The sequence below is a fragment of the Algoriphagus confluentis genome (assembly GCF_036245625.1).
GTDB lineage: Bacteria > Bacteroidota > Bacteroidia > Cytophagales > Cyclobacteriaceae > Algoriphagus > Algoriphagus confluentis.
The window spans coordinates 230,687-461,372 of the sequence record NZ_BTPD01000002.1 but is presented as its reverse complement, the minus strand read 5'-3'; the positions used below and the strand labels follow the sequence as shown (position 1 = coordinate 461,372).

Below are 230,686 nucleotides of genomic sequence, written 5' to 3'. Positions count from 1 at the left end.
CATGTGGTACGAGTTGGGAGTAATCGAACTAAGATATAAAAATAAATTTATTCTGAAATTCCAAAATTCTTCTTTTTGTGAGGTCCACATTAGAATGTTTAAGCATTTTAAGATTTCTTCTAGCTGCAAGGCATTAACTAGAAATCCTTTTTAAAGCTTTATCTCAATAAAATAGTCAATCCCTTCCTTCCAATACCAAAAAACATTCCCCCTTTGATCAAACGAAAGAAAGATGAATTGTCCAGAATTGACAGTTACCTGACCGGAGGCAATATCAATTTGAACCAACTCAGACCTGGAAACTACCCTATCCTGATTTAATGATAATCTGACTATAAAATCTTTTTATTCTATTTCTACCCAGTGGAACCTAAAAAAATCCTCATTCCCCTGGTTCAAAACTCCAAATACTATCTTACCCTTAAACGGAAAATAGAAACTTCCCAAATTGGATTCAATAGCTCTCAAATCATATTCTGCAATCTTTTTTAAGTTCTCAGAAAACAACTCCAAAGAGATGGTTTTAGAATCCTCACCTTCAACGATTCTAAACCAATACGTCTTATTTAATCTTAAAATAGGCCCGAATCTTACATCTGAATTCCAATCATATGTAACCTCAAGATATTCCTTAAGATCTTTAAGTACCGTTGATTTTAAGGGAATTTTCTTCCTATTTTTAAACAGATTTGATTTAAAATCAAAATCATTTTGAATTTGACTTTCTAAAGTAATTGTGCTAATTCGATTAAAAAAAGGATAAGAAATGATGAGAAGAGAATCATTTAAACTTAAATATGGAAAATATAAATTCTCTACTCTATTCGGACCATTTTCAAAAACCAGACGATGTGAATCCATCTCACTATTCGCAAAATCAAATGGTATTTTAGTCAAAGTGGATGAGATAAAATCATATTCAACCAATAAAAATTCATTGGAAACAAAATCTTGGATTATCAGATAAATCCTGCACTTCTGAAAGGAAGAAAACTGAAACATTTTATTTTTAACTTCTCCACCTCGAATTGAAAAATATGCATTCATATTTCCCAAATGGCTTGATAAATCTAATTTCAGAACCTCTTCACCACGCTCATGAAATAATTTATTACCTGCGAGATAGACCTTACCGCATCCTCCAGAGGAAAAAAAAGTAAAATCAGGAATACTCTTTGGGCCTTCAAATGGCAATTGGGATCCAGCTTTTAATACCAATCCATTTTCTTCAAAATCTAAAGTATCTAAGCTCCTAATAAAAGGATTAAATAGAAGGTATTGTGAATAATTAGCATCTATAGGAGCCATTTGATAATTCAATTCAGCAGATAACCCTGTTTCCACAAAACTCAAACTATCTTCCTCGCTTACAGTCAATTTTGGAATATGTACCAAGGAGTTTTCCCTGGTACATGAAACGAATATCAAAATTAAAATTAATGTTAAGGAGATTCTCATTAATTAATACAACTACTATTTGGGCCATCCTGAGGAACAGTAACCGTAAGAACCTGATTATTATTACAAAGGTCAACAATATAAAAATCTCCTGCGCAACAATTTGCAAAAGCATCAATAATCATATCATTAGTCGAATCAGGACCACATGAATTCCAATAAGACTGTTGGCATGGATATCCTGATAAACAAATCAGTGCAAAAGCTAATAGCAAACTAAATTTTTTCATTCTTTTTTTAAATTTTGACGTTAAATCCAATCCAGAACCAACCCTTGGCTCTGCAAAAAATCCAGACTCCGGCGCCGACCTTGATCTTTCGTTGGTAAGTTTACATTTGAAAAAAAAATAAGTGTAGTTTTTAAATATTTTTCCATTTTTATGTAAGCAGTTGATTTTCAATGATAAAATTTTTAGTTGGTAATGCTAACAGACTGGATAAAAGCTAATTAGGTTATTTCTGAAAAGGAAACTAAACCCTCTGCGAACCTCCTTGGCTTAATAAAAATTATTCTCCAATCGGAATCAAAAGGCATATAAGGAATAAAGACCTTCACAACCCTCTTATTTCAATTCTTTCAATGGGAAAATATTTATCCAATACGAATCCGATTCCTTTCTATATTGAAACACATTCCCCCTTTGATCAAATGAGAGGAAGATAAATTGTCCTGAATGGACTGAAGCCTGACCTGAGGAAAGGTCTACATGAACCAACTCGGACTTTGAAACTACCCTATCTTGGCTTAAGGATAATCTTCGAAGCAATAAGTATAATTTTCCTTGGGTATAATAAAAGTCATATACCTGATCAGATCTGCTCGCCAATTGTTCCTCCGGACTTAATCTGAAATAGTCATCAGGTGTTGAAAATGGATAAGGCTGCTTGTATTCCAAAGAAAACTGGGCAGGGTGCAACTTGACATTTTCTCTCAGCTTCCCTTGTCTATCGAGAATAATAAACTCTTGATCGTAAGGACTTAAAATAAATATGGCGGAAGAATTTGTTCGGATTAAATGGGTGTTCGCCGGATAAAGTGACTCTTTCTCATATAGAATAGAAGCTGTGTTGGATTTTAGGTCATAGGCCAAAAGCTCCAATTGATTGGGTTTTTCTAAGCTTGGATAAGAAACTAACCCTAGCTTATCTTCAGACAACAAAAATCCATCGAATACCTCCACTGTATTCTTCAATCGAATAGGCAATTTGGAGCTTTTGTTTCCTTGAAAATCAAGTTTAGTCAGCTGGTGTGGGGAAGATTGAATGACCATCAGCCCATCTGCATAAGAAAACATCCTCTTAGAGTTGGCCCCATTTCCCATCATCGACCTACCATTGTAAATGATTTTGGTATTAAATTCTTCAAACAATAAGGAGTCTTTTTTATAGCCTTGGATCAAAGCCTTTAAGTCTTTGTTTAAGAAGAAAATGCTATCATGGTAAACTACATCCACTTCCCAAGGATCAGTAATTTGCTCAACTTTTGTTTGGTCAAAAATTTCGTCTTCTGAATTTAATTTTGGCTGACAACTGAAAAGCACAAAAAAAAATATAAAGAACTTCAACCTATTTTTTTTCATAGATAAATGTCATTTTATCTTTCAGGTAGGGTTCTCCAATCCTCAAACTATCCCAGATATATTTCTGGTCGGAAAACTTCATGAAAATCTCAGCTTTTTTCCTGCTTCGAGATAGAATTAAGAGCGTGGCCTCTTTTCCTATCCCCTGACTTTTTATAAACCATTCATTTTCACTACTGCAAGTATTGCAGCGGTCAATATCCACTATCAAAATAATCCCTTCATGGTTGATTCTATACTTTTCATAAACTAATTCCTTGAGATCTTTATTGTAAGCGTTAGTGCAAGAACCAAAAAAAAATATCCAGAAAATCAAATTAATCAACCAGCGTAAAGAGATCATATTCAACATAATTTTCATTCAATTCTCGATATTGGGGATTAATTTTGGGAAGAAATATTCCTTTAGCTGTTGAAAAAGCAACTCTAGGATCATGAATACCTCCCTTGAAGCCAGTAGAGCCTAAATATTTGCGAGATCGAAGATCATATGACAAAATCTCAAAATCTTTGACCAAATAGGGGTTAGAGTTTCCATACAAGATATCCTCGGGATTGGCCATAGGAAGGAATCTGATTCGATGGAGAATTGAGTCCTGAACCATCATATTGCCATAAACATAGCTCTTTGCATTTAAAATAAGCTGCTCTTCCTCCGTCAATCCACTTACTTCTAGTATTTCTATCGGCTTTTCTTTTCCTAAATAAATTTTATCAACCTCTACTTTTCCTAACTTTTCCGAATATAGATATACGGTATCAGACATATTCCAGGAGTATAGCCAATCACTCGGCCCAGTTTTTTTTCTATTTAGGGTTTGACTTAAAAACATCTTATTCCCCTGATATATCCCAGGTTTTTGAATAAAATCGATTGGCTTGAAAGTACCATTAATCAAATCAAGTTCATACTCCACAGTATATCCGTCCGGAAAATAGTCCGTGGACAAAGGATTGACAGTGAAATAAAGCTTATTCCCGAAAATGTAGCTAGGGCTTTGTCCGGAACTGTTATGGTTTACAAAAGTGCCTAAATCCAAACTGATCTCCCCCACATTTAGCCTGTCTACAAATTCTCCCTTTTGATTAATGATCATACCACCCCTTAAACTAAATTGCGGCAAAACATATATACTGTCAGTATTATGGTAGATAAACGAATACAATCTCGGCATTCCTTCTGGGCCTGAATTCTTAATTATAATCCGATCGATCAATTTCCCTTTTTGGAAATCATAAAAATCAAGGGAATAATTCACTGAATTCAAAACAGCCAACGTGTCCTCACCAATTGGCCTGACATTAAAAAACTCGTAACTGGATAACTCATCCAATTCCAGTTTGTAAGTATTAACTAATTTTAGATGACCGGATATATCAGACTGAATAGACTCAAATTTTGATTCCCTGCATCCAAAGACACTTCCAAAAAGAAAACAAAGGAATAAGTAGTAGGATATCTTCATGCTGATTTTTGATAAGTAGATACCCTGGCTCAAAAATGGGCCAGGGTAAAAGATAAACAGATTTAAGGATTCCAATCGTCTGTACAAATTGTCAAAGGACAATCAGTGCCAGGGCCCTGACAAGGGGTAGGATCTTCAGACAATCGTCTAAAGGTGAATGTATAACATTCATCTTCACCCGGAAGAGATGCTTGGGCTATTGCAGGATGGATAGAATACCCAAAGAGCCCCAAAATGAGAAGCCCAAAAACAAGTTTTTTCATTTTTTAAGAATTAATTGGTTAAAATCTCCCCAGAACCAACCCTTGGCTCTGCAAAAAATCCAGACCTGCGCGACGACCTTGATCTTTCGTTGGTAAGTTTACATTTGAAAAAAAAAAAAAAACAAGTGTAGTTTTTAAATATTTTACCATTTTTATGCAAGTAGTTGATTTCCAAGGATAAAATTTTTAGTTAGTATTGCTAACAGGCAGTAAATCAAGGACTAGCCTAGGATCTAAAGAAATCAATTCACCTGCGGTCGCTTCCTTTTCAGAAATGCATCAGCTTGGGGAGTTCAAAGACTTCGGGAAAAGACAAACGCTAGCTTGGAATCGTAGTTGGTCATTTCCTAGGATCAGAAGAAAAGAGTTCCGATTCAGGCTCCACTTTTTTTAAACTGAAATCAACCTCTCTTTTGGGACTTGGAACTCCTCGATAGAAAGGCCTAATTCTCAAGCCAGGGTGCTCCTTATCCGCATAGTACTCCACCAAGCGATCCAGTTGGTCCAAGTCCACCGTCTCGATGCGCACTTTGGCCAGTCCGTCCTGAATCATTTCCAATCGAGTCGCCGCAGCCCGAGACAGATCAATTTGACGTTTAGAATAGAGGGGAAGGCGATCATTGATGCGGACTACAACCGATAAGCCATTCTTTTGGTTGATCACGCGCACCCAAGTTCCCAAAGGCAAACGCTTATGAGCTGCGGTCATGCTATCCAAGGAAAAAACCTCCCCACTGGCGGTCTTTCTGCCATGAAACCTCCGACCATAAAAGCTAGCTGTCCCTTCTTGAATCAACAAAGAATCCACTTGAGCATAGGCTTCCATCCCGATTAGGGTGAGCAGAAATAAAAAGACAAGTCGGGTGAGCACAGACTAAGCTAGCATTTAATGTGTTTATTTTTTGTTTTTTATTTGCCACATTGAATCTCGCATGTCTTATCATCATGTCAATTTGTAACATGGTCATCATGCTCGATTTACGACCCATTTTTCAATAAAAGTGCCAATTCTTGTCTGAGCTTTACTTTGGGTTGGAGAACCTAGCCTCTTAACCTATCTTAGTACCTATACTTTAGTCAATTGTCCTAGTTGCAATTTTTGAGTCTATCTTCTTTTCCCTTGCCTCAAATTGATTGCCTTACCTGTGGACCGTTGACAATGGGCCGTTGACTAAGAAAACCAATGAAAATCCTCCACACCGCCGACTGGCACTTGGGCAAGCGCCTGCAGGAATACTCCCGACTCGAGGAGCAGAAGCTCGTCCTGGACGAAATCTGCCAAATCGCCGATCAAGAGCAAGTCGATTTGGTATTGCTTGCAGGAGATATTTTTGACAGCTTCAACCCCGCCCACGAAGCGGTGGAGCTACTCTACAAAACCCTACGCCGACTCTCTAAAAACGGGACCCGACCCATCCTCGCCATCTCTGGCAATCACGACAGCACCCAGTTTGTCGAGGCACCCGATCCATTGGCCAGAGAATTGGGGATATTCTTCTACAGCCGATACGATAGCGTGATTCCCTGCGGAAAGCTGGACTCAGGCGTGGAAATCCGGAAATCCGAGAGTGGATTTGTGGAGATCCAACTGCCTCAGGTGGACTTCCCAGTTCGGGTGATCTTGGCCCCCTACGCCAATGAGGTCAGCCTGCGCACTTACCTCGGAGAGGAAGATCGGGAAGCCGAATTCCGGAAAATCCTTTCTGCCAAATGGCAGGAATTAGCTGATCGACATTGCGATGAAAAGGGACTGAATCTCTTTGCGGGCCATTACTTTTTTATGAAGGAAGGAGAAAAACCGGAATCCGAACCCGATTCAGAGCGTCCCATCCTGCACGTGGGAGGAACGCAAGCCCTTTTCACCCAAAACATCCCCTCCCAAATCCAATATGCCGCATTAGGGCACCTCCACCGCTACCATTCCGTGGGACATGACTCCATTCCGGTCGTGTATTCGAGTTCTCCCTTGGCCTATTCTTTTTCGGAAGCCGATCAGGAGAAAAAAGTAGTCCTGATCGAGGCCCAGGCTGGAAAGCCGGTCAGCTATCGCCCCATCGGACTCAAGCAAGGCCGACCGCTGTATCGGGTGAAGTTTGATAACTTGGCCGATACCCTTATCTGGCTGGAAGCCAATCCCTACTGCTTTGTGGAAATCACCTTTGTGGCCGACGAATCCATCGATGCCACTACCCGAAAAGCCATCCTAAAAGCCCACGACGGCATCGTCAGTCTAATCCCGCAACTCAAAAATGGAGGCGTTCAGGAATCTTTTGCACTCCATGTGGATGACTTGGGCAAGGACATGGAGACACTTTTCCGCCTTTTCTACCAAAGTGAAAAAGGGCAGGAGCCCAATGCCCAACTGCTCGGACTTTTGAGAGAAATAATCAGCCAAACCGACCCCGCATGATCCCCGTACGACTGGAAATCGAAGGCCTTTACTCCTACCGTGAGAAGCAAACCGTAGAATTTGAAACGCTGACTGCTGCTGGACTTTTTGGGATTTTCGGGGCAGTGGGCAGTGGCAAATCATCCATTTTGGAAGGGATTCTACTCGCACTCTATGGCAGCACCGAGCGCTTGGCCGCTACCGGAGAGCGCTCCTCCATGCTCAATCTGCAGAGCGATCACCTACTGATCAACTTTACTTTCCGTGCCGGAAAAAACAATGCCCAAACCTATCTCGCCCGCTATTCAGCGAAGCGGAACAAGAAAGACCAAGAAAAAATCGATACCGGAGAGCATGTATTTTACTGGTTCAAGGAAGGCCAATGGGAAGCAATAGCCGAAAAGGCTGAAACGGTCCTTGGCATGAGCAAGGAGCACTTCAAGCAGACCATCATCATCCCACAGGGCAAATTCCGGGAGTTTATTGATCAGTCTCCCAAAGAGCGGGCGGACATGATGCAACAGCTGTTTGGCTTGGAGCGATTTGATCTTTCCGCCAAAGCAGGAGAACTGAGAAAAGCTGCCGAACTGGAAAAAACCCGCCTGAAAGCCTTGTTGGACAATCTGGAAGGCATTTCCTCAGAAAGCCTCAGCGAAAAGAGGCAGGAAACTGCCGACTTGGAAACTGAGAATCAAAAGGCCATCCAAGCTTTGAAAGAAGCAGAAGAAGAATACCGCAAACTGGAGCTCACCCGTAAGTCATTCCTTCAGCTGGAGGAAATCAAAACCCAATTAGTCCATTTGGAGCAAAAAAGCTCTGAAATAGAGGAAAAACGCCAGCTCCACAAAGAGTTCATCACTGCCAAAACCTACCTACGTCCGGTTTGGGATCAATTGCAGGACAGGAAAAAAGACCTGGAAAAGTACGAGGTCAGTCTGACGGATTGCGAGCGGTTCAAGGAGGGGTTTGTAAAGGAAATCGCCCAATTGGAAGCCGAAGAACTCGAGCTTCGCAAAAAAAACGAGGAGCGCCCTGCCCGGGAAGCTAAAATCCGGGATCTGCGGAAAGTCATCGAAATTCAGGAACTAAGCCAAAAACAGGAAGCTGCCCAAAAGCAGATGGAAACGCTTCAACCCGAATTGGAAGCAAAAAAAGCCGAACTGCTGCAAGTTGAGTTGGCTATTCAACAGCTCGAAAATCAATCTGAAACCCTGCCCTCAGCCGATCCGGAGCTATTGTCGGAGCTGAAAAGCATACAGAATCAATTGAAAACCAACGAGGAGCGGATGAAAGATTTGCTCCGGATCAAGGGGAATTTTGAACAGGAAGAGAAGAAAATCAGAACGCTCCTGACGGAAATCAATCAGCAAATTCCGGCAGGTGAAAAAAGTCTGGAATCCTGGACTCAGACCCAAAAGTCCGTCATTTTCACTATCGAAACCGAGCGGGAAAAGCTCCTGAGAAAACAAGGCTTGAATACCCATGCCCACCTGCTCACCGACGGAGAACCTTGTCCACTTTGTGGATCTCTGGAGCATCCTTTACCTCTCGAAGGTCAGTCCGATGAAAAAGAGATCAAAGCCAAAGAGTTGGAGATCAGCAAGGAGAAAGACAACCTGGAAAAGATCCTGGCCTTGATCCAAAGAGAAAAAGTGGAGCAAAACAACTTGGAAAACCTAGGGAGAAATCTCCAAGACAAGCTGAAAGAAATCAAGATTATCGAAGGTCAACAAGCTGATTTTTGGAAAAAACTCAAGCAGAAAACCATTCCAACGGAAGTGGAGTTGGCCGAACACATCTCCCTACTGGCTCAGGCTCACAGCCAAAAAGAAAGCCTAACCCGGCAAATCCAAACTCAACGAAAAGCTTGGAATTTGGGACGTGAAATCGCAGAGAATGCTGAAAAACAACTCCAATCAGCCCAAATAGCGGCTCAGGATGTCTCCTCCCGAATCCAATCCAAGCAGGAGGAAATCAAAGACCCGACCTTTTGCAAGCCTTTTTTTCAAAAAGAGCCCCTTTTCATTCAAACCGCCATTGCCAAAGTCGAACGGGATATCGAAGAGGCTGCCGAACTCCTTGAGGGGAAAAGAAAACATCTGCAGGAGCGAAAAACTGCCCAAACCAGAAACCTGTCCGACATTGAAAATTACAGAAAGCTGATCGAGGAAAACAGGGAAAAGATCTCTTTGCTGAGTACAGAATTCGAGCGATTGAAAAGCGAGTATGGATTCTTGGATGAGCCCGGACTGATTCGACTTTTCCATCATTCCTTGGATGCTGAAAAAACGGCGCTGGAAATCCAGCAATTCGACCAAAAACTGGCAATCACCCGCTCCAAGATGTCCGACCTACAAGCGGAAGCCGGAGTCCTTTCCTTTTCTGAAGAGGTCTTCCAGTCCAAAAAAGAAAAGCTTGAACATCTTCGAGAGCAATCAAAAACCCTTCAAAACCAACTGCTTCTCCTTCAGGAATCCATCAAAGAAATGAAGCAGAAATTGGAAGAAAAGGAGAAACTGAGTCAAAGCTTTTTGGAAATCGAAAGCCGGGAAACTGGTCTGAGAGAGCTGGAGAGGCTCTTTTTTGGAAAAGGCTTTGTCAAATATGTCAGCTCGATCTACCTCCGTGAGCTCTGCAACACGGCCAATCTGCGCTTCATGAAGCTGACCAAAAACAGCCTCAGCCTCGAAATCGATGACAACAATACCTTTTGGGTGGTGGACTATCTGAACGGAGGCAAGAAACGATTGCTCAAAACCCTCTCCGGAGGGCAGACTTTTCAGGCTTCACTTTGTTTGGCTTTGGCCTTGGCCGAAAAAGTCAAAGCACTCAATCAAGCCGATCAGAGCTTTTTCTTCCTGGATGAAGGGTTTGGAGCCTTGGATCGGAATTCACTTCGGGTGGTGTTTGAGACACTCAAAGCCCTGCGCCATGAAAATCGGGTGGTGGGCATCATCAGCCACGTCGAGGAATTGCAGCAGGAGATTGGAGTCTTTGCCCAGATCGAGCTGGATGCGGAGCGCGGGTCACAAATCCGGTATTCCTATTAGTTTTTGTCACAAAGTATACTGTAGGAAAATGGAGGGCTCGAACTTTTTTAACCGCGAAGTTCCAAAGGAAAAAAAAGGTCTCAAAGGGGCTTTTACTTGTTAGTATTTGAACCACATAGTGTCAACATAGCCACATAGAAATATGCCTCCAAGGCTAAAAAGCTATGTTTTTCTATGTGACTAATGGGGTTAAGAAAAATAGTTGTACTGACTCTCTGGAACCTGAATCATTAAGGATATCTGCCACAAAGTCTCCAAGGTGGAGAATTTTAACAGCCCAGATTTTAAAATTAGATGGAGACCAAAAAGGGTATCTAGCAATAGTAGGTCTATTTGGATACCAAATCCGTGAGAATCTGTGTCTTTTTCTGTGTAAATCTGTGGGAAACTTTTTCCTAAAAACCATAGAATCTCTTTTCGTGCCTTCCAGCTTTTGTAGCTAACTCAATCTATTGAGTAATTTTACTCATCATATTGAGTAAATTTCAAAAAATGATTTCAATAAATTGAATATCAATTACTTGTGAAGTAATTTTTAAGCAAAAAGACAGCCAAAGGACTGTCTTTTAAGCATATAAATCCAATATATCCAGCTGAAGGAAGTCTTCCCAGGGAATCCCGTCGGTGCCGATCACTAGGGATTTTTCAGGCCGGAAAGCCTTGGCAAATGCATTCAAGCCAGCCAACCCTCCTACTTTGGAAGTTTTTACTTCAAGAGCTATGATTCGCTTTTGGTATTCGACGATGAAATCTACCTCGTCATTCCCTTCACGCCAATAGTAGATATTCAGCTTTTTGATCTTGAAGGATTGATTAATGAGATGTACTCCCACGGCAGACTCAACCCAGCGTCCCCAAGCCTTATGATCGGCTCTCAGCGTCTCGAAGGTTTCATTGGAAATCCCCGACATGATGGCTGTATTGTGCACTTGGAATTTGGGACTGGAGGAGCGCTTTCGCACCAGATTGGGACTATACTTTTCCAATCCTCCCAATAAACCTGCCTCATTGAGCAAAACAAGGTAATTGGCCAAAGTGGTGGTATTGCCGGCATCAGCCAGCTGTCCCATGACTTTGGTGTAGCTGAGCACCTGCCCGGAATAGGATGATCCAATCTCAAACAGACGCTTCATCAGCGCGGGCTTATCCACACGAGTCAGCATGAGAATATCACGGGAAATGCTGGTCTCCAAAAGGGAATCCCGCACATAAGCCTTCCAGCGATCTTCGTCCTCCTTCAGCGTGATGGCACCGGGATAGCCTCCGTACCAGATATATTCATCCGGAGACAAGCCGAAAGCAGCTTTCATCTCCCGATACGACCAATGTCCCAGGTACATGGACTCAAATCTGCCTGCCAGAGACTCGGTCAATCCTTGCTGCAGCATCAGTCGGGAAGAACCCAACAGAATCACCCGAATGTCCCGCTCTTCCAGAGTGTCTCGATCCCATTCGGCTTTGACCTGTTCGCTCCAGTTGTCGATTTTTTGTACTACATCGATGACCAATAGATAGGGAGAATTTGGGGAAATCAATTGTTTGGCGCGTGCATTTTCCCATTGCTGAGAGATCCAGACCTGATCGGTGGCAGCTACGGCATCTGCTGCTACCAAAGCATGAGGATAATTCAGATCACGAAGGATTTGCCGCACCAAGGTAGTCTTACCTACCTGCCTTGGGCCATAGATCACTTGGATAAACCTTCGGGGTTCATCCTGTAGTCTTTTCTGTATGATCTCTTTTTCAGCTCGTTGGTAGCTCATCTCTATATTTACTCATTTCACTGAGTAAATTTACTCAATATATTAAGTAAATTCCAATTAATTACTTCATTTAATTGAATACCAATTACTTACAAAGTAATTTTTAGCCTTAATTATAGACGAAAAGGCAAAAAAATACCCCGACAACCTGCCGGGGACTTTTTAAACTAAATAGACCTTACAAGAAAATCTACACATCCGCGAAAGGGCTGATTTTACTTTTCCCCTCAGATGAAAATATGATTATTGACCCAGTCGATCTCTTCCGCTCTTATCGTATGATCCGGATCATCGAATAACTTTACAGTCACTTCTGCTCCCATTTGCCTGAGCAATGCCGCAGAATCTTGGATTCTAGAAGCAGGAACGTGAAAATCTCTGTTACTGCTACCGATAAAAACCGGAGTTTGCTGAAAGTCTCCAGAATAATTATCCGCCCTAAGCTTTTCTCCAATTAACCCTCCGGTGAATGCAACCACTCCTCCCAATTTTTGGGCATTTCGGGCTGCAAATTCCAAACTCAGGCAAGCTCCTTGGGAGAATCCTGCCAAAACGATTTTCGAAGCAGGAATACCGGAATCCAAAATCTCAGCAAACACCTGATGCAACATTTCAAGCGCTATTGTTAACGCAACTTTGTTGCCTTCATCTGAAGCCATAAAACCAAACGGATACCAAGAATTTCCGTTGGCCTGAGGAGCCAATATTGCATAATCGGTCAAATTCAGGTGTGAACTTAGGCTTAGGATACTATCAGCGGTTGCTCCACGGCCGTGGACAAGTATGATCGCTTGCTTTGCTTCTTGAAGTGAAAGCCCTTTTTTGATCACATTATTCATATTTTCCGGGATTTAAGGTGACTGGTACTAGGCCTGCTTCAATACGCTTTCTACTGGGTTCGGCCCATTCCGGAAGCTTGAGCAATTCTCCCAAATGCGCTTCCTCTTCGTCAATTGCAAATCCGGGTTCGTCGGTAGCAATTTCAAATAAAACTCCCCCCGGTTCGCGGAAGTAGATTGACTTGAAATAGTTTCGGTCTTTTACTTCTGTGACCTGATATCCATTTTGCATCAGGATTTCCTGAATTGCCAATTGACTTTGGGTATTGGCAGTCCGAAAGGCAATGTGATGTACCGTACCGGCACTTTGCATGCCCCGATTTCCGCTTTTGTCGATCAGGATGTCTACGATGTCCCCAGGCATGCCTTCTGTACCAAAGCGATAGCGGTCGCCTTCCTGACCAATAAACTTATAGTCCATATGACGGGTAAGAAGCTGCTCGGTGAGCTCTTTAGCTCTAAGGTTTAAGGTAGCTCCATAAAAGCCTTTGATAGCGTGTTGAGCCGGTATTTGACCATAAGTCCAACCCGGTCGATCGTCCTGATTATTGGAGACCAGTTCGATTCCCATGCCGTCGTGGTCTTCAAATCGGATGAGCTTTTCTCCAAATCGAGTCAAGATGTCAGATACCGCCACAGCGTGGCGCTTCAATCTCCCAATCCAGAATTCTAAAGAATCCTTGCCAATGGAGAAGGAGGTATAAGTCAACTCCCCCGTCCCCTTGGTCCCTCTTCTTGCTCCTTGAAATGGAAAAGTGGTAAACACGGTGCCGGGCCTGCCCAATTCATCTCCAAAGTAGAAGTGGTACACATCAGGCGCATCGAAATTGATGGTCTTTTTGACCAATCGAAGGCCCAAGACGCCGGTGTAGAAATCAATGTTTTTCTGTGCATCACCCGCAATTGCGGTAATGTGATGTATTCCTGTGATGTAGGGTTTCATGGTATTGTGGTTAAAATAGACTAGGCAATTAATGGGTAAACAAAACCCCGAGGGTTTAAGCAACCTTCGGGGTATGAATCATAAACCTCAAAGGTTTGTTATGCTTGCTTCACCAACTGTACGCTGAGGATCAATCGAACCTGGTCGCTGACTACTACGCTTCCTGCTTCGGTAATAGCTGACCAAGAAAGACCAAAATCTTTTCTGTTCAGCTTGCCTTCAATTTCAAATCCTGCCTTAGTTTGTCCATAGGGATCTCCCACTACTCCTCCGAAGTCAACCGAGAGTTCAATAGCTTTAGTGGTGCCTCTCATGGTCAAATCACCCTTCAGCGTGTAGTCACCGCCATCATTGGCAAGAGTGCCTTCAAAGCTCAATTTAGGATGATTGGCTGAATCGAAGAAATCTGCTGACTTTAGGTGATTATCCCTATCGGTCTGATTGGTGTCGATGCTGTCGATATCAGCAGTGAAGGCCACTTTGGCTCCGTCAAAATCCTCAGAACCTACCTCGGCACTTCCTTCAAATTTTTTGAAATAGCCGGTCACGGTAGAAATCACCAGGTGTTTTACTTTGAAAGATACCTCTGAGTGGGTAGGGTCAATAATCCATTTTGTTGTGCTCATTGTTTTGATTGGTTTAAATTGATTGAATAAATTGTTTTAACATTATTTGTATATACACTTATAAGGACAAATTTTTTACCCTCTTAGTTTATCCAGCAGAAAGTTGAGTTGGTTTACTTCATCTTTATCCAGATTGATAAATTCTCGATTGGCAATTTCTACCTGCCTTTCCAAGGATTGAAGCAGCTGTATTCCCTTTTCAGTGATTACTACGTCCACTTGTCTGCGGTCGGTAGGACACTCTTCCCTTCTGACCATCCCTTTGGTCTTCAACTTTTCAACCAATCGTGAAGCATTGGACATTTTGTTCAACATTCGGTCTTGGATGGAGGACACGGTCGTTGGTTGCCCATTTTGACCTCTGAGAATCCGAAGCACATTGTACTGCTCGGGAGAAATATCACAGGGTTTGAACAGGGCACTTTGGGCAGTGACCAGATAGCTATGCGTATATAGGAGGTTCACCACCGCCTTGTTGTAGGGATCTTTGAATTCCCTCTGCTGGATCGCATCTTCTATCTTTCCCATTTTTGATACATTTGAATTTAATGTATATACATTTAATTTAAGGAAAAGGTTTACTTATTTTGAATAACTTTCGAAAAAGTGCCATAACCTAAAAAAAAGCCCTATTTTTCTTATTGACTGCATCCAATCCATCTCTAAGATGTATCATTCTTCATTGCCCACAGCATCAGTTTCATCGCTAGTCACCTTTTTCTATCAAATGAGGCAAAATGCAATGCCTCAAGATCAGCATGGAGAATTACTAATGCCCTCAGGAACTGGAATCCTGGGCATCCATCTGCAAGGCAGATATGAAGTCAGTGCTTGGCCTTTTTTTCAAGGGAGGCTGCCCCGAATTTACCTGATTGGGCAGCAGACTACGAGCTACAGGCTAAAGGTATTTCAGGAAGATGCCGACATTTTCGGAGTGGCACTGCGGCCAATGGCCATTTGGAGACTCACCCGCAAACCCGCCCACCTTTTCTCCAATAAGCCCACCCCCATACCTCAGGTCTTCGATCAAAACCTAATCGAAAAATTGGAAACGATCCCCGGAGTCCAGAGCTTCGAGGAAAGAATCCGATTGGCAACTGAATTAATTGAAGAACTCCAAGCCCAAATGGATTTGACCAAGACTTTGGTAGACCATGCCTTGGATTTGATTTTCGAAGAAAAGGGATGCATCAGTACCAGGGAATTATGTAAGCAGCTTCACGTCAGTGAGCGGCATCTCCAGCATTTATTTAGGCAGCAGGTGGGAGTTTCCCCACTGCAATATGCCCGAATAACCCGGTTCAATTCAATTTTTGTAGAATTTACCCGAGCCGAGGAACCCAGAGATCTTCCCTTTCTCACCTCATTTTTCAATTATTACGATGCTTCCCACTTTTTCAAAGACTTCAGGGTCTACAGCGGGGAGTCTCCCAGTCAATTTCACTTGGAAAAGTTTGCACTTTTAAAAGAGCTAGTCGAAAATCAACCTTACCTCACTCAGGTCCAAGCCTCCGCCAAAAACCCGAAATAGCATTTAGCGGGTTTTTACATTTCATTCTCCCTTCTCAGGGGTAATATGGAGTTTGAATTGACTAACCCAATGCATCTAATGAGAACCTCAAACTCCATTAAAAAACTTCTTTTTTTTAGCTGTATTTGCCTTTTTTCCTGGCAGGCTACCGCTCAATCCAAGTTCATCAAGGACTTAAAAAAAACTGCAGAAGAATCCGCGAAAAGGACGGTAGAGCGAAAGGTGGACGAAAAAACCACTCAAATGACTGATGAAGCTTTTGAAACCGTGATGGAAGCACCCAATATTTTCAAATCCAAAAAAGGCCAAAAAAAGCAAGCTGAAGACATGCAGGAGGACAGGCAAAACAGTGGCTCCTCCAAAAAACAAAATCAATCGAGCCAAGGCCCGGAGGCTTCCGCCACAGGGAACCCCGACCCTTCCGCTTCCATTGCAGGGCAGTTTATTCCCAATGGACAAGTCATGTATACCGATTATTTCGAAAGAGATGCTCTCGGGGATTTTCCCGCCAAGTGGGAAACGAATTCGGGAGGCGAAATCATCACGGTAGATGACTTCAAGGCCTTGCGGACCTCAGGTACAGGATATTTTGTCCCGATGCTTCCAAAGGAATTGCCTGAAAACTATGCGGTAGAGTTTGATCTTTTCACCTTCAATTTGGAGTATAAAGGCACCACTGCGCTAAGATTTGGGATTCATCTAGTCGAGGAACCGCTTATTTCGAAGGCTAAAAAAGGAGCGGAAATCGAAATGCCACTTTGGTACAAAGGTGCCTCTGACTACTTTCTGGTAGAGACTTATGGCATGCCTTCCAAAATAAGCAATAAAATTCCATACGACTACACCGAGAAGCTGAATGACATCATCCATTTCACTCTCGTGAAAAACGGAAAGCGAGTTCGGCTGTTCCTCGACGAAACCAAAGTCGTAGACATTCCCTCTCTGGCAGGGGATCAGCTCGGCAAATACATCCAGTTCTATGTTCGTGAAGTGGATTTGCAAAAGAATCTGGTTGTAGCCATCGCCAATCTCAAGATTACAGAGGAAGGAGAAGATCTTCGATCTAAGCTTTTGAGAGCTGAAGGTTTCAGCACCACTGCCATTCTATTTCAGACTGCCTCTGACCAACTCCAACCCTCTTCTTTTGAATTTCTGGATCAATTGGGAAATGTACTCAAAGAGGATGAATTCCTTCGAATCCAAATCATTGGCCATACAGACAGCGATGGGGATGAAAACAACAATCAAATCCTTTCTGAAAAGAGGGCGGTTTCAGTCGCAAATTACCTTCAGGAGAAATTCGGAATTACGCCAAGCAGGCTACAAACCCTTGGCAAAGGAGAGTCTGAACCTCTGAATTCTAATTCCACATCAGCGGAGAAAGCAGCCAATCGAAGAGTGGAATTCAAGAAATTTTAACCTAAAACCCTTTAAAAATGAAACTGATTTCTAAAATTATCGCCTTTGCATTGATTTTATCTCCGATATGCTCCATAGCTCAGTTTACGACTAAAGTCCCCAGCAATTCCGCGATCAAAAGTGGAGTGAATTTATCCAATGCTCCAAAGCAGGCGCTAAGCAAAACTACCCTTCAACAAATCCAATCGATCAAACTGGACAATTCCCTTAGCTCCATTCCAAAGATTCAATTGAACCCCGAAGATATCGAACGAAACCGCACCAAATCATGGGAAATTACTCCATTAAAACCAATTACACCGGGCATGGACCTTAGCTTCTCGGGGAATTATACAAAAAACGCATTTTTCGTCACCCCAATTTTAACAAGCGAACTCAACAACCGGAGGATTTTTCAGGCACTCAATATGTTTATTATCACTTCTATGGTCGTAGAAAAAGATTTTCGATTTACCATAGAATTAGAAAACCCTTCCCAATTTCCAAGAGATGGGGAGATCCTTGTATCCCTAGGTGGTACAAACTATTTTTTGAAACCTGAACCAGGAAAAAAAGAAGTTTATTTCCTGTTCACAAACAAAATCCCTTCCCCACAAATCATTAGTATTGGACCCGCTGTGGTCAATAGTGATTGGCAAAACCCCAAAAGCTATGGTATTGTAAGGGTGAAACTGGAAGAATTAGCTCCAGCTCAATAGCTAAATATTTGAAAATTATTTAGTGAAAATCTGGAATAAAGACTGTCTCAAAAGTAGAGTTTGTCATATTGAGCACTTGAGAGACGAGAGTCTCGAAGTTGAAATAGGTTCCAGATAACTGGAAATGGCCTTCGACTCCAGTCACCCTCGGTCTTCAATGTTCTTCAACCATACAAAATGAACGTGACTGCTCATTCGCCTTTGGGTAAAATCATTGTCACCTTGAGCACTTGAAAGACGGGAGTCTATCAGTCCAAAAGTCCTCGGACTTCCCTACTCTCATCGGAAAGGTGCTTGGACTGACTCAATTCTCGACCTTTAAAATCTAGGCTTCATTGGTGGCACAGTGGATGGGTCAGGCTGACAACGATACAATTTATTGGACCGTCTCTTTTTTGTTTTGTCTCTCGATTTGCCCAAGTTTTCCCTTCTTATCCTGAACAAGCGAAAAGCCCTGACAGCAAGATACCCCCGGCAGGCCGACCACTTGCTTCATTCTATTTACACGAAAACGGACTTGATACCCATATAGCAACCCTAAAACCAATACAAGTAGGCACCTAAATAAAACCTCTCTAGAACTGCTCTAACCTTATTTTTTTTAAAGGTGATGAGTTTTTGATGTAGTCGATTTTTAGGATTGATGAAATGAAGATGCAGTCTGATCTTTGGCTGTCCCTATATCTGTTGGGAAATTAGAAGAAAAAATTCTGATTTATGAGAACCCAATTTACCAAATTATTTCTGCTCGTGGCACTGGTATCCGGAATCTGGAGCTGTGACAATTACGAATTCCCGCCTGTGGTGGACACGCCACCTACCCTTACGCTGAGGCCGATCACCAGCGGCTTGATAGAAGGACAGGACTTCCGAATGGAAGTAGTCTTATCTGACGGCGTAGAAGGATCCACCATAAGCACCTTGGAGTCGCTCAATTATGATTTCATTCGAGGCGGAGCGGTTATTTTTTCCGGTTCTGAAGTGTTGACCGGTGACAATGCTACAGTGACAATTGTAGTCCCCGGGGGGTTTGAGCCGGGAAATTACACCCTAGACCTGACGGTAAGGGATACCAATGGGAACGCAAGCTCTACAGTGAGAAGTTTTACAGTAGCACCTTTACGGCCTGCATTTGACATCACAGGAACCTGGTTGGTCGAGCCTGTCGCAGGATCGCTTGCTGTAGGTCCAGGACCAGGCAACGGAGAGTGGTTTTCCATTTCCCAAGCTGATGTGGCTACCCGTGCCTGCTTTTATGATGACACCTATACATTCGGTGCTGACGGCTCATTTACCATAGATATGGGAGAGCAGACGTGGCTGGAAACATGGCAAGGAGTAGCAGCAGACCAATGTGGCACCCCTGTAGCTCCCTTTGATGGCTCGGGTACCTACCAATACTCCTACACTGGCAATACGCTTACTGTCAGTGGTGAAGGTGCATTTATTGGTCTAGCCAAGGTTCACAATGCAGGCGAAATCTCCAATGGCGTGCCAGCTCAGGATGAAATCACCTACACCATAATCGATCCGGTGCAAGAAGGCAACACCCGAAGAATGACCTTAAGGATTGAGGCTGGTTCTGGTGTTTGGTGGGATTTCAAGATGATCTCAGGGGAAATAGCCGGTGGAGACGAGGTATCGCTGGTCGGAGATTGGAAAATGGAACCCATTGCTGGTTCATTCGGAGTAGGCCCAACCGAAGGAAGCACGGAGTGGTTTGCCAATTCCGCTACTGACGTGACTACCAGAGCCTGCTTCTTTGATGATGTATACACCTTTGGTGCAGACGGGAGCTTCTCCTATGAAATGGGAGATCAAACATGGCTTGAAGCTTGGCAGGGAGTTGCGGCTGATGCCTGCGGCGCCCCCGTAGCCCCTCATGATGGCAGTGGAACCTACAGCTACACCTTTGACGGAAGTTCTCTTACCCTGATCGGTGCAGGGGCACATGTGGCTTTGCCAAAAGCAGTTAATGCAGGAGAGCTACCCAATGTGGAAGTCCCGGACAATGTTACATACAAGGTGGTCAGTCTCACAGAATCCGGAGGGGTGAAAAAGATGACCCTTTACATTGAAACTGGCACTGGAGTTTGGTGGACTTTCAAACTCATTTCCGAATAAAAAGTTACTTCACCTACCTAGACGGGGCTTCCTATTGAGCAGACCTTCTTGGTAGTATATAAATCCAAAATCCATGAAAAAATTCGTTCTTTATTTTCTGCCAGTTTTGCTTTTTGGCTTTGTCGGGTGCTCTTCAGAAGATGATTCTCCCGGTACCGGTACTCCAGATTCCTCGGAGGTATTTATTCCCACTACGGGATTTACATCCCCAGCCTCCTATCCAGGAATGACCTTGGTATGGGAGGATGAATTTAATGGAAATAGCTTGGACCTCTCCTCCTGGACCCATGAGACCGGAAGAGGACAAAATGGATGGGGAAATAACGAACTCCAGCATTATCGGTCTCAAAATACCTCTGTTGAAAGAGGGCATTTGATCATCACTGCCAAGAAAGAATCTTTTTCCGGAAGTGAGTACACTTCCTCTCGGATCATTACAGAAAACAAAAAACAGTTTAGATACGGGAGAATTGATATCCGTGCGGTAATGCCCAAAGGGCAAGGCCTTTGGCCGGCTCTTTGGATGCTGGGGGCAAACTTCAGAACGGTAGGATGGCCTGCCTGTGGAGAAATCGACATCATGGAAATGATCGGAGGCCAGGGAAGGGAAAAAACAGTCCATGGTACGGTACACTGGCAACATGATGGAAATCGGGCTCAATTTGGCGGGGAATACTCCCTTACCTCGGGCACTTTAGCAGATCAATTCCATGTGTACTCTATCGAGTGGGATGCCACATCCATCCGCTGGTTGATTGACAACAAGCAATACCACGAGATCGACACGACTCCCGAGCAGTTGGATGAATTTCGGAGAAGCTTCTTTTTCATCTTCAATGTCGCGGTAGGGGGAGACTGGCCCGGTTCGCCGGATAGCTCCACTACATTTCCTCAGCATATGATCGTAGACTACGTAAGAGTGTTCCAGAAAAACTAAAGAAGCCCTTCGGGGCTTTTTTTATGGATTTGCTTTCAACCAATCAGCCAGTAATTGATTGACTACTTCAGGTTTTTCGATACAGCTGCTGTGGCCTGCTCCGGGAATCCGATGAAGTGTGGCATTGCCTATCCCCATCTGAATAAATTTTGCTTTTTCAGGCTTAGTGGCTACATCCTCATCGCCTACCATAATTAAGGTAGGACAGGTAATTTTGCTCAATTCGTCCTCCACTCCTTTCCTGTAGATTACACCCTCTACCGGTCCGGTAATTGACTTTTTATTGGCCATAAGTTCCTTTTTCCAATGCTTGATCTCAGCGGTGTTGGATGGGTTGGTCAGCCAGGATTCAGCAAACATAATAGGCATGACTTTACTCGCTACCGGGGGAATGACACCCAGCCATTTTACTATCCCGTTTAGCGTCTTGTATTTGGGAAGATTCTCCACAGGTTCGGCATTGGCACTCGTCTCCATTAAAATCAAACTCTTGATCAAGTCAGGCCTTCTTGCGGCCAGTCGCATCCCCACAAATCCCCCCATGGACAGTCCGGCAAAATGGACTTTCCCCAACCCGAGATTTTCAATGAGCGCTGCAGCATCCGAGGCGATAGTGTCCATATCATAAGGCCCCTTGGATTCACTTTGGCCTTGTCCACGATGGTCATAGGCGATCACTCGATAAGATTTGGAAAACTGCTCTATTTGGGAGGAAAACATTTTATGGCTCCACAATAGACCATGCGAAAACACCAAGGTATCCGGTGATTTTCCCCGTTCTTCATAAAAAAGCTTTACTCCATTGGCTTCGATAAAAGGCATTTCTCTAGATTTTGGGTTGTATGGATAAGTTAAAAAGAAAATGGAAAGGACTGCAGACCTCCCCATTCTCATTTCAATAATTTTTTCAAAACTTTTACTCCCAATCCAGACCGGGTTGCTTCAGCCGGGCATTTTCCCGTGCTTTATGCTCGTCCACAAGTTGCTTTACATCTTCCAAAAGTTGCTTGGCATCATAAACTATCCCATCTTTTACCGTGTATTTCACTCCTCCTACCCGCACGGGCTGATTGTTATCATCAATCCGAATTGAACCGGTTCCGTAAAGGACTTTAAGGTTTTGGAGGGGGTTTTCTTCCAAAATCACAAAATCTGCCAACTTCCCCACTTCCACAGAACCGATTTCCTTTTCCATTCCCAAGGCCTGAGCCCCGTACAAGGTGGCGCTTCGGATCACTTCCAAGGGATGAAAACCTGCCTCTCGAAGCAATTCCAGCTCTCGGATATAAGCAAAGCCATACAACTGGTAGATAAACCCAGAATCCGAACCGGCAGTCACCCGTCCGCCTCGGTTTTTGTATTCATTGACAAACGTCATCCAAAGTCTGTAATTTTCCTTCCATTGTACCTCTTCTTCCGTGGTCCAGTCAAACCAATAAGATCCATGGGACTGCCGGCTTGGTGCATAAAATCTCCACAAAGAGGGCAAAGTGTACACTTCATGCCATTCCTGAGTCCTTGCCCGCATCAAGTCACGGTTGGCTTCATAGATATTGAATGTCGGGTCGAGGGTAAAATCCAACTCCAAGAGCTCATTCATCACCTTATTCCAATGCTCAGAATAGGGAGGAGCTGCCTGCTTCCAAAGCTTACCAGCCTCTCCAAATCGATGCTGCTCGTTTTGGTAATTGTAATCCAGCCTGAAATCCTGAACAGTACGATCCTGAAACAAGGCCTCTGGTAAGCCATACCAATGCTCCATGGAGGTTAGCCCTGCCCTGGCCGAATTCAGCACATTCCAACGAGCCACATCCATCTGTTGATGGTGCATAGCAGAACGCAGACCGATACGCTTGTTTTCCGAAATAGCAGCCTGCATCACTTCCGGATTCGCACCGAAAAATTTGATTCCATCCGCGCCTTTGGCTTTATTTTCGTTTACCCATGCTTTGGCCTGTTCCGCTGTGGTGATCGCTTTTTCTGCTCCCTGTCCAAAAGAAGTATAAGCCAAAATTCTAGGTGCCGTGATCTGATTTGCAGTCGATTTTTTCTTTTGGTCCAATACCCAAGCCAATCCATTGCCAGCGGATGGGTCCCGGATAGTGGTGATCCCATGGGCCATCCAAAGCTTGAATACATATTCAGCGGGAGTTCCTTGTCCGCTTCCTCCGATATGCCCATGCATATCCACCAGCCCCGGAAGAAGATAATGGCCCTCCATTTCCAAAACTTGGGTATTTTGGTCCGCTTTGGGTCGTCGATTATCATTGATCGGCAAACCCGGGTAGCCTACTACTTGAATCTGGGTGATCCGGTTTTTTTCCACTACAATATCTACCGGACCGATGGGAGGTGCCCCGGTTCCGTCAATCATCGTCACTCCACGGATAATCAGTCTGTCATAGGGCCCCTCTCCTTCTGCGCGCTCAGGCGCAGGCATAATCTGGGCAATCACCGAGACGGCAATTCCTACCCCTGCAATCAGTGTTAAAGTAAATTTCTTGAGCATAGTCAGGTGGTTTCTTTGGGAGGATAAGATACTCCAAAATGGGAAATCAAAAAATCGGTTTGGGACAAGGGCAAAGGAAAAAGCCCCGCCGGATACAGAATCCAACGGGGCCTTGGTAAGATTAAACCAGGATTACATATCCTTGAACTTGTCCATAATTTCTTCTGAAATCCCGGTGAAAGAATATCCTCCGTCATGGAATAGATTCTGCATGGTCACCATTCTTGTCAAATCGGAAAATAGGGTGACAATGTAGTCGGCACATGCATCTGCAGAGGCATTTCCCAGTGGAGAAAGTGCTTCCGCAAAATTGAAAAAGGAGTCGAAGCCTCCAATGCCTGTCCCGGCGGTCGTTTTGGTAGGTGATTGGGAAATGGTATTCACTCTCACCTTTTTCAGCTTGCCAAACCGATACCCATAGCCTCTTGCGATACTTTCTAGCAAGGCTTTGGCATCTGCCATATCCGTATAAAAAGGATAGACCCGTTGCGCCGCGATGTAGGATAGACCAATAATTGACCCCCACTCTTTCATCAAATCCATTTTCTCTGCGATATGCATCATCTTGTGAAAGGAAATCGCAGACACATCGTAGGATTTCATTGCCCAGTCGTAATTGAGATCTCCGTAAGACCTTCCTTTCCGGATATTTGGTGACATACCGATGGAGTGAAGCAGAAAGTCAAAATCACTCCCCAAAAATTCCTTAGCCTCGGTGTAGAGCTTCTCAAGGTCTTCTACCAAAGTCGCATCTGCAGGAATTACAATGGTATTGCATTCTTCGGCCAATTCTTTGATGGCTCCCATTCTCATGGCTATTGGAGCATTGGTGAGGACAAACTTCCCTCCCTGTTCTTTGACTTTGAGGGCGGTTTTCCAAGCAATGGAATTTTCATCCAGTGCACCTGTGATGATCCCTACTTTCCCTTTGAGCAAGTTTTCTGGCATATTTCTTTATTGGGTTGGTTCAAAAATTCAGACAAAAATAGCTAAAATTTGCCATTTGTGCCGCTACCCAGCCAATAGCTCTTTGGCGCTCTCCACAGCAGCTTGGGAAGGACTCGATCCGGCGATCATCTTAGCTAGCTCCTGAACTCGCTCTTCTTGACTCAAAAGTTTGATTTTGGACAGGGTTTTGTCCGAGGAATTGTCTTTGAAAACAAAATAATGCAATTCTCCTTTAGCTGCCACTTGGGGTAGGTGGGTGATGCAAATGACTTGGTGTTTTTGGGCAATCTCCTTCATCATTTTTACCATCTGTAAAGCCACTTCTCCTGAAATTCCGGTATCGATCTCATCAAAAATCAAAGTAGGCAACGACATCTTGTCCGCCATGAGGTATTTGATGGCAAAAAGCAAACGGGAAAACTCTCCTCCTGAGGCGACTTTCCTCATCGCTTGAGGTTGACTTCCTTTGTTCGCCGAAAACAAAATCTCTACCTCATCCATTCCGGTTGGACCTGGGTTAATCTCCTTGGACTCGATACGGATTTGGGCATTTTCCATCCCCAAGCCGGAAAGCAGACTTTCAAGGGAGGCTTGAAAATCCTCAAAACAAGACCTTCGCGTGGTGCTGAGCTTTCTTCCCGATTCCAAAAGAGTTTTCTCTGCCGCGGCAAATATCTTTTCTGCCTGAGCTAGACTTTCATCCAGATTTTGAAACTGGAACACTTGATCCGCAAGCTGAGCTTCGATCGCCATCAACTCCTCCACAGTACCTACTCCATGTTTTTTTTGAAGTTGGTAGATTTTACTCAAACGATCCCGGATTTCATCCAATTTTTCAAAATCCACCTCCACTTGATTTTCCTCCTCTCCCAAGCTTTCTACCAAGTCTTTCAACTCGATAAGTACGGATTGAAACCGTTCCTTCAATGAGCCAAACTTGTGGGCCAAGCGCTCTAAAGCTTGCATCCCCTGCTGGATTTGAGCCATCCCCTGAAGAACCCCAAACTGCTCATCCTGAAAAAGGACCAACATTTCATTGATTCTAAGCTTGATTTCTTCTGCATTTTCCAATAGCTCCTGGGCAGACTCCAGTTCGCTCTGTTCTCCTGACTTCAGACTTAGTACACTCAGCTCATCCAACTGAAACTGATTGAAATCGGCTTCTTTCTGAAGATCAAACGCTTTTTTCTTCAACTCTTCAAAACTCTTCCTTGCCATTCTATAGCCTCTGTAGGCCTGCTGATAGACCTTGAAATCTTCAGCAGCCGCCGAATAGGCATCTACTAGGCCCAATTGGTAAGTACCCTCTGCCAAAAGCAAGGTGTCATGCTGAGAATGCACATCCATCAGCTTGGAACCCAGCTCTCTCAGCACTTCCAGAAGTACGGGAGTATCATTGACAAAAGATCGGGATTTGCCACTTGGGCTGATTTCCCTTCGGATGATGCAGAAATCCTGGTAGTCCAGCTGTTGCTCTTCGAAAAAATCCCGAAGGCCATATTCCCGAAGGTCAAACACCCCTTCGACCACGCATTTTTTATCCTCGAAAAGCAAAACCTTGGTATCCGCCCGATTACCCAGCAGCAATCCCACAGCGCCCAGCATAATGGATTTGCCTGCCCCAGTCTCTCCGGTAATCATATTGAGGCCAGGGCTGGGCTGCATTATCAGCTCATCGATAAGGGCATAATTGGATATCTGAAGGGATTGTAGCATGATTGGATTACTCAGGGCAAAGCTAAAAAATCAGGGCTAGCTTCTCAGCAGTTCGTTGTACTTTTTGGCATTGTTCGGATCCACTTCCAGCAAAAGTTTTACGGCCTCGTCCCGGATTTCGAAAGGGGCATTTTTCAGGACTTGGGAAATTTCATCGCCTTTGGCATCCATGAAGCTGATCGTAAAAATCCCATTGGGCTGAAGTTTATTAGCCTGAGCTACCAGACGTATCGCCTCCAGAATATTGGAATAGGCTTTTTCTTCATCGATCTGGATCAAATCCATCCCTTGACGATGATAGAGGTAATAGGCGTCCCGAATCGGAGAGTACACCGGCGAAACAAAAATATCGTTGATCAGCCAGTATCTGCTTCTGCGGTCGTTGGGATTTTGTACCCAGCCCGGTCTACCGGATTGTTGGGCATTGTTGACAATTTCGTTGGCGATCTCAAAATAAGGATTGCCTCCCCGATTGGAAAAGGAATCATAGTCTATCCCCAGAGAGATGTAGGCATAAAAGGCGAGGAGTGAACTGATGTTGTTTAAAAAGGAAAAACGGTTGAATTCCAGAGGTTGGGATTCGATATATTCAAAATTCCAGCTCCTATCTGCAAAATTAAAAAGCAAGGATTCATAATTGGTCCCGTAAACGGGCCGGACCACCTGCACTTGTACCGTGGCACTATAAATTCCGACTTGAGGTACATCATTGATGGTAATCAGCAAGTTTCCTTTGATGCGCTCCTCAGGTCTAAACTCGTCATCTGTCCAGGACCTCCCATTCAAAAACTGTTCAAAATTAGTCTTCATCTGGGAAAAGATGTCCGTGTTTTGAAACCGGGAACGATCGCTGTTGATGAGTACTGTAAAATTTAACTCTTGGGCGGAGAGCCGAAAAGCAGCAAGCCAAAAGAGAAATAAAAGGGTGGTTCGCTTCATGGATTTAAACTTAGCAAAATTCCATTGCTCAAACCCAAACCGGAATCGTTTTGATTTGATCCAGAATCAGTTCGGCAATCTGTGATTTAGGAAGAAGACCTGATTTGAACTCTTTCCCATCCTTGTGAAAAATCCGGACTTTGTTGGTATCATGCCGAAAACCGGCACCTTCTTCCCTGGCAGAATTGAGAACGATCAGATCGAAATTTTTCTTGTCCAATTTGGCCCTGGCGTTTTCCTCTTCGTTTTCGGTCTCCAAGGCAAAACCAACATGAAGCTGACCGGAACGTTTTGTTTTCCCCAATTCTTTGGCGATATCTACATTCTTCACCAAATCCAAGGTAATCGCCAAATCCTTCTTCTTGATCTTTTCTTCAGCCACTTGGGCTGGAGCATAATCTGCCACAGCAGCAGTGAAAACACAGATATCCATCTGAGGATGCAAGGCTTGACTTGCCTCATGCATATCTCTGGCCGAATGTACCCGGGTGACAGAAAATTGATCCTGCGAGAGGTCCAATGCCACAGGACCAGAGACCACATGAACCTCAGCCCCTCTTTCGGCAAAAGCCCTGGCGAGAGCAAGGCCCATTTTTCCGCTGGAATGGTTGCTGATAAACCTTACCGGATCAAGGGCCTCCTGAGTAGGTCCCATGGTAACGAGGATTTTTTTGCCGGAAAAATCCTTTTTGCGTTGAAAAAATAAAACTACTTGCTCCAGAATATGCTCAGGCTCCATCATTCTTCCCTGCCCGGATAGCCCGCTGGCCAGTTCTCCCGACTCAGCTTCCAGCACCTGATTCCCAAAAGACTGCAGGCTCCTTAGATTCGACTGTACAGCTGGATGCTGGTACATATCCAAGTCCATGGCTGGAGCCACCATCACCGGACAGCGTGCCGAAAGGTAGGTGGCACTCAACAGATTGTCACAAATCCCATGAGCAAACTTGGCCAGAGTATTGGCACTTAGCGGGGCTACGATAAAAAGATCTGCCCAAAGTCCCAATTCCACGTGATTATTCCATTCTCCTGACTTTTTATCCGAAAACTCACTCAGAACAGGCTTTTTGGAAAGGGTGGCCAAAGTCAAGGGGGTAATAAAATCAAGGGCAGAAGCGCTCGTAATGATTTGCACTTCTGCCCCTGATTTGATCAGAAGGCGGGTCAATAGGGCAGACTTGTAAGCAGCTATGCTGCCTGTCACGCCCAAAAGAATCCGCTTTCCTTTTAAGCTCATAATACCTACTCCTGTCCTTGATCCGGAAATCTGTGATAGACCTTTCCTTCGGCGAATTCTTCCATCGCCAAGGTGGAAGGCTTAGGCATACGCTCGTAGAATTTGGAGATTTCGATTTGTTCTTTGTTTTCGAAAACCTCCTCAAGGTTATCGACTGTAGACGCAAACTCAGAAAGCTTATTGTTCAGCTCTTCCTTGAGGTTGCTGGAAATCTGCTTGGCTCGCTGCCCAATGATATGAATGGATTCGTAGATGTTACCGGTTGGTTCTGCTACTTTATCCAAGTCTCGGGTAATGATGGATGGATTGATTGCCATATCTATAAATTTAAATTTTCAGTAATTAATTTTCTTTGGAAGTCACTTGAGCAGAGTTTTGAAGTGCCTGTCTTTCGTTGTATTCTGCTTTTAGCTTCATGTGCGCTTCGTATTCCTTTCTGGCTTCGGATTCAAATTTCTTTACCTCGGTAGTAAACCCGCTGTTGGGATATCTCCGGTAGAAATTGCCTGCGAATCTAATCGCATCATTCAATCTTTCTTCTTTCTTATCGAAAGCGCTGTTTTCAGCATAGCCATAGGCTACTTCTACCAGTTTGACAGCGAGCTCTTCGTTGTGCTGACTTTCAGGATAGTCTTTGATGAAGTTTTGGAAATTGATGATGCAGGCGCGATAGAAATCACCCGGAAAAAGCCCGTCCTTCAGGCGGTAATACATCATGGCCTCGCTATAGGATTTCTTTTCGAATCTTTTTTCCAGATCATTGAGCATTTCCATTGCTCTCTCGTAGCTCGCAGAGCCTGGAAATCGGGTCACAAACTGCTGGATTGCAGCCACTGCTTCCCTGCTGCTTTGCTGGTCAAGGTTGTAGTCAGGAGCATCTAGATAGAGCGAATAGGCATGCATAAACAAGGCCTCTTCAGCCAATGGGCTTCTGTTGTAGGTCCTGAAGAAGTTATTGAAATACCCGGCTGATTCGATGTACCTTTTGGTTTTAAAATGACAGTTGGCATAGTTGTATTCCGCCATTTCGGCTTTTTCCGAGCCTTTGATTACCGGGAGTACTTTTTCGTAAAGGATAATTGCTTTGTTGTACTCGCCTTCTTGGTAGTAGCGGTTGGCACCATTGTATAATTCTTCCCAATTGGTACTTTTCTCCAGTTTGTTGAATGGACCACAAGAGGCAAGTAGGACTAGGAAAAACAGGAAAAGGATGGATTTGTACTGCATGCTGATTTACAAGACCGCAAATATACGGGATAATTATTGAGATTCAAGGGGATATTCCAAGCTAGAACGCCTTACTTCTTCACTTGCAACTTTTTGGTGACCACGTTTTTGTTGTCCACAAAAAGGGTGTAGAAGTAAACTCCGGGTTGAAAATCGGCAACATTGATCACCAAAGAACTCCGGGTAGGATCCAATTCGTATTCGGCAATGGGATTACCGATGAAACTGTTGATGGATATTTTAGCCTTGGATTTGGGATTGATGATTTCATAGTCCAATTGAGCAACCCGATTGCTGGGGTTGGGGTAAATTTCACTGATTTGGATGTCTTTGTGAAAGAAGTCATTGGCTACTTCGGCCTCCACTTCATACTTGGCTTCAACGATAAAATTGTCTCTTAAATTTTCTATGTTGACAAATAAAAGATCAAAACTCCCTCTAGTCTCCACGATACCCGTTTCAAATTCCAGATAAAGGTCCGTGAGAATCTCTCCGGGCTGAAGTTTTAAATTGATTTTTGCCAGATCTCTTCTTGGGTCAAAGCATTGTTCTCCGATACAAACTCTTACCTTTTGAGAGGACCCTACGCTTCCGCGGAGGCTCTTTAGAATGTAAGTTTTTGCTTGGTTGGAGGTGTTTTGAAGGAGGACCGTCTTTCTTTGACTACTCCCAATCGCCCCTCTAAAATCCAAACCCTCACTCAGGACCTGCACATCTTGCCCCAAAGACACCATAGGCAGTGCCAAAAAAATGGACAGAAAAAATTTAAGCAGGAGTTTCATGTAAAGTTCTAATCAATAAGTCTGCACTTAGGTTAATTGAGTCTATTAATATACGTACAAAAATAACTTTTAGGTTGCCAATACAATAAAATTCACGGTTAATTGTTGTTAACCTTTTTTACTTATGCAGGAAAAAAAATCTTCACTTGCTCATAGCACTGCAGTCATAAAAACAAACTACAATTTTGAAGGTTCCAAGCCCGATTTTTTGAGTTGATTTTGTATTTCTTCTTCAGTAGGCATGAGCAGTCTCACATCCGGCTCATTGAAAAGATTTTTTTGCTGAGGATCGATCTCTTCGACTTTTCTCCAGGCATCGATGGTTTCCTTGGTTGGTTTTTCCTCGATCCGCCATTGAAACCCATCCAAGCGGGAATTTTCTTCTGTGATCAACTGCACAGGCGTGAATTTCCCATCGGGCCTTACCGAGAAATTTGCCCTCCGTACCGCCCCGTCTTCAAAGTCCATTTTGATAGAAGCACTTAGAATCTTGTTGATTCCCTGGTTTACCGTGTCTGCTTCCAAGGCGAAGTATAATGATTCAGCGTTGCCATAGACTTCCAAGGTTTGAATCTGACCTTCCAAAAATTTGCCATCCATCTCACGTCCTTTCATCTGATTGAAATTAAAAAGGGTATCGGTCATGATGGCAAATGCCTTGTCTTTCATTTTTACCCGGTCCAGGTTTTCATTGGCGATGTAAAAAACCATGCTGTCTGCAGAAATCTGACTTTTTTGATTCCATAAAACCGGATTTTGAAACAGCTGTATAGAGGAATCCGAATAATTGTACAGCAGGGAATCGGCGAGCCCTGAGAGGTCTGTTTTGTAAAGTTTGATCGATTTGAAAGCCAGGAGGTACTTGGCAGTATCTGCCTCACTGTCTTGGGAAATCAAAGTATCCGCAGTCATGAAAAGGGTGTCTTTCTCAAAATACCTTCTGACCAGACTTTTTCCATAAACCAGGCTGTATTTTCTGTCTTCCCAGTATTTCCCCTCATCCCCAAAGACCTCAGTCTGTTGCTCTTTGTTTAATACACGAACATCCTCTTTTCCTTCGTAATAAGCCAGATTTTCATCATAGAACAATTCCATGGCCTTGACTCTGCTGTCTTCTGTCTCCACGATCCCGTCAAAAAACCGAAATTGCTTATTTTGTGTATCGTAGAAGCTTCCTTTTTGGGCATCGAGGGTATTTCCTTCTTTGGAAATCAGATTGGTAAGGCCAAGGGTCTCTGCTGTCTTTGGGATGGTCAGGTACACCAAGTTTCCGGTTTTCATTGTGTAGTCTGGGTTTACCAATACTACATCTTCGAGGAAGGTGATTCTCTCATAGTTGATCTCATAGATTCCCCTTTTGCTGGTCAGGACATTGACTGAATCCACCACTTTCCCGTCGTTGAAGTACGTGGCCACATTGGTCTCCCGATTGTAATCCAAAAACTCCGTAGTCAAAGTGGTCTCTTGATTTGTGAAAACAACCTTATTCCTCAACTTGGCTATTTTGGTGTTTCCATCGTACTCCGCATATCGGCTATTGGTGACGATAGGATCTTCCACATCTTTGATTTGCACATTTCCAAAGAGCCTGGCCATATTTTCTGAGCGGAAAAAATGGGCGGAATCACAGGAAATCAGCGAGTTTTGATGCTTCATTTTCACATTTCCGACCAGGCGTTCAAAACCGCTGGCCCCGATCAGCACATCTGCCTGATTGATCTCCAGGGTGGACCCTTGCTGAGCGAGGAGTTTTTGTCCGGAAAAACCTACAAGCGACAAGAGGATAAACAAAAAGGAGATTCGGATCATATCGTCAATGGTGCGGGACAAAATTAGTACAAACCGGCAGACCGATCGCTTTGAGGCTCATAAATCAGGTTAAAAACCAAACAAATTACCAAGTGCCCTACCTTCTCCCAATCCAAATAAAACCCTATTTTTGATCGATGTTGGACCAATTTACCTCCGAAATTCTCCCCAGGCTTGACTTGAAAAAGGATGAGCACTACCTGCTTGGCTTTAGCGGAGGGGTGGACAGTGTCTGTCTTGCCCACCTGCTCTGGAAATCGGGAATCCACTTTGAACTTGCCCATGTGAATTTTGGACTAAGGGGAGAAGAAAGCGATCAAGATGCAACCTTTGCAGCTGCACTTGCTAACGCATGGGGAGTCCCATTTCACCTTCACCATGGAGCCACTCACCAACTGGCAAAGCAAAAAGGCATTTCCATACAAATGGCCGCGAGGGAAATACGCTATGATTTTTTTGAAAAAATCAGGTCTCAAAACCACCTTCATGGGATCTTTTTGGCCCATCATGAGGATGATCAGCTGGAGACCGTAGTTCTGAACCTGCTCCGGGGTACCGGGATCGAGGGAATTTATGGGATGGCTGAAAAAAAAGGCTGGCTCATCCGCCCCCTGCTCACTTTTTCGAAAAATGAGCTGCTCCTATATGCCAAGCTCAACCAACTTGAATGGAGAGAGGACAGCTCCAATACCAAAGCGGACTACAAAAGAAACAAGCTAAGACTGGAAGTACTTCCGGCACTGTATGCGGTAGCCGATGATGCGAGAAAAAACCTGCTGACGAGTTTTTCCCGGGTTAAGGATACGGGAAAAGCCTTTTCCGGGCTTTTTGAAGACTGGAAATCCGCTCATGTGCAGGTTGCCGAAGATTGGTCCTTTCTCCCCTACTCCTCCCTACAGTATCAGGCGGGAGGTGGGAGTCTTCTTTACTTCTGGCTGAGGCCCTATGGGTTTCAGCCCGATCAGGTCTATCAGATTTTTTCTTCCCTACAAGAGCCCCATTCGGGCAAAGGCTTTTACAGCCCCAGCCATTGGGTCAATCTGGACAGAGACGGAATCTACCTGGCCTCAAAGCCGAAAGAGTTTTTCGTAAAATCTATTGAGAGGGGTATATCCGAAATCCAACTTCCTGAAGGCCACTACCTGATTTCGGAGACATTATCCACAATCCCTATGGATTTTTCTTCCGAAAACGCTCAGTTGGACGCGGATTTGCTGGAATTCCCCTTGGTAATCAGACCCTGGCAGGAGGGAGATCGGTTTATGCCTTTGGGAATGAATTCAGAAAAGAAAATCTCGGATTTCCTGATTGATTCCAAAGTACCTTTGATAAAAAAACAACACGTGAAAGTGATGGTTTCGGGTGGAAAAATAGCCTGGGTTTTGGGTTTTCGAATCGCCGAATGGGCCAAACGAGGACCTTCTACACGAAAAGTGATCTACTTCAAAAAAAACTGAATTATGCGCAATCCTTTTTCCAAAACCTATGAACCCGAGGAAATTCAAATGTTTGAGTTTCTTCAGGGAATCAAATTTTTTGAACGGCTGAGGCAAAAGGAATTGGCAAGATTTCTTCCCACCCTCCACCACCGAAAATATGTGAAAGACGAGGTAGTCTTTTTCAGCAAAGACCCCAGCCAAGCCATGTATTTGATCAAAAAAGGTTCTATCGTGCTGACGATCGATATCAAGGACAATTTTGAGACGATAATGGAACTGGGCAAAGGGGAGGCGTTTGGAGAGAACTCACTGATCCAAAATGCCAAAAGGACCTATACTGCAATAATTGCCTCCGATGAAGCTCAACTGATCGTCATCCCTCATTTTGCGATCCAGGAGATTTTTGACAGCAATCCAAAAATCAAAGCCAAAATGATGACTTCTCTGGCTGAATATTACAATGCCAATAATCAGCGGTTGTTTCGTTCTTATCGGGAATCATTTGGGTTTTTCAGCCTCAGACAGATGTTCGAATAAGCGGTTTATCCGGCCCTGTTTTCATTCATCAAAATTCCTCGCCTTCCGCCAAAGTATTCTGAAACAGGCTTCAATTCCTTGCCGTTGTTTAATATCTTAGCGCCGCTTTTCAAGGCATTCATTCAAAAAAAAACAGATAAAATCATGAGCAAAGTAACTGTAGTAGGTGCAGGTAACGTAGGTGCCACCTGTGCCGATGTTTTAGCCTATCGGGAAATAGCCGAGGAGATTGTTTTGGTAGATATCAAAGAGGGAGTGGCTGAAGGAAAAGCACTCGACATTTGGCAAAAGGCTCCGATCAATCAATACGACAGCAAAACAGTCGGCAGCACCGCAGATTACAGCAAAACAGCCAATTCGGATGTGGTCGTAATCACTTCCGGACTTCCTAGAAAACCCGGAATGACTCGCGATGACCTGATCGAAACCAATGCAGGAATTGTGAAATCCGTAACCGAAAATGTGATCAAATATTCCCCTGATGCCATCATCATTGTGGTTTCCAACCCACTCGATGTGATGACCTATCAGGCTCACCTGACTTCTGGCCTTCCACGCACCAAGGTAATGGGTATGGCTGGTATTCTTGACACAGCACGGTACAGAGCATTTCTAGCGGACGAACTCAACGTATCAGGAAAAGAGATTCAGGCGATCCTTATGGGAGGCCATGGAGATACCATGGTGCCACTTCCCAGATATACGACCGTAGCAGGTATTCCTGTCACCGAATTGGTCGCCAAAGACAAGCTGGATGCAATCATTGAAAGAACCAAGTTTGGTGGAGGGGAACTCGTAAAACTGATGGGGACTTCTGCTTGGTATGCTCCGGGTTCGGCAGCGGCACAAATGGTAGAAGCCATCCTGAAGAATCAAAGAAGGGTATTCCCGGTTTGTATCAAGTTGGATGGAGAATACGGAATCGACGATTGCTACTTGGGCGTACCGGTAATCCTTGGCAAAAACGGAATCGAAAAAGTCATAGAGCTGGACTTGAACGAGGAGGAAAAGGCACTTTTGGAAACTTCAAGAGGCCACGTGAAAGAAGTGATGAATGTCCTGGACAAGCTGGCTAAGTAATCCCATTTCTGAATAAAATCAGACCCAAGAATATGCTCCATTATGGGGAATTCTTGGGTCTTTTTTGTAAACTCGAAATTCATTCACCCATCATTCATCAGTGAAAATCTGGAAAAGTCTTCTGGTCCTGATTGCCCTACTTGCTTTAGGATGGGGTGGATATACACTATATCAAACTTACTTTAGTTCCCGCTCCATCAATAATCTGGAGCTGATCTCCAGTGAAGCGGCATTTACCTTCGAGACCAACTCGGCCGATCAAGCTTGGAATGAACTGGTCACCCACCCTGTGTGGGACTTACTTTCTCAGCTACCGGCCATGGAAGCACTTGCCCAACAGCTGGTAGCTCTGGATAGCCTCACTGGCCATGCAGGAATGGTCACCAAAGCCCTTCGAAACAAACAAATCACGGTCAGCTACCACGCTACAGGTATTGACAGTTTTGACCTACTCTATGCGCTGAATTTTGGGAATCAATCTGCTCCTGATTTTTTGGAAAATTTCCGTTCCGAATTGGCAGAAAAAGGACAATTCAAATCCAGAAAATACAGCGATCAGGGTATTTTGGAGTATATCGACGCCTCCAACAATCCCAAATGGACCCTGACTACATTGGGAAATGTACTCCTGATCTCTTCCACCTCCTTCCTGATTGAAGAAGCTATTCGCCTTTATCTTGACCCTACTCAACCCAACCTTTCCTCCACGCTTGACCCCAATTCAGCATCTCCCTCGAGCCTTGGTCGATTGATTTTGACTTCAAAAGGCACTTCCCGGCTATTGGCAGGAATCAGCTCGGATCGGGAAAACGGATTTATCCGTGAACTGGCCAGCCAAGACTATTCGGTAGCTCTAAACTTGATGTTGGAAGAAAACCAAATCCAACTGAAAGGACCCGTATCCTTTTTGGATGAAGTCCGGTTTCTCCCGTCTGTCAAAGCCAATTTTCCTGATTTTGAAAAACTCATTTCCAACAATACCCTTGCCTTGACCCAAATCAACTTACCGGATATTTTTCAGGCACAACAACTCCAAAACAGATCCTTTGTCCCTAAATCCACCCTGAGTGGAGAGTTTCAGGCCAAACTTTTGGACCGGGGGTTTCTGGACAATTTTACCGCAGAGCAATACCTGCTCAAGCTGGAAAATAGGGGCAATCAGCAAAACAACCTGATCCTTTTGTTGAAATCGAACAATCCAGAGCAAACTTGGGCCTATCTGAATGAGTTTAGAAATGAAAGCGATGATCTTTCCCGCGATTTCTACCGGGACAACGAAATCCTGTTTTTCCCTGAGGAGGAGCTCCCTGCCCACTTATTCAGTGGCAAATTTTGGGGATTTCCCCAATCTCACCTGACCCTGCTGGGCGAAATTCTGGTCGTAGCCAACTCGGCCTCGGGAATGAAGATGTTTTTGGATGATTACTACACTGGCAATACCTGGATCAAGGCTAAGGCCAACGACCCAAGCCCCAAATCCATTTCTCCGGCTGCTGGCTACAGCAAGACCTTTTTTCTACCCAAAATATGGAACCAATGGACACGGGAGGCCAACCCCTCCTGGAGTACCTTCCTTCAAAAGTATGCCTCCGTTTTCCGGTCTTTTTCTTACTTGACATTCCGGATCAATGAGTTTTCAGACAGATCTGAAGCCACTATTCTCTTGCCCTTCCAAGGCGAAGAGGCAAAAGAAAAAAGTACCACTCCCACTATGGTGCTTGCCCCAAATCAGGAAATCAAATTTGACCACCCTTTGACATTTGGTCCCCGGTCTGTGCTTAACTTCAATGACAAAACCCAAGATTTGGTCCTTCAGGATGAGCAAAACACCTTTTTCCTGGTGAGTTCTGCCGGACAAACGGTATTTACCAAAGAGCTTTCAGGACCTATCGTTTCAGAAGTTTTCCAGATCGACTACTACAAAAACGGGAAGCTTCAATTGCTTTTTGCCACAGCTGACCAAGTTCATGGAATTGACCGACTCGGAAACTCTCTTCCCGGATTCCCCTTTTCACTCGGCAATGAGAAAATCACTCACCTCAATCTGGTGGATTACGACAACTCCAAGGATTACCGGTATTTCCTCGCCACAGGCAGCGGAAACCTTTGGTTAACAGACCGATCGGGAGAAAAACTGGAGGGCTGGAATCCTCTTGCCTTGAAGGAAACCTTACTCAAGGCTCCAGAACACATCAGAGTTCCTGGAATGGGGGATTATATGGTGGCTCAGGGCAAATCGGGAAAGCTTCACCTGCTCAATCGACGTGGGGAAAGGCAAGAAGGAGGGCCAATTGATTTCGGGGCAGAGATCACCACCTCATTAGCCATCACCAAGGACAAGACTCCCTTCCAAATCCAGGGGATTTCCCAATCCGGAGAACTTATCCGTTCGGGTTTTTCGGGAGAAATCAATTACCGAAATCAGCTGATTAAAGACAACCGGGACGACCGATTTGAATTGCTCTCTGACCAGTCCGAGCTTACCTACCTGATATTGGTGCGGCAGTTCAACAAAACCCTGATTTTGGATAATCAGGAAAAGCAACTTTTTAGTCTGCCTCAGTCAGGAGCTCAGTTGATTTTTCGGTATTTCGACTTTGGCGCTAATCGCCGACTTCTTGCAGTCACCGATCCTGAGCAGGGTTTTGGCTACCTCTATGATCTTCAAGGGACACTACTGACCCAACCCCCACTGGAAAGCGAAGGCCCTATGCAAATTCTGCATCGGGTCTCAGAAGGTCAATATGCCATTTATACCCGTTCGGGCAATAGCACCTTTCAGTACCTGATGCCGGATTGATCCTGGGGGATTTTGGGCAGACTAATGGGATTGCGTAACTTGCAGCCTCATTCAAATGACTGAAATGACGCGTATTCGATATTTCTTATTCTTTTCCCTTTTCTTTTTTTCCCTGACTTCCGCATTCCCACAACTCATCATCGATGAGCAACAAGTGGAGGACCTCTCCGAAGAAGTCAATCTGACTACTCCCTATCACACTACCCTGACTTTCTTTTTCAATCTGGAAAAGGACCATTTCAAACCCGGGATAGCAGCCAAAACGCTGGACATACGTGGTGTAGAAGGAGACCCGGAGGACTTGGCCATTAAGTTGAAGCAAGTTTTGGAAGGAAAAGGGGTCATCATCCGCACGAGTGAAATCCCCAACGATCCCGTCTATGTAGATTCTACCGCAGGAGGTGAGCCAAGATTCTACTTTGATGCAGCCAAAGTCCCAAGTATCTATCTGGAAAAAAAAGGGAAACAGTGGAAATTCTCCGCTTTCTCGGTCTCCCGGGTCGAGCGCCTCCATGACGAGACCTACCCTTTCGGGACGGATAAGTTACTCAACATTCTTCCCAAGATCGGAACAGATGAATACCTTGGACTGCAAACCTGGCAGTTGGCCGGTCTGTTCCTTCTTATCTTATTGACCTTTCTAGCTCATTTGGTATTTACCTTTTTGGTGGACAGGGGACTCATTTATCTCTTAAAAAGACTGGGCTATGGCTACATCGGTGAAAATTACCTACTCCCTATTGCCAAAATCACCAGTTTTTATCTAATCGTAGTTTTACTTTCTCTCTTTATCCGGGTCCTTCAGTTGCCGGCAGAGATTTGGAGTTGGGTGATTATTGTCTTCAATACCCTGAAACCCTTCCTGATTACCGTGATTTTTTACAAAATCGTGGATGTGGTCGCAGCGTATTTCCAGCATTTGGCCACCAAAACTGAATCCACTTTGGATGATCAGCTCGTCCCCTTGATCCGGAAAACGCTAAAAGCACTCGTCATTCTAGTAGGTACGCTTTTCATCCTCAAAGACGGATTAAATTTTGACATCATCCCCTTCCTTACCGGCTTGTCTATCGGTGGGGTGGCCATTGCCTTGGCGGCTCAAGACACCATCAAAAACTTCTTCGGGTCTGTCATGATTTTCATTGACAAGCCCTTCCAAGTAGGCGATTGGGTGACTTCTGGGGACATTGACGGTACGGTGGAAGAAGTGGGTTTCCGCTCTACGCGAATTCGAACCTTCCGAAATTCGGTCATGTATGTCCCCAATGGAAAGATTGCCGACTCTGTGGTGGATAATCACGGGCTGAGAAAATACAGACGCTTTTTCACTACGCTGACCATTACCTATGACACCCCGCCTGAGCTGATCGAAAAGTTTGTGGAAGGTCTAAGGGAGATTGTGATTTCCCATCCGGACACGAGAAAGGATCTTTATCACGTCTATTTCAATAACCTTTCTTCCTACAGCCAAGACATCATGTTTTACATATTTTTCGAGCTTCCTACTTGGGGTGAAGAATTGAGAGCAAGGCATGAAATCCTCGTTCAGACTGTCAAACTGGCCAATTCCCTGGGAGTTCGTTTTGCCTTCCCTACTCAGACCTTGCATATGGAAACCTTCCCGGAAAAGAAAGGGCTGATTCCAGAATATCCTGAAGCCAAAGCCTATGAGGCCAAGTTGAATAAGTTTCTGAAGGAAGAATTGGGCAGAAAAGCGGACTGAGCTATCAATCTACCCTGAAATAGGTTCGCTCCACTTGCTGTTTGCCATCCGCTGTGGGGATCCTTTTCCAAATCAAAAACACTCCTTCCCAGTCCGGTGCAGTGATGGGAGTCGGTTTGGGAGACATAGTGGTCCAATATAGGACCGTCCTCCAGTCCGGATAGCGCCGGTTTTCGGAAGGTTTTGAAAATTGCCCCTTATCCAAAACAGCCAAAGGCTGCAGTCCGAAATAATCAAAAAACCGGGCATTATTGGCCAAAGGGAAAAGGCCGAAGTCATTTTGGAAACTGCTGAAGCTCAACACCCCGTCATAGGTTCGTTCGTTAAGAAAAAACTCCCTGTTCAGCACTTCCAGCTTGGAAAAATACTTGGGATTAAACTGAGCCAGAAGATCCGAATCAAATACAGGCATGGCATCAACCAAGATCAGCGGATTGGAATCAAAGACCTTGTTTCCCGGATTATCCACGAGACGGAATACTTTTTTCCTTTGTTCTGAGCGGACAAAAACCGAAGGAACATATTCCCTCAATACCGTCTCTACCTCCTCAAATCGGGTATAATCATCCAAGAAGTAGGTGAAATCCGCCACAAAACCCGTCACGACTTTCAAAGAATCGTCGATAAATTGGGTTTGATAGTTAGCCTCCACGATGGATGCCTTGAGCAGCTTTTCCAAATAGGGCAAATCCCCCTCTTCAAGCACCAAAGGAGGAATGGAAAATCCGGGCTTAAATCTGGTTTTGACCAAGGGAGGAACCACTTCAATCCCGGGCATTTCGGCTCCGTCTTCCAGCTGAATGATCATCCGATCCCAATGCTTGAGTCCGCCTATATCAAAAAGCAATTTCCCCTCCCCGTCAGGAATATCGGTAAACAGGGCACTTTGACTTCCATGCACGGAAAGAAAGTAGGTGGATTCGGGAATAAATTCCGGCACCCTAACTTGCACTATATGACCAAACAACTCCGGTAAGAGGGTTTGACTTTCGATGGGTTGGTAGATTTCGCCGGAAAGTAGTTGTTTTTGCTCTTCAGGCAGAAATGGATTGGCTATGGAAATCCCAAAAGAGTTAGCGGAAAAGTCCCAGTTGATCGCAGATTCGGGAAGTTGACTGGATTTTTTTGCCTGAAAGGCCTCTTGGGGAGGGCTTGACCGCTGTGCCGAAGGTTCAGCCGGGGAAGACGGAGGAAGAGTGGGATTGATGATCGTGATCAGCTGCTGAGCCATCCCTGACTCCGGATTGAGGTAGGGGCTGATCCGGGTGTATACTCTCAGGAGGTAGTTTCCTGAGGGGATTTTTTGGTTGATGGAAAAATAATTCAATGCCTTTCCTTGCTGCAGAGGGATTTTGACGTAATCCATGGAGTTGGAGTTGGCATCCACCAATTCCGCATAAAGTACCTGAGAAGGGCTGATTCGGTCCTTCATGTTCACTTGGGCTTCCAGCCAGATTTTCTCTCCTGTGAAAAATAGGGTTTTGGGAATCGAAAAAGACACCTCCTCAATCAGGTTGGCTTCCTGTCTTGCAAAGCTATACTTCACCGAAACAAGAATGAATAAAGCAATCCAACTGGTTCTGGAAGTGAAAAAGGAGATTAATATGTTCATTTTGTTCTTATTCATCTTCCCAAAAATCAGGCCTTACAGGGGATGCGTACAAGGTACAGTCGGCGCATCTCCGATCAGTAGGATAATAGCCCACAATGGTGGTACCCTCCATCAATTCCCGGGCAGGAAGGACAAAACCACTTCCAAAAAAAGAAGAATAAAAAGGCGATCTAATTAATTCCAAACCGATAGCACAATCATTAAACTGTGGATCGATGTAAGGCCAGGGTAAGACATCGACAAAATCAATATAAAGCCGGACCTCCTGCACTACCCCCATGCTGACTTGCCCTACCACAGGTCGGCTTTCCTCATCCAGACTCCGGATATTCCCGGTTATTTGAGAAGGAAGGGGGCTGAAAATGGACCCAATGTCTTCCGTGTTTTTCTTCAGGATGTCCCAAAATAGAACCGCATCTTCGGCTATTGCCTTTTGGGCGATCAAAATACTGTACCTCTCCATGATCCGCTCATTACCTTCGGGAATCTGCGTTATGGTCTTTTGAAAGACTACTTGATCCTGAAATCTCGAGCTGGTTTCCAATAAAATATCCGGGCTTGATGCTGTTTTGAAGCAAAGGGAAATTTGCTCCGCCTCAGTACGGAATCGTACATCTTCCAGCTCAGCGTCGTAGATGTAGGTAGTCCTAATCCGTGGTCGATAAATCCAAGCCTCCTCAAAGGTCCAAAGAAAGTCATTGGCGTTTTCATTGCCTTGGGTCGATACGAAGACCTCCACTCCTTCCTCATTTCGATTAAAGCCCACATCGATGATCTCAGGGGTCAAAATAGGGCGGATGGGCTGGGATTGATACCGATCTCCATTGGCCAGCTGAATCTCCAAAGTATAGGTCCCCTCCTCTGGCACATCTGCCTGAAAAAGGTAAATCCCCGGTTCTGTTTCGGTCAAAGGATAAGATTCTCCTGAGAAGGCTGTCAAAAAAACCTGGGCATTGGTTTCAGGAAGGGAAGAAGTATCCGCACTCAAAGGAACCGTCTTGCTAAGTCGTAATTCACTGGGTTTCCCTTCCGAATCCAAATATCCCTCCACGATCAGCACATTGGTAAACGTATCCGGAACCTCCGGATCAAAAGGAATTCTACAGGAGCTCATTCCCAATGCAATCACCATAAAAAGTCGAAAGAATATCTTCATCAGAATCGGAAATTATAGGTAATGAATGGAATCGGCTCCGCAAAAATGGCCAACTGATAGCCCTGAAGAGAGCCTCCTTCCGGAACGAAGTACACGGAGTAGGCATTGTCCCGCCCGAGAATATTGTACACCCCAAAGGACCAAGAACCGTGAGCCACTTTGTTTACTTTGTGATTCCCTTCCAAATTGACCGAAAGGTCCAGCCTGAAGTAATCCGGTACCCGGAAGGAGTTTCTATCCCCAAAGTACACCCGCTCGGAGCCTCCGTATTCAAATTTGGAAATAGGCAAAGTCACCGGCCGGCCCGTACTGTATTTCCCTGCCAAAGTGGTATTGATCCTTTTGCTCAGCTCATAGTTCAAGACCAAATTGGCATTGTGAGGCTGGTCAAAATTGCTGGGGTACCACTCCCCACGATTGATTTGTTCCTTTTTCTCACCGGGGTCAGATCTCAACAAAGACCGGCTATAGGTATAGGCCAAAGAACCGTTCAGCTTTCCGGTGCTTTTCTTCAGAAAAAGCTCCAAACCATAGGCCTGCCCCTGTGTCACCAATACATCCTGCTCGATCCGCTCATTGAGGACGATGGTCGCTCCGGAACGGTAATCCAGCAAATTCTGCATGGAACGGTAGTAGACTTCTGCCGAAAACTCCAGCGAGTTGTTATTCATATTCCGGAAATACCCCAAAGCATATTGAATCCCCCGCTGAGGTGCAAGGAAAGCGTCGCTGAGCTTCCAAGTATCCGTAGGAGTGATCACGGAAGAATTGCTGAGCAAATGGATGTTTTGCCTCATGGAATTGACTCCAGCCTTGATCGATGACCAATTATTCAGCGCATATCGGGCAGAAATGCGGAATTCCGGACCAAAATAACTTTTGATCAGCTCCCCGGAGGAATAGTTTTCTTCTCCTATGATGTTTTCCGGCAAGTAAGGAGCTCCTTCCGCGTAGGCAGGCAAAACCTGTGGTCCCATAAACCCAAACCAGTTCAACCGCACCCCCCCGCTTACTGTCCACTGTTCGTTGATCTCAAATTCATCTCCCAGAAATGCGGATATCTCCATGCCTTGCTCTTGGGGAAGCTCATCAGGAATCACGATGCTTTCTACGCCAAGTGGATTTAGGGTCCCGGGATTGAGTCGATAGTGAATCCCATGAAGGCCGTAGGTGAGAATGTGCCGATCTCCTTTTTCCTGTCGAAACTGAGCCTTGAAAAAGCGTTGCAAAATATCAAATCGGTACAAGTACGCATTGGGAGGATTGTCCTGACCTTCCACTTCAAAAGAATATCCATCCTGCCCAACAGAAAAGTCTGCCTCCAGTTCATCATTGAAATAATGAGTCCAAGTCAGGGAAAAATTCTGATTGGAATACCGATAGACTGTATCCGGGTCAAACTGAAACTCATCTCTACTTAGATAGCCAGAAAGGGTAAGCCGGTCTTTCTCTCCTATCTCATGCTGGATGGATCCATTCAGATCTCCAAAAAACGCCCGACTAGCTCCCAAATCCGCCCTTTCTTCCAAATAGTCCAAAAGCCAATCCGAATAGGTGAGCCGGGTACCTAGAGTAAAGGTGGTCTTTTGACCGATGGGTCCTTCGAGAGACAGACGACTGGTCAGAGGCCCTATACCTCCCGAGCCACCAATTCGGTCTTTCCTCCCCACTTTGGGAGTCACCTGAAGGACTGAAGACAAGCGGCCTCCATAGCTGACAGGAATTCCTGCTTTGTAGAGTTCTACGCCCTCCACCATATCCGAATTCACTGCTGAGAAAAACCCGAAAAGATGGGATGGGTTGAACAGGGTATTTTGTCCCAAAAGAATCAGGTTTTGATCGGCGGCACCTCCACGGACATTGAACCCCACACTCGCTTCTCCGGCAGTATTGACTCCGGGAAGGGTCAAAATGCCACGGATAATATCTACCTCCCCGAGTACGGCAGGGAGCTTTTTCATCTGCTGTACACTCAGGGCCTGTACTCCCATCTCCGGACGACTCACCTGAGTCAAAGCCCCGGAGCGAACAGTCACTTCTGCCAAAGAAAATATCCCCTCTCCGATCTGAATATCCAGCTGATCACTTCCCTGCAGGGTAATCAGACGCTGCTCGGTGTAGCCACCAATATTTTGAATCATCAGGGTCAAATCCCCTTTGGGAAGTAGCAATTCATATCTTCCTTCCTGATCGGTAATGGTCTGCCGGAGTGAGGTTTTGTCATAGACAATTGCCCCCTCTATCGGTTTCTGATTTTCCAAACTGATGATTTGCCCTTTGATTCTGGCTTCATCACCCGGTCCCGGTACCCCCAAAACATAGCGCCGATTACGCACAAATTCATCCATAGGGCGGGAAGAGGAAGTGCCTTCACTGCCTCTGCTTAGGTAGTCTGCCGGGAATTCCACCGGCGACTTTTCTCCAGAAAAAAGAAAAACCTCCTTACTTGAAGAAATGGAAAAGGTCAGTGGGGTCTTTTCGAAAATCACCCGAAGCACATCCTCCAGCTTGTCCTGATTGGCCGAAAGATTCACGGTAAGCTCCTTGACCATCTTTGGATCGAAGTAAAACCGATAGGCAGTCTCCTTCTCCACCAAATCCACAAACCGCTCAAAGGAAATACCGGGATAAAACCCGGAAATTCGGTCAGTGGTCTGGGCCTGAATAGAAAGGGCTGACAAAAGAAAAATCAGAACTATCGCACTCTTTCTCATGGCTGGGAAGGAGTTAGGTTGACCAAAAGCTGGAGATAGCCTTCAGGGTTTTGTTTAAAATTGAGCTGCTCTGCACGAAGCTTTCGCTTGGCTTCTGCTTTGTTTAGACCAAGAAGAGCTATGGCCTGTTTGCCTTTGGATAGGGGAAAAAAAGCCCCGCCTTTCCAGAGAAAAAAGGCCTCTTTTTCTACATATACTTCATCATAGCGGGACATTTCCCGGAGAGATTTGGAAGTTTTGTAAGGCTTGGAAATAGCCCAAAAATCCCCCTCAGCGATGACTTTGTAAAATCCACTCCCGGCTTTACCGAAGCTGTCATTGCCCTCCAGTCTGGCAAAAGCCGACCCATCCCCCATCACAAAGCGATCTACCTTCTCGGGTTTGATCAGGATCTTTTGGTTGAAGAGAGGATGAAATGTCAAAATCTGATCCCGGAAAATATCATACAGAAGAGGTACTCCCGGATAAGTGATTTCATTAATGGTCAGGCTCCCGGATTCAAATTGTCGGGTATGGTAGTAAGGATCTCCCTGAATGAGTGAGGAAGGTTCCTCATACTTACCCCCGGTAATCAGCTCCTGAAAAAAAGGAAGCTGCTCTTGGTATTCGGGCAAAAACGCCAAATTACGACCGACAGTCTGAGCCAATAGCCCGCTGGAAAGAAAATAAAAAACCAAAAGCGGTAAAAATTGTATTTTCAGCATTGCATAAAAATGACAATAGAAAATTGCCTTTCTACCTATTTCTTCAAAATATCTTTAAGCGGTAGATTTAATTTACTGAACGGACAAAAATTCCTGAATTCATGACCTTTTCCCGACGAAACCTACTCAAAACCCTCGCTTTAGCCCCTCTTGCCACCGCCCCTTCTTTAGCCCAAGCCTCCTCAGCTCCAAAGGAAAATACGCAATTCAAGTTTTCCCTGAACACCTCCACCATCCGTGGGCAAAAGCTCAGTCTCCCACAAATCATCGAGCTTGCAGCACGGGCCGGATACGATGGCTTCGAACCCTGGATGATGGAAATCGAGGCCTATCTCGGCGAAGGAAAATCAGTAGCTTCTCTGAAAAAGCTGGCTTCTGATGCCGGATTGGAATTTTTTGACTGCATCGGCTTTCCCACTTGGATGGCTCAGGATGCGGAGAAAAGCAAAGCAGGATTTGCGCAGATGGAAAAGGAAATGGGGATTTTGGCAGAATTGGGCTGTCCTCGGGTGGCTGCACCGGCTATTGGCTCGGAGGCTCCTCTGGACCTGATGCAGGCTGGAGAAAAGTATAAGCGATTGCTTGATTTGGGAAGGAAGACGGGGGTCATGCCTCAGCTGGAATTTTGGGGTGCTTTTCCCTCCTTCCATCATTTGGGCCAAGCTCTTATGGTCGCGGCTGTGGCAGACGACAAGGATGCCAAGATTCTTGCGGATGTCTATCACCTCTTTCGGGGAGGTTCAGGCTTTGAGGGGATGAAACTATTGGACGGACAGGCCATCGATATTTTCCACATGAACGATGTACCTGCCGATATTCCCCGATTGGAGCAGCAGGACAAAGACCGGGTAATGCCCGGAGATGGTGCCGCCCCCATGCAGGAACTCGCCCATACGCTAAAATCCAAAGGAGGAGAGATTATCCTTTCTCTGGAACTCTTCAACCCCACCTACTATGCCATGGATGCCAGAGTAGTAGTGAAGGAAGGATTGGAGAAGATGAAGCGGTTTTTCTAAGGATTCAACTCTTGAGGTTTCAAAAAACCTCAAGGGTTTTTATTTTTCCCCTTTTTTCATCTGACACTTTCTGCCAACTCACCGAAAAAGACTTCCAATTTTCAATTCATCCCATATCTTTAGGGAGAAGTTTTTGATTTTCTTTTTTCAATGGCGCTATTCCAAAGTTCTGTTCTCAAAAAATACCTCGCCGCTCAGGCCAATCAACCCATTCAGGAGGCCCTAGCCGCCTATTTGACCTATTTTCACAATCCCCGAATCCGGGAAAATATCCGTGCTGCCAAAGAGGAGCAGTTTCAGGAGGGTTTCCTTCGGGAATTGTTTGTCAAAATCCTAGGCTATACCATCAATCCCGAGCCGGACTTCAACCTGACCACCGAGCTTAAGAATATCAAGGATTCCAAAAAGACCGACGGAGCCATTCTCAAAGACGGCAATGCCCTTGCCGTGATCGAACTCAAAGGCACTGATACCAAGGACCTGGACAAAATCCGTGATCAGGCCTTCAATTACAAAAACAACCAACCCGACTGCGTCTATGTGATCACGAGCAACTTTGAAAAGCTGCGCTTCTACATCGACAATGCCGTGGACTATGTGGAGTTCAATATCCTTGGGATGGATAATGAGCAGTTTAAGCTGCTTTGGCTGCTGCTTCAAAAAGACAATCTCCTGCAGGGATTCCCCAAAAAGATCAAGGAGGAATCCCTGCTTGCCGAGGAGCAGATCACCAAGCAACTCTACAAGGATTACTCCTCCTTCAAGCAGGAACTCTGGCAGGACTTGGTGACCCAGAATCCCGAGCAAGACGAGCTACTTCTCTACAAGAAAAGCCAAAAGCTCCTCGACCGTTTTCTCTTTATCTTCTTTGCTGAGGACAAAGGGCTGCTACCACCCAACTCCATCATGGAGATCGTCAATCAATGGAAAAAGCTTGCGGAACTGGACGAGTACCGACCCATCTACGAGCGATTCAAAAAATACTTCGGCTACCTGAATACCGGAAGAGTCCAACCCGGCAAGGCCGAAATCCACGCTTACAATGGGGGACTTTTCGCCATCGATCCGGTGCTGGAGGAGCTGAAGATCTCGGATAGTGTCCTGGAAAAGCATGTCCGCAAGCTTACCGAGTACGACTTCGACACGGAAGTGGATACCAATATCCTCGGGCATATCTTCGAGCATTCCCTGAATGATATCGAAAATGTCCGTGCCCAACTCGCCGGGGAGACGGTGGACAAGTCCAAAACCAAGCGGAAGCGGGACGGAGTCTTCTACACCCCCAAGTACATCACCAAGTACATCGTGGACAATACCCTAGGCCGGCTTTGTACCGAGAAAAAAGCCGAACTCGAACTGGTGGACGAGGAATTCTCCAAATACCTCAGCTATAAAACCAAGGAAGCCGAGCGAAAGCGCAAGACCGAACTCAAGCAAAAGCTCGATACCTATCGCAACTGGCTCCTGCAACTCACCATCTGTGATCCGGCTTGCGGTTCCGGTGCATTTCTAAACCAAGTGCTGGAATTCCTCATCGCCGAGCATCGCTACGTGGACGAACTCGAAGCCCAACTCTTCGACTCTCCGCTGATCCTTCCCAACGTGGAAAACCATATCCTCGAAAACAACATCTTCGGAGTCGATATCAACGAGGAATCCGTCGAGATCGCCCGCCTCTCCCTATGGCTGCGCACGGCCAAGAAAGGCCGCAAACTCAGCAGTCTGAACTCCAATATCAAAGTAGGCAACTCCCTGATCGATGATCCTGAAGTAGCCGGAGACTTGGCCTTTAATTGGGAACAGGAATTCCCACAAGTCTTTGCCAAAGGAGGATTTGATGTGGTGGTGGGTAATCCGCCTTATGTGGTTTATTTGAAATCTACTGTAGGTGATAAAGTTCTTGATTTTTTGTTCAATAAATATAAGTATGCAGAATATAACCCTAATACATACGCATTATTCACTGACTTGGGAAAGAATTGTTTATTAAAGAAAAGTGGTGAATTAGGGTTTATTATTCCAAATAGTTGGTTAGAGGGACAGTATTTCTCTAAAATGAGAAATGATGTGTATGGGAATGGTGTTAAAGAAATAGCTTATTTGAAAAACTCTGTTTTTGCCGAGGTTGTCGAAACCGTTATTTTGTTTGTTAAAAATATCGATGAATCACCTGAATTTATTTTATTGACGACCGATGTAATAGATGAGAAAAAGCAATTAGTGAATTTTGAAAAATCAAAGTTCAAAAACGGTTATAATCCATTTGTTTCAAGAGAAGATCCTTTAACAGAGAAAATATATAAGAGTAATTTAAAATTCAAAGACGTTGCTATAGTTTATAGAGGATTAGAAACTAGAGATAATAAAATCTGGCTTTCTGAAAAAAGAGAATCCGATCTATATAAACCAATTTTATTGGGCAGAGACGTTAATCGCTATTTTTCTGAATTTAGTGGCACTTTTGTAAAGTTTATTAAAAGTGAAATGAAAAGTAATGCAAATGAGGATTTTTTTCAAAGACCAAAAATATTAATGAGAAGAACAGGGTCAAATATTATTGCAACGCTTGATCTTTCAAATTCATTTGCTCTAAAAAATTTATATTTAATTTTCCCAAAAAGTGAGGCATCGATTTATTCAATTTTGGCTCAATTAAATTCAAAATTATTTTCATTTCTTCATGAATCTAAAACGGGAGCAGAAAATAAAGCCTTCGCACAATTTCAAGGGGTTTATATTTTAGATTTTCCATATAAGGAATTTAGTTTTGATTTAAAGCCTTTTATAGATCAAATAATTTTAGCAACAGTTGAAAAAAGGAAAATCATTCAATCGTTTATTTCTCATTTAATTAGTAAAGATTTTTTCAAGGAACCATCCACCAAACTCCAAAACTGGCCTGACTTAGATTTCAAAGGATTTTTGGGAGAGTTAAAAAAGGCCAAGGTGCATTTGAGTTTGTCTGAAGAAGCCGAGTGGATGGCCTATTTTACGGAACAAAAAGCCAAGGCCCTCGCCCTCCAAGCCGACATTGACCGCATCGACCGAGAGATCGATGCCTTGGTCTATGAGTTGTATGGATTGACGGAGGAGGAGATTAGGATTGTGGAAGGGAATTAAAATTTTATGATATATAAAACTTATTTTGAAGATAGATCAAAGCTTGATAGCCTTAAGGAAACAGGAATGGGATATCAAATTGTCTCAGCCAAAGAGAGATATTCAGCAGAAAGGCGATTTTACATCATCTACAACAGCGAACTGATCATTAGTCTGGATTCAGACTTTGATATTTTCAAGTACCGAGCCTTCAAAATAAAGGGGTTGCAAATCACTTTGAATCAAGCTGAGCCATTTCGCATTGACACCAGTTCCATCAGTGTTTTCAGTAAGAAAGAGTCTCAGGATCTCCTGAATCTATATTCCAGAGAAAGTAGATCTACGTATCTCAGCAAGTCCATCAATAAAGGAAGGCAAACGGGAGGCCGCGGGGCTATTGACTCGCCTATGGAAGAGGCCTCAGGAAATGAGTTATTTACAAGATTATCAGCATTCGAAAACGATCGAAGAATTGACTTTGAAAATAGATGTCTCAAAAATGGGAGTTTTACGACGACCTATTCAGATTATAAAGTTTGTGTAAACTTCAATGATGACCCCGTGGACCGATATGCCTTGCCAAATGAGGAAGAAATCAAGCATGCCTTTATGATCCTACCCAAAAAAAGCGATAAATTACAGAGAGGGATAGTTCAACCCGCATTTGGGAAAAATGGAGGTGGAATTGAAGCCTATTTTGACCAAGGCACTTCTCAAAACACCTATCTAGCCAGAAAAGAGTATGGTTACTTATATTAGTCTTCCTGAAAAATTTGTAGCTGCCCTTGAAAAGCTTCCTGAAACAGGAATGGGGTATCAAGTCGTAAAAATAAAATTCAAAGATGGAAAAATCTTGGAAAAGGTCATGGTAATTAATTCTGACAGGATTAAACTCGATAAAAATATTGCTATTGATTTTAGCCAAATTTCAAAAATCGAATTAGATCATTGATTCCCCTTCTGAGTGTAGAATGTTCGTTTGACTAGCCGGAGTTTTCAACCCCTTCTGGGAGTAGAGCCTTTGTCTAAGCGTAGATTGCATCTACGCTTTTCTATCTTTAAGGAATTTGCAATTCCTCCAGTTTTCTTTCTTAGAAGCCACAAGTTCAAACCATCCCGTAGAGATGTCCTATGGGTAGAAAAAATTTGACACCCGGATTTATTCGACTCCGCTGCGGCGGGTCGGATTGATCTATAGACCTTTCTTTTCTACCGATATCAGACCCGTACCGGGTCAGTTCCTCTCTGTTTAAAATGATTGGGCTAAAGCCCGGAAACTAGGGTGCTTGATCCTTTGCCTCCGTCCCGAAAAAATCGGGACAGGAGGCAATTCAATTTTTCCCCATTTGAAGCAGGAGGCAATTCAATATTCCCCAGCAGAAGCATGAGGCAATTCAATTTTTCCCCATCTGAAGCAGGAGGCAATTCAATTTTTCCCCATCTGAAGCAGGAGGCAATTAAAAGCTATGGTACCTGTTTTTGAATTGGAATGTGGCTTTAGCCCATTCAAACCAGAGGATTTTTGTTTCATGGGGCTTTAGCCCAATTCTATCTTTGGATATTGATTCGTAGTCTTTCCCCTGCTGCAGACAGGTCAGGAGACCTGTCCGTCCTCCAGGCGGGCTTGAACCAGCTGAAGCAGGAGGCAATTCAATTTTTCCCCATCTGAAGCAGGAGGCAATTAAAAGCTATGGTACCTGTTTTTGAATTGGAATGTGGCTTTAGCCCATTCAAACCAGAGGATTTTTGTTTCATGGGGCTTTAGCCCAATTCTTTCTTTAGATATTGCTTCGTAGTCGTTTCCCCTTCTGGGAGTAGAATGTTAGTCTTGGACTAGGCGGAGTCCCGACTGCTGTACGGGAGCATCTACGCTTTTATATTTTTCTGGAATTTGCAATTCCATTTTCCTAAAGCTTACTGAATGATTGGGCTAAAGCCCGGAAACTAGGGTGCTTGATCCTTTGCCTCCGTCCCGAAAAAATCGGGACAGGAGGCAATTCAATTTTTCCCCAGCTGAAGCATGAGGCAATTCAATTTTTCCCCATCTGAAGCAGGAGGCAATTCAAATGTAGGGTGCCTCTATTTTGAATTGGAATGTGGCTTTAGCCCATTCAAACCAGAGGATTTTTGTGTTATGGGGCTTTAGCCCAATTCTATCTTTGGATATTGATTCGTAGTCTTTCCCCTGCTGCAGACAGGTCAGGAGACCTGTCCGTCCTCCAGGCGGGCTTGAACCAGCTGAAGTTTCATGGGGCTTTAGCCCAATTCTATCTTTGGATATTGATTCGTAGTCTTTCCCCTGCTGCAGACAGGTCAGGAGACCTGTCCGTCCTCCAGGCGGGCTTGAACCAGTTGGAGCATGAGGCAATTCAATTTTTCCCCATCTGAAGCAGGAGGCAATTAAAAGCTATGGTACCTGTTTTTGAATTGGAATGTGGCTTTAGCCCATTCAAACCAGAGGATTTTTGTTTCATGGGGCTTTAGCCCAATTCTATCTTTGGATATTGATTCGTAGTCTTTCCCCTTCTGGGAGTAGAATGTTAGTCTTGGACTAAGCGGAGTCCCGACTGCTGTACGGGAGCATCTACGCTTTTATATTTTTCTGGAATTTGCAATTCCATTTTCCTAAAGCTTACTGAATGATTGGGCTAAAGCCCGGAAACTAGGGTGCTTGATCCTTTGCCTCCGTCCCGAAAAAATCGGGACAGGAGGCAATTCAATTTTCCCCATCTGAAGCAGGAGGCAATTCAAATGTAGGGTGCCTCTATTTTGAATTGGAATGTGGCTTTAGCCCATTCAAACCAGAGGATTTTTGTTTCATGGGGCTTTAGCCCAATTCTATCTTTGGATATTGCTTCGTAGTCGTTTCTCCTTTCTGCCTCGTTGGCAGACAGGCTCGCAATGAGGGGAGGGGGTACTTCACAAGTACCCTTACCCACTTCCGAAGTACCCCTGTTTGCCTTTTTTCTCAACTAGTTCGCCTCGGAGAGAAACCTTTTCGGCAAGTCGGCGAACCGGTTCGCCTATTCGGTGAAAAAGTTCGGCAGTTCGGGAAACCGGTTTACCGTTTTGCTCGCTCTTTTCGAAGAATTGCTAAACTCTTTCGGCATTTGGGTGAGAAATTTCAGCAAATCGGGCAGCGTGTTCGTCTTTTAGATGAAAAGTTTGGATTCGGAGGCGAAGCGGTTTTCTTTTTTTCCAAGAAAAGGGAGTAAACTTCCCGGGGAGTTTGCTTGTGTAGGGAGGTATCTTGTCTTGTGGGGCACTTGTGCCACAAAAAAGCCGGACGCTTTCGCATCCGGCCCATGTGTTAAGTGTAATCTGGCAATTTTTCTTTTACTCAGGGAGTTGGAGGAGTTCTTCTTCCCTGTCCCTCAAATCGTTTTCGCAGGTCCTCGTAGATGGCTTTGGCATCCGGGACATTCATCTTGGCGGCCTGCTTCACCGAATTGTAATAGCTCAGAGCGCTGATATAGGCCTCCGAACCGGCAAGCATGGTCGTATCGCTGAGGGTATCCTCAATCTGCGTACAGAGTCTCAGCAGGGGCAGCAGGCCACTGACGGCCTCCCAATCCTTCTCAAATTCCTCCCTCGGGACAAACGGGGGCATAAATTGGGGATTGCTGACTGCATACTCCGATACTTTCCCCACGAAGGGTTCCGTGCCATCACTCATCTTCGGAATGGTCTTCCGCTGCTCAGGAGTGAGGGCGACTACATAGGGTGCCAAAATACTTTGCACCTGTTCCAGCGCTGCTTTTGCAGCTGCCAAATCGGCCGCTGGGATTTGGATTGAGATTTTGTTCTCCATAAAAATTGAGGTTTTTGTGAAAGAATAGAACGATACAGTAATAAACTGTAGTAAAATTTAGGTAGTGGGAATTAATAAAACAAGAGTTTAGTAGTAAATTTTTAGGGAAGGAAAATTGAGCGTAAAACGTTGAGCGTGTGGGGATAACCTTGTACGGCTTGGTGGGTGTAACATGGAGGTCCAAGCCCGCCTGCATCGGGCAGGCCCGCCTGCTGTAGACAGGTCAGGAGACCTGTCCGTCCTCCAGGCGGGCTTGAACCAATTGGGCTAAAGCCCATAAAATTGTTTTCTCATTATTTCAGCCTCCAGCTGAAGCAGGAGGCAATACAAGTCAAATAAAATTGGCATTTGAATAGGAATGCGGCTTTAGCCCATTCCCTTCTTAGGTTTTGATTCCAATGGGGCTTTAGCCAAAAAAACTCGTTTTTGTTGGGTCCAGGCGGGCCTGCCCGACGCAGGCGGGCTTGAACCAAGGCCTTTCTAAAACGAACTTTACAACTTTTCAACCTTCCCACTTTCCAACTTCACTAATCTTCAAATTTTTAATTCCCCTTCACCCAAACAAATCCGAGCTCAGGTAGCGATCTCCCCGGTCACAGGTGATGCAGACGATCAGGCCTTCTTCAAGCTCTTTGGACAACTCCATGGCCGCATGTAGGGCCCCCCCACTGCTCATGCCGGCAAGAATACCCTCTTCCTTGGCCATGCGTCGGGTCATTTGGGTAGCCTGTTCTTGGGACACATCGATCACCCGATCTACCCGTTCTTTTTCAAAAATGGCAGGCAAAAATTCCGGTGACCAGCGTCGGATGCCCGGGATACTTGATCCATCGGTGGGTTGAGTCCCTACGATTTGAATAGCCGGATTCATTTCTTTCAGGTAGCGGGACACACCCATGATGGTTCCCGTAGTCCCCATGGCAGATACAAAATGAGTGACTTTTCCCTGAGTATCTCTCCAGATTTCAGGTCCGGTGGTCTTGTAGTGGGCTAGGTAATTATCCGGATTGCCAAACTGATTGAGCATAAAATAGCCCTCCTCATCCCGCATTTGCTCGGCAAGCGTCCGCGAATACTCGATGGTCTTTGCAGCCGGAGTCAAGATGACTTTCGCACCATAGGCTTCCATGGACAGGACTCGCTCCCGGGTGGAATTATCCGGCATAATCAGAGTCATATCCAGTCCCAAAACTTTGGCGACCATGGCAAGGGCTATCCCTGTATTTCCGCTGGTAGCCTCGACGAGTTTATCTCCTGTTTTAATTTCCCCTCGATCCAAAGCCGACTGCAGCATATTGTAGGCTGCCCGGTCTTTCACACTTCCTCCGGGATTTTGTCCTTCCATCTTGCAGAGGATTTTCACCTTGGAATGGGTAGGAACATGCTCCAATTGGATGAGAGGGGTATTTCCGATTAGTTCAAAGAGTCGCATCGATGTCATTTTTGAATACGTACCGGTCAGTCACCAAGCCATCTTCATGATGGATTTGAGTTTGGTAATAGACTTTGGAATGAGCAGGGACAGATTTGGTCAGCCATACATTGCCACCAATCACCGAGTTTTTGCCGATGACCGTGTTTCCACCCAAAATGGTAGCCCCAGCATAAATAACCACTCCATCCTCGATAGTAGGGTGTCTTTTGGTATCTGCATCGGCCTTGTCCACACTCAAGGCTCCTAGGGTAACTCCTTGATAGATTTTTACGTGATTTCCAATTTGTGTCGTCTCTCCAATCACCACTCCTGTACCGTGGTCGATACAGAAATACTGACCGATCGTAGCCCCAGGATGGATATCAATCCCCGTCCGGCTATGGGCAATCTCAGTGATCATTCGTGGAATCAACTTGATTCCCAGTTCATGCAAAAGATGCGCAATCCGATAAGCCGCTATGGCATAAAACCCGGGATAGCTGCGCAAAATTTCTGTTTTGGATTTAGCCGCGGGGTCTCCTTCAAACATCGCATCCACATCCTGATGGACCCAATCGAATACTTGCTCCAACTGGTTGAAAAAATCCTTCGCCAAAACAGATCCAATTCCTGAGTGAAGATGCTGATTTCTCGAAAGAATTGCCCCTAATTGCTCTCTGAGCAAAATCAAGCGAGCGGAAACCTCTTCCTCAGATTTGACTTTTTGCAGGGCGTATTCAGGAAAAAGCAAACCCAATAATTCCTCAAAAAAGGACTGGATCACCTGAGGAGATGGACAATCCGAACAGGATTGGTGGGTTTTAAAGATTTTGGAAACGAGAGAGTTCATCGGTTTGAGGTGCAGTAGCTATAGCACAAAACCCACTCGAATCACATAAGGTTCGGCATAGTAGGAATTTTGGTTGTCATGGAGGACATTGTACAAAAAGGTAAAATTAGCTCCTCCCCTTCTCCCAAACGGCGCAAAGTACCCTCCTCCAATAAACAACGCATCTGTCCATACTCTTCGAAAAGCCTGTTCGGCTATGCTATAAGTCTCCCAGTTGATACTTTCATATTCGACGTGGGTAAAAATATTCGGAAGTACGTTGTATCGTCCGAAAACCCGCCCTCCATAAGAGGACCCATTGGCTCCCTGAAAGCGATTGTCATCATAATACTGGTAGGTAATCCCCGCACCTGCAGAGAGTCTCGGAGTTATCATCACCCCAGCCAAAGGAGAAACGTCGATAAAGGTTACCGTCCCGAATTGAAGGCCAAGATTCCCTCCAAAAAACAGCCTATCCTTCAGGCGGGTGGAATCCCCATAAATCTCCCGCTGGGCAAAAGCATCCAGTTGAATAAAGGCAAAGCCTAGAAGAAAAATTGCAAAAACTTTAATTTTCCACGATGACATAGATATCCTCCGTTTGTTTTTTCATGAAGTACTTTTCCCTTGCAAACTTCTCCAGAAGCTCCGGATTGCTCATCAATTCTTCCCGTTCTGCTTTGACTTGGGCTTTTTTCTCCAGATAAAACTCCTTTTGATCTTCCAAGTCCCATAACTTTTTGCTCAGTCGAAATTGATTGATCAGATTATTGGAGTCGATAAAAATCATCCAAAAGAGGAAAAAAGAAGTCGCCAGGACATAAAAATTGCTGCTGTATTTGAGGATCTTCTTCATGGGATCAATTTGCTAGGTCAAGGTACAAAAATGATGCAAAAAAAGAGGCAATCCGATTGGACTGCCTCTTAAGTGTTTTATTGATGATGGAATTTTACTTCAATCGTCCTTTAAAAACTGCAGAATCACCCAATTGCTCCTCGATTCTCAACAATTGGTTGTATTTGGCCATACGGTCAGAACGGGAAGCAGAACCAGTCTTGATCTGTCCACAATTGGTCGCTACCGCCAAGTCAGCGATAGTAGAATCTTCAGTTTCACCCGAACGGTGAGACATCACTGCAGTGAAACCAGCCTTATGAGCCAAGTTCACAGCATTCAAAGTCTCAGTCAAGGTTCCGATTTGGTTTACCTTGACTAGGATGGAGTTGGCAGACTTCTCTTCGATACCTCTTTTCAAAAACTTCACATTAGTCACGAAAAGATCATCACCTACCAGCTGCACACGATCACCGATTTTGGCAGTCAGCATGGCCCAACCAGCCCAATCTTCTTCAGCGCAACCATCTTCGATAGAATCGATAGGATACTTTTCGGTCAACTCAGCTAAGTAAGCCACTTGCTCTTCTCTGGAGCGAACTTTTCCATTGGGACCTTCAAACTTGGAGTAATCGTATTTCCCGTCTTTGTAGAATTCGGAAGAAGCACAGTCCAAGGCAATAGTCACATCGTCGCCGGGCTTATATCCAGCCTTAGAAATCGCATCCAAGATACAGGCCAAAGCCTCTTCAGTACCTCCGGAGAAGTTGGGAGCAAATCCTCCCTCATCCCCTACCGCAGTGCTGAGGTTTTTGTCATGAAGGATTTTTTTCAAATTGTGGAAAATCTCAGCGCCCATACGGATGGCTTCAGAGAAGCTTGGTGCACCTACCGGACGAACCATGAATTCCTGAAAAGCAATCGGAGCATCCGAGTGAGAACCTCCATTGATAATGTTCAACATGGGAACAGGAAGGGTATTGGCATTGACACCACCAATGTACCGGTAAAGCGGCTGTCCCGCTTCCATTGCAGCTGCTTTGGCCACAGCGAGAGAAACGCCTAGGATGGCATTTGCTCCTAGTTTGCTTTTGGTAGGAGTTCCATCCAAATCAATCATGATTTGGTCGATAAGATTTTGCTCAAATACATCCATCCCCACCAATTCCGGAGCGATGATATCGTTGACATTGGAAACGGCCTTGAGAACTCCCTTTCCAAGGTATTTGCTTTTGTCTCCGTCTCGAAGCTCTACTGCTTCATTGACGCCTGTAGAAGCCCCACTAGGGACTGCTGCGCGCCCAAAAGCACCATTTTCGGTAAATACATCTACTTCTACAGTTGGATTACCTCTGGAATCGAGGATTTGTCTTGCATGAATTGATTGAATCAACGTCATAGTTTTAAAAGGTTTATGAAAATTAGTTTTGGTTGATGAGGGCTATAAAATCATCGAATAAGTATCGGGAATCATGAGGTCCCGGGGAGGATTCTGGGTGGTATTGCACCGAGAAAGCCGGTTTATTTTTCAGACGGATTCCTGCTACGGTTTGGTCATTCAGATGCACATGGGTGATTTCCACTTCCGGATTTTGCTCAGCATCCTCTCTTACGATATTAAAGCCATGGTTTTGGGAGGTGATTTCACTTTTCCCGGTCATGAGGTTTTTGATCGGATGATTGAGTCCACGGTGGCCATGGTGCATTTTGTAAGTTTTGATACCTACTGCCTCTGCGAGAAGCTGATGACCCAAGCAAATCCCAAAAACGGGTTTGCCTGTACCCAAAATTTCTTTTACTGTATCTACTGCATATTCCATTACAGCGGGATCCCCCGGTCCGTTGGATAAGAAGTACGCATCTGGATTCCATTTTTGGATTTCTTCCAGTTTTTCTTTGGCAGGGAAAACCTTACAATAGACTCCTCTTGAGGCAAGGTTTCGTAGGATGTTCTTTTTGATCCCAAAATCCAAACAAGCTACTTTGATGGGAGCATTTTCATCCCCATAGAAGTAGGGCTCCTGAGTACAGACAGTGGAGGAGAGTTCCAGACCATTCATGTCAGGCACTTTTTCCAGCTCTATCTTCAGACCTTCCAAATTGCCCTCGTACTCCGAACTGATGATCGCATTCATGGCGCCTTTTGAGCGGAGGTGACGGACAAGCTTTCGAGTATCGATATCAGCTATTCCCGTGATGCCATAGCGGACCAAATAATCCTGAAGTGATCCGGATGCATCTAACCTTGAATAGACTTCAGAAAAACTATTGACTACAATTCCTGCTACGCAGGGATGATCTGACTCGATCTCTTCGGCATGCACTCCATAGTTTCCAATATGAGAGGTGGTAGTGACCACGATCTGACCGGTGTAAGAGGGATCCGTGTAGATTTCCTGATAGCCGGTCATTCCGGTATTGAAGCAAATTTCACCGCCATTTGTGCCGGGGTTACCGATGAGAGTACCATGAAAGGCCGTGCCATCGGCCAGAAGAAGTGTAGCTTTTTGTTTGTTCATTTTGCTTGAGATTGCCCAAAGTTAACCATTTCTTGGGAAGGAGGGTATGGGATTAGGGTATAAAAAAAGGATTGAACGAGAGTCCAATCCTTTGTTATGTGAAAGTAAACTTTCAATTTATTTTTCTTCAGTTTCGCCTTCAACAGGAGCTTCAGGAGCACTAGGCTCTTCAGTTTTTGCTTCTGCAACAGGAGCGGCTGGAGCTGCATCTGTAGCTTTGCTTCCGCTGCTTCTTCTGGATCGACGGGTAGTCTTCTTAGCTGGCTTGGCATCCTTGAGCATCAATTCGTTGAAATCAACTAGCTCGATGATACACATTTCAGCATTGTCACCCAATCTGAAACCAGTTTTGATAATGCGGGTATATCCGCCTGGACGAGTACCTACTTTTTCGATTACTTCTCCAAAGAGCGCTTTGATCGCTTCTTTGCTTTTCAGATAAGAGAAAGCAATACGTCTGTTGTGGGTAGTATCTTCTTTAGCTCTGGTCACCAGAGGCTCAACATACTTCTTCAATTCTTTAGCCTTGGCAAGCGTGGTGGAGATACGCTTGTGAAGAATGAGGGAAGTTGCCATGTTGGAAAGCATTGCCTTCCTGTGAGCGGACGTCCTACCAAGGTGGTTAATTTTCTTTCCGTGTCTCATTTTATTTATTCTTCATCAAGTTTGTACTTAGAAATATCCATCCCGAAGGTGAGTCCTTTCTCTTGGATCAATTGCTCCAATTCAGCAAGGGATTTTTTACCGAAGTTTCTGAATTTCATCATGTCTGAAATCTCCAACTTGGCAAGGTCTCCCAAAGTCTTCACATCAGCAGCTTTGAGGCAGTTGAATGCTCTGACAGAAAGGTCAAGGTCGCTGAGAGAGGTCTTCAACAGCTTACGCATGTGAAGGAACTCTTCATCGATTGGCTCTGGCTCGGCGATACCGGTAGAATCCAAGACCATAGTTTGGTCTGAGAATAGCATGAAGTGCTGAATCAAAATCTTAGCTGATTCCTGAAGTGCTTTTTCTGGATGGATAGATCCATCGGTAGTCACTTCCAAGATCAGTTTTTCGAAGTCAGTCTTTTGTTCTACTCGGGTATTTTCTACGCTGTACTTTACATTTTTGATAGGAGTAAAGATGGCGTCGATTGCAATTTGACCGAAAACCTGCTCCTTGGGTTTGGATTCTTCAGCTGGCAGATACCCTCTTCCTTTTTCAACAGTAAGTTCAATTTCGAATACTTTGGACTCGTCGATGTGACAGATGACCAGTTCGGGATTGAGTACTTCGAAAGAAGAAGTGAATTTAGCAATGTCCCCTGCGGTGAAAACAGACTGATTCTTGATCTCCACAGTGATTTTGCCGTCAAAAGCCTCATGGACTTTCTTGAATCTCACCTGCTTGAGGTTCAAAATGATATCAGTAACGTCTTCTACTACACCCTCGATAGTGGAAAATTCGTGAACCACACCCGGGATTTTTACGGTAGTGATCGCGTATCCTTCCAAAGAAGAAAGTAAGATTCTTCTTAGGGCGTTACCGATGGTAACTCCATAGCCTTTTTCAAGTGGTTTGAAGGTGAAAAGACCGTGAAAGTCATCTGCTTTCTCCATCACCACTTTTTCAGGCATTTGAAATGCTAGTATGGACATATATTTAGTTCTGTTTTTAGCTGAAAATAGTAAATTATTACTTAGAGTAAAGTTCGACAATGAGCTGCTCCTTGATATTCTCAGGAATATCATCACGGCCAGGCACACTTACAAACTTACCTGAAAGGGAAGCATTGTCCCACTCCAGCCAAGGATATCTGTTGGCGCCTTTTCCTGCCAAACTGCTGGTAATTGCCTCCAAAGACTTGGAACGCTCCCTTACAGAAACAACGTCACCAGGCTTTAGGGTATAAGAAGGGATGTTTACCACTTCTCCATTTACAAGGATGTGCTTGTGACCTACCAATTGTCTTGCTCCTCTTCTAGTTGGGGAAATACCCAATCTGTACACGGTGTTATCCAAACGAGCCTCCAATAGTTGAAGCAAGTTTTCACCGGTGATACCTGATTTTCTGGAAGCGATATCAAACATTTTGGCGAATTGTCTTTCCAATACTCCGTAGATGTATTTTGCTTTTTGCTTTTCGGCAAGCTGGATTGCATATTCAGACTGCTTCTTTCTTCTTCCTCTTCCGTGCTGACCGGGAGGGTAGTTTTTCTTCTGAAGCGCTTTGCTATGCCCTTCAATAGGCTCTCCAAATTTTCTGGAGATTTTTGCTTTAGGACCTGTATATCTAGCCATTCTGTTACCTTTTTAAAATTAAACTCTTCTACGCTTTGGTGGACGACAACCGTTGTGCGGAAGTGGAGTAACGTCTACGATGGTAGTCACATCCAATCCTACGTTTTGCAAGGTTCTGATCGCGGATTCACGACCTGCGCCTGGACCTTTCACGAATACTTCGATCTTTCTCAAACCTAGATCGTAAGCAACCTGACCGCAGTTTTGAGCGGCCATCTGTGCAGCATAAGGAGTATTTTTCTTAGAACCTCTGAAACCCATTTTACCGGCAGAAGCCCATGAGATCACTTGACCTGCATTGTTGGTAATAGAGATAATGATATTGTTGAAGGAAGCCTTGATGTGAGCCTGTCCTACAGCTTCTACCTTTACTACTCTCTTTTTACCTTTTGATTTATCGTTTCTTTTCTGAGCCATAATCTAAATCAGGTTTTATTTGGTTGCCTTCTTCTTGTTAGCAACAGTCTTTCTTTTACCCTTCCTTGTTCTGGCGTTGTTTTTGGTACCCTGACCACGCACTGGAAGTCCTTTTCTGTGTCTCAAACCTCTGTAGCAACCGATATCCATCAATCGCTTGATGTTCAATTGAACCTCTGACTTCAGAGCACCTTCAGTTCTGTATTCCTCGGCGATGATATTTCGGATCGCAGTAGACTCATCGTCGTTCCACTCACCTGCTTTTTTGTCAAAAGAAATACCGGCCTTGCTTAAGATCGCACGGGCAGAGCTTCTGCCGATTCCGAAGATATAGGTAAGCCCAATCTCGCCGCGCTTATTGTCTGGTATGTCTACACCTGCAATTCTAGCCATGATTAACCTTGTCTTTGTTTATACTTAGGATTTTTTTTGTTGATGACGTAAAGCTTTCCTTTTCTGCGGATCACCTTGCAGTCAGCACTTCTCTTTTTAATAGATGCCTTTACTTTCATAGGATTGTTATTTTACATTTTTGCCGCTACTGTTCGGAAAACCTTAACCTGAATTGGATTTGGTCTGATTTTCCCGATTTTGCTCAGGCTATTTGTATCGATATACTATTCTGCCTTTTGTCAAATCATAGGGAGAAAGCTCCAACTTGACCTTATCTCCGGGAAGAATTTTGATGTAATTCATCCGCATTTTGCCGGAAATATGGGCGATCAGTTGGTGTCCATTCTCCAGTTCCACTTTAAACATCGCGTTGGACAACGCTTCCGTAATGGTACCGTCTTGCTCTATTGATGTCTGTTTGGCCATATTAGAATTTAAAGATCTCCTCTATGTATTTGTGGGTTGTTAAAACCTCTGTTTTATCTTCAACTATTGCGACAGTGTGTTCGTAATGTGCAGAAGGCTTCCTGTCTGCCGTACGAATCGTCCATCCATCTCGCTCTTGCACAATATATCGTGTACCGAGGTTGATCATGGGCTCAATCGCAATCACCATTCCCTGTTTCAATAAGGGACCGCTACCTTTTTTGCCGTAGTTGGGTACTTCCGGAGCTTCATGGAGCTTTTTGCCTAAACCGTGTCCGACCAATTCCCGAACAACAGTGTAACCTTTGGCTTCCACAAACTTTTGAATCGCAAAACCGATGTCACCTATTCGATTACCGGCTTTGGCTGCTTCAATACCCTGATACAAAGAATCTCGGGTGGCTTTTAATAAATCCAGAACAGCAGGGGAAACTTCACCGATAGGGTATGTATAAGCGGAATCGCTATGAAAACCTTGGTGAAAGACTCCACAATCTACTGAGATTATATCGCCATCTTTCAATTCATAATCACTAGGAAATCCATGGACAACTACTTCGTTCACGGAAATGCAAAGTGAAGACGGAAACCCGTTGTAGCCCTTAAAAGAAGGAACTCCTCCGTGATCCCTGATAAACTCTTCGGCAATTTGGTCAAGAAAAGAGGTCTTTACCCCTTCTTTGATATACTTGGCGACCTCTCCGTGAGCTCTTCCAAGAATATCTGCACTTTGTTTTATTCTAGCAACCTCTTCTGAGGTTTTGTAATGAATCATTTTATGCTACTTGGTAATTTGAAGCACTGTTCTTCATATTACCGCTTTTCATCATCCCTTCGTAATGTCTCATCAGAAGGTAACTCTCAATCTGACGGAGCGTATCCATAATCACACCCACCATGATCAACAGAGAAGTCCCACCATAAAACTGAGCGAATTCACCACCAACACCCGCAACAATTGCCAAAGCAGGAAGGATAGCTACTACTGATAATAGGATAGACCCAGGAAGTGTAATCTTGGAAATGATCCCGTCAATAAACTCAGCAGTTGGCGCACCTGGCTTAATTCCTGGTACAAAACCTCCATTTCTCTTCATATCTTCAGCAATCTGCTCAGGATTTACAGTAATAGCGGTATAGAAGAAAGTGAAGATGATAATCAATGCAGCAAACAACAAATTGTATTGCCAGGAAGTGATGTCACTGAAAGTAGTCCCAATGTAGTTGGCAATATCACTTTCCCCAGCCCAAATCTGTGCTACCAAGGCAGGCACAAACATCAAAGACTGAGCAAAGATGATAGGCATAACTCCGGAGGCATTCACTTTGATCGGAATATACTGACGCTGACCACCGTATACTTTTCCTCCTACAACTTGCTTGGCGTATTGAACTGGAATTCTTCTCGTAGCTTCTGTCAAGGCAACTACCGCCAGCACTACAAAGAACAATACTCCTGCCTCAATCAAAAGAAGTAATAAACCTCCTGACCCTTTCTCCACAACTTCCGCGATGATTGCTCCAGGAAAACGTGAAATAATCCCGATCATGATTAACATGGAAATACCGTTGCCGATTCCCTTTTCGGTAATCTTTTCACCCAGCCACATACAGAACATGGTTCCAGCTGAAAGCAAAACCAAAGAACTGAACATGAAAAGAGACGTACTGACCATCACTGCGCCAGTAGGAAGAATTGTAGCAGTAACGTAACCAATCCCCTGGGCCACTGTGATGGCTATAGTCAGAACTCGGGTAATCTGATTGATTCGCTTTCTACCAGATTCCCCTTCCTTCTGCATCTTTTGGAAATAGGGTACTCCGACAGTCAACAGCTGCAGCACAATGGAAGCAGAGATATATGGCATAATTCCCAAACCGAAGATGGAGGCATTACTGAAGGCCCCTCCAAGGAAAGTGTCTATCAAACCGAAAATCCCTTCAGGAGCACCACCTAATTTACTTGGGTCCACTCCGGGAAGAACGATGAAAGACCCCAATCGGAAAATGATGAGAAATCCAATCGTGTTTAGGATACGAACTCTCAAATCCTCGATCGAGAAAATGTTTTTAACCGTCGAAATAAACTTTTTCATTTACTTAAATCTTGTTTACAGTACCACCTAGCTTCTCAATAGCTTCAACGGCTGAAGCAGAGAATTGGTGTGCAGTCACGTCTAATTTGGCTTTCAATTCTCCACCTCCCAATACTTTGATTTTATCATTTTTGGAAGCGATCCCATGGGCGACCAAAGCTTCCATATCGATACCAGTCAGGTTGTATTGTTCGGCAAGGATTTGCAAGGTATCCAAATTCACGGGCTTGTACTCAACCCTATTAAAAGATTTAAAGCCAAATTTTGGCACCCGTCTTTGAAGAGGCATCTGACCACCTTCAAAACCGATTTTTTTCTTGTATCCAGATCTTGACTTCGCGCCTTTATGACCTCTTGTAGAAGTACCACCTCGACCAGAACCGGTACCACGACCAATTCTTTTTCTGTTTTTGGTAGATCCTTCAGCCGGAGTTAATGTATTCAGTTTCATAATTAAGCTTCCTCCACTTTTACCAGGTGATTCACTTTATTTACCATTCCTGCAATCTGGGGTGTATTTTCCACGATTACAGATTTGCTGATACGACCCAGACCCAAAGCTAGAACAGTTGCCTTTTGATCTTTTGGTCTTTTGATCGTACTCTTGACCTGTGTGATTTTAATCTTTGCCATGATGATTATCCGTTAAAGACTTTAGCCATTTTGATCCCTCTTTGTTGAGATACTGCAATCGCATCTCTTAGCTGGACTAAAGCATCAATGGTTGCTTTTACCACGTTATGAGGATTAGATGATCCTTTGGATTTAGCCAAAACGTCAGTCACGCCGGCTGATTCCAATACTGCACGCATCGCACCACCGGCGATTACACCAGTACCGGCTGCTGCAGGTTTGATCAACACAAAACCTCCACCGAATTTTCCGATTTGCTCATGAGGGATAGTGCCCTTCAACACGGGTACTTTGACCAGGTTTTTCTTAGCATCCTCAATACCTTTGGTAATAGCATCAGTTACTTCATTGGCTTTACCCAATCCGTAACCTACTACTCCCTGGCCATCACCTACCACCACAATCGCTGAGAAGGAGAATCTTCTACCCCCTTTTACCACTTTGGCTACTCGGTTGATAGCTACTACTTTCTCTTTTAATTCTGTATCTGTAGCCCTAATGGGTTTTCTTCTTACTTGGGACATAACGATTAAAATTTAAGGCCTCCTTCTCTGGCACCTTCCGCCAAAGCTTTTACATTACCATGATACAGGTAGCCGTTTCTGTCAAAAACAACGGTAGAAATTCCGTTGGCAACAGCTCTTTCGGCCAGCTTTTTACCCACTTCTTTGGATACTTCCAGCTTGGTATTTGCTTTTGCACCTAACTCCTTTGAAGAAGCCTGGGCCAAAGTACGACCCTGAAGGTCATCCACCAGCTGAGCATAAATGCCTGTATTGCTTTTGAATACGGACAAACGAGGTCTGGAATCAGTACCGGAGATTTTTCTACGGATACCCTGCTTGATTCTAAGTCTTCTGGAATTCTTATTAAATGCCATAACCTATTATTTTTTACCGGCAGTTTTACCAGCCTTACGTCTAACATTTTCACCAACGAAGCGCACACCTTTGCCCTTGTAAGGCTCTACCTTTCTCAAGGATTTGATTTTGGCTGCTACCTGACCAATCAATTCTTTGTCAATTCCTTCCAGTGAAATAACTGGGTTTTTACCTTTAGGGGTCTCGGTCTTAAGCGATATCTCCTGAGGCAAAGCCATGAAAATACTGTGAGAATAACCCAAGCTAAGCTCAAGAACTTGACCTTGATTGGATGCCTTGTAACCTACACCGACAAGTTCCAAATCTTTTTTGTACCCTTCAGATACACCGATCACCATATTGTTGAGCAGTGCGCGATAGAGTCCATGCATAGATTTGTGTCTTTTGGAGTCAGTAGGTCTGGTCAGGACAATTTCTCGTCCCTCCACTTTCACCTGAATATCAGGATTTACATCCTGAGTCAGTGTACCCTTTGGACCTTTAACAGTGACAGTTCCATGAGCTGACACGTCTACAGTAACACCGCTGGGTAGATTTATTGGTTTTTTACCTATTCTAGACATGATAGTTAATTAATATACGTAGCAAAGTACTTCGCCACCGATTCCTTCGGTACGGGCTTCTTTGTCTGTCATTACCCCTTTGGAGGTAGAAATGATCGCGATGCCCAAGCCGTTGATTACCCTTGGCAATTCATCGTGCTTGGCATATTTTCTAAGGCCTGGAGTACTCACGCGCTCCAAGCTTACAATTGCATTCTGCTTGGTAGAAGGATTGTATTTAAGGGCAATTTTGATTGTCCCCTGCGGACCATTCTGCTCAAACTTATAGTTTTGAATGTATCCTTTGTCATGCAATACTTTGGTAATCTCCTTCTTGATATTAGAAGCAGGTATCTCCACGATTCTGTGAGAAGCTTTGATTGCGTTTCTCAATCGGGTCAGATAATCGGCTATTGGATCAGTCATAATAATTTTAGTCTAGCACCACCCAAATTGGGCGTGCAAAGTTACGAATTGATTTTTAGAATAAAAACTACTGTCGTTTTATTTACCAGCTAGACTTTGTCAGACCAGGAATCTTACCTGCAGCTGCCATTTCCCTGAAGGTAACCCTGTTGATACCGAACTTTCTCATGTATCCTTTAGGACGGCCGGTCAGCTTACATCTGTTGTGAAGTCTTACCGGAGAGGCGTTCTTTGGTAATTTGTCAAGGGCCTCGTAGTCACCGGCTGCTTTCAGCTCAGCTCTTTTCTTGGCATACTTGGCTACCAGTCTTTCTCTTTTTCTCTCACGAGCTTTGATGGACTCTTTTGCCATGATTATTCTTGGTTTTTATTTACGAAAGGCATACCGAAAGCTTTCAACATTGCAAAAGCCTCTTCATCTGTATTTGCAGTAGTCACGAAGGTGATGTCCATTCCGGAGATTCTGTTCACCTTTTCGATGGAGATCTCTGGGAAAATGATCTGTTCGGTAACACCTAGGGTGTAATTACCTCTCCCGTCAAATCCTTTATCAGACACCCCTTTGAAATCTCTTACTCGGGGTAGAGCTACAGTCATCAGACGATCCAGAAATTCATACATTCTTTCTCCTCTCAGGGTGACTTTAGCGCCGATCGGCATTCCTTCTCTCAATTTGAAGTTAGAGACAGCAATTTTTGCTTTGGTAGAAACAGCCTTTTGACCAGTAATCAAAGACAACTCTTCTACGCCCTGATCTGCCAATTTTTTGTCGGCTACCGCTGCACCTATACCCTTATTGAGTACAATCTTGGTGAGCTTAGGAACTTGCATCACAGAAGTATACTGGAATTTTTCTTTCAAAGCCGGAACGATATCGTTCAGGTACTTTTCTTTCATTCTTGGATTAGCCATTGATCACCTCCCCGGTTTTCTTTGAATATCTGACAAGTTTACCGTTTTCGTTGAGCTTGCGACCTGTACGGGTAGCTTCACCAGTTTTAGGATCTACAAGCATCAAGTTGCTGATATGAAGTGCAGCTTCTTTCTTTTCGATACCTCCTTGAGGCTTGGCCGCAGTTGGCTTCACGTGCTTGGTGATCATATTGATTCCCTCTACGATTGCCTTACTTTTCTGGGTGTCTACGGAAAGCACTTTACCGGTTTTTCCTTTGTCATCTCCGGCGATCACTTTTACAGTATCTCCGGTTTTGATGTGCAGCTTGGGCTGCTTATTGAATTTTCTTTCCATGATTACAATACTTCAGGGGCCAAGGAAACAATCTTCATGAACTGCTTTTCTCTGAGCTCACGGGCAACCGGTCCGAAGATACGGGTACCTCTAGGCTCGTCGTTGTTGTTCAACAACACAGCTGCATTGTCTTCGAATCTGATATAGGAACCATCCTTTCTGCGGATTTCTTTTTTGGTTCTTACAATCACCGCTTTGGAAACGGTACCTTTTTTCATGTTGCTGGAAGATAGGGCTGACTTTACAGTCACGACTACTTTATCACCGATAGAAGCATATCGCTTTTTAGTTCCTCCCAATACGCGGATGACCAATACCTCTTTGGCACCGGAGTTGTCCGCCACACTTAGTCTGGATTCTTGCTGTATCATGATTACTTAGCCCTTTCAATAATTTCAACTAATCTCCAACGCTTGTTCTTACTCAGCGGACGAGTTTCGCTTATTCTCACGGTGTCACCTGGGTTACACTCGTTGTTCTCGTCATGAGCCATAAATTTGGTAGTCTTAGCAACAAACTTGCCGTAGATGGGATGTTTTACCATTCGCTCTACAGCTACAGTAATGGACTTATCCATGTTGTTGCTTACGACTTTACCAATTCTTTCTTTTCGAAGATTTCTCTCAATCGTAGCCATTTTCTTTTCTGTTAGCTAGTTATTTGGAGGCCAATGCAGTCTGCAATCTTGCGATCAAACGCTTGGTCTCGCGGATTCTGTTAGGATTTTCAATGGGAGAAATCGAATGGGCAAATTTCAATTTGCTTAGATTCTCCTGCTCAGCGACTATTCGCTCGGCGATTTCACTTGCTGCAAGTGATCTGATTTCAGTGTTTTTCATAATTCCTGATTATTCAGCGTAGTCTCTTCTTACCACAAATCTTGTACTTACGGGTAGCTTCTGCTGCGCAAGTCTCAATGCTTCCTGAGCGGTCTCCAGGCTGACGCCTGTAGCTTCGAAAAGGATCGTTCCCGGCTTGATAACGGCCACCCAGTATTCTGGAGCCCCCTTACCTTTACCCATACGAACCTCAGCGGGCTTTTTGGTGATCGGCTTGTCAGGGAAAATCCTGATCCAAACCTGACCTTCTCTCTTCATCGCTCGGGTCATGGCAATACGTGCTGCCTCGATCTGGCGTGAAGTAATCCATCCTGGCTCCAGGGATTTGATGCCAAAGTTGCCAAAAGAAAGCTCATGCCCTCTTTGTGCAATGCCTTTGACACGGCCCTTTTGCATTTTCCTATATTTAGTTCTTTTTGGCTGTAACATGATTTCTCACTTAGAACGGTGAAAATTAGTTATTTCTTTTTCTTCGTCTCGGACCGTTGTCTCTTCCCTTAGGACCTGCAGGTCTTTGGCCTTTAGGCTCATTTGCAGCACCCTGATTGGGAGAAAGATCTCTCTTGCCGTATACTTCACCTTTGAATATCCATACTTTGATACCGATGATTCCGTACACTGTCAAAGCTTCGGAGATGGCATAATCAATGTCAGCTCTGAGGGTATGCAAAGGAATTCTTCCTTCTTTGTACATTTCAGATCTTGCCATTTCAGCACCTCCCAAACGTCCGGAGAGTTTTACTTTGATCCCTTCTGCTCCTACTCGCATGGAAGCGGCGATAGCCTGCTTCATTGCTCGGCGGAAGGAAATTCTTGCCTGAAGCTGCTGAGCGATAGATTCTCCTACCAACTTCGCATCCAATTCAGGACGCTTGATTTCAAAGATGTTGATCTGAATATCCTTGTTTGTGATTTTCTTCAACTCTTCTTTCAGCTTGTCTACTTCGGCTCCGCCTTTACCAATTACTACCCCTGGTCTTGCAGTATGAATAGTCAACGTGATTCTTTTCAGCGTACGCTCGATGATCACCTTGGAAATACCACCTTTAGGGATTCTGGCAAGGACATACTTTCGGATTTGCTGATCTTCGTATAGCTTCTCAGCAAAGTCTTTTCCACCATACCAGTTGGAATCCCAGCCTTTGACTACACCAAGTCTAAATCCTATTGGGTTAATCTTTTGTCCCATAGTCTTTTCTTAATTTGCCTTTTCGTTTAATTCTTCAAAATCAGCGGTAACAACTCCGGCGTTGAATGCATCAACAACAAGGGTTACATGATTGGATCTTTTGCGGATTCTATGACCTCTACCCTGAGGAGCTGGTCTGAGTCTTTTCAGGGATCTACCTTCGTCTACCATGATGGTTTTGATGTATAGATCTGCCTCTTCCAGCTTGGCATCAGGATTCTTGGCTTGCCAGTTGGCAACAGCTGACAGAAGTAATTTCTCCAGCCTGAGAGCTCCGTGATTTGGCGTATATTTCAACAGGCTCAAAGCCATTCCCACTCGCTTGCCCCTTACGAGGTCAGCAACCAGGCGCATTTTGCGCGGGGAGGTAGGAACATTTCGTAATCTTGCTATTGCTTCCATGATTATCTCTTTCCTTTATCTTTTTTAGCAACGTGGCCACGAAAATTTCTAGTGGGGGCAAATTCGCCCAACTTGTGACCTACCATGTTGTCAGTGACAAAAACAGGAATAAACTTGTTACCGTTATGCACAGCGAAGGTGTGGCCTACGAAATCCGGAGAAATCATTGATCTCCTGGACCAAGTCTTGATGACAGATTTCTTGCCTGATTCGTTCATGGCGTCTACTTTCTTCACCAAGTGGTGCTCGATATAAGGACCTTTTTTTAATGATCGTGCCATGTTTATTTAGATCTTTTGCTAACGATAAACTTGTTTGAATACTTCTTAGGGGATCTGGTTTTCTTACCCTTGGCAAGAAGACCTTTTCTGGATCTCGGGTGACCTCCTGAGGATCTACCTTCCCCACCACCCATAGGGTGATCGACTGGGTTCATAGCTACACCTCTGGTTCGTGGTCTTACACCAAGCCATCTCTTACGGCCTGCTTTGCCCAAGACAACGTTCATATGGTCTCCGTTGGAAACAGTTCCGACTGTAGCCATACATACTCCCAATACCAATCTCATTTCACCAGAAGGAAGCTTCACGGTCACATACTTGCCATCTCTGGCGACGATCTGCGCGTATCCGCCGGCACTTCGGGCCATTGCTCCACCTTTTCCTGGTTTCAATTCCACATTGTGTACAATAGTACCCATGGGGATGTTGACCATTTGCATGGCGTTGCCCACTTCAGGAGCAACTTTCTCACCGGAAATCACTGTTTGTCCTACTTGCAAACCTTCCGGGGCGATAATGTAGGCTTTAGCACCATCTGCATAGTAAAGTAGGGCAAGACGTGCTGTTCTGTTTGGATCATACTCGATCGCTTTGACGGTCGCAGGTACACCAAACTTGTTTCTTTGGAAGTCTACAATTCTAAGTCTTCTCTTATGACCACCACCGATGTATCGGGCAGTCATTTTGCCTTCATTATTTCTACCGCCTGATTTCTTCAAAGGAGCGATCAGAGATTTCTCCGGCTTGGACGAAGTAATCTCGTCGAAAGCTGGAGCTACTCTGAATCGGGTTCCCGGAGTAACAGGCCTTAATTTTTTAATTGCCATGATATTGATTCAATTAAATTTCTCCGTAAAAATCAATCACCTCACCGTCAGCTACCTGAACAATTGCCTTTTTGAAGGAATTGGTGAAGCCTGATACGATTTTATTCTTGGTATATCGGGTCTTATGCTTTGCAGCATACCGCATGGTGCGAATAGATACTACCTTCACGCCATAGGTCTTTTCTACCGCGTTTTTGATCTGAAGCTTATCTGCAGTTTTTTCTACGATAAATCCGTATACTCCCTTTTCGTTAAGTCCTGAGATCTTTTCTGTAATCAAAGGCTGTTTCAGAATCTCCATTGTCTTATTTCGATAAAATGGTTTCCAACTTACTTACAGAACCTTCGCACAACACCAGGTGATCTGCGTGCAGCAACTGATAAGTATTGACATCATTCACAGTGACCACTTTTGCCTTAGGAAGGTTTCTACTGGACAAGAAGACATTTTTATTGTCTTCAGGAAGAACCAAAAGGGTCTTTTTATCTGCCAGAGCAAGTCCATTTAGCAAAGCTAGGTAGCTTTTGGTCTTTGGAGCTTCGAATGACAGATCCTCCAGAACCACCAGGCTGTTGTCCTTCACTTTGTAAGAAAGGGCAGACTTTCTAGCCAGCTGCTTCAATTTTTTATTCAATTTGAAGGAGTAGTCTCTTGGCTTAGGGCCAAATACTCTACCTCCACCTCTGAAAAGCGGGGACTTCAAAGATCCAGCTCGTGCACCACCGGTACCTTTTTGCTTCTTGATCTTTTTGGTAGACCCTGCTACTTCATTTCTTTCTTTGGATTTGTGAGTTCCCTGTCTTTGATTGGCCAGGTATTGTTTCACATCCAGGTAAATGGCGTTGTCATTGGGTTCGATTGCAAAAATCTCATCCGAAAGCGTCACCTTTCTACCTGTATCTTGTCCTTGATGATTAATTACTGCTAATTCCATGGCTTACTTCTCCAGAATAACAAATGAATTTTTTGGACCAGGCACTGAACCAGAAACCAACAAGAGGTTTTGCTCAGGGTAGATTTTCAACACGCGGAGGTTGATCACCTTTACTCTGTCTCCTCCTGTTCTTCCGGCCATTCTCATTCCCTTGAATACTCGGGAAGGCCAAGAACATGCACCAATGGAACCTGGGTGTCTCTGTCTGTTGTGCTGACCGTGAGTTTGTCCACCCACACCGCCAAAACCATGACGCTTCACCACACCCTGAAATCCTTTACCTTTGGAAGTACCGATGGCGTCAACGAAGTCGCCCTCAACAAATACTTCACCAGCTTTCACTGTAGCCCCTAGATTTACCTGGCCTTCAAATTCGACCCGGAAATCACGGAACTCAACAACTTTCTGCTTAGGAGTGGTGCCGGCCTTTTTGAAATGGCCCATCAATGGCTTAGGAGTATTTTTCTCCTTTCGCTCACCAAACCCCAACTGCACTGCGTTGTACCCGTCTGTTTCAACGTTTTTTACTTGCGTCACTACGCAAGGACCAGCTTCGATTAGCGTGCATGCGACATTACGTCCATCGGCACTGAAGATGCTAGTCATTCCGACTTTTTTACCTATAATACCAGACATCTTAAATAAGATAATTTGATAATCCACAAGCATTTATGCGCTTGGGCCCTTTTTAAGGACTGCAAAGTTACTGAAATAATATTTGGCAGCAAATCCCAACTCTAATATTTTCAAACATTTAGAAAAAAATGATTGGCCGAAACCCTAGAATTGCCTTTCCTGCCAATGAAAATTTTATAAATCCCCACAAAAACAAAAGACCTGCATGATTTGCAGGCCTTTTGAGGGAAATTTTCAGAGCCGATCAGACTTTGATCTCCACGTCCACACCGCTTGGAAGCTCAATCTTCATGAGTGCATCTACGGTCTTGGAAGAATTGGAATAGATATCTACCAATCTCTTATAAGTACAAAGCTGGTATTGATCTCTGGCTTTCTTGTTTACGTGTGGGGATTTCAACACGGTAAACTTCTCTTTCTTGGTAGGCAAAGGAATAGGACCTACTACTACAGCGCCTGTGGCCTTTACTGCCTTCACGATCTTCTCTGATGACTTGTCCACCAGGCTATGATCGTATGATTTTAGTTTTATTCTGATTTTCTGATTCATTTTCTTGAAGATTAGGCTTTTTCACCTTTTACTTTGGCAATCACTGTTTCCGCAATATTGCTTGGAACTGGTTCGTAGTGAGAGAAGGTCAGGGACGCAGTCGCTCTACCGGAAGAGATCGTTCTCAAGTCAGTCACGTAACCGAACAACTCGGACAAAGGAACAGCCGCTCTGACTACGGTAGAGGTACCTTTGGTATCCATCCCTTTCATCAAACCTCTTCTTCTGTTTAAGTCACCGGTGATAGGACCTGTGTACTCATCTGGAGTCACCACATCCACAGACATGATTGGTTCCAAAAGCTGAGGCTTACATTTTTTGGCTGCCTCTTTAAATCCAATTCTTGCTGCCAATTCGAAAGAAAGCGCATCGGAGTCCACATCGTGGAAGGATCCGTGGAACAATCTTACTTTCATGGACTCGATTGGATATCCTGCCAAAGGACCATTTTTCATCGCCTCGTTGAATCCTTTTTGGATAGCGGGGATAAATTCTTTAGGAATCACACCACCTACGATACCGTTGACAAAATCCAATCCCTGCTTGATTTCACCGGTTTCTGCATCAGCCTCTCTTGGACCCAATTCGAAGACAATGTCCGCAAATTTACCTTTACCACCGGTTTGCTTCTTGTACACTTCTTTGTGTTCTACCGAACCAAACAAAGCTTCTTTGTAAGCCACCTGAGGCGCACCTTGATTAATTTCAACCTTGAATTCTCTCTTCAACCGGTCAATGATGATTTCCAAGTGAAGCTCACCCATACCTCTCAAGATCGTCTGACCAGTTTCGTGGTCGGTATTAACTTGAAGTGTAGGATCTTCTTCAACCAATTTGGCAATCGCCATACCCAATTTGTCGACGTCTGCCTGAGTCTTAGGCTCAATGGCATAACCGATAACTGGCTCAGGGAAGATCATAGATTCCAATACTACTTTGCGCTTTTCGTCACAAAGCGTATCACCGGTCTTGATATCTTTAAAGCCTACTACGGCTCCGATATCCCCTGCCACCAATCTTTCAATTTGGTTTTGCTTATTTGCATGCATTTGGAATACTCGGGAGATACGCTCTTTATTGCCAGATCGGCTGTTGAACACATAAGAACCGGATTCAAGAACACCTGAGTAAGCTCTTACAAAGCAAAGTCTACCTACGAATGGGTCAGTGGCAATTTTGAACGCAAGACCTGTAAAAGGTTCTTTCTCATCTGGAGCGATTCTTACTTCCTGCTCTTCGTTGTCCAAAGCATGACCAATGATATCGTCCTTATCCAATGGAGAAGGAAGCAATTCCATCACCAAATCAAGCATGGTCTGAACTCCTTTGTTTTTGAAAGAAGAACCACAAACCATAGGAACGATCTTCATGTCAATTGTTGCTTTTCTCAAAGCAGTGAGAATTTCTTCTTCAGAAATAGAATCTGGATCATCAAAGAATTTCTCCATCAAAGACTCGTCGTACTCAGCTACAGCTTCAAGCAAGTGCTCTCTCCACTGCGCAGCTTCTTCCTGCAAGTCTTCAGGAATCGGAACTACCTCATAGGTCATTCCCATGTCGTGCTCGTTCCAGATAATTCCTCGGTTGTTGATCAAATCAACAACACCTCGGAACTTATCTTCTGCACCGATTGGAATCTGCAAAGGAACAGCGTAGCTACCAAGCATGTCTTTCACTTGCTTGCAAACATCCAAAAAGTTAGCACCTGCACGGTCCATCTTATTGACGAAACCGATTCGCGCTACATTATAATTATCAGCCAATCTCCAGTTGGTCTCAGACTGAGGCTCCACACCATCTACTGCACTGAACAAGAACACCAAGCCATCCAATACCCGAAGGGAACGGTTAACTTCAACAGTAAAGTCTACGTGACCCGGGGTATCGATAATGTTCACATTGTATTTTTGGTCTCGATAGTTCCAAAAAACGGTAGTAGCAGCAGAGGTAATAGTAATCCCTCTTTCTTGCTCCTGAGCCATCCAGTCCATAGTAGCCGCACCATCGTGTACTTCCCCGATTTTGTGGGAAACACCCGCATAAAAAAGAATTCTCTCAGTGGTAGTCGTTTTACCGGCATCAATGTGAGCAGCGATGCCGATATTTCTGGTAAATTTTAAATCTCTTGCCATCGGGGTTAAAATCTAAAGTGGGAGAATGCTTTGTTGGCTTCGGCCATTCTGTGCGTATCATCTTTTTTCTTCACTGCGGCACCTTCGCCTTTTGCAGCTGCGATGATTTCACCGGCTAGTCTATCCATCATGGTTTTCTCACCTCTTTTACGAGCATAGGTGATCATCCACTTGATACCAAGGGACATCTTTCTTTCAGGTCTCACTTCCATTGGAACCTGGAAAGTAGCACCACCAACTCTACGACTCTTCACCTCTACGGATGGAGCAATATTGTTAAGCGCCTTTTTCCAAACTTCAAGACCATTCTCACCTACTTTGGATTCTACTTTTGCTACTGCATCGTAGAAAATGTTGTAAGCAATACTCTTCTTCCCGTCGATCATTAGACAGTTTACAAACTTGGTGACCAAAGTATCATTGAACTTTGGGTCAGGAAGAATATATCTCTTCTTTGGTTTCGCTTTTCTCATTTCTTTTAAAACGTTTTGTTATTTCTTCTTGCCTGGAGCTGCAGCAGGTGCGCCTTTTCCAGCTTTAGGTCTTTTAGCACCATACTTGGAGCGACCTTGCTTACGGTCTTTTACTCCGGCGGTGTCCAATGCACCACGGATAATGTGATACCTTACTCCTGGAAGATCCTTCACACGACCACCTCTGATCAGTACGATAGAGTGTTCCTGCAGATTGTGACCTTCACCAGGAATGTAAGCGTTCACTTCTTTTCCGTTGGTCAATCTTACCCTTGCCACCTTTCTCATTGCAGAGTTAGGCTTTTTTGGGGTCGTAGTATATACCCTGGTACAAACCCCTCTTCGCTGAGGACATGCGTCCAAAGCGCGAGACTTTGACTTGAATTCCAGTGTATTTCTACCTTTTCTTACTAACTGTTGAATAGTAGGCATTAACTGATGATATTTATTTTTGCTGTAAACTGTTAATTTTTGGACTGCAAAGGTACAAGAAGTAATAAGAGTAACAAAATTAAGCAGTTATTTTTTTGGAAAGGGAAGGCTCAGAATCAGGCAACTAGACTGACCTGCCAGCAACATCTGCCAGGCCACTATATTTTCTACAGAGGAAGTAGTTGACACCTTTAAAAAATCATTATATTTAGCTTAAAATCAAATCGTTACAAGATATGAAATTTTTTCTAATTTGTTGTTTGTGGATTTTCTCACTTCAAGCAGCTATAGCCGTACTTCCTTCAAGAGTGAATATAGATGGTACTTGGTACACGAATGGGCAAACGGCGTACATTAAATGTGACAAGACCAATGTCAACGTTTACATTGATTTAGTTGTAATTCCCGGCCCCAGTTTTCTGAAGATTAGTGTTTCTCCTTCCTCCAACTTTACGGTAAGTAGCACTCAGTCTGACATCATGAAAACCTTGAATCTGGATCCATCTAGACAAAATGGATGGATAGATGTGGCTCACGTAGGTATTAGTGGCAACATTCGTGTCTATATTCAGCAAAAACCACCTACCCCTAGTATTTCGGTAGAAACAAATATATGTGCGGGAAGCTCAAGAAGTATCACCGCTACAAGTAATTATGATTTTCAAAGTACTCACCCTATCCAGTTGGTTTGGCAGACTTATGGGGGAGTAACAGTCAACGGAGGAAGTAGCTTCACTCAAAATGGAACATCCAGCACAGTCACAATAGCTAATGTCTCAAATGGATCCTATTCGGTAAAAGCCGTAATTCCCAGTTGCGGAAATCTTGAAAGTGCCGTAGTCAATGTTAAATTGGGGCCACCAGTCATAACCAACCCTAATTATTGGTTGTTTGACCCTGGATCTAACATGTGGCAATTTAGCCAGACTTCAGGTGGCCCAGGAGTGACCTACACATTTTATATTTCTTCAGGTTCGGCTATTTTAAATCCTCAGAATCAAGACTGCTATATCACTACCTCAAGCGGAGCTACAATTTGCGTCACCGGAACTAATTCTTGTGGCACTGGCATCCCATATTGTTTCTATCTTCCTCCAGCTGGCGGATATCTTAAAACGGTCTACCCAAATCCTGCAACTAATTTATTATCAATCGAGTTCGAAGGAGATATGTCTTCTGAAATCGTTTCGTTTGATTTGATTCTCTATTCTGAGAAATCGATGGAACCAGTAAAACGATTGGTATATGAGAATCCGGTGGCTATGGACTCATTTGGTACCAATCAAAAACTCGAAATTGACGTTAAGAATTTCCCTAGAGGCGTTTACTATTTACATCTCATACCTAACCCAAATTCAAAATTGCCTGTCCAAAAGGTTCGAGTCGTTTTGGAATAAAGTAAAGATTGATAGCAAGTGCGCTTTCCAAATCGAGGGATTGATAACGAAACCACTCCTAGGACTTACATCAACGTTCACTTCCATAAATCCTAAAAACATGAAATTCAACCTAAAAATAGCCGGCTTAGTGATTTGGTGCCTCCTTCTTGGAAATACTTGGGACAGCTATGGCCAGAACATTACACGCTATGGAGTTACTGGTGGACTAAATCTGAGCCGGGTAAAAAACAGTATCAACCTGACAGGTCCTTTGTGGAGTTACCGGGTAGGACTGGCGTTGGAAAGGGATTTTTCGGAGAAATTATCCTTGACCGGAGAATTGGTCTATAGCCGTCAAGGCGGAAGCGTTTCCGATGTGTTTTCGGGAAAATACATTACCAAATTCGACTACCTGGCTGTTCCGCTCATTGCAAGATACAGACCCAGTGGGAAGAATTTTTTCATCCAGGCTGGTGGCAGAATCGGTTTTTTGGTGCATAACAAGGAAGTATATACGCACAATAATTCTGAGGCAAGGCTAGATCACTTGCGAAGTTTGGATGCGGGAATACTGGGAGGGATTGGCTATCGCTTGGGGCGTCATTTCGTGGTCGATGCCCGATATTACTATGGACTGACCACGATGTTTAAGGACCATTGGGTTCTCGATCCAGTCACCCTGGAGCCAATTTTTCTGGCAACACCCAAGTCGTTTCATAGGGTCTGGTCTCTTAACCTGACAGTTTATCCTTGGTAATTATTTAAATCGGAAGAGAAATGGGATCAAAGAAATATGTATTAGGACCATTTCACATAGGGCTCAAATAGCGGTTTTATAAGAAATCTCCTAGCTCTCTTAAAATGGGCGAATATGCATAGTTTGAAATCCTAAACTTCTTTTATATCAGTAAGATGCACACAAGCGGATACTCATAATCATCAAGGTCGGTTAAAAAAAAAGTCCTGCGAAGACACAGGACTTGACTGAATATTAACAATAAGTTTCGCTTTCTCTATGCCTCTCCAGGCGTCCCGAAACTGATCGGAAAAGATGGAGCTCCCCCACCCTGTTGGATTTTTCCGAAGGCAGCTTCGTATTTTTCAATATTATCCTTCAAGGCAGCCAATAATCGCTTGGCATGATCCGGGGTAACAATGATTCTGCTTTTCACTTTGGCCTTGGGTACTCCTGGCATTAGGCGGATAAAATCAATCACAAATTCCGAATTGGAATGAGCAATCATGGCTAGATTGGAATAAATACCTTCGGCTACCTCTTCGGATAACTCCACATTGATCTGCTGATCAGGTCTTTTGTTGTCTTCCATAGTTTTGAGATTAAAAAAGGCCTGTACTTGAGATACAGGCCTTTCGGGTTCAATTATTCTTTATTTAAAGGATGGCCTCACTTGATTTTTTTGAGGTAGCTCTTTCCATGTTTTCGGAAAGTTTCTCGTATTCCTCTTTGGAACCGACAATTAGATTTTGCAATCTTCTCTGTCCGGTACCTGCAGGAATCAGGTGACCAACGATTACGTTTTCTTTCAAACCGAGCAGTTCATCACGCTTTCCACGGATAGCTGCTTCGGAGAGTACCTTGGTAGTCTCTTGGAAAGAAGCTGCAGAAATGAAGCTTTCTGTACCCAAAGAGGCTGCTGTGATACCCTGAAGAGTAGGTTTGGAAACAGCAGTTTCTGCATCTCTTACTTGAACCAGTTTCAAATCTTTTCTTTTCAGGCTGGAGTTTTCATCTCTCAATCTTCTGGCAGAAATGATCATACCTGGCTTCAAGGTAGAGGAGTCACCTGCGTCCATCACCACTTTTTTGTCCAAGATATTGTCGTTTTCCTCACGGAATGCCCACTTGTCTACTACTTGACCCTGCAAGAAGTTGGTATCGCCTGCATCAAGAATTTCAACTTTTTGCATCATTTGAGATACAATGACCTCAATGTGCTTATCGTTAATCTTCACCCCTTGAAGTCTGTAAACTTCCTGGATTTCATTGACAAGATATTCCTGAACCGCAGTTGGTCCTTTGATAGCAAGAATGTCATTTGGAGTGATTGCCCCATCAGACAATGGCTCACCCGCACGGATGAAGTCATTTTCCTGAACCAAGATGTGCTTGGAAAGGGACACCATGTATTTCTTGATCACTCCATCCTTGGATTCGATGATAATTTCACGGTTACCTCTCTTGATACCTCCATAAGATACCACTCCGTCGATTTCAGAAACTACTGCCGGATTGGACGGGTTTCTAGCTTCGAAGAGTTCGGTAACTCGTGGAAGACCACCGGTGATATCTCGGGTTTTACCAACAGATCTAGGAATCTTCACAAGGATTTGACCAGCTTTCACTTTATCACCAGCCTCTACTGCCAAGTGAGCACCTACAGGGATGTTGTATGCTTTTGCATCTTCTCCGTAGTTCACTACGATGGCCGGGTTTTTGGTTCTGTCCTTAGATTCAATGATAACTTTTTCACGGAATCCTGTCTGATCATCGGCTACTTCCTTGTAGGTAATCCCTTCAACGATGGCTTCAAACTCAATATTTCCATCAAATTCAGAAAGAATTACTGCATTGTATGGATCCCAAGTACAAAGGGATTCTCCTTTGCCAATTTTCTGTCCGTCTTTTACGTTCAAAACTGCACCATAAGGCACGTGATTGGAAACGAGAGTTTTCCCGGACTTAGGATCGTTGATTTTGATCTCACCAGAACGGCCCATCACTACAGTGGTTGGTTCTCCATCTCTATTGGTGGTTTCGAGGAATCTCAATTCTTCATCAAACTCGATCACCCCTTCAAATTTCGCATTGATGCTGGCATCAACAGCCATGTTGGAAGCAGTACCCCCTACGTGGAAAGTTCTCAAGGTCAACTGAGTACCTGGTTCCCCGATAGACTGAGCTGCAATTACACCCACTGACTCACCGGCCTGAACCATCTTGCCTGTAGCAAGATTTCTACCATAACACTTGGAGCAAACTCCTCTTCGTGTCTCGCAAGTCAATACGGAACGTATTTCGACTTCTTCGATGGCAGACTCATCGACCATTTTGGCAATTTCGTCTGTGATTTCGACTCCAGCAGGTACAATCAACTCGTCAGAAACGGGATCATACACATCGTGTACCGATACTCTACCGAGAATACGCTCAGAAAGCGGTTCCACAATTTCATCGTTGTCCTTCAGCGGCTGTACTACCAAACCTCTCAAAGTACCGCAGTCTTCTTCGGTCACAATCATATCCTGGGCCACGTCCACCAATCTACGAGTTAAGTAACCCGCATCGGCAGTTTTCAATGCTGTATCGGCAAGACCTTTACGAGCACCATGAGTAGAGATGAAGTATTCCAATACATCCAGACCTTCTTTGAAGTTAGAAAGGATTGGGTTTTCGATGATTTCACCCACAGAACCTTGAAGGTTTTTCTGAGGCTTGGCCATTAGGCCTCTCATGCCGCCCAATTGACGGATTTGTTCTCTGGAACCACGGGCTCCTGAGTGCATCATCATGTAGATGGCATTGAATCCTTGCTTGTCCTCCTCCATCTTCTTCATCAGATTATTCGTCAAATGAGAGTTGGTTCGGGTCCAAATATCAATTACTTGGTTGTATCGCTCGTTATCGGTGATCAGACCCATAAGGTAGTTGTTCCATACTTGGTCTACTTCCTCTTTAGCCTTGGCGATCATCGGCTCTTTTTCGTCAGGAATGATTACGTCATTCAATCCCATGGAAAGTCCGCCTTGGTAAGCCATTTGGAAACCGAGGTTTTTGATATCATCCAAAAACTGGGCAGTTCTTGCAATTCCACACACCTTAACTACCTCAGCGATAATCTGCTGTAGTTTTTTCTTGGTCAGAAGTTCGTTCACATAGCCCACTTCTTCCGGAACAAACTGATTGAAAATCAATCGGCCTGCTACAGTATCAATGATTTGCTCGGAAATCTCTCCTTCACCCGCTCTCACCTTCACCTTACACTTGATGTGTGCGTGCTTGGAAATTTTGCCTTCATTCAATGCAATGATCACTTCCTCTTGACTGTAGAAGGTCATTCCTTCTCCTGCTACTGGCTCTTCTGCCGTAGACTTTTTCCCTTTGGTCACATAGTACAGTCCCAAAACCATGTCCTGAGAAGGTACTGTGATAGGTGCACCATTGGCAGGGTTAAGGATATTATGAGCAGAAAGCATCAAAGTGGAAGCTTCCAAAATAGCTTCATGACCCAAAGGCACGTGAACGGCCATTTGGTCACCGTCAAAGTCAGCGTTGAATGCAGTACACACCAATGGATGCAACTGAATCGCTTTTCCTTCGATCAGCTTAGGCTGGAATGCCTGAATACCCAATCTGTGTAGAGTTGGGGCACGGTTCAAAAGAACAGGGTGTCCTTTCAATACGTTTTCCAAAATATCCCAAACCACTGGATCTTTACGATCCACAATTTTCTTGGCAGACTTTACTGTCTTCACAATGCCTCTTTCGATCAGTTTTCTGATGATAAATGGCTTGAAAAGCTCTGCCGCCATATTTTTAGGAAGACCACACTCGTGAAGCTTCAATTCTGGACCAACGACGATTACTGATCGACCGGAGTAATCCACACGCTTTCCGAGTAGGTTTTGACGGAATCGCCCTTGCTTACCTTTCAGCATATCAGAAAGGGACTTCAAAGCCCGGTTACCATCTGCTCTTACTGCATTTACTTTTCTGGAGTTATCGAAAAGTGAGTCAACTGCTTCTTGAAGCATTCGCTTTTCGTTTCTCAAAATCACCTCGGGAGCTTTGATATCGATCAATCGCTTCAATCGGTTGTTTCGAATGATCACTCTTCTGTACAAGTCATTCAAGTCAGAAGTAGCAAATCTACCACCATCCAAAGGCACAAGAGGACGCAATTCTGGTGGAATCACAGGAACCATTCTTACTACCATCCACTCAGGACGGTTTTCGATACGGGTTCTTGCATCACGGAATGCTTCCACAACTTTCAGACGCTTCAATGCTTCTGCTTTTCTCTGTTGAGAAGTATCTGTAGCCGCTTGATGACGAAGAGAGTAGGATAGATCATCCAAATCCAATCTCGCCAGCAACATTTCCAAAGCTTCTGCACCCATTTTGGCAATGAACTTGTTCGGATCATCGTCATCCAGCATGTGGTTTTCCTTTGGAAGCTTGTCCATGATGTCTAGGTATTCGTCTTCAGTAAGGAAGTCCAAATATTGAACTCCTTCTTCCGCCTTAATACCAGCCTGAACAACTACATAGCGTTCATAGTAAACAATCTGGTCCAGCTTTTTGGTTGGAAGTCCCAAAAGGTATCCAATCTTATTTGGAAGAGACTTGAAATACCAAATATGAGCTACCGGGACTACCAGCTCAATATGGCCCATTCGCTCACGACGGACCTTTTTCTCAGTCACCTCTACACCGCATCGATCACAGATGATGCCTTTGTATCGGATTCTTTTGTATTTGCCACAATGACACTCCCAGTCTTTCACAGGACCGAAAATCCGCTCGCAGAACAACCCGCCCATTTCTGGCTTGTAGGTTCTGTAATTAATGGTTTCCGGCTGGGTTACTTCGCCATTCGAGCTATCCAAAATGGATTCTGGAGAGGCCAAACTGATCGTAACTCGGGAAAAATCGTTGTTGAGTTTTTTATTTTTTCTAAACGACATAATTTTTTGAGATATGTTCAGGGCGGTTGCCCGCCCTATGAGCCAAATTAATCCAAGGTAATTTCTAGAGCCAAACCTCTCAGTTCGTGAACCAATACATTGAATGATTCAGGAATATTCGGTTTAGGAAGGTTTTCACCTTTCACGATCGCTTCGTAAGCTTTAGCCCTTCCGATTACATCATCAGACTTCACGGTTAGGATTTCCTGAAGGACATGAGATGCTCCAAATGCTTCCAGAGCCCACACTTCCATCTCTCCGAATCGCTGACCACCAAACTGAGCTTTACCACCCAATGGCTGCTGCGTAATCAATGAGTATGGACCAATGGATCTGGCGTGCATCTTATCATCGACCAAGTGACCTAGCTTCAGCATGTAGGCAATACCTACAGTGACAGGCTGGTCAAACTTGTGCCCAGTCAAACCGTCATAAAGGTACGTTCGTCCATAGGAAGGCAATCCGGCGGCATCCAACTCGGCAGAAACCTCTTCCAAAGAAGCCCCGTCGAAAATCGGCGTCGCATATTTTTTGCCCATCTTCTGTCCAGCCCATGCCAATACGGTCTCGAAAATCTGTCCGATGTTCATTCGGGAAGGCACTCCCAGCGGATTCAATACAATATCCATTGGAGTTCCGTCTTCCAAGAATGGCATGTCCTCATCGCGGACAATACGGGCAACAATACCCTTGTTTCCGTGACGACCAGCCATTTTATCCCCCACCTTGAGCTTTCTTTTCTTGGCAATGTACACTTTGGCGAGCTGAACGATACCTGCCGGCAATTCATCTCCTACCTCCAAAGTAAATCGCTCTCTCTTGAAGTTACCTGAAATCTCATTTCGGGAATTGGTGTAATTTTTCACCAACTGCACGATAAGGGAATTGATGTGTGCATCTTCTGTCCAATCATCCAGGATGATATCAGAGATCAAATTGGCTTCCTCGGGAACATTGTAGTTTGACTCATCTCTGTAAGGGTTCTTAGCAGGGAAAAGGTTGTTTTCAATATTCTTCTGATTGAATTTCATGCCTTTGCTGATGATTTCATCACCAAACTTGTGCTTTACTCCCTGAGAAGTCTTGCCATCCAGCAAAGTGACCAATTTGTTGATCATTCTGGCACGGATACCCAAAAGGTCCTTGGAGTATTTGGCCTTGAGCTTTTCTACCTCAGCCTTAGCTTTTGCTCTGACGTCTTTGTCTTTCTTAGGTCTGGAGAAAAGTTTGGTCTCGATGACTACCCCATTTAGAGATGGGGACGCCTTAAGAGAAGCATCTTTTACATCACCAGCCTTATCACCGAAGATCGCTCTAAGGAGCTTCTCTTCAGGGGTTGGGTCAGTTTCACCTTTTGGAGTGATCTTACCTATGATGATATCGCCCTCTTTCACCTCAGCTCCGATTCTGATGATACCGTTTTCGTCTAGGTGTTTTACCGCTTCTTCAGAAACGTTAGGGATCTCGGAAGTCAACTCCTCCTCACCTCGCTTGGTATCTCTTACTTCAAGCTGGAATTCTTCTACGTGAATGGAAGTAAAAATATCTTCACGAACCACTCTTTCGGAGATTACGATCGCATCCTCAAAGTTATAACCTTGCCAAGGCATGTAAGCCACCTTTAGGTTTTTACCCAAAGCCAACTCACCGTTATTTGTAGAATAACCTTCGACCAAAACTTGACCTTTCTCTACTCTTTCCCCTTTCAATACCAAAGGAGTCAAGTTAATAGTGGTGTCTTGGTTGGTTCTTCTGAATTTGATCAGATCATAAGTCTTGTATTCGTCAGTGAAATTGACCAAAAGTTCGTCCTGAGATAGGTCGTACTTAATGGTGATCTTCTTGGCGTCTACATAATCAACTACACCATTTGCCTCTGCGATAATCAACGCTCTGGAGTCAATAGCTGCTTTGGCTTCCAAACCAGTACCCACAATTGGTGCTTCTGGTCTTAGCAAAGGAACAGCCTGACGTTGCATGTTGGATCCCATCAAGGCTCTGTTGGCATCATCATGCTCCAAGAATGGAATCAAGGAAGCAGCAACAGAAACGATCTGATTAGGAGCAACGTCCATGTAAGAAATCTCACTCGGATCCAAGACAGGGAAATCGCCTTCAAATCGCGCTTTTACTTTTTCATTGACAAACTTACCAGCAGGGTCCAATGGTGCATTGGCCTGGGCAATGTTGTTATTGTCTTCTTCCTCGGCGGTCAAAAACACGATATCTTCCGTGCTCATGCCTACTTTTCCATTATCTACTTTTCGATACGGAGTTTCCAAGAAGCCCATGGAGTTCACTTTTGCATGAACACAAAGGGAGGAAATCAAACCGATGTTTGGTCCTTCAGGAGTCTCGATTGTACAAAGACGGCCGTAGTGTGTATAGTGAACATCCCGAACTTCGAAACCAGCTCGTTCTCTGGAAAGTCCACCAGGACCTAAAGCAGAAAGTCTTCTCTTGTGAGTCAACTCAGCCAATGGATTGGTTTGATCCATAAACTGAGAAAGCTGATTGGTCCCGAAAAAGGAGTTGATCACCGAAGAAAGCGTACGTGCATTGATCAAATCGACTGGTTTGAAGTCTTCATTGTCACGAACGTTCATTCTTTCGCGGATAGTTCTGGCCATTCGGGCCAAACCTACTCCAAACTGGCTATATAGCTGCTCTCCAACTGTACGAACCCGTCTGTTGGACAGGTGATCGATATCATCGACTACTGCCTTGGAGTTGATTAATCCGATCAAGTACTTCACGATGGAAATGATATCTTCCTTCGTCAGGACGATTTTTTCGGGCTCGATATCAAGTCCAAGCTTTTTATTTATCCTATATCGTCCTACCTCACCCAAGTCATACCGCTTGTCTGAGAAGAACAAGCTGTTAATCACCTCACGGGCAGTGGCCTCATCAGGTGCTTCAGTGTTTCTCAATTGTCTATAGATAACTTCCACAGCCTCTTTTTCAGAGTTGGAGTTATCTTTTTGAAGGGTATTGTAAATGATGGAGAAGTCAGCAACGTTTACATCTTCTCTGTGAAGAATGATGGACTTGGACCCTGAATCCAATATCATTTCGATATCCTCTTCCGTCAGGATAGTGTCTCTTTCAAGCAATACCTCATTACGATCAATGGAAACTACCTCACCGGTATCCTCATCCACGAAATCTTCTACCCAAGTTCTGAGGACTCTTGCCGCCAGTTTTCTTCCTGCCACTTTTTTCAAGGCAGTTTTGGTAGCTGACACTTCTTCGGAAAGGCCAAAAAGATCGAGGATATCTTTATCAGAACCATAACCGATGGCACGGAGAAGCGTAGTCACCGGGAATTTTTTCTTTCGGTCGATGTAGGCATACATGACATTGTTGATGTCAGTAGCAAATTCGATCCAAGAACCTTTGAAAGGAATAATCCGGGCAGAATACAGCTTCGTGCCGTTGGTGTGCTTGCTTTGCGCAAAAAATACCCCGGGAGAACGGTGCAATTGAGATACAATGACTCGCTCTGCTCCGTTAATCACAAAGGACCCCTTTTCTGTCATGTAGGGGAGATTACCCAAGAAAACTTCCTGTTCGATAGTTTCAAAATCCTCATTGTCCTCATCATGACAAAGCAATCTCAGCTTTGCTTTCAAAGGAACCGAATACGTCAAGCCACGATCGATGCATTCTTCCACACTGTATTTGGGAGGGTCTACTGCATAATCGATGAATTCCAAGGTGAAATTCTCTCTGGAATCACTAATCGGGAAGTTTTCAGCGAAAACTTTGAATAACCCATCTGCTCTTCTCTTTTCGGCAGGAGTATCCAGCTGAAAGAAGTCTTTGAAAGATTGCAGCTGAATATCGAGAAAATCGGGATAGTCTTTGACCACCTTAATGGAGGAGAAACTTTTCCTTACGGTTTGATTCTTGATAGCCAAGGTAGTGTATTGTTTATAGTGAAATTTCTTATTGAAAAGCGACAATTTTCGCTTAGAATAATGCAATTTTTAACCTGTGCATAAACAGGAAAAGACCTGACTATTTTAGTCAGGTCTAAAGGTTACTCCCTTACCTAGAGGTGAGGGAGTACCAAATTATTTAATCTCTACTTCAGCGCCAGCTTCTTCAAGAGACTTCTTCAAAGCCTCAGCTTCGTCCTTAGCGATACCTTCTTTCAAAGCCTTAGGAGCTGCATCTACAAGATCTTTAGCGTCTTTCAATCCAAGACCGGTCAATTCTTTAACCAGCTTAACCACTGCCAATTTCTGAGCACCAGCAGCTTTAAGGATTACGTCGAAAGAAGTCTTTTCTTCTTCAGCAGCAGCTTCTCCTCCACCAGCAGCAGCACCACCAGCCATCACTACAGCACCAGCTGCAGCAGGCTCGATACCATACTGATCCTTAAGGATATCTGTCAATTCTTTTACTTCTTTTACAGTCAAGTTTACCAACTGTTCTGCAAGTTGTGTAAGATCTGCCATTGTATTAATTAGTTAATTTTGTTTTTGATGATTTGATAAGAATATTAAGCCTCTTTTTCTGCCAAGGTCTTCAACACACCAGTGATGTTGTTTTGACCGGATTGCAGCGCAGAGATAAGGTTTCTTGCAGGAGACTGTAGCAATCCGATAAGGTCGCCCAACAACTCTTGCTTAGATTTGAGATTAGAAAGCATCTCCAGGTTGTTTTCGCCCAGAATTACATCTGAATCGATCCCGGCTCCTTTGAATGCAGGTCTAGTCTCTTTTTTACCCAATTTTTTTCTAAAGTCAAGAAGTACTTTCGCAGGAAGATTGCTGTTTTCCTTTGAGAAGATGATTCCTGAAAACCCCTTAAGGGCACCGTCAACCAGCTTGGAATAGTCTGCATCCAGATTTTCCAAAGCTTTTTTGATCAATGTATTCTTGTAGACCTTATATTCTACACCTCTTTCGAAACAAGTTCTTCTGAAGGCGTTGATTTGAGCTACACTAAATCCAGACGCATCGGTGATATAGAAGAAAGGATTCTCCTTAAATTTATCAGTCAGACCGTCGATTACAACTTTTTTCTCGTCTCTAGTCATGATTATATACCTTGGATGCTTCCCTTGTCCACTGAAATGCCAGGAGACATGGTACTGGAAAGATGAATACTTTTGAAATATGTCCCCTTTGCGGAAGAAGGCTTCAGCTTAGAAATGGTCATAATCAGTTCTTTCACATTGTCCTCGATCTGCTGAGGAGTGAAGGATACTTTTCCGATGCCGGCATGAATAATTCCAAACTTATCTACTTTGAAATCGATTTTACCTGCTTTCACTTCTTTTACCGCCTTACCTACTTCGAGAGTAACGGTTCCTGATTTAGGATTGGGCATCAAACCTCTAGGGCCTAATACTCTACCTAATCTACCTACCTTTGCCATTACGTTAGGCATCGTGATGATGACGTCAACGTCAGTCCATCCGCCTTCGATTTTGGCAATGTAATCGTCCAAACCTACGTAATCTGCACCTGCTTCGGTGGCTTCTGCAACTTTGTCAGGGGTACAAAGAACCAATACTTTGATGTCTTTGCCAGTACCATGAGGAAGGGCTACTACCCCTCTTACCATTTGATCTGCTTTTCGAGGATCGACACCCAAACGGACATCCACATCGACAGAAGCATCAAATTTGGTCATGGTAATTTCCTTAACCAGTGAAGAAGCAGCCTCGAGGGAGTACATTTGGCTTGGGTCGTACTTCGAAAGAGCTTCTTTTTGCTTTTTTGTTAACTTAGCCATTGTTTTTTATTTATACTTCCCAAGGGGCTTTACCAGATACTGTGATACCCATGCTTCGTGCAGTACCAGCTACCATTTTCATGGCAGATTCTACTTTGAAAGCATTCAGGTCAGGCATTTTCGTCTCAGCAATCGCTCTCACTTGATCCCAAGTGACAGATCCTACTTTCTTTCTGTTTGGTTCCGCAGAACCTCCTTTAACTTTTGCAGCCTCAAGCAGCATGTTTGCTGCAGGAGGAGTTTTTACTACAAAGTCAAAAGATTTGTCAGAATACACCGTAATCAGTACAGGAAGCACCGTGCCCATTTTGTCTTGGGTACGTGCATTGAACTGCTTACAGAACTCCATGATGTTCAAACCCTTGGAACCAAGAGCTGGACCTACCGGAGGCGACGGGTTAGCCTGGCCACCTTTCACCTGTAGTTTTACATAACCAGTGATTTCCTTAGCCATTGCTTAGTCTTGTTTTTCTACTTGTATAAAGTTTAACTCTACTGGAGTATTTCGGCCGAAAATCTTAACCATAACATTAAGCTTTTTCTTCTCCTCAAATATCTCCTCAATTGTCCCGGTGAATCCACTGAAGGGGCCGTCCATTACTTTTACGGCCTCTCCGACTATAAATGGTGTATCCTGCTTCTCGGCAAACTCGTCAATCTCTTCAACCTTACCTAAGATACGGTTGACTTCAGATTGTCGTAATGGTTCAGGGGTTTTGGAAGCTCCCCCCTGGTTTGATCCAAGAAAACCGATTACTCCCGGAATACTCGTTATTACGTGATTGGCTTCCCCATTGGAAAGATCCGCATTGACCAGCACGTACCCGGGAAAGAAATTTCTTTCTCTTACCCGCTTTTTGCCGTTGCGCATCTCGTATACTTTCTCAGAGGGAATGAGCACCTCAGGAATAAATTCCTCGATCTTCTGCCGGAAAATTTCATTCTCCAGATAAGTCTTTGTCTTTTTTTCCTGCCCTGCTACTACTCTGAGGACGTACCATTTATGTTCAGCCATTCTGTAATGTCAATTAGAATAAATCATAAAACCATGTCATGACATTTTCGAACCCCAAATCAATCACCCCAATAAACAAGGCAAAGATGAGAGATGCGACCAATACCAATACGGCACTATTTTGAAGGAATGAATACTTAGGCCATGTGACCTTGTTTTTCATTTCATCAACTGATTCGAGGACAAAGTTTTTAAGATTCATAGTCAATAACTGCTGCACGGGCAGAGAGATTCGAACTCCCATCAACGGTTTTGGAGACCGCTATTCTGCCATTGAACTATGCCCGTGTGAATGAACGCTCCCCAAAAGGGAACGCAAAATTAGGGATAAAGTCTTTAGAAACAAATGCGATCCCAAAAATATTTTGGGATCGCATTGTCAATTTATCTGTAGGAGGATTAGTCCAAGATTTCGGTCACCTGTCCGGCACCTACAGTACGGCCACCTTCACGGATCGCAAATCTCAAACCTTTTTCCAATGCTACTGCTGAAAGCAGGTTTACTTCGATAGTAACGTTGTCACCTGGCATTACCATTTCCACGTTTTCTGGAAGCTTGATCTCACCGGTCACGTCAGTAGTTCTCAAGTAAAACTGAGGTCTGTATTTGTTGAAGAATGGAGTATGACGTCCACCTTCTTCTTTTGAAAGTACGTAAACTTCAGCTTTGAAGTGAGCGTGAGGCTTCACAGAACCTGGCTTACAGATGATCATACCACGCTTGATTTGAGATTTTTCAATACCTCTCAACAACAAACCTACGTTGTCACCAGCTTCACCTCTGTCAAGGATCTTACGGAACATCTCAACACCAGTCACAGTTGACTTAAGGCCTTCAGCACCCATACCGATAATATCTACCGGGTCACCAGAGTTAATGATACCTCTTTCGATTCTACCGGTAGCAACGGTACCTCTACCAGTGATAGAGAACACGTCCTCAACAGGCATCAAGAAGTCTTTGTCGATCAAACGCTCCGGAAGAGGAATGTAATTATCTACAGCATCCATCAACTGCATCACGGTGTCCACCCACTTGTCTTCACCATTCAATGCTCCAAGAGCAGAACCAGCGATAACTGGAATATTGTCACCGTCGAATTCGTAGAAAGAAAGCAATTCTCTTACTTCCATCTCAACAAGCTCAAGCAACTCAGGATCGTCCACCATGTCAACTTTATTCAAGAAAACAACCAATGCAGGAACACCTACCTGACGAGCCAAAAGGATGTGCTCTCTTGTTTGTGGCATTGGTCCGTCAGTAGCAGCTACCACAAGGATAGCACCGTCCATCTGAGCAGCACCAGTTACCATGTTCTTAACGTAGTCAGCGTGACCGGGACAATCTACGTGAGCGTAGTGTCTCTTTTCAGTCTGATATTCTACGTGTGAGGTATTGATGGTGATACCTCTTTCTTTCTCTTCCGGCGCGTTGTCGATAGAAGAGAAATCTCTCATTTCAGAAAGACCTTTTTTAGCCAATACGGTAGTAATGGCGGCAGTCAAAGTTGTTTTGCCATGGTCTACGTGTCCAATCGTACCGATGTTAACGTGCGGCTTGGAACGGTCGAATGTTGCTTTTGCCATGCGTGAAAATCCTCAGTTTAAGTTTAAAGATATGTTTAGATAATAATTTCCGTGTTGAGCCAACGACGGGATTTGAACCCGTGACCCCTTCCTTACCAAGGAAGTACTCTACCCCTGAGCTACGTCGGCTTTCACTTCTCAGTGTGCTTATAAAAGCACAGAGCGGGAGACGAGGCTCGAACCCGCGACCTGCAGCTTGGAAGGCTGCCGCTCTACCAACTGAGCTACTCCCGCTTGTTTCCGGACTACCGGATTTTTTTTGCCCTGCAAAACTAGAAAAAAATTTTGCAATTCAGCAATTGTGTGGGGGAAACAGGATTCGAACCTGTGAAGACATAAGTCAACGGATTTACAGTCCGTCCCAGTTGGCCGCTTTGGTATTCCCCCAACTGCGTTAAAATTTCGAAGCTTTTTAAACCCTTGTAACCTTAACGGATGGCAAAATTATAGCCTTTTGACAAAGTATCAAAGGGTGTATGATAAAAAAGGATTTTTTTTGAGCAGATATCTTTCAAGCCTTTCATTTTCAATCCATTAATTTTCGTCCGTGAGTACTTGAAGGAAATAATCGAAATAGTTCCTCACTTGTATATCCTGTTCTTTGCCCGCTATTTCCTTCATTTTTGATACTACCGCGGGTTGGTCTCCAAATCCCATCAGCGCCTGGAATGCCCCCATTCGAAGAAAATTTTGTGGAGAATACTCCATCATATGGTAGAGATAAACCAATGCCCGCTCTTCTCCCTCTTCAGGCATCCGGATAAAATATTCTGCCAAATACCCGAGAAAATAATACAGCCCTTCTTGACTTAGTCGGGTAGGCTTTTCCAAAAACCAATCTCCCTTTCCCGCAATACTCCTATCAATGTAAAGTTCTGCCAGCGGGATGACCATCCGGAAATTGTTTTCCGCCTCGAAGCGGGCAAAAAATTCAATTTCTTCGGGTTTTTCCTTAGAAAGCACCAATCCAGTCAATGCCGATCCCGCTACTAAATAGGACGGTGCATTTACTTTTCTCAGAAAGAGCGGCTGGTATTTTTCCACATTCCATGAAGCCAAAACTTCCAAAGCACCTGCCTGCACGGAATTTTTAGGATCCTTTTCGGCAAGAGTTAATACCAGGTCCTCTATGCCTGGAATTTGTTCAGGCCATGAGGGGTCAACCTGCAAAATTCCCAGAGCTTTTTCCCGGATTGCCCAAAAAGAATCCTGAAGTGCTTGAGGCAAAATCACCATCAATTCCTCTTCCGCATCCTGACTTACCAAGCTGTCCAATGCCTCATACCTTGCTACTCCCAAAATGGACTCCTCAAACTGCCTTTGAAATTGGGCAGCTCCCATTTGTCCTGTCCTTCTGGACAAGAGATTTTTCCCCTCATCAAGGTAAATCTGTGTCACAGGAGTACCATTCTCCAAAGCAAATTGGTTAAACCCTTTGTTTACAAAAAACGGCTTGGACTTCCTTTCCTTTCCCTCGTACCAGCTTACTTCCAGAGGAAATTGAAAAACAGGACTCTTCTCCAAATCCTGAACTTGATGCACCGTAATCAAGATATTTTCAGGTATGGAATAATCGATGTCAAATTTCAGCTCGGGATGGCCCCTATCCAAAAACCATTGATTGAAAAACCAATTCAAATCCTTCCCGCTAACCCGCTCAAAAGCCAATCTCAAATCATGAACTTCCACTGACTGGAAAGCGTGTTTAGTCAAATAGTCATTTAGGCCCATGAAAAAGGCCTCATCTCCCAAATACTGTCGAAGCATGTGGAGAATCACCCCTCCTTTATTATATCGATGAGCATCAAAGAGATCCTCCGCATCTTCATACTGAAACTGAATCAATTGATCCAACTTCTCCTCGGATTCACTGAAGTACCCCTCCATCTCGGCAATCAACTTCAGCCCGGCTTCATCCGATCCGTATTTATATTCATTCCACAGGTACTCGCTGTAGTTGGCAAAAGCCTCATTAAGGGTGAGATTGGACCAAGACTCTGCCGTCACCAAGTCTCCAAACCACTGATGAAAAAGCTCATGAGCGATAATGTAATCCCAATCTGAATCGATTGCCTCTCTTTCGTCAAGAAGCAGATTTTCCATAAAGATCGAAGCAGTGGTATTTTCCATAGCTCCTGATACAAAATCCCTCACCACGATCTGATCGTACTTTGGCCAAGGAAAGGGGTATCCCAGTTTTTCTTCGAAAAAAGCAATCATCTCAGGAGTATTTTCAAAAACCTTAGCCGCTCCCTTTTCAAATCCTTTTTCCACATAATACCCCAAAGGCAAATCCCCATATCGGTCTTCTACCTTGGCAAAATTTCCAATAGCTAGAGCAGCCAAGTAGGGGGCGTGGGGAAGGTCCATTTCCCAATAATCTTTCCTCATTCCACCCCCCAAAGCCTCCTGGAGTATCAACCGACCATTGCTGATGGTAACTAAGGAATCTTCCACGGTCAATTTGAAAAGTTGGGTAAACCGCTCATTGGGGCGGTCAATGGTTGGAAACCACTTGCTGTTGTGCTCGGTCTCCCCTTGGGTCCAGATCATCCTGGGTTTACCGGGAATTGTATCCAAAGGATCTATGAAATACAAACCTTTGGTATCCGTGATGGCTTCCGAACCTCCGCCTGAGTTACGCTCCGGAAAGGCCTGATAGTTGATTTCTACCCTGAAAGTATCCTCAGCAGTCATTTCTTCAGGGAGATAAATGCTGAGAATCCGCTCGTTATATCCATAGTTAAGCTTCTGTTTAGTTTCCCCTTCCAGCAAATAAACCGCCCCCATATCATAGTCCTTGGCGTCCAACTGAAGGTTTTTCTGAGCGTAAAAAAATGGTTTTACAGTCAAAATCGCCCTTCCGATTACCGATTGATTGGCCCAATCAAAGGAAAGGTCCAAATCTGTGTGAAGGATATCAAAATCCCGTGCTGCGGAAGCCTGATAGTTTTCCATGAGTTTCTCCTTTTGCCTCATCAAAATGATTTGGTCCAAACTGTCTTGCATTTTGTCTCTTTCCGGGTACGTTGTGGTTAGGGATTCAGGGGAAGAAACGACCGTTTGCTCAGTCTTGCAGGCTGCCAAAATGGACAGGCACAGAAGGAGAGAAATTTTCAAACCGGACAGGAAATTTTCTTTGGGTAAGGAATTCAATTCTTTCATATTTGGGGAAAATCTATCGGAAAACGACGATAGAACATAAATTTTGATCCAAAATAGCAGGAATGTTTTCAGTAATTATCCAAAATGAAACGTATCAGGTGGAAAAAAACGATGGTTTTTTTCAAGTCGAAGGCAAAAAACTTACCTGGGATATCCAATGGCTGGGCGATGGAAAAATCCATTTGATCAAAGGAAATGAGTCCATGGAGGCCGAACTGATCGATTGGGACCGGGAAACAAAATCAATGAGAATCCGGCTGGGACATCAGACCGCCAAAGTCCAATTGAAGGACCGCTTTGATCTCCTTCTTGAAAAAATGGGCATGTCAGCCATAGGTTCCGGTGCGCCGAAAGACATCAAAGCTCCCATGCCGGGGTTGATTTTGGACCTTAAAGTAAAGTCAGGTGATGAGGTGAAAAAGGGTGACGTAGTTTTGATTTTGGAGGCGATGAAAATGGAAAATATCATCAAGGCTCCAGGTGACGGGACAGTAAAAGAAGTGAAGGTGAGCTTAAAACAAAGTGTGGAAAAAAATCAGGTTTTGATCCAGTTTTAGGTTTTTACCGCAAGCTAAAAAAAACTTTGATCCGCTGTAGCTTCTGTAAAGGATTGGAGCGAATCAGCAATCGATTAAGTTTGGGAAAAATTCGATTGAAAAAAAGGGTGAATTTTTCCATTCCTCCTACTGCAAACTCTTCCCTCCCTTTCTCGATACCCTGAAGTATCAATTCTGCACAAACCATTGGATCCATCCCTTTCTATAGCGCATTTTGCATTTTTCCGTTTGCAGTGCCATCCCCTTTCCATCCTGTCACGGCGATGTCCGTGCGGACAAATCCGGGGATCACCAGGTGGATACGGAGATTGGAAGAGGTTTCCGCTCTCAAAGAATCAAAGTAGCCGTGAAGCGCGTGTTTTGATGCAGCATAGGCCGCAAGTTTGGGCACGCCATACTTTCCGCTAAGACTAGAAGTCACTGCCAAGTGAAGTAAGCTGTCTGGAGACTTCAGGGACAAGAGTGCTTTCGCTACGGCTACCAGCCCCCAAAAATTGATATCAAAAAGTTTTTTCTCTAGATCTAGCGAGGTCTCTATGGACCGATCCCTTACCGCAATTCCTGCATTCAGAAACACCACGTCCAAGCCTCCAAAATGCGACCAAGCATCTTTTGTCTTTTCACCGATCGACCCATGATCTTCGACGTCCATGGGAAGAAGGGTTAGCTGAGCTGAGGGGGACTCATTTCTCAGTTGTTCCAGTCGATCCTTTCTTCTGGCCGAAACCACCACCCAGGCATTTTTTTTGATCAGGCAACGAACCAAGCCTTCCCCAATCCCCGAAGAGGCACCAATGATCCAAACCCTTTTATTTTCCCAGAAATCCATGGCCAATAGTTAATGTAGCCTTGAGTTCAATTTACATCATTCTGCACCAAATTTTATTTTCCTTCTAGCATTATGCACTGAAGAAATTATATTTGTCGGATTGTTCATTCTCTTATGGGGAAGGCTCAATCTCTTTTGATCCATTCCAGCTAAAATTCCTTTTCGAAAAAGGTCAAATTCAAAAACCAATACACCAACCCATGAAATACAAAAGAATCCTTCTGAAGCTAAGTGGAGAGGCCCTGATGGGTGAGAAAAAGTACGGAATCGATCCGGAGCGGCTTCAGCAGTATGCAGACGAAATCAAAAAGGTCAAAGAACTGGGTGTTGAGATCGCCATAGTGATCGGAGGAGGAAATATTTTCCGGGGAGTACAAGCCGAAAAATCAGGAATTGACCGAGTACAGGGAGATTACATGGGTATGCTGGCTACCCTGATCAATGCTATGGCCCTTCAAAGTGCCTTGGAGCAAAACGGGATGTTTACCCGATTGATGTCCGGCATCAAAATCGAAAGTGTATGTGAGCCCTTTATCCGAAGAAGAGCCATCCGGCATTTGGAAAAAGGAAGGATTGTGATTTTCGGCGCCGGGATAGGAAACCCTTACTTTACTACAGACTCCACTGCCGCCCTGCGGGCTATCGAGATCGAATCGGATGTAGTCCTGAAAGGTACTAGAGTAGATGGGGTGTATACCGCAGACCCAGAAAAAGACCTTTCGGCTACCAAGTACCACAACATCACTTTTTCGGAAGTTTATGCAAAAAACCTCAGCGTGATGGACATGACCGCCTTTACGCTATGTCAGGAAAACAATCTTCCGATTATCGTATTTGATATGAACAAAGCAGGAAATCTTAGTAAGTTGGTTTTGGGTGAAGAAATCGGAACCCTAATTACCGCCTAAATAAACACATACCATGGAAGAAATCGAATTATTTCTGGAGGAAGCTCAAGAACTGATGCAAAAAGCAGTGGACCACACTGCCGGAGAATTGGTGAAAATCCGAGCGGGCAAAGCCATGCCTAATCTTTTGGATGGGATTATGGTGCAATACTACGGTGCACCTACCCCGCTCAATCAGGTATCCTCTGTCAATACTCCGGATGCCCGAACCTTGGCAATCAAACCTTTCGAAAGAAATCTTATTTCCGAAATTGAAAAAGCCATCATCAATTCCGACTTGGGCTTGGCACCTCAAAACAACGGGGAAATCATCATTCTCACTATCCCCGCTTTGACAGAAGAGCGAAGAGTACAGCTGGTGAAAATGGCCAAACAGGAATGTGAAACAGGAAAAATCTCCATTCGCTCCGTAAGAAAAGAGATCAATGAATCGCTGAGAAAACTTCAAAAAGAGGGTGCCTCTGAAGACGAAGTCAAAAAAGCAGAAGATAAAGTCCAAAAATTTACAGATCAGTACTCGGCCAAAATAGACGAACTTCTCGCCAAAAAAGAAACTGATATCATGAAAGTCTGATATAATCAGTCCAAAAGCCCGGTTTTGAATGCCGGGCTTCTTTTTGATTAATCCTCAAAGCTTACATTAATAAAGGTGGCTATCCCAAAAAGGGGACCGGCACGGAGGAAATCCCCATTTTCAAATCCTACCCCGACCTCTACCCGGAAGATCCGGAAAAGATTGTCCAGTGAATACCCTATCTCTGTGTAGTGTGGGGAGTTTTCTGTCTTCAGGTAATTCACGAAAATATTTTCCCGAAGGCCGGAAAACCGCAGCATGGGAAGTTGGGTAAACAGAAACTTTCGAAACTGATAGTGAGCAATACCAGCTACATAAGAAGAAGCCGTGCTGTAGCGGTAGTAATCCATGAGGCGATAATTACTCGCCGGGCCAAAGTTGGAGAAGATGGTCCGATTCCCACCGAAATGCTTGAAGTCCGCAAAATAGACCCGATTGTTGTTCAGAAAGGTCCCCGCAGTCACATTAAAATCCAGCTTCCCGCTGACACCAAACGAAAAATCATGCTGAACTCCCAGTTCCATTTGGTCAAAATCAGCCGCATTTCCTCCTCCAGCGAGTTGGGGAATCGCCTTTTGGTAAGAAAAGGTGAGCACCGGTGAGCGCTCGTAATTTGGAGATTTCCTTCCGTTTCGGATGGTATAGGTGAGACCCGGCCTCCATTCTGCAGAGGCGCTGAAACGTGCCACCTGATGGGTTCCAAAATCAAAAGGAGCAGCCTCCACATTTTCAGGGCGGTTGGAGGTATATTCTCTTTCGGGTTTGTTGTAAAAACTGTAATCGCTGGTGTTGACCAATTCCCTTCGCTCAGCCCAGAGGAAATTAGCCCGATAGGTAAACCCATAATTGACCCGGTGAGCCCAATAGATGCGGGCAAAGTCCTGCTCGTATAGCTTCATATAGTTCCTTCTCACCAGAAGGGAATAGAAGGCATTGACCTGTTCATTGATGGGTTCGGATGAATTGAATTGGTAAATAAATCGTCCCCCTTCAAGACCCCAAGTCTGTCCGGATGTAGGCTGAGTATGGGACCATCTGAAATTTACTTTTCCATAAAACCGCCGACTGGAAAACCCATACCTCAATTCCGGATCAATATTAAAACTCTTGCGGATTCGGTTTACACTGTCAGGTAATTTGACCTCGCTGTACTTTCGGTAGTACATGCCCAGTCCCACTTTCCAGCCTTCCACGGTATTGAAAGAAAACTTGGTCCAGTTTTGCCTAAAACCCATGGAAACACCTTTTCCAAAGCTATAACTTGAACCATTCAGGAAATCGAGGGGCTTGTACTTGCTGCGTGCTTTTTTGGCTATGGAGTCCACTTCACTGACTTTGGCTGCTTCTACAGTAGCAAGGCTGTCATCTCTTCTATAGCCTTCCACCTCCTTTATCGTAAGGGGAACCGGACGAATACTGTCCCAATAAGCCAAATCTCTTTTCCTGGCAAGGGTATCTACCGAATAGGTGCGTTCGGACACCACCGGATCTTTCTTCTCTTCGGCTTCCTCTTTCAGCAATTCCTTCTCGTATTGATTGATCAGCTTCCGGTATTCCTTTCTGGTTTTGGGTTCTTCCGTTGCCAATTGCTCCAAGGCAGACTGGGCCTTATTGACTTTTAGGGCACCTTCGGGGATTTCCTGAACTTTTTCATCGATGATTTCGGGTACTAGTGCTAGGTCAGGGTTGAGTTTGATTTGATATTCCCGAGTGGAAGCCAGATAATTGAACTCCCCGGCAAAGCCGAAGATTTTCCCGCCGAAAGTATACGTGTGTGTCAGCGGCATCCATACATTGTCTGCAACGGGCGCATACTGCTGCTTGGCTGTAATCTGAAATCCCAAAAGTGAGGTCTTCAAATCCAAACTGAAAATTGCCCACAAGTCTTCAATGATGTATATGAATCCTTCGAAAACCTGCTCGCCTCTGGACCTTGGCGTCACCCGGATTTTGCTGACCATGACTCCCTGATCAAAAAAACTCCCTTCGTACTTGAACTGATAGTACTGAAATGCATACCGGGAAAGCGGAGAAACAATCCCATTGATCTGATCCTGATAGAATGAAGTTTGAATATACGGTGCGGGAGAAGTCCCTTGATTATCCCCGTTGGTGCGGATGGAAATGACTTTCTCCTCTACTTTATCGGGAAGGGAGAAGGTGATTCGGGAGACGGATTCAGAGGTGTATGCTTCGTTGAGTTTCATGCCTTCCTCTTCCAGTTTTTTTCTGAGGAAAAATGGGGCATCAGTCAGCTGCCCGGTCCCTTTGAGGTAGACGGTCATGGAGTATTCCTGAAGCTGAAGACGATGGTATTTGGCCTTGGCTATGGCTTTTCTCATGATGGTCAGGGCCGGGTCTTCGGCACCGGCCTGCACTTCCACTGTTTGCAGAGAAATTACCTGCTCTTCCAATACCACATCCAAATCGATCCATTGATCAGTGACTTCTACGGTAAGAAGTTGGGATTTGTATCCTAAAAACTGAACCAAGACATCATAATAGCCCGGTTTCAGCCGGTATTCATAGCGACCGTTTTCATTGGTAGGGACTCCATCTTCGAGGTTGCGGATAAATACCGAGGCAAAAGCTAGGGGTTCTTTTTCCCTATTGGTGACTGTACCCCGAATACCTTGGGCAAACAAAGCAGGAATGGATAGGAGAAAAAAGAACAAAAGCTGGGGCAGAAATGCACGGATAGAAAGGGTCATGGAAGAAAAAAAGGATGTACTTTCTAAAGATGCAGAAACATACGGGGAGGTTGTAAGCAAGGTTGATTTTATAATACAATTTAACAAGACTCGCCCCCTCGGTTAGGGTAAACAGGGAGAAGAAATCGGAAATTGGGGAGCGATAAATTCTTCCGAGGTATTTTTCCCTTAAAATTAATTAAACGAACTTGTTCTTTTATTTTAACGAAGAAGACCCAGGACTTCTTTAAATTTTTTAAAAATGTCCTTGGCGTGCTGGAAATGGGCTTTATCTGAAATGAGAGAATTTTAAAATAATTAATAAAAATTGATTTTTTTGATAGTGTTTAAAAGGAAAACGTTTTCCATTAAATTATTGTCAACAGAAAATAATATTCATTAGACAATTGTTAAAATTAGGATTATTCCATTACAGATGGGGTTTTCTGTTACTTGATTTGGTAAATGTTAACAATTGCAAAATTAAAATTATTGCTTCACCTTAGGTTTGAAATTAAGTACTCATACCTATTTCGCTTTTTTCAAAAAACAAAAAACCCTATGAGAAATTATTTACCAAAACTCAAGTCGTTGCTGCTTGCGATGGTGCTGACAATAGGCTCTATCGCATTCGCCAACGCCCAAAGCCGCACCCTGACAGGTACCGTATTGGATGCGTCCTTTGGAGACCCTGTTCCGGGTGCAACCGTGCTAGTCAAGGGCACGACCCGTGGAACTGCTACCGATTTGGACGGGAAGTTTAGTCTTCCTCTTCAGGCCGGAGATCAGATTCTTGTCGTTTCTTTTGTGGGATACCTGACCCAGGAAATCGAAATCGGCAATCAATCTTCCATCACCATTACTTTGGAGGAGGATATTCAAAGCCTTCAGGAAGCTGTGGTTATTGGTTACGGAAGCCAAGATAAGAAAGAAATCACCTCTGCGGTGGTCGGTGTCAAGCCGGAAGACTTCAACCGAGGTAACGTGGCCAACCCTGCTCAATTATTGCAAGGTAAAGTAGCGGGTCTGTCTATCACCCGTCCGGGAGGTAACCCTAACAATGCCTTTAATGTGCGTCTGAGAGGTCTATCTACTTTCGGTGCAAACTCCTCTCCCCTCATCGTATTGGATGGAGTCATTGGCGCTTCTTTGGAAAACGTTGACCCGAATGATATTCAGTCCATCGATGTATTGAAGGATGGTTCTGCTGCGGCAATCTATGGTGCAAGAGGTTCTTCCGGTGTAATTTTGATTACCACTACCCGTCAGGGAAAGAAAGACGGAACTACCAATGTAAACATCAACTCTTTTGCGACCCTTGATCAGGCCACCAACCTGATCCCGATTCTCACCCCGGAGCAATTTGTAGCCAGAGGTGGAACAGACTTCGGCAGCAGAACAGACTGGAGAAATGAATTGATTGACGATGCTTTGTCTTTCACCACCAATGCCAGTGTATCGGGTAATTTCAACAACACCAATTACATGGCCTCTGTCAACTACCGGGACAACAACGGGATTGTAAACGGAGTGGGCAATGAAAGATTGAATATTTCCCAAGGAGCATTGAATAACCGTTTGAGATTGAATGTCAACCTTTCCTTTACCAACGAAGACAGAGAAAGCATCAACGATGCGGCATTCAGATATGCCACGATTTACAACCCTACTGCTCCAATCTTTGAAGACACAGAGGATGCCAGAAATCGATTTGGAGGCTATTTCCAAAGAGACTTGTTTGACTTCTTCAATCCGGTGGCTTTGGCTAACCAGCAAAAATTCGTCAGAGAGACCAAAACTTCCTTGGTTTCTTATCGGGCAGAATATGACATTTTGAGCAATTTGACAATCACTGCACAGTATTCCCAGGACAGAAGAAATGAATTGGATGGCAACTTCTGGTCATTACAGGATTATCAGGTAGGATTGGGCGCTGTCGGTTCTGCTGAGCGAGCTACTTTCGACCGTTCACAACGAATCTTTGAATCCACCCTCCGCTACGAGACGGATCTTTCTGATAAGCTAAACATGACCCTCTTGGGAGGTGTAGGTACACAATTTACCAGCCAGGAAGGATTCAGAGCGAGAACAAGACAATTCCTTTTTGATACAGGATGGAATAATTTGGGTGCCGGTGCTATCCGTTTCGGTAACAATACCAATGTATCTTCCTTCGCAAATGAAGATCAGTTGAATTCCGTATTTGGACGAGCCAACTTCAACTGGGACAACATGTTCTTCCTTTCTGCTTCCGTTCGGGCAGAAACCTATTCCGGATTTGGAGCCAACAATCAAACCGGTTATTTCCCTGCATTTTCCGTAGGTTCTGACTTTACGCAAATCTTCGATATGGGTGTCTTCAGCCAATTCAAGCCAAGAGTGTCTTACGGTGTCACCGGTAACTTGCCTCCTTCACCCACCTTGGCTTTGGGTGTATTCGGTAACGGAAACCGAATCGACTTGGATGGCGATCCCCTGACAGAGAATGATATATTTGTGGGTTTGAACCAGTTTGCCAACCCCAACCGAGACCTGAAATGGGAAACCAAGAAAGAATTTAACGTGGGTGTTGACTTTGGCATCTGGAATGGCAAAGTGACCGGTAGCGTAGACTACTACACCAGAAATATTTCAGACCTTCTTTTCAACGTCCCTGTAGCTGCAGGTGCTCCTAACCCATTTGACCCGGGTCGATTCAATACGGCCGGTTCTACTTGGGTAAACTTAGCCGACTTGAGGGCCGCTGGTTTCGAATTTGTAACCACCGTGAACCAAGTAGGTAAAGGTTTGCTGAAGTGGACCCCTACTTTGAACTTTACCATCTACGACAAGACCACTATCGAAAGCTTGTCGAACGGAGAATTGGGATTTGAAGAATTGAGATTTGCAACTCCTGGTTCTCCAGGACAGAACAACAACCCGATTATCTACAACAGAGTAGGTCAAAAATTAGGTGATATCTATGGACCTACTGTCATTGGATTCACCGAAGCAGGGGAGTATATCCTCAACACAACCGATCCTAACGAATGGACCAGAGTAGGAAATGGACTTCCTAAAGGAGAGTTTGGTTTTGCCAACTCATTCAGCTACGGAGCTTGGTCATTGAATGTGTTCCTAAGAGGTGCATGGGGCCATGACCTGTACAACTCCTACAGAGGCTTCTACGAAAATGCTGATACCCCTTCCAATACCTGGAACTCAGTAATCACAGATAAAACTCCAACCAATCCATTGGTAACTTCGTCTCCTACTATGAACAACACCGTGGTGGAGGATGCTTCCTTTATCCGGTTGGATAACATGGAAGTGGGCTACAATTTGCCAACAAAATCGGCCAATTTGAGTTCTTTAAGAGTGTATTTGGCTGCTCAAAACCTGTTCACTATCACAGGTTACACAGGTATCGACCCGGAAGTGAGAACCAATGATGCTGAAAACAATGATCCATTTACCTCAGCACTTTCTCCGGGTATTGAGCGTAGAAATACCTATTTCCAGACTCGTTCATTCACTTTGGGTGTAACAGTAAACTTTAAATAACCAATCAAATTCTACAGATATGTTTAAATCAGTAAAAAAAATCTGTTTAGTGCTCCCGGTGGTTTTTGCCATGGGTGCATGTCAGGAATTGGAGCAGGAGGTTTTGGATGGCGTGACGGCGGATGATATTGCAAACAGTACCAATCCGAATTTGATTGACGTCCTCAAAGCTTCCGCGTACTCCAGAATCGTAGGTTCATGGGGAGGCCATAACAGCATTTGGTCAATACATGAAGTAGCATCGGATGAGTTGGCAATCCCTCAGAAAGGAGCCGACTGGGAAGATGGTGGGCAATGGTTGAGAATGCACAGACACCTTTGGAATCCTTCCGAAGAAGCTTTCAATAACTCTTGGTCTTACTGCTACAGTGCAATAGGTGAAATCAACAACCTAATCATCGCTTATCCAGATGTAACCGCATTGACCAGTGAATTGAAAGTACTTCGGGCTTTGATTTACATGTGGCTGATCGATTCATTTGGAAATGTCCCCGTGATTGACGAAAACTCCACCGGTGGCAATCCTCCCAATAGCCCTAGAGCTGAGGTGTTCGCATTTATCGAATCCTCTATCTTGGACAACATCGATGCACTGCCTGAGGAAGGCTCGAAATATTACATCAATTACTACACCGCCAAGGCCATGTTGGCAAGGTTGTATATCAATGCAGAAATCTACACCGGTACACAAAGATGGGCGGATGCAGAGGCTGCTGCGGATGAAGTGATCAATAGCGGAAATTATTCTTTGACCAGCAATTTCTTCGCGAATTTCGCAGAAAGAAACAGCGGTTCTCCTGAGAATATCCTGACCCTTCCCTACGATCAAAACAATGCAGGTGGCTTCAACTTAGCGCAAATGACTTTGCACTACCTGAGCCAGAATACTTACAATCTTCAGGAGCAACCTTGGAACGGATATGCTTCTCTTGAAGAATTTTACAACAGCTTTGACGACGAAGATGCTCGTAAAAACTCCTTCTTGGTAGGTCCTCAGTTTTCTTCTGACGGAAGCAGATTGTTGGATATTTCTGCTGAGCCGGGCGATCCGGATGGTGAGCCATTGACCTTCACCCCCAATATCAACATGTTGGCTCCCAACGCCTTCAGACAGGCAGGGACAAGAGTTGGGAAATTCGAGTTCGCTTCAGGGGCTGCCTCCAGCTTGAACAACGATTATCCTTTGTTCAGATTGGGTGAAATCATCCTAATCAAAGCCGAAGCTGCATTACGTCAAGGCAAAACTGCAGACGCCTTGGCAGCTGTAAATCAAATCAGAACCCGTGCCGGTATGCCAGCTTACTCCAGCATCACATTAGATGAGCTATTTGATGAAATCGGACGTGAAATGTTTGCTGAGGCTAACAGAAGAACCGCACAGATCCGATTCGGAAAGTGGAGTCAGCCATGGTGGGAAAAAGATCAATCCGCGGCTTTCCGCGTGTTGTTCCCAATTCCTTTGAACCAAATCAATGCTAACCCTAACCTGACGCAAAATCCAGGTTACTAATAGCGCCAATTGCTAAATTAGAAAAGAAGTGTGCTTCGGTACACTTCTTTTTTTTACCCCAGGCTCATGAGAAGTCATTCTGTTTTACTACTGCTAATTCTCCTTCTGTTTTCCTGCAAAAAGGAAAATGACACACTTTTTGTCCTTCTGGATAGCTCAAAAACAGGACTGAAATTCAGAAATGACCTTACCTACACCGAAACGGTAAATCCCTACACCTTTAGAAACTTTTACAACGGCGCCGGAGTGGCAATAGGCGACCTCAACAACGACGGATTACCGGATATTTTTTTGGCAGGAAATCAAACCTCCAATCGTCTCTACCTAAATCTGGGAGAGATGAAATTCAGAGACATTACCACAGAAGCAGGTTTGGACTCCGAAGGCTTTTGGACCACCGGAGTCAGCATGGCTGATATCAACGGGGACGGCCTTCTGGATTTATACATTTGCAAATCCGGCCCCATGGGAGGAGAAAAGCGTCACAATGAACTTTTCATCAATCAGGGCAACCTTACTTTTTTGGAAAAATCAAAAGAATTTGGACTGGCGGAAACAGGACTCAGTCAGCATGCTGTTTTCTTCGATTACGACCGGGACGGTGATTTGGACATGTATCTCCTCAGCAATTCAGGACGATCCGTCGGAGTCTACGACTTGAGAGCAGGCCAAAGGGAAATCAGAGGTCCAGAGGGAGGAAATAAGCTTTTTAGGAATGATGGAAATCAATTTACCGATGTATCCGAACATGCAGGAATCTACGGCAGTGCCATTGGCTACGGTCTAGGGGTCACGGTCGCAGATCTCAACGAAGACCAATGGCCGGATCTCTATGTTTCCAATGACTTTTTCGAACGGGATTACCTCTACCTTAACAATCAGGACGGGACGTTCAGCGAGGTTTTGCCTGAATTGCTGCTAGAGATCAGCATGGGTTCCATGGGCGCAGATATCGCAGACCTGGACAACGACGCCCGACCTGATATTTTTGTCACAGAAATGCTTCCTGCCACTTGGGAACGGATCAAAACCAAAACCCCCTTTGAGGAGTGGGATAAGTATCAAGCCAATGTACAGGCAGGCTACCACCATCAATTCACCAGAAACACCCTGCAAAGAAATCTGGGACTCCGGCCGGGAACTCAAATACCGGTTTGGGCCGAAGTCTCCCGGTTTGCAGGAGTCGAAGCCACCGACTGGAGTTGGGGAGCATTGATTTTTGATGCCGACTTAGATGGGTATAAGGACATTTTTGTGGCCAATGGAATTGTCAAAGACCTGACGGACTTTGATTTTGTGGACTTCTATGTCAACAACCAAAGCAAAATCCAAGAATTCAAAGAAGATTCAATGTTGGTAACCCAAATGATCGATGCCTTTCCCTCTGCTCCCCAGTCCAATTTCTGGTTCAAAAATCTGGGCAATTGGCAATTTGAAAATCAGGCAGAAAAACAAGGCCTCTCGGCCAAAACCTTCAGCACAGGGACCGCCTATGCGGACTTGGACAATGACGGAGACTTGGATCTGGTAATCAACAATCTGAATGAGGAGGCCTTTCTTTACCAAAACCAAGCGAGGGAACAGAAAAAAGGTAATTTCCTCAGCGTAGATTTGAAGCAGGCCTTTGGGGCAAAGGTTTTAGTCTACTCGGAGGGAAAAACCTTCTACCAAGAATATCAACCCGTCAAGGGATACATGTCCTCTGTTGATTCCCGGGTTCATTTTGGTCTGGGAAAATCAGAAGTCATCGATTCTATCCGGATTATCTGGCCGGATGGAGCCGAAAACATCCTCTCCAATGTCCAAGTCAATCAGATCTGGAAACCGGAAAGGCAATCAACATCCCCCAAGACACCTTCCACATCAACAAATTCAGTTCCTTTTTACCACGCAAATTTTGAACTTCCTTTTACTCACCAGGAGAGTGAGTTTGTGGATTTTGACCGGGACAGACTTCGGTTTTGGATGATCAGCAATGAAGGCCCCAAGGTCGCCTCGGCGGATGTCAATGGAGACGGATTGAAGGATATTTTCCTTCCCGGGCCAAAAGGACAAGCCTCCCAAATGCTTTTGCAGCAGGCCTCAGGAGGCTTTATTTCCACTCAAAAAGCCCTTTTTGAACAAGATGCTCTGGCAGAAGACATCACAGCGGTCTTTTTCGATGCCAACGGGGATTCATTTCCTGATTTGCTTGTAGGCAGTGGGGGAATCGAGCATTCGAATTTTTCTCCAACCTACTCTGATCGCCTATACCTCAATAACGGGATGGGAAACTTCACCAGAAGCAGCCAACTCTTTGCCGCAACCCCAACCTCCTTTATTGAAGTACTGGACTGGGACAAGGATGGAGATCAAGATTTGATCATTGGAGAGCGAGCTGTTCCTTTTGCTTACGGGATTCCTACAGGACTTCAGTTTTGGGAGAATGACGGCAAGGGAAACTTTACCGACCGCAGTGCGGACTATCCGGAATTGCGCCAGCTGGGGATGCTTACCGACGGTAAAATCGCTGACCTCAACGGAGATGGCATGACTGAACTCGTTTTGGTAGGGGAATGGATGCCGATTCGGATTTTTACTCAAGAAGGAAAAAAGTGGGTTGAAAAAAGTGAAGAATTCGGTTTTTCCGGCACTTCCGGACTATGGAACTGCCTGAAAATAGCCGATGTAAACGGAGATGGAAAGCCGGATATCCTGGCCGGAAATCTGGGACTCAACTCCCGAATCCGCACCTCCTCCTCTTCTCCGCTTCAGCTGATCATCAATGACTTTGACCAAAACGGAAGTGTGGAGCAGATTCTTTCCCGAAAAGAAGCCTCGGGAACTCTTCCCATGGTTTTGAAAAATCCCCTACTCAAACAGATCCCATCTCTGAGGAAACAGTTGACTACTTATGCTGCTTATCAGAATGCCACTTTGGAGGCCCTATTTCCTCCTTCGGTTTGGGCAAAATCCCTAACTTTGCAAGCGGATTTGCTGGCTACTTCCTTATGGATCAACGGATCTGAGGGTCAGTTTTCTCAAGCCACCCTTCCGGCTGAAATCCAACTGTCTCCGGTCTATTGTCTGGAGGTCATTCAAAGACCAGATTCCTTACCCTTGCTGGTTTTTGCAGGCAATCAAAGTCGAATCAAACCAGAACTAGGCACTCAGATGGGGAGTTATGCATGGGTAGTAAGCCTACAGGAAAATGGTACCTGGAAAACCCTGCTACCCGAAGAAAGTGGTCTGTTCGTACCCGGGGAAACCAGAAGTTGGCTTCAAATCCCAATCCACCAAAAATTACATTTAGTCGCATTTAGAAATGATGATACGCCCTTGGCTTTTGAAATTCGCTAGTATTGCTCTGATTGCCCTCCTTTTTTCCTGCAAATCTGACTATCAGAAGTTGGAAGAAAGAGAACTGGCCTCAGGAAAACAGGTCAATGAACTGTTTCTGGGCTTGGAATTGGGTATGACTCGGAGAGACTTCTTTCAGACCTGCTGGGACCTGAACAAGGAAGGAATTCTAACCAATGGCCCCACGGAACTTTCCGTGGAGTACAGCCTCACACTTCCTTCCGGAAATCCTGCCAAAATGCGCTTTTATCCCAAGTTTGAAGAAGATAAAATCTACCTGATGCCGGCAGAAATCACCTATGAAAACTGGGCACCATGGAACGAGGAGCTTAGCGTGGAAAATCTCCGGGCTGATGTGGTCAACCTGATGGAAGAGTGGTATGGACCCGGTTTTTTGGAAATTTCCGATGAAGATCAGTCCAAAGTCGTCTATGTGAAAATGGACGGAAACCGGAGAATCCGGGTATTCAAAAAGCACATTTCCTCAGTGAAGATAGAAATCAGTGATTTGCCTGTGGAGAAAAAACTAAAAGAGAATCCCCAATCATGAAAAAGCTTTCCATTTCAATTCTAAGCTTGGGATTACTCTTTTCCTGCGGGGAAAAAAAATCTACTGAGCCTACACTTTTTGAGGAAATCAATCCGGTGGCTTCTGGAGTGGACTTCCGAAATGATCTGAGCTTTCAGGAAGAATTCAACATTTTCACTTATCGGAATTTTTACAACGGCGGAGGAGTGGCCATAGGTGACGTGAACAACGACGGACTGGTGGACTTGTACTTTACCGCCAACCTTGGCCCCAACCGACTGTATCTGAACAAAGGAAATTTTCAGTTTGAAGATGTGACTGAAAAGGCCGGAGTAGCTGGCACTCGGGCTTGGAGTACCGGAGTGGCCATGGCTGATGTCAATGGAGACGGATGGCTCGATATTTACGTCTGCAATTCGGGGGACATGGCCGGTGACAATAAACAGAACGAGCTGTTTATCAATCAGGGAGATGGGACTTTTCTGGAAAGAGCCGAGGAATTTGGCTTGGCGGATCAGGGGTTTTCTACGCATGCCGTCTTTTTTGATTATGACAAAGACGGAGACTTGGACGTCTATCTCCTCAACAACTCCTATCAGGCCATCGGCACCTTCAACAAAATGCAAAACGAACGGCCCAAGCGTGACCCGGTGGGCGGGGATAAGCTTTTTAGAAATGAGGGGGATAGATTTGTAGACGTCAGCGAGGAAGCAGGGATCTATGGTTCGGTGATTGGCTTCGGCCTCGGAATCACGATAGGCGATGTGAACCAGGATACTTGGCCGGATATCTTTATATCCAACGACTTTTTTGAAAAAGACTACCTCTACATCAACAATCAGGACGGAACCTTCACCGAATCTCTGGAATCTTACATGCGCTCTATCAGTGCTGCATCCATGGGAGCGGATATTGCCGATATGAACGGAGACGGGATGTTGGATATTTTCGTGACCGATATGCTACCTGAGCCCCAAACTCGGCTCAAGCAGGTGACTACTTTCGAAAATTGGGATAAATTTCTCTTTAACAAGCAGCACGGCTATCACTACCAGTTTTCCAGAAACATGCTTCATCTCAACAACGGGGACGGAAGCTTCAGTGAAATTGGCCGCTTGGCGGGAGTAGAAGCCACAGATTGGAGCTGGGGAGCTTTGCTTTTTGACATGGATAGCGACGGGCAGCGGGATATTTTCGTCGCCAACGGAATCTATCAGGATATCACCGATCTGGACTACCTCAACTTCATTGACGACGAGCAGACCAAAGTAAAAATCATCTCCCAAGATGGAGTGGATTACCGGGCTTTGATCGACCCGATACCAGTCAATCCTGTCTCCAATTATGCTTATCAAAACCAAGGCAACCTAACCTTTGAAAATAAGGCCGAAGCTTGGGGCTTGGGAAAAGCCATTCACTCCAATGGGGCTGCTTATGGGGATTTGGACAATGATGGGATGCCTGACTTGGTCGTCAATAATGTCAATCAGGCTGCCCAAATCTTCCGAAACCAAACAAAAACCCTGCTTCCTGAGCATCATTCCATTCAGTTTGTCTTGGAAGGAAAAGGAGGAAACACCCATGCCATAGGAACTCAGGTTCGGGCTACCTCAGGGGAAAAGCTCTTCTATCTGGAGCAAATGCCTAATCGGGGATTTCAGTCCTCGGTGGATCCCAAACTCACTTTGGGATTGGGTTCGGTTTCGGTTTTGGAGAAAGTTGAGATCCTTTGGCCCGATGGAAAGTACACCCTTTTGGAAAATATCCCCGCGGATCAAGTGCTTACTTTCAAGTGGTCCGATGCAGGTGACCTCCAAGAAGGACAATCCTTTTTCCCTACCAAAGCAAGCCCATTCTACTTCCAAAAAGAATCAGAGTCCAGTTTGGATTTTACCCATCAGGACAACGAGTTTGTGGACTTTGACCGAGACCGACTGACCTATTTCATGCTTTCCACGGAGGGCCCCGCCTTTGCGAAAGGAGACGTGAATGGAGACGGGATCGAGGACTTGTATTTTGGAGGAGGAAAGACTTTTTCGGGTCGACTCTATCTCGGACAGCGGGACGGTTCTTTCCGGGAGAGCAAGCAGGAGGCTTTCGAAGCCAGCGCCTTGTCAGAAGATACCGATGCGGTATTTTTCGATGCCGACGGGGATGGAGATTTGGATCTTTTTGTCACCTCAGGAGGGAATGAATCAGGCTTTGGATCCCCGGATCTGGCGGATCGCCTGTACCTCAACGACGGGAAAGGAAACTTCATCGCTGGATTTTCTACTGCCCTTGGAGGCGTATTCGGAAGCAGTAGCACGGTCAGTGTATTGGATCTCAATAGAGACGGAGCTTTGGACCTCTTTGTTGGCGGAAGATTGATTCCTTTTACCTATGGTGCCCCTGCCGATTCCCATATTTGGATCAATGACGGGAAAGGAAATTTCACCGAACAGTCCTCCACAATTGCCCCGGAAATGAAAGGTCTGGGAATGGTCACGGCCTCCCAAGTACTGGATTGGGATGGGGACGGAATGATGGACCTGGCCATTGTGGGAGATTGGATGGCTCCTACCCTCTTTAGAAATAAAGGAGGGAAATTGGAAAAAGTCTCAATTCCCGAATTCGAAATCCTCAAAGGCTGGTACCGTTCTCTGGAGGTGGCTGATCTCAACGGAGATGGTTTGCCTGATTTGATCTTAGGCAATCAGGGTCAAAACTCCCGATTCAAACCCCAGACAGATCGCCCAATTCACCTCTTTCTGAATGATTTTGATCAAAACGGCTCAATCGAGCAGATTTATACCCAAAAGATCGAAGGCAAAGAGATTCCATTTACACTCAAGCACGAGCTGGAAAAGCAGGTTCCAGGTATAAAAAAGAAGTACATCCGGTACACGGATTACAATGGAGAAGCCCTGACTGACATTTTCCCCAAGGAAATTCTGGATAAGTCCATCGTCCAATCCGCCAATTCCTTTGAATCCGGAGTCTTGATCAATCAGGGGGAAGGGAAGTTTTCCTGGATGCCTTTCCCCTCTTTTGCCCAAAAAACATGGATCTATGCCATCCAAATCGGAGACTTCAATCAGGATGGGGTTCAAGACATTCTGTTGGGTGGGAATCTCTTTGGAGTCAAGCCCGAAATGGGTAAATACGACGCAGGATTCGGGGAACTTCTTTTGGGAAAGGGAGACGGAAGTTTCGAATTCCTACCTAACCGAATGCATGGATTGAAACTCGATGGAGACATCAGGGCACTTTCCCTTTTGGAAGGAAATCGGCTTTTGGTTGTCAAAAACAAAGGAAAAGCAGAATTCTGGAGGATATCAAAATGAGAATCCGCTTCCTTTATCTCTCTTTCTTTCTCCTGGGAGGACTTTTTTCCTGCCAAAAACAGGAGGAACAAAAAGATACCCTTTTCCAGCTTCGATCTTCGGAAGAGACCGGAATTGGCTTTGCCAATACTCTGAATTCCACTACTGAGCTGAATATTTTGGAATACCTCTATTTCTATAATGGAGGCGGAGTGGCAGCTGGAGATATCAACAACGACGGATGGGTGGACTTGTACTTTACCGGCAATCAGGTCCCGAATAAGTTGTACCTCAATCGGGGCAATTTCAGGTTTGAGGACATCACGGAATCCGCCGGGGTATCCGGAGAAGGTGGCTGGTCCACAGGGGTGACTATGGCGGATATCAACGGTGACGGATTATTGGACATTTACGTCTGCCAAGTAGGAGGTTTCGGAAGTATTCAAGGAAGAAATCTGCTTTACCTCAATCTGGGTGATGGAAAATTCCGAGAAGCTGCCGAAGAGTTTGGGCTCGCCTACCGGGGATTCAGTACCCATGCCGTATTTTTTGACTACGACCGGGACGGAGACCTGGATCTCTATCTTCTAAATCACAACGTCAAATCCCCGGAAGTTTTTGCCCAAGCCAAGAATCGGACGATCTACGACCCGAGCGGAGATCAATTGTATAAAAACCTCCTGAGTGAAGGAGGAAAAGGATATGAAAACGTGACCGAAAGCTCCGGAATCTACTCCAGCATCTTGGGTTTTGGATTGGGTGTGGCTGCCGAAGACTTCAACGGTGACGGTTGGTTGGATCTGTACGTTTCCAACGATTTCACCGAAAACGACTACCTCTACCTCAACAATCAGGACGGCACTTTCCGTGAGGCTTTGGGGGAAATGATTTCCAATACCAGCCGATACAGTATGGGAAACGACGCCGCGGACCTGAATGGGGATGGCTTCCCGGAGATTTTCACCACCGACATGCTTCCCGAAGATCCCGAAATCTGGATGAAATCCGTCGGGGAAGACAAGGCTGAAGTCTATCAGGTCAAAGAGCGATTTGGCTACTCGGATCAATACGTGAGAAATCACCTTCAGCTCAATCAGTCCGGTAAAAATTTTGCGGAAATCGCCCTATTCTCCGGTGTGCATGCCTCAGACTGGAGCTGGTCTCCCCTACTTTTTGATATGGACAATGACGGCTTGGTAGACATTCATGTCACCAATGGGATCACCAAGCGACCCAATGACTTGGATTTTATCCAATACAGCCAAGATGCCGATGCCAAAACTCCTCTGGAGGAGCTTCGCAAAAAGCAAATCGACCTCTTGCCCCAGCTGAAAATCTCCAATTTTGCTTGGAAACAAACCGAAAATCTCCAATTCGAAAATCAGGCTAAAGCTCTAGGTTTGGACGAGGAGAGCTATTCCAATGGATCCACTTATGCAGATTTGGACAATGACGGGGATTTGGATTTGATCGTGAACAATATCGATCAGGATGCCTTCCTCTACGAAAACCAAAGCGAAAAATCCGGAAATCACTTCCTGAAAGTCAACCTCAAAGGAAGTGCCGGCAATCCTTTCGGGATCGGATCGAAAGTAACAGTCTTTTCCTCAGGAAAAACATACCATCAGCGTCTGAGCACTTCTCGAGGATTTCAGTCAGGCCCTTCCACCACCTTGGTTTTCGGGTTGGGAAAAGAAGAAAAAATCGACTCCATTCAAGTTTTCTGGCCGGAAGGATTCACCGAGGTTTTTGCGGGAAGCAGCCTAAATCAAACCCTTTCATTGGAAAAAGGAAAAGGAAAGGAAGTGCTAATTGCATCTTCCCCTGCAAGCCCGAATTCTCCGGAATTTCCCCTTTTCCTACCCTGGAAACATCAGGAGAAAAATGAGGTGGATTTTCTTAAAAGGGAGTATTTAGCTCCTAAAAGCTTCACCCAAATGGGCCCTGCCTTGGCTGTGGGTGATGTCAACGGAGACGGCTTGGATGATCTATACCTTGGCGGGGCCATGGATCAGCCGGGGACTATTTTCCTCCAAAATGCAAAGGGAGAGTTTGAAGAAGTGGAGAACCCGGTTTTCCGCCAATTGGCCAAGGCTGAGGATGTGGTGGCCGAGTTTGCGGACTTCAACGGGGACGGAAACCTGGACCTTTTTGTAGGAAGCGGAGGCAATGAATACACTTCAGGCAACCTGTTTAATTTCGACCGGATATTCTTCGGTGATGGGCAGGGACGCTTCTCTTTTTCCATGAATTCCCTTCCTCCAGTGGGCGAAAACACCTCCTGTGTGGCAATTCATGATGTAGATGGAGACGGGGATTTGGACCTGTTTATCGGAGCTGCGGTGAAAACTGGAGACTATGGAGCTTCCCCCAAATCCGTCTTGCTGATCAATCAGGGTCGGGGACAGTTTCGGGAGGAAACAGCCCTATGGTTTGGAGAAAAAATGGAATTCGGAATGATAAATTCCGCCCGATTCGCCGATCTGGATGGGGATAATCAGGCCGAGCTGATCCTCAGCGGAGACTGGAATCCCATCAGGATCTTTTCTCTCGTAGGTGGAAAGGCCACTGAAATCAAGCTGAAAGGGCTGGAATATTCCGCCGGATGGATTTCCTCCCTGGAAATAGCCGATGTAGATGGAAATGGTAAGCCGGACATTTTGGTAGGCAACTTGGGCCTCAACTCCAAGCTGAAAGCAAGCAGAGAAAAACCTGTTTGGCTGTATCATCACGACTTTGACGGGAATGGACAGGCCGACCCATTGATTTTCCACTATATGGGAGAAAAGTTGGTGCCTTTTGCCACAAGAGATGACCTGATCCGTCAGATTCCGGGGATCAAGCGTAAGCATCCTTCCTATGCTGCTTATGCACAAATCACCAATCCAGAGGACCTTTTCTCCGGAGAAGAGCTTCAAAAAACCCGGAAACTTCCGGCCTATGAATTCCGCTCAGGGGTGTATTTTCAAAAGGAATCGGGAGAATTCCAATTCGTCCCCTTCCCGGATGAAGCTCAGTGGAGTCCGGTGATGAGTTTGGCTTTTTCACCCCATACCCAAAAGATCGCCCTAGGCCCTAATTCTTCTGATTTCCGCGTGGATTTGGGAAAATCCCTAAGCGGAAAGCCTATGCTCCTTTACTGGGATGACCAATCCTGGTCGGTCGAATATCCAAAGGCTGGTAACACCTCCAAAACTGAAATCCGTCAAATCAGGGAAATCCAGTGGAAGGGCATTCCGCAGTTTCTGGGAGCAGAAAACAATGGTCCCCTTTTCCAGTACCGATAAAAAGCTGAGAGAAATCATTTGTCCTTGGCTGGCTTATCTTTAGCTTTGAAGTCTCATGTAAGTTGATAAATCGCTCAAACCCAATCTGGAGCAATCATTTATCACACTTAATTTGAAATACCCACTATGCGTAAGTTTAAAATTACCCTAAGCGCCTTCCTACTGGTTCTGTTGGCTTTTTCCTGTCAGGAAAAAAAGGACTATTCCCAAGCCATCACCGACGGAAGCTATTTCCACCGGGCTCAAAACCGGATCACCGAGGTCATTATTCATGACATCTTCTCTCCTCCTGTAGCTGCGAGGATTTACTCTTATGCCTCCTTGGCTGCCTATGAAGTAGCCGCTGCTACCGACCCGGCCAACTATGCCTCACTGATGGGGCAATTGAATGGGTCCGAGCCGATTCAGGTAAGAGTGCCGGAAGGGATCTATCCACCTTTAGCGGCTCTGGCGGCCTACTATCAGGTAGGTACAGCTTTGATTTTCTCCGAAAACATGATGCACGAGCAGCGGGATGCGGTCTACGCGGAGTTGAAGAAAAAAGGAATCCCTTCGGATGTATTTGAAACTTCCCTCACTTTTGGAACCGAGATCGCCAATCAGGTGATCGCTTACGCCAAAACCGACAATTACCACCAAAGCCGCTCGTTTCCCAAATACACCGTAGTCAGTGACCCGGGCACCTGGCAACCGACTCCACCGGCGTACATGGAAGCGATCGAGCCGCATTGGAACAAGATCAGAACCTTTGTCCTCGACTCTGCCGCTCAATTTAAGCCGCTTCCTCCTCCTCCTTTCTCTACCGAACCGGGCTCACCTTTCTACGAGTTGGCCAAGGAAGTGTACGAAGCGGATATGAATGCCACCAAAGAAAATAAGGACATCGCCATGTTTTGGGACTGCAATCCCTACAAGATGAATGTGAAAGGCCATGTGATGTTTGCAGAGAAAAAAATCACTCCGGGAGGACACTGGATGAGCATCGCATCCATTGCTGCAGCCGGTGCAGGCAAGGACTGGAAAGGAACCGTGGAAGCCTTGGCTTTGACGGGTATTTCCCTGAATGAAGCCTTTATCTCCTGCTGGGATGAGAAATACCGCAGCAAGCTCATCCGCCCTGAGACCTACATCAATCAGCACATCGATGAGGATTGGGTGCCTTTGCTCCAGACTCCTCCTTTTCCCGAGCATACCAGCGGACACAGTGTGGCTTCAGCCGCCTCGGCCTATACCTTGGCTCAGCTTTTCGGAGATGAATTCCACCTAGTGGACAGCTCAGAGGTGGATTATGGGCTTCCGATCCGGGAATTTGATTCCTTTTCCCAAGCGGCACAGGAAGCGGCAATCAGCCGATTTTACGGAGGAATTCATTACCGCCCTGCCATCGAGTACGGAGTGACTCAAGGTACTCAGGTGGGAGAACTGATCTGGCAGCGGATATCGACCAAGCCGGACCGAGTGGCGATGAAGAAGTGAGATTGAAGTCAGAAATTAGAAATCTGAAAGCTGAAAAGACACCAGACTTTAGACATCCGATATTTGACCCAAGATGGAAAATAGAAGATCATGATCCGATTAAATAAAAATCCCGGGCGAGTAGCTCGGGATTTTTTTTCCCGGATAAGATTATCCCAAAGGCTGTTCAAAGCAAGTACCCATCAAAAAAAGAAGCTGATGGTTTGAAATTTTTTTGATTAATAGTATAACGAAATGTTTTCTATTTCCGTAAACTCCATTCAGTTTCTATTTTATTTTAAACAACAAACCCAACATTTATGAACAAAATTCTGGTATTCTTTTTCGCTCTTTTTCTTTCGGGTACAATCCACGCTCAAGATCTGAAATTTGGTCTGAGAGGAGGTCCAAGCTTCACTACTTTAGGGGGAGAAGAAGGTGGTGACGACTCAAAATTCAGGGTCGGATTCCATCTGGGAGGCTTTGTTTCCCTCCCTCTCTCCGATGGAATATGGTTTGAACCTGGTATTCAGTATGCAAATAAGGGAGCCAAAAGTACAGAAGTCGGCACAGCCACTACTGTAAGAAATGGTTACCTTGATTTACCCCTTTTGTTTAAGTTCCAAGGCGGAGAAAAGTTTTATTTCCTGGCAGGCGCACAACCCTCATTTTTGATGTCCTCAGCGATCATCTTGGGAGATGGTGACAACAAAATCACTATCGATGGCAGTGACACCCGTGACCTGTGGAAAAGCAGTGACTTTGCTGCTGTTGTCGGCTTTGGACTCAACCTGGGAACACAGATGCACCTTCAGACCACCTACGAACACGGCTTTGCCAACATCAGCGAAATCTCCGATGATGTATTTAACAGAGGCTTCAAATTGAGTGTTGGAAGAACATTTTAACTTCAAGGCATTTGTCTCCAAAGACTTTCTTCTTATTCCCCATCCACCAGCAAAGAAAATCCAGGAATAAGAAATGCATGCTAACCTCCGTGGATGACCGTCCATCAAAGGCAGATGGGTTTCTAGCTTTAGAGTAATCTTAGCCTGAAAAAAAACAATCTTCAAATCAAGAAAGTCCCGAGAGAATAGCTCGGGATTTTTTTATTGAGGGAGATTGATCCTTTAAATTGAAAGGAGTTTCCGGTTCATTCCGGGATTTTGATTTTACGAGTTTAACAACTTAATTTAGTCGGTCATCAGGACAGATCCCAAAACTCCAGTCCGAAGAATACTTTTTTCATAGTTTTTAAAGAGTTTGATTTGGTTAAAAAGTTTTTGGTCCAAAAACAACTTCATCTTGAAGTTGAAACTAAGTTAAACTTAACCTCATGTCTAGGAAATACCTGGCTAATTAACTTACAAAATATTTCAATAGGAGGTCTTTTTTTGAAGATGGAAAAAACAAATCCAATAGCTAGTGATATAGCTTCTTGGCTAGGATGTACTCCTCCACCTTTTCTGGCAAAAGGTACTTGACCGAAAATCCTTCCTGAATGGACTTCCGGATAAAAGTCGCCGAAATGTCCAAAAGAGGCGCCTCAATCGTCCTCACCTTGGGGTGATCAAAACCGACCGGATCTCCGGGACGGGGATAGACCAAGACCTCGTATTGTTCCAAGATGACCTGGTAGTTTTTCCACTTTTTGAAATGGGTCAGATTATCCGAACCCAAAAACAGGACAAACTGATGCTGGGGATGCTGTTCACTCAGGTAGGTCAGCGTGTCGATGGTGTAGCTGGGCTTGGGCATACGAAATTCCACATCACAGGCCCGAAAATGAAAATGATCTTCAATGGCGAGTTCCACCATCCGCAGCCGGTCAAACTCGTGGACAAGAGACTGCTGTTTTTTAAAGGGGTTTTGGGGACTGACTACAAACCATACCTCATCCAAATCAGTTCGATCGTAAAGTGTATTGGCTATAATAAGATGGCCAATATGGATGGGATTAAAGCTTCCAAAATATAGCCCGATTTTCATGAACCCTTATTTGGCTAAAAAATCTGAAACCAACTTCACGGCTTCACCAGAAGATTTCTCGAAGTCGTCATTCAGGATCGTCACATCAAACTGCGGGGCAAAGGTCATCTCAAACTCGGCTTTGTACAACCTTCTCGAGAGAGATTCCGGAGATTCTGTCCCCCGGTCATTGAGTCGGGAGGCCAGTACTTCCATGCTGGGAACTTGCACAAAAATGGCCAATGCCTGATCTCCAAAGTACTTTTTCAAAGCCAATCCCCCTTTGACATCCACATCAAAAATAACCGCCTTGCCGCTGTCCCAGATACGCTGCACTTCTTCCTTGAGCGTACCGTAAAAATTCCCCTCGTACACCTCTTCCCACTCCACAAAGGCATCCTGATCGATCTTCTGCTTAAACTCAGCGATGCTCAAAAAGTAGTAATCTCTACCATGTACTTCATGCCTGCCTCGCTTATCCCGGGTACAGGCCGAGATGGAAAATCCTAGATCGGAGACGTGCTGAATCAGGTGCTTGACTAGGGAGGTTTTCCCGGAACCAGACGGGGCAGAAAAGATAATGGCTTTGCCGGAGGCTTTACTCATTTGATTTCTTGGATCTTTTGGCGGATGGAATCAGCCAGTTTATCAGGACAGGGTTGCTTGGTGCATTTGGTTTTGAGTACTTCCCGGATGGCTTGCTCCAGGTGAAAATGCTCAAAGCAAGGCTGACATTTAGCCAGCTTTTCTTTGAGGACGTCCTTGCCTTCCTCACCCATTTCTCCGTCCAGAATACTTTCCAGCAGCTGAAAACACTTGCTCACGTCGCTGCACTGCAGCTTCCGCTCTCCTGCTGATTGTTCGTTTTTTTCCATTGGTAATCGTTTTATTCCTCCTCTTCGTCTGTATTGTAGCCCATAGATTGGGCGTATCCTCTCAGTTTGTCCTTGAGCAGATTCCTTGCTCTGTGAAGCCTGGACCGGACCGTCCCGATGGGAATGTCCAGAATCTTAGCCATTTCTTCGTAAGTAAACCCTTCCAAATCAGCCAAAATGATGACTGTACGGAAGTCTACTGCCAAAGCATTGAGAGCATTAGAAATCTCATCACCGAGCATATCCTTGACCGATTCAGCCCTCAGATCGGTAGTACTTTGGTAGTCAACATCATCTGAGTTGTAGAAAGTTTCCACTTCCTGATAATCTACCTTTGCGGGCTGCTTGCTCTTCTTGCGATACTCGTTGATAAAGCTGTTTTTCAGGATCCGAAAAAGCCAGGCCTTGGCGTTGGTTCCCTGCTCAAATGAGTTGATAAACCGGAAAGCCTTCATGTAGGTATCCTGTACCAAATCCTTGGCATCGTCTTCATCAAAAGTGAGCCGAAAGGCAAAATTGTACATGGAGTCTATGTGTGGCATAAACTCCCCATCAAAGATGGCGGTCTTCTCCTCCGGAGTGTATTTCCTGCGCTGTACTTCAGACATAAGCTTCAAAAGTAATCAAAGCCTGAATTTATCCCTAAAGTCTGAACCGAAAGTCAGTCTATTTCATTTATTTTGTTGCAAAGGCTCAAAGACAGGAGCCAAAATTTCCCTGCATCTCTTTAGCTATGTTTTTCTTCAGACTCATTTCCCGTCTGCCACTCCCTGTTTTGTATCTGTTTTCGGATGTCCTGTATCTGATCGCCAGGTACGTGATTCGCTACCGCAAAAAAGTCATTGACGAAAACCTACGGCATGCTTTTCCCGAAAAATCAGCCGAAGAGCGAAAAGCTATTCGAAATCGCTTCTACCGCAACTTCACCGATGCTTTTTTTGCCGAAACCATCAAAATGCTGACCATCTCCGAAAAGGAATTGAGACAACGCTTTCAGGTAGTCGGACAGGAAATCATCGATGCGGAAGTGCTCAAAGGAAAAAGTTCCTTGATGATGGCCGGGCACGTATTCAACTGGGAAATGGCCATCCTCGGAGTGGCTCTGAATACCCAAGTTACTGCGGAGACGGTCTACCTCAAGTTGAACAATCCCTTCTTCGACAAGCTTATGCTCGCCATCCGAACCCATTTCGGAGGAGTGATGACCGAGAAAAGAGAATTCAGAAAAAGCATGATTACCATGAGATCTGAGCCGAGAATTGTACATTTGGCAGCGGACCAAAGACCTCCCGGAAAGGAAAAGCGCTACCAAAGAGACTTTCTCAACAGACCAGCTTATTTCTTCGAAGGGGGAGAGTTCATGGCCAAAAAGATGGAGCTTCCAGTTTTCTTTGGCACCATGACCAAACTGAAGCGGGGACATTACCGATTTGAATTTGACCCATTGGCCAGCCCTCCCTATGAAAACGCAGCTCCGCACAGCATCACGGATGAATTTTGCCGAAGGCTGGAAGACAATATCCGTCAGCAACCGGATCTATATCTCTGGAGTCATAAGCGATGGAAAGTGTAAAAGTTGGAAAGTGGAAATGTTGTAAGGTTGGAAAGTTTGGGATGTGAAGATTATAAGGAAGGTTCAAAAATGTTTCTCCATAAATCGCTACCTGACCCTTCCGTCTTCCGTCTCCGGTCTTCCATCTTCCATCTTCGCTCCTCCGTCTCCAAACTTGAAACCAGATACTTGATACTCGATACTTACTAATGGATTATCTCAAGGAACTCAACCCCCCACAGCGGGAAGCTGTAGAACGTACCGATGGACCGGTCATGATCATTGCCGGTGCAGGTTCAGGCAAGACCCGTGTGCTTACCTACCGGATTGCCCATCTGATCTATGCCAAAGGGGTCGATCCTTTTCAGATTTTGTCTTTGACATTTACCAATAAGGCTGCGAGCGAGATGAAGCACCGGATCGAAAAGCTCGTGGGACTGGAAGCCAGAAATACCTGGATGGGGACTTTTCACTCTGTTTTTGCGAAAATCCTGCGAGTGGAGGCCGACAAAATCGGCTATCCTTCCAACTTCACCATCTACGATACTGACGATTCGAAATCCCTGATCCGCTCTATCGTCAAGGAAATGAGGCTCGATGACAAAGTGTACAAGCCGGGAGTGGTCCTTTCCCGGATTTCAGGTGCCAAAAACCGACTCATTTCCTGGCAGGCCTATCAGGCAGATCCCTTCGTGAAAGCGGATGACGAGGCCGCCATGAAACCCAAAATGGGTGTCATCTATCAGAGGTATCAAGAGCGCCTGTTCAAAGCTGGAGCAATGGACTTTGACGACCTGCTTTTCAATACCAATGTACTCTTCCGCGACCACCTGGATGTGCTCAACAAGTATCAACAGCGCTTTCGCTACGTGATGGTGGATGAGTTCCAGGACACCAACGTCTCCCAATATTTGATCACCAAAAAGCTCGCCGCTGTCCACCAAAACATCTGTGTGGTCGGAGACGATGCCCAAAGTATCTATGCTTTCCGCGGAGCGGATATCCAAAACATTCTCAACTTCGAAAAAGACTATCCGGACCTCTTTGTGGTCAAGCTCGAGCAAAACTACCGCTCCACCAAGACCATCGTAGAAGCAGCCAATTCGATCATCGATAAAAACAAAGCCCAGCTCAAAAAAGTAGTATGGACCTCTAATCCCGATGGTGACCTGATCGAGCTGATCAAGGCCACTTCAGACAATGAGGAAGGCAGGATCGTGGCGACCACCATTTTTGAAGAAAAAAACAACAAAAAGCTCAACAACAGCGACTTTGCCGTCCTCTACCGCACCAACTCCCAATCCCGTGCGATAGAAGAGGCACTGCGCAAAATGAACCTGACCTACAAGATCGTCGGAGGCCTCTCCTTCTACCAACGAAAGGAAATCAAAGACCTCATGGCCTACCTGAGATTTACGGTCAATCCAGCAGATGAAGAAGCTTTCAAGCGAATTATCAATTTTCCCAAAAGAGGAATCGGGGATACCTCGGTAGAAAAAATCCTGGTCGCCGCTTACGAGCATGACATTCCCCTTTGGCAGGTAGTGCAGAATGCGCACAGTTTTCTCCCGGGAAGAGCAGGAAATGCCGTGGATGATTTCGCCACCACGATCAAAGCCTTCCAAATCGAAATGGAGCGAAAAGACGCCTACGAAGTGGCTAGTTCCGTAGCCAAGCAGAGTGGCTTGCTGCGCGAACTCTACGAGGACAAAACCATCGAAGGACTCAACCGCTACGAAAACGTACAGGAACTTCTCAATGCGATCAAAGAATACGTGGACAACCCCGAAAATCCTGACAAAAGCCTTGGTGCTTTCCTTCAGGAAATCGCCTTGCTCACTGACAACGATCAAGACAAAAACCAGACAGATGCCATCACGCTGATGACCATTCACTCCTCCAAAGGGCTGGAGTTCAAGCAGGTCTTCGTGGTGGGATTGGAGGAGGATCTTTTCCCATCCCAAATGATGATGCAGAGCAGGGAAGACCTGGAAGAGGAGCGGAGACTCTTCTATGTGGCCACTACCCGAGCCATGGACAAGCTCTATCTGACCTATGCTTTGACCCGCTACCGCTTTGGGCGCTTGCTCAATTGCGAGCCGAGTAGGTTTCTAGAAGAAGTGGATCCCTCCACTATCAAAGTCAACAAGCGCATGTCTGCAACCAGAGAAATGCCAGGAGCCTTGCGAAGTGAGGGCCTTCCGGGAGCTCAGGGATTTATCGGAATCAAAAAGCAGCCCGAAACCCGCACTCCTGTGCAGATGAAAATCCACACCCCAAGTCCGGACTTCAAGCCCTCCAATACCAACAACCTCCAAGCGGGGCAGTTGGTGGAGCATCCTAAATTCGGCTATGGAAAGGTACAGAAAATTGAAACCGAGGGACTTAACCGAAAAGCTACCATCCAATTTGAGCATTTTGGGGAGAAAACATTATTGCTTAGCTTTGCCAAGCTCAGAATCATAGACTGATCCCCTGCTTCGGAATCCTTTTGGTGAATTTTTTTTACCTTTTACATGGAAATCCGAGAAGCAAAATGGAGCATACACCACCTGATAAACAACATCTTATTTTGAAAGAATACGGAAATAACATCCAACAGCTCGTAGATCATGTAGCTGGCATCGAGGATAGGGAAAAGAGGACGCAAAGTGCCTACACCATCATCGAAATCATCAAGCAGCTCAACCCATCCATGAAGCTGGAAAACGATCAGAAACTTTGGGATGATCTCTACATCATGTCTGACTTCAAGCTGGATGTAGATGGACCTTTTCCCAAGCCTGAAAAAGAGTTGCTTGGCAAAAAGCCCCTTCCCATTGGCTATCCACGTGGAGAGGTCAAATTCAAGCATTACGGCCGAAACATTGAAAAACTGATCGAAAAAGCCATCGAAATCGAAAACGATGAGGAGCAGGAAAATGCCATCATCTATATCGGTCAGCTGATGCGGAGCTTTCACTCCACTTGGAACAGGGACAATTTCGATGATGGCATCATCATTGATGACATCAAAACACTCTCACGAGGCAAGCTTCATATCGACTTGGAGAAGGTAAGAGAAAACGCGCTCTTTGAATCCAATACCCGCAGGGACTTCAAAATCCCACATGTGGAAGAAGGATCCCATAACTCCAAGAAGAAGCATCACAATAAAAAACACCGAAACGGTCACAAAAAACGCAGATAATAAATGGCATCTTTTAGAGTCACCGGAGGCACCCGCCTCCAAGGTGAAATCATCCCCCAAGGAGCAAAAAACGAGGCGCTTCAGATTCTTTGCGCTGTACTCCTCACCCCGGAAAAAGTGACCATTCACAAAATCCCCAATATTCGGGATGTGAATAAGCTCATCGAGCTACTTTCCGACATGGGCGTAAAAGTGGAAAAATTAGGCCCTGAATCCTACCGGTTCCAAGCAGATCAGGTCAATCTGGACTACCTGGAAACTGAGGATTTCCTAAAAAAGGCCTCTGCACTCAGAGGTTCGGTGATGATTTTGGGACCACTCTTGGCCCGATTTGGCAAAGGCAAACTTTCCAAGCCCGGAGGAGACAAAATCGGGCGAAGAAGAATGGACACCCACTTCTTCGGTTTCCAAAAACTCGGGGCAAAATTCCACTACGATTCCAAAAATGAGATTTTCCATATTGACGGAAAAAATCTGAAGGGAACTTATATGCTCCTTGATGAGGCTTCGGTCACCGGTACGGCCAATATCGTCATGGCCGCAGTCTTGGCCGAAGGGAAAACCACCATTTACAATGCCGCCTGCGAACCCTACTTGCAGCAGCTTTGTGACATGCTCAATCGCATGGGCGCAAAAATCACCGGAGTAGGTTCCAATCTCCTTCACATTGACGGGGTAAAGGAGCTTGGAGGAACGGAACATACCATGCTTCCCGATATGATTGAGATCGGCTCCTTCATCGGTATGGCAGCCATGACTCAGTCGGAGATTACGATCAAGGACTGTCAGATTCACCGATTGGGAATCATTCCCGACACCTTCCGCAGGATGGGAATACAGATGGAGTTCAGAGGAGATGATATTTTCATCCCAGCTCAGAAGCACTACGAGATCGAAACCTTCATCGACGGGTCGATTTTGACTGTTGCTGATCAGATTTGGCCGGGGTTTACTCCGGATTTGCTCTCCATTGTGCTTGTCACGGCCACTCAGGCCAAAGGGACAGTCTTGGTTCATCAAAAGATGTTTGAGTCCCGTCTCTTCTTCGTGGACAAATTGATCGATATGGGAGCTCAGATTATCCTTTGTGATCCACACAGAGCCACCGTCATCGGACTCGACAGAAAATATCCGTTGAGAGGCATACGCATGACCTCTCCGGACATCCGTGCTGGAGTAGCCCTGCTGATCGCTGCTATGTCTGCCAATGGAGTCTCTGTCATTGACAATATCGAGCAGATCGACCGAGGCTATCAGAATATCGATGCGCGATTGAATGCCTTAGGGGCAAAGATTGAGCGGATTTCCTGACAATCGGGTTGAATCAGGTCAAAACCATTTCCCTTGCTCTAGGAAATTTATTTCAAACGGACACTTTTTGTAAATCTTCGGGAAGAGGTGAACCCACTTTCCGAAGATTTATTTCTGATAAATTATAAAGATTCCTCTTAGAATAAAGGGCCAAAAGTTTTCAACAGATAGGTTTTTCTCTGGAATTGGGATTTTTTGGTAACTTCTGACCAAATTCTCTCAACCCGAAAAACCAATGTCAAAGAAAAAACTCCGAAGCCAAGAATGGTACGGCCGTACCGGTAAAGACGGAATCATTTACCGCTCCTGGATGAAAAATCAGGGGCTTCCCCACCATCTTTTTACCGGAGAAAAGCCGGTCATCGGCATTTGCAACACTTGGTCCGAACTCACGCCCTGCAATGCCCATTTCCGGGATTTGGCCGAAGCCTTGAAAAGAGGAATCTGGGAAGCAGGAGGATTTCCGCTGGAATTCCCGGTGATGTCCCTCGGCGAGTGCTCCATCAAGCCCACAGCCATGCTTTTCCGCAATCTTGCCTCCATGGATGTGGAAGAGAGTATCCGCGCCAATCCTATGGACGGGGTCGTGCTGATGTGCGGCTGCGATAAAACCACTCCTTCACTCGTGATGGGCGCTGCCTCTGTCAATCTTCCCACCTTGGTCCTTTCCGGAGGCCCAATGCTGATTGGAAGATTCCGGGGGAAAAAGATCGGCACTTCCGATATCTGGAGATTTGCCGAGGACTACAAAGTAGGAAAGCTCACCCAGGAAGACATGATCGAGGTGGAATCCTCCATGTCCCGGTCCATTGGGCACTGCGCTCCCATGGGTACCGCCTCCACCATGGCTGCTATGGTAGAGGCCCTCGGGTTGGCACTTCCGGACAATGCCACCATTCCAGCGGCAGATTCCAGACGAAAAGTCCTGGCACATTTGGCGGGAATGCGGATCGTGGAGATGGTCAAAGAAGACCTCACCATGGACAAAATCCTGACCCGAAAAGCCTTTGAAAACTCCATCATGGTCAATGCCGCTATCGGAGGCTCCACCAATTTTATCCTGCATCTCACGGCTATCGCCAAGCGGATCGGAGTGGAACTGGATCTGACTGATTTTGACCATTTCTCCGCAAAAATCCCCCTAATTGCCAATGTGCAGCCTTCAGGAGAGCATTGGGTGGAGGACCTCTTCTACGCAGGAGGCATGCCCGCTGTCATGAAGGAAATCCAAAAGCACCTGCATACCGATGCCCTGACAGTCAACGGAAAAACCATCGGCGAAAATATCTCCAATGCCCAATGCTGGGACCGCAACCTGATCGGCACACTCGAAAATCCCATCAAACCGGAGTCCGGAATCGCGGTGCTCAAAGGAAATCTTTGTCCTAATGGTGCCGTGCTCAAGCCTTCTGCAGCCACTCCAAGCTTACTCAAACATACAGGAAGGGCTGTGGTCTTTGAAAATATCGATGACTATAAAGCCAAGGTAGATGATCCGGAATTGGATATTGATGAGACCTGTGTGATGGTGATGAAAAACGTGGGACCCAAAGGCTATCCGGGCATGCCGGAAGTGGGCAACATGGGATTGCCCAAAAAGCTCCTCGAAAAGGGTGTAAAAGACATGGTAAGAATCTCCGACGGGCGGATGAGTGGAACGGGATTTGGCACCGTGGTGCTGCACGTTTCGCCTGAATCTGCTATCGGCGGTCCTTTGGCCTTGGTCAAAAACGGAGATTTGATCGAACTTGATGTACCCAATCGCAGCCTTAACCTGCTCATTTCCGAGAAGATATTCGAAGCCAGAAGAAAGGACTTTATACCCACCCAGCTTCCTTACGAAAGAGGTTATGTCAACCTTTTCTTGGATAAAGTAAATCAGGCTCACGAAGGGGTCGACTTTGATTTCCTTCAGGGAAGCTCAGGTTCGGAGGTGAAAAGAGATTCTCATTAAATTGAGGAAACCCATCCTCCAAGGATTTACAACCCTTGAAGGCCCTAATACCAGCGCACTATGAAAAACCCAAAAGTAGCCATCATCACCGGGGCCGGACAGGGAATCGGCTTGGAAATCGCCCGAAAACTGGTCGAAAACGGAGGTCAGGTTATCCTGAATGATTTGGAAAAAAGTCTGACCGAAGAAGCCGTGGCCAACCTTTCCCGAATGGGGAAAGGCTCTGTTTTGGGTTGTTCTGGGGATTCTGCAGATCCAGATGTGATAGAGGAGTTAATTTCCCTAGCAAGGGGAAATTTTGGAAGAATCGATCAAGTGGTTTGTAATGCTGGGATCACCCTGTTTGGGGGATTTTTAGACTATTCCCGTGAGGATTTCCAAGAAGTGATGCGAGTCAATCAAGGAGGAACCTTCTTTCTTACCCAAGCAGCCGCCCGGGTTATGCGGGAGCAGAAATCAGGAGGTTCCATCCTTTTCACCTCTTCGGTCACTGCCCATCAAAGCCATGAAAATCTGGCTGCCTATGCCATGAGCAAAGCCGCCGTGGAGATGTTAGCCAAGAATCTGGTTCTCGAACTGGCACCCATGGGCATTCGGGTCAATGCCATTGCTCCGGGAGCAACCCTGACCGAAAGAACTACTTCAGATCCTGACTACGCGTCCACCTGGTCCAAACTCACTCCTATTGGCAGGCCTGCTTCTACCACGGATATTGCTGAGGCGGCCTTCTTTTTGCTTTCGGATTCGGCACGACATATCACCGGCCAAACTCTTGTCGTAGACGGAGGATGGACTTCCATTAGCCCATCACCCTATGGATGAAAGCCAAGTAAATAGCTCAGGTTTTGCAAACTCCAAAAAGGTTCCTGCCCCTTGGGAATTGATGGGCGAAGGAATTATCCTGATCTATAAATTCTCCAAGGATTGGGTAGAAGAAAAAAGCAGGCTACCCGCCCATCTCCAAGGCCAATTCAAAGGCGGGTTGGGCTTTGTGATGTTAGTAGACTATCAAAAATCCCCGGTAGGACCCTATAGAGAGCTGTTGATCATTCCCGGTAAGTTTGGACAGCCCAAAAAGCAAGCGATCACCCATATCTACGTGGACTCGGAAGCCAGCACCCAAAACGGTAGAGCCAATTGGGGAATCCCCAAAAACACTGTGCCTTTCTCTTGGGAAAAAAGCAAAGGATCGGATCAGATTTCCATTTACTCTGGAAAGAAAAAGGCCTTTTCTGCGACTATCGACCATGGAGGAATCCCTTTTCCTGTGACGACCTCCCTCCTTCCAATGGACCTAAGACAGCTTTGGGAAAAGCACACCTTCCTTACTTTGCCGAAAGGAAAAGGCTGGGGCAAGCTGGCCAAAATAAAAAGCTTGAAACTTGATCCGGCATTTTTCCCGGATATCCGCGAAATCCGCCCTCTTTTGGCAGTGAAGGTCAATCCATTTCATATCCATTTCCCTCAACCTACCATTTTGGATGAGTCCGTTTGATCAGGCGAAAATAATTCTCACCGGCGCGGGTTCAGGAATCGGCTTGGCTCTTTTGCGTCAGCTTTATCCCCATACCCGACAAATCCTTGCCGTGGACTTTAATCCAGTCTATTTAGAACAACTCCGTCAGGAATTTCCAGAACTCGGAGGAATTTTAGAGGCAGATTTAAGCAAAAAAGAAGGAAATGAAAAGATACTGGAATGGGTAAGCAACCATTGGGAGGGAGTCGAATTTTGCTTTGCCAATGCTGGAAAGGCAGCATATGGACCGGCGGAGAATCAGGGTTGGGAAAATATGGAAAGCCTTTTCCAGCTCAATGTGTTTTCCCCGATTCAGCTCGGATTCCAATTGAGAAAGCAATTTCCAAGTGAAAAATTCAGGCATGTGATCACCTGTTCGGCGATTGCCTTTTGGGCAGTGCCGGGATATAGCATCTATGGTGCTACCAAATCTGCTCTTTTGCAATGGGCGAGGGGACTTTGGTCAGAAAAAGATGGAGATTGGCTGACTTTAGTCTTCCCCATTTCCACGTCCACCCGTTTTTTTGAAACCGCAGGAAAGAACATCCCCAAGGCTTTTCCTATCCAATCTCCCGAAACTGTCGCTCGGAAAATCCTGGATGGAAGCAGCAAGGGCAAGAAGAAAATATTCCCTTCCCCGCTTTTCCGGATCATGCTCCATTTGAACAATTTTCTGTACCTCATCCGTCCTGGCTATCAACTTTCCGAATATCAAAAACTGAAATCCTGGGTATCCAAACCTAGTTAATTATCTGTAGTTTAGTCTTCAATCAATTTTATCCTATGAAAAACCTCCTCCCTTTACTCCTTTCTGTCCTTCTTTTGTACTCCTGTGCTACCAAAGAAGAGACCCCGGATTCCTTGCCTCTTCAAGTGGCTAAAGCCTATGGAATCGAAAATTTTGATCAAGTCAACTCCATCGCCTACACCTGGAATGTGCAGCGGGATTCGGTAAATGTGCTATCCCGAGACTGGAAATGGAATATCAAAGAACGAACCGTATACTATTCCGGACCGGATACGACCTACACCTATTCCCTGGATGCGGATTCCCTACCTCCTGCCGACGCGGGCTTTGTCAATGACAAATACTGGCTAATGATGCCTTTCCAACTGGCATGGGATACAGGCTATACCTTTGAAACCAAGGAAAATGTCTCCACCCCGATCAAAGGCACCAATTCCACCCAGCTGACCATTGTCTATGCCCCAGGAGAATCCAAATCACCCGGTATGGGTTATACTCCGGGAGATGCCTACGATTTGTATTTGGATGAAAACAACAAAATCCTCGAGTGGACCTTTCGAAGAGGAAACGGGGACAGCGGAAGAACCTGGACTTGGGAAAACGAGCAACAGTTTGGTCCTGTCACCTTCGCCTTGGATCATATGGGTCAGGATGGCAATCGATTCATTTGGTTTACCAATGTGAAAATTGATTAAACCCTTTATTTAGAATAATACAGCTGTGGGCGAACTCGCTTACAGCTTTTTTTTACTTTTAACCGAACCTACATTCCCAAAAACATGAACAGAAGAAATTTTATCCAAACCACCGGAGCTCTGATTGGATCTGGTGTGCTGGCTAATCCTTTGGATGCATTTTCATTTTCTGCCCAAAAAAACTGGACCGTGGGAGAGATTATGGACACCTTCATTGCACAGGTGCCCAATGCTCCTTTTGCCCAAACTGTGGACACGATCAAGGTAGGTTCCAGAGACACGGTAGTGACCGGAGTAGTGACGACCATGTTTACCACCATGGAAATCATCCACCAAGCCATCGAGCTGAAAGCCAACCTGATAATTCCCCACGAACCCACTTTTTTCTCCGGGCAGGATGAGACGGATTATCTGCAGGAGGACCCGGTATTCCGTGCCAAATATGATTTGATGGAGAAAAACGGAATCACGCTGTGGAGAAATCACGACTATGTACACCGAATGACCGATGATGGAGTGAGAGTTGGCGTAGTCGGAGATCTGGGCTGGAATGCCTACTACACACCGGGTAGCCGGATTCTGAACATTCCCAAAACAGACCTTCGCGGATTGATCAATCACATCAAAACTAAACTGGGAGTGCCAGCGATGCGCTACGTAGGAGATTTGAATCAGTCATGCGAAAAAGTCCTCCTTCTTCCCGGGGCTGTGGGGGGCCGACTCCAAATCACTCAGATCATGGAGCACCGCCCGGATGTGTTAGTCTGCGGCGAGTCCAACGAATGGGAAACCCCCGAATATGTCCGGGCTGCCAATGAGATCGGCATGAAGCTTTCCATGATTGAGATTGGCCACTCTGCAAGCGAGGAGGGCGGTTCCGAATTTGTTAAAAATTGGTTGAACCAGCATATGCCGGGATTACCTGTATATCACATTCCTTCCGGGAACTCCCTTTTGGTATTTTGAAAAAAAAGGCCAGTCGCACCCGAACTGGCCTTAAGTTTTAGAGAAATAGAAGTCGTTAAGATTTTTCTTTCTCAAACGTTTCTTCCACGTTAATTTTAAACTTCTTCCATTCGTTTTCTATGTCACGAGTGGTATTGTTCACAGCAGTCTTTACATCCTGCCATGTATTTTCTGTGGCAGTTTCGATGTCTTTCAATGCTTTACCTACATCGGATTTCTCTTCCTGGAGCTCGTTTTCCATTTCCTCAATTTCGGCCTTGGCTTCCGCAGTTGCTTCGGCTTTTTTGGCCTCCAGTTCTTGGATTTTCATATCGATTTCTGCTTCCAGTTCACGAAGTTCAGCACGTAACTCACTTCGTTCATCTTCAAACTCTAGGTTAATTTCTACCACTTCTTTTTCCTGCTGATCAGATTTGGATTCACAGGATAGTGCGGATAGCCCAAGAAGGGCAATGCCAGAAAGTACTATTAGCTTCGTTTTCATATTTTTATAAGTTTAGAAAATGGGTTGAGTTTATAGTCGGTTGATTTCTTCCTTGATTTCGTCGATTGAACGGCCGAGTTTCCGCTGCAATCTCCCCAAAAGCTCATCGGTCTGCCCCTCTTCATACATCAGGTCATCTTCGGTGAGTTCGGCATACTTTTGCTTAAGCTTACCTTTAATTTCTTTCCAAGAACCTTCGATTTTTAACTTAGTGTTGGTTTTCATGATTTCATTAGTTAAAAGTGAAACAAACAATTCTGAACGAAAAAGTTCAATTCATGTGCCAAGGGAGTTTTTGAGCGATTTTGGGGGATTTGGAAATATTAAGGTGTGGAATTTCTCCACATTTTGAGGAGATTGGATAAAAAACTCACAGATCAGTCCAAATACAGGTTTGATGATCTCTTTGAATAGAGATGAGCTGTGAGATTTGCGCAGATAACTTCCCTCACTAGTTTACAAGCTCCAAGTATTCCCCACCTCAGAGAGTGGCATACATCCTCGGTATTCTCCGGGAATTGGATCATAGCTCAGGACATTTTTACCAATCTCTTCCGAACTGAAATAAGCCCAAAGTACAGTCGATTTCAATCCCCGGTAAAATCCCACCGGTTCACGAGGCCCTACCGCACCTCCCCAAACAGTTTTCGGGAATTTTGGAGAATTGGCCTCGTGCTCCTTGAAGCAGTTTGCTTTGTCTTCTGCTGAAAGCTCGGCGAAGACTTTACCATATTTTGCCTTGCAATCAGCATTGAATTTTTCAATGTCCGCAACAACCTGATTTTGCCCTGCCTCATCATAAGTTTTAGCATACATCAGATCTATGAACACATCTGCCTTCACATCTAATCCTCCCGGTGTTTCGGTTTTTGGTAAAAGGAAATCCACAAATGAAGATATAAATCTGGCTTGATCTTCACTCAAAAATTGAGGAGTCCAAGTCAATCGATCTGTTTTGGCACAAGCATGAAGTAGGCTAATCAAGGTAGGTGCTCCAGCTGCTGCTCCCAATGCCAAAGCTGATTTTTTTAGTGCGTCGCGTCTGTTCATGGCTTAGAGATTGAGTTTTTTGAGTTCAGATACGGCATGATTGGCAGCCCGAGCGGTCAATGCCATGTAGGTTAAAGATGGATTGACACAGGAGGAAGAAGTCATGCAAGCCCCATCGGTAACATAAACATTAGCGCAGCCATGCACTTGATTGTTCCCATTCAAAATGGAGGTTTTGGAATCCCTACCCATTCGAGCGGTACCCATTTCGTGAATTCCATAGCCCATTTCGTGCTTGTTGTCAAATTCCATCACATCTTTCAATCCTGCGCGCTCTAGCATTTCCTTGGCATCCTGACGGGCCTGATCATTGAGAGCCAATTCATTGGCTTTCCATTCTGCATCGATGGATAGCGTAGGCTGCCCCCATTTATCCAAGACATCTTTGTTGAGATAGACTTGATTTTCATGATAGGGAAGACATTCTGAAAATCCGGTTATGAAAAACTCCCAAGGACCAGGTTTCATTAAGCCGTCTTTGAAATCTCCTCCAAAAGCCTCCTGATTGCTTCCTGCTCCCCAACCGGCTCTACCTCCACCACCTTGGAAACCAAATCCTCGCACAAACTTGTCGGACTGTGGACCATCTTTCAGATTGACATAGCGGGGAATATAGATTCCGTTGGGTCTGCGGCCTTTGTAATATTGGTCTTCGAAACCCTCCACCGTCCCCATAGCACCGACCCGATAGGTATGATCCATCAAGTTGTGACCGAGTTCACCAGAGTCATTTCCCAAGCCATTTGGAAAACGATTAGAAGTAGAATTCATCAAAATCTGGGTGGTGCTTAAGGTAGAGGCATTGACAAAAATGATTTTAGCCTTGTATACAATCTCCTCGCTTGTTTCCGCATCAATGATTCTTACACCTGAAGCTTTTCCTTTTTGCTCATCATAAACGACCGACTGCACAATGGAAAAAGGCCGAATGGTTAGGTTACCTGTTGCATTAGCCGCTGGGAGAGTAACCGCATTACTTGAAAAATAGGCGCCATAAGGGCAGCCCCGATCGCAACGATTACGGAACTGGCACTTCCCTCTGCCGTTCAAAGGCTCAGTCAGATGGGCTACCCGCCCAATAATCAGGTTTCTTCCATTGAAATCCTTTTCAATTCGTTCCTTGACGTGTTTTTCTACACAGTTCAATTCCATCGGAGGTAAAAAGTGAGAATCTGGCAATTGGGGAAGTCCTATCGCTTCCCCACTAATTCCGGCAAATTTCTCCACATGGGTATACCAAGGAGCGATGTCTTTATAGCGTATGGGCCAATCAACACCATGACCGTCCTTGGCATTGGCTTCAAAATCCAAATCCGACCATCTATAGGTTTGTTTGCCCCAAAGTAAGGATCGTCCACCCATCTGATGAGCTCGAACCCACATAAAGGGTTTGACTTCGGTATAAGGGTTTTCGAGATCATTGGCATGAAAGTGCTCATTGAAAGCTCCGATAAAGCCCGAACGTCCACCTTTAGGGTGTTTGGCTTTTTGCTCAGGTGTAAGTCCTCCACGGAGTTCATGCTCCCAAGGGTCAAACGTCATAGTAGGATAGTCTACCACGTGCTCAACGATGCGTCCCCGCTCAAGGACTAGGGTTTTGAGCCCGGCTTCGCAAAGTTCTTTTGCAGCCCAGCCACCGCTGATTCCCGAACCGATGACAATGGCATCATAAGTCAGGTTTTTGTCAGCGTCGATGTTAAAATTGGCCATTTACAATAGGTTTATCAAACCTAAGTTTAGCCATTTTTTTCTGGGGAAAGTATTGAAAAATCAAAAATTCTGAATGAGATCAATTTTGTCTAGTCCACTCCACTGTTCTACCGAACATCGAAACCCCGATATAACCTCTCACTTCAAGTACATCAGGGCTTTTCAAATTCATAACACAGGAATAAGTCTTTCCATTTTTCGGATCATATATCGTCCCATCCTCCCAAGTACCGTCGTCGTAAACAAAACCCTTTAGGATTTTCAATCCCAAAATCGGTTGGTCTCGAAGCGACTTGTCTGCGTTATTTTTATCCAATTTTGGCTTCCCATTTTCTGTAGGCTCTTTCAGCCAACTGATCCGGCCAAAATACTTTCCATTTTCTTTATAAATCTCAATTCTGCCGTCTTTTTCGGTGTTGTTCCAGACACCTAAAATTGCATCGGCATTTTGAGCATGAAGAGTTAGAGTAGTAACAAAAAGAAGAAAAAGACTCGCAAATAGGGTTTTCATAATTAAAATATTTGGTGATTGTCATCAATTAACGAAGTCAAAAGGACATGGTTTAAATCGAAAGTAGGTAAAAAAACAAATTTTAAGATTGGAAAGGAATTGACTTTTGATTCATGTCAAATTCTGATGGGTTTGATTAAAAAATCTAGGACATAACAGGTCGCACTCTCAGGGCTCTTGGGAATAAATCCCTATCTGTTACCCCAAATTGAATTTGGGGCCATTACTGAACGCAACTTTGGTGCTTTTTTGAAACTGGCCAATTTTGAAAAAGAGCCAAAGGCACGCTCTATGAAAGCCCAGAATTCAATTCTGGGTATTAGGATTAAATGTTTATTTTAAGAGCCCCAACGGGGCGATCTATATTCATTTTTCAAAACATAAAATTTTTGGTGACATGCTACAGTCCCTAGCCAAAATCTACCTCCACATCGTTTTTTCCACCAAGAATCGAATCCCGATGATATCTGAAGAAATCAGGGCAAAGGCCCAAGCCTATTTTGTGAAAGTTGGAGCCAATTTGGGCAGTTTTACTGAAGAAATTTTCATTATGCCAGACCATATTCACTGGCTTTGTACACTTCCAAGAACAATCACTATTGCCGATTTGGTGAAAAACGTCAAAATCTCCAGTTCCATAAAATACAAGGAACTAATCCATCACCATTTCGAATGGCAAAAGGGTTATGGTGCATTTTCTGTCAGCCAATCCAAATTGGATACGGTCAAAAAATATATCCAAAATCAACAGAAACATCATCAAAAAATAGATTTCCAAACCGAATACAGGAGGTTTTTGGAGGAATATCATATTGAATTTGATGAAAAATATGTTTGGGATTGAATGAGAATGAGGATTTATTCATTACAGATCGCCCCTTCGGGGCTCTAAATAATATACTGGATCATTTATCCCAAAATTGAATTTGGGGCTGGCACGGAACGCACCTTTGGTGCTTTTCAACTGGTCAGTGATAGCCCAGAATTGAATTCTGGGTTTATAATCAATTTTATGTTTTTAAAGAGTGCCAAAGGCCTGCCTGACCGTCAGGCAGGCACGATCTGTATCTGATTTTATATCCAATATCCTAGGATAAAAAAAACCGAACCTTGCCCCCAGTAATTTTTTCGGCTATTTTCCACCCATGAAAAAAATCACCCTGATCCTCATTCTGGCCTTTGGACCGCTTTTCTCTTTTGCGCAGCAAAAACTCAATGCTGACGAGCAAAAACTCATCGAACTGATCGACAAAAACTACCACGAAACGGTCGCTCTCCTCGAGGAAGTCATCAATATCAATTCCGGTTCGCTGAACAAAGAAGGCGTGCGGGAAGTAGGACGTGTTTTCGCCCGGGAATTCGAAAAAATCGGCTTTCAAACCGAGTGGGTGGAAGTGCCCGAGAAAGTGAATCGGGCAGGTCATTTTGTCGCCACACGAAAAGGAAATAAAGGCAAAAAACTCTTTCTGATCGGGCATATTGATACGGTTTTTGAAAAAGACATGCCCTTCACTCCTTTCACTTGGCTGAATGACAGCACCGCCACCGGACAGGGCGCCAATGACATGAAAGGCGGTGATGTGTTGGTTTTTGCCAGCCTGAAAGCCCTGCATGAACTCGGAATGCTGGATGACCGAACTGTCACCGTTTACTTTATGGGAGATGAGGAGAGTTCGGGGGACAATGAGCTCTCCAGAAAAGACTTTATCGAGCGATCCAAATCCCACGATATCGCTTTGGGATATGAGACTGCTCAGGGATTCAATTCTGTCACAGTTGCCCGGAGAGGTTCCAGCGGCTGGACTTTGAAAACTACCGGCCGGCAAAGCCATTCCAGTGGAGTTTTTGGCCAAAATGCCGGCTACGGAGCGATCTACGAAGCCGCCAGAATTCTGAATGAGTTTCGCGAAGCCCTTTCGGAAGAAAAGTACCTGACCTTCAATCCTGGCCAGTTTATAGGGGGTTCGGATATTTCCTACGATTCGAAAACAGGAAAAGGGGAAGCCTTGGGCAAAACCAATATCGTGGCAAGAGAAGCTTACGTGACCGGAGATCTGCGCTTTTTGGGAGAGGCCCAAAAGGAAGCGGCAAGAGCCAAAATGCGTGAAATCGTCGCCAAAAACCTCCACCAAACGGATGCAGAAATTACCTTTCGGGATGGGATACCTTCCATGAGTCCTCGGGAAGAAAACTACGAATTGGCAGCAATCCTGAATCAAGTAAGTTTGGATATGGGATTGGGTGAAGTGAAGCCAGGCGATCCGGGAAGCCGGGGCGCGGCTGATATTGCCTATGTGGCCGAGATTCTCCCCGGCTTGGATGGTTTGGGGGCTTCAGGTCGCGGTGCCCACGCTCCTGGAGAGACCATCAACATGAAGCAATTCCCCGATCTGATCAAAAGAAATACGATTTTACTGTACCGATTGACCCGATAACCTGATGAAGAAATTTTTAATCCCGGCGGTTTTGGTAGCAGCAGCCCTTTCCTGCCAAGCTCCCCAACCCCAAGAACCCGAACCTATGAAACCCCAGAAAATCATCGTTTATCAGGTTTTTACCCGCCTTTTTGGCAATACAAACACCACCAACAAACCTTGGGGAACCAAAGAAGAAAACGGGGTCGGGAAGTTCAACGACTTCACAGATACCGCTTTGGAAGAGATCAAAAAGCTTGGGGTGTCCCATATCTGGTACACGGGAGTCCCGCATCATGGCGTGATCGGGGATTTTCCGGAAATCGGTGTGAGCTCAGACGATCCGGATATCATCAAAGGCCGCGCAGGTTCACCCTATGCCGTTCGGGATTACTACCAAGTCAATCCCGACTTGGCGGTGGATGTGACCAAGCGGATGGAGGAGTTTGAGGCGCTGATCGCCCGAACGCACAAGCACGCCATGAAAGTGATCATCGACATTGTGCCCAACCACGTGTCGCGTCATTATGTAGGAAAAAACAACCCTGCCGGAGTTCGGGACTTTGGGGCAGACGATGACAAAACAGTAGAATACTCCAAAAACAACAACTTCTACTACATTCCAGGTCAGGATTTTGTCGTGCCTGCGGCAAAAAATGGATACAAGCCTCTCGGGGGAGAAAAGCATCCGCTGGCCGATGGGAGATTTGAAGAAAAGCCAGCGAAATGGACAGGCAACGGTTCTCGTTTGGCGCAACCTGATTTTTACGATTGGTACGAGACAGTCAAGATCAATTATGGGCTAAGTCCCGATGGGAAAAAGGATTTTGATGAGTTGCCAGCGGGTGCGGACTCCTTGGATTGGAAGGCACATTATGACTTTTGGCAGGGCAAAGACGTGCCGGATTCCTGGAAAAAATTTAAAGACATTACTCAGTTTTGGCTTGGCAAAGGCGTGGACGGATTCCGCTTCGACATGGCCGAGATGGTGCCGGTGGAGTTTTGGTCCTACCTGAATTCCCATATCAAAAAGACCAATCCGGAAGCATTTCTTCTGGCCGAAGTATATAACCCAAACCTGTACCGAGACTACATCCACAAGGGAAAAATGGATTACCTCTACGACAAGGTGGAGCTCTATGACACCTTGAAGCATATCATGCAGGGTCATGGTTCGACGGATAATTTGGTGCAGATTTTGGAAGGATTGAAAGATATTGAGCATCACATGCTTCACTTCCTTGAAAACCATGACGAGCAGCGCATCGCCAGTCCTGAGTTTGCCGGAAATCCCTGGAAAGCCATGCCTGCCATGGTCGTGTCAGCAACCGTTTCCACTTCTCCTACCATGATCTATTTCGGGCAGGAAGTGGGTGAGCCGGGAGCAGAAGATGCAGGCTTTGGTGATCCAAGTAGAACCTCCATTTTTGACTACATCGGGGTACCGCAGCATCAGAAGTGGATGAACGGAGGGAAGTTTGATGGAGGCCAGCTAACTGAAAATGAAAAAGCCTTGCGCAACTACTATGCTGAGGTGCTCAACTTCACCCGAAACAACTCGGCGCTGATGGGAGAGTATATGGAATTGCATTCCTTCAACCGATCCCAAAACCCAGCCTATACCAACAAAGCCTTCGCTTTTGCCCGATGGGATGAGAACCAGAAGCTGATCGTAGTGACCAACTTCGACGAATTCAAATCGGTGAAAACAACGCTTAAACTTTCTCCGGAATTGCTCAAGGAATGGAATTTAGGACCAGGCGAACGGGAGATCAAAGAAGTGATGTTTGGAAAGAAGAAGACTATGCTTCGGGTCACTGATGAAGGGGCTGAAATTGACTTGGATTTTGGACCTTGGGAGTCGGCGGTGTTTGAGGTGAGGTGATTGTTTCCCGCAGATTTTCGCAGAAAAAGACATAGATTTTTATTGAATAATTATCTCCCCAAGACGAAAAGGTAATCCATTCAATAAGGGCTGCCAATGGGAATCTAGATTAAAACGAAAAATAAATTATTTAAGTCTAAAAGAATAAAATATCGGTCCAAGCCTCGAACATGCCTTTTTCAAGTAATTAGTGTCAACCCAATAACAAATTCATTAACATTCATTAACATATATTATTTTTATTTTTGAATTGTTCAAATTAATCAACAAAATATGTCAAAACTCAAAAACATCCTTTTAGCATCCTTTTTTGTGATGGGAGTTTTCTTTTTTACCACTTCAAAAAGTGTAGGAAGTAACTGCCCAGCTGGAAATAAGGGACTTTGCATTTATGTGAATGGTGCACCCGCTTCTTGTGGAAATGCGGTTGGAAAAACGGCAGATTGCAAACCACCCAGTGATGAAGAACTAGGCTAAATGTTTGCTTAATCCAAAAAAGTAATGCAGAGTTGATATGAATCCACCAATCAACTCTGCATTTATCTGATAAAACCCTCCGTATCATTCAATACTCTATGGCTACTAATAGTCTAAGGAAATATTCTTTATTCCTTATTTTTCTATTTTTTATTCAGTGCGCTTACAAGGAAAAAAATCTTGAAAATAAAGGAGCGAAATTGAATAAAATTGGGGAAAAAATATTTAAAATTGATTCTATAACTACAAACATTCCTCAAGATATCCAAATTTTTGATGATGGAGATAAGGTAATCTTTGTGTTATTAAATGCCCCAAAAAACGAATTGCAGTTTTATGACTTTAATTCAGGCGATTTAATTCAAAAGAAAACTTTGGATGAAAATTTTTTTGGAAAAGTTTCTGATTTTTATATCCACAACCTTGATTCAATTTTCATATCCTCTACAACTAAAACTTCATTATGGCTAATCAATGGTCAAAGTGAAATTTTGAGAACCATGAAAATTAATACCCCAATCGGGTCTTCTTTGCCTATTGGAAATGAAAATGTAGTTTACAGTAATTCAAAAGTTATTGTTTCAACACAAGTTGCTATTTTTAATTCGGAAGGAATAGAGAATTCTCCTCTTGTTTTTGTTTTTGATTTGAAAAACCCATTCACGGAAAATCAATCACTTGAGTATTTGAATTATCCTCAAATTTATCGTAGTTCCTATTCTCCCGAACTAGGTTTGTATTATAATGGGTTTGATAAAAAGAACCAGAAAATATACCATGGTTTTTCCGCATACGATTGGGTTTATTTATTTGACATAAAAACCGAGAAATTGGATTCGTTAGAAGTAAAGCCAATCTTGGATTTTTCTATAGAACCATCTTCTCCATCCGATCTGGAAAATGTTAATACGCGCCAATACTACTATTATACGAATTACAATTACGGGTACATATTGATAGAGCCAATTGACAGATATTTACTTAGAATTTTTTACACACCTAAATACAATATTAAAAAAAATGAGCCGATAAAATTTAATGAATTAAAGCCTAAATCTATAATTATTTCAGATTTGGATTCAGGAACATTTAAAGGCCAATTTATCCTTTCAGACAAACACAATGAAGGCTTAATCTTTTCATTGGATAAAAATATTTACATAAATAAAATTCAAGATAATGAAGATGAAATCATTTTTGAAATTTATACTATTGTTGAGTAGTTTATTGTGTAGTCTAGCTTGCTCAAATGTGAACAAACCTCAAAATGAAATAAAAAAAATAATTTCTAATTGTGAATCTTGCCCTAAAAATTTTAAATTCGTTATGCTTATTCCTTCTTTAGGTTGCGTGGGATGTATTTCAGACGCAGAGGAATTTTTGAAAGAAAATATAAATAATTCTGACTACTTGTTTGTTTTGGAAGAAGTACAATCTAAGAAAATGCTTAAAATCAGACTTGGATTTGACTTCGAACGAAGTGAAAGGGTTATTTATATAAATAATAAAATTAATTTTCTTGAAGAATTTACATCTCCTCTAATTTTTGATACGTCAACAGGTTCGATATCTCCTTGGGAAAAATTGCAGGTCTTTCAGAATTGAAATAATACCGGTTCAAAGTAATATGCTTTTTAACTCCCTAAAATTCGATACAATTCCAGAATTAGATAAAAGTCCCCTCCGCTGATTTTTCACTTTTCACTCACCTCCAAACCGATAAGAAATCCCAAATTGAACCGCAAGATTTCTATATCGAATTTCATCTTGAATTTTATAAGCAATAGATGCTGCCAGCAAACTGGTCCAATAGTCATGAGGATGGTCAGAACGAAGATAGGTGGCTGAAAGGTTCATATTGAACTTTTTAGACAGCGAGTAGGCTACTTTGGTTTCGAGTCCATAAGCAAATTCCCGTAAGCTAGTCGGCACTGGTCCATCTACAGGAAATGGCCTGAGTGGAATGGCTGTCGTCTCTGAAATCTGATAGGTCCAAGAATAAAAAGGAAACTCCAGGTTATTTATCCCTGCCAAGCCAGTAAATCGAACCTCCAGGCGATGAATAGGCAAACGATACCCTATTCCCAAATAAAAAATATCAGCGCGATAAGTGTCGCTTTCCAATCTTCCCGGAACTTCAAATGGCACTCCATTTAAATCAATTTCGGATTTAAAATTGGCATCGTAATAGATTTGTTGTGGACGGGTATCTATGGAATGCTGGGTATTAAGATAATTTAGGCTTATAAAAACCGAAGAAGTGAGATGATAAGTTAGATTTAGTCCCAGACTGTAGCCCAGTTGTGCTTGGCCTCCTTCATTTTTGAGAAATCCCTGAAATCTCTCCGGATTAGAGCCCGGTGGGACAGGTTCTAAAGATGGAGCGACAGAAATTTCCTTAAAATGACCAACCGGTACAGCCAGTCCACTGGAAAAACCGAATTCGATTTTTTCGAAAAACTTTTCTTGACCGAAGGAACCAATATGGTTGATGAAAACAAGGAGTATTGAAAAGAATAATTTTTTCATTCTGCTAACTTAAAGGCCACTCCCACTGATGCGGTAATTACTCTAAAATTGATCTGATCTTCAATTTCAAAATTCCGTGACCCCACTAGGGCGGTCCAGTACTCATGACTGTGGTTTGATGCTAAGTATTTAAATTTAAGGCTCACGCCGATTCTTTCCGATATGGATTTTTCCAGTCCAAGACCCATTCCGTAGAGAAATGCGGGTAACTTATCCGGGACGGGGCTTTCTACGTAAGGACCTGGGCGCAAAATTGTGGTTGGACCTGGAGAGTCAAATTTCCAAGTATAAAATGGGAAAACTAATTAATTTACTCCTAAATATCCCTCTCCAAAGAAGGCCCAAGTGCCTATGGCTTTGCGATAGCCAAATCCGGAATACCAGCCATTAGCTTGATAATGATCTGATTCGAGTGAACCGAAAATTTGATACTCATTCCCAAAGAAGTCTGTCCTGTTCTGCAAATTAGCTGCAAAATAGTTTTCCTGCGGACTGACATCTATTGGGTTTGTAAATCTTGAATAGTTTAAAGAAAAATAAAAGGAAGGAGAAATAGCGTATGCCAAAGTGACTCCTAAATTACTTCCTAGTTGTGCCTGCCCTCCCTCTTGCTTCACAAATCCTCTAAACTCCCGATATTGATTTTCAGGATTGAAGTTTTGATCTAAAGAGGGCTCCACGACTGATTTGGAAAATGTTCCAATTGGAATGCTTGCGCCTAGTTGAATTCCCAGTTCAAGCTTATTTAGAAATTTCTGTTGAGAAAAACAGGAAATACTCATAAAACAACAAAGTCCCAGAAGCAAAGAAATTTTATTCATTTTTTATCAATCTAGATTCCAAAACCACATCCTCACCTATTTTTACTCTGACAAGGTAATCTCCCTTTGGAAGATCCTGGATATCCACTTTTTCATCAGCAGTGATCTTAAATTCAAGAATTTTACTGCTCTTATATAGTGGAATGATCTCCAAATCCATATGGCCATTATAATCGCTCTTGATGCTGATGATAGAACTACTCGGATTAGGGTAAAGACTAAAGTTACCATAATTGTAATAGGTCACATTTCTCACAGCCAAGGTATCATTGCCGGAGCTGCGCGCATATATTCGAAATGAAACGTAGTTACCAGATTACATTGTGAAATGCATCTGATTGGTATGTGCCCAAAAAGGAAGAATTCCTTGGTATCTCTCCCAAACAAAATTATTTATCCCTGTCATAGATAGATAGGTAGATACATTTCCAGAAGGTACCTGATTTCCATTTCCCAACGTGTGATTCGTTGAGTTGGACGTGGTATAGGTTCCCGATATGGTTACCGCAGGGACAATAATCGTAATTATCTGTTCTTTTGGGGGAATTCCTGAGCAACCAGAAACGGTGACTTTAACCTGTGTAGTACCAAAGGAATCGCCCCTAAGGGATACAGAAGCTGCATTAGTGCCCGAGGTAAACGATACTATTCCGGGACTCCCTATTATGGACCAAGAATAGGTAGCACCTGGCTTTGAGGGTAATGAAATAGATTTGATTTGACCTTTTGGAACGTAGTACTATGTTTTTAATTTCCCTAAATAAACATAATGTTTGTCAGGTTCAGTTTTGCTGGCATTATTGAGTTCATACCAGGTAGAATTGAAGTCATGCCTGATTACCGGACTTTCAGTACCGTACTTTGAAATAAATTTAGGGTTGAAAATGGTATTTCGATCTCTAACCAATGAATGAAAACCAGGACTTGACCCATATACCTGAGTTACTACATCTACATTTGAGAGGCTTTGACCACAAACTTGCACATAGAGTGGAGAATCCCGAAAGTATGTTTCTGTGGGACCACCCCCCGATTGAGTATATTGAGTTTTTACGTTTACGATTCCAGGAATAGTTGAATTCAAGGAAGTTCCTTGTATAAACCCTTCTTCCCAATAGGCTGCTGCAAATCCATGGCAAATAAAATCTCCACAATTGGAGGAAAGTCGTTGGGTACCAAATTGGCTACCAATTTTCCAAAATCCATCGTCTCCGCAGCTCTGGGAGACACCTTCTAATGCAACGAAAAATGGTAGGCAAAAGAAAATTAATTTTTTCATTCGATTTAATTTTTATAAAACTAACGAAAAACATCTTTATCTAAATTACAATAATGGATATCTTTTTGTTTTTCTATTTTGACCAATTTTTGTCGAAGTTTAGCAGTTTTGATATTTTGAGTACAGTGCAGTGGTCGAAATTTAGAAAATAAAAAAGTCTGTGCAGCCACTACTCCGAAGTGCTTAACTTTACCCGAAACAGCTCCGCACTGATGGGAGAATACCTGGAGCTTTATTCTTTCAACCGATCTCAAAACCCAGCCTATACAAACAAAGCCTTCGCTTTTGCCCGCTGGGATAAAAGTCAGAAGCTGATCGTAGTGACCAACTTCGACGAATTCAAATCGGTGAAAACAACGCTCAAACTTTCCCCGGAGCTGCTGAAAGCTTGGAATCTGGAAGTTGGAAATCGAGATATTCAGGAAGTGATGTTTGGGAAAAAGAAGACCAAGCTGCGAGTGACTGACACTGGGGCAGAGATCGACTTGGACTTTGGGCCTTGGGAGTCAGCGGTATTTGAGGTGAGGTAAAAATGTGAACCACTAAGAACACGAAGAAACGCAAAGGTTTTCATTTATTTTCTCCTCGTCTGCGGTGAATTTTAATCAACTCCCCAAAATCCGATACAATTCCAGATTTAGATAATAATCGCCTCCGCTGATTCTTCGCTTTTCGCATACGCCCAACTCGACCAATTGATTTAAGTACTGCCTGGCGGTGTTTTCGGCATAGCGCTTTTTGTCCACCAAATGCCTCACTTTGGTGAAGGGTTGGGTGAAAATCGCTTCTAAAAGTGACTCCGGTCGGGCGATGCTAGTCTCCTTCTCCAAGACGTGGAGGATTGCCTCCTTGGCATTGAGGATATCGGTGATCTTGTGAAAGGTGTCCTGAGCCGTCTCTTCTATCCCTCGGAACATAAATAGGAACCAGTCCTTCCAAGCCGCACGCTGAGTGACCCCCGCGAGATTGGTGTAGTACTGCTCCTTTTCTCTGAGAATATATTTACTCAGGTACAGAATCGGCAGATCTAAAAGCCCGCTGTGGACCAAGTAATGGATGTTGAAAATCCTGCCTGTCCGCCCATTTCCATCCCGAAAGGGGTGAATCGCCTCAAACTGCAAATGCGCAATGGCCACTTTGATCAAAGGATCGATCTCGGGTTTCTGAAAGTCATTGACGAAATGAATCAAATTGTCCATCAGATTTTCCAAGATTCCCTCCCCCCGAGGAGGTGTGTAAATGGGTTTGCCCGCATTGGGTCCCGAACCGCCCTGTCGGATGTACGTTTGGGCAAAGGGTTTTCTCAAGCCGTCCGTGTACTGTGTAGTCGTACGATAGACCAATTCGAAATAACCCAAATCGAATTTGCCTTTTTCAGCCAAATACTCTTGTCCCGACCAAATGGACTCGAGATAGCGCAAAACTTCCTTCGCTGGTCCATTTAGCTGGGAAGCCTCGTCACTAAAGGCCTTATACAGGTCATCATCTGTGGTAAAAATATGTTCGATCTCACTTGAGGCCTTGGCTTCCTGCAAACTGATTGTATTCACCAAAATCCCTTGATTAGGAATCGCAATGCTCCGCCCTTGGAGTTTACCCAGAGCTGCCTTGGCCCTTCCCAAACCTTCAAATACATCTAAATCTCTGTAGAAATTGGAGTCTATTGGAAGTTTAGGGAGGTTATTCCAGGGAATAGTCCGGTCGGGATTGATTCGGTAGCGCTGATCTTACATTAAAATCTTGAAATTTTAATGTAAGATAAGTAAACTGGCCTTAAAAGCAAGGTCTATACCCTTATTTGGCCTTAATTTTTTGAATTTTTAATGTAAGCACTACTTTTTGACCTCAACGTTGAGGTCAGATTTCTACTTCACCTCAAAATGATCAATTTTTAAGGCAAGGCAAGGATCATTATCATCCTAAGAATGGTAAATAATAAAGTCAAATCGCCCCATTCTGAAAACCTTTGGAATCAACCCGATAGCAAACTAAATTCAGAAAAATGCCTAGCCTATGAAAAGCCTCCTACTAGCCTCCTTTCTTTTTTTCTGCTTCTTATTGGTGACAAAAGCCCAAAGCAAACAACCCAATATCCTCTTTCTGATTGCCGATGATTGGTCTTATCCGCATGCCGGAATTTATGGAGACAAAGTGGTCAGAACACCAACTTTTGACCGACTGGCTGCTGAGGGAGCACTTTTTACGAATGCCTACACCGCCTCGCCTTCCTGTTCCCCTTCCCGGGCTTCTATCCTTCTGGGCCGCTATCCTCATCAAAATGGAGCTGGGGGAAATCTCTGGTCAGAATTCCCCAATGCGCATCCTACCTATGTGCAGATTTTGGAAAAGGCAGGATATTTCACAGGTTCCACCCGAAAAGGTTGGGGACCGGGAGAGTTTAAGGTTACGGGTTTTGCCCATAATCCAGCTGGGAAAAGCTTTGGAGATTTTGAAGCATTTTTAAAAGAAAGAAAGTCCGGAACCCCATTTACTTTTTGGTTTGGAAGTTCGGATCCCCATCGGGAGTATGTGGCCAATACGGGAATTCAGGCTGGAATGGAATTGGAGAATGTGGTGGTTCCCGGCTTTTTCCCGGACAATGACTGTGTGCGAAATGATATCCTGGATTACTACTTCGAGATCGAGCGTTTTGACCGGGAGTGCGGGCAGTTGATTGCAATGCTGGAAGAAATCGGCGAACTCGACAACACCATCATCGTGATGACGAGTGACAACGGTATGCCTTTTCCACGAGCCAAGGCAAATCTCTACGACTACGGCACGCGAATGCCATTAGCCATTCGTTGGCCGGAAAAAGTCAAGTCAGGAACAGTAATTCATGATTTTGTGAATTTCGTGGACTTTGCCCCAAGCTTTGTGGAGGCGGCAGGGCTATCGCAAAATTCCATGTCCGGGCAATCACTTTGGCAGTTTTTGGAGGGTGAAAAGCAGGATCGAAACCAAGTTTTTCTCGAACGAGAGCGCCATGCGAATGTACGGAAAGGCGATCTGAGCTATCCCATGCGCGCAGTACGAAATCAGGATTATCTCTACATCTGGAATCCCATGCCAGAACGCAATCCTGCCGGAGATCCGACCGTGCATCAGTCGGTTGGCCAATATGGCGATGTGGACCACTCCATTACCAAATTCTTGATTATGGCGATGGAGGGAAAAGCCGAAGCTGGACAACCGGATCTGTTTCAACTCAGCTTTGGCCTGCGGCCTGAAGAAGAACTCTACGATGTGAAAAAGGATCCCTATCAGCTGCATAATCTGGCTGCTGACCCGGCTTTTGCCGAAGTCAAAATTGCGCTTCGCCAGCAACTTATAGCTTGGATGGAAGAGACGAATGATCCCCGATTTGAGAGCCCAAAATCCACCTATTGGGATAAGGTACGCTACACTCCGGACTATCAGATGAAGGATATAGACTGGAAAAAACAAATCGAGGAATATCGGATTCGCCCGCCTTTTGGTTCGGTGAGGGAGATGGAGTGTTTAACTAGCCGGAAGTAAGGTGATTACTTTATCTCGTAGTGGTTTTAGAGAAGAAAGCCCACAGTTCTCCTAAAATCTCTGGTGTATCAGTGAAGACGAAAAATTTTTGAGATTTTTTTCTACCTAAAGCTTGCTTAATAATAATAATATCATTGATCAACTGATTGATTAATCATCCACTTTTGGTCAAAAGTTTTTAAAAACATCTTAATTTATTAAAACATGAAACTTCTTAAAAAAATCAGACTTACGTTCGCATTTCTATTTGGCTTAGCTTTATTTATGAATTTCTCAGTTGACCTAAACCTAAGTCAGGATGAAAAAACGCAAGGTTTTCAAGTTAGTATTGGTGGTACACCAGCATTTGCCCAAATGCATCCGGATTGCGGATTGAGGGCAATTTACCTTTGTGGATATCGCTATGGAAAAAAAGAGTTTCCTGTTTACCACGATGGCTGGATTGGAATCCAGTAGTGGAATTGATCTTACCTGAATGGTTTCTAGAAATTAAGTTTCTAGGAATCAAATTAAAAATCAGATCAAGCCAAAGCACTTATGATAAGATATATTACCCTAACGGTTCTAATTTGTTCGCTGTCTTTCTGTAGCCAGAAGCCTGAAAAATCAGAGCAGTCTAAGATCACAGAAATCGAGTTTGATTTAACTGCCTCAGATTCTAATTTGGTAAATCCCTATCAGATTCAACTTGTAGATGAATCTTTATTAGTTGTTAATGATCTCTATCAAGGAAGGGTGGGTTCACTGAGAAAAACAAAAGACTTATCCTTCCAAGGAAGAATTGGAAAAATTGGCGAAGGACCAGGGGAACTCCTCCCACCTGTTTTGATTACTTCAGGAGATGGTCCCGTTTTATACTTGTATAGCAGGCGTAATAATAACGTACTGAAGTATGATGCTAAGTCTTTAACATCTGAGAATGTGGAGCCTTTGCTTGAATTCCGATCTAAAGAGCCATTGGATAAAATACTGATGTTGAATGATTCATCAATGGTCGGACTTGGTTTCTCTAGCGAAAAGAAGAGATACGTCCTAGTGAGTGATTTTGGAGAATCTTCGACTTTGGCTGATCTAGATTATCCTGCCTACCCTGGGCTTCCTGCAGAATACAACCCTATGGCATTTCAGGCAAACCTATCTTTAAGACCTGATCAAAGAGCATTTGTTACAGCTTCAATTTTCTGCAAACACTTTGAGATTATTGAAACTCAGGAAGGAAAAAGGCTAGCTAAGCGATTTGAATTCGACCAATTGGACATCAAATGGGTGGATGTAAGTAATGGAGACTTCAAACAAATCGGTTATCTTGAAGAACACGAGGCAGGTTTCATCAATGTTGCGTCCACCCAGCGATATATTTATTTGTTGTATTCTGGAAGGAAAAAAGGTGTTTTCAAAGAAAAAGCTTTTTTGGCAAATACGATTCTGGTTTACGATTGGAATGGGGAATTGGTCCACCAATTTAATTTAAATGTAGATCTGCATGATCTTGCTGTTTCTGAAAGTGATGATTACATTTATGGCCTAGTTCGGGATAGAGAGCCTGCTCTGGTTAGGTTTTCAATCAATTCGTTATGAAAATACAATTGTTTGCCATCAGTTTATTACTCTTTTTGATTTCACCCTTCAGGGAAAATCGCAGTGATACAATTCAATTGGTTATCACATCCATGGAACTGTACCTAAATGGTGAAAAAACCGATGCTGAGCAGTTTGAAATTGGAAATTCGTATAAAGTAATCTGCCTCCAATCTAGTGACCGCTTTTCCAAAAGCGATATCGTTTCAGATTTTACACAACTTATTTTACAAATGAAGAATTCATCGAGGTTTGACTTTTTGGTCTATGTCGTGGGTGATTCTTCTATCTCACCGCGCCTCAGCTCAAAGGAGGGAGCCAATGAAGCCATAATCCCAATCTTCGTTGATAAAGAGAAAATGTTTATGAAAGCCAATCCTTTTTTGGAAGGAAATGAATCTTCGTTTTTTCTTTTGGATAAAGACAACCAAATTATATTCTCAGCTGACTCACTGTCTCGGGATTTTCAAGAATTTGTCTTAGGAATCGATAGCAACTTACCCAAAATCATCGATTCAAAATTGGATTATCAGATCCGCTTTTGAAAAAAAGAAGGGGAGGGATTATATTTAGTTTTACAACATTTCTTTAGTTTTAGCCAAGTCACTCAGTATAGGTATCCATTTTTGACTGGTTCTTCGATCATTTTGTACCTAAGTTTAGGCAAAAAAACTGGTTCAGTTATAGATGCGATTAGGAATATTCCAAAATAGCTCCTCATGAAAAATATAATTCTGCTGGTTTTATTCTTGGGCTTTACGCTTCAATATTCTTTTTCTCAGATAAATCACTCCAAGAGATTCTCATTTTCCGTCAGTGCAGGCCCTGCCTTTCCAGTGGGTGTATTCGGGGGAAAAAATATGGAAAATGCTGCGGTTTATTTTCCAGATTCCAGCATACCCAATCTTGCGAGTATTTCAAAGGCTAGCAATGGATTTGCAAAAGTAGGCTATTCTATTCACGGAACTCTTAATTATCATTTCGCCAGTCACTTTTATGTATTTCTGAGATCAGGTGTTACAAACAATCCGATCTCTGTTACCGAAATGGAAGATTTCGTCAATGATCTTTACGGATTGGATTTTCGCTTTTCTCATGAAAATAACAACATGCTATCAATCACTCCCGGACTGGGATATTTTTTGAAAAAAGGAAGTTGGGAATATAGAACGGGAATATTTCTAGGCTATGGACAGATCAACTACCCTTATTACGAGATGGTTAGGGTAGTTGGAAATGAAACTCTTACATGGGCTCATTTCGGCTCTAGACCCAATTCATCCTCAATTACAGCTGGAGGAAATCTGCAAGTATCCAGGGCTATAGGAAAATTTCAAGTAGGTTTAGAAGCCAGTTATCAACGGGCTGATTTTGACTACTCTATATTTCCCTGTACAAGTCCCGGAGGTAGTCAATCTGTAACCTACGAGGATACAATTAAGGTTCGAACCTTGAATTTTGGACTTTTCTTATTGTATCCTCTGCTTGGACATGAAAAATAGAACATGTGAATATATTTCACAGAAAAACGAATTAATTATTTCCCATTAGTTCACGATTTGCCTAATTTTTTCAATCCCTATTATTCAATTTTATAGAAACCTCCGCCGCCTCAAACCCTATCCGATGCGTATTCACATACAGTGAATCTCCTGCAGTGGCCTCAAAAGGCCCGCTGTAAATCTTCCAAGCCTCCCTACTTGATTTTCTCCAGCCGATCAGAGCTGAGGGTGTAGAGCAAGTTGAGGTGACCTTCCCTTCGGATAAACTCACCGCAGCCTCCGCAGTAACCGGTGGATTCTCGGCTCCATTCCACATAGCCTTCACCATTTCCATTTCATTCATTTCACCCTTGTCTCCGTACTTCGCCACCCAGTCCTCACTACGAAAGTATGGCCTACGATCCCTTCCGCAAGCTCTTTATCCGCTTTGCCTTTCACGAGACCGAATCCGATGACACCATCCCAGTCTCGGATTGGAGAAATCATAGCGACCCTTTTTCTATCCAACTATTCGATGAAAACCTAGACCTCGTCTCAGAGACGGCATCACCCGCCGGTCAGTACTAACCTTTTTCATACTTTATCAACGAAGATGGCCTCTCCCTCTCGACCAATCACCCACTCAATCCGGATAATCAGGAAGATCGGATAAGATTTCAACTGATAGAGTTTCGGGAATAAAAAGATATTAAAATGTGACCAGATTTCTTATAGGTGTCAAAATTCAGAGCATTTCAATTGTATCTCATTGATTATTTTGACTATTTTTTTAATAAAACTTTGGTTACTGAAACATTTGTTCTACCTTTGCGGCTGAATTCAAGACAACTAAATTAATAATGAATTTACCCGGCAAAAAAGCACCCCTACTAAAGAAGGTCAAAAATTTCAGCCTTACTTTTATGGTAATTTTCCTAACTTTTTCTTGTACCGAATTTGAGAAGAATATACCGAAAGTGGATCAAGAGAAAACTATCCATTCTTTAACTGCATTATCTGAATATGAGGAAAATTTAAAAAATCTTACGCTCATTTTCGGCGAAGTTCTAAAAGATCCGGCGGCAAGGGCAGAATTGTTTTCTTTTTCCGAAATCAACGAAGGAAGAGACGATATTGATTACAGCCTCAAGGAATTGTTCGAAAAAGGCGAGCATCCACTTTACAAAAAGCGCTCAGCAATCGTGTCCGGATTTACTGAACAGGCAAACAGAAGAAATAGATTATACTATAAAATTAATTTCGACGAACTTATTCAATTTATCAAAGACAACGACATTTCTGTAGTTGCGCCTTATCTGGCAGAAGATTTTGACCCTAATCAGATTGAAGATTTAACTTTATCTTGGTGGACACAGGAGTTTGAAAATGAACAGCTAGCATTGAATAAAGACTGGAAAGGTGCAACCAAAGCAATAAAAATGTCTCTGGTTGGTGAAAATACCGATAACCAACATGAATATTTTCTCGCAAATGATGAATGGGCTATGAAAAACCCAACCATTGTACTTGGTTCCTTTCCAGACCTTGAATTTGATGTTGAACAAATTAATGGCAATTTAAAGGTGGAAACTAGCGCTTTGTCAGCGAATATGACTGGCAGTCCTGTACAGCTTTGTGATGTAAACAATAAAGCAAATCAAAACATAATTGTGAGAATGCCCGCACTAAGGCTTGAAGATAACATTCGAAGATGGCCCAATGCCAATGAAATGTACTTATGGGTCGCATTCGCAAATGATATCGAACTTGGTTCTGATGGGCTGCCCAAAATTTCTTCTGATGTCAATATGCCTTTGGCAAGATTTACTATTACTCGAAAGGAAGCCAATATCAAACGATGGAAGGTATCAAACACCTCCTTTATTGTTTCGGCATGGAAACCAGAAGCTGATAATATGTATTTAGTTTGGGGCTGCACGAGAACTGAAGTAAATATTGATGTAGAAGGCGGAGTTAAGGCCTCCAAAACAGGAGTTTCTGGAGAAGCAAAAGTAAAAGTCGCTATTCGCAACAGCGTGGAATTGGTGTCAGCCTTATCATTTGATAAATGTTTTACCATAGCCAATAATATCAATGAAACTAATCAAGGATATGGATATTATGGAAGCACTCGCTTTCCTGTTTATGCATTTGGTAATGTGAGAACTTATTTTACTTTGGAAAGCCTTTAACCAGTATGTCTTACAAAATAATTATTATATCGTTAAGCCTATTTTTATCCTCTTTAGTCTCTAAAGGACAGAATGGATATAAAAATAGTATATCGTCAAATTATTCGTTTTACGAATCAAGCCATTTTTCTGGCGGTGATATATCTGCACAAGGGATCGATTTGAGCTACGAAAGGTATTTTAAAAAGCGTTTCTTTGGAACCATCTCTTACGGTTTGTACCATTTTGAAGGAAGAAACAGTATTTTCTTTTTGGAGCCTGAAGAAATGGATTTTATCAATATGAGAGTTTTCAACCTAGGAGTAGGGTATGATGTGCTACAGACCGAGCGCTTTGTCCTCTCCGGGGATATCACCTACATGAGGCAAAGCACCCAAGAGCTCATCAGTCAGCTGGAATCCGGAGGCGTGATCATCCGCGAGACAGGTACTATTCGGGATCAAACGGCTCGAGTACAGCTGAAAGCCCGGATTTTTCTGACCAAAAATCTTCAGCTTATTCCTGCCGTTGCACATGGATTTCAGCTGTCTAGGTATAAAAGTAACTGGCTGCGACTAGGAATCGGGTATTCCTTTTGATGGATGGCATTTATTTAGAAAAAAGATCGAGTAGGCTGATGATGGTCTCTCGATCTTTTTTTTAGAAAATTTATGCTTGGAAAAATGGGTTTTTTTGGCTTTTTCCTAATTCTAATACAAAACATAGCCCATTTCCACCGCCTCATACCCTATCCGATGGGTATTCACATACAGGGAATCTCCTGCAGTGGCCTCAAAAGGCCCGGTGTAAATCTTCCAAGCATCCCCTCTGGACTTTCTCCAGCCGATCAGAGCTGAGGGTGTAGGGCAAGTAAGAGTGACCATTCCTTCGGAGAAACTTACCTCAGCTTCCGCAGTGACGGGAGGGTTTTCTCCTCCATTCCACCAGTTTCGGACCATTTCCATTTCATTCAGGGCACCTTTGTCTCCGTACTTAGCGACCCAGTCCTCATGTGCTTTGCGTAACTCAGCAAGCTTTTCAGCGTAGTCCGGATTACCTGCCAGATTGGTAAACTCCCAAGGATCGCTTTGGGTATCGTACAGCTCTTCCTCAGGCTTGCTTTGGCCAAACCAGCGGGCTTGATTTTCATTGAGTTCTCCTTGCTTATTCAGTTCCAACAGATGCCGCATCAAGGGGTTTTGAAGCCGAAATCGGATATTTTGGTAATTAGCCTTCTCAGGCATGTAATTTCGGATGTATTTAAATCGACCATCGGAAACTGCCCTTACCCGATCGTACTCGCTATCCATCCGATCCCTAGCCGCATAGACATACTTTCGGGGCTCTGCTTTTTGGGCTCCCAGGAAAGCTTGTCCTTGCATGCTTTCCGGAATTGGAATTCCTGCCAAAGAAAGTAAGGTTGGCCCGAAATCCACAAAACTGACCAATTCATCTGTTTTTGTTCCTCCTTCCAGCCAAGGTGCTTTGACCAAAAGCGGCACTTTCAAACCCCGATCGTATAACTCCCGCTTGAAATAAGGCATCCCATCCCCGTGATCAGAATAGAAGAAAATAATGGTATTCTCGTACAAGCCATCTTCTTTCAGTTGCGCAATCACCTCTCCGACTTGGGCATCCATCCGCATCACGTTGGTGATGAAGCGAGCAAGAGTTCTTCGGGTCAGGGAATCATCCGGATAGACTGGTGGCACGGTCACGTCCTTTGGATCCACCAGCAAGCTGTCCTGACCTTCTCTAGCCCAAACTTGGGATTCATGGGTGGTGGTAAAGTTGAAAATGGAGAAAAATGGCTGATTGGGATCTTGTCGATTGCGCCAATGCGCATTCCGGCTGCTTTCATCCCACATCATCACCGGACTTTCAAACTGGTAATCCTCCTTCACGTTATTGCTCAAGTAGTAGCCAGCCATTCGCAAATGAACCGGATAGGGCCACATTCCTTCAGGCAATACGGTGGAATATCCTTTAAATCCTGGAGGATAAGCATCCCCTGCTGCTGCCGATGGAGCCAAAGTCCGCATATGGTGTGCTCCAATGGAAGTCTGATAAGCCCCAGTGATCAAAGCCGCCCGACTCGGAGCACAGACTCCAGCCGTGGAAAAGGCATTTTGGTATTGCAGAGATTCCGCTGCCAAAGCATTCAAGTTGGGCGTCTTCCCTCCTGTGCCACCATAGCTTTCCAGATGTTCGGGAGACATATCCTCGACTACAATCCAGACAATATTGGGTCGCTCGGGATAGGTGATTTGGGGAGCTTCTGATATTTTTTCCTGGCAGGAGAAAAGAAGTGAAGTAATCAGGCTGAGGAAGAAAAGCTTTTGCATGACAGAAGGAATTGTCTGCATAAGATAAGCTTTTCCCGAAAAGTAGCTAGCCTGTGCTTTACTCTAATTCTTGCTATCCTGCATTTCTGGAAAGCAGGATTTTAATCTTTTTCTACAAGAGGTCAATCATCGGAACAAGCAGGAAATTAAGCAAAATGCCTTAAAAGGCATTCCAACCGTCAATAACTCCATGCTTGAAATCAGAATAATTCCAAATCAAAAGAACAAGGATGCCGAACCCTAGGATTATTTTCCAATTTTGTATCAGTCCTTTTTCGATTTTTCTCAAGGTAGTGTCCATAGTAAAATAGAAGTTGAGTTGGTTAGAAATGTGATGCATTCTTTGATTGTTCAAAACTAGAGTCTATCCTTAAAATCAGATCAGGAAGTTACAGGAGCGCATATTTTTGGAAATTAGACAAGGTTTTTGCTGACTCAGCAATTGGAGTATTTGGCTTTATTCTGGATTATGAGGTAATAGTTGGAGTTAATTTACTGGTCTAAAATCCTTATTTTCAATCTTGATTCACTGCTTGGGAAAAGGATTGATATCAAGAAGCTTCCCCGGTTTGAATGTGAACAAGGCTAGACCCTTCCGAATAGATTCCGGGAGGATTTAATTTCAGTTGAGTGATCAAATTATTTTCCAATGAAAAAACCCTTTTTCCTCCTTCTCGGCTTTTTTCTACTTGTTCAACTCGTTGTTTTTGCCCAACAAAAAGTATGGCTCGACTCGGACACGGGAAATGAGATGGATGATCTCTATGCCATTGCTTATTTAGTCAAGGTACCGGGAATCGACCTGATCGGGCTGAGTTCGGCTCACTTCAATAATGCCGATCTGAATGTCTTTGAAAAGTGGAATGCCTACGAAACCGCCACACTCAAGCCCGTCGAAGAAAGTCAGCGACTCAATGAGGAAATCCTCACAGCCATGGGACGAATGGATATTCCCCATCCTTTGGGTGCAGACCGGCAGATTGGCCGGGCGTGGGGACAGCAGGACCCGAGAGATTCTCCCGCAGCTCAGTCCATGATCGCCGAAGCAAGAAAAATGAGTGGGGATGAAAGGCTTCATGTATTGACCCTCGGGGCCATGACCAACATTGCTACAGCCCTTATGCTGGCACCGGATATCAAAGACAAGATTCGGCTATATTCTCTCGGTTCTTGGTACACGCCTGATAATCGGGCTTGGAACAAAAGTGAATTCAATATCCGCTGTGACTTAAATGCCTTCGACTACTTGCTAAATCTGGAGGGATTGGATTTTACCATCATGACTACGACGACCTCATTTGCCTTGAAGTTTGATCGGGATGAGACCTATGCGAGACTGGACGAAAACGTGGTGATCGAAAAGATCTTGGCAGATCGCTGGCGTATTCATAATCCACAGGACAAAACTCGAGTGATGTGGGATTTGGCCTTGGTCATGGCTTACATCCATCCCGAATGGGCGACAGTCTCAGCAGTGATGACTCCTCCGGAGAATACTCCTCGAGTGGTTCAAGTCTATACCGAGATCGATGCGGATCGCATGAGAGAGGAGTTTTGGAGACTCCTCAAATCCCATTGATTCTAACTATTCTGTCTTTGCTCAAATTCCCTAAATTATCTTCCAAACCCAAAAAACCTCAACCATGTCCACGCTTAACCGCCGGGATTTTCTGGCCTCTGCCGCTACTTTCGCCGCCTCATTCACCATTGTCCCCTCCAATGTCATCGCCGGACTAGGCAAAATCCCTCCCTCCGATCAATTGACGGTAGCCAATATCGGTTGCGGAACGCAGGGACTTCGGGAAATGGGAAGCCTTTTGCAAAATCCAAAAGTGCGGGTGGTAGCCGTCTGCGATGTGAATAAATTCTCAACTGATTACTTTGACTGGTCAGCCCACGGAATCCGAAACGATATCCGGAATACCCTGGGGGATGATTCCTGGTGGGAAGGCAAACCCGGAATCCCCGGCGGACGGGACATCGGACAGGAATACGTGGAGAAGTTTTTTGCAAAAAACCAGCCTTCCGGCAAATACAAGGGTTGTGCAAGTTATGAGGATTATCGGGAGTTACTTACCAAAGAAAAAGGCATTGATGCGGTCAAAATCATGACTCCTGACCATACCCACGCGCCGATTGCTTTGGCAGCTATGAATCAAAAGATGCATGTGGTCACCCACAAGCCCATCGCCAACCGACTGCTTGAAGGGCGAAAAGTAATCCAAAAGGCGAAAGATACCGGATTGGTGACCCACCTTTTAGCTTGGTCGGATCGACCCGAATACCGACAGATCAAAACCTGGATGGATGCCGGACTAATTGGGGAATTGAAAGAAATCCACAATTGGTCCTACCGACCTGTCTGGCAGCAATGGACCAAGAGACCTTCAGAATCTCAGCCTATCCCAGATGGCTTGAACTGGGAACTTTGGCTAGGACCGGTGCCTGATATGCCTTATCATAAAAACTACACGCATAACGTCTTCCGTGGCTGGTACGAATTCGGAGGTGGTTCCGTAGCGGACATGGGGCATTACAGCTTATTTCCGCTTTTTGAAACCTTGGGTATCGATCGAAGCCCGGTTTCTGCCAGAGCTTTTGGTACGACTACCCGTGAGGAAATCGATCAGGTCTATCAATGGGTGAAAAATGACGTAGCGTTCCCTGCAAGCTGCACGATAAAATGGAATTTTCCGGCCCAAGCTTCACTTCCTGCTTTTGACCTGTTTTGGTATGATGGGGGAATGAAGCCCTTTGCCTGCGAAGAACTGGAAATCAATGGAAAAGACACTCCTGAAGAGGGATTGATGATTGTTGGGACGAAAGGAAAAATTCTGGGAGGATTCCGTGGAGAAAATCCGGTGCTATTGCCAGAATCCAAAATGATGGTAGGCCGGGATTCCGAACGGATCAATTCCCGGGAAGTGGACCGCAAAACCGACCAATGGGTAGATGCCATGCTTGAAAAGCGACAGACCCCGGGGAGCTTTACCCGAGCCCAGTGCATCACCGATACGATCAATCTAGGAGCAGTTGCCTTGCGAGCTGGAAAAAAGGTAGAATTCGATGCCAATATGGCCAAGATCACCAATGATGAAGAAGCAAATCAGTTGCTGACAAGGGAGTATCGAAGTGGATGGGAGGTTTGATTGAGTAGGCTTCTGCGTCATTGCGAGGGCCAGAAAAAAGCCAAAAGCTATTCTTTTCCTAAATGGCCCGAAGCAAGCTCATGAATTGTACTTCCCTTTTTTGGGACTGCTTCGCTTCGCTCGCAGTGACGGTCCAATCCCTTCCTGCCTTGTCGGCAGACAGGCTGGCAGTGAAGGACAACATCACAGTGACGATCTAGACGTCATTGCGAGGGCCAGAAAAAAGCCAAAAGCTATTCTCTTCCTAAATGGCCCGAAGCAATCTCAAAGGTAAACAACCCATTCCTAATTATAATTTTATTCGGGCAACCAAATATATTTGATCTAACAAAATTTTAATTGATGGAAAAAGGTGGGGCAGTATATATCATGACTAATTCTAAGAATACCGTTTTATACACGGGGGTCACAAATGATTTACATAGACGTGTATATGAGCATAAAACAGGTCTAAATAACAACTCCTTTACTTCTAAATATAAAATTATAAAGCTTATTTATTATGAGTCCTTTCATTCCATTGAAGAGGCCATAAATCGTGAGAAACAAATCAAAGGAGGAAACCGAAAAAAGAAAGAAAGCTTGATTAACACCATAAATCCGGAATGGAAAGATTTGTGGGAGGAAATTAAAGAATGGTAATCAAATAAGACTGCTTCGTCGTTCCTCCTCGCAGTGACGGTCAACCTCACAGTGACGATCCAAATGTCATTGCGAGGGCAACAACCAAAAGCTAAAAACCCTTCTTTTTCCAAGACGGCCCGAAGCAATCTCATAAATTACACTTTTCTTTTTTGGGACTGCTTCGCTTCGCTCGCAGTGACGGTCCATTCCCTCCATGTTTTGTTGGCAGACAAGCTTGAAGTGATTGTCAACCTCTCAGTGACGATCCCTACGTCATTGCGAGGGCCATAAACAAAAGCCAAAAACTCTTCTTTCTCTTAAATGGCCCGAAGCAATCTCTTTAGCCAAAGACAATCTCCCTCAAATTCATTAACTTAGAACATCATAACCATTAACCCAATCCCCCATGACCAATCGTAGAACTTTCCTCAAAACCTCCGGCCTGGCGGCTGCTGCACTAGGGCTGGGACTTCCAGAATTTGCCATGTCCAAAACCAAAGCAGACCCGATTTTTAAGATTTCCTTAGCCCAATGGTCTTTGAACCCCTTGCTTTTCGGAGGGAAAATGGACAACCTGGACTTTGCCATCGAGACCAAAAAACACGGCATCAATGCAGTGGAGTATGTCAACCAGTTTTTTATGGACAAGGCACAGGACAAAGCTTATTTGCAGGAGATGAAAACCCGCTCCGAAGGAGAAGGGGTCACCAACGTGCTGATTATGGTAGACCGGGAAGGTCAATTGGGCGCTGCCACTCCAGAGGAGAGACAGCAAACGGTGGAAAACCATAAAAAATGGGTGGAAGCTGCCAAATTCCTGGGCTGTCACTCCATTCGGATCAATGCCTATACGGCTGTACCCTTCAGTCAGGACCCCAAACTGGAGCAGGAAGCCATCGACGTATGCAGCTCCACGCTCCGAAGAATCTGTGAGTTTGCGGATGATTTTGATATCAATGTCATCATCGAAAACCACGGAGGCTACTCTTCCAACGGAAAGTGGCTGGCTGAGCTGATTAAGCAAACAGCACATCGCCGGGCGGGTACCTTGCCGGATTTCGGCAACTTTGTGATGAAGCGAGATGGAGATCAGATCCTCAGTTATGATTCTTATCGGGGAGTGGACGAACTCATGCCCATGGCAAAAGGAGTCAGCCTGAAGCCAAAAGTATGGGATGATCAGGGTCGTGAAACCGGTCTGGATTATACCCGAATGATGAAGATCGTACTCGCCCACAACTACCATGGCTATGTGGGAATCGAGCATGGGGAAAGAGGCCGGGAATGGGAGTCTATAGAGGAAAGCCGAGTCAATCTGGATCAGGTCCGAAGGACTTTGGAAAATGCTTAACTAAAAATGGCTGGGGAGATTCCCCAGCCATTTTTTTAGAAGCTATAGCGATAGCCTAGTTGGGCTGAGAAGTAATTTCCATCCAAAATATGCCTATTCTGAAAAGTTTGATCTTCAACTACTATTCGATCCAAATTAACCACAAGAGTAGGTTCACGTAAGTTTATACCCCACTCACAAGAAAAAGTAATTCTAGAGGACTCAGTGATATCATAGAATATTCCACCTTCGGGCTTAAAGTGAAAAGTAACTTTCTCGATTTCTTTATTTCCATATAATAATACAGGTATTGGTTGACCTCCTCCAGGAAGTCTTACTGTTTGCCATATTCCAGTGTAGACTTCATCATTTAGATTAGTCTGAGTAAGATGAAATGCCACAGCTAGACTTAAACCTAATTTGGGTTTTATGTATATGTCTTTTTGTAGTTTGGGTCCAATTGACCAGAATTTAGTACGAGTACCAACTTTGTTGTCTTGATCCAATGGTAAAAAGGTATACTCCAGCTGAAATCTGTAGATATCAGAATCTACACCAAAACTAAAGTTGTTTTTAAGTTTTTTTAATAACCCAAAACTTATAAGTCTGTGGTTATTAGTGCTTAATTCTAAATCTGAATAGTTTCCACCTGTATTTATATTGGTATTTCCAGTACCTATTTTAGCTTCAATTTCCCAATTCTTCTGTCCAAATGAAATTTCAGTTGAACCTAATGTAAGAATCCCGAGCATAAATAATCTTAAAACCCTCATGTTAATACCCTTTACTAATTTGTTTCAGATTAAACTGCCAGTAAGTTCCGTTGGGAGAATAACCATGATTTCCTCCTGGTTCGCCATAAAATTGTGTCCGCAAATAAAACTTATCCAGACCTCGACTGGATGAATAAAACGTTGTATCCAAATCATTTGTATAATCATTTTTTACGCTAGCCTTTTTTTTCAAGGTACTACCATTCTTTTTACTCAAATATTCAAAATCATACCAAAAATAAAGTGAGGTTGATTGTGATGTCCAAAATACTGATCCATCTTCTGGCTTACGCATATGCTTTGCTTCAGACAATAACCTAAATGAAATTGCTGCATTTTGGTAAACATGCTTTGCATCTAATCTATATCTGAACGTCCCTCCATTATACCCGAAGCCAACAATATCACCACCTGTTACTGCCGAACTCCCAAACGTTGTTGAATTATCACATTTGTCCCAACCACATCCACCTATTATTGTATAGGCAAAAGGATCATAGGAGCTTAATATCCTAGCATTATAATATGATTTTTCAACTGTCGAAGGACTATTGATTTCCAATAATCCAATCACATCATCTTCAAACTTGAATAAACGAATGGATTCACTTGAAATATCTCCTGAAAGAATTTCATCCTTTAGATTTAGATCTGTAGATACCACGGCAGTTCGGTTATTGAAATTCAAGTAGATCAGATAGTCTTCCAGGATTATGAAGCCATCTTGATCCAAAAGCTCCAAGAGTGTACTTCCTTCCCAAGCTTTAATTTCATTATACCCCTCTTGACTGATTCGAAGATTTTCACCGGATTTTCTGATCTCATCAAATTGCTTTTGAAAACTAAGAAAATCCCCAAAGCCAATCTTTTCTTCCCCAGTAATAAGCTCCTCATAGGTATCAAAGGAATTCACCTTTAAAGTTCCCTCGATCACTTCCACTCCAGGTGAAGCTAATTCCAAGGGAATTTCTTCATCCAACGAAGTAGTACAACTAATGCCCCCCCAGATCATCAAACCCAGGAGGCTTTTGCTCAAAATTTTTGCATTCTTTTTCATGTATTTTGGATAAAAATTTCATGAAATGTAGGTGAAAAAAAACTCACAAAAAATACCCTTTATAGGGTATTTTTCGCAGGTTTTCGACTCATTTTTAGAGAGTTTCGGCTAAACTTTAAGATCTTTTTTCAGACCTCGAAGGTTTTCTTTTTGAAAACAGTATCAATCTTGAAAGAAGAAGTTAAATCCAACAGAATCCTTCGAGGATTTTGGAAACCTCATAGGATGATGCCCCGAACCTTTGACCTTCAGCTTGCTTAATGGTTGTATTCAAAACCTCCTGCCCCTATATTTAACCAAACGAATTTTGGCATGAAAAAACTTTTCCTCACTCTACTTGTCGTTAGCCTTTTTGGAAGCCCATCTCTGGCCCAGAAAAAAACTGACCCTTTCAAAACCCTGGACTCCGAACTCGAAAAAGCCCGCGTTGCGCTGAAAACTCCGGGTTTTGCGGTAGCCATTGTTCAAAAGGATAAAATCGTCTATGCCAAGGGATTTGGGTACAAGGATGTGGAAAACCAAGTTCCGGTAACTGAAAACACGCTTTTCGCCATTGGTTCTTCTTCCAAAGCATTTACCTCAGCAGTCTTGGGTGTACTGAGAAAAGACGAGAAAATTGACTTTGACGAGAGACCTGGAAAATACATCCCTGAGCTTAGATTTGCCGAACCCTGGATGAATGAACAGATCATCGTCAAGGATCTAATGGCGCACCGGACGGGATTGCCAAGGCATGACTTTTCCTGGTTTATGTTTCCTTCCGAGTCCAAGACAGAACTAATCAAACGCATCGAATTCCAAGAACCTTTCACTGGATTGCGACAGCAATGGTACTACAACAACTGGATGTTTTTCCTCCAAGGAGAAATCGGTGCCCGAATCACGGGTAAGACTTGGGAGCAAAACGTGAAAGAACTCTTTTTTGATAAATTGGGCATGACCCGAAGTAATTTCCGAATTCCGGATTTGGAAAAAGATGCAGATAAATCTTTTGGCTATTCGGTGGAGCTGGACGGAAAAACCACTCGAATGGACTACTACAACATCGCAGCTATGGGTCCTGCAGGAGCGATCAACTCCAGCGTGTCCGAAATGTCCAACTGGCTCATCACCTGGATCAACGGTGGGAAATTCAAGGGCGAACAAATCATCCCTGAAGACTACGTGAAGGAGGCAATGAGTGCCCAAATGGTCGTGTCAGCCGGCACCCCTTCCAAAGAGCATTCCGATGTACAGTTTTCCAACTATGGCTATGGCTGGTTTTTGGCATCTTACCGAGGTCACTACCGGGTGGAGCATGGGGGAAATATCGACGGCTTTTCAGCTTCTGCCTCCTTCTTCCCTACAGACAGCCTGGGGATCATGATTCTGACCAATCAAAATGGCTCTCCTCTTCCCAATGTCGTCCGGAACATGATTGCCGATCACATGCTGAATCTGGAGCCTGCCGATTGGTTGGGCGAGACCGTCAAGCGACTCGAGGAAGCCAAAGAAGCACAAGCCAAAGCCAAAGCAGCAGCCGACTCCACTTCCAAAGTCAGCCTGACCAAACCTTCCCATATCCTGATGGACTATACCGGCACCTATTCTCATCCCGGTTATGGGAAAATGGAAATTGATCTTAAAAATGACACGCTCTTTGTGCAAACTGGGCTCTTGGGTGGATTCTTGGAACACAAAGATTACGACACCTTCAACATGTACTTAATCTATCAGGGTGAGCCCAATCGGGACAATCCATTTGTTTTTCAGTTTGTCAGCAATATGACCGGAGATATTTCCGGATTAAAAGCTGCCTTGGAGCCTGCCATCGACCCGATCGAGTTTAAGCGGACTCCGAAAGAAAATGAGCTTTCGGTAGATGACTTGAAAAAGTACGAAGGAGCCTATCTCCTGATGGGCGTGCAGGAGGTAAAGATTTACATCAAGGAGGAAAAGCTCTATGCCTTTGTACCAGGGCAACCCGAGTACGAACTGGTCAATATCGGGGAACACGAGTTTAACCTGAAGGTGCTGGAAGGCTTCAAAGTCAAGTTTGAGGAAAAAGACGGGGAAATCATCGCCGTGAACTTTGTTCAGCCGAATGGAACGTTTAGAGGGGAGAGGAAAAAAGTGGAGTAAGTCAGAAAGCTAAAATCAGAAAGCTGAAAAAACGCAAGAACCTTTGAGGTCTGAAAAAGACCTCAAAGGTTTCAGCTCTTCGAGATTTGCAATCTCGAAGCTCGATCGGAAGATTTTTAATCTTCAAAAGGGAAATTAAATCACCCAAATTCTGCCAATCGAATGGGCCCTTTTCTTATCCCGAAGAAATCTCCGGCACTGCTATTCAGATATTCCTCTTCCTTTTGAATAATTCCAGCTCTAACCGGATTTTGATGGATGTAGGTAGACTTTATATCGAAAAACTTTTTGGAAAAAACTTCCTCTCCATGATATCCATCCTCCCAAAACCAAATTTGATTTTGATGACTCAAAGCCAATGTAAGCCATGACTTTCTACTTTCCTTTGGATTATCCTGAATGGCTTTAAAAATCTTTTTTGCCGTGAATTTTTTAAAATCTCGAATAATGTCTGATAAATTTTCATGTTTCGCACTGGCAATTAAGTGTATATGGTTACTCATAATTACCCATGAATAAATCTCCAATCCCTTACTCTTTTGGCAATAAATTAGGCTTTCTACTATAAAGTCTGAATAGTCTTTTCTGGTGAAAACATCAGCCCATTGATGAACTCTAAAGGTCAAAAAATGAACTGCACCTTGATCACGAATTTTAAATTCATAGCCCATAGTATATTCTTTATGGAATAAAAATTAATTTATCCGAATTCAAAATCCTAGGATCGAGGTTCAGGATTACAAATCCTGAAAAGCTGAGTTGAGTAAGTCAGAAATCTAATATCAGAAAGCTGAAAAAACGCAAGAACATTTGAGGTGTCATTCCAGCTCTTCGAGATTTGTAATCTCGAAGCTCGATCAGAAGATTTTTAATCAATAAATCCCAATTCTCTTTAAAACAGAGACTAAAAGATGTATCCGAATTCAAAATCCTAGGATCGAGGTTCAGGATTACAAATCCTGAACAGCTGATCTTTTTAAGACCTCGAAGGTTTGATTTAAAACAATTATACGATGAATCATCGTATATTAGAGTGAATTCTTATTCATATGAAAGTTACAGCCTTGATATCCGACGAGTTGATCGCCGAAGCCATGGAGCTTTCTAAGGCGAAAAACATCACCGAAACGCTCCGAATTGCCTTGGAGGAATATATTGCTACTCAAAAAATTAGATCCGCTGCTCAGGAAATTGTGGCTGAACCCCTAGACTTTTATTGGACGGCAGAGGAACTTAGGAATAAAAACAATTCTTAATGGGAGTAATCTTTGATACTTCCATTTGGATTGAGTATTTCAAAGCCAATCCAGCTTATTTTTCAAGCTGCCAGAGCCTTTTGGACCGGCGATCGGTTTGTACCTTGGATATCATTTTTGGGGAATTGGTCCAGGGAGCAAAAGGGAAAAGAGAATTGGAAATGCTGGACCTATTTTATCAGAACACGCCAAAAATCAAGGATGCAAATCTTGGATATCACGCGGGGCTTTTATCTCAAAAATACCAGCTTTTGAATCAAGGAATAGGCCTTATTGACTCTGTCATTATTTTAGCTTGTCTGGAGAATGGACTGCAACTTTGGTCTTTGGAAAAAAAGATCAATCGTTTTTTGGAGGAATCCTTTTCCATCCATCTCTTTGATCCTAAAGGAATATAACCTTTGAGGTCTTTTACAGACCTCAAAGGTTTGATTTTGGAATCAAGGCTAAAACTTCGGTATTCCCACAAAATACAAATCAAATCCACCCAATCCACCGGGACGGTTGGAGGAGAAAATCATCAATTGATTTTCAAATTCCCAAGCGTCCGATACCACAGGTCGGTATTCATCGAATTCGGAATTGACCTTGGGGCCGAAGTTTTCCGGCTCGGTCCAGCCATCTCCGCTGCGAAACGAGTAATACAAATCGTAGCCTCCATATCCTCCCGCACGGTCTGAGGAAAATACCAGCATATCCCCATAGACAAATGGCATATGGTCGTTAGCAGTCGTATTGACCCCGATTTTTTGGATTTCCTTTTCTTCGGCACTTTGAAGGAATTCCAGCACGGACCCGCTTGCCGGAAGATCCACCTCATAAATATCAAATACCCCATCCCGATCCGAGCTAAAAAGCATTTTTTCAGGTCGGCCTTGGCTTTCTACTCCAGCACCTTTTTTAAAATTACCTCCATAAAAAGCAGGATACATTTCGTTTGAATCTCCATCAAACAGTTTTAGGGGAGTAGTTTTAGAAGTATATCCCTCAATAATTCCATTGTCTTGGAATTCATTTAAAAAAATTTTGAATTTTCCACCACAACCTACGGAGTACAAGGTTGTATTAAAACTAAAGGAATAAGGGCCTTTTTCATCACAGGGTGAATTGATTTCCCAAAGAAGATTTTTCAAAACTCTTGCATCTCCAAAACTTTCAAAAACTCTATAAGAGAAATTACCTTGTCTCTTATCCCATAAAAAATCTATCCCTCTTGGTTCAAGATCAAAATGGGATCCCATAGAACTTGAATTGGAAGAAAATTTAAAATTAAGGCGAAGGTTGGCTACAGGTGGGACAAAGTCAGAATTCATTTCATCATAAATCGTATTCATTTCGACAAGATTAATAGGGCTTTCGTCTGGAAATCTTCCAATTTCATATGGAAAAGGTTCGTTACAAGATGAAACGGCAAGAACAGCAAGTATTTTTAATGTTTTTTTCATCTTATTCCTGTTATTATTTTTAAACCATTGTTATAAGTATTTGATGATTGCGAAGGTGTGTAAACGCCCAAGCTGTAATAACCATTTGAAGTTGTTGTGTCTGAATTATATAAATTAAGATCATTATCATTCCATCCCCAATTCATAAAATACCAAGTATAAGACCATTCCATACATCCGTCTAAGTCACAGTCGTAGGATCTGTAATTATGTCTTTTAAATCCATCACAAGTCCATATGTGCCATTCATCTAGGGCATCATGCCCATAAAATATAGCCGGGTAGCCTTGGTAAAGTTCATTATTTAGCAGGGATGGATTAAAGTTGGAAGTATTCCCACCATCAATCATCCCCATATGCTCCAAAGCAGGGCTGATATACCCTGGAAGGGTCATTCCATTACATCCACCAAAATTGAAAATCGTATTCGCATTTGTTGCAGAATTAAACATCAAAGTTGCAAGGCTAAATTCACCAAGTCCTGAAGGTGAACAACTCCCATTGGAATTGGCAGGCATAGAGGAATAAGCATAACTACCTGGCCTAAAATACCAAAGCGTTTGCGCTATAGCTACCGCTCCGCAGCCTATTGGACTCCTATTGCATGGGGAGCAGGAGGAATTGGAAGGAGCATAATAATTGGAGATGCCCGATTGCCCCCATTTTATTCCCGAAGAATTTTCTACTGGATGATACGAGTATAATGGCAACCTTTTATTGGTTGAAAAGTATGGGCTACACATAAATTGTCCATATTGGTACCATTCATAGCAATTCGTATTTGGATTATAGGCCACTTCATTATTCCAAATTCGTCCCGTTGGATCAAACTCTTCGGTATATTTCTTCCATTCGTTGTATACGATCGGGTGGACATCTCTCACCTCTTTAAGCTCTAAATCAATTTGCTTCATGGTTTCCTGATACCAAACTTTAAGCCCATTCACCGTTTCGAGGTCCTCAGGTGTCAGTTCTCCTTCCGTGGAATAGGCCAAGATCGGCATCACTCGGGAATCCCCTGCGATCATCACAAAGCCTTCCATCACATTTACTACATAGGCCTCAAAATCCAAACTATCCGCTAAACTTACTCTGGCGATTTCCCGGATTTTTGGAGAAGGTTTTCCTTTTCGGGCAGCAATAAAACTGGAGTCCTCTGAGAAAAAACCCATAGCCACTTTTTTAGCCAACTCGGAGTCAATCTGGTAAGATTGCACAGATTCGCTGGGATCCAATTGAATGGTTGGCCCATCTGTGACGAGGCCTCCTTCACAACCCATGATTAAAAAGGGTAGAAAGCCAATCAGCCAAATGCTACTTTTGATTGTTTGATTGTTTGATTGTTTGATTGTTTGATTGTTTGATTTCATAGTTTTTGGGAAAAAGTGAAAAGTTAATGACTAAAAGGTAAGGAAAATATTTTTACACCCACCTAAAAACCCAAAAATTTAATCATTTTTTAATACCTATTTTTCTTGGATAAAGCATATTTATAATTTGCTCTCAGCTCTTCGAGATTTGCAATCTCGAAGCTCGATCGGAAGATTTTTAATCACTAAATCCCAATTCTCTTTAAAACCGAGGCTAAAAGATGTATCCGGATTGAAAATCCTATGATCGAGGTTCAGGATTACAAATCCTGAACAGCGAAAACAGCGAAAACAGCGAAAATCCAGAACAGCGGAGGTCTTTGATCCAAAAGGAAGCCAAGCTTTGAGGTGTTTTCAGACCTTGAAGGTTTTTCCGTTCCAGATAGAACCTACGGGATACTGCTTCATAAATTAAATCCGCCAATTTCAAGTGAGGTAAACACAAATCAAAAAATCCATTAGATTCTTGATATTCCAAAAAAAAAATTGGAAGTTACCTAAGTTTTTGTGCAGATGGAAAAGAACCCAAGTAACTATTCGTTTATTTTAAAAAGCACTGATTCCAGTCGCACTACCCTCTCCGAAAAAGAAGAAGGGGTGATTTGGGATCTGTTCCGAAATGGAAATGAGTCCGCTTTTATTCACATCTACCAAAATTACTTTGAAGTGCTGTATTCTTACGGCAAGAAATTTTGTTCAAAGACTGACTTGGTTAAAGACTGTATTCAAGACTTATTCATCCACCTAAGAAAAAACAGAAGTCAATTAGGTCCCACCGATTCGATCAAATTTTATCTTTTTAAAAGTCTTCGGAGAAGAATTCTCAAAGAGGACATCCATGGATATGCTTCTTTGGATTTAGAAAGCGAGTCGAAGTATTTTCAATTTGTTTTCTCTCATGAACAAATTTTGATTGAGGAAGAAATCGATTCCGTGACCCGGGAAAAATTAAACAAAGCCATTGCAACATTAAGCCCACGGAGAAAAGAGATCATTTACTATTTCTTTTACGAGGGAATGTCCTACTTGGAGATCAAGGAAATCATGGGCTTGGAAAATATCAAGTCTGCGAGAAATCTACTTTATCAATCCTTGGGCTTTTTAAGAAATTCCTTCAGATAAGGTACTGGATTTTTGCCAATCTAAACCAAAGGTCACCCCCATTTTTATTGTCTTCATGGGGACATTTTTGAATCTGATATACCGAAAAAGAAAGTTTAAAATGGATTTTTGACCGGCTTCCCACTGCCAATTCGCACTTTCTCTGCGGATTTGAAAAAAAAATAAAAAAACATGGTGTCATTTTAAGCAAGCTGCTCATTTAGAGTAGGAAGCCCTATTGAATAGATCAATAGGACAAGCCCAAATCGTGGAAGGTCTAAAATCAGGGCCGGAGGTTTTTTCCTTTCAAGGATTTGAAAAGTATTTGAGATCCTGAGATTGGGCAGAAAAAAATTACAATAGATGAAAAGAGTAGAAAAATTTTTGACTAATCAGGAGTTTGTCAGGTGGGTTAAAGATTCTGATCCCGAATTGGATGCTTATTGGAATTCATGGATCACTGCCCACCCTGAGTTTCTTCCTGAAATCAAAAAAGCAAGAGAAATTGTATTGGGAATCCAATTTCAAGAACATCACGTCGATCCAGAAGTCAAGGCTGAGATTCTTACCAAGATTTTACAGGGGAGTCCCAGTCTGGAAACAGCCACCAATGATGGAAATTGGATTTCGAAAAATCACCTTGGGTTTTGGAGTAGATTCTCCCAGTTTCAACGGATATCAGCCATTCTTTTTATAGCTATTCTGTTCTCTTGGTTGATTCATGAGGAACAAGAAACCCCTCCTATCCCAATTGAATCCAACATGGTAAGTAACATAGAAAAAATTACCTCCCCGGGTGAAAAGTTATTTCTAACTCTTCCGGACGGTACGGAGGTATGGCTCAACTCTTCTAGCAGTCTGGTTTTTCCGCCAAGCTTCGATGGCAATTCAAGAGAAGTACAATTAAAGGGTGAAGGTTTTTTCAAAGTAGCTGAGGATCTAAACCGGCCCTTCTCGGTAGTTTCCGAAGGGGTGATTACCACTGCTTTGGGGACCTCATTCAATATCAATACCGAGGGGGAAGAAAGGGTAAAAGTCTCATTAGTGACAGGGAAAGTCAAAATCCTCGAAGAGCTCAAGCAAGAGGAGTTTTTCCTTAATCCGGGTCAACAAATGACTTATAATTTGGCTGCCCGCACCGGTGCAATTCAGGACTTTTCAATAGCAGAAATCACTGCCTGGAAAGACGGGGTGATTTTGTTTAAAAAAGCAAGTCTCAACGAGGTGGTCAAAAAATTGGAGAACTGGTATGGAGTGAAGATCAACTTGTCCAATGCTGAAAATGTCCACTGGGAGTTTTCGGGAGAGTATCAAAACCAAATCCTGGAAAATGTCCTGAAAAGTATGTCCTATGTAGAGGGCTTTGACTATCGTATCAATGAAAAAGTAGTAGAAATTAAATTTTAATCCTATGAAAAACAGAATAAACAGTTCTTAATAAAAAAGCCAGCAGATTAAAGAAATCTGCCGGCCCAAGCTGGATGCAGGATGAGATCATTGGGGAATGGAAACACCTACAATCCAGATTTAATGAATCTTTCAATCCAATAAACCCTTGAAAATATGAAATTAAACGTACCAAAGACAATTTTTATGCTGTCCAAATATTTCCTATACGGATTTATCTTTCAGCTGCTGGTGTTCAATTTAGCCTTAGCCAATATGGCTAATGGGCAATACAAAGAAATCGGAGAGGTATCAGTCAGGCTGGCTTCCACTAATCTTTCCATCGGTAGGTTTTTCAGTCAGGTAGAGGCTCAAACACCTTTTACATTCTCATTTGACAGGAAAAGCATCAATCCAAATACGGAAGTGTCGTTTTCGAATCCCTCGGGCTCTGTGGAAAGCTTGCTTCGCGAGGTTGCCGTACAGACCCAGCTTAGTTTTCGCCAAGTGAATCACAGCATCGACGTGAGGAAAGAAAAGTCAGGCAACCCTGTCGAAGTATTCACAGCGATGGAAATCGACATCACTGGAACTGTAAAAGATGAGAAAGGGTACCCTCTTCCCGGGGCGACTGTCTTAGTCGAAGGAACCAATACTGTAACGGTAACAGATGCAGATGGGAAGTTTTCCATCTCTGTAAATGAGGGGGCCACCTTGGTTATCTCATTTGTAGGATATCAGACCCTAAAAATCCCGGTGGGCAACACTACGGATTTGCAAATTCAAATGAAGGAAGATACGGATGTCCTAGAAGAAATTGTCGTCGTGGGCTATGGTACACAAGAGAGGGCCAAAGTCACCGGAGCGATTTCTTCGATTGGCTCAAAAGAAATCAGGGCCCTCCCCGTACCCAATGTCGCATCAGCACTTCAAGGTCGTGCTGCAGGTGTGCAAGTTACCAATGCAGGAGCCCCAGGTACAGATCCAATAGTGAGAATCCGGGGTATTGGTACTGTGGGTAACAACGATCCATTGTTTGTCATTGATGGTGTTCCTGCAGGCGGCTTAAATCAGATCAACCCGGCAGATATCGAGTCTGTCGAAGTCTTAAAAGATGCTTCTGCCGCTGCTATCTACGGGTCGAGAGCTGCAAACGGAGTTATCTTGGTGACTACCAAAAAAGGAAAAGCCGGAAAAATGCAGGTCAATTTTGATTCCTATTACGGAACACAACAGGCATGGAAACAACTGGATCTCCTAAACAGGGAACAGTATTTGGCATTTGGGACTGATTTGCTCACCAATGGTGACCAGCCTCTTCCACAAAGATTCAATGATCTGGGGGATTTAGCCAATGTGGAGACCGATTGGCAAGGCGAAATGTTTAGGACAGCGCCAATTCAGGACCACAACCTAAGCATTTCTGGAGGAAATGAAAATGCGCTGTACAACATTGGTTTCGGCTATTTTGCCCAGGAAGGAATCATGCTTGGGACAGACTTTGAACGGATTTCCTTTCGGGCCAACACTGACTTTAAACTGAATAAATTCGTGAGTGTGGGTCAAACCTTGACTGTTTCCTACAGCGATAGAAACAACGAACCTTTCACTGGGGGAAGAAGCCAACTGGAACATATTGTCAAGCAGGTCCCTTACATTCCGGTAAGAGACCCCAATAGGCTGGGTGGATTCAGATCCCCGGACCGAGTGGATGGAAGTGACCCTGAAAACCCAGTACTTAATGCCACTTTAAGACAAAACAGGCAAGAGGATTATAAGATTTTGGGTACAGCTTATGTTGATATTACTCCTTTTGAAGGCTTCAAATACCGGTTTTTGGTTGGCTTGGATATCAATCAAGGCATCAACAATCAATATACCCCTAGATTCTTTGCAGGAGACTTCAACAATCAGCCATTTGCTACCCTTTCCCAAACAAGAGGCTCTTTTGTCTCTCCTTTGATCAGCAATCAATTTTCCTTTCAAAAATCAATAGGCAATCACAATTTTGACGTCTTAGGGGTTATCGAACAGCAAACATTCAAAAACTCCAGCCTAACCGGCACTGGGGAGAATAGCCTAACCAACGATGTGAGAGTACTTCAAGGAGTCGCCAATCAAACTGCCTCAAGCAACTTGATTGAATATGCCTTGATTTCTTACGTGGGTAGATTAAACTATGATTATAATCAAAAATACTTGGTGAGTGCCTCCATCCGAAGAGACGGAGGGTCCCGCTTCGGCCCAAGCAACAAATGGGGGTCTTTCCCTTCTCTTTCCTTGGGATGGAGATTGAGTGAAGAAGAATTCATGAAATCCCTGACCTTTATCAGTGACTTAAAACTCAGAGGAAGCTACGGGGAGACCGGGAATGACCGGATCGGAGACTATGTATACCAAGGAACAATCAACAGTAACCTGTTCTATAATTTTGATGGCAGCCTTCAGGGTGGAGGGACAATCACGGCTTTGGCCAATGCGGACTTGAGATGGGAAACAACCAAAATGAAGAACATCGGAGTAGATCTAGGTCTGTTCAACGATAAGTTCAACCTGTCTTTTGAATGGTTTGACAATAGGACGGAAGGCATGATTCTGGGAGTGCCAATCCCTCCATCACTGGGTTTTGACGGAGCACCGGTCGCCAATGTAGGCACTGTTCAGAACAGAGGGGTAGAGTTTACTGTAGGGTACAGAAAATACAGTGGGGATTTTCAGTTTTCCATAGATGGTAACTTAGGGTTTATCTCCAATGAACTGGTATCTCTGGGTACAGGAAGAACAATTTTCGGTCCCAATTTTCAGGGAGATCCTCTGACCTTCACTGAGGAGGGAAGACCGATTGCTTACTTCTATGGATGGATAGCGGATGGAATTATTCAACAAGGTGAAAATGTACCTGGCCAGCCCAATTCCGCAGCGGGAGATATCCGATTCCGGGATATCAATGGAGACGGAGTTATAGATGCGAATGACAGAACATTTTTAGGTCATTATTTGCCTGATTTTACCTATGGGGTAAACTTCAATGCGACCTATAAGAATTTTGACTTTAACATGTTTGTTCAGGGTGTCCAAGGAAATGAAATCTTCAACAATCTCAGGTTCCATACCGAAGGCATGACTAGGTTATTCAATGCTTCTACAGCCGTACTTGATCGATGGACCCCGACAAATACCAATACAGATGTGCCTAGGGCTGTGTCCGGGGATCCGAATCGAAATGCTCGCGCCAGCTCAAGATTCGTGGAAGACGGCTCTTACATGAGAGTTAAAAACATGACGATTGGCTACACGATTCCTACGGAAAAGCTCAGCTCTTGGACCAATGGGTATGTTTCCAGAGTCAGAGTTTATTTCTTGACTCAAAACCCACTGACCTTCACCAAGTATTCAGGATACGATCCTGAGATAGCTGTAAGGACGGGAATCAACGCCTCCTTGGGTACAGGCATCGACTTTGGTCAGTTTCCTGCGGCAAGGACATTCATAGGTGGTGTTCAGTTTACTTTCTAATCGACTCAATATCAAACAATAAATCATATGAAAACTAGGAAAATATTATCGACCCTATTGATATTGATTTCAGGGGTGGCTTGTGATGACGAAAAATTAAATCCAATCAATCCCAATCAATTATCCGTAGAGACCTTTTACCGTACAGGTCCACAACTCGTAGCTGCCGTAAATTCGGCCTATGCTAGCCTTCAGGCTAACAATCTCTACAATAGAGAGTACTTTTTTCTCCAAGATCTACTTTCTGATGACTGTGATACAGGAGGACCTCAGTTGGAAGCACAAAGAGCCCAAGTATTGAATCACGTCTTTGATGCCTCCAATCCACTGGTTTCTGCCAATTGGAGAGGCTGGTATCGGGTAATTCACCGGGCCAATCTGGTCTTGGAAAACTCCGCCTCCGCTACTGAAGATATCACTGAGAATTTAAGAAACCGTGTGATTGGGGAAGCCAGGTTTCTCCGTGCTTTGGCTTATTATGAGCTGGTTAGCCTTTGGGGGGATGTTCCGTTGATGACCTCCTCTGCTACCTCACCCAATGGAAATCCAAAAGCACCCGAAAGTGAAGTGTATGCATTGATCATCAGCGATCTGACTGATGCGATAAGCAAGTTGCCAGTGAGAAGTGAATATACAGGAAGTGACGTGGGAAGAGCTAGCAAGGGTGCTGCGCAAGCTTTAGCAGCTAAAGTTCATTTGTTTAAAGGCGATTTTGCTTTGGCTAAACCTTTCTTGCAGGAGGTCATTTCCTCCGGAGAATACCGTTTGGTCGATCGCTATTTGGATAACTTTGAGGAAGAAACAGAAAACAATGCAGAGTCAATCTGGGAAATTCAGTTCTCAGAAGATTTTGGTGCCGCTGATGCCTGGAATGCAGACGGAGGAGGAATTGCAGAAGTGACTTTCCGCGGCCAGGAATATGGCCCTACAGCATGGAGGAATGTAATCCCAAGTTTACCGCTTTTTGAAGAGTTCGAAAGAGTCTCTTCCGGAGATGAAAAAGACGATCCGCGAATAAGCTATACCTTTTTCCAAATTGGGGATGAATACAACGGTGGAAACTCAATCCTTACTCAAGACAAGGTACAAGGAGATACCGAACGCGCCAGCTGGAGAAAATATCAGACAATCTATAAAAGAGATGCTGAGAACCTGCAATCCGGAATTAATTTTCGGGTGATCCGCTATGCTGATGTATTGCTGATGATGGCTGAAGTGGAAAATGAATTGAGCGGTCCAGCTATGGCCCTTCCTTATCTCAACCAGGTGAGAGCAAGACCAAGTGTAAACATGCCACCCTATCCCACCGCAAATTATCCCGTAGCCAGTCAAGCGCAAGTACGCACGGCTATTCAACATGAAAGAAGGGTAGAACTTGCAGGAGAACAAATTAGAAACAGGGATATCAGAAGATGGCGTAGACAAAATACGCTCCCATCAGAACCGATTCCAACCTGGCAAGGCAAGTACGATCTTCTTCCTATTCCCTTGGAGGAAATCGACAACAATTCAGCCTTGACAAATGCGGACCAAAATCCGGGGCACTAAAAAAAATTCTAGACCTTAGTTGACCTAAAATAAAGTCAAAAATAAGGATAGGATTTTGCTCAATACAAAACAAACACCAAAGAGGCTGTCCTAATGTGACGGCCTCTTTTTTTGATTGTCCAAAAGCTTCTGGACCTTTGTTTGTTTCTTTCTTTTGTGCCTAAACTCAATCCTGGCTGTAGAGGAGATTCTAAGCGGACATGTTGTGGATAACTGGCCCCCGAACGACAGACAATAGACCAAGGCTCATCCAGTTGGGAGGATACCGATAATTTATTCTTTCACTGGAAAGAAAGCGGATATGCATACTTTCATTTATCTTTTCCAGACTTCTATCATGGTATTCTCTTCAAAAAAAACAAACTCATTTTTTCCACAAAATCTCTTCTGCCTCTTTGGACTATCCATTTTGGCTTTGTTTTCCTGTCAAAAACCCGCAGAAAAAAACTTTCTGTTCCAATTGTTGCCCGCAGCTCAAACAGGGGTCACATTTTCCAATGAAATTTCCATAACCGAGGAATTCAACGTGCTGGACTTTGACTACATCTACAATGGAGGAGGTGTAGCGGCGGGAGATTTCAATGGAGACGGGCTTACCGACATTTTTTTTACAGGAAATCAGGTCAGTTCCAGACTGTACTTAAATCAGGGGAATTTTACCTTCCTGGACGTGACCGATCAGGCTAGGGTTTCTACCAGCTCCTGGATAGAGGGAGCCACATTAGTAGATATCAATAATGACGGACTTCTGGACATCTATTTATCTGTATCTAACCGAGATCAAACTTTTCCCGATCCCAACCTACTTTTCATCAATCAGGGAAACAATGAAGAGGGAGTCCCCAGATTTAAGGAAATGGCCGAAGTTTTTGGTTTGGCTGATAGAGGATACAATACCCAAGCAGCATTTTTTGATTATGATCTGGATGGTGATCTGGATGTCTACTTACTATCCAATGCTTTGGAAAGCTTTCAGCGCAATGTCTCCAGACCCAGGAACAAAAGCGGAAAAGGAAAAAGTAATGATAAACTCTATCGAAACAACGGGGATGGGAGCTTCTCGGATGTAAGCCTGGAAGCAGGAATTTTGATCGAGGGCTATGGATTGGGAATATCCATTGCCGATATCAATCAAGACGGATTTCCCGATATCTATGTAGCCAATGACTTTTTGACCAATGACATTCTTTACATCAACAGGGGAGACGGCACCTTTGAAAATCAGATCAGCGATATGCTCGATCACCAAAGTTTCAATGCCATGGGTGTGGACATTGCAGACTTCAACAACGATAGCTTGGCAGATATCCTGGTGGTGGATATGTTCCCCCCTGACAATATTCGTCAAAAAACCATGTTTGCCGTCACAGAAAACTATGATCTCTACCAGGCAAACCTATCCTTAGGCTATGAACCTCAGTATGCCAGAAACACCCTTCAGCTCAATCGGGGAAAGGGAATTTTTTCAGAGATCGGCTTTTTGGCGGGAGTTTCCCAAACCGACTGGAGCTGGTCTCCGCTTTTTGCCGACCTAGACAATGACGGTTGGAGAGACGTATTTATCAGCAATGGCTATGGCAAAGACATCACGGACCTGGATTACATTAATTTCACTCAAAACTTGGGGCCTTTCACCACCCCCGAAGAACGAAGGAAACTTCAACTGGAAGGCTTGAGCAAACTTAAAGAAGTACGACTCAATAACTTTGTATTTAAAAACAATACAGATCTAACCTTTGAGGACAAGAGCAAAGAATGGGGAATCGTCCACCCTTCTATCTCCAATGGGGTAGCCTATGCGGATCTGGACAATGATGGTGACCTGGATCTAATCATCAACAATTTGAATGATAAAGCCTTTATTTACCGCAACCTATCCGCAGAGAAATTTCCTGAAAAAGCAAAGTACTTAAAAGTTCAACTCCAAGGACCTCCTTCAAATACTCAAGGTTTTGGAGCCAAGATTTGGGTCGAATTCGATAAAGAGAATGCAAAACAGGCCATTTATTATGAGCATTATCCTACCCGAGGATATAAATCTTTCGTGGAACCTTACCCCCACTTTGGGTTGGGTCAAGCCAGAAAAGTCACCTCGTTGAGGATTTTGTGGCCGGATGGAAAACAGCAAATCCTACAAGACCTCGAGCCCAACCAAAGACTCGTCCTATCTTATACCAATGCAACCCCTCAATTACTCCCCGAGAGGCAGGAAATTCCTAGTCCGTATTATAGGGAAGTAAGCAATCAACTCGGAATCAACCACAGCCATACCCACATTCCCTACAAAGATTTTAACCGGCAAAGACTCCTCCCTCACAAACACTCAGAAAATGGTCCGGGAATCACCGTAGGTGACGTGAACGGAGACGGTTTGGAAGATTTTTTCGTGGGTGGATCTCAAAACAATCCCGGAGTATTTTTTTTGCAGGAAAAAAACGGGTCGTTCTCTAAAAGACCTTTAGCCGAGGAATATCCCTATGACGATATGGAAAGTTCTCTATTTGACCTGGATCAGGATGGGGATTTGGACCTATACCTGGTCAGCGGTGGATCCCGATATGAAGAAGGCAGTCAATACTACCAGGATCGAATCTATCTTAACGATGGTAAAGGGAACTTTACTTTAAAAGAGGGACTCCTTCCTGATTTACCGATCAGCGGCTCTTCTGTTTCTACTTTTGATTTTGACGGGGATGGTTTGACCGATATCCTAATCGGCGGTAGAATTGTACCCGGGAAGTATCCCTATCCTGCTTCAAGCAAACTATTGAAAAATATGGGTGGAAAATTCATCGATGTCACCCAAGAGCTTTGTCCGGATTTGAACCAGATCGGCCTGGTCAGTGCGGCAAGGTGGACTGATTTTGATCAGGATGGAAAAGTGGATTTTATCCTTACTGGAGAATGGATGCCGATCAAGTTTTTTCGCCAGGAGCATCACAATGGAAAAATCATCTTTACAGATATTACTGCCCAAATAGGTCCCGAGCATTCCAAGGGATGGTGGACCTCTATTTTTCCCAAAGACTTGGATGGAGATGGAAGACCGGAATACCTCCTAGGAAATTTTGGAAGAAACATTCGGTGGAAAGCTTCCCCAGAATCCCCTTTAAAGCTGATTGCCAAAGATTTTGACCAAAATCAAAGTGTTGATCCTATTCTGTTTCAATTTATGGAAGATGGCTATTTTGCCGTTCCGGGCAGAGATGCAGTGGTATCCCAGATTCCTTCTTGGAAAAATCGTTTCTTGATCTATTCAGATTATGGATCTTTCCGAATGGATCAGTTTTTTCATGGAGTTGATCTGGAACAGGCCATAATTCTCGAAGGAGAAACTTTCGAAACCAGCTACCTTAAGCAAGATTCAACAGGAAGATTCAAGCTTATCCCTTTGCCTATTGAAGCTCAGTTTGCCCCTGTATTTGGCTTTACCAGCAATGAAAATGAACTCTTGGCCATAGGCAATTTCTTCGGGAATGAGACAGTTACCGGAAGGTATGATGCACTTAAAGGGCTAACTTTCTTCTTGGACAAAGAAAACATGAAGTTTCAAACATTGAATCTTTCCGGATTCTTGGTGCGCGGACAGGGAAGAGCTATGGCCTCACTCATGCATGGTAGTGGCAAAACGCTAATCCTTATATCACAGCACAACGGCCCTCTGCTGGTCTTCGAAAGAAAGTCCGACTCTCCCCGGTAGATTTGGGTGGAAAGAATTCAGGAGGAAGAAAATACATCCGGAATAGTGCTCACCCTATCTTCATATGAATTGCTTCCAGTCTTTTGGGATAGATTTAGTTCATTCAGATATTCTAGGGGATGCATCCTCGAATTTAGATCCAAAGTTTTTTTATCACTAAATCTAAATTCTCTTTAAAACAGAAACTAAAAAGTGTATCCAGATTGAAAATCCTATGATCGAGGATCAGGATTACAAATCCTGAACAGCGACAACAGCTACACGCCAAAAAACCGGATTTTAATTCCTAATTGGAATCATAATTCCCTAGTTCAGGTTTCTGAACGTATGGTATTTAATGGACCGACAGGTGAATTTTTGCAGCTGGAATGTATCCCTGAGACAAGCAGTGTTGGCTTGCCCAATCAGGTTAAATCTGAGCTAGCTTTTCTATGGATTTTGGAAAAGTCCGAGTTGATCATTGACGGAGTCTGTTTGACTTTCGAAGCAGATCAAATCCTTTGCCTGACCGAATTCCATAAACTATCCGTCAAAAGCCTTCCAAAAGCCCGTTTGGTGAGGTTCAACAGACCCTTTTTCTGCATTCTGGATCACGATTCCGAGGTAGGTTGCAAAGGAATTCTATTTTATGGTTCATCAAGACTTCCTGTGATCGAGTTGGATACCGAAAATAAAGCCAAACTGGAAGCCCTTTGGGGAGTTTTTCAGATGGAAATCCGGGAGGAGTCAGACGCCTTGCAGCTCGAGATGCTGCAAATGCTCCTCAAAAGGTTGCTGATTCTTTGTACCCGACTTTACAGCCAACAAACTCATTTAGGAAAATTGGATGCCCAAAAATCCGATTTGATCCGGGAGTTTAACTTTTTGGTGGAAATGCACTTCCGAAAAAAGCATCAAGTGGCGGACTATGCCGAGTTACTATTCAAATCACCCAAAACGATCAGTAATGCCTTTTCCAGACTGGGGGCCAAAAGTCCCTTGAGCTACATCCATGACCGGATTATTTTGGAAGCCCGAAGGCTTTTGGGATATACAGATAATCCAATCAGTGAGATCGGCTACGAACTGGGCTTTGAAGATGTGCAGAGTTTCAGCCGCTTTTTCAGGAAAAATGAAGGGCTTTCCCCCTCCGAATTCAGAGAAAATCTCCGATTGGGAAAAATTGCCAACTCCTCGGGAAAAACGGGCTAACTCTAGGGCACTTTGGTCCTACATCTTTGTATTGTTCATTTTATTAAACACAAAAAAACAATACCACGATGAAAAATTTCACAGTACCTACCCGAGAAGAAGTAAGTCCAGCCAATCAGGCTATTTTTGACAACCTACAGAAAGGCTTGGGATTTGTCCCCAACCTGTACGCCTACTATGCCAAAAACGAAACAGCCCTTGGCGACTACCTGGCACTCCAAAACAGAAAATCCACACTCAAGGCCAAAGAAAGAGAAGTCATCAACCTGGTGGTCTCTCAGGTCAATGGCTGTAGATATTGCCAGTCAGCCCATACCGTATTGGGGAAGATGAATGGATTTACCGATGAGCAGATTCTGGAAATCAGAGGAGGATCGGCTTCGTTCGATGCCAAACTGGATGCTTTGGCTGGATTCACCAAATCTGTAGCTGAAAAAAGGGGAAAAGCAACCGAAGAAAGCAAGAATGCCTTTTTCGAAGGGGGCTATACCGAAGCCAACCTGATTGATGTAGTGATGGTGATCGGGGACAAAATCATCTCCAACTACATCCACAACCTGACACAATTCCCGATTGACTTTCCCCTTGCTCAGGAATTAAGCGAGATGAATGCCTAACAGGAACAATCAAATGAGTTAAAAAGCCACTATTGATTTGCCCCCAAAAAGTCATACCCTTGTTGGGGGCATTTCTTTAATCAAAAAACAATTTTCTTATCTCAATTCAATCAACTCAAACTGCATCTCCTCTTCCCTGTTTTCCGGATTATTAGGGTGCTGCAAGGATAGGTAAAGGCCCTTTTTCCCAACAAAAACATTGTCCGGATGATACTTCCCGGATTCAAATTTTTTCTCCGTGATCACTTTCAAATCGGAGTCCAAAACCATCACCACAAATGGTCCCAAGGCATTTCCCTGACTTCTGATATCGGCAATACTAGCTTCCGGAAGAGTGGGAAACGCAATCCGATAGTAAACCTCCCTGTATGGGTCAAACAAAATCGAACCATATCTGCTCGAAGAGAAAGCATAGGATTGGAACTCTTCATAAACTGCATCCGCATTAAAACTCGGTAAAGCCTCATCCAAAAATTGGCTTTTGGCAACTACTGATTTCCATTCCTCGTCAAAAGACGAGGCCACAAAGATCCGATGATCTCCGACTAGAGAATATACGATTTGATCCTTTCCCTGAGCTCGGCTAAAATCAACCGACTTTAGACCCGAGGTCAGGTAATCATTTGGATAAAGATGGGCAAAAAATTCAGTCTCTCCAGTACTCAAATCAATCTGATAGCCAAAGGATTGGCCGGCTAATTTCTCCCCGGTGAGTTCCCGCATATTTTGAGGGAACCGGTGGTTAACTGCCAATTTGGACCCTTCCAGAACGGGAGGAGATATCATAAATGCATTGTGAACAAAAGCAGAACCTCCTCCTTCCGGAATCTCGTATTCAAACTTTTTCAAAATCTGACCTTCCAAATTCGCCAAATGAAACCTTTGCCCGAATGGCGGACTAAACAAAAAGATGCTGTCAAGGCTATGCACATGAAAGGCAAAAACATCCCCTACTCCGGATGGCCCTTCTGCCTCAAAAGAGAGGGATTTGATCTTGTTACCAGAGCTCAAATCGTAGACTTGAAGGGTATTACTTTCCCAAATTAGATTGAAGAAAAATTCTCTTTCCCCAGCATCAAAGTATTGGTAGCCGGTGCTGATATTGGAGGTAGAATCATCCAAAGACAAGCTGATATATTCGCCACTGGAAATCAGTGCTGGATTGGGGTTTTCAGATTGGGTCTTTGTCTGGCATTGGACAAAAAGAGTCAACAAAATCGCGTAAAGGAAAAGTCTCATAAAGTGGTTTTTTGCCTAAAAATAAAGTGAAATAGCTAAACTGCCTGAAATCATCCCGTTAATTAGACTTAAAAAATTCTTTCCCCTTCAAAAGTCAAGCTTGGGGAAAAGTAGGAAAGCTATCTCTGCTATTTTTATCTTGTTTGGCCTACTTTAGTTTCCAAAACAGATCATCATACTAATTACGAAATAATGCCCCAACAACTCGGACAAATCTCCCTCCTCGTCAGAGACTATGACGAAGCGATTCAGTATTACACACAGGTTTTGGGATTTGAATTGCTGGAGGACACCCCGATGAGTGAAACCAAGCGCTGGGTGAGGGTAGCTCCTCCGGGGTCCACTTGCCATTTGCTTTTGGCCAAAGCCGCCAATGAGATTCAGGAAAAGCAAATCGGTTTTCAGGCAGGCGGACGGGTTTTTCTGTTTCTTTATACCGACGATTTCTATCGGGATTACGAAAACTACAGCTCCAAGGGAGTGGAATTTATCCGCGAGCCTGCTGAGGAAAGCTATGGTATAGTCTCCGTGTTCAAGGATTTGTATGGAAATCTCTGGGATTTGATTCAACCCAATCAGGTGAGATAAGGTCATTTTTTTTTATATTCTCTCATTGAAATTTCTTTTGAAAGAAGAATGAGTCCTAGGCAAAAAAATAAGCTCAACGATATCGCTCGCCAAATGATGAGCGGAGTCGTTCAGATACTTGTGGAGGGGTACATTGAGGAGGATATTCAGTCCGTTTTAAATCCCTCTGTAAAAATACCTGGTATCTGGTCTGGCTCTGGATTTTTTGTCAAGTACAAAGACCTCGAAGGATACATTGTAACGAATGGCCACGTAGTCCGAAATGCAGTGAAAATTGAAATTAGCTCTATGCTCACTAGCGAGGAACGCTTCGAAGCCGAAATAGTCGGACTGGTCAAGCAGCTGGAGCCGGATGTGGCTTTAATCAGGCTGATGGATAAGGAACTTCAACGCTTTAAAAAATTGGCGATTCAGCCCATTGATTACTTGGAGCTCCGAGAAGGTGCTAATCCATCCCGCGGAGAACTCATCAAAGCGATTGGTTACCCTCTAGGGATGGTAGAGCCGAATATTACCGGAGGTGAAATCACAAATTTTATTTCGGGGTCTGAGTTCACCTCAGAGCGATTTGTCACCAATGCCGCTATTAATCCGGGAAACTCGGGCGGGCCTAGCATAACCGAAGACGGGAAGGTAATCGGACTTAACACCGCCATGATAGTAGATGCTCAAAACATTGGGTTCATTACTCCAGCCAGTTTTATAAAAATAATTATAGACAATCTCATCCTTTTGAATGAACCTCACTTTGCAGGCATCGGGGGAAAACTTCAAAAAAATGCAGAAAATTTCAATCCTCTTTTAAAACAGGATCACGCCAAGGGGGTGATCGTATCCAAAGTCCAGACCAATGGTTTCCTAGAGGCGGCCAACATCAAAGCGAGAGATGTAATCCTTTCCATCAACCGGGCGGAGTTTGACCGCCATGGAATAGTAATCGGCAAAGAAGGCTTATATCGCCACAAAAATATTTTTGATGTAATGAAACTGGTCCCGATTGGCGAAGAAGTGGAGATCAGGTATCTAAGAGATGGAAAAGTTCATCAATCCAAAGCCAAGGCAATGCCAAACCCGGAAAAAGGGATCATTTCCAGTCCTATTTTAAATGAAAGGAAATACCTTGAGGTATTTGGTATGGTCATCCAGCCCTTGAGTTTTGAAATAATTCAAGCCATCCAAGAAGTGGATCCTTATGCCCAAATCGAGATGCTAAAAATTCTGGATCAGGAAAAACCCATGCTTGTTGTAACCCACATTCATCAGGGCACTCAGGCTGATCAGATGGAATGGCCTTTGGGAGAACTGATAATTAAGATCAATGGAAAGGAAGTCCATACCCTTGAAGAAATTCAAAAAGTGCTGGAAAAGCAGAAAGGAGAACCCGTTCTTCTCGAATGTCAAAGTGGAATGATTGGATATTTCCAAACAGAAAAAGAGCCTTCCTTAGGGAATTGACATCTATCTTCGAAGATATGAAGTACTGATTTCTACTAACCTTCTCATCCGGATTCTTGATTTTACCATTCCATGTTTTCTTAAAAACCCGATCTAAATCAAAAAATAGTTTTGGAACACCAACCCAACAACCCCCTTCACGGCCTAAGACTAGATACCATCTTGGAGCAATTGGTCACACACTTTGGCTGGAAAGAACTCGGAGAGCGTATTCCCATTCGCTGCTTTACGCATAATCCTTCGATCAAATCCAGTCTTACTTTCCTGAGAAAAACTCCCTGGGCCCGGGAACGGGTGGAAGGATTGTTTTTGAAGATGGTCAGGGAGAGAAAGTAACCTTTGAGGTCTTCAAGACCTCGAAGGTTTAACCACCTACTTATCCTGTTTTCCGAAAACACTATTTTTATTTTTACAAACAACCTCATTTTGGAGACTCAGGTCATAACAAGAAGTCTAGAAAGTATTTGGGCACAAAACAAACGAGCTTTAAGTATTTTTGTAGTTTTAAAACAACATTTTTTATATTTTTATGAGGTTTTAAAACTTCATTATGCAGCTATTGATCGATTTCCAAGATTCCTTACTATTAGGCATTAAAGAGGATTTCAAAAGATTTTTAAAAGAAAAAATCAATTGGAAACAGCGAATGATTGGTATTAAAGGACCAAGAGGAGCCGGAAAGACCACACTCATGCTTCAACACCTCAAATTTACCTTACAGAAAAGTCATGTAAATGGCCTATACGTTACCGCGGACCACCCATGGTTTTATAAAAACAACTTATTGGATACAGCCATGGATTGGTTTCAGCAGGGAGGCCAGGTTTTATTGATCGATGAGGTGCATAAATACCCAAATTGGTCAAGGGAACTAAAGAACATTTACGATGGATTACCTCAGCTCCAGGTGATTTTTTCGGCCTCATCTGCTTTGGATATTTATCGAGGTGAATCAGACCTCAGCAGACGAGTTATCAGTTACACCTTACCCGGTCTATCATTTAGGGAATATCTTAAACTATCTGAGGTAGGTGACTTCCCATCTTTTTCCCTTGAGGATCTACAAAAAAGGCATCGGGAAATAAGCCAAGAAGTAATTTCAAAAATACGCCCATTACCCTATTTCGAAAAATACCTCAGCAGAGGTTATCTGCCGATTTTTGTGGAAGGCGAAAATGAGTACGGATCCAAACTCGAACATATAATCAATACCGTAGTAGATACAGACCTAGCTTATATCTCATCTTACAATGCGGGGACTGCTGCAAAAGTCAAAAAACTACTGGGTGTGATAGCAGAATCCGCTCCATTCAAACCCAATATAGCGTCGATTTCCGCTAAGCTAGGTATTTCCAGAGATCGAATAGTAGAGCACATTTATCAGCTGAAAGACGCAAAAATTCTGAATATTTTACTCGCTCAGGGCAAAGGAGTCTCAAGGTTACAAAAGCCAGATAAACTATATCTAGAAAACACAAATCTTTCTTTTGCCATTAATTCCTCCCCGGATATAGGCGCCCTTCGAGAGACTTTCCTCCTGAATCAATTGCTAAATGCTGGACACGAAGTTTTTGAGCCAAAAAAGGGGGACTTTTGGGTCAACGGAATAACTATAGAAGTGGGTGGGAAAAATAAATCTCCTAAACAAGTTCTCAATGAAGGTGAATATCTGATAGCAAGTGACGAAATAGAATCTGGATGGGGGGCAAAACTTCCCTTGTGGCTCTTTGGCTTTTTGTATTAAGAATGGGTATCCAACCCATGATTATCCGACTTTTTTTTACCCAAACACTCAAGGCCCGGGAACGGGTGGAGGGATTGTTTTTGAAGATGCTTAGGGATACAAAAAACCTCTGAGGTCTTGTTGGACCACGATGGTTTTATAATCAACCTCTCTGAAAAAAGGGTGAATTTCACAAAATTTAGTCAATGACTTCAATCCTAATTTCGGTCCCTTTTCAAAACCTGAAACTAATCAGAACTTGGTAAAAAGGCTGGATTCCAATATCCCAATTTTCCACTCGTTCATTCTCTAAAATCTGTGTGAACTGATCCACACTTTGGAGCTCGATAAAATTCACATCGGTGATTTGAAGTGATCGCACCCCCTGAAGACTGGATTCCACAGAAAGTGAGAAATTCCTGCCTAACTGATGAGTATAGCCAAGAATTCCGGAAATTCGAATCGTTGATTCTTCAAATCTAGCATAGCCTTCCCTGGCAGATGGGCGACTAGGCCCCCAGGCTAGGTACTCCCTAGCAATGGAAAACCCTAAATCTCCTGCTGTATACAAAGTTCCTTTGGAAAACACTTTTAAATCCCTTTGCAGACCAGCTAAAGCAAAAAAAGCACTAGTATTTTGATCTATTTCATCAGAACCATACCAAAATGCTGAATCCAAAAGCTCAAATCGCTCGAATCCTATCCGCATCCTAAGTTGTGTCTTCTTTTCATCTTTAGGATTAAGCAAATACCTCCCGAAAAGAGAATAACCAGGCAATTCATTTTGGTCAATCAGATATAACGCATCCAAACCCACCTCCCAACGGGAGGGTTCCTGAGCAAATGCAAATGGGGCTGAGATCCAAAAATAGATGAAGGAAAGCAGGCAAACTTTTAAAATCTTGAAATTTTTGATGTTGGTCATCTGTATAGTTGGTTATTATTTTACTTCTCAATCTTAAGATTCTTCTGGGTAATGATTCTACCATTTTGGTAATACACCACATATTGACCAGCTGGAAGCTCACTTAAGGACAGGGTTGATTTGTCAAGTATCTTACCTGACTTTCTAAGATTTCCCTGCAGATCATAGATATACAAAATACCTTCTTCAAGCTTCTTTCCAGTCTTTTGTTCAAATTCATCTACGCCTTGCAAGGATATAGTTACTTCTGTTGAAGAGGGGTTAGGCGCAAGTAATAAACAAAGCTCACAACCTCCTCCTGGAGGACATGAAACCGGATCTGAAAAAGGTTGACTGTCTTCCAAGGACTCCAGCCACATCCATTATTCACCCGTACAGAAATAGATGCATCCACAAACGAAGAGGGAGTATAATTATTAATGTTAACTACAAAGGAATTGGGAGTCGTGCTAGGATTAAATGGAGTAATTGCAGGTTCCTAATTGCAAATTAACTTTGGCATGCTGTGGTCCAATAGTCCGCGCACCACCCCAGGTAACAGTCAAGGCATCCATTCCCGGGGTGATGGAAACAACTGCACCTGAATTGCCTACCACACTTGCAGAACTAGTAGCACAGATTGGAGTTACCACAGAACTTGAACCAACTCGATAACCTAAGGCGAAAGTTGTTTGCTCTCCAAACCAAAATGGGGAAGTACCGAATGGAGTGAAAGTAACCTCCTGTCCCCAGGAGAAGCATGGAAAGAAAACTAAGCTTATCCTTATCAAAAATTGAACTAGACTTTTCATACTATGGAAGAATTAGGGTTAGGACAAGTTGGCTAAACGGTTTAGCACCTGCAAAGTATTTTTTAGAGCTATTTTGTGCCACACTGGCGTTAAATCCATCTACAAAGATTAAATTATAATCGTAGTCGGATGACATCTGCGTGAAATAGAGGGCTGTCTCAAATGATAGCACAATTGTCTCTCCAAACTTTCTACTGAAGCCTATAAACCCAAATACACTGGTTGAAATTCTTCTATTGTCATAAACTGCCTGCATTCCCTCTTGCTCCAATATTTCATCACCAAAAATTAAAAATTGACGCTCATTTAACCTCTGGAGCACAATGTCTGCCCCATAATAAAAGGAGGTTATAGGGCTTGTGTAAAAATCCCTTTGAAAGCCTATGGTGGCAAGCCAATTCTGCAACTGGATTTCTTCGTAAGAATAAAACTCCATGTTGGTATTTGTCATGGCATTGGAAGCTTGGTATCCCAATTTTGACCTTAAGAACATCGGTTTTTCACCGCTTGGATTGAGAAAATATCTTCCAAAAAGGGAGTAGGAGGGAAGGGAATTCTTTTCAAAAAGAGATAAAACATCCAGACCTACCTCCCATCTTGAGGAATTAGGGTTTTCCTGGGCAAACAATGGTATGGCAAACAAGCAGCACCAAATTATTTAATAATTTCAACCTAATAGCCATGGTCATAATTTGTATTTATTTAAGAATTGATTTCTTCAGTTATAGTTGAATACGAGAAATAAAGTTTGTAGCTCACCGGGAGGTAGAAAAACGGAAGTTTTTTTCCTGAAGCTCGAAGAGCACTTGTAAGCAGGCTGTCTTGACATGAGTGTGTCAAGACACAAAATCAAGTGAAAAAAGGATTTGATCTCGAAATATTTCATCCTAGTTCTTAATAATTAATCAGGGTTATTATTACAAAATTTATTTTGTCCTCAATCAAGGAGAAAATACTTTTCAAAATTAGTTTTTAATAACCTCGGTTAAAAATACCCTATATAGGGTATTATTGGCCTCTATTCGAATCCATTTAAAACTTTATAGATTCTGAGTCTACGTTTCGAATAAGCTTGCTTTGGCTTATTATCATTCTTTTTAAAGTTCCCTCAAAAAAAAACCGGTTCCGCATCTGCGGAACCGGGCTTTTGATTTATGGTTTGTGGCTGAAATTACACGTAGTTGTTTAGCATCACCGGCATCACGAGCATCAAAATGTCCTCGTTGGCATCCTGCTCCACCGGTAGAATCAAGCCTGCACGGTTGGGAGCAGAAAACTTCAGACTCACTTCCTTGCAGCTCAGATTGTTCAGCATTTCCACAAGGAATTTAGCATTGAATCCGATTTCGATATCCTCTCCGTCATGATCGCAGGAAAGCCGCTCATTGGCTTCATTAGAGAAGTCCAAATCTTCTGCAGAAATCATCAATTCGCTTCCGGTCAATTTCAATCTTACCTGATGAGTCGTCTTGTTGGCGTAGATCGCGATACGTCTCAAAGAGCTCAACAGCTCCATCCGGTCGATTGTCATCATGTTCGGATTGTCCACCGGAATGACATTCTCATAATCCGGGAATCGCTCATCGATCAAGCGGCAGATCATCTTGATCTGACCAAACTTGAAATAGGCATTGCTTTGGTTGAATTCTACCGAAACAGGTACATTCTCAGATGGCAAAGTAGACTTGAGCAGGTTCAGTGCCTTTCTCGGGATGATCAAGCTTGCAGGACTCCCGGAAGCCACATCCACTCTTCGGTAACGGATCAGTCGGTGACCGTCAGTGGCTACAAAGGTGGTATTGGTCGCGCTCAGATTGATATATACCCCGGTCATCGCTGGACGAAGCTCATCAGAAGAGGTAGCAAAAATGGTATTGGAAATGGCCGAAGAAAGCACTTCAGTGGACATATCCACTGTGGTGGCATTGCTTACGGTAGGAATCTTTGGGAAGTCGGTCGCATTTTCTCCTGCCAATCGGTAACGCCCATTGTCCGAGCTGATCTCTACTGCATAGGTATCGTGATCGATGCTGAAAGTCACCGGCTGCTCAGGAAGGTTTTTCAGGGTTTCGATGAGGATTTTTGCCGGCACGGCGATATTCCCATCCTCTTTGGCCTCCACATGAATCTGGGTGATCATGGAAGTTTGCAAGTCAGAAGCAGTAATGGTCAGCTCAGAATCTTTGATTTCGAAAAGGAAATTTTCCAAAATCGGAACAACCGGGTTGGTAGTCACGACGCCGTTGATGGACGTCAGCTGCTTCAGCAAGGCAGAGGAGGAAACAATGAATTTCATATCTTTTTGATTGTCTTTTAGTTATCAAACAAACTGTCTCTCAGGACAGGAAATCAACACAGCCTAGGAATACAATGAACCGAAAGTACATCATTTCAAATGCCGGTGAAATTGGATTTGCATTTTGAACCAATGGGGTAAATTTATAAATAAAATGCTAATTCGGCTGACTGCCTTCTTCTTTCCGTCAAAAAACTTGTACATGCATCAAGCATCGGTAATTAAGCTTTGCGGCTGTATTGTTTTTTGCGATAAAAAAGGAGGATTCCACCCAAAACCAGGACCACTCCTATCGGCCCGCCGATATTGATCACCTGCCAGAATCTCCCCTGCTGACTGACCTTCACCCGGTCGAGTGGACGAATCTGAAGGCTACGGGTGCGGGCTGATATGATTCCATCCGGATCTGTGAGGTATTGAGCCAAATTGAGCAGCAACTGCTTATTCGCAAAAGTAGTCTGTGCAAAAGGATCCTCTCCCAAAGGAAGGGGCTGATTTCCTCCCAAGTCCAGCTGACTTTGAAAAAGGGAACCATCACCGAATACCACCACTTTGCCACTACCGGATTCCAAGAAGGATTGTCCAGAAAATTCTTCCGGGAGAAACCTGTTTTTGAACACCGAGGTAAATTCTCCCTCGAGCAGGTACCCGAGAGGAAGGTTGCTGATGGTATATTCCTCCACCACGGGCGCTTGCTGCATATCCGAAAGTGCCACACGGGTCGGGGCCGGCAGGATTTTTTCCTTTTCCGAACCAAAAATCAAGGGAGTCTTTGTCACCCCATCTGCCTTTACGGTATCCAAACTGCTCACAAATCTGAAATTCACTTGATCCAAACCCTTGGTGATGGGATGGGAAGCCATGCGTCCCGCATTGAAAAAGTAGGGCCAAGGCAGTGGAATCATCTGTTCTTGATTACCAAAATTTCCTCCCATGATAGGGAGGTAGGAGAAGTTCAGGTCCTGAATCAAGTCTTTGTTGATCCGGATCCCGTAGCGGAAAAGCAGTCGGTCGAGTTCATTTTCCAGAGGAAATGAAAGTGTGCCCTCTCCCCCAGCTTCATCGAGATTGACATCCACACCTTCGGCTGCCACGACTAGATTACCGCCACTGAGCACATATTGATCCAGGAGAAAAAGCTCCCGCTCGGTGTAGGAAGATTTGGGACCCAAAACCAGAACCATCCCAAAAGAACTCAGGTCGCTTGGGCTTTTTGCCTGATCCAAAGGCACTTTGAACACCTCATACTGCCCATCCAGGGCCTCTACCACTCCAAAGCCCTCATCTTCGGAAAGCTCTCCATGACCGATCACCAATGCCACCGCCTTGCTCTCAGGATCAATCAGCTTCCGAATGGCATTGCTGAGCTCGTATTCGAGGTTTTCTATGGAAAAATTTAGAATCTGATCCGGGGACATACCACGCTCGCCTTTCAGAATCAGTGCCCCTACTTCGTACTCCTCATCACTCACCAAAATACCCGGAAAAATCAACTGAGCCTGCTGACCGGAGTTTTGATTGACAAATAAATTGGTAGGATTGATGCCGTAATCAGCCAAAGTGTAGATAAAATCTTCCTTAAGAGAGTCGCTCACTGCCATCGGATCAAAATAGTCCACCGTGATCTTCTCGCTTGCATAGGCATTGAATGTCCTCACCGTTTCTTCCATGGACTTTTGCAACCTTCTCATCCCTCCAGGAAGGTCGTCGGCAGTGAGTAAAATATCGACATGAATCGGTCGATCGAGATTTTCGAGCATTTCCACCGTGGCAGGATGAAGGCTATACCGCTTCTCCTCCGTCAGGTCCAGTCTGAACTTTACTATTTGCCCTGCAAAAAACAGCAGGAGAAACCCTCCAAAAAGCAGCAGTACCGGCAGATCGCTATGGATTTTCCCTTTTTTCATTTGCTTCGCAAAACCAAAACTGAACCGCCCAAAAACAACCAAATCATTCCCAAAAGAAAAAACACATCCCTACTGTCTATCACTCCCCTGCCCAAGCTCGCATAGTGATAACTGAGGCTGAACTCCTCCACCCAAAAGGCTGCCTCACCCGAAAGAATATCTCCCAAAGCGGTAAAACCAAAATAGAGCGAAAAGCAAAGGAAAACACCCAAAACGAAGGCCACAACCTGCTGGGAAGTCAGCGAACTGGCAAACAAACCCACCGCAGCAAAGGTGGCTCCAATCATCAACAAGCCGATCCAGCTCCCGAAAAAGCCCGCCCAATCCAAATTCCCCGGAGGATCTCCCAGCTGGGCAATGGAATAGGCATAGAGCATAGTGGGCACCAGAGCCAAAAACACCAGCACCAGCAAAGCCAAGTATTTGGCCCAAATGATCTTAACCAAAGAAAGCGGAGATGTCCTCAGCAACTCCCACGTGCCGATTCTTCTCTCCTCAGCAATCATCCGCATGGATAAGGCCGGAATCAAAAAGGTAAATACATAGGGAGTGTAGCTAAACAAGGCTTCCAAATCAGCGAAACCATACTCCAAAACCGAGCTTTCCGGAAACACCCATACAATCAAACCTAAAGCCACCAGAAACAATACCAACACCAGATAGCCGGTCAGGCTCCCGAAAAAAGCATTGATTTCTTTTAGAAAGAGACTTTTCATTGGGCTTGGGTGATTTCTCGGAAAAGGGTTTCCAGGTTCTTTTTTCCTTGATTTAGGCTGATTAGGTTCAAATGACGGGAGGCAATAAGCTGCATCAAGGCTTTTCGGGCTTCTTGAGCATCGGAAACCACAAGAATGATTTCCTTGGCACCTTTGGAGCCAAATTGGACTTTTCCCAGGTTTTCAAACCAGGAAAGTTCCAAGTCCTCCTCCGTTTCCAATATCAATTCGGTCTGTCGGGTATCCGCTTTTAACTCATCAAGGGGACTTGAGGCGAGAATTTTTCCTTGATTGATGATCACCACATCCTGACAGATTGCTTCCACTTCCTGCATGATGTGTGTGGAAAAGATCAAGGTTTTGTCCGCTGCTACCTCTTGAATCAAGCTTCGGATATCCACCAGCTGATTGGGATCCAATCCCGTGGTGGGTTCGTCCAAGATCACCACCTGAGGGTCATGAATCAATGCTCTCGCCAAACCAACTCTTTGTCGGTAGCCCTTGGAAAGCTGCCCGATTTTCTTGTGCTGCTCGGGTTGAAGGCCTGTTTTGCGAATCAGCTCCTCGACCCGCCGGCGAACATCTGAGGATTTCATGCCATAAAGACCTCCAGAAAACTCCAAAAACTCCCGGACATACAAGTCCAGATAGAGCGGATTGTGTTCGGGAAGATAACCGATTTTGGAACTGACCTTTTTGGGGTTTTCCAGAGCATTTTCTCCCAAGACCTTCACTTCCCCGGAATCAGCCCTCAGGTATCCGGTGATGATTTTCATGGTGGTGGATTTCCCGGCTCCGTTGGGCCCGAGAAAGCCTAAAATCCTCCCGGGTGAAGCCGAAAAGCTAACCGCATCGAGGACCTTTTGGGCACCATAAACCTTAGTGAGTTGGGAGACTTGGAGTGACATAAAAAGAAGAACCAAAGAGAAAATCACCCGCATGGCAGGGGCAAAATCCCCTTTGGTCAGGTCTGAGGCAAAAATAAGGATTGAGGGGGGAATGGCAAGAATTTCAGTAGGCAGTTTTCAGGGATCAGTTGGCAGAATTGATTCCTGCCCACTCCATACTGCCTACTGTTTACTGCATGCTGCCTACTGCTTCTTCCCTTTTGGTCTGAGAGGTCTACACTCCACATCCGCCACGAAATAATTGGGATGCGTCTCCAAGGTCTGGACAATGGTCAAGGCTACGTCCTGAGGACGCATCATGTTTTCATGTGCGTTCATCCCCGGTATATCGTCAAAGAAATTGGTCTGCACAGAACCCGGGTAAATGGTGGAAACTTTGATACCAAAATCCCTCAGCTCCATATACATCGAGTGGGAAATTCCCCTTACCGCATGCTTGGTGCCCACATAGCCTGCAAAATTGGCTACTCCGTTGAGTCCGGCGATGGAGGCAACATTTAGAATATGCCCTTCATCTGCGGCTTTCATCGAAGGGATCAAGCGCTTACTCACATAAAAAATCCCATGCACATTGGTATCAAACATGGATTTCCAGTCGGCCGAACTCATGTCCTCAAAAGGTCCTGCCACACCAAATCCCGCATTGTTTACCAAAATCCGGATATCCGCCCCGAGTTTGGCAATAGTGGCTTGATAGGCTACTTCCACGCTGCTTTCATTGGAGACATCGCAGGTGAAAAAGTGGAAATTGGCATGCTGAAAATCCGGTTGAGTTCTTCCCCAGCCTGCGACTATGCTTCCCTTTTCCACCAAAAGTTTGACTACTTCCAGCCCGATTCCTTTGCTGACTCCGGTGACTACGGCGATTTTATCTTTCAATTCCATTTGGTATTGGTTTATTCGTTTTCCCTACTATATATATAAACAAAAACAGCTCTTATTAAAGAAGAAGTTTGAAGACCAAAACAAGCGAATTCTCCCTTTCTCAAAGGGGACTAGGGAGATTCTGTTTCAGCAGTCACCTTATTTTAAAACAAAGGCAAACTCTAGAAATTCCTTATCCTTTAAATCAAAATCATTCTCAAAAGTTCTCCAAAACCGCTTTTTATCTGAAATGCCAAGGATTTTAGCTTCGCTTGGGCTAATTTTCCCAAACACCCAAAAAACCGCCTAAATCCTAATCAACCTTACAATCTTATGCGAAAACTTATTCTCCCCCTACTTCTGATCAGCGGGACGGCATTTGGCCAAAGTAAACTCCGTCCGGCTATTGATCAAAAGGCCGCTTCTATCGAATCCAAAGTGATCGAGTGGAGACGCGACATCCACCAAAATCCCGAACTGGGAAACAATGAATTCCGCACTGCCAAAAAAGTAGCCGATCACCTTCGATCCCTGGGCATTGAGGTGACTGAGGGAATGGCCGTGACCGGTGTAGTCGGTGTCCTAAAAGGCGGAAAGCCCGGCCCCATGGTCGCCCTGCGGGCGGATATGGATGCCCTTCCGGTCACCGAGCGGGTAGATTTACCTTTCAAATCTACCGTCACCACCACCTACAACGGACAGGAAACAGGAGTCATGCATGCCTGTGGTCACGATACCCATGTGGCTATCCTGATGGGTGTGGCTGAAGTCCTAGCCGGAATGAGAGATCAGCTGGAAGGCTCGGTCAAATTTATCTTCCAACCAGCCGAAGAAGGGATCTATGAGCCTGGAGTCACCACTTGGGGAGCCAAGCAACTAGTCGAAGAAGGCGTAATGAAAGACGTGGATGCGATTTTCGGTTTGCATATTTCTTCCCAGACAGAAGTGGGAAAAATCGGCTACCGCTCTGGACCTGCTCAGGCAGCCGTGGATAATTTGGAAATCATTGTTCATGGTACCCAAGCTCATGGAGCTTCTCCTTGGTCAGGAGTGGATCCAATTGTGACTGCATCCCAGATTGTGACTGGCTTGCAAACGATCCTTTCGCGAAGTGTCAATATCACCCAAAACCCTGCCGTGGTCACTGTGGGAGCTATTCATGGAGGAATCCGCCACAATATCATTCCAGAGAAAGTAGAAATGATCGGAACGATCCGAACCTTCGGAGACGAGCAACAGGCCTTGGTTCACAAGCGAATCACTGAGATCGCAACGAATATTGCCGAAAGTGCCGGAGCTAGAGCCGAGGTGAATATCCAAAAGCTCTACCCTTCCACGGTCAATGATCCAGAACTGACTTCCAAAATGGTCGCTTCCATGGAAGCTGCCGCTGGAAAAGAAAACATCAACTACAATCCCCCAGTAACCGGGGCGGAAGATTTTAGCTTTTATCAGAGGGAAAAACCCGGCTTATTTATCGGACTGGGCGGAATGAAAAAAGGGGGAGATCCTACCAAAACGCCTTCTCACCACACCCCTGATTTCTACATCGATGAGGGTGGATTTGTACTCGGTATGCGAGTCCTAAGTTACTTTGTGGTGGATTATATGGGGATGAAGAAGTGATTAGACCATAGTCCATAGAAACCCCCTCTTGAAGGATTTCAGGAGGGGGTTTCTAATTTTTTAATAAAAAAACCTTGCGCAAAACTCACCAACACTACCTTCCCCTCCTGAAGTTTTCACCACCATAGGATCGCCATACCAATCTCCTTTGTAAATCAAGGAATCATATTTTCCTGGTGCCAGCTTCAGCTGAAAATTTGATTCAAAGGCAATACTCATGGTGTCTTTAACCTCTCCTGAAAATCGGAGTTCGGCATGATAGATTGAGTTTCGATTGGGTGAGGCAATAAGTAAAGTATCTAGGCTTTGCTGATCAGAAAGTTCAGAGAGTGTGAAACAATCTTCTTCAGATCCGCTTCCGCAAGAAGAAAAAACTGAAACGAAAACCAATAAAATCCCTATAACTTTCTTCATCTTTCTCCTAATCCTATTCAACTATATAAGCATCAAAGTACTGGTAAAGTAATGAACCCATTTACCTCCCTCTTTTTTAAACACAGAAAGGTGAGGTCCTTCCTTGTAGATGTAGATGATGGCATAACGGTAATCTTGTAAAAACACAGGTTTGGAAATCGCCTTATAACTCATGTATTTCTTCAATTCAATATCCAACTTTATTTGGATATCGGGAATACTAGTTTTGAGATAAATAGCCAGCAAACTGTCATACTTGCCCTTTTCAGAAGAGACTTTCACTCCCGACGGAAACATATGCTGTTGGAATCGAAAAGCTTGCTTTCCTTCCCTGCAAATCTTTTCTGCGTCTGCTTCTGTGAAAACATCCTTGAACAAAACTTTATAATGGAAGTCACTTTGCAAACTCAGTATGCCTTCTACCGAACAAGAGTCTAGCCAAGGGATTTCCCATTTCTCCTCCGCTTCCGCAAACACGATGACTTCTTCGCCTCTACTAAGTTCCCATTCAAATACTGCATTCATCAGCTCCTTGATCTCGTTTTCTTCTCTTGGGGTACAGCTGAAGCAAAATATAGAAATCACTGAAAGAATGAAAATGGACCTGATCTTCTCCAATATTTGGCTATTTGTATGACTTGTATTGGATATTTTGGAATTCCTCATGTATCATTTTGGACTATTTATTCTCATGGCAAAAGGTATTTCTGTTTCTCCATAAAAATTAAATTAGTTATCGGAAAATACCCCCCCCCCCACCCAACTAAAAAGTCAATAGTGAACTAAAAGAAATTTAGTAAGGCCCTGACTTTAAACTAATTTATTTTTTGATCAACGGTCGACAGACCATAGACCACCGAATTTAAACTATAGAGAAACCCTTATTTTAGGATTTGCAAAAGAACTTTTTTCGATTTCAAAAAAGGATTAAACCACATAGACACATAGGTTCACATAGTCTATGTATTCTATGTGGCTATATGGTTTCTTATTTATTGCACTGATTAAAGTCCTGGTTTGGTTTGTTTACAGGATTACGGACTTTAGTTCAAAGAAAAAACCCTCCCAGAAGATTTGAGAGGGTTTTTACCTAATAGTTTTGACTTCTAGTTTACAATTGATTTTTTCGAAACCACATAAATTGGCGCCTCAATTCTGGGGCAAATCGTTTGGTCTGGTTCAATAATCAAAGATTCTATTGCGGTTCCTAAATTATTTGAATCATCCATCAAAAAATCAAAATTAAAAAGCACGGGATAAATAATGATCAACTCATTATCAAATTCCTTTCCCAGGCTTTCAATATAATTAACCAAATCTTTTTTTAAATTCTCAATTCTATTTTTCGCCCCCCAAGGTGCATCTTCACTTATTTTGACACTTGCCACATTTCCAATTCTCACCTCATAGGAAAAACTAATATATTTTCTCCCAGTGGAATCAAATGGATTAAGCATCGCTGTCTTAGATACTATTTTCTTTAATTCTGCGTAAAACTGATCTTCCTCAATGGATTGACATTGAACTTGATTTAACGAACTAAGAAAAATTATCAAACTTAATGTTAAACATAATCTTATTTTCATAACCTTCTAATTGCATTTATTACCTTTAACTCCAGAACGGTATTTTTGATTTGTTTCAGTGATATGGTATTTTTGTGTTTGGGATAATTCAGACCATTTTTGAGTATTTTGCAATCCTCCCCAAGCCAAATGGTAGGCATCTACAGCTCCAATCTCAAAATGTTCCATTAATGCTTGGCTTAATAAGGTAAGGTATGAATTAGCCATATTTACATGATCAATTGAATTTGATGACATATTAATACCTAAATAATTCATGTAAGCATGGAGCAATTCATGAAAAACTGTAACCATAATATATTCTTGGGAGGAAGAAGCTAATGCTCCTGAATTTATTGTAATTGTAAAGGTTACAGCCATATCTGTAAAAGATGTCCCTGTGATTCCGTCTAGTGAATTATCATTGAGATCCAAGTCTTCTAATAGAATATTAAATTTCTCGCTTTGTCCAAATGCATTATTTATCAAATTGGTTATTTGGTTTTTAAATTGGGCATCAATAGCCTTTTCCACTTGATTAGAAATGCAAGGATTCTGGACATTGTTTTCAATTTTATAGGCTATTTGGCCTCCATCACCTCCCCCTCCATTTGTTCCATCATCCAAACATGCGTCTTGGCTATTGGTATCGCAGCTACCAGACCCACAAGTCGTATGACTGTACTCCTCATAGACCACGACTCCGCCAATACTATACACCCAGTACCAATCGATGCAATTCTCAAAGCTGAATCCTTCTGTTCCTTTTCTGGAATTAAGCAGCCGATCCACCGATCGTTCGACGGTCCTCCCATTGGCCTGCATTCCGTCCAATGGCTTAGAACCAAAATCAGACCACAAATAGGTCAGTTGGGAAGATTTCACACCAGAGAGAAATCCTTCGATCAGGACCTCCTCATTGTCCAAAAGAAACCCTCCGTCTTTTCCTGCGATTTCTAAGATTCCTCCCCGGATGACTTCACCAGATTCATCCAGCTGAAAGACCAGTCTCCTTAGATACCCCTGCGCATAGGTCGCTTTTACTTTCCGATGTGCCGGAACGATCAGAAATCTTCCATCCGAATAGATCTTCGCTCCCTCCCAATGTGGAAACACCTCCAAATCTGAGGTAATTCTACCGTAGAAATTCCCCTGCTTGGGCTTTTCCATTTCATAAAATGCCTGAGCCAATGGAATAGGATCAAGCATTGCCGATTGCTGAGGAGTCTCGATCTCCTCCAAAGTACATGACCAAAAGATCATCAGGGCTAAAGTTCCCAGCCCAAGGGAGTAAAAAGGTTTTTTCATAGTAAAGAATTTAACTTCTTAAACATACCCCCCCCCCAACTAAAAAGTCAACAATTGACTAAAATTAATTTTTAAGGTATTGAACATCAGCAACTTTATTTTTCGTATTCAGATAATTAATCTGCTCAAAAATGACCCATCACCTTCCTTAAACCACATAGGCACATAGAATGCATAGACTATGTGAACCTATGTTTCTATGTGGTTTCTTATAACTTCATAGGTAAAGATTCTGATTTGGTTTGATTACAGCTTGATGAGCCTTAGCTCAAAGAAAAACCCCTCGTGAAGTGATTTACGAGGGGTTTCTAGATTTCAAAATCAATAATGCCTATTGTCTAGCACCCTTTAAATAAGTTACAATGGGAACCTCAACCCTTGCTTCCCTTGAAGGAGGAAAATTCCACCCTGAATCATACATTTTTTCAAATACTTCGGAAAGATTGTCCTCTCTTTCTTTTCCATCATCCCAAATATGGAGAATGGTATAGAGGACCGTTATCTGTGAATCAAATTGAATCCCCTTTTCCTCCATAAATTTTTTAAGACTTTCCTCCGGGTTAAAAGCCTCGTACTTGTCCAGTATGGATTTGGGGGTTTCCTCAGAAAACTGAATCAATATTGAATTTCCATAAGTGATCTGAAAAGAGTAGGCAAAATAGTTAACAGAGTCCGCCTCTCTTGGATGTCTTAAGATTACTCGGGCTACTTCCCTTCTAAGCAAGGAGAACTGTTCTTCTTCCGAGTTAGTCGATTCTTGTGCCAACAAAAAGGAGGAACTCAAAAAAAGGCAGGAAAAAGTCATCAGGACTAAAATTCCCAGCCCAAGGGAGTAAAAAGGTTTTTTCATAGTAAAGAATTTAACTTCTTAAACATACCCCCCCCCCGACTAAAAAGTCAATAACTGGCTATAATTAATTTTTAAGGTATTGAAAATCAGCAACTTTATTTTTCGTATTCGGAAAATTAAGCTACTCAATAATGACCCTCTACCTTCTTAGTGTACCACGTAGGCACATAGAATACATAGACTAGGTAAACCTATGTGTCTATGTGGTTTTTTCATTTTTTACCTTGAAATCCGAAAGGATATTAAAAACCGAAACCCTAGAGCTTGAAGTAAGCAAACTCCCTACTCATCAAACCACCACGGCGGAAACTGACTGGTGCTATTCGCAAAAGCACTGCAGGTCAGGCAGGTAGGCAAATACTGATCTCTTCTTTTGCCGGGAATGAATTCACAGGCTTTTTCCACAAAAAAGGGCACGTCAGCGGCAGTTGTAAATATCCGCGTCACCCTAGACTTGGCCACCTCAAAGTACCCCAAAACCACCTCATCGGGATCATTCACATTGTATAAGTTGCCCCGAACAGGTGCGGGTGGTGAGTCAAAAACCGACCCGGTATTGTTCACCACCTCACGGATTTGAGTCCAGTACCGATAGGCATCCTCAGTGATGCTGAGCTGCTGCACATTAAAGTAGTGCCGGCTCAAAAAAGATTGATCCACTCCACGCTGAGCGACTACTTGGGAGGATTTGCCTCCTGGATTTTCGATTAGGTTTCCATTGATAAGAGTAATCCGCTCCGGATCCGGAAAGTCAAAAACAATGCAATTGGGCGGAGGGGTGTTGAATGGATTGGGGAAAAAAGTTAAATCCCAGAAATAGGCTTCATCCACAGCCCATCGAAGATAATATCCCCCCGTCTGCTCCGGCAGAGTCACTTCGGTACGGATGACTACCTGTGCCGCATCAGGATTGTCATCATCCCGAGTCCGCTCAAAGGAAAAACTCAGGGAATCAGCCCCTACCACAGTAGGCATGGTCTGCGGCACTGAGCGATAGGTTTCTCCTCCCACATTGATCTGAAGGAAAAAACTCATCCCCGGCCGGGGTGCGTATTGTCCGTTCAATTCATATTCTCCCGGACGAACCATCCGGAAGGGAAACCCCGAACCGGAGTTTTCTTCCACCAAGGTCACCTGTGCATTGGTCACCGGCCTAGGCCGATCATTCAGGGTAAAAAACCCATCCTGGAATAGAGGCTGACGCGCTTGGGAAGTGGTTTCAAACAAAAACACCGTATGCGGTCCTTCCAAATCGGTAAACAAACCACTGAGGATCAGGCGCTCGGTTTCAGGCTTTTCCAGAGGAAAATTGATCTGATCCACACAGGAAACCAATCCAAAAACAAAAAACCATACCCAAACGCGGAATACCTTACTCATGATCACCTCCAAACTGAATACTATACGAAATAGAAGGAAAAATCGCCCCCAAAATAGCCAAGCGATAGGGCTTCAACTGCTGGGAATCGTTGTCTTTCTGCCAAAAGACCGAATAGGCATTTCTTCTCCCGAGTAAATTATAAATACTGAAGTTCAGGCTATCTCCCTTCTTTGAAAAGACTTTTTCTACGGTGTAGGACACATCCACCCGAAAATAATCCGGGATCCGGTATTGATTCCTGGCCGAATAGTCAGGCACCACCAAACCCCCATTGAGCAGATAGGAAGCCGTCACCGCACTGACCGGCCTTCCGGTGGAGTAATTGACCGAGAAATTGAACAAACCCCGTGGATACATCTTCCGGCTCAGGATGAAATTCACCTCATGGGGCTTGTCGTAGTTAGATGGAAACCATTCATTCTGATTGATCTGCTCCGGCACAAACTCACTCAATGAGCGGAAAAAGGATCGGGAATAGGTATAAGCCAGCCATCCGGTGACCACGCCGAGATTTTTCTTAATCATGAATTCGGCCCCATAGGCTTTGCCTTCCCCAAATACCAACTCGGTTTCGAGGTGGGGATTGAGAAAGATATTGGCAAAATCCCGGTACTCGACCTGATTTTCCCCTAGTCGATAAAATGCATCCAGCGAAAACTCCCACTTGTTGTCAGCAGAATTGCGGAAGATCCCAGCGGAAAAATTGTCGGTTCGCTGAGGAGCGATATAGCTCGTGCTCAGCTGCCAAAGGTCAATCGGAGTAGGTCCAAAGGTATTGGAAATGGACTGGACATACTGGAAAAGGCGTGCATAGCTGACCTTTAGCGAAGTGGTAGAATTGAGGTTTTGGCGGATGGATATCCGGGGCTCCAAGCCGGAATAGGATGCGATTTTCCCGTTTCCGAATATCTCTTGACCGATGATATTTTCGCTTGTAATGGGTCCGTTGGGATTGTATTGGCAGACTGTATCCGGCCCTCTTTGAGAATAGGTCGAATAACGAAGTCCAGCGGCCAGCCCGGTGGACTCGCCGAGTTCGTATTCCATACTCAGAAATCCGGACACTTCCCAGCCCTTTTCCTTACCTATCTCCTCCGCTACCACGGCAGAATTTGCACCAAAGGGCTCCAATCGTTCGGGTTTTCCCTGATAATTTATTGCCTCCACTCCTCCCGTGAGCGCAAGCTTCTCATTGGCCCAAGTAGCCGAAAGCTTCCCCTGTTGATATCTCATGCCATTGACCACTCGGGCAGCTTCAACGCCTTCCGGATCGATAAAGGCATTGGTAAAATCCCCATCCGCGACCAAAGCATTGACTGAAAGGTTTTCTCCCAAAATCCCACGGTACCGCAAGGAACTGACCCGGTTGGTCCAGTCGTATCCAAACTGATCAGAAAACAAAAACTCATCTCCTGTCAGCAGGGTATTGGCTTCTAGTGTATGGCCTTGAGCCAGTTTCCAGTTTAGACCCAAGTACCCATCGTAAAAGTTCAGGCGGCTGTTTTGCAAGTCAATATCCCGAGCCTGATTGAGCAGCCAGTTTACATTGGAGATTCTTCCTCCTGCGATGATACTGACCTTATCCTTTGCCAAAGGGCCTTCGAGCAGGATTTTGCCGTTGGAAGTGCCGACTCCAACCTGTCCTTTCCAAGAATTCATATCTCCAGGTCGCATCAGGATATTCAGGGCTGAGCCCGACCTTCCTCCCAGGTTGGCAGGAAGATTTCCTTTGTAAAGGGTAAACGTCTCCGTCACATCGGTATTGAAAGCCGAAAGGAATCCAAGGGCATGGTTAGAGCTCAGGACTAGGGCCTCATTCATCAGGATCAGGTTCTGATCTGTTTTGGCACCCCGAACATTGATCCCCGATGTGCCCTCTCCCACTGAGGACACCCCCGGCAGAAGCTGAAGACCTTTGAAAATATCTGCCTCTCCGAGAAAAGCCGGAATGGCTCTCAGTTCTTGGGTCGTTAGTTTGGTGATTCCCGTGATGGCCTCCCTCACATTCCGGTCCGGCTGATCGGACATCACCACGACTCCCTCCAGCTCGAAGTTTTTCTCGGTCATCCCTAGATTGATCACCCCATTTTCATAGAGTTCTATTTCAGTGGGGATAGGGATGTAGGAAATGTGACGAAAGGTAACCTTATGTGGTCCGGGGCTGAGGGTGAGGTAGTAGAATCCATACTTATCCGTTGAGACCCCGGAAAAAAGTCCATCCACGTTTACGCCTACTCCCGGTAGTGGTTCTCCGGTGGATTGGATCAAAATTTTCCCTGTCAAAACATAAGTTGAAGCCGGATTCGGCTGTCTCTTTCCAAAAACATAGACTTTTGATTCTTCCTGAGCAAAAAGGGGAAAAGCCAGAAATAGACCGAACAAAAAAACCAATCTGAATACAGAATGCATGAATGAAAGGAATAGAATTTTCTTTTAGAAAGTGTTAAAAATGCAAAACGATTTGGGTTTTTCCTTCGTTTTTTTGACCAAAGTCAGCAAGTCTGAAAGAAACGAGTCAAATACCTTTATCCTCAGTTGAACACCAAAAAGCCAAACCGAATCCTTCCAATCCGCAAAAGCCATGAAACGAATCTTGCTTTTCTTCCTGATTTTGATCCCTTTCCTGACCGGGTGCAACGATGAAGATGAAACACCCGAGGTGGATGCCTTTATCTTCGGTCAATGGGAGTTTTTCTGCGAAGGCAACTGCATGCAGTTTTACAAACTGGACCAAGGACGTCTGTTTATTGACAACCTCAATACGTTTAGAGACGCCCCGATCATCACCTACAAAGCTGCTCCTCTGGATTCCAGATTTCTTTCTCAAGCTGAGCAATTGCGGGCTGCCTTTCCGGAAAATTACCTCCGCCCCTTAGGCAATGATTTTGTCGCCTGCCCCAATTGCATCGAAGAAGGAGCTTACTACCTCGCCTTCGAAAACCGGACCGGTGTGCTTTGGTGGCAAGTGGGAAAAAACCCAGCTCTTTGGCCCGCTGAAATCCGTCCCTTTATGGAACTCTTGGTCCAAACACTGGACGAACTTCCCAAAGAATAGTTCTGCGATCAGAATTACAGCTGAGCAACCAACTCTCGCATGATCAGACTCATGATAGGCTCGGCTTTGGCAGCTGCATCCAGGACATCCTGAATGGAAATCTTGTGTATTTTACCCGGCACTCCCAAATCCGTAATGGCAGACATCCCAAAAACCTCGATCCCCATTTGCCGGGCTACCAAGACTTCAGGCACAGTACTCATCCCAACAGCATCGGCTCCTATTTTGCGGATGTAAACATACTCAGCGGGAGTTTCCAGATTGGGACCTTCTACCCCGGCATATACTCCTTGGTGAAGTTTGTAGCCATTTTTCTCGCCGATTTCAAGAGCAATTTGAATCAACCTAGGCGAATATGCATCGCTCATGTCGGGGAATCGAGGACCCAAATCTTCGTAGTTGACTCCTCTTAGTGGGTTTTCGGGAAAAAGGTTGATGTGGTCATTGATGATCATGACTTCCCCTACTTCCTGAGCTGGGTTCAATCCTCCACAGGCATTGGATACCAGAAGGGTTTTCACACCCAAAAATTTCATCACCCGAACAGGAAAAGTTACCTGCTTCATCGAATACCCCTCGTAGTAATGGAATCGGCCTTTCATAGCGACCACCTTTTTGCCTGAAAGGGTCCCAAAAACCAGTTTTCCGGAGTGGCTTTCCACGGTCGAAAGCGGAAAATGAGGAATATCCTTGTAATCCAACTCTAAGTCCACTTCGATTTGGTTTCCCAAATTGCCCAGTCCAGTCCCCAAGATGATCCCCAAAGGAACACTTTCGGGGTATTTGGATTTGATAAATGCTTCGGCTTCTTTGATCTGCTGTAGGTAATCCATGGTAGTTTAAAATAAGGCCCAAAGATAGGTTTTTGTTTGGGCTTGAGAACTTTTAGCCCCACTTGCTTGTATAGTGAGGAGTAATTTGAAATCCATGATCAAGATCATCGTCGGAACCAACCGCAGGAACTCTGTCTCCAAAATCATCGCAGAAATATTCCAGGGCATTTTAGCCGAAAAAGGTGCTGAATCAGAAATTCTGGAGCTGGAGCATTTGCCAGCAGATTTTACCGCCACTGCACTTTATGAAAACAACGGGAAAAATCCGGACTTCAATTCCTTTCATGACCGAGTCAAGGAAGGGAAGAAATATGTTTTCATTGTACCTGAGTACAATGGGTCTTTTCCCGGAATCCTAAAAACCTTCATCGATGGGATGACTTATCCCAATACTTTCCGGAATAAAAAATGTGCCCTTATCGGGCTTTCATCAGGTATCGGCGGAGGTGGCATCGCTTTGAGCCACCTCACCGACATCTTTCATTATTTGGGTATGCACGTTCTTGCTCTCAAGCCGAAGCTCGCCAAAATAGAGCAAAATATGTCAGATAACCTGCTCACCAACAGGCTGTATGTCGAACTGCTGCACACCCAGGCAGACATGCTTGTTGAGTTTTAACTCTCAGTCCACATTGTCATGCAGGAATCTGTTGTTACCGAGAATCTCGTTCTCGTCGCTCAGATTGTACTTGCTGATTTCCGCCTCTGAGCTATGCTTGGGCTCATTGAGTACAACATTCTTGCGCTGATAGGCCGGCACTTCCAGTTTTTCCTTCAATTCCTCAGGAGTGGGGTTGAATGAACGCTTGCCTTTCAGCTTTTCAAAACGCTCATGAGCTCTCTGAATCGCCTTTTGCTTCATCTGCTCATAGTAGTCATTTGCAAAAAGCTGGGGAACCGGCTCTGATTCTTCAGGCATTTTCACCTCTTTCTTTTCAGACTCTTCTTCATAGAGGTCATGAACTACCTTTTCGGATGGCTCATCTTCGTGAGTATCCTGCTGAACAGGCTTGAATTCGAAGGTAAACTCTTCTTCTTTTTCCGGCTGAGTAGGCTGTACCGGAGCTACGGGAGCTTTGGGAAAGCTGAAGGAAAAGCTGGTTCCGGATACTGGTTCTTCCTTTACTTTTTCACTCTTTCCTGAGTCCAGATTGATGACCGTTTTCACGGAATCTTCATCCTCTAAAACAGGCTTGGTTACCGGATTGGCAAATGCAGACACAGGTGCGACAAACTCTTTCTTCGCAGGCTTGTCAGAAAGCTTATCCATTTCAAACCCTGTAGCAATGACAGTCACGCGGATGGCTTTGCCCAATTCCGGATCGATACCTTGGCCAAAGATGACTTCTGCATTGTCCCCTGCTTTCTCCTGAATGTATTCCGTGATTTCGGAAAGTTCGTCCATAGACAATTCTTCTTCCTCCCCAGACATGATGGAAAGGAGGATTTTCTGAGCTCCTTTGATGTCCACATTGTTGAGCAATGGAGAAGAGATGGCTGCACCGGCTGCACGGATAGCACGTCCTTCGCCCTCTTCGGTAGAGGAGCCCATGACAGCAGCACCGGCATCTTTCATGACGGTCTTCACATCTTCAAAGTCCACGTTTACATCCTGATGAACCGTGATAATCTCTGCAATCGACTTAGCTGCGGTGGTCAAAATGTCGTCCGCTTTGCTGAAGGCGGTACGGATAGCCAAGTTGCCATAGATTTCTCTCAGCTTGTCATTTAGAATGACCAATACGGTATCGCAGTTTTCACGAAGAGCCTCGATCCCTGCCTGAGCTACTGCCATCTTCTTTTTCCCTTCAAACATAAAAGGAGCGGTAACGATACCGACAGTGAGGATGTTGAGGTCTTTGGCTATTTTGGCTACCACAGGAGCGGCTCCCGTGCCTGTACCACCACCCATACCGGCGGTGATGAAGACCATCTTGGTATTGTCGGAGAGCAATTCCCGGATTTCATCCTGAGATTCGATGGCAGCACTTTTTCCTTGCTCGGGATTGGCACCCGCACCGAGGCCTTCGGTCAGGTTGGCACCCAACTGCAGGCGAAGAGGAACCGGAGAGGACTTCAAAGCCTGCGCGTCGGTATTGACCACGACAAACTCGACATCCTTGATTCCTTGGCTGTACATGTGGTTGACGGCATTGCTACCTCCTCCACCTACGCCAATTACCTTGATAATTGACTTTTGATTTTTTGGCAAATCAAATCTGTAATCTTTCATGTTATCTGACATATTTTAGGTTTGGTGAAAATTTCAAGTGTTAGTATTTAAAGTGAGAAAGGGAAAACAAGGGAAATAATCCGCAAGGCCGATTATCTCCCCCAATCATAAGCCCTAGTTGTTGTAGTTATAATTGTCGTCATCGCCGATATCGGCGGAAATGATGTTTTTGATTTTATTGCTGATACTGGTAAAGAAGCTGTTGGAGATCATCTCCCGCTTCTGCATGATTTTTGGCTTATGCCCACTGTTGGCTTTTCTTCGGTTGTATTCGTCCTCTCTGTTGTCCAAAGACTTGAATCCAGCCAAAACCAACCCTACCGAAGTAGCGTACATCGGGCTTTTGATCTCTTCGATGACGGATTTGCCCAAGTGCTCATTGGGATAGCCGATTCGGGTATCGAGTCCGGTTTTGTATTCGAAGAGCTGGGAGATATACTGCATCTGCGAGCCACCTCCGGTGAGGACGATACCCCCGGCGAGCTTCTTGTAATAGCCGCTTTGCATGATCTCGTTTTGGACGATTTCGATGATTTCTTCCAGTCGGGCTTCGATGATGGAAGCCAGATTGTAAACTGAGATTTCCTTAGGCGGTCTTCCTCGGAGTCCGGGGATGGATACGATTTCGTTAGTATTGGCTTCCTTGGCTATAGCCTTTCCAAATCGTGTCTTGAGAAGTTCTGCCTGATTTTGCATCAGCATGCAGCCTTCCTTGATATCTGAAGTGATGATATTTCCACCCAAAGGAATCACCGCAGTGTGCCGGATGATATTTTCATAGAAAATGGCAATATCAGTGGTACCCCCTCCGATGTCCACCAAGCAAACCCCAGCCTCTTTCTCATCGTCGCTGAGCACGGCAAGGGAGCTTGCCAATGGCTCCAAAATGAGCTGACTGGAGATCAGATTGGCGCGCTTGACGCATTTGTTGATATTGTGAATGGCGGTAGTCTGTGCTGTGATGATATGGAAATCCGCTTCCAATCGGGTCCCAGCCATGCCCACGGGATCTTTGATTCCGCCTTCGTAGTCCACGGTGTAGTCCTGAGGCATCACATGGATGATGCTGTTGCCCGGAGGCACTACGATATTGTGCATATCTGCAGAAAGCCGCTGCACATCCTCTATTGTAATCTCATCCTCTGTAGGCTGCCTCATGATGCTGCCATGCATGATTTTGCTTTGGATGTGCTGACCGGCGATCCCAACGATCACTTCTGCAATATCTACATCGGCCATATCGGAGCAGTCTTGGACTGCCTTTTCGATGGCATGAATGGTTTTCTCGATGTTGGTGACAATGCCGCGTTCGACACCGTCGGAAACGGATTTACCCATACCCAACACCTCGAGTTTGCCAAACTCATTTTTGCGGCCGATGATGGCGCAGATCTTGGTCGTCCCAATATCAAGACCTACTATAAGTTTATCGTTTTCCATAGCCAAGGTTTATTCACAAACAATCTGATTCTTAAATTTCACGCTAATCCGATCGTAGGCATTCCAGCCTTTTCTCGGAAGTATTTCCTGATACAGCACTTCTATCCGGTCGAATTTGCTTTCGATATCAAAGCCATCCCCAAACTCGATCACCTGCTTTCCGACTTGCTGATGCAGTCGGATATCATTCCGCTTTCGGATTTCCAATTCGGTAATCTGAGCTTTCCAAAACTCATCCCCAGTGATGTACTCGATAAGTGGCATCAACTCCGGCATGCCTTCCAGACTCCCCTGATTCATCAACTGCTCCGCATAATCCCCTTCCAAAATCAGAACCCGGCTCGTATAGCTGGATGAAGTAGGAATGATCAGCCCATCCGTAGTGATGTACCCATCGGCAGCCATGGGCCTTGCTATTCGCGCTATCGGCTCATGCTGTTCGATTTCCACTTTCAGGATTCCTTTTTGACCTACCGAAGCCTCTGCCTTTTTGATAAAAGGGTGTCCCATTAGCCTTTTCTCCACTTGGGCAAGGGGTATTTGCGATGCCAGAAGCCCAGCCTTAAGCTCAGGAAAGGACTGGGAAATCAGCGTAGCTATTTCCTTTTCTTCAACGAAATAGACCCCACTGACTGCCTCCAGGTCAATTTCTACCTTTTGGAAGGTCTTGTCCTGACTCCTCTTCTCCACAAAGCCAATCAGCACCATCCAAATGACCAAGAGAGTGACCAAAACCGCTGCTTTTTTCACTTTTTTCCAGTTCATTCTTTTTTGAGTATAGCTCTTGACTTTTCCCACGCTGCAATACCCGGCACCAGCCGGTCAATATCTCCCGCCCCCATGGTCACCAAGACCTCGGGCTGGGATTCCTTCAGGTATTCCATTACCTGATCCTTTTTTATCAATATCTTTTTCCCTGCCTGAATCCCTTCCATAAGCATCTCGGAAGTGACTCCTGCAATCGGCAGTTCTCTGGCAGGATAGATGTCCAATAGGACCACCTCATCAGCCAAGGAAAGACTCTCGGAAAACCCTTCAGCAAAGTCTCTAGTTCGAGTGTAGAGATGAGGCTGGAAGATCACGGTGAGCCGCTGCATAGGGTACATTGCTCTCACTGAGCTCAGGCAGGCTTTGATCTCCTCCGGATGATGGGCATAATCATCGATGTAGACTTTTCCCTCTTCGGTAGAATGAATTTCAAATCTTCGCTTGACCCCTCTGAAGGTTCTGATCCCCTCTCGTATCTGTTCAGGAGTCGCTCCATGATCTACTGCTATGGCGATGGCCACCAAGGCATTTTCCACATTGTGAAATCCAGGGATGTGCAGCTCCAAACCGCTGATTTGTGCCTTTGGGCCGATGTAGTCAAACTGGAAAATTCCGGGCTTGGCAATGACGTTTTCGGCATGAATACCCGTGGATCGGAGTCCATATTCTCTTTGCGTAGCCTTCGCCTCCAAATCCTCTCCCAGACGGAAAAGAGCATGGGACTGAATGTAAAGCTTACCCCTCTTATCCACCAATCGGATGAAATCCCGGAAACCTTCCAGAATAGTGGCTTCGTCACCATAGATATCCAAGTGGTCCGGATCTGCACTGGTCACCACTGCTTCATTCGGGTGAAGTCTGAGAAAGGATCGGTCAAATTCATCGGCTTCTACCACCACCAAAACCTGTTCTTTGGTTTTCCCGGGAAGGATCAGGTTGCTTTGGTAGTTTTGGGTAATTCCTCCCAAAAATGCCGCGACCGGTTTTCCGGCAGATTTCAACAAATGGGCCACCAAGGAAGAAGTGCTGGTCTTACCATGTGTCCCAGCCACCGCAATGGTATAGAAGTCTTTGGTAATCATCCCCAAGACCTCTGATCTTTTCTTGAGGGTGTAATGGGCCTGAAAGAAATTAAGCAGAACACTGTCCCTCGGTATAGCCGGAGTCCACACTACAAGCACTTCTTCAGGAGCTGTAGTGAAATCCACGGGCATGCTGTCCACTCGATCCTCATAGGAAATGAGCATTCCCTCACCTTCCAGCTCTTCTGTCAAGGGAGAAGGAGTCTTGTCATATCCTGCTACAGGATAGCCTTCATGCCGAAACCATCGGGCCAAAGCACTCATGCCTATGCCCCCGATTCCGAGAAAGTACACCTTATTTATCCCTTTGAATGTCATGCGACGAGTTTTTCCAATTCTTCCACTATGGCTTCTGCCGCTCCCGGCTTGGCCAGTTTTTTCATATTTATGCCCAGGCTCTGAATGAGCTCGGGGTTAGTCATCAATTGATCTACTTTTTCCCTCAGGTGACCTACTGCGGCTTTATCTTCCAAAAGCACAGCTGCATTATTTCTCACATAGGCTATTGCATTTTTGGTCTGATGGTCTTCGGCCACATTGGGAGAGGGAATGAAGATCACCGGCTTGCCGACCAGGCTCAATTCAGATACCGAAAGAGCACCCGCACGGGAAACAATCACATCGGCAGCGGCATAGGCCAAGTCCATCTCCCGGATAAATTCCCTCAGCTGAATGTGCTTCAATCCGGAAGAATTCAGCTCCTCCTGCATGGCTTTGAAGTAGTATTTCCCACTTTGCCAGAGCACTTGATAGCCGGATTGTTCCAATTTGACCATGTCCTTAAGGACTGCCTGATTGAGTGTTCTGGCGCCAAGAGATCCTCCCAAAACCAAAATCGTTTTTCTGTCTTCACTCAATCCGAAATGGGATAATGCTTTTTCTCTTTTGCCGGATAAGTCCAGAATATCTTTTCTCACCGGGTTACCGGTCACTTTGATTTTGGAGGCCGGGAAAAAGGCCTCCATTCCGGGGTAGGCCACGCAGATGGATTTAGCCTTCTTGGCCAAAAGCTTATTAGTCAGGCCAGCGTAGGAGTTTTGCTCCTGCAGCAAGGTAGGAATCCCCTTATTTTGCGCAGCATAAAGCACTGGACCGCTGGCATAGCCTCCCACACCCACCACGGCATCAGGCTTGAATTCCTTTACAATACCAGAAGCGATCCGAAGGCTTTTCAGCAGCTTGAAAGGAAAGCTTAGATTGTCCAAAGTGAGGCTTCTCTGCAGTCCGGCCACTGGCAGTCCTTTGATGGGATAGCCTGCTTCGGGGACTTTTTGCATTTCCATTTTTCCCAAGGCACCTACAAAAAGGATCTCGCTACCGGGATGCCTCTCCATCCAGGCATTGGCGATGGCGATCGCAGGATAAATATGTCCTCCGGTGCCTCCTCCGCTGATCAGTATCCGATATGTAGGTCGCTCTGCGTTCACGTTTGCTTAAGCTGTTCTTAGTCTATTACTTGTTTTTGGCATTTCGGCCGCAGCCGCGCTGGCCTCATCCTGATGATCTCCTCTACTCACGCTGAGGATAATCCCAAGGGCTGTTCCGGTAAAAACCAAGGAAGTTCCTCCCATACTCAAAAGAGGCAAAGGAAGACCCGTAATCGGACCGAGTCCAACAGCCACGGCCATATTGACCAAAGCTTGAATCACCAGGGCAAAACTGAGCCCGGCAGAAAGCAAGCCTCCAAAGGCTTTGTTGGAATTGACCACAATCCGCATCCCCCGGTACAGGAGAGCGAGGTAGAGGAAAAGCACGGTAGCTCCTCCGATCAATCCATATTCTTCGATAATGATGGCGTAGATAAAGTCCGAGTAAGGGTGTGGGAGAGAATTTCTCTGCTCGCTGTTGCCCGGACCTTTTCCAGTCACTCCCCCTGTCGCAATGGCGATAAAGGACTGCTCGGCCTGAAATGGGATTTTGCTGTCATCTACTTTTGACTCTCTGAAATCCTCGATTCGGCTCAGGAATGTATCTCCACGCTGTCCAAATAGTACCGCACCTCCCAGACCGATAATCCCGATCAAAACGACCAAGCCGATAAATTTGACCGGAACTCTTCCGATAAACATGATCAAAAGGCAGGTCATCAGCAGCAAAATAGCCGTGGACATATTGGCCAAGCCGATCAGTCCGCAGATGAGTCCGATGGAAAGCATGATGGGAAGGAAGGTTCCCGCAAAATCTTTGATATTCCTCTGCTTGGTGGCCAACATAGCTGCCAGGGCGGCTATCAGAGACAACTTTGCCAAATCCGAAGGCTGGAAAGCCTGATTGATCACCGGGATGGTCAACCATCTGTTGGCCTCGTTGATATTGGAGCCAAAGAGGTAGGTAAACAGCAAAAGCGGAATAGACAGATACATGAAAAGACGTGCATAAAGCGCATACTTTCTATAAGGTATCTTATGTGCCAGCCACATGACGAAGAGGGACAGGAATACCAGGAATGAGTGTCTGAACAAATACAATTCGGTATTTCCTCCGGCTGTCTTGTAGGCCAAAGTGCCTGTCGCAGAATAAACGACCAAGATGCTGAACAAGGACAGCAAAATCACGATCGCCCAAATGATGGGATCGCCCTTGAAATGCTCATCAATCCATGCTTTCAGCTGGTTCATGCGTTCTCTTTTTCTTTTAGTGCCAAAACAGCAGCTCTAAACTGCTCGCCCCGGTCCTCATAATTTCTGAATAAATCAAAGCTGGCGCAGGCCGGAGAAAGCAAAACCACTTCCCCTTCCTGAGCTTGCTCCTGAGCCCAAGTCACTGCCTCCCGAATATCTTCTGTCTCCACTATCGTCTCGATTGCCTCTGAAAAGGCTTTTTTCAGTTTCGAGTTGTCTTTTCCCAAGCAGATCAAAGTCTTCACCTTGCCCTTTTCCACCAATGGAAGAAGGGTGGTGTAATCATTCCCCTTGTCCACTCCGCCTGCAATCCAGATCATAGGATCAGAATAACTTCCCAAGGCATAGTAGGTCGACTCTACATTGGTCCCCTTGGAATCGTTGATGTAGCGAACTCCATTCAGGACTCTGACCTGCTCCATGCGATGGGGAGCATTTTTGAAAGTTGGGAAGCCGCTTTTCAGCTGTTCTTCTGTTACCCCAGCCAGCAAAGCTGCGGTACCGGCAAAAAGAGCGTTGAGCAGATTATGCTTTCCCTGAATCGGCAGCAGGTCCACTGGAATGGAAGCTTGCTTTTCTGAAATGCGTATTTCAAGGGTCTCTCCGGCAGTGTAGCCACCTTTTTCCTGAGGCTCGATGAGAGAAATCCAATAAGGGGAAGCTTTGCAAGGCTTTTGGGAATAGCCACGTTGAGAGTAAGGATCTTCTTTGTAGAAAATGGCCTTTTGTCGGGCGTTCATCTGCTTGAAGAGACTCATCTTTGAGAGGATGTATTTATCCAGCTGGTATTCGTAGCGGTCCAGATGATCCGGAGTGATATTGGTCAAAAGAGCGATTTCCGGCTGAAAAACAACCATTCCATCGATCTGAAAGCTGGACACTTCCAAAACCCACCAGGCATGGTCGCCCTCCACAAGCTGAGCCGCCCAGCTTTTCCCCACATTACCAGCCAATCCCACATCCATTCCTGCCTCTTTCATCAAATGATAGGTCAGGAGTGTAGTCGTGGTTTTTCCATTGGTTCCTGTGATAGCAATGACTTTTCCTTTGCTGAAACGGAAGGCAAATTCCAGTTCATCGATTACAGGGATACCTTGCTCCATGGCTTTTTTGACCAAAGGAGCAGAATGAGGTATACCGGGACTCTTGATAATCCAATCGCTGGAAAGGATTTCTGCCTCGTTGTGGCCTCCTTCTTCGAAAAGGATGTCTGCCTGCTTGAGGCTTTCTTTTCTTTGGGATGAAATCTGACCTGAATCCGATACCCATACGGCAAAGCCTTCCCGCTTGGCAAGCAAGGCTGCTCCCAATCCGCTTTCTCCGGCTCCTAGTATGGCTATCTTTCTCATTATCTCAATTTCAGTGTGGCCAAAGTGATCACTGCCAGCAAAATGCCGACGATCCAAAAGCGGGTCACAATTTTCGCTTCCTGGATTCCTTTCTTTTGGTAGTGATGGTGAAGTGGGGACATCAGGAATATCCTTCTGCCCTCTCCATATTTTCTTTTGGTGTATTTGAAGTAGCTGACCTGAAGCATGACGCTGACGTTTTCGATCAGGAAAATGCCGCACATGATCGGAATCAGCAGCTCTTTTCTCAGGGTAAGTGCCAAAACAGCAATGACCCCGCCAAGCATCAATGAGCCGGTATCTCCCATGAAAACCTGAGCCGGGTAGGCGTTGTACCAAAGAAAACCTACGCAGGCACCGATAAAGGCCGAGGCGAAAATCACCAACTCCCCGGAATTGGGGATATACATGATGTTGAGGTATTGGGAGAAGATAGCATTACCGCTCAGGTAAGCGAAAATGGCAATGGTCAAGCCGATAATCGCCGAAGTACCCGCAGCCAAACCATCGATCCCATCGGTAATATTGGCTCCATTGGATACTGCAGTGATGATGAAAATCACCACCAGGATGTACAGGATCGGAGTCATGCTCTCCCCAAGGAACCCAAGCAGGTTTTCGTAATTCAGCTCATTGTTTTTAACAAAAGGAATGGTCGTTTTCAACGCTTTTACATCTTGGAAAGCTGGAGTTTCGACAACCCCACTTTCTACAGAAACAGGCGTAGAAAACTCTCGAATGACTACATCATCGTGCAGGTACAGGGTAGTACCCACGATAATTCCAATTCCTATCTGTCCCACGATTTTGAATCGGCCTTTGAGCCCTTCTTTGTTCTTTCTGAACACCTTGATGTAATCATCCAAAAAACCAATCAAGCCCAACCAAACCGTCGTAATCAGCAATAGGATTACATAGATGTTTTTCAAATTGGCGAAAAGAAGCGTCGGGATCAGGATCGCGGCGATCATCATGATCCCTCCCATGGTAGGGGTACCTTTCTTCTGAGTCTGACCTTCCAGTCCCAAGTCTCGGACGGTCTCTCCGATTTGCCTTCTTCGAATCCAATCGATGATGGCCTTTCCAAAAGTAATGGTAATGATCAGAGAAAAAACCGCCGCCATTCCCGCACGGAACGAGATATATCGAAACACTCCCGTACCCGGAATGTCCAAAACTCGATCTAAGTAGTCAAAAATGGGATAGAGCATTTTAGCGGTTGGTTGTGAATTGATTTAAGATTTCCGTTACAGTCTCCGCATCGTCAAAATGATGCTTCACTCCTTTGATTTCCTGATAGTCTTCGTGCCCCTTACCAGCAATAAGGATGATGTCCCCTTTTTGGCACAGCATGACGGCGGTCTTGATGGCTTCTTTTCGGTCCTCGATCGTCAGCGTTTTTCTCATTTCACTCGGTCCGATTCCAGCCTGCATATCTCTGAGGATATCCATGGGATCTTCGAATCGGGGATTGTCGGAGGTCAAAATCACTTTGTCGCTTTCCTTCACTGCAATCTTGGCCATGGACGGACGCTTGGTCTTGTCCCGATTTCCACCACAGCCGACTACTGTGATCAGTTGCTCGTTTCCGGTACGGACCTGATTGATAGTCTTGAGCACATTTTCAAGGGCATCAGGCGTGTGCGCATAATCCACGATGGCAGTCACTCCACCTTTGGAAATCCGATCAAACCTTCCCTTGGCCCCGCGGATGACTGAAAGCTCTCGCAGAACCTCCTCCTCTTCTTCTCCTAGAAGAACAGCCACTCCGTATACAGCCAGAAGATTGTAGGCATTGAATGCACCAATCAATCTAAACCAGATGGATTTCCCATTGATATCCAGCTCAAGACCTTCCAGGGTATTGGAAAGTATTTTGGCTTTGAAGTCCGCCGCGGATTTCAGGGCGAATGTTTGATGGGTAGCCTTACAGTTTTGGAGCATGACCAAGCCCCGCTTGTCGTCAGCATTTACCAAGGCAAAGGAGTCCTTTGGAAGTTCGTCGAAGAGTTTCTTTTTGGCTTTGATGTATTCATCGAATGTCCCGTGATAGTCCAAATGGTCATGGGAGATATTGGTAAATACTGCTCCGGCCAGTTTGAGTCCAGCTATTCTTTCCTGTACGATGGCATGAGAACTTGCCTCCATAAAGCAATAAATACATCCCTCATCCACCATCTGCCTGAGCAGTCTCTGCACACTGAGTGCATCCGGTGTGGTATGGGTAGCGGGAAGAACTTTCTCGTTGATTTTATTCTCTACAGTAGACAAGAGGCCCGTAGAATACCCCATCGCCACAAAGAGCTGATGAAGCAAAGTCACCGTGGTAGTCTTTCCATTGGTACCGGTCACGGCCACGACTTTGATTTTGTCGGAAGGATTGCCGAAAAAGTTGGAAGCCATGATCCCCAAAGCCCTCGCAGAATCAACCACCTCTACATAAGTAACCCCATCCTGGATGGACTGTGGCAGTCTTTCACACACAATCACCTTCGCCCCTTTTTTCAAGGCTGAATCTATGTAGTCGTGCCCATCCACTTGGGTACCGGCCACAGCGACAAAAGCACAGTCCGGTGTGACCTTTCGGCTGTCAAAGACCAACTCTCCTACCTTCTGCTCCATATTTCCTTGGGTAGAGGTTAGTGATACTTTATATAATATGTCCTTGAGTAGTTTCATTTATCCAAGCACGAGATTGATGGTGGAATTGGGTGTAAGTTGCGTTCCTGGCAGAATGGACTGTTGAATCACCCGACCGGTTCCTTTATAATTGACTCGAAGTCCCTTGTTCTCCAAAATGAAGAGCGCGTCCCTAAGCGGCATTCCAGATACATCAGGAACTACGGGCTTATCGGTTTCATTTATTTTCAGATCCACACGCTCAGCTGCGAAAGTGGGCTTTACCCATTCCTCTGCTGCGGGAGATTTGGCGGAAAGGCCTAAATGCTCAAAAATTCCCTGCAAATCCTCCCCTTTACCCGCCTTGATTACAGGGATCATGGGATCATCGGACTCCGCTTTAAAGATTTTGGATTGATCTACCGGATTGAGCTCCATATCGAGGGCAAAAATCCGATCGGCGATTTCTTTGAAAACAGGAGCGGATACATCCCCTCCGTATGCAGCAAACCCATTAGGACTGTCAATCACCACGATCATACTGTATTTCGGCCTGTCTGCTGGAAAATAGCCTGCAAAGCTGGTGTAGTAAGTCTCGGTGTAGCGCCCGTTGATGATTTTCTGAGCCGTACCAGTCTTGCCTGCAATGGAATAATCGGTATTCAGGATATTTTTGGCAGTACCTCTCAGGACTACCCCTTCCAGCAGCTCCTGAAGCTGCTTGATGGTCTTTTCGGAGGCAATACTCTTCCTGATAGCCTCTGGTTCGTAGGTTTCTACAAATGAATTCCCTCTTCCGACTGCCTTCACAAAAAGAGGCTTCATCATCACCCCATTGTTGGCCACGGCATTATATAGAGCAAGAGTATGGATGGGGTTGAGCTTAGACTCGTAGCCGATGGAGATCCAAGGCAAGGAAGTCCCATACCAGTCTTTTGCTCCGGGCTTTTTGAAGAAGGGTTTGCCCTCTCCAGCCAGTTGAATTCCAAAAGGCTCGCTGAGTCCTGTCTTTTCCACATAGGCCAAAAACTTGGAAGGACTGGAGCCAAAATGCATGTCTACCAGTTTGGAAATGGCTACGTTGGAGGATTTTTCAAAAGCTTCACGAATGGTAATGGTTCCAAAACCACCCCGCTTGGCATCATACATGGTCTGATTGTAGAACCGATGCGCTCCATTCCCAGTCTCTATTGTCTCATTGAGACTGACCTTGTTTTCTTCCAAAAGGGCCAGCATGGACAGAAGCTTGAAAGTGGACCCGGGCTCCGTATTGCCGATATCCCCTACCGCATAGTTATAGCTCTCGGAATATCCCCTGCCGCTCTTGTTTCTCTGCAGATTGGCCATGGCCTTGATATGGCCGGTCTTGACTTCCATGACTACTACTGAACCAAAGGCTGCCTCTCTGTCGATCAGCTGTCGTCTCAGCGCGGTCTCGGCAATATCCTGAAGATTCACATCCAGGGTGGTGTAGACATCATAGCCATTTTCTGGCTTGATATCCTCCGCATCAAAAACCGGCTTCCAACTACCCCCTGCCAGACGTTGGAATAGTGCTTTTCCATCTTTCCCTTTTAGGTAATTATTGAAGCTGTATTCGATTCCTGCACCATATTCGTCCTCATTGAGGAATCCCACCGTTCGGCTTGCCAGAGAATTAAAAGGCTGGTAGCGCTTTTCTACCTTTTCGAAAATGACTCCACCTCCCAGTCTTCCCTCACGGAAAATTGGCCATTTGGCCATTTTTTGCATATCCTGATAGCCGATTTGCTTTCTGTTCAAAACCAGGTAGCGCTTCTTGTCTCCCCTTGCGTCCTGAATCATTCGCTTGTAAGCCGTCGCAGACTTATCTCTGTAGAAAGATGAAAGCAATCGGGAGAGAGAATCGATTCCGCTCTTGAATTTGGCCTCTTTTGCCATAGTGGGGTCGATTGCTACCCGGTAAAAAGGGAGACTAGTCGCCAGAAGGCTTCCGTCTGCGGCATAGATGTTTCCTCTGGTTGCCGGAACTTCCCGGTACTGAAAATTGACCTGTTCGGCTTTGGCTCGCCATTTTTCACCCTGTTGAAACTGCACCACGGCAATGCGGTAAGGAATGGCACACGCAGCCAAGGCCACCAGGATGAAAACCACCCTTACTCGGAGCACTATGGAGCGTTTGATATTCACTTTTTCAGGTCAATTTTTACCGGTGGTTGATTCAATTCATAGAGTTCGTATTGAGCCACACGTTTGGCCACTTCGGACTGCATGCTGCTCTGCATATATTCTGCTTCCAGTGTAGTGACATCGGCACGGATGTCTTCCACTTCCTGCTGGGCTTTTTCGATTTTTCTCACCATGCTTTCAGCCCGGTGATTGCTGTAGATATAGAGCAAAGCCAAGAGAGTAAGAAAGGCTACAGGCGGCACAAACTGCACCGGAACCCCTTCACCCAAAATGCGGGTCACATCCAACTTCTCCTCCATCCAGGTAAAAATGGTCTTTCGGGGACCGCCTTTTGGGCTGTTCCCGGCTTTAAGCTTCTTCTTAAAGGTGTTCTGACTCATTTCCCTGTCTTTTTTGCAATTCTCAATTTTGCGCTCCTTGCTCTCGGGTTGGAGGTCACCTCCACTTCATCGGCTACGATGGCACCCCGACTTACCGGCTCTAGGGGACGAAGAAGATTTCCGTAAAAATCTTTTTCTACCTCCCCCTGAAACCTCCCTTTGGTCATCAGATTTTTGACCAATCGGTCCTCCAGGCTATGGTAGCTCATCACCACCAATCTTCCCTCAGGCTTCAATAGCTCGACTGCACTCAGAAGCATTTCTTCCAAAGCTCCCATCTCGTCATTTACCTCTATGCGAAGTCCCTGAAAGACCTGTGCGTAGTACTTGTACTCTTTGCCTCGAGGGGCAAACTTTTTCAGGAAAGCCGTAAAGCCCTCCGTGGTATCAAAAGGCCTGGCAGCCCGCTCGGATACGATAGCCTGTGCCAAGGTTTTTGCATTTTTCACCTCCCCATACATCCCAAGCACCCGGTGCAATCGGGATTCTTCGTAGGTGTTGAGCACCTCTTTGGCAGTCAGTGGCGCGGATTGGTTCATCCGCATGTCCAGGCTCCCGCTGAATCGCGTGGAAAATCCACGACTTGGCTCATCTATCTGATGGGAAGAAATCCCCAAATCCGCCAGAATTCCGTCAACTTGCTTTACCCCGTAGAGTCTCAGGTATCGGCGAATATCCCGGAAGTTGGCCTCGATCAGCGTAAACCGATCATCAGTCGGCACATTGGCTACTGCGTCTGCATCCTGATCAAATGCGTAAAGATGGCCTTGATCCAGTTTTTTGAGGATTTCTCTCGAATGCCCCCCTCCGCCAAAAGTGACATCGACATAAACCCCGTTGGGATTAATAGCCAAGCCTTCAGTGCATTGGTCAAGCATCACTGGGATATGGTACACAGACTCTGTCATGACAGTCAGGAGAGAAACTTTTCCATTTGGCCAGACACCTCGGCCGGATCAGGAATAACAAACTTTTGATATTGCTCAGGATTCCAAAACTCAATCCGGATTCCATTCCCGACGACTACTACATCCTTCTCCAATTTGGCATAGGTTTGGTAGGTCTTCGGAATAAGCAATCGACCTGCACTGTCCAGCTCTACTTCCACGACAGTACTGAAAAAAGAACGCTGAAATGTCCGCTGCTCCAGGTTATGGATATTGAGCGCTTTGACTTTGTTCTCCAGCTTTCTGTATTCCACCATGGGATACAGTGCCAGACAGTAGTCTTCTGCCATACGCAGCATCAAAGTAGATCCATTGGCCTCCGGAATTGCCGCCTTAATCTTGGCTGGCAACACCAGACGTCCTTTTGGATCGAGCTTGGCATCGTATGAACTGTTAAACATTTGCTGAGGCTATCTTTTGTAGAGTTTTCTGTAAAAACAAAAGTAAGAAAATGCACTACACAATCTACCACTTTCCCCCACTTTTTCCCACTTTGGATTAAAAGTAGCCAAAAGATTCATCCACACCAATATTTTTAAAAAAATTTCTTCGAAATTTTTATTGATTTTCAAGAGGTTAACTCTTGGAAAATCGGATAAAAAAAGGCCCTAAAACAGGCTGTTTTTGAGGTTTTCCGGGAATAAAATTCCCACAAGGGCCCTTGCCGGCCAAGCTCGGGGGAGAAAAGTGGGAGAATTTCCCAAACTCAATCAGTTTTTTCAGGCTAAGCTTGGAATTTTCAGGAATCAACCCGTCTTGAGCGATTATTTGTGGATTGGAAGCCCATGTAAACCAGTGCTGGAAATGGGAAATAAAACCGATAAACCAGGATTTGCAAAGAATGGCATTTCTAGGACTCCTACCTTTTTTTTAATTTCGGAGGTTGAGTTCACTGCCTATCCTCAATCATGCCAAGTATACAATTTTTCAACTTCGCTCATGACCCATCGTTGGATGTCATTCCCCCTATGGCTAAGCTATTGATTTCGCAAGCTTACGGTGGGTCCCGGAAAATGAAAGAGCCAATGAAAATAAATAGAATGCAAAATTTTGATTTATAATACATTACAAAACGTTAGTCAGCAGGCAATAGGGATCGTTTTAGGGAGAATGATACTTTTGGCTCGATTGGGTTATCTTATCCTGCACTATATTCCTACAAAAACCAAAGAAGACGTACCCGTTTACGAATAAAGAAGGCTTAAAAATCTACCAGCATTTCCAACTATGAACCTTTTCCGTATTTCATTTTTCTTCTTGATAATGGCTCCTTTCAGTTCTTTTTCTCAGGAGTTCCAGGACAGCCTAAAGCGGCCCCTTCCTATCTCTCACAGCGCAAAGGGCTTTGAATTCAGGGATACGGAGGGGAAATTTTTGTTGCAGATTGCCGGTAGGCTTCAGTTCAGATTTGCAAGCCCTGACGATCAAAATCCGGTCACCTTTGATGATTTTACCAATCAAAACACCAAACTTTTCAAAATAAACAGAGCTAGGCTAAAAGTAGGAGGTCATGCCTACCAACCTTGGCTGAAGTATTATTTCGAATACGAGCTCGGTCAGAGCAATTTGCTGGATTTCAGAATCATGGTGGAAAAATGGCCTTGGCTCAACTTTAAATTCGGTCAATGGAAAGTAGAATACACCCGGGAAAGATTCATCAGCTCCGGTGAGCAACAAATGGTGGACCGGTCTCTGATCAACCGAGCCTTTACCCTGGATCGGCAGCAAGGGATCACCCTCTATGGTAACCTTGACGGAGGAGGTCTTGCCAATTTTGATTATTGGGTGGCTGTATTGACCGGAGCGGGAAGAGGAGCCACGTCCAATGATGATTCCAAACTGATGTATTTTGGAAGGCTACAGTGGAATTTTCTTGGAAGACCACTTCCTTTTGAGGGAGGAGATCTGGAACTGTCCCAAATGGCCTCCGGTATCGTCGCGGTGGCAGCGGCTACCAATACCAGTCCTTACACAAGATTTTCCCAAGCCGGCGGAGGAAGTTTGGAAGGCTTTGAGGAAGGGCTCCCGGGTCAGTACACTGTAAATCAATACCAGTTGGAAACAGCTTTCAATTACCAAGGATTTTCTTGGGCTTCTGAGTTTCACCGGAAATTTATATTGGACAACATCACCAAACAAAACACAAGTTTGGGAGGATATTACCTACAAGCAGGATATTTTCTGGGGCAGGTTTTCACCTTTTGGCCTCAACCTCTCGAAGTTGCCGCCCGAATTGCCCAATACCGGCCTAACTTAGAGATGCCAAACAATTTGGAAACGGAGTTGGCTTTGGCTTTCAACTACTTTTTTGAAGGGCACAAGAATAAAATCACAGTCGAACTTACCCGCTTTACCTTCGAAGACGAAACCTTGATGCGAAGGGATGAGACAAGAATTCGGGTGCAATATGACATTTCCTTTTAGGTAGTGATATTGAAATCAGCGACTTGAAGTACACCACTTCTGCAATGCATCGGGCAAAGGAAACTGCATTTTGGATACGGAAAAGTTGGCCACTTAAGGTTACTTACCAAACGTCACTTATCAGGGCTTCAAACAAATCGTTTTTTTGGGACTCAAAGTATTTCGCTCAGTAGATTCCCCGATACAATTCAGGGATTCCATCGAAGACAATTTCGTCACTTTAGATGATCAGAACGTGGAAAATACCTGTTCAGGACAGATATCGGGCCGGAGTCCTGCTGGTTATGGTTTCAAAAAGTACCAAAGACAGGTCGAATACCAACCCGGAATTCCACTTTTGAAAGGTAGGATGCATCAAAATCAAGGTGTCAAGGGCAGGAACCCTACTCCATCATGCTGAATCCCACATACACCCAATTAGCTCCTGTTCTTTCAGGTTAGTCTCAAAAGTTAGCAGTAGAAAGTTGACATTACCATGATTTAGAATTCGGGTAAAAAAAATTGGGTAATGTGGCAAAAAAGCTCATCAACCATAAAAAAACCTGTCCAATCGGACAGGTCTTTTTAAAGCAACAACACAGGGTTTAATTATTCTCTTTGGCTTTTTGGAGCTCTTCTTTCAGCAGCATCTGAAACTCTTCCATTTTGGCTTTGTGCTCTTTTTGCCAGATTTCCATTTTTTTCTGGAATTCCTCCAACTTGGGCTTTTGGGCTTTTTCCCATTCCTTCATTCTCGACTCGAACTCTTTCAATTTGGGTTCCTGAGCTTCTTGCCATGCCTTCATTTTTGCCTCAAATTCTTTCATTTTAGGTTCATTGGCCGCTTGCCATTCTTTCATCCTAAGCTCGAAATCCTTTATTCTTGGCTCGAATTCTTCTTTAAATCTCGCCTCCCATTCGGCCATTTTAGCTTGTCTCTCCTGCTCATTTTCTTTCCATTTTTGCTCCCAATCCTTAGCCCGAAGTTCGGCCTCCCTGGAAAATTCTTTGGCCCGAAAAGCCATTTCCTTTTGCAACTTTTCTCTTTCCTGAGGGGTCATTTTGGTAGTATCTCCACCTGCCCATGCTCCAGCAAAGGCAGATTGGAATTCAAACGCCATGGGGAAATCAGGAAAGGGAGGCATGGCCATAGCTTCCATTGGGAAGGGAGGAATTTCCTCAAAACCTGGGATATTCACTTCGAAATCAGGCATTGGAACCATTTCCAATTCCATCGGGAATTCAGGTGCTGGAGGAAAATCCAAATCAGGTATGGAACTAGTTTCCAGATTCTTTAATTTTTCAAGTGCAGCCTTGGTTTTTGGACTTAGAGGTAAAGTATCCCCTTCGTAGATCAACCGATCTCCATTGACTTGATAAACTTTACCATCATCAGAAGTGATTATCATAGTGTTTTTCCCATATACTTCAATGGTCTCTTGAGTCTTGCGATCAATGTAGGTTTTGATGGTTGTATCCTGAGGTGTGATTGGAACAAAAGAAGAACTTAATGGCAACTCTTCGGAAGCAAGCTGAGGCGCCTCCGGAGACTTGGGCGTGTCTTGTTGGGCAGAGGCCATCAGCCCAAGGCTGAGAAATGCAGTGAGTAGCATAGGAATGGAAATTAGCGGGGTTTGTGGATAGTTTTCAGTGGAATAGCCGAGAATACGCTTGATTCTCAGTAGAGTTGGATTTCGTTTTTTGCCAGCGGTAAGCGAAAGTTCGGGGGTGTTTTCTCTGGTGAAATTGATAACCTCCGCCAGGCTCGTTGCCAGAACTTTTGGCTGAATGCCCGACTTCAATGCCAAATCATCAGCTGCATTTTCCCGGAGTTCTTTGACGGTCTGACTCATCCACCAATAGCAAGGATGAAAGAAGAAAATTACTTCCAATCCTGAGAGCAGCAGGTGGACCAAGTAATCGTTTCGCTTTACATGAGCAAACTCGTGTGCAAGAATGGCTTCAAGTTGGTGGGGAGTAAGGTGAAAAACCAAAGCAGCTGGCAAGAGGATTACCGGCTTTAAGGTGCCGAAAGTCAAAGGAGATTGGGCCTTGTGATGAGTTCGTAGTTCAAACTTCCTTTGGATTCCCAGTTTCTTTGCTATCCTTTGGGCCACTTGCTGAGTCTCGAAATCAAGTAAAACTGTAGATTGCTTTCTCAGGCTACGTATTTCCGAGAGGCTATTTGCCAATCTAAAAACGAAAAGCAAGGCCCCCAAAAACCAGAAATTAACCAACCAAGTCAGATTGGTTTCTATCCAAAAGGAGGTTTGGGTCATCCAGCTTTCCAAGGAAATCTCCTCACCTACCTGCTCCTGATAGACCTTAAGGGTAAAATCCTCAGGTAAGGAAATGGAAGCCGCTGCTTCCACTTGAGACCATTCATAGACGAAAGTCAGGCCTACCGAAAAGAAGGAAACCATAAGGGCCGCTACCGCTAGCCCATACTTTAGGGCAGGAGTGGAGCTCTTTGCCAGTCTGAGTACTAAGGCTAGTAACCCGGCTATTAAAATCAACTGCCAAACTGAGTGGACTAAAGTCCATCCCAGCGCATTCAAAAGAGGTTCTGAAATCCAATCATTCAAAAGGTTCATGCGTTATCGTTTTCAAGGTTGTCAAGAAAGGCTCGAATTTCATCAATCTCGGCTTTGGAAGGCTTCTCCTGTCCCAGGGCCTGCATGACCAAAGTACTTGTACTTCCTCCAAAGGCCGTGGTCATCAGATTTTTCAAAAGGGATTTTTGTGTGTCTCCCTGCTTGACCAAAGGACGATAAATATGTGTCCTACTCGCTTCGTCCCTTTCCACCATGCCCTTGGCATGCATGATCTGCATGATTTTCAGTGTGGTGGTGTATCCGGTATCCTTCACTGCGGCGAGCCGCTCGTGAATCTGCCGGACACTCGCTTCCTTCAATTGCCACAGCAAGGAAAGGATCTCCAATTCAGCTTCGGTAGGTTTGTTCATGCGAATAATACGATTGCTTTCGTACAAAGTTATACGAAGAGCATCGTAATATCAAAATTAAATACGATTATTTTCGTATTAAAAAGTGTTAATATCTGAAAGTAGGCTACTTGCGAAGTTTTTTGAGATTTTCCTCCCCTTTTTTTTCCAGAGGTTTCCGAAAAAACTCCCCGATTATCGGCCAAGTCCCTGCAATTTTGGCCAACCAACCCCTGGAAGTAGGGAGGGCCATTTCTGGTTTGGGCTTTTCCATCAGCCTGAAAATGGCTTGAACCACGTCCTCAGGCTGTAAAACCGGCCCCGATCCACTAAATGTCAATTTGGCCTCCTCTGGATACTGGAGCTGAAGGTCCAGCATCGGAGTGTTTACCAAATCAGGACAAATGACGCTCACCTGCACACCAAAGGCCTTCAGCTCTGCTGCCACAGCAAGAGAAAATCCACGGATGGCAAATTTGGAGCTCACATACAAGCTCAGTCCCGAAACAGGCGCCAAACCTGCCAAAGAGGAAACATTGATCACATGCCCAAATCCTTGGGCCTTCATCTCCCTACCCACAATCGTAGTCCCGAGAATACTTCCTTTGGTATTGATATCCAGATGATAATCGATATCAGTCAAGGCATAATTCACCAAAAATCCCGGACGAATAACTCCTGCGCAATTGATCAGATGAGAAATGGGAAAGCTCCATTCCTTGGCAAGGACTAAAGCCCGATTCCAGGTTTCAGAATCAGAAACACTTCCAACCAAGAGTTTGATTCGCTCTTTCTCCCCAAACTCGTCTTTTAGCTCATTTTCCCTGATATCGATCAAAATCATCGGGATCTGAGCCTGATAACATTTTCTGGCCATATGAAGTCCGATGCCGCTAGCCGCGCCTGTCAGGATAAGGAGAGAGGGTCTCATAGTTTGGATAAAATAAAGGGAAAGGTGTACATAGACCGGGTTTTTCTGAATCGATTGGATGCCAGCGCAAAGTAATTTAGAAAACTTCTCCCAAACCTGAACTTTGACTAGCCGGAGATAGTTGTATATACATTGAATTTAGAAACCAACGACTATCATGAGTAAAACACAAGCGCTTTTGCAGCCAATTGAAGTGGGAGATTTAGCTTTAAAAAATCGGGTTTGGATGGCCCCAATGACCAGAAGTCGGGCTAACAATGCGGAAAACAAAGTTTTTGACATCCACGCCAACTACTACCGTCAGCGAGCCTCCGCAGGACTGATTATTTCGGAAGGATCTCAGATTTCGCCAAGAGCGGTGGGCTACATTAACACTCCGGGAATTTACTCAGAGGCTCAAACTGAAGCCTGGAAGCAGGTCACACAAGCGG

General features: G+C 44.4%; 211 protein-coding genes and 4 tRNA genes (2 of these 215 cut by a window edge). 78 read left to right on the top strand and 137 right to left on the bottom strand.

From position 1 onward, the window contains the following. The 6 genes from AAA943_RS04695 to AAA943_RS04670 form a co-directional block, all read right to left on the bottom strand. Positions 1-3, bottom strand: partial view of an efflux RND transporter periplasmic adaptor subunit gene (locus AAA943_RS04695; RefSeq protein ID WP_338223073.1) — the 5' end (the start) only. The gene continues 1,068 nt to the left of window position 1, outside the view; only the first 3 of its 1,071 coding nucleotides appear in the window; it begins with the start codon at positions 1-3; its stop codon lies beyond the left edge, outside the window. A gap of 342 nt (positions 4-345) precedes the next feature. Continuing rightward, entirely contained in the window at positions 346-1,395 is a 1,050-nt protein-coding gene (locus AAA943_RS04690) for a hypothetical protein (RefSeq protein ID WP_338223072.1), read from the bottom strand. A gap of 62 nt (positions 1,396-1,457) precedes the next feature. Continuing rightward, positions 1,458-1,859, bottom strand: coding sequence for a hypothetical protein (locus AAA943_RS04685; RefSeq protein ID WP_338223071.1), 402 nt, complete (start codon positions 1,857-1,859; stop codon positions 1,458-1,460). 162 nt (positions 1,860-2,021) lie between these two features. After that, positions 2,022-2,912: a hypothetical protein gene (locus tag AAA943_RS04680; protein WP_338223070.1), complete on the bottom strand. Its 891-nt coding sequence runs from the start codon at positions 2,910-2,912 to the stop codon at positions 2,022-2,024. 443 nt (positions 2,913-3,355) lie between these two features. Continuing rightward, the gene (locus AAA943_RS04675) at positions 3,356-4,297 is read right to left on the bottom strand and encodes a DUF4221 family protein (protein ID WP_479374281.1); all 942 of its coding nucleotides are present in this window, start codon (positions 4,295-4,297) and stop codon (positions 3,356-3,358) included. A gap of 810 nt (positions 4,298-5,107) precedes the next feature. Next, positions 5,108-5,638 (bottom strand): septal ring lytic transglycosylase RlpA family protein, encoded by a 531-nt coding sequence (locus tag AAA943_RS04670; protein ID WP_338223068.1) that lies wholly within the window; start codon positions 5,636-5,638, stop codon positions 5,108-5,110. Positions 5,639-5,950: 312 nt separating this feature from the next. Between AAA943_RS04670 and AAA943_RS04665 the strand changes: the two genes are divergently transcribed. Then, complete coding sequence (locus AAA943_RS04665) at positions 5,951-7,177, top strand: exonuclease subunit SbcD (RefSeq protein WP_338223067.1); 1,227 nt, start codon at positions 5,951-5,953, stop codon at positions 7,175-7,177. Beyond that, positions 7,174-10,206: an SbcC/MukB-like Walker B domain-containing protein gene (locus tag AAA943_RS04660; protein ID WP_338223066.1), complete on the top strand. Its 3,033-nt coding sequence runs from the start codon at positions 7,174-7,176 to the stop codon at positions 10,204-10,206. Before AAA943_RS04665 ends, AAA943_RS04660 begins: the two co-directional genes overlap by 4 nt. A gap of 566 nt (positions 10,207-10,772) precedes the next feature. Here the strand turns inward: AAA943_RS04660 and AAA943_RS04655 are convergent. From AAA943_RS04655 to AAA943_RS04635, 5 genes are all read right to left on the bottom strand, one after another. After that, on the bottom strand, positions 10,773-11,969 hold the full coding sequence (locus tag AAA943_RS04655; RefSeq protein ID WP_338223065.1) for an ATP-binding protein: 1,197 nt from the start codon (positions 11,967-11,969) through the stop codon (positions 10,773-10,775). Positions 11,970-12,196: 227 nt separating this feature from the next. Then, positions 12,197-12,808, bottom strand: coding sequence for an alpha/beta hydrolase (locus AAA943_RS04650; protein WP_338223064.1), 612 nt, complete (start codon positions 12,806-12,808; stop codon positions 12,197-12,199). Beyond that, entirely contained in the window at positions 12,801-13,751 is a 951-nt protein-coding gene (locus tag AAA943_RS04645; RefSeq protein ID WP_338223063.1) for a ring-cleaving dioxygenase, read from the bottom strand. The genes AAA943_RS04650 and AAA943_RS04645 overlap by 8 nt, the downstream gene beginning before the upstream one ends. Before the next feature lie 98 nt (positions 13,752-13,849). Further along, positions 13,850-14,377: a YceI family protein gene (locus AAA943_RS04640; RefSeq protein ID WP_338223062.1), complete on the bottom strand. Its 528-nt coding sequence runs from the start codon at positions 14,375-14,377 to the stop codon at positions 13,850-13,852. Positions 14,378-14,452: 75 nt separating this feature from the next. Beyond that, a complete protein-coding gene (locus AAA943_RS04635) occupies positions 14,453-14,905 on the bottom strand; it encodes a MarR family winged helix-turn-helix transcriptional regulator (RefSeq protein WP_338223061.1) in 453 nt (150 codons plus the stop codon). A 139-nt stretch (positions 14,906-15,044) separates the two neighbouring features. Between AAA943_RS04635 and AAA943_RS04630 the strand changes: the two genes are divergently transcribed. The 5 genes from AAA943_RS04630 (at position 15,045) to AAA943_RS04610 (ending at position 21,086) form a co-directional block, all read left to right on the top strand. Further along, entirely contained in the window at positions 15,045-15,908 is an 864-nt protein-coding gene (locus tag AAA943_RS04630; protein WP_338223060.1) for an AraC family transcriptional regulator, read from the top strand. A gap of 78 nt (positions 15,909-15,986) precedes the next feature. After that, positions 15,987-17,327 (top strand): OmpA family protein, encoded by a 1,341-nt coding sequence (locus tag AAA943_RS04625; RefSeq protein ID WP_338223059.1) that lies wholly within the window; start codon positions 15,987-15,989, stop codon positions 17,325-17,327. Positions 17,328-17,344: 17 nt separating this feature from the next. Next, entirely contained in the window at positions 17,345-18,025 is a 681-nt protein-coding gene (locus AAA943_RS04620; RefSeq protein WP_338223058.1) for a hypothetical protein, read from the top strand. 717 nt (positions 18,026-18,742) lie between these two features. Continuing rightward, positions 18,743-20,149, top strand: a complete 1,407-nt coding sequence (locus AAA943_RS04615; RefSeq protein ID WP_338223057.1) for a hypothetical protein — start codon at positions 18,743-18,745, stop codon at positions 20,147-20,149. A 73-nt stretch (positions 20,150-20,222) separates the two neighbouring features. Next, the gene (locus tag AAA943_RS04610; protein WP_338223056.1) at positions 20,223-21,086 is read left to right on the top strand and encodes a glycoside hydrolase family 16 protein; all 864 of its coding nucleotides are present in this window, start codon (positions 20,223-20,225) and stop codon (positions 21,084-21,086) included. 21 nt (positions 21,087-21,107) lie between these two features. On the opposite strand, the gene AAA943_RS04605 is transcribed toward AAA943_RS04610, so the two are convergent. The 10 genes from AAA943_RS04605 to AAA943_RS04560 all read right to left on the bottom strand — a co-directional run bounded on the left by AAA943_RS04605 (position 21,108) and on the right by AAA943_RS04560 (position 32,274). Next, positions 21,108-21,908: an alpha/beta fold hydrolase gene (locus AAA943_RS04605; RefSeq protein WP_338223055.1), complete on the bottom strand. Its 801-nt coding sequence runs from the start codon at positions 21,906-21,908 to the stop codon at positions 21,108-21,110. A 94-nt stretch (positions 21,909-22,002) separates the two neighbouring features. After that, entirely contained in the window at positions 22,003-23,595 is a 1,593-nt protein-coding gene (locus AAA943_RS04600) for an amidohydrolase family protein (RefSeq protein ID WP_338223054.1), read from the bottom strand. Between the two features lie 132 nt (positions 23,596-23,727). Beyond that, positions 23,728-24,543, bottom strand: coding sequence for an enoyl-ACP reductase FabI (locus AAA943_RS04595; protein ID WP_338223053.1), 816 nt, complete (start codon positions 24,541-24,543; stop codon positions 23,728-23,730). Between the two features lie 63 nt (positions 24,544-24,606). After that, complete coding sequence (gene recN, locus AAA943_RS04590) at positions 24,607-26,259, bottom strand: DNA repair protein RecN (protein ID WP_338223052.1); 1,653 nt, start codon at positions 26,257-26,259, stop codon at positions 24,607-24,609. A 36-nt stretch (positions 26,260-26,295) separates the two neighbouring features. After that, on the bottom strand, positions 26,296-27,198 hold the full coding sequence (porD, locus tag AAA943_RS04585; protein WP_338223051.1) for a type IX secretion system protein PorD: 903 nt from the start codon (positions 27,196-27,198) through the stop codon (positions 26,296-26,298). Positions 27,199-27,226: 28 nt separating this feature from the next. Beyond that, positions 27,227-28,435: a bifunctional phosphopantothenoylcysteine decarboxylase/phosphopantothenate--cysteine ligase CoaBC gene (gene coaBC, locus AAA943_RS04580; protein ID WP_338223050.1), complete on the bottom strand. Its 1,209-nt coding sequence runs from the start codon at positions 28,433-28,435 to the stop codon at positions 27,227-27,229. A gap of 5 nt (positions 28,436-28,440) precedes the next feature. Next, the gene (locus tag AAA943_RS04575) at positions 28,441-28,752 is read right to left on the bottom strand and encodes a DNA-directed RNA polymerase subunit omega (RefSeq protein WP_338223049.1); all 312 of its coding nucleotides are present in this window, start codon (positions 28,750-28,752) and stop codon (positions 28,441-28,443) included. A 25-nt stretch (positions 28,753-28,777) separates the two neighbouring features. Then, complete coding sequence (locus AAA943_RS04570) at positions 28,778-29,662, bottom strand: outer membrane protein assembly factor BamD (RefSeq protein WP_338223048.1); 885 nt, start codon at positions 29,660-29,662, stop codon at positions 28,778-28,780. Between the two features lie 71 nt (positions 29,663-29,733). Then, positions 29,734-30,444, bottom strand: coding sequence for a T9SS type A sorting domain-containing protein (locus AAA943_RS04565; RefSeq protein WP_338223047.1), 711 nt, complete (start codon positions 30,442-30,444; stop codon positions 29,734-29,736). Positions 30,445-30,621: 177 nt separating this feature from the next. Further along, entirely contained in the window at positions 30,622-32,274 is a 1,653-nt protein-coding gene (locus tag AAA943_RS04560) for an OstA-like protein (RefSeq protein ID WP_338223046.1), read from the bottom strand. A gap of 116 nt (positions 32,275-32,390) precedes the next feature. On the opposite strand from AAA943_RS04560, the gene tilS reads away from it, so the two are divergent. From tilS to AAA943_RS04535, 5 genes are all read left to right on the top strand, one after another. Further along, on the top strand, positions 32,391-33,710 hold the full coding sequence (gene tilS / locus AAA943_RS04555) for a tRNA lysidine(34) synthetase TilS (RefSeq protein WP_338223045.1): 1,320 nt from the start codon (positions 32,391-32,393) through the stop codon (positions 33,708-33,710). A gap of 3 nt (positions 33,711-33,713) precedes the next feature. Then, entirely contained in the window at positions 33,714-34,229 is a 516-nt protein-coding gene (locus tag AAA943_RS04550; RefSeq protein WP_338223044.1) for a Crp/Fnr family transcriptional regulator, read from the top strand. 144 nt (positions 34,230-34,373) lie between these two features. Further along, a complete protein-coding gene (gene mdh, locus AAA943_RS04545; protein WP_338223043.1) occupies positions 34,374-35,309 on the top strand; it encodes a malate dehydrogenase in 936 nt (311 codons plus the stop codon). 100 nt (positions 35,310-35,409) lie between these two features. Then, positions 35,410-38,109 (top strand): hypothetical protein, encoded by a 2,700-nt coding sequence (locus AAA943_RS04540; protein ID WP_338223042.1) that lies wholly within the window; start codon positions 35,410-35,412, stop codon positions 38,107-38,109. 64 nt (positions 38,110-38,173) lie between these two features. Further along, entirely contained in the window at positions 38,174-39,832 is a 1,659-nt protein-coding gene (locus AAA943_RS04535) for a mechanosensitive ion channel family protein (RefSeq protein ID WP_338223041.1), read from the top strand. Positions 39,833-39,836: 4 nt separating this feature from the next. Here the strand turns inward: AAA943_RS04535 and AAA943_RS04530 are convergent, their stop codons facing one another. The 4 genes from AAA943_RS04530 to AAA943_RS04515 are packed head-to-tail and all read right to left on the bottom strand — an operon-like array spanning position 39,837 to position 46,018. Then, positions 39,837-41,444 carry a hypothetical protein gene (locus tag AAA943_RS04530; protein WP_338223040.1) on the bottom strand — a complete coding sequence of 536 codons (1,608 nt, stop codon included), beginning with the start codon at positions 41,442-41,444 and terminating at the stop codon, positions 39,837-39,839. Between the two features lie 7 nt (positions 41,445-41,451). Next, on the bottom strand, positions 41,452-42,600 hold the full coding sequence (locus tag AAA943_RS04525) for a DUF4249 domain-containing protein (protein WP_338223039.1): 1,149 nt from the start codon (positions 42,598-42,600) through the stop codon (positions 41,452-41,454). Continuing rightward, positions 42,600-45,314 (bottom strand): TonB-dependent receptor, encoded by a 2,715-nt coding sequence (locus tag AAA943_RS04520; protein WP_338223038.1) that lies wholly within the window; start codon positions 45,312-45,314, stop codon positions 42,600-42,602. Before AAA943_RS04520 ends, AAA943_RS04525 begins: the two co-directional genes overlap by 1 nt. Further along, entirely contained in the window at positions 45,311-46,018 is a 708-nt protein-coding gene (locus AAA943_RS04515) for a hypothetical protein (protein WP_338223037.1), read from the bottom strand. The genes AAA943_RS04520 and AAA943_RS04515 overlap by 4 nt, the downstream gene beginning before the upstream one ends. A 101-nt stretch (positions 46,019-46,119) precedes the next feature. On the opposite strand from AAA943_RS04515, the gene AAA943_RS04510 reads away from it, so the two are divergent. The 4 genes from AAA943_RS04510 to AAA943_RS04495 all read left to right on the top strand — a co-directional run bounded on the left by AAA943_RS04510 (position 46,120) and on the right by AAA943_RS04495 (position 51,085). After that, positions 46,120-47,034 carry a sugar phosphate isomerase/epimerase family protein gene (locus tag AAA943_RS04510; protein ID WP_338223036.1) on the top strand — a complete coding sequence of 305 codons (915 nt, stop codon included), beginning with the start codon at positions 46,120-46,122 and terminating at the stop codon, positions 47,032-47,034. A gap of 150 nt (positions 47,035-47,184) precedes the next feature. Then, on the top strand, positions 47,185-50,154 hold the full coding sequence (locus AAA943_RS04505; RefSeq protein WP_338223035.1) for an Eco57I restriction-modification methylase domain-containing protein: 2,970 nt from the start codon (positions 47,185-47,187) through the stop codon (positions 50,152-50,154). A 6-nt stretch (positions 50,155-50,160) separates the two neighbouring features. Continuing rightward, positions 50,161-50,892 carry a hypothetical protein gene (locus AAA943_RS04500; RefSeq protein ID WP_338223034.1) on the top strand — a complete coding sequence of 244 codons (732 nt, stop codon included), beginning with the start codon at positions 50,161-50,163 and terminating at the stop codon, positions 50,890-50,892. Next, positions 50,876-51,085: a hypothetical protein gene (locus AAA943_RS04495; protein ID WP_338223033.1), complete on the top strand. Its 210-nt coding sequence runs from the start codon at positions 50,876-50,878 to the stop codon at positions 51,083-51,085. The genes AAA943_RS04500 and AAA943_RS04495 overlap by 17 nt, the downstream gene beginning before the upstream one ends. Positions 51,086-53,473: 2,388 nt before the next feature. Here AAA943_RS04495 and AAA943_RS04490 read toward each other — a convergent pair. From AAA943_RS04490 to rpsL, 40 genes are all read right to left on the bottom strand, one after another. Further along, entirely contained in the window at positions 53,474-53,944 is a 471-nt protein-coding gene (locus tag AAA943_RS04490) for a hypothetical protein (RefSeq protein WP_338220967.1), read from the bottom strand. A 553-nt stretch (positions 53,945-54,497) separates the two neighbouring features. Beyond that, positions 54,498-55,376 carry a cysteine synthase CysM gene (gene cysM / locus AAA943_RS04485; RefSeq protein WP_338223032.1) on the bottom strand — a complete coding sequence of 293 codons (879 nt, stop codon included), beginning with the start codon at positions 55,374-55,376 and terminating at the stop codon, positions 54,498-54,500. Then, positions 55,363-56,208 (bottom strand): serine O-acetyltransferase EpsC, encoded by an 846-nt coding sequence (gene epsC, locus AAA943_RS04480; RefSeq protein WP_338223031.1) that lies wholly within the window; start codon positions 56,206-56,208, stop codon positions 55,363-55,365. The genes cysM and epsC overlap by 14 nt, the downstream gene beginning before the upstream one ends. Before the next feature lie 18 nt (positions 56,209-56,226). Beyond that, a complete protein-coding gene (locus tag AAA943_RS04475) occupies positions 56,227-56,775 on the bottom strand; it encodes a hypothetical protein (protein ID WP_338223030.1) in 549 nt (182 codons plus the stop codon). Further along, a complete protein-coding gene (locus tag AAA943_RS04470) occupies positions 56,756-57,043 on the bottom strand; it encodes an FtsB family cell division protein (RefSeq protein ID WP_338223029.1) in 288 nt (95 codons plus the stop codon). The genes AAA943_RS04475 and AAA943_RS04470 overlap by 20 nt, the downstream gene beginning before the upstream one ends. Positions 57,044-57,137: 94 nt before the next feature. After that, positions 57,138-58,421: a phosphopyruvate hydratase gene (gene eno / locus AAA943_RS04465; protein ID WP_338223028.1), complete on the bottom strand. Its 1,284-nt coding sequence runs from the start codon at positions 58,419-58,421 to the stop codon at positions 57,138-57,140. 22 nt (positions 58,422-58,443) lie between these two features. After that, positions 58,444-59,541: a glutamine-hydrolyzing carbamoyl-phosphate synthase small subunit gene (gene carA, locus AAA943_RS04460; protein WP_338223027.1), complete on the bottom strand. Its 1,098-nt coding sequence runs from the start codon at positions 59,539-59,541 to the stop codon at positions 58,444-58,446. Between the two features lie 117 nt (positions 59,542-59,658). Beyond that, complete coding sequence (gene rplQ, locus AAA943_RS04455) at positions 59,659-60,186, bottom strand: 50S ribosomal protein L17 (RefSeq protein ID WP_338220975.1); 528 nt, start codon at positions 60,184-60,186, stop codon at positions 59,659-59,661. Positions 60,187-60,191: 5 nt separating this feature from the next. Further along, the gene (locus AAA943_RS04450) at positions 60,192-61,181 is read right to left on the bottom strand and encodes a DNA-directed RNA polymerase subunit alpha (protein WP_338223026.1); all 990 of its coding nucleotides are present in this window, start codon (positions 61,179-61,181) and stop codon (positions 60,192-60,194) included. 37 nt (positions 61,182-61,218) lie between these two features. Beyond that, complete coding sequence (rpsD, locus tag AAA943_RS04445; RefSeq protein WP_338220977.1) at positions 61,219-61,824, bottom strand: 30S ribosomal protein S4; 606 nt, start codon at positions 61,822-61,824, stop codon at positions 61,219-61,221. 18 nt (positions 61,825-61,842) lie between these two features. Continuing rightward, positions 61,843-62,241 (bottom strand): 30S ribosomal protein S11, encoded by a 399-nt coding sequence (rpsK, locus tag AAA943_RS04440; protein ID WP_338220978.1) that lies wholly within the window; start codon positions 62,239-62,241, stop codon positions 61,843-61,845. 15 nt (positions 62,242-62,256) lie between these two features. Then, a complete protein-coding gene (gene rpsM, locus AAA943_RS04435) occupies positions 62,257-62,634 on the bottom strand; it encodes a 30S ribosomal protein S13 (protein WP_338220979.1) in 378 nt (125 codons plus the stop codon). Between the two features lie 2 nt (positions 62,635-62,636). Then, the gene (gene rpmJ, locus AAA943_RS04430) at positions 62,637-62,753 is read right to left on the bottom strand and encodes a 50S ribosomal protein L36 (protein WP_013927415.1); all 117 of its coding nucleotides are present in this window, start codon (positions 62,751-62,753) and stop codon (positions 62,637-62,639) included. A gap of 88 nt (positions 62,754-62,841) precedes the next feature. After that, positions 62,842-63,060 (bottom strand): translation initiation factor IF-1, encoded by a 219-nt coding sequence (gene infA, locus AAA943_RS04425; protein WP_077346329.1) that lies wholly within the window; start codon positions 63,058-63,060, stop codon positions 62,842-62,844. Position 63,061: 1 nt separating this feature from the next. Further along, entirely contained in the window at positions 63,062-63,835 is a 774-nt protein-coding gene (map, locus tag AAA943_RS04420; protein ID WP_338223025.1) for a type I methionyl aminopeptidase, read from the bottom strand. A gap of 1 nt (position 63,836) precedes the next feature. Further along, positions 63,837-65,156: a preprotein translocase subunit SecY gene (gene secY, locus AAA943_RS04415; protein WP_338223024.1), complete on the bottom strand. Its 1,320-nt coding sequence runs from the start codon at positions 65,154-65,156 to the stop codon at positions 63,837-63,839. Positions 65,157-65,160: 4 nt separating this feature from the next. Next, positions 65,161-65,607 carry a 50S ribosomal protein L15 gene (gene rplO / locus AAA943_RS04410; protein ID WP_338223023.1) on the bottom strand — a complete coding sequence of 149 codons (447 nt, stop codon included), beginning with the start codon at positions 65,605-65,607 and terminating at the stop codon, positions 65,161-65,163. A gap of 2 nt (positions 65,608-65,609) precedes the next feature. Then, the gene (gene rpmD / locus AAA943_RS04405) at positions 65,610-65,789 is read right to left on the bottom strand and encodes a 50S ribosomal protein L30 (protein WP_338223022.1); all 180 of its coding nucleotides are present in this window, start codon (positions 65,787-65,789) and stop codon (positions 65,610-65,612) included. Between the two features lie 5 nt (positions 65,790-65,794). After that, on the bottom strand, positions 65,795-66,313 hold the full coding sequence (rpsE, locus tag AAA943_RS04400; RefSeq protein ID WP_338223021.1) for a 30S ribosomal protein S5: 519 nt from the start codon (positions 66,311-66,313) through the stop codon (positions 65,795-65,797). Between the two features lie 5 nt (positions 66,314-66,318). Next, positions 66,319-66,669, bottom strand: a complete 351-nt coding sequence (gene rplR / locus AAA943_RS04395) for a 50S ribosomal protein L18 (RefSeq protein WP_338223020.1) — start codon at positions 66,667-66,669, stop codon at positions 66,319-66,321. A 6-nt stretch (positions 66,670-66,675) separates the two neighbouring features. Further along, complete coding sequence (rplF, locus tag AAA943_RS04390) at positions 66,676-67,233, bottom strand: 50S ribosomal protein L6 (protein WP_338223019.1); 558 nt, start codon at positions 67,231-67,233, stop codon at positions 66,676-66,678. 9 nt (positions 67,234-67,242) lie between these two features. Continuing rightward, positions 67,243-67,638, bottom strand: a complete 396-nt coding sequence (gene rpsH / locus AAA943_RS04385; protein ID WP_338220986.1) for a 30S ribosomal protein S8 — start codon at positions 67,636-67,638, stop codon at positions 67,243-67,245. An 82-nt stretch (positions 67,639-67,720) separates the two neighbouring features. After that, a complete protein-coding gene (gene rpsN / locus AAA943_RS04380) occupies positions 67,721-67,990 on the bottom strand; it encodes a 30S ribosomal protein S14 (protein WP_026953276.1) in 270 nt (89 codons plus the stop codon). Between the two features lie 2 nt (positions 67,991-67,992). Further along, positions 67,993-68,550 carry a 50S ribosomal protein L5 gene (rplE, locus tag AAA943_RS04375; RefSeq protein ID WP_338223018.1) on the bottom strand — a complete coding sequence of 186 codons (558 nt, stop codon included), beginning with the start codon at positions 68,548-68,550 and terminating at the stop codon, positions 67,993-67,995. Then, complete coding sequence (gene rplX, locus AAA943_RS04370) at positions 68,543-68,887, bottom strand: 50S ribosomal protein L24 (protein ID WP_338223017.1); 345 nt, start codon at positions 68,885-68,887, stop codon at positions 68,543-68,545. Before rplX ends, rplE begins: the two co-directional genes overlap by 8 nt. A gap of 2 nt (positions 68,888-68,889) precedes the next feature. Beyond that, positions 68,890-69,258: a 50S ribosomal protein L14 gene (gene rplN, locus AAA943_RS04365; protein ID WP_026953273.1), complete on the bottom strand. Its 369-nt coding sequence runs from the start codon at positions 69,256-69,258 to the stop codon at positions 68,890-68,892. A 2-nt stretch (positions 69,259-69,260) separates the two neighbouring features. Further along, positions 69,261-69,524, bottom strand: coding sequence for a 30S ribosomal protein S17 (gene rpsQ / locus AAA943_RS04360; protein WP_338220989.1), 264 nt, complete (start codon positions 69,522-69,524; stop codon positions 69,261-69,263). Positions 69,525-69,543: 19 nt separating this feature from the next. Further along, positions 69,544-69,726, bottom strand: a complete 183-nt coding sequence (gene rpmC, locus AAA943_RS04355; protein ID WP_338220990.1) for a 50S ribosomal protein L29 — start codon at positions 69,724-69,726, stop codon at positions 69,544-69,546. A 9-nt stretch (positions 69,727-69,735) separates the two neighbouring features. Then, entirely contained in the window at positions 69,736-70,155 is a 420-nt protein-coding gene (gene rplP / locus AAA943_RS04350) for a 50S ribosomal protein L16 (protein WP_338220991.1), read from the bottom strand. Positions 70,156-70,180: 25 nt separating this feature from the next. Continuing rightward, positions 70,181-70,915, bottom strand: coding sequence for a 30S ribosomal protein S3 (gene rpsC / locus AAA943_RS04345; protein WP_338220992.1), 735 nt, complete (start codon positions 70,913-70,915; stop codon positions 70,181-70,183). A 9-nt stretch (positions 70,916-70,924) separates the two neighbouring features. Further along, complete coding sequence (gene rplV, locus AAA943_RS04340) at positions 70,925-71,317, bottom strand: 50S ribosomal protein L22 (RefSeq protein ID WP_338223016.1); 393 nt, start codon at positions 71,315-71,317, stop codon at positions 70,925-70,927. Positions 71,318-71,319: 2 nt separating this feature from the next. Further along, positions 71,320-71,598, bottom strand: a complete 279-nt coding sequence (rpsS, locus tag AAA943_RS04335; RefSeq protein ID WP_026953267.1) for a 30S ribosomal protein S19 — start codon at positions 71,596-71,598, stop codon at positions 71,320-71,322. A gap of 2 nt (positions 71,599-71,600) precedes the next feature. Next, positions 71,601-72,425, bottom strand: a complete 825-nt coding sequence (rplB, locus tag AAA943_RS04330; protein WP_338223015.1) for a 50S ribosomal protein L2 — start codon at positions 72,423-72,425, stop codon at positions 71,601-71,603. Positions 72,426-72,438: 13 nt separating this feature from the next. Next, the gene (gene rplW, locus AAA943_RS04325; RefSeq protein WP_338223014.1) at positions 72,439-72,726 is read right to left on the bottom strand and encodes a 50S ribosomal protein L23; all 288 of its coding nucleotides are present in this window, start codon (positions 72,724-72,726) and stop codon (positions 72,439-72,441) included. A gap of 4 nt (positions 72,727-72,730) precedes the next feature. Continuing rightward, positions 72,731-73,360 (bottom strand): 50S ribosomal protein L4, encoded by a 630-nt coding sequence (gene rplD / locus AAA943_RS04320; protein WP_338223013.1) that lies wholly within the window; start codon positions 73,358-73,360, stop codon positions 72,731-72,733. Positions 73,361-73,363: 3 nt separating this feature from the next. Then, a complete protein-coding gene (rplC, locus tag AAA943_RS04315) occupies positions 73,364-73,996 on the bottom strand; it encodes a 50S ribosomal protein L3 (protein ID WP_338220997.1) in 633 nt (210 codons plus the stop codon). 244 nt (positions 73,997-74,240) lie between these two features. After that, positions 74,241-74,546: a 30S ribosomal protein S10 gene (gene rpsJ / locus AAA943_RS04310; protein ID WP_024284766.1), complete on the bottom strand. Its 306-nt coding sequence runs from the start codon at positions 74,544-74,546 to the stop codon at positions 74,241-74,243. Between the two features lie 11 nt (positions 74,547-74,557). Next, positions 74,558-76,678: an elongation factor G gene (fusA, locus tag AAA943_RS04305; protein ID WP_338223012.1), complete on the bottom strand. Its 2,121-nt coding sequence runs from the start codon at positions 76,676-76,678 to the stop codon at positions 74,558-74,560. A gap of 5 nt (positions 76,679-76,683) precedes the next feature. Beyond that, the gene (gene rpsG, locus AAA943_RS04300) at positions 76,684-77,151 is read right to left on the bottom strand and encodes a 30S ribosomal protein S7 (protein ID WP_067544568.1); all 468 of its coding nucleotides are present in this window, start codon (positions 77,149-77,151) and stop codon (positions 76,684-76,686) included. An 18-nt stretch (positions 77,152-77,169) separates the two neighbouring features. Further along, the gene (rpsL, locus tag AAA943_RS04295) at positions 77,170-77,583 is read right to left on the bottom strand and encodes a 30S ribosomal protein S12 (RefSeq protein WP_338220999.1); all 414 of its coding nucleotides are present in this window, start codon (positions 77,581-77,583) and stop codon (positions 77,170-77,172) included. Positions 77,584-77,819: 236 nt separating this feature from the next. On the opposite strand from rpsL, the gene AAA943_RS04290 reads away from it, so the two are divergent. Beyond that, positions 77,820-78,980, top strand: coding sequence for a hypothetical protein (locus AAA943_RS04290; RefSeq protein WP_338223011.1), 1,161 nt, complete (start codon positions 77,820-77,822; stop codon positions 78,978-78,980). Between the two features lie 100 nt (positions 78,981-79,080). Then, a complete protein-coding gene (locus AAA943_RS04285; protein ID WP_338223010.1) occupies positions 79,081-79,719 on the top strand; it encodes a porin family protein in 639 nt (212 codons plus the stop codon). Between the two features lie 256 nt (positions 79,720-79,975). Here AAA943_RS04285 and AAA943_RS04280 read toward each other — a convergent pair whose 3' ends face one another. The 15 genes from AAA943_RS04280 to AAA943_RS04210 form a co-directional block, all read right to left on the bottom strand. Continuing rightward, complete coding sequence (locus tag AAA943_RS04280; RefSeq protein WP_338223009.1) at positions 79,976-80,290, bottom strand: DUF3467 domain-containing protein; 315 nt, start codon at positions 80,288-80,290, stop codon at positions 79,976-79,978. A gap of 64 nt (positions 80,291-80,354) precedes the next feature. Continuing rightward, positions 80,355-84,668 (bottom strand): DNA-directed RNA polymerase subunit beta', encoded by a 4,314-nt coding sequence (rpoC, locus tag AAA943_RS04275; protein ID WP_338223008.1) that lies wholly within the window; start codon positions 84,666-84,668, stop codon positions 80,355-80,357. A 47-nt stretch (positions 84,669-84,715) separates the two neighbouring features. Continuing rightward, entirely contained in the window at positions 84,716-88,591 is a 3,876-nt protein-coding gene (gene rpoB, locus AAA943_RS04270; RefSeq protein ID WP_338223007.1) for a DNA-directed RNA polymerase subunit beta, read from the bottom strand. A gap of 156 nt (positions 88,592-88,747) precedes the next feature. Beyond that, the gene (gene rplL, locus AAA943_RS04265) at positions 88,748-89,134 is read right to left on the bottom strand and encodes a 50S ribosomal protein L7/L12 (protein ID WP_338223006.1); all 387 of its coding nucleotides are present in this window, start codon (positions 89,132-89,134) and stop codon (positions 88,748-88,750) included. A gap of 44 nt (positions 89,135-89,178) precedes the next feature. Then, positions 89,179-89,718 carry a 50S ribosomal protein L10 gene (rplJ, locus tag AAA943_RS04260; protein WP_338223005.1) on the bottom strand — a complete coding sequence of 180 codons (540 nt, stop codon included), beginning with the start codon at positions 89,716-89,718 and terminating at the stop codon, positions 89,179-89,181. 2 nt (positions 89,719-89,720) lie between these two features. Continuing rightward, entirely contained in the window at positions 89,721-90,419 is a 699-nt protein-coding gene (gene rplA / locus AAA943_RS04255; protein ID WP_338223004.1) for a 50S ribosomal protein L1, read from the bottom strand. 10 nt (positions 90,420-90,429) lie between these two features. Further along, the gene (gene rplK, locus AAA943_RS04250; RefSeq protein WP_338221006.1) at positions 90,430-90,873 is read right to left on the bottom strand and encodes a 50S ribosomal protein L11; all 444 of its coding nucleotides are present in this window, start codon (positions 90,871-90,873) and stop codon (positions 90,430-90,432) included. Positions 90,874-90,876: 3 nt separating this feature from the next. Then, positions 90,877-91,434: a transcription termination/antitermination protein NusG gene (gene nusG, locus AAA943_RS04245; RefSeq protein WP_338221007.1), complete on the bottom strand. Its 558-nt coding sequence runs from the start codon at positions 91,432-91,434 to the stop codon at positions 90,877-90,879. A 13-nt stretch (positions 91,435-91,447) separates the two neighbouring features. After that, positions 91,448-91,636: a preprotein translocase subunit SecE gene (secE, locus tag AAA943_RS04240; protein ID WP_338221302.1), complete on the bottom strand. Its 189-nt coding sequence runs from the start codon at positions 91,634-91,636 to the stop codon at positions 91,448-91,450. Between the two features lie 15 nt (positions 91,637-91,651). Next, a tRNA-Trp gene (locus tag AAA943_RS04235) sits at positions 91,652-91,722 on the bottom strand. A 111-nt stretch (positions 91,723-91,833) separates the two neighbouring features. After that, positions 91,834-93,021, bottom strand: a complete 1,188-nt coding sequence (gene tuf / locus AAA943_RS04230; protein WP_338223003.1) for an elongation factor Tu — start codon at positions 93,019-93,021, stop codon at positions 91,834-91,836. Positions 93,022-93,078: 57 nt separating this feature from the next. Beyond that, a tRNA-Thr gene (locus tag AAA943_RS04225) sits at positions 93,079-93,150 on the bottom strand. A 32-nt stretch (positions 93,151-93,182) separates the two neighbouring features. Next, positions 93,183-93,255: transfer RNA gene (locus AAA943_RS04220), tRNA-Gly, on the bottom strand. Between the two features lie 70 nt (positions 93,256-93,325). Beyond that, positions 93,326-93,408: transfer RNA gene (locus tag AAA943_RS04215), tRNA-Tyr, on the bottom strand. Between the two features lie 147 nt (positions 93,409-93,555). Then, on the bottom strand, positions 93,556-96,186 hold the full coding sequence (locus AAA943_RS04210) for a M1 family aminopeptidase (protein WP_338223002.1): 2,631 nt from the start codon (positions 96,184-96,186) through the stop codon (positions 93,556-93,558). Positions 96,187-96,248: 62 nt separating this feature from the next. Here AAA943_RS04210 and AAA943_RS04205 point away from each other — a divergent pair, with 62 nt between their 5' ends. Then, entirely contained in the window at positions 96,249-96,743 is a 495-nt protein-coding gene (locus tag AAA943_RS04205) for an acyl-CoA carboxylase biotin carboxyl carrier protein subunit (RefSeq protein ID WP_338223001.1), read from the top strand. Between the two features lie 202 nt (positions 96,744-96,945). Here the strand turns inward: AAA943_RS04205 and AAA943_RS04200 are convergent, their stop codons facing one another. Continuing rightward, entirely contained in the window at positions 96,946-97,572 is a 627-nt protein-coding gene (locus AAA943_RS04200) for an SDR family NAD(P)-dependent oxidoreductase (RefSeq protein WP_338223000.1), read from the bottom strand. Between the two features lie 200 nt (positions 97,573-97,772). On the opposite strand from AAA943_RS04200, the gene pyrH reads away from it, so the two are divergent. Continuing rightward, the gene (pyrH, locus tag AAA943_RS04195; RefSeq protein WP_338222999.1) at positions 97,773-98,480 is read left to right on the top strand and encodes a UMP kinase; all 708 of its coding nucleotides are present in this window, start codon (positions 97,773-97,775) and stop codon (positions 98,478-98,480) included. 13 nt (positions 98,481-98,493) lie between these two features. Next, the gene (frr, locus tag AAA943_RS04190; protein ID WP_338222998.1) at positions 98,494-99,054 is read left to right on the top strand and encodes a ribosome recycling factor; all 561 of its coding nucleotides are present in this window, start codon (positions 98,494-98,496) and stop codon (positions 99,052-99,054) included. Positions 99,055-99,101: 47 nt separating this feature from the next. Here frr and AAA943_RS04185 read toward each other — a convergent pair whose 3' ends face one another. Continuing rightward, entirely contained in the window at positions 99,102-101,825 is a 2,724-nt protein-coding gene (locus tag AAA943_RS04185) for a DUF5686 and carboxypeptidase regulatory-like domain-containing protein (RefSeq protein ID WP_338222997.1), read from the bottom strand. A 480-nt stretch (positions 101,826-102,305) separates the two neighbouring features. On the opposite strand from AAA943_RS04185, the gene AAA943_RS04180 reads away from it, so the two are divergent. The 8 genes from AAA943_RS04180 to AAA943_RS04145 all read left to right on the top strand — a co-directional run bounded on the left by AAA943_RS04180 (position 102,306) and on the right by AAA943_RS04145 (position 119,620). Further along, positions 102,306-105,287, top strand: a complete 2,982-nt coding sequence (locus AAA943_RS04180) for a SusC/RagA family TonB-linked outer membrane protein (RefSeq protein WP_338222996.1) — start codon at positions 102,306-102,308, stop codon at positions 105,285-105,287. Between the two features lie 19 nt (positions 105,288-105,306). Then, positions 105,307-106,797 (top strand): RagB/SusD family nutrient uptake outer membrane protein, encoded by a 1,491-nt coding sequence (locus tag AAA943_RS04175; protein ID WP_338222995.1) that lies wholly within the window; start codon positions 105,307-105,309, stop codon positions 106,795-106,797. Positions 106,798-106,863: 66 nt separating this feature from the next. Further along, positions 106,864-110,136, top strand: coding sequence for a VCBS repeat-containing protein (locus tag AAA943_RS04170; protein ID WP_338222994.1), 3,273 nt, complete (start codon positions 106,864-106,866; stop codon positions 110,134-110,136). Next, positions 110,102-110,686 carry a hypothetical protein gene (locus tag AAA943_RS04165; protein ID WP_338222993.1) on the top strand — a complete coding sequence of 195 codons (585 nt, stop codon included), beginning with the start codon at positions 110,102-110,104 and terminating at the stop codon, positions 110,684-110,686. Before AAA943_RS04170 ends, AAA943_RS04165 begins: the two co-directional genes overlap by 35 nt. Further along, on the top strand, positions 110,683-113,991 hold the full coding sequence (locus tag AAA943_RS04160) for a VCBS repeat-containing protein (RefSeq protein WP_338222992.1): 3,309 nt from the start codon (positions 110,683-110,685) through the stop codon (positions 113,989-113,991). Before AAA943_RS04165 ends, AAA943_RS04160 begins: the two co-directional genes overlap by 4 nt. Then, positions 113,988-117,257: a VCBS repeat-containing protein gene (locus AAA943_RS04155; RefSeq protein WP_338222991.1), complete on the top strand. Its 3,270-nt coding sequence runs from the start codon at positions 113,988-113,990 to the stop codon at positions 117,255-117,257. Before AAA943_RS04160 ends, AAA943_RS04155 begins: the two co-directional genes overlap by 4 nt. A 126-nt stretch (positions 117,258-117,383) precedes the next feature. Then, entirely contained in the window at positions 117,384-118,733 is a 1,350-nt protein-coding gene (locus AAA943_RS04150) for a vanadium-dependent haloperoxidase (RefSeq protein WP_338222990.1), read from the top strand. Between the two features lie 299 nt (positions 118,734-119,032). Then, positions 119,033-119,620 (top strand): porin family protein, encoded by a 588-nt coding sequence (locus tag AAA943_RS04145; protein WP_338222989.1) that lies wholly within the window; start codon positions 119,033-119,035, stop codon positions 119,618-119,620. 514 nt (positions 119,621-120,134) lie between these two features. Here the strand turns inward: AAA943_RS04145 and nadD are convergent. The 4 genes from nadD to AAA943_RS04125 are packed head-to-tail and all read right to left on the bottom strand — an operon-like array spanning position 120,135 to position 122,163. Then, positions 120,135-120,701, bottom strand: coding sequence for a nicotinate (nicotinamide) nucleotide adenylyltransferase (gene nadD / locus AAA943_RS04140; protein ID WP_338222988.1), 567 nt, complete (start codon positions 120,699-120,701; stop codon positions 120,135-120,137). A gap of 6 nt (positions 120,702-120,707) precedes the next feature. Then, on the bottom strand, positions 120,708-121,286 hold the full coding sequence (gmk, locus tag AAA943_RS04135; RefSeq protein ID WP_338222987.1) for a guanylate kinase: 579 nt from the start codon (positions 121,284-121,286) through the stop codon (positions 120,708-120,710). Beyond that, a complete protein-coding gene (locus tag AAA943_RS04130; RefSeq protein WP_338221030.1) occupies positions 121,283-121,555 on the bottom strand; it encodes an anti-sigma factor in 273 nt (90 codons plus the stop codon). Before AAA943_RS04130 ends, gmk begins: the two co-directional genes overlap by 4 nt. An 11-nt stretch (positions 121,556-121,566) precedes the next feature. Further along, complete coding sequence (locus AAA943_RS04125) at positions 121,567-122,163, bottom strand: sigma-70 family RNA polymerase sigma factor (protein WP_338221031.1); 597 nt, start codon at positions 122,161-122,163, stop codon at positions 121,567-121,569. A 41-nt stretch (positions 122,164-122,204) separates the two neighbouring features. On the opposite strand from AAA943_RS04125, the gene AAA943_RS04120 reads away from it, so the two are divergent. The 10 genes from AAA943_RS04120 (at position 122,205) to AAA943_RS04075 (ending at position 133,487) form a co-directional block, all read left to right on the top strand. Beyond that, a complete protein-coding gene (locus tag AAA943_RS04120) occupies positions 122,205-123,128 on the top strand; it encodes a lysophospholipid acyltransferase family protein (protein ID WP_338223091.1) in 924 nt (307 codons plus the stop codon). Between the two features lie 188 nt (positions 123,129-123,316). Further along, positions 123,317-125,578 carry an ATP-dependent helicase gene (locus AAA943_RS04115; RefSeq protein ID WP_338222986.1) on the top strand — a complete coding sequence of 754 codons (2,262 nt, stop codon included), beginning with the start codon at positions 123,317-123,319 and terminating at the stop codon, positions 125,576-125,578. A gap of 65 nt (positions 125,579-125,643) precedes the next feature. After that, positions 125,644-126,297 carry a DUF4290 domain-containing protein gene (locus tag AAA943_RS04110; RefSeq protein WP_338221033.1) on the top strand — a complete coding sequence of 218 codons (654 nt, stop codon included), beginning with the start codon at positions 125,644-125,646 and terminating at the stop codon, positions 126,295-126,297. A 3-nt stretch (positions 126,298-126,300) separates the two neighbouring features. Continuing rightward, the gene (gene murA, locus AAA943_RS04105; RefSeq protein WP_338222985.1) at positions 126,301-127,608 is read left to right on the top strand and encodes a UDP-N-acetylglucosamine 1-carboxyvinyltransferase; all 1,308 of its coding nucleotides are present in this window, start codon (positions 126,301-126,303) and stop codon (positions 127,606-127,608) included. Between the two features lie 235 nt (positions 127,609-127,843). Further along, on the top strand, positions 127,844-129,562 hold the full coding sequence (locus AAA943_RS04100; protein WP_338222984.1) for an IlvD/Edd family dehydratase: 1,719 nt from the start codon (positions 127,844-127,846) through the stop codon (positions 129,560-129,562). Positions 129,563-129,622: 60 nt separating this feature from the next. Then, positions 129,623-130,384 carry an SDR family NAD(P)-dependent oxidoreductase gene (locus tag AAA943_RS04095; RefSeq protein ID WP_338222983.1) on the top strand — a complete coding sequence of 254 codons (762 nt, stop codon included), beginning with the start codon at positions 129,623-129,625 and terminating at the stop codon, positions 130,382-130,384. Then, the gene (locus AAA943_RS04090) at positions 130,377-131,057 is read left to right on the top strand and encodes an acetoacetate decarboxylase family protein (RefSeq protein WP_338222982.1); all 681 of its coding nucleotides are present in this window, start codon (positions 130,377-130,379) and stop codon (positions 131,055-131,057) included. The genes AAA943_RS04095 and AAA943_RS04090 overlap by 8 nt, the downstream gene beginning before the upstream one ends. After that, positions 131,044-131,826, top strand: a complete 783-nt coding sequence (locus AAA943_RS04085; RefSeq protein WP_338222981.1) for an SDR family NAD(P)-dependent oxidoreductase — start codon at positions 131,044-131,046, stop codon at positions 131,824-131,826. The genes AAA943_RS04090 and AAA943_RS04085 overlap by 14 nt, the downstream gene beginning before the upstream one ends. A gap of 35 nt (positions 131,827-131,861) precedes the next feature. After that, a complete protein-coding gene (locus tag AAA943_RS04080; RefSeq protein WP_338222980.1) occupies positions 131,862-132,521 on the top strand; it encodes a hypothetical protein in 660 nt (219 codons plus the stop codon). Between the two features lie 84 nt (positions 132,522-132,605). Beyond that, a complete protein-coding gene (locus AAA943_RS04075; RefSeq protein ID WP_338222979.1) occupies positions 132,606-133,487 on the top strand; it encodes a Nif3-like dinuclear metal center hexameric protein in 882 nt (293 codons plus the stop codon). Between the two features lie 55 nt (positions 133,488-133,542). Here AAA943_RS04075 and AAA943_RS04070 read toward each other — a convergent pair whose 3' ends face one another. From AAA943_RS04070 to AAA943_RS04050, 5 genes are all read right to left on the bottom strand, one after another. Beyond that, entirely contained in the window at positions 133,543-133,971 is a 429-nt protein-coding gene (locus AAA943_RS04070) for a sll1863 family stress response protein (protein ID WP_338222978.1), read from the bottom strand. A gap of 30 nt (positions 133,972-134,001) precedes the next feature. After that, positions 134,002-134,196: a CsbD family protein gene (locus AAA943_RS04065; protein ID WP_338222977.1), complete on the bottom strand. Its 195-nt coding sequence runs from the start codon at positions 134,194-134,196 to the stop codon at positions 134,002-134,004. A 231-nt stretch (positions 134,197-134,427) separates the two neighbouring features. After that, on the bottom strand, positions 134,428-135,021 hold the full coding sequence (locus tag AAA943_RS04060; RefSeq protein ID WP_338222976.1) for a gluconate 2-dehydrogenase subunit 3 family protein: 594 nt from the start codon (positions 135,019-135,021) through the stop codon (positions 134,428-134,430). Positions 135,022-135,024: 3 nt separating this feature from the next. Next, positions 135,025-136,731, bottom strand: a complete 1,707-nt coding sequence (locus AAA943_RS04055) for a GMC oxidoreductase (RefSeq protein WP_338222975.1) — start codon at positions 136,729-136,731, stop codon at positions 135,025-135,027. Positions 136,732-136,810: 79 nt separating this feature from the next. Next, a complete protein-coding gene (locus AAA943_RS04050; RefSeq protein WP_338222974.1) occupies positions 136,811-137,242 on the bottom strand; it encodes a DUF2147 domain-containing protein in 432 nt (143 codons plus the stop codon). 397 nt (positions 137,243-137,639) lie between these two features. Here AAA943_RS04050 and tnpA point away from each other — a divergent pair, with 397 nt between their 5' ends. From tnpA to AAA943_RS04020, 6 genes are all read left to right on the top strand, one after another. Further along, positions 137,640-138,086: an IS200/IS605 family transposase gene (gene tnpA, locus AAA943_RS04045; RefSeq protein ID WP_338222973.1), complete on the top strand. Its 447-nt coding sequence runs from the start codon at positions 137,640-137,642 to the stop codon at positions 138,084-138,086. A 301-nt stretch (positions 138,087-138,387) separates the two neighbouring features. After that, complete coding sequence (locus tag AAA943_RS04040; protein WP_338222972.1) at positions 138,388-139,677, top strand: M20/M25/M40 family metallo-hydrolase; 1,290 nt, start codon at positions 138,388-138,390, stop codon at positions 139,675-139,677. A gap of 4 nt (positions 139,678-139,681) precedes the next feature. Continuing rightward, entirely contained in the window at positions 139,682-141,541 is a 1,860-nt protein-coding gene (locus AAA943_RS04035) for an alpha-amylase family protein (protein ID WP_338222971.1), read from the top strand. Positions 141,542-141,814: 273 nt separating this feature from the next. Beyond that, positions 141,815-142,018 (top strand): hypothetical protein, encoded by a 204-nt coding sequence (locus AAA943_RS04030; RefSeq protein ID WP_338222970.1) that lies wholly within the window; start codon positions 141,815-141,817, stop codon positions 142,016-142,018. Between the two features lie 98 nt (positions 142,019-142,116). Next, on the top strand, positions 142,117-143,241 hold the full coding sequence (locus AAA943_RS04025; protein ID WP_338222969.1) for a hypothetical protein: 1,125 nt from the start codon (positions 142,117-142,119) through the stop codon (positions 143,239-143,241). A 28-nt stretch (positions 143,242-143,269) separates the two neighbouring features. Beyond that, on the top strand, positions 143,270-143,623 hold the full coding sequence (locus tag AAA943_RS04020; RefSeq protein WP_338222968.1) for a hypothetical protein: 354 nt from the start codon (positions 143,270-143,272) through the stop codon (positions 143,621-143,623). A gap of 96 nt (positions 143,624-143,719) precedes the next feature. On the opposite strand, the gene AAA943_RS04015 is transcribed toward AAA943_RS04020, so the two are convergent. The 4 genes from AAA943_RS04015 to AAA943_RS04000 all read right to left on the bottom strand — a co-directional run bounded on the left by AAA943_RS04015 (position 143,720) and on the right by AAA943_RS04000 (position 146,647). Next, positions 143,720-144,547, bottom strand: a complete 828-nt coding sequence (locus tag AAA943_RS04015) for an outer membrane beta-barrel protein (protein ID WP_338222967.1) — start codon at positions 144,545-144,547, stop codon at positions 143,720-143,722. Between the two features lie 305 nt (positions 144,548-144,852). Next, positions 144,853-145,368 (bottom strand): hypothetical protein, encoded by a 516-nt coding sequence (locus AAA943_RS04010; RefSeq protein ID WP_338222966.1) that lies wholly within the window; start codon positions 145,366-145,368, stop codon positions 144,853-144,855. Further along, positions 145,361-145,615, bottom strand: coding sequence for a T9SS type A sorting domain-containing protein (locus AAA943_RS04005; protein ID WP_338222965.1), 255 nt, complete (start codon positions 145,613-145,615; stop codon positions 145,361-145,363). Before AAA943_RS04005 ends, AAA943_RS04010 begins: the two co-directional genes overlap by 8 nt. A gap of 492 nt (positions 145,616-146,107) precedes the next feature. Next, a complete protein-coding gene (locus tag AAA943_RS04000; RefSeq protein ID WP_338222964.1) occupies positions 146,108-146,647 on the bottom strand; it encodes a hypothetical protein in 540 nt (179 codons plus the stop codon). Between the two features lie 179 nt (positions 146,648-146,826). Between AAA943_RS04000 and AAA943_RS03995 the strand changes: the two genes are divergently transcribed. After that, the gene (locus tag AAA943_RS03995; RefSeq protein ID WP_338222963.1) at positions 146,827-147,177 is read left to right on the top strand and encodes an alpha amylase C-terminal domain-containing protein; all 351 of its coding nucleotides are present in this window, start codon (positions 146,827-146,829) and stop codon (positions 147,175-147,177) included. A 75-nt stretch (positions 147,178-147,252) separates the two neighbouring features. On the opposite strand, the gene AAA943_RS03990 is transcribed toward AAA943_RS03995, so the two are convergent. After that, positions 147,253-148,341, bottom strand: a complete 1,089-nt coding sequence (locus AAA943_RS03990) for a Fic family protein (protein WP_420915590.1) — start codon at positions 148,339-148,341, stop codon at positions 147,253-147,255. Between the two features lie 319 nt (positions 148,342-148,660). Between AAA943_RS03990 and AAA943_RS03985 the strand changes: the two genes are divergently transcribed. The 5 genes from AAA943_RS03985 (at position 148,661) to AAA943_RS03965 (ending at position 153,246) form a co-directional block, all read left to right on the top strand. Then, the gene (locus AAA943_RS03985) at positions 148,661-150,166 is read left to right on the top strand and encodes a sulfatase family protein (RefSeq protein WP_338222961.1); all 1,506 of its coding nucleotides are present in this window, start codon (positions 148,661-148,663) and stop codon (positions 150,164-150,166) included. A gap of 204 nt (positions 150,167-150,370) precedes the next feature. Beyond that, positions 150,371-150,622: a hypothetical protein gene (locus AAA943_RS03980; RefSeq protein WP_338222960.1), complete on the top strand. Its 252-nt coding sequence runs from the start codon at positions 150,371-150,373 to the stop codon at positions 150,620-150,622. 81 nt (positions 150,623-150,703) lie between these two features. After that, complete coding sequence (locus tag AAA943_RS03975; RefSeq protein ID WP_338222959.1) at positions 150,704-151,744, top strand: BF3164 family lipoprotein; 1,041 nt, start codon at positions 150,704-150,706, stop codon at positions 151,742-151,744. Next, positions 151,741-152,289, top strand: a complete 549-nt coding sequence (locus AAA943_RS03970; protein WP_338222958.1) for a hypothetical protein — start codon at positions 151,741-151,743, stop codon at positions 152,287-152,289. Before AAA943_RS03975 ends, AAA943_RS03970 begins: the two co-directional genes overlap by 4 nt. A gap of 174 nt (positions 152,290-152,463) precedes the next feature. After that, positions 152,464-153,246, top strand: coding sequence for a hypothetical protein (locus AAA943_RS03965; RefSeq protein ID WP_338222957.1), 783 nt, complete (start codon positions 152,464-152,466; stop codon positions 153,244-153,246). A 70-nt stretch (positions 153,247-153,316) separates the two neighbouring features. Here AAA943_RS03965 and AAA943_RS03960 read toward each other — a convergent pair whose 3' ends face one another. After that, the gene (locus tag AAA943_RS03960; protein WP_338222956.1) at positions 153,317-153,589 is read right to left on the bottom strand and encodes a hypothetical protein; all 273 of its coding nucleotides are present in this window, start codon (positions 153,587-153,589) and stop codon (positions 153,317-153,319) included. A 47-nt stretch (positions 153,590-153,636) separates the two neighbouring features. Between AAA943_RS03960 and AAA943_RS03955 the strand changes: the two genes are divergently transcribed. From AAA943_RS03955 to AAA943_RS03945, 3 genes are all read left to right on the top strand, one after another. After that, positions 153,637-153,813, top strand: a complete 177-nt coding sequence (locus AAA943_RS03955; RefSeq protein WP_479374280.1) for a hypothetical protein — start codon at positions 153,637-153,639, stop codon at positions 153,811-153,813. A gap of 272 nt (positions 153,814-154,085) precedes the next feature. Beyond that, entirely contained in the window at positions 154,086-155,417 is a 1,332-nt protein-coding gene (locus AAA943_RS03950; RefSeq protein WP_338222955.1) for a hypothetical protein, read from the top strand. A gap of 215 nt (positions 155,418-155,632) precedes the next feature. Beyond that, positions 155,633-155,995 (top strand): hypothetical protein, encoded by a 363-nt coding sequence (locus tag AAA943_RS03945; RefSeq protein WP_338222954.1) that lies wholly within the window; start codon positions 155,633-155,635, stop codon positions 155,993-155,995. A gap of 111 nt (positions 155,996-156,106) precedes the next feature. Here the strand turns inward: AAA943_RS03945 and AAA943_RS03940 are convergent, their stop codons facing one another. After that, positions 156,107-157,741, bottom strand: coding sequence for a sulfatase family protein (locus AAA943_RS03940; RefSeq protein ID WP_338222953.1), 1,635 nt, complete (start codon positions 157,739-157,741; stop codon positions 156,107-156,109). 649 nt (positions 157,742-158,390) lie between these two features. Between AAA943_RS03940 and AAA943_RS03935 the strand changes: the two genes are divergently transcribed. The 5 genes from AAA943_RS03935 to AAA943_RS03915 all read left to right on the top strand — a co-directional run bounded on the left by AAA943_RS03935 (position 158,391) and on the right by AAA943_RS03915 (position 162,865). Further along, positions 158,391-159,320 carry a nucleoside hydrolase gene (locus AAA943_RS03935; protein WP_338222952.1) on the top strand — a complete coding sequence of 310 codons (930 nt, stop codon included), beginning with the start codon at positions 158,391-158,393 and terminating at the stop codon, positions 159,318-159,320. A 64-nt stretch (positions 159,321-159,384) separates the two neighbouring features. Further along, complete coding sequence (locus AAA943_RS03930) at positions 159,385-160,890, top strand: Gfo/Idh/MocA family protein (protein WP_338222951.1); 1,506 nt, start codon at positions 159,385-159,387, stop codon at positions 160,888-160,890. A gap of 62 nt (positions 160,891-160,952) precedes the next feature. Beyond that, positions 160,953-161,090 carry a hypothetical protein gene (locus AAA943_RS03925; RefSeq protein WP_338222950.1) on the top strand — a complete coding sequence of 46 codons (138 nt, stop codon included), beginning with the start codon at positions 160,953-160,955 and terminating at the stop codon, positions 161,088-161,090. Positions 161,091-161,232: 142 nt separating this feature from the next. Then, positions 161,233-161,532: a GIY-YIG nuclease family protein gene (locus AAA943_RS03920; RefSeq protein ID WP_338222949.1), complete on the top strand. Its 300-nt coding sequence runs from the start codon at positions 161,233-161,235 to the stop codon at positions 161,530-161,532. 388 nt (positions 161,533-161,920) lie between these two features. Beyond that, entirely contained in the window at positions 161,921-162,865 is a 945-nt protein-coding gene (locus AAA943_RS03915) for a sugar phosphate isomerase/epimerase family protein (RefSeq protein ID WP_338222948.1), read from the top strand. Positions 162,866-162,900: 35 nt separating this feature from the next. Here the strand turns inward: AAA943_RS03915 and AAA943_RS03910 are convergent, their stop codons facing one another. Continuing rightward, positions 162,901-163,596 (bottom strand): hypothetical protein, encoded by a 696-nt coding sequence (locus AAA943_RS03910; RefSeq protein ID WP_338222947.1) that lies wholly within the window; start codon positions 163,594-163,596, stop codon positions 162,901-162,903. 22 nt (positions 163,597-163,618) lie between these two features. Further along, positions 163,619-164,674, bottom strand: coding sequence for a hypothetical protein (locus AAA943_RS03905; RefSeq protein WP_338222946.1), 1,056 nt, complete (start codon positions 164,672-164,674; stop codon positions 163,619-163,621). A 312-nt stretch (positions 164,675-164,986) separates the two neighbouring features. Between AAA943_RS03905 and AAA943_RS03900 the strand changes: the two genes are divergently transcribed. After that, positions 164,987-166,795, top strand: a complete 1,809-nt coding sequence (locus AAA943_RS03900) for a serine hydrolase (protein ID WP_338222945.1) — start codon at positions 164,987-164,989, stop codon at positions 166,793-166,795. 140 nt (positions 166,796-166,935) lie between these two features. On the opposite strand, the gene AAA943_RS03895 is transcribed toward AAA943_RS03900, so the two are convergent. Then, positions 166,936-167,466 (bottom strand): REP-associated tyrosine transposase, encoded by a 531-nt coding sequence (locus tag AAA943_RS03895; RefSeq protein WP_338222944.1) that lies wholly within the window; start codon positions 167,464-167,466, stop codon positions 166,936-166,938. 378 nt (positions 167,467-167,844) lie between these two features. Here AAA943_RS03895 and AAA943_RS03890 point away from each other — a divergent pair, with 378 nt between their 5' ends. Both AAA943_RS03890 and AAA943_RS03885 read left to right on the top strand, forming a co-directional pair. Then, complete coding sequence (locus tag AAA943_RS03890) at positions 167,845-168,051, top strand: type II toxin-antitoxin system VapB family antitoxin (protein WP_338222943.1); 207 nt, start codon at positions 167,845-167,847, stop codon at positions 168,049-168,051. Next, complete coding sequence (locus tag AAA943_RS03885) at positions 168,051-168,449, top strand: PIN domain-containing protein (protein WP_338222942.1); 399 nt, start codon at positions 168,051-168,053, stop codon at positions 168,447-168,449. The genes AAA943_RS03890 and AAA943_RS03885 overlap by 1 nt, the downstream gene beginning before the upstream one ends. A 48-nt stretch (positions 168,450-168,497) precedes the next feature. On the opposite strand, the gene AAA943_RS03880 is transcribed toward AAA943_RS03885, so the two are convergent. Together AAA943_RS03880 and AAA943_RS03875 are read right to left on the bottom strand one after the other, a co-directional pair. Then, positions 168,498-169,385 (bottom strand): hypothetical protein, encoded by an 888-nt coding sequence (locus AAA943_RS03880; protein WP_338222941.1) that lies wholly within the window; start codon positions 169,383-169,385, stop codon positions 168,498-168,500. Between the two features lie 107 nt (positions 169,386-169,492). Beyond that, positions 169,493-170,776 carry a Spi family protease inhibitor gene (locus AAA943_RS03875; protein WP_479374282.1) on the bottom strand — a complete coding sequence of 428 codons (1,284 nt, stop codon included), beginning with the start codon at positions 170,774-170,776 and terminating at the stop codon, positions 169,493-169,495. Positions 170,777-171,379: 603 nt separating this feature from the next. Here AAA943_RS03875 and AAA943_RS03870 point away from each other — a divergent pair. The 7 genes from AAA943_RS03870 (at position 171,380) to AAA943_RS03840 (ending at position 183,925) form a co-directional block, all read left to right on the top strand. Further along, complete coding sequence (locus tag AAA943_RS03870) at positions 171,380-171,988, top strand: RNA polymerase sigma factor (RefSeq protein ID WP_338222939.1); 609 nt, start codon at positions 171,380-171,382, stop codon at positions 171,986-171,988. Between the two features lie 342 nt (positions 171,989-172,330). After that, positions 172,331-173,374: a FecR family protein gene (locus AAA943_RS03865; protein WP_338222938.1), complete on the top strand. Its 1,044-nt coding sequence runs from the start codon at positions 172,331-172,333 to the stop codon at positions 173,372-173,374. Between the two features lie 156 nt (positions 173,375-173,530). Then, on the top strand, positions 173,531-176,869 hold the full coding sequence (locus AAA943_RS03860) for a SusC/RagA family TonB-linked outer membrane protein (RefSeq protein ID WP_338222937.1): 3,339 nt from the start codon (positions 173,531-173,533) through the stop codon (positions 176,867-176,869). A gap of 27 nt (positions 176,870-176,896) precedes the next feature. Then, positions 176,897-178,417 carry a RagB/SusD family nutrient uptake outer membrane protein gene (locus AAA943_RS03855; RefSeq protein ID WP_338222936.1) on the top strand — a complete coding sequence of 507 codons (1,521 nt, stop codon included), beginning with the start codon at positions 176,897-176,899 and terminating at the stop codon, positions 178,415-178,417. 463 nt (positions 178,418-178,880) lie between these two features. Further along, positions 178,881-182,117, top strand: a complete 3,237-nt coding sequence (locus tag AAA943_RS03850; protein ID WP_338222935.1) for a VCBS repeat-containing protein — start codon at positions 178,881-178,883, stop codon at positions 182,115-182,117. Between the two features lie 327 nt (positions 182,118-182,444). Continuing rightward, on the top strand, positions 182,445-183,308 hold the full coding sequence (locus tag AAA943_RS03845; protein WP_338222934.1) for a helix-turn-helix domain-containing protein: 864 nt from the start codon (positions 182,445-182,447) through the stop codon (positions 183,306-183,308). Between the two features lie 68 nt (positions 183,309-183,376). Further along, positions 183,377-183,925, top strand: a complete 549-nt coding sequence (locus AAA943_RS03840) for a carboxymuconolactone decarboxylase family protein (protein ID WP_338222933.1) — start codon at positions 183,377-183,379, stop codon at positions 183,923-183,925. A gap of 96 nt (positions 183,926-184,021) precedes the next feature. On the opposite strand, the gene AAA943_RS03835 is transcribed toward AAA943_RS03840, so the two are convergent. Continuing rightward, positions 184,022-185,164: a DUF4221 family protein gene (locus AAA943_RS03835; protein WP_338222932.1), complete on the bottom strand. Its 1,143-nt coding sequence runs from the start codon at positions 185,162-185,164 to the stop codon at positions 184,022-184,024. A gap of 192 nt (positions 185,165-185,356) precedes the next feature. Between AAA943_RS03835 and AAA943_RS03830 the strand changes: the two genes are divergently transcribed. The 4 genes from AAA943_RS03830 to AAA943_RS03815 all read left to right on the top strand — a co-directional run bounded on the left by AAA943_RS03830 (position 185,357) and on the right by AAA943_RS03815 (position 188,951). Further along, positions 185,357-185,752, top strand: coding sequence for a VOC family protein (locus AAA943_RS03830; RefSeq protein WP_338222931.1), 396 nt, complete (start codon positions 185,357-185,359; stop codon positions 185,750-185,752). Positions 185,753-185,800: 48 nt separating this feature from the next. Continuing rightward, positions 185,801-187,207 (top strand): S1C family serine protease, encoded by a 1,407-nt coding sequence (locus AAA943_RS03825; RefSeq protein WP_338222930.1) that lies wholly within the window; start codon positions 185,801-185,803, stop codon positions 187,205-187,207. Between the two features lie 111 nt (positions 187,208-187,318). Further along, a complete protein-coding gene (locus AAA943_RS03820) occupies positions 187,319-187,543 on the top strand; it encodes a VF530 family protein (RefSeq protein WP_338222929.1) in 225 nt (74 codons plus the stop codon). A 310-nt stretch (positions 187,544-187,853) separates the two neighbouring features. After that, positions 187,854-188,951, top strand: coding sequence for an ATP-binding protein (locus tag AAA943_RS03815; protein ID WP_338222928.1), 1,098 nt, complete (start codon positions 187,854-187,856; stop codon positions 188,949-188,951). Positions 188,952-189,165: 214 nt separating this feature from the next. Here the strand turns inward: AAA943_RS03815 and AAA943_RS03810 are convergent, their stop codons facing one another. The 9 genes from AAA943_RS03810 to AAA943_RS03770 form a co-directional block, all read right to left on the bottom strand. Next, positions 189,166-189,855 carry a hypothetical protein gene (locus tag AAA943_RS03810; protein WP_338222927.1) on the bottom strand — a complete coding sequence of 230 codons (690 nt, stop codon included), beginning with the start codon at positions 189,853-189,855 and terminating at the stop codon, positions 189,166-189,168. Positions 189,856-189,875: 20 nt separating this feature from the next. Beyond that, positions 189,876-190,199 carry a T9SS type A sorting domain-containing protein gene (locus AAA943_RS03805; RefSeq protein ID WP_338222926.1) on the bottom strand — a complete coding sequence of 108 codons (324 nt, stop codon included), beginning with the start codon at positions 190,197-190,199 and terminating at the stop codon, positions 189,876-189,878. Between the two features lie 111 nt (positions 190,200-190,310). Continuing rightward, positions 190,311-190,646: a hypothetical protein gene (locus AAA943_RS03800; protein ID WP_338222925.1), complete on the bottom strand. Its 336-nt coding sequence runs from the start codon at positions 190,644-190,646 to the stop codon at positions 190,311-190,313. 1 nt (position 190,647) lies between these two features. Continuing rightward, the gene (locus AAA943_RS03795) at positions 190,648-191,274 is read right to left on the bottom strand and encodes a hypothetical protein (protein WP_338222924.1); all 627 of its coding nucleotides are present in this window, start codon (positions 191,272-191,274) and stop codon (positions 190,648-190,650) included. A 543-nt stretch (positions 191,275-191,817) separates the two neighbouring features. Continuing rightward, a complete protein-coding gene (dnaN, locus tag AAA943_RS03790; protein WP_338222923.1) occupies positions 191,818-192,942 on the bottom strand; it encodes a DNA polymerase III subunit beta in 1,125 nt (374 codons plus the stop codon). Positions 192,943-193,163: 221 nt separating this feature from the next. Next, complete coding sequence (gldG, locus tag AAA943_RS03785; RefSeq protein ID WP_338222922.1) at positions 193,164-194,849, bottom strand: gliding motility-associated ABC transporter substrate-binding protein GldG; 1,686 nt, start codon at positions 194,847-194,849, stop codon at positions 193,164-193,166. Further along, on the bottom strand, positions 194,846-195,565 hold the full coding sequence (gene gldF / locus AAA943_RS03780; protein ID WP_338222921.1) for a gliding motility-associated ABC transporter permease subunit GldF: 720 nt from the start codon (positions 195,563-195,565) through the stop codon (positions 194,846-194,848). Before gldF ends, gldG begins: the two co-directional genes overlap by 4 nt. After that, positions 195,562-196,473: a gliding motility-associated ABC transporter ATP-binding subunit GldA gene (gldA, locus tag AAA943_RS03775; RefSeq protein ID WP_338222920.1), complete on the bottom strand. Its 912-nt coding sequence runs from the start codon at positions 196,471-196,473 to the stop codon at positions 195,562-195,564. Before gldA ends, gldF begins: the two co-directional genes overlap by 4 nt. A 183-nt stretch (positions 196,474-196,656) precedes the next feature. Continuing rightward, a complete protein-coding gene (locus tag AAA943_RS03770) occupies positions 196,657-197,358 on the bottom strand; it encodes an SDR family oxidoreductase (protein ID WP_338222919.1) in 702 nt (233 codons plus the stop codon). 312 nt (positions 197,359-197,670) lie between these two features. On the opposite strand from AAA943_RS03770, the gene AAA943_RS03765 reads away from it, so the two are divergent. Then, complete coding sequence (locus AAA943_RS03765) at positions 197,671-198,963, top strand: amidohydrolase (RefSeq protein ID WP_338222918.1); 1,293 nt, start codon at positions 197,671-197,673, stop codon at positions 198,961-198,963. Between the two features lie 60 nt (positions 198,964-199,023). Here the strand turns inward: AAA943_RS03765 and AAA943_RS03760 are convergent, their stop codons facing one another. From AAA943_RS03760 to AAA943_RS03730, 7 genes are all read right to left on the bottom strand, one after another. Continuing rightward, on the bottom strand, positions 199,024-199,377 hold the full coding sequence (locus AAA943_RS03760) for a hypothetical protein (RefSeq protein ID WP_338222917.1): 354 nt from the start codon (positions 199,375-199,377) through the stop codon (positions 199,024-199,026). A 21-nt stretch (positions 199,378-199,398) separates the two neighbouring features. After that, a complete protein-coding gene (locus AAA943_RS03755; protein ID WP_338222916.1) occupies positions 199,399-199,902 on the bottom strand; it encodes a hypothetical protein in 504 nt (167 codons plus the stop codon). Positions 199,903-200,483: 581 nt separating this feature from the next. Then, the gene (locus AAA943_RS03750; protein WP_338222915.1) at positions 200,484-200,963 is read right to left on the bottom strand and encodes a hypothetical protein; all 480 of its coding nucleotides are present in this window, start codon (positions 200,961-200,963) and stop codon (positions 200,484-200,486) included. 6 nt (positions 200,964-200,969) lie between these two features. Beyond that, on the bottom strand, positions 200,970-202,250 hold the full coding sequence (locus AAA943_RS03745; protein WP_338222914.1) for a hypothetical protein: 1,281 nt from the start codon (positions 202,248-202,250) through the stop codon (positions 200,970-200,972). Positions 202,251-202,581: 331 nt separating this feature from the next. Then, positions 202,582-203,100 carry a hypothetical protein gene (locus AAA943_RS03740; protein ID WP_338222913.1) on the bottom strand — a complete coding sequence of 173 codons (519 nt, stop codon included), beginning with the start codon at positions 203,098-203,100 and terminating at the stop codon, positions 202,582-202,584. Positions 203,101-203,382: 282 nt separating this feature from the next. Further along, on the bottom strand, positions 203,383-204,480 hold the full coding sequence (locus tag AAA943_RS03735) for a DUF4249 family protein (RefSeq protein ID WP_338222912.1): 1,098 nt from the start codon (positions 204,478-204,480) through the stop codon (positions 203,383-203,385). After that, on the bottom strand, positions 204,473-206,890 hold the full coding sequence (locus AAA943_RS03730) for a TonB-dependent receptor (RefSeq protein ID WP_338222911.1): 2,418 nt from the start codon (positions 206,888-206,890) through the stop codon (positions 204,473-204,475). The genes AAA943_RS03735 and AAA943_RS03730 overlap by 8 nt, the downstream gene beginning before the upstream one ends. 172 nt (positions 206,891-207,062) lie before the next feature. Between AAA943_RS03730 and AAA943_RS03725 the strand changes: the two genes are divergently transcribed. After that, positions 207,063-207,536, top strand: a complete 474-nt coding sequence (locus AAA943_RS03725; protein ID WP_338222910.1) for a hypothetical protein — start codon at positions 207,063-207,065, stop codon at positions 207,534-207,536. 14 nt (positions 207,537-207,550) lie between these two features. On the opposite strand, the gene AAA943_RS03720 is transcribed toward AAA943_RS03725, so the two are convergent. Next, a complete protein-coding gene (locus AAA943_RS03720; protein ID WP_338222909.1) occupies positions 207,551-208,369 on the bottom strand; it encodes a purine-nucleoside phosphorylase in 819 nt (272 codons plus the stop codon). A 94-nt stretch (positions 208,370-208,463) separates the two neighbouring features. Here AAA943_RS03720 and AAA943_RS03715 point away from each other — a divergent pair, with 94 nt between their 5' ends. After that, on the top strand, positions 208,464-208,988 hold the full coding sequence (locus tag AAA943_RS03715) for an NADPH-dependent FMN reductase (RefSeq protein WP_338222908.1): 525 nt from the start codon (positions 208,464-208,466) through the stop codon (positions 208,986-208,988). Positions 208,989-208,991: 3 nt separating this feature from the next. On the opposite strand, the gene ftsZ is transcribed toward AAA943_RS03715, so the two are convergent. The 13 genes from ftsZ to mraZ all read right to left on the bottom strand — a co-directional run bounded on the left by ftsZ (position 208,992) and on the right by mraZ (position 224,378). After that, positions 208,992-210,602, bottom strand: coding sequence for a cell division protein FtsZ (gene ftsZ, locus AAA943_RS03710; protein ID WP_420915589.1), 1,611 nt, complete (start codon positions 210,600-210,602; stop codon positions 208,992-208,994). A 114-nt stretch (positions 210,603-210,716) separates the two neighbouring features. Next, entirely contained in the window at positions 210,717-212,042 is a 1,326-nt protein-coding gene (ftsA, locus tag AAA943_RS03705; RefSeq protein ID WP_338221101.1) for a cell division protein FtsA, read from the bottom strand. A gap of 9 nt (positions 212,043-212,051) precedes the next feature. Beyond that, the gene (locus AAA943_RS03700) at positions 212,052-212,807 is read right to left on the bottom strand and encodes a cell division protein FtsQ/DivIB (protein ID WP_338222906.1); all 756 of its coding nucleotides are present in this window, start codon (positions 212,805-212,807) and stop codon (positions 212,052-212,054) included. Then, the gene (gene murC / locus AAA943_RS03695; RefSeq protein ID WP_338222905.1) at positions 212,804-214,210 is read right to left on the bottom strand and encodes a UDP-N-acetylmuramate--L-alanine ligase; all 1,407 of its coding nucleotides are present in this window, start codon (positions 214,208-214,210) and stop codon (positions 212,804-212,806) included. Before murC ends, AAA943_RS03700 begins: the two co-directional genes overlap by 4 nt. Beyond that, complete coding sequence (gene murG / locus AAA943_RS03690) at positions 214,207-215,289, bottom strand: undecaprenyldiphospho-muramoylpentapeptide beta-N-acetylglucosaminyltransferase (RefSeq protein ID WP_338223090.1); 1,083 nt, start codon at positions 215,287-215,289, stop codon at positions 214,207-214,209. Before murG ends, murC begins: the two co-directional genes overlap by 4 nt. A 36-nt stretch (positions 215,290-215,325) precedes the next feature. Beyond that, positions 215,326-216,510, bottom strand: a complete 1,185-nt coding sequence (locus tag AAA943_RS03685; RefSeq protein WP_338222904.1) for an FtsW/RodA/SpoVE family cell cycle protein — start codon at positions 216,508-216,510, stop codon at positions 215,326-215,328. Next, positions 216,507-217,862, bottom strand: a complete 1,356-nt coding sequence (gene murD / locus AAA943_RS03680) for a UDP-N-acetylmuramoyl-L-alanine--D-glutamate ligase (protein ID WP_338222903.1) — start codon at positions 217,860-217,862, stop codon at positions 216,507-216,509. The genes AAA943_RS03685 and murD overlap by 4 nt, the downstream gene beginning before the upstream one ends. After that, on the bottom strand, positions 217,862-219,073 hold the full coding sequence (gene mraY, locus AAA943_RS03675) for a phospho-N-acetylmuramoyl-pentapeptide-transferase (protein WP_338222902.1): 1,212 nt from the start codon (positions 219,071-219,073) through the stop codon (positions 217,862-217,864). Before mraY ends, murD begins: the two co-directional genes overlap by 1 nt. Position 219,074: 1 nt before the next feature. Next, the gene (locus AAA943_RS03670) at positions 219,075-220,541 is read right to left on the bottom strand and encodes a UDP-N-acetylmuramoyl-L-alanyl-D-glutamate--2,6-diaminopimelate ligase (RefSeq protein WP_338222901.1); all 1,467 of its coding nucleotides are present in this window, start codon (positions 220,539-220,541) and stop codon (positions 219,075-219,077) included. Further along, the gene (locus AAA943_RS03665) at positions 220,542-222,650 is read right to left on the bottom strand and encodes a penicillin-binding protein (RefSeq protein ID WP_338222900.1); all 2,109 of its coding nucleotides are present in this window, start codon (positions 222,648-222,650) and stop codon (positions 220,542-220,544) included. Continuing rightward, positions 222,647-223,030, bottom strand: a complete 384-nt coding sequence (locus AAA943_RS03660; protein WP_338222899.1) for an FtsL-like putative cell division protein — start codon at positions 223,028-223,030, stop codon at positions 222,647-222,649. The genes AAA943_RS03665 and AAA943_RS03660 overlap by 4 nt, the downstream gene beginning before the upstream one ends. Beyond that, the gene (gene rsmH, locus AAA943_RS03655) at positions 223,027-223,938 is read right to left on the bottom strand and encodes a 16S rRNA (cytosine(1402)-N(4))-methyltransferase RsmH (RefSeq protein ID WP_338222898.1); all 912 of its coding nucleotides are present in this window, start codon (positions 223,936-223,938) and stop codon (positions 223,027-223,029) included. The genes AAA943_RS03660 and rsmH overlap by 4 nt, the downstream gene beginning before the upstream one ends. Positions 223,939-223,943: 5 nt before the next feature. Next, positions 223,944-224,378 (bottom strand): division/cell wall cluster transcriptional repressor MraZ, encoded by a 435-nt coding sequence (mraZ, locus tag AAA943_RS03650; protein WP_338222897.1) that lies wholly within the window; start codon positions 224,376-224,378, stop codon positions 223,944-223,946. A gap of 826 nt (positions 224,379-225,204) precedes the next feature. Here mraZ and AAA943_RS03645 point away from each other — a divergent pair. After that, the gene (locus AAA943_RS03645; protein ID WP_338222896.1) at positions 225,205-226,401 is read left to right on the top strand and encodes an OprO/OprP family phosphate-selective porin; all 1,197 of its coding nucleotides are present in this window, start codon (positions 225,205-225,207) and stop codon (positions 226,399-226,401) included. A gap of 584 nt (positions 226,402-226,985) precedes the next feature. Here AAA943_RS03645 and AAA943_RS03640 read toward each other — a convergent pair. The 3 genes from AAA943_RS03640 to AAA943_RS03630 all read right to left on the bottom strand — a co-directional run bounded on the left by AAA943_RS03640 (position 226,986) and on the right by AAA943_RS03630 (position 230,255). Next, positions 226,986-228,974: a M56 family metallopeptidase gene (locus AAA943_RS03640; protein WP_338222895.1), complete on the bottom strand. Its 1,989-nt coding sequence runs from the start codon at positions 228,972-228,974 to the stop codon at positions 226,986-226,988. After that, entirely contained in the window at positions 228,971-229,345 is a 375-nt protein-coding gene (locus AAA943_RS03635; RefSeq protein WP_338222894.1) for a BlaI/MecI/CopY family transcriptional regulator, read from the bottom strand. The genes AAA943_RS03640 and AAA943_RS03635 overlap by 4 nt, the downstream gene beginning before the upstream one ends. Before the next feature lie 106 nt (positions 229,346-229,451). Then, the gene (locus AAA943_RS03630) at positions 229,452-230,255 is read right to left on the bottom strand and encodes an SDR family NAD(P)-dependent oxidoreductase (RefSeq protein ID WP_338222893.1); all 804 of its coding nucleotides are present in this window, start codon (positions 230,253-230,255) and stop codon (positions 229,452-229,454) included. Positions 230,256-230,412: 157 nt separating this feature from the next. Between AAA943_RS03630 and AAA943_RS03625 the strand changes: the two genes are divergently transcribed. Beyond that, positions 230,413-230,686 carry the start of an alkene reductase gene (locus AAA943_RS03625; RefSeq protein WP_338222892.1) on the top strand. 836 nt of this gene lie beyond the right edge of the window, so 274 of the gene's 1,110 nt are visible here — the first part of the coding sequence; the start codon lies at positions 230,413-230,415; the stop codon falls past the right edge of the window.

Bases quoted from the DNA above. Each gene is read 5' to 3' on its own strand.
- AAA943_RS04050 (WP_338222974.1), bottom strand. From the start codon at position 137,242: ATGAAAACCCTATTTGCGAGTCTTTTTCTTCTTTTTGTTACTACTCTA.
- rpsH (WP_338220986.1), bottom strand. From the start codon at position 67,638: ATGACTGATCCAATAGCCGATTATCTGACCCGATTGAGAAACGCAATC.
- gldA (WP_338222920.1), bottom strand. From the start codon at position 196,473: ATGTCACTCCAAGTCTCCCAACTCACTAAGGTTTATGGTGCCCAAAAG.
- rplP (WP_338220991.1), bottom strand. From the start codon at position 70,155: ATGTTACAGCCAAAAAGAACTAAATATAGGAAAATGCAAAAGGGCCGT.
- AAA943_RS03815 (WP_338222928.1), top strand. From the start codon at position 187,854: ATGATTGGTATTAAAGGACCAAGAGGAGCCGGAAAGACCACACTCATG.
- AAA943_RS04550 (WP_338223044.1), top strand. From the start codon at position 33,714: ATGCGCAATCCTTTTTCCAAAACCTATGAACCCGAGGAAATTCAAATG.
- AAA943_RS04660 (WP_338223066.1), top strand. From the start codon at position 7,174: ATGATCCCCGTACGACTGGAAATCGAAGGCCTTTACTCCTACCGTGAG.
- AAA943_RS03935 (WP_338222952.1), top strand. From the start codon at position 158,391: ATGAAAAAACCCTTTTTCCTCCTTCTCGGCTTTTTTCTACTTGTTCAA.
- AAA943_RS04610 (WP_338223056.1), top strand. From the start codon at position 20,223: ATGAAAAAATTCGTTCTTTATTTTCTGCCAGTTTTGCTTTTTGGCTTT.
- rplF (WP_338223019.1), bottom strand. From the start codon at position 67,233: ATGTCTAGAATAGGTAAAAAACCAATAAATCTACCCAGCGGTGTTACT.
- AAA943_RS04595 (WP_338223053.1), bottom strand. From the start codon at position 24,543: ATGCCAGAAAACTTGCTCAAAGGGAAAGTAGGGATCATCACAGGTGCA.
- AAA943_RS03670 (WP_338222901.1), bottom strand. From the start codon at position 220,541: ATGAAACTACTCAAGGACATATTATATAAAGTATCACTAACCTCTACC.
- AAA943_RS04205 (WP_338223001.1), top strand. From the start codon at position 96,249: ATGTTTTCAGTAATTATCCAAAATGAAACGTATCAGGTGGAAAAAAAC.
- AAA943_RS03835 (WP_338222932.1), bottom strand. From the start codon at position 185,164: ATGAGACTTTTCCTTTACGCGATTTTGTTGACTCTTTTTGTCCAATGC.
- murC (WP_338222905.1), bottom strand. From the start codon at position 214,210: ATGACATTCAAAGGGATAAATAAGGTGTACTTTCTCGGAATCGGGGGC.
- rplX (WP_338223017.1), bottom strand. From the start codon at position 68,887: ATGGAAAGAAAATTCAATAAGCAGCCCAAGCTGCACATCAAAACCGGA.
- AAA943_RS03870 (WP_338222939.1), top strand. From the start codon at position 171,380: ATGGAAAAGAACCCAAGTAACTATTCGTTTATTTTAAAAAGCACTGAT.
- map (WP_338223025.1), bottom strand. From the start codon at position 63,835: ATGATTCATTACAAAACCTCAGAAGAGGTTGCTAGAATAAAACAAAGT.
- AAA943_RS03895 (WP_338222944.1), bottom strand. From the start codon at position 167,466: ATGGGCTATGAATTTAAAATTCGTGATCAAGGTGCAGTTCATTTTTTG.
- AAA943_RS03645 (WP_338222896.1), top strand. From the start codon at position 225,205: ATGAACCTTTTCCGTATTTCATTTTTCTTCTTGATAATGGCTCCTTTC.
- AAA943_RS04065 (WP_338222977.1), bottom strand. From the start codon at position 134,196: ATGAAAACCAACACTAAGTTAAAAATCGAAGGTTCTTGGAAAGAAATT.
- AAA943_RS04010 (WP_338222966.1), bottom strand. From the start codon at position 145,368: ATGAATAAAATTTCTTTGCTTCTGGGACTTTGTTGTTTTATGAGTATT.
- AAA943_RS03745 (WP_338222914.1), bottom strand. From the start codon at position 202,250: ATGAAAAAACCTTTTTACTCCCTTGGGCTGGGAACTTTAGCCCTGATG.
- mraY (WP_338222902.1), bottom strand. From the start codon at position 219,073: ATGCTCTATCCCATTTTTGACTACTTAGATCGAGTTTTGGACATTCCG.
- ftsZ (WP_420915589.1), bottom strand. From the start codon at position 210,602: ATGAAAGATTACAGATTTGATTTGCCAAAAAATCAAAAGTCAATTATC.
- rplQ (WP_338220975.1), bottom strand. From the start codon at position 60,186: ATGAGACACGGAAAGAAAATTAACCACCTTGGTAGGACGTCCGCTCAC.
- AAA943_RS04095 (WP_338222983.1), top strand. From the start codon at position 129,623: ATGAAAAACCCAAAAGTAGCCATCATCACCGGGGCCGGACAGGGAATC.
- AAA943_RS04625 (WP_338223059.1), top strand. From the start codon at position 15,987: ATGAGAACCTCAAACTCCATTAAAAAACTTCTTTTTTTTAGCTGTATT.
- gldF (WP_338222921.1), bottom strand. From the start codon at position 195,565: ATGAAAAGTCTCTTTCTAAAAGAAATCAATGCTTTTTTCGGGAGCCTG.
- AAA943_RS04500 (WP_338223034.1), top strand. From the start codon at position 50,161: ATGATATATAAAACTTATTTTGAAGATAGATCAAAGCTTGATAGCCTT.
- AAA943_RS03880 (WP_338222941.1), bottom strand. From the start codon at position 169,385: ATGAATACGATTTATGATGAAATGAATTCTGACTTTGTCCCACCTGTA.
- rpsC (WP_338220992.1), bottom strand. From the start codon at position 70,915: ATGGGACAAAAGATTAACCCAATAGGATTTAGACTTGGTGTAGTCAAA.
- recN (WP_338223052.1), bottom strand. From the start codon at position 26,259: ATGCTACAATCCCTTCAGATATCCAATTATGCCCTTATCGATGAGCTG.
- rpmJ (WP_013927415.1), bottom strand. From the start codon at position 62,753: ATGAAAGTAAAGGCATCTATTAAAAAGAGAAGTGCTGACTGCAAGGTG.
- AAA943_RS03800 (WP_338222925.1), bottom strand. From the start codon at position 190,646: ATGAAAAGTCTAGTTCAATTTTTGATAAGGATAAGCTTAGTTTTCTTT.
- gmk (WP_338222987.1), bottom strand. From the start codon at position 121,286: ATGAGTAAAGCCTCCGGCAAAGCCATTATCTTTTCTGCCCCGTCTGGT.
- AAA943_RS04575 (WP_338223049.1), bottom strand. From the start codon at position 28,752: ATGGCAATCAATCCATCCATCATTACCCGAGACTTGGATAAAGTAGCA.
- rpoC (WP_338223008.1), bottom strand. From the start codon at position 84,668: ATGTCGTTTAGAAAAAATAAAAAACTCAACAACGATTTTTCCCGAGTT.
- AAA943_RS04125 (WP_338221031.1), bottom strand. From the start codon at position 122,163: ATGTCTGAAGTACAGCGCAGGAAATACACTCCGGAGGAGAAGACCGCC.
- secY (WP_338223024.1), bottom strand. From the start codon at position 65,156: ATGAAAAAGTTTATTTCGACGGTTAAAAACATTTTCTCGATCGAGGAT.
- ftsA (WP_338221101.1), bottom strand. From the start codon at position 212,042: ATGGAAAACGATAAACTTATAGTAGGTCTTGATATTGGGACGACCAAG.
- AAA943_RS04650 (WP_338223064.1), bottom strand. From the start codon at position 12,808: ATGAATAATGTGATCAAAAAAGGGCTTTCACTTCAAGAAGCAAAGCAA.
- AAA943_RS04640 (WP_338223062.1), bottom strand. From the start codon at position 14,377: ATGAGCACAACAAAATGGATTATTGACCCTACCCACTCAGAGGTATCT.
- rplO (WP_338223023.1), bottom strand. From the start codon at position 65,607: ATGAAACTGAATACATTAACTCCGGCTGAAGGATCTACCAAAAACAGA.
- coaBC (WP_338223050.1), bottom strand. From the start codon at position 28,435: ATGAGCTTAAAAGGAAAGCGGATTCTTTTGGGCGTGACAGGCAGCATA.
- AAA943_RS04450 (WP_338223026.1), bottom strand. From the start codon at position 61,181: ATGTCCATACTAGCATTTCAAATGCCTGAAAAAGTGGTGATGGAGAAA.
- AAA943_RS03950 (WP_338222955.1), top strand. From the start codon at position 154,086: ATGAATTTACCCGGCAAAAAAGCACCCCTACTAAAGAAGGTCAAAAAT.
- AAA943_RS03660 (WP_338222899.1), bottom strand. From the start codon at position 223,030: ATGAGTCAGAACACCTTTAAGAAGAAGCTTAAAGCCGGGAACAGCCCA.
- AAA943_RS03720 (WP_338222909.1), bottom strand. From the start codon at position 208,369: ATGGATTACCTACAGCAGATCAAAGAAGCCGAAGCATTTATCAAATCC.
- AAA943_RS03765 (WP_338222918.1), top strand. From the start codon at position 197,671: ATGCGAAAACTTATTCTCCCCCTACTTCTGATCAGCGGGACGGCATTT.
- AAA943_RS03980 (WP_338222960.1), top strand. From the start codon at position 150,371: ATGAAACTTCTTAAAAAAATCAGACTTACGTTCGCATTTCTATTTGGC.
- AAA943_RS04155 (WP_338222991.1), top strand. From the start codon at position 113,988: ATGAGAATCCGCTTCCTTTATCTCTCTTTCTTTCTCCTGGGAGGACTT.
- AAA943_RS03965 (WP_338222957.1), top strand. From the start codon at position 152,464: ATGAAAAATATAATTCTGCTGGTTTTATTCTTGGGCTTTACGCTTCAA.
- murD (WP_338222903.1), bottom strand. From the start codon at position 217,862: ATGAGAAAGATAGCCATACTAGGAGCCGGAGAAAGCGGATTGGGAGCA.
- rplK (WP_338221006.1), bottom strand. From the start codon at position 90,873: ATGGCTAAGGAAATCACTGGTTATGTAAAACTACAGGTGAAAGGTGGC.
- AAA943_RS03635 (WP_338222894.1), bottom strand. From the start codon at position 229,345: ATGAACAAACCTACCGAAGCTGAATTGGAGATCCTTTCCTTGCTGTGG.
- rplD (WP_338223013.1), bottom strand. From the start codon at position 73,360: ATGGAATTAGCAGTAATTAATCATCAAGGACAAGATACAGGTAGAAAG.
- AAA943_RS03860 (WP_338222937.1), top strand. From the start codon at position 173,531: ATGAAATTAAACGTACCAAAGACAATTTTTATGCTGTCCAAATATTTC.
- nusG (WP_338221007.1), bottom strand. From the start codon at position 91,434: ATGGCTGAACATAAATGGTACGTCCTCAGAGTAGTAGCAGGGCAGGAA.
- AAA943_RS03855 (WP_338222936.1), top strand. From the start codon at position 176,897: ATGAAAACTAGGAAAATATTATCGACCCTATTGATATTGATTTCAGGG.
- AAA943_RS04520 (WP_338223038.1), bottom strand. From the start codon at position 45,314: ATGAGAAAGAGTGCGATAGTTCTGATTTTTCTTTTGTCAGCCCTTTCT.
- AAA943_RS03925 (WP_338222950.1), top strand. From the start codon at position 160,953: ATGGCCCGAAGCAAGCTCATGAATTGTACTTCCCTTTTTTGGGACTGC.
- AAA943_RS04040 (WP_338222972.1), top strand. From the start codon at position 138,388: ATGAAAAAAATCACCCTGATCCTCATTCTGGCCTTTGGACCGCTTTTC.
- AAA943_RS03810 (WP_338222927.1), bottom strand. From the start codon at position 189,855: ATGACCAACATCAAAAATTTCAAGATTTTAAAAGTTTGCCTGCTTTCC.
- AAA943_RS04630 (WP_338223060.1), top strand. From the start codon at position 15,045: ATGTATCATTCTTCATTGCCCACAGCATCAGTTTCATCGCTAGTCACC.
- AAA943_RS03825 (WP_338222930.1), top strand. From the start codon at position 185,801: ATGAGTCCTAGGCAAAAAAATAAGCTCAACGATATCGCTCGCCAAATG.
- AAA943_RS04130 (WP_338221030.1), bottom strand. From the start codon at position 121,555: ATGGAAAAAAACGAACAATCAGCAGGAGAGCGGAAGCTGCAGTGCAGC.
- AAA943_RS04600 (WP_338223054.1), bottom strand. From the start codon at position 23,595: ATGCTCAAGAAATTTACTTTAACACTGATTGCAGGGGTAGGAATTGCC.
- gldG (WP_338222922.1), bottom strand. From the start codon at position 194,849: ATGAAAAAAGGGAAAATCCATAGCGATCTGCCGGTACTGCTGCTTTTT.
- AAA943_RS04565 (WP_338223047.1), bottom strand. From the start codon at position 30,444: ATGAAACTCCTGCTTAAATTTTTTCTGTCCATTTTTTTGGCACTGCCT.
- rpsD (WP_338220977.1), bottom strand. From the start codon at position 61,824: ATGGCTAGATATACAGGTCCTAAAGCAAAAATCTCCAGAAAATTTGGA.
- AAA943_RS04030 (WP_338222970.1), top strand. From the start codon at position 141,815: ATGTCAAAACTCAAAAACATCCTTTTAGCATCCTTTTTTGTGATGGGA.
- AAA943_RS04165 (WP_338222993.1), top strand. From the start codon at position 110,102: ATGATGATACGCCCTTGGCTTTTGAAATTCGCTAGTATTGCTCTGATT.
- AAA943_RS03830 (WP_338222931.1), top strand. From the start codon at position 185,357: ATGCCCCAACAACTCGGACAAATCTCCCTCCTCGTCAGAGACTATGAC.
- AAA943_RS04100 (WP_338222984.1), top strand. From the start codon at position 127,844: ATGTCAAAGAAAAAACTCCGAAGCCAAGAATGGTACGGCCGTACCGGT.
- AAA943_RS03910 (WP_338222947.1), bottom strand. From the start codon at position 163,596: ATGCTCGGGATTCTTACATTAGGTTCAACTGAAATTTCATTTGGACAG.
- eno (WP_338223028.1), bottom strand. From the start codon at position 58,421: ATGACGTTGATTCAATCAATTCATGCAAGACAAATCCTCGATTCCAGA.
- AAA943_RS04280 (WP_338223009.1), bottom strand. From the start codon at position 80,290: ATGGAAGACAACAAAAGACCTGATCAGCAGATCAATGTGGAGTTATCC.
- rpsN (WP_026953276.1), bottom strand. From the start codon at position 67,990: ATGGCAAAAGAGTCCATCAAAGCTCGTGAGAGAAAAAGAGAAAGACTG.
- AAA943_RS04015 (WP_338222967.1), bottom strand. From the start codon at position 144,547: ATGAAAAAATTATTCTTTTCAATACTCCTTGTTTTCATCAACCATATT.
- AAA943_RS04025 (WP_338222969.1), top strand. From the start codon at position 142,117: ATGGCTACTAATAGTCTAAGGAAATATTCTTTATTCCTTATTTTTCTA.
- AAA943_RS04035 (WP_338222971.1), top strand. From the start codon at position 139,682: ATGAAGAAATTTTTAATCCCGGCGGTTTTGGTAGCAGCAGCCCTTTCC.
- porD (WP_338223051.1), bottom strand. From the start codon at position 27,198: ATGAAGCGAACCACCCTTTTATTTCTCTTTTGGCTTGCTGCTTTTCGG.
- epsC (WP_338223031.1), bottom strand. From the start codon at position 56,208: ATGAACTCTCTCGTTTCCAAAATCTTTAAAACCCACCAATCCTGTTCG.
- rsmH (WP_338222898.1), bottom strand. From the start codon at position 223,938: ATGACAGAGTCTGTGTACCATATCCCAGTGATGCTTGACCAATGCACT.
- AAA943_RS04145 (WP_338222989.1), top strand. From the start codon at position 119,033: ATGAACAAAATTCTGGTATTCTTTTTCGCTCTTTTTCTTTCGGGTACA.
- rpsL (WP_338220999.1), bottom strand. From the start codon at position 77,583: ATGCCTACTATTCAACAGTTAGTAAGAAAAGGTAGAAATACACTGGAA.
- AAA943_RS04180 (WP_338222996.1), top strand. From the start codon at position 102,306: ATGAGAAATTATTTACCAAAACTCAAGTCGTTGCTGCTTGCGATGGTG.
- AAA943_RS04525 (WP_338223039.1), bottom strand. From the start codon at position 42,600: ATGAAGATATTCTTTCGACTTTTTATGGTGATTGCATTGGGAATGAGC.
- AAA943_RS04115 (WP_338222986.1), top strand. From the start codon at position 123,317: ATGGATTATCTCAAGGAACTCAACCCCCCACAGCGGGAAGCTGTAGAA.
- rpsQ (WP_338220989.1), bottom strand. From the start codon at position 69,524: ATGGCTACGATTGAGAGAAATCTTCGAAAAGAAAGAATTGGTAAAGTC.
- AAA943_RS04200 (WP_338223000.1), bottom strand. From the start codon at position 97,572: ATGGATTTCTGGGAAAATAAAAGGGTTTGGATCATTGGTGCCTCTTCG.
- rpsS (WP_026953267.1), bottom strand. From the start codon at position 71,598: ATGGCACGATCATTAAAAAAAGGTCCTTATATCGAGCACCACTTGGTG.
- AAA943_RS04635 (WP_338223061.1), bottom strand. From the start codon at position 14,905: ATGGGAAAGATAGAAGATGCGATCCAGCAGAGGGAATTCAAAGATCCC.
- rplE (WP_338223018.1), bottom strand. From the start codon at position 68,550: ATGGCTAATCCAAGAATGAAAGAAAAGTACCTGAACGATATCGTTCCG.
- AAA943_RS04490 (WP_338220967.1), bottom strand. From the start codon at position 53,944: ATGGAGAACAAAATCTCAATCCAAATCCCAGCGGCCGATTTGGCAGCT.
- AAA943_RS04645 (WP_338223063.1), bottom strand. From the start codon at position 13,751: ATGAAACCCTACATCACAGGAATACATCACATTACCGCAATTGCGGGT.
- AAA943_RS04665 (WP_338223067.1), top strand. From the start codon at position 5,951: ATGAAAATCCTCCACACCGCCGACTGGCACTTGGGCAAGCGCCTGCAG.
- rplC (WP_338220997.1), bottom strand. From the start codon at position 73,996: ATGTCTGGTATTATAGGTAAAAAAGTCGGAATGACTAGCATCTTCAGT.
- rplA (WP_338223004.1), bottom strand. From the start codon at position 90,419: ATGGCTAAGTTAACAAAAAAGCAAAAAGAAGCTCTTTCGAAGTACGAC.
- AAA943_RS03985 (WP_338222961.1), top strand. From the start codon at position 148,661: ATGAAAAGCCTCCTACTAGCCTCCTTTCTTTTTTTCTGCTTCTTATTG.
- dnaN (WP_338222923.1), bottom strand. From the start codon at position 192,942: ATGAAATTCATTGTTTCCTCCTCTGCCTTGCTGAAGCAGCTGACGTCC.
- AAA943_RS03890 (WP_338222943.1), top strand. From the start codon at position 167,845: ATGAAAGTTACAGCCTTGATATCCGACGAGTTGATCGCCGAAGCCATG.
- AAA943_RS03770 (WP_338222919.1), bottom strand. From the start codon at position 197,358: ATGGAATTGAAAGATAAAATCGCCGTAGTCACCGGAGTCAGCAAAGGA.
- AAA943_RS04655 (WP_338223065.1), bottom strand. From the start codon at position 11,969: ATGAGCTACCAACGAGCTGAAAAAGAGATCATACAGAAAAGACTACAG.
- AAA943_RS04605 (WP_338223055.1), bottom strand. From the start codon at position 21,908: ATGCCTTTTATCGAAGCCAATGGAGTAAAGCTTTTTTATGAAGAACGG.
- AAA943_RS04210 (WP_338223002.1), bottom strand. From the start codon at position 96,186: ATGAAAGAATTGAATTCCTTACCCAAAGAAAATTTCCTGTCCGGTTTG.
- rpsG (WP_067544568.1), bottom strand. From the start codon at position 77,151: ATGAGAAAAGCGAAACCAAAGAAGAGATATATTCTTCCTGACCCAAAG.
- AAA943_RS04510 (WP_338223036.1), top strand. From the start codon at position 46,120: ATGACCTTTTCCCGACGAAACCTACTCAAAACCCTCGCTTTAGCCCCT.
- AAA943_RS04150 (WP_338222990.1), top strand. From the start codon at position 117,384: ATGCGTAAGTTTAAAATTACCCTAAGCGCCTTCCTACTGGTTCTGTTG.
- AAA943_RS04475 (WP_338223030.1), bottom strand. From the start codon at position 56,775: ATGTCATCGTGGAAAATTAAAGTTTTTGCAATTTTTCTTCTAGGCTTT.
- AAA943_RS03845 (WP_338222934.1), top strand. From the start codon at position 182,445: ATGGTATTTAATGGACCGACAGGTGAATTTTTGCAGCTGGAATGTATC.
- pyrH (WP_338222999.1), top strand. From the start codon at position 97,773: ATGAAATACAAAAGAATCCTTCTGAAGCTAAGTGGAGAGGCCCTGATG.
- AAA943_RS03725 (WP_338222910.1), top strand. From the start codon at position 207,063: ATGAAACGAATCTTGCTTTTCTTCCTGATTTTGATCCCTTTCCTGACC.
- AAA943_RS04530 (WP_338223040.1), bottom strand. From the start codon at position 41,444: ATGAACATATTAATCTCCTTTTTCACTTCCAGAACCAGTTGGATTGCT.
- AAA943_RS03640 (WP_338222895.1), bottom strand. From the start codon at position 228,974: ATGAACCTTTTGAATGATTGGATTTCAGAACCTCTTTTGAATGCGCTG.
- mraZ (WP_338222897.1), bottom strand. From the start codon at position 224,378: ATGTTTAACAGTTCATACGATGCCAAGCTCGATCCAAAAGGACGTCTG.
- AAA943_RS03940 (WP_338222953.1), bottom strand. From the start codon at position 157,741: ATGCAAAAGCTTTTCTTCCTCAGCCTGATTACTTCACTTCTTTTCTCC.
- AAA943_RS03900 (WP_338222945.1), top strand. From the start codon at position 164,987: ATGAAAAAACTTTTCCTCACTCTACTTGTCGTTAGCCTTTTTGGAAGC.
- rplN (WP_026953273.1), bottom strand. From the start codon at position 69,258: ATGATACAGCAAGAATCCAGACTAAGTGTGGCGGACAACTCCGGTGCC.
- cysM (WP_338223032.1), bottom strand. From the start codon at position 55,376: ATGCGACTCTTTGAACTAATCGGAAATACCCCTCTCATCCAATTGGAG.
- nadD (WP_338222988.1), bottom strand. From the start codon at position 120,701: ATGAAAATCGGGCTATATTTTGGAAGCTTTAATCCCATCCATATTGGC.
- AAA943_RS04055 (WP_338222975.1), bottom strand. From the start codon at position 136,731: ATGGCCAATTTTAACATCGACGCTGACAAAAACCTGACTTATGATGCC.
- tnpA (WP_338222973.1), top strand. From the start codon at position 137,640: ATGCTACAGTCCCTAGCCAAAATCTACCTCCACATCGTTTTTTCCACC.
- AAA943_RS03920 (WP_338222949.1), top strand. From the start codon at position 161,233: ATGGAAAAAGGTGGGGCAGTATATATCATGACTAATTCTAAGAATACC.
- AAA943_RS04535 (WP_338223041.1), top strand. From the start codon at position 38,174: ATGACGCGTATTCGATATTTCTTATTCTTTTCCCTTTTCTTTTTTTCC.
- AAA943_RS04505 (WP_338223035.1), top strand. From the start codon at position 47,185: ATGGCGCTATTCCAAAGTTCTGTTCTCAAAAAATACCTCGCCGCTCAG.
- AAA943_RS04085 (WP_338222981.1), top strand. From the start codon at position 131,044: ATGAGTCCGTTTGATCAGGCGAAAATAATTCTCACCGGCGCGGGTTCA.
- tuf (WP_338223003.1), bottom strand. From the start codon at position 93,021: ATGGCAAAAGCAACATTCGACCGTTCCAAGCCGCACGTTAACATCGGT.
- rplB (WP_338223015.1), bottom strand. From the start codon at position 72,425: ATGGCAATTAAAAAATTAAGGCCTGTTACTCCGGGAACCCGATTCAGA.
- infA (WP_077346329.1), bottom strand. From the start codon at position 63,060: ATGGCCAAACAGACATCAATAGAGCAAGACGGTACCATTACGGAAGCG.
- AAA943_RS04470 (WP_338223029.1), bottom strand. From the start codon at position 57,043: ATGAAGAAGATCCTCAAATACAGCAGCAATTTTTATGTCCTGGCGACT.
- AAA943_RS03885 (WP_338222942.1), top strand. From the start codon at position 168,051: ATGGGAGTAATCTTTGATACTTCCATTTGGATTGAGTATTTCAAAGCC.
- secE (WP_338221302.1), bottom strand. From the start codon at position 91,636: ATGAATCTTAAAAACTTTGTCCTCGAATCAGTTGATGAAATGAAAAAC.
- AAA943_RS03975 (WP_338222959.1), top strand. From the start codon at position 150,704: ATGATAAGATATATTACCCTAACGGTTCTAATTTGTTCGCTGTCTTTC.
- AAA943_RS04495 (WP_338223033.1), top strand. From the start codon at position 50,876: ATGGTTACTTATATTAGTCTTCCTGAAAAATTTGTAGCTGCCCTTGAA.
- AAA943_RS04290 (WP_338223011.1), top strand. From the start codon at position 77,820: ATGAAATTTTTTCTAATTTGTTGTTTGTGGATTTTCTCACTTCAAGCA.
- AAA943_RS04285 (WP_338223010.1), top strand. From the start codon at position 79,081: ATGAAATTCAACCTAAAAATAGCCGGCTTAGTGATTTGGTGCCTCCTT.
- AAA943_RS03960 (WP_338222956.1), bottom strand. From the start codon at position 153,589: ATGAATGAAATGGAAATGGTGAAGGCTATGTGGAATGGAGCCGAGAAT.
- rpsM (WP_338220979.1), bottom strand. From the start codon at position 62,634: ATGGCTAGAATTGCAGGTGTAGACATACCAGACAATAAGCGCGGCGAG.
- AAA943_RS03875 (WP_479374282.1), bottom strand. From the start codon at position 170,776: ATGGGTTGTGAAGGAGGCCTCGTCACAGATGGGCCAACCATTCAATTG.
- AAA943_RS03750 (WP_338222915.1), bottom strand. From the start codon at position 200,963: ATGAAAATAAGATTATGTTTAACATTAAGTTTGATAATTTTTCTTAGT.
- AAA943_RS04615 (WP_338223057.1), top strand. From the start codon at position 18,743: ATGAGAACCCAATTTACCAAATTATTTCTGCTCGTGGCACTGGTATCC.
- AAA943_RS04515 (WP_338223037.1), bottom strand. From the start codon at position 46,018: ATGCTGAAAATACAATTTTTACCGCTTTTGGTTTTTTATTTTCTTTCC.
- rpmD (WP_338223022.1), bottom strand. From the start codon at position 65,789: ATGGCAAAGATTAAAATCACACAGGTCAAGAGTACGATCAAAAGACCA.
- tilS (WP_338223045.1), top strand. From the start codon at position 32,391: ATGTTGGACCAATTTACCTCCGAAATTCTCCCCAGGCTTGACTTGAAA.
- AAA943_RS03630 (WP_338222893.1), bottom strand. From the start codon at position 230,255: ATGAGACCCTCTCTCCTTATCCTGACAGGCGCGGCTAGCGGCATCGGA.
- AAA943_RS04075 (WP_338222979.1), top strand. From the start codon at position 132,606: ATGAACAGAAGAAATTTTATCCAAACCACCGGAGCTCTGATTGGATCT.
- AAA943_RS03735 (WP_338222912.1), bottom strand. From the start codon at position 204,480: ATGAGTAAGGTATTCCGCGTTTGGGTATGGTTTTTTGTTTTTGGATTG.
- AAA943_RS04070 (WP_338222978.1), bottom strand. From the start codon at position 133,971: ATGAAAACGAAGCTAATAGTACTTTCTGGCATTGCCCTTCTTGGGCTA.
- AAA943_RS03760 (WP_338222917.1), bottom strand. From the start codon at position 199,377: ATGAAGAAAGTTATAGGGATTTTATTGGTTTTCGTTTCAGTTTTTTCT.
- AAA943_RS04060 (WP_338222976.1), bottom strand. From the start codon at position 135,021: ATGAACAGACGCGACGCACTAAAAAAATCAGCTTTGGCATTGGGAGCA.
- carA (WP_338223027.1), bottom strand. From the start codon at position 59,541: ATGAACAAACAAAAAGCTACACTTCTTCTGGCCGATGGCACGGCCTTT.
- AAA943_RS03755 (WP_338222916.1), bottom strand. From the start codon at position 199,902: ATGAATGCAGTATTTGAATGGGAACTTAGTAGAGGCGAAGAAGTCATC.
- AAA943_RS04175 (WP_338222995.1), top strand. From the start codon at position 105,307: ATGTTTAAATCAGTAAAAAAAATCTGTTTAGTGCTCCCGGTGGTTTTT.
- AAA943_RS04160 (WP_338222992.1), top strand. From the start codon at position 110,683: ATGAAAAAGCTTTCCATTTCAATTCTAAGCTTGGGATTACTCTTTTCC.
- AAA943_RS03955 (WP_479374280.1), top strand. From the start codon at position 153,637: ATGGCCTACGATCCCTTCCGCAAGCTCTTTATCCGCTTTGCCTTTCAC.
- AAA943_RS03715 (WP_338222908.1), top strand. From the start codon at position 208,464: ATGATCAAGATCATCGTCGGAACCAACCGCAGGAACTCTGTCTCCAAA.
- AAA943_RS03915 (WP_338222948.1), top strand. From the start codon at position 161,921: ATGACCAATCGTAGAACTTTCCTCAAAACCTCCGGCCTGGCGGCTGCT.
- rplW (WP_338223014.1), bottom strand. From the start codon at position 72,726: ATGGAGATTCTGAAACAGCCTTTGATTACAGAAAAGATCTCAGGACTT.
- AAA943_RS03930 (WP_338222951.1), top strand. From the start codon at position 159,385: ATGTCCACGCTTAACCGCCGGGATTTTCTGGCCTCTGCCGCTACTTTC.
- AAA943_RS03730 (WP_338222911.1), bottom strand. From the start codon at position 206,890: ATGCATTCTGTATTCAGATTGGTTTTTTTGTTCGGTCTATTTCTGGCT.
- rpmC (WP_338220990.1), bottom strand. From the start codon at position 69,726: ATGAAAAACACTGAAATCAGATCACTTGCAGCAAGTGAAATCGCCGAG.
- AAA943_RS03740 (WP_338222913.1), bottom strand. From the start codon at position 203,100: ATGAAAAAACCTTTTTACTCCCTTGGGCTGGGAATTTTAGTCCTGATG.
- AAA943_RS03700 (WP_338222906.1), bottom strand. From the start codon at position 212,807: ATGAACTGGAAAAAAGTGAAAAAAGCAGCGGTTTTGGTCACTCTCTTG.
- AAA943_RS04110 (WP_338221033.1), top strand. From the start codon at position 125,644: ATGGAGCATACACCACCTGATAAACAACATCTTATTTTGAAAGAATAC.
- murA (WP_338222985.1), top strand. From the start codon at position 126,301: ATGGCATCTTTTAGAGTCACCGGAGGCACCCGCCTCCAAGGTGAAATC.
- rpsJ (WP_024284766.1), bottom strand. From the start codon at position 74,546: ATGAATCAGAAAATCAGAATAAAACTAAAATCATACGATCATAGCCTG.
- AAA943_RS03905 (WP_338222946.1), bottom strand. From the start codon at position 164,674: ATGAAAAAGAATGCAAAAATTTTGAGCAAAAGCCTCCTGGGTTTGATG.
- fusA (WP_338223012.1), bottom strand. From the start codon at position 76,678: ATGGCAAGAGATTTAAAATTTACCAGAAATATCGGCATCGCTGCTCAC.
- AAA943_RS03685 (WP_338222904.1), bottom strand. From the start codon at position 216,510: ATGAACCAGCTGAAAGCATGGATTGATGAGCATTTCAAGGGCGATCCC.
- AAA943_RS04170 (WP_338222994.1), top strand. From the start codon at position 106,864: ATGAGAAGTCATTCTGTTTTACTACTGCTAATTCTCCTTCTGTTTTCC.
- rpsK (WP_338220978.1), bottom strand. From the start codon at position 62,241: ATGGCTCAGAAAAGAAACGATAAATCAAAAGGTAAAAAGAGAGTAGTA.
- AAA943_RS04000 (WP_338222964.1), bottom strand. From the start codon at position 146,647: ATGAAAAAATTAATTTTCTTTTGCCTACCATTTTTCGTTGCATTAGAA.
- AAA943_RS04570 (WP_338223048.1), bottom strand. From the start codon at position 29,662: ATGCAGTACAAATCCATCCTTTTCCTGTTTTTCCTAGTCCTACTTGCC.
- rplL (WP_338223006.1), bottom strand. From the start codon at position 89,134: ATGGCAGATCTTACACAACTTGCAGAACAGTTGGTAAACTTGACTGTA.
- AAA943_RS03865 (WP_338222938.1), top strand. From the start codon at position 172,331: ATGAAAAGAGTAGAAAAATTTTTGACTAATCAGGAGTTTGTCAGGTGG.
- rplJ (WP_338223005.1), bottom strand. From the start codon at position 89,718: ATGACTAGAGACGAGAAAAAAGTTGTAATCGACGGTCTGACTGATAAA.
- AAA943_RS04090 (WP_338222982.1), top strand. From the start codon at position 130,377: ATGGATGAAAGCCAAGTAAATAGCTCAGGTTTTGCAAACTCCAAAAAG.
- AAA943_RS04080 (WP_338222980.1), top strand. From the start codon at position 131,862: ATGAAAAACCTCCTCCCTTTACTCCTTTCTGTCCTTCTTTTGTACTCC.
- rplV (WP_338223016.1), bottom strand. From the start codon at position 71,317: ATGGAAGCAATAGCAAGATTACGAAATGTTCCTACCTCCCCGCGCAAA.
- rpsE (WP_338223021.1), bottom strand. From the start codon at position 66,313: ATGTCCCAAGTAAGAAGAAAACCCATTAGGGCTACAGATACAGAATTA.
- AAA943_RS03970 (WP_338222958.1), top strand. From the start codon at position 151,741: ATGAAAATACAATTGTTTGCCATCAGTTTATTACTCTTTTTGATTTCA.
- AAA943_RS04620 (WP_338223058.1), top strand. From the start codon at position 17,345: ATGAAACTGATTTCTAAAATTATCGCCTTTGCATTGATTTTATCTCCG.
- rplR (WP_338223020.1), bottom strand. From the start codon at position 66,669: ATGGCATTTAATAAGAATTCCAGAAGACTTAGAATCAAGCAGGGTATC.
- frr (WP_338222998.1), top strand. From the start codon at position 98,494: ATGGAAGAAATCGAATTATTTCTGGAGGAAGCTCAAGAACTGATGCAA.
- AAA943_RS03840 (WP_338222933.1), top strand. From the start codon at position 183,377: ATGAAAAATTTCACAGTACCTACCCGAGAAGAAGTAAGTCCAGCCAAT.
- mdh (WP_338223043.1), top strand. From the start codon at position 34,374: ATGAGCAAAGTAACTGTAGTAGGTGCAGGTAACGTAGGTGCCACCTGT.